The 230,686-nt window shown below is 53.2% G+C and carries 228 protein-coding genes, 1 other RNA gene, 1 pseudogene, 4 riboswitches and 1 other annotated feature (2 of these 235 running past the window's edge); of the genes and pseudogenes, 170 read left to right on the top strand and 60 right to left on the bottom strand.

Annotated elements, in window-relative coordinates; all coding sequences use genetic code 11:
• Positions 1–215 carry the end of a trans-sulfuration enzyme family protein gene (locus HP435_RS18365; RefSeq protein WP_122964966.1) on the top strand. 976 nt of this gene lie to the left of the window's left edge, so 215 of the gene's 1,191 nt are visible here — the last part of the coding sequence; its start codon lies off the left edge, out of view; it ends in the stop codon at positions 213–215.
• A 27-nt stretch (positions 216–242) separates the two neighbouring features.
• Here HP435_RS18365 and HP435_RS18360 read toward each other — a convergent pair whose 3' ends face one another.
• A complete protein-coding gene (locus tag HP435_RS18360) occupies positions 243–854 on the bottom strand; it encodes a YhcN/YlaJ family sporulation lipoprotein (protein WP_122964967.1) in 612 nt (203 codons plus the stop codon).
• A gap of 197 nt (positions 855–1,051) precedes the next feature.
• On the opposite strand from HP435_RS18360, the gene HP435_RS18355 reads away from it, so the two are divergent.
• Positions 1,052–2,386, top strand: a complete 1,335-nt coding sequence (locus HP435_RS18355) for a PhoH family protein (RefSeq protein ID WP_122964968.1) — start codon at positions 1,052–1,054, stop codon at positions 2,384–2,386.
• A gap of 355 nt (positions 2,387–2,741) precedes the next feature.
• Here HP435_RS18355 and HP435_RS18350 read toward each other — a convergent pair whose 3' ends face one another.
• On the bottom strand, positions 2,742–3,221 hold the full coding sequence (locus HP435_RS18350) for a DinB family protein (protein ID WP_122964969.1): 480 nt from the start codon (positions 3,219–3,221) through the stop codon (positions 2,742–2,744).
• Between the two features lie 134 nt (positions 3,222–3,355).
• On the opposite strand from HP435_RS18350, the gene HP435_RS18345 reads away from it, so the two are divergent.
• Positions 3,356–3,802: a hypothetical protein gene (locus HP435_RS18345; RefSeq protein ID WP_122964971.1), complete on the top strand. Its 447-nt coding sequence runs from the start codon at positions 3,356–3,358 to the stop codon at positions 3,800–3,802.
• A 75-nt stretch (positions 3,803–3,877) separates the two neighbouring features.
• On the top strand, positions 3,878–4,414 hold the full coding sequence (locus tag HP435_RS18340; RefSeq protein ID WP_229049704.1) for a hypothetical protein: 537 nt from the start codon (positions 3,878–3,880) through the stop codon (positions 4,412–4,414).
• 75 nt (positions 4,415–4,489) lie between these two features.
• On the opposite strand, the gene HP435_RS18335 is transcribed toward HP435_RS18340, so the two are convergent.
• Positions 4,490–4,990 carry a hypothetical protein gene (locus tag HP435_RS18335; RefSeq protein ID WP_122964974.1) on the bottom strand — a complete coding sequence of 167 codons (501 nt, stop codon included), beginning with the start codon at positions 4,988–4,990 and terminating at the stop codon, positions 4,490–4,492.
• 65 nt (positions 4,991–5,055) lie between these two features.
• On the opposite strand from HP435_RS18335, the gene HP435_RS18330 reads away from it, so the two are divergent.
• On the top strand, positions 5,056–5,703 hold the full coding sequence (locus HP435_RS18330; RefSeq protein ID WP_173597025.1) for an MBL fold metallo-hydrolase: 648 nt from the start codon (positions 5,056–5,058) through the stop codon (positions 5,701–5,703).
• Between the two features lie 96 nt (positions 5,704–5,799).
• Positions 5,800–7,086, top strand: coding sequence for a CapA family protein (locus HP435_RS18325; RefSeq protein WP_122964976.1), 1,287 nt, complete (start codon positions 5,800–5,802; stop codon positions 7,084–7,086).
• A 13-nt stretch (positions 7,087–7,099) separates the two neighbouring features.
• Here the strand turns inward: HP435_RS18325 and HP435_RS18320 are convergent, their stop codons facing one another.
• Entirely contained in the window at positions 7,100–8,173 is a 1,074-nt protein-coding gene (locus tag HP435_RS18320; RefSeq protein ID WP_173597026.1) for a coiled-coil domain-containing protein, read from the bottom strand.
• Positions 8,174–8,284: 111 nt separating this feature from the next.
• Here HP435_RS18320 and HP435_RS18315 point away from each other — a divergent pair, with 111 nt between their 5' ends.
• Positions 8,285–9,424 (top strand): class I SAM-dependent methyltransferase, encoded by a 1,140-nt coding sequence (locus HP435_RS18315; RefSeq protein WP_173599297.1) that lies wholly within the window; start codon positions 8,285–8,287, stop codon positions 9,422–9,424.
• 33 nt (positions 9,425–9,457) lie between these two features.
• On the opposite strand, the gene HP435_RS18310 is transcribed toward HP435_RS18315, so the two are convergent.
• Positions 9,458–9,724, bottom strand: a complete 267-nt coding sequence (locus tag HP435_RS18310) for a DUF2626 domain-containing protein (RefSeq protein ID WP_063229689.1) — start codon at positions 9,722–9,724, stop codon at positions 9,458–9,460.
• A gap of 150 nt (positions 9,725–9,874) precedes the next feature.
• Entirely contained in the window at positions 9,875–10,573 is a 699-nt protein-coding gene (locus HP435_RS18305; RefSeq protein WP_122964979.1) for a helix-turn-helix transcriptional regulator, read from the bottom strand.
• A gap of 338 nt (positions 10,574–10,911) precedes the next feature.
• Here HP435_RS18305 and HP435_RS18300 point away from each other — a divergent pair, with 338 nt between their 5' ends.
• The 3 genes from HP435_RS18300 to HP435_RS18290 all read left to right on the top strand — a co-directional run bounded on the left by HP435_RS18300 (position 10,912) and on the right by HP435_RS18290 (position 12,950).
• Positions 10,912–11,289 carry a Spx/MgsR family RNA polymerase-binding regulatory protein gene (locus HP435_RS18300; protein WP_063229687.1) on the top strand — a complete coding sequence of 126 codons (378 nt, stop codon included), beginning with the start codon at positions 10,912–10,914 and terminating at the stop codon, positions 11,287–11,289.
• A 117-nt stretch (positions 11,290–11,406) separates the two neighbouring features.
• Positions 11,407–12,165, top strand: a complete 759-nt coding sequence (locus tag HP435_RS18295; protein ID WP_173599296.1) for an enoyl-CoA hydratase/isomerase family protein — start codon at positions 11,407–11,409, stop codon at positions 12,163–12,165.
• Between the two features lie 140 nt (positions 12,166–12,305).
• Positions 12,306–12,950, top strand: a complete 645-nt coding sequence (locus HP435_RS18290; RefSeq protein ID WP_063229685.1) for an RsfA family transcriptional regulator — start codon at positions 12,306–12,308, stop codon at positions 12,948–12,950.
• A gap of 71 nt (positions 12,951–13,021) precedes the next feature.
• On the opposite strand, the gene HP435_RS18285 is transcribed toward HP435_RS18290, so the two are convergent.
• Positions 13,022–13,489 (bottom strand): N-acetyltransferase, encoded by a 468-nt coding sequence (locus HP435_RS18285; protein ID WP_063230368.1) that lies wholly within the window; start codon positions 13,487–13,489, stop codon positions 13,022–13,024.
• A 275-nt stretch (positions 13,490–13,764) separates the two neighbouring features.
• On the opposite strand from HP435_RS18285, the gene HP435_RS18280 reads away from it, so the two are divergent.
• From HP435_RS18280 to HP435_RS18235, 10 genes are all read left to right on the top strand, one after another.
• Positions 13,765–15,114, top strand: a complete 1,350-nt coding sequence (locus HP435_RS18280) for an acetyl-CoA carboxylase biotin carboxylase subunit (RefSeq protein ID WP_122964983.1) — start codon at positions 13,765–13,767, stop codon at positions 15,112–15,114.
• Between the two features lie 14 nt (positions 15,115–15,128).
• Positions 15,129–15,341 carry a biotin/lipoyl-containing protein gene (locus HP435_RS18275; RefSeq protein WP_122964984.1) on the top strand — a complete coding sequence of 71 codons (213 nt, stop codon included), beginning with the start codon at positions 15,129–15,131 and terminating at the stop codon, positions 15,339–15,341.
• Between the two features lie 49 nt (positions 15,342–15,390).
• Complete coding sequence (locus HP435_RS18270; RefSeq protein WP_122964985.1) at positions 15,391–16,305, top strand: hydroxymethylglutaryl-CoA lyase; 915 nt, start codon at positions 15,391–15,393, stop codon at positions 16,303–16,305.
• A 14-nt stretch (positions 16,306–16,319) separates the two neighbouring features.
• On the top strand, positions 16,320–17,093 hold the full coding sequence (locus tag HP435_RS18265; protein ID WP_173599295.1) for an enoyl-CoA hydratase-related protein: 774 nt from the start codon (positions 16,320–16,322) through the stop codon (positions 17,091–17,093).
• 16 nt (positions 17,094–17,109) lie between these two features.
• Positions 17,110–18,648 carry an acyl-CoA carboxylase subunit beta gene (locus tag HP435_RS18260; RefSeq protein WP_122964987.1) on the top strand — a complete coding sequence of 513 codons (1,539 nt, stop codon included), beginning with the start codon at positions 17,110–17,112 and terminating at the stop codon, positions 18,646–18,648.
• Between the two features lie 203 nt (positions 18,649–18,851).
• A complete protein-coding gene (locus HP435_RS18255; protein WP_173599294.1) occupies positions 18,852–19,814 on the top strand; it encodes a ketopantoate reductase family protein in 963 nt (320 codons plus the stop codon).
• Positions 19,815–20,213, top strand: coding sequence for a DUF3397 domain-containing protein (locus HP435_RS18250; protein ID WP_173599293.1), 399 nt, complete (start codon positions 19,815–19,817; stop codon positions 20,211–20,213). It begins immediately after the preceding gene.
• A 53-nt stretch (positions 20,214–20,266) separates the two neighbouring features.
• On the top strand, positions 20,267–20,824 hold the full coding sequence (locus HP435_RS18245; protein ID WP_122964990.1) for a helix-turn-helix domain-containing protein: 558 nt from the start codon (positions 20,267–20,269) through the stop codon (positions 20,822–20,824).
• A gap of 114 nt (positions 20,825–20,938) precedes the next feature.
• Complete coding sequence (bshC, locus tag HP435_RS18240; protein WP_173597031.1) at positions 20,939–22,558, top strand: bacillithiol biosynthesis cysteine-adding enzyme BshC; 1,620 nt, start codon at positions 20,939–20,941, stop codon at positions 22,556–22,558.
• 241 nt (positions 22,559–22,799) lie between these two features.
• Positions 22,800–23,855, top strand: coding sequence for an S-layer homology domain-containing protein (locus tag HP435_RS18235; RefSeq protein ID WP_173599292.1), 1,056 nt, complete (start codon positions 22,800–22,802; stop codon positions 23,853–23,855).
• An 81-nt stretch (positions 23,856–23,936) separates the two neighbouring features.
• On the opposite strand, the gene HP435_RS18230 is transcribed toward HP435_RS18235, so the two are convergent.
• The 4 genes from HP435_RS18230 to HP435_RS18215 all read right to left on the bottom strand — a co-directional run bounded on the left by HP435_RS18230 (position 23,937) and on the right by HP435_RS18215 (position 28,008).
• Positions 23,937–24,518, bottom strand: coding sequence for a hypothetical protein (locus HP435_RS18230; RefSeq protein ID WP_122964993.1), 582 nt, complete (start codon positions 24,516–24,518; stop codon positions 23,937–23,939).
• A 135-nt stretch (positions 24,519–24,653) separates the two neighbouring features.
• A complete protein-coding gene (locus HP435_RS18225; RefSeq protein WP_122964994.1) occupies positions 24,654–25,865 on the bottom strand; it encodes a CynX/NimT family MFS transporter in 1,212 nt (403 codons plus the stop codon).
• The gene (locus tag HP435_RS18220) at positions 25,862–26,563 is read right to left on the bottom strand and encodes a FadR/GntR family transcriptional regulator (RefSeq protein ID WP_173599291.1); all 702 of its coding nucleotides are present in this window, start codon (positions 26,561–26,563) and stop codon (positions 25,862–25,864) included. The genes HP435_RS18225 and HP435_RS18220 overlap by 4 nt, the downstream gene beginning before the upstream one ends.
• A gap of 176 nt (positions 26,564–26,739) precedes the next feature.
• A complete protein-coding gene (locus tag HP435_RS18215; protein ID WP_122964996.1) occupies positions 26,740–28,008 on the bottom strand; it encodes an APC family permease in 1,269 nt (422 codons plus the stop codon).
• Positions 28,009–28,134: 126 nt separating this feature from the next.
• Here HP435_RS18215 and HP435_RS18210 point away from each other — a divergent pair, with 126 nt between their 5' ends.
• The 34 genes from HP435_RS18210 (at position 28,135) to HP435_RS18045 (ending at position 64,772) form a co-directional block, all read left to right on the top strand.
• A complete protein-coding gene (locus tag HP435_RS18210) occupies positions 28,135–29,061 on the top strand; it encodes a LysR family transcriptional regulator (protein WP_122964997.1) in 927 nt (308 codons plus the stop codon).
• 134 nt (positions 29,062–29,195) lie between these two features.
• Positions 29,196–30,455, top strand: coding sequence for an adenosylhomocysteinase (locus tag HP435_RS18205; protein WP_122964998.1), 1,260 nt, complete (start codon positions 29,196–29,198; stop codon positions 30,453–30,455).
• A gap of 151 nt (positions 30,456–30,606) precedes the next feature.
• On the top strand, positions 30,607–31,038 hold the full coding sequence (gene mraZ / locus HP435_RS18200) for a division/cell wall cluster transcriptional repressor MraZ (RefSeq protein ID WP_063230384.1): 432 nt from the start codon (positions 30,607–30,609) through the stop codon (positions 31,036–31,038).
• A gap of 17 nt (positions 31,039–31,055) precedes the next feature.
• Positions 31,056–32,000, top strand: a complete 945-nt coding sequence (rsmH, locus tag HP435_RS18195) for a 16S rRNA (cytosine(1402)-N(4))-methyltransferase RsmH (protein ID WP_122964999.1) — start codon at positions 31,056–31,058, stop codon at positions 31,998–32,000.
• Positions 32,001–32,039: 39 nt separating this feature from the next.
• The gene (ftsL, locus tag HP435_RS18190) at positions 32,040–32,450 is read left to right on the top strand and encodes a cell division protein FtsL (RefSeq protein WP_122965000.1); all 411 of its coding nucleotides are present in this window, start codon (positions 32,040–32,042) and stop codon (positions 32,448–32,450) included.
• Positions 32,451–32,526: 76 nt separating this feature from the next.
• Entirely contained in the window at positions 32,527–34,983 is a 2,457-nt protein-coding gene (locus HP435_RS18185) for a penicillin-binding protein (protein ID WP_173599290.1), read from the top strand.
• A 64-nt stretch (positions 34,984–35,047) separates the two neighbouring features.
• Complete coding sequence (locus HP435_RS18180) at positions 35,048–36,976, top strand: stage V sporulation protein D (RefSeq protein ID WP_122965002.1); 1,929 nt, start codon at positions 35,048–35,050, stop codon at positions 36,974–36,976.
• Between the two features lie 147 nt (positions 36,977–37,123).
• Positions 37,124–38,602, top strand: coding sequence for a UDP-N-acetylmuramoyl-L-alanyl-D-glutamate--2,6-diaminopimelate ligase (locus HP435_RS18175; RefSeq protein ID WP_173597037.1), 1,479 nt, complete (start codon positions 37,124–37,126; stop codon positions 38,600–38,602).
• Positions 38,603–38,646: 44 nt separating this feature from the next.
• On the top strand, positions 38,647–39,618 hold the full coding sequence (gene mraY / locus HP435_RS18170) for a phospho-N-acetylmuramoyl-pentapeptide-transferase (RefSeq protein ID WP_122965004.1): 972 nt from the start codon (positions 38,647–38,649) through the stop codon (positions 39,616–39,618).
• The gene (gene murD / locus HP435_RS18165; RefSeq protein ID WP_173599289.1) at positions 39,615–40,979 is read left to right on the top strand and encodes a UDP-N-acetylmuramoyl-L-alanine--D-glutamate ligase; all 1,365 of its coding nucleotides are present in this window, start codon (positions 39,615–39,617) and stop codon (positions 40,977–40,979) included. The genes mraY and murD overlap by 4 nt, the downstream gene beginning before the upstream one ends.
• A gap of 66 nt (positions 40,980–41,045) precedes the next feature.
• Complete coding sequence (gene spoVE, locus HP435_RS18160; RefSeq protein WP_122965006.1) at positions 41,046–42,143, top strand: stage V sporulation protein E; 1,098 nt, start codon at positions 41,046–41,048, stop codon at positions 42,141–42,143.
• Between the two features lie 75 nt (positions 42,144–42,218).
• A complete protein-coding gene (gene murG / locus HP435_RS18155; protein WP_122965007.1) occupies positions 42,219–43,322 on the top strand; it encodes an undecaprenyldiphospho-muramoylpentapeptide beta-N-acetylglucosaminyltransferase in 1,104 nt (367 codons plus the stop codon).
• Between the two features lie 105 nt (positions 43,323–43,427).
• A complete protein-coding gene (murB, locus tag HP435_RS18150) occupies positions 43,428–44,333 on the top strand; it encodes a UDP-N-acetylmuramate dehydrogenase (RefSeq protein WP_122965008.1) in 906 nt (301 codons plus the stop codon).
• A 15-nt stretch (positions 44,334–44,348) separates the two neighbouring features.
• Complete coding sequence (gene murA / locus HP435_RS18145) at positions 44,349–45,605, top strand: UDP-N-acetylglucosamine 1-carboxyvinyltransferase (protein WP_122965009.1); 1,257 nt, start codon at positions 44,349–44,351, stop codon at positions 45,603–45,605.
• Positions 45,606–45,748: 143 nt separating this feature from the next.
• The gene (locus HP435_RS18140) at positions 45,749–46,543 is read left to right on the top strand and encodes a cell division protein FtsQ/DivIB (RefSeq protein ID WP_173599288.1); all 795 of its coding nucleotides are present in this window, start codon (positions 45,749–45,751) and stop codon (positions 46,541–46,543) included.
• Positions 46,544–46,564: 21 nt separating this feature from the next.
• Positions 46,565–47,275: a DUF881 domain-containing protein gene (locus tag HP435_RS18135; RefSeq protein ID WP_063230397.1), complete on the top strand. Its 711-nt coding sequence runs from the start codon at positions 46,565–46,567 to the stop codon at positions 47,273–47,275.
• Between the two features lie 24 nt (positions 47,276–47,299).
• Positions 47,300–48,046, top strand: coding sequence for a DUF881 domain-containing protein (locus HP435_RS18130; RefSeq protein ID WP_122965011.1), 747 nt, complete (start codon positions 47,300–47,302; stop codon positions 48,044–48,046).
• Between the two features lie 2 nt (positions 48,047–48,048).
• The gene (locus tag HP435_RS18125) at positions 48,049–48,396 is read left to right on the top strand and encodes a small basic family protein (protein WP_005832967.1); all 348 of its coding nucleotides are present in this window, start codon (positions 48,049–48,051) and stop codon (positions 48,394–48,396) included.
• A gap of 140 nt (positions 48,397–48,536) precedes the next feature.
• Complete coding sequence (gene ftsA / locus HP435_RS18120; protein WP_122965012.1) at positions 48,537–49,790, top strand: cell division protein FtsA; 1,254 nt, start codon at positions 48,537–48,539, stop codon at positions 49,788–49,790.
• Positions 49,791–49,937: 147 nt separating this feature from the next.
• Entirely contained in the window at positions 49,938–51,086 is a 1,149-nt protein-coding gene (ftsZ, locus tag HP435_RS18115) for a cell division protein FtsZ (protein WP_122965013.1), read from the top strand.
• A gap of 283 nt (positions 51,087–51,369) precedes the next feature.
• A complete protein-coding gene (gene spoIIGA / locus HP435_RS18110) occupies positions 51,370–52,332 on the top strand; it encodes a sigma-E processing peptidase SpoIIGA (RefSeq protein WP_122965014.1) in 963 nt (320 codons plus the stop codon).
• Between the two features lie 2 nt (positions 52,333–52,334).
• Positions 52,335–53,057, top strand: coding sequence for an RNA polymerase sporulation sigma factor SigE (gene sigE / locus HP435_RS18105; protein WP_063230402.1), 723 nt, complete (start codon positions 52,335–52,337; stop codon positions 53,055–53,057).
• Between the two features lie 147 nt (positions 53,058–53,204).
• Positions 53,205–53,984, top strand: a complete 780-nt coding sequence (gene sigG, locus HP435_RS18100) for an RNA polymerase sporulation sigma factor SigG (RefSeq protein WP_005832957.1) — start codon at positions 53,205–53,207, stop codon at positions 53,982–53,984.
• Positions 53,985–54,136: 152 nt separating this feature from the next.
• Entirely contained in the window at positions 54,137–54,421 is a 285-nt protein-coding gene (locus tag HP435_RS18095) for a YlmC/YmxH family sporulation protein (RefSeq protein ID WP_063230403.1), read from the top strand.
• Positions 54,422–54,496: 75 nt separating this feature from the next.
• Complete coding sequence (gene pgeF, locus HP435_RS18090) at positions 54,497–55,336, top strand: peptidoglycan editing factor PgeF (protein WP_173599287.1); 840 nt, start codon at positions 54,497–54,499, stop codon at positions 55,334–55,336.
• Positions 55,337–55,378: 42 nt separating this feature from the next.
• Positions 55,379–56,044, top strand: coding sequence for a YggS family pyridoxal phosphate-dependent enzyme (locus HP435_RS18085; RefSeq protein WP_173597069.1), 666 nt, complete (start codon positions 55,379–55,381; stop codon positions 56,042–56,044).
• A gap of 47 nt (positions 56,045–56,091) precedes the next feature.
• Positions 56,092–56,517, top strand: coding sequence for a cell division protein SepF (locus tag HP435_RS18080; RefSeq protein WP_063230405.1), 426 nt, complete (start codon positions 56,092–56,094; stop codon positions 56,515–56,517).
• Positions 56,518–56,546: 29 nt separating this feature from the next.
• Positions 56,547–56,810 (top strand): YggT family protein, encoded by a 264-nt coding sequence (locus tag HP435_RS18075; RefSeq protein WP_122965017.1) that lies wholly within the window; start codon positions 56,547–56,549, stop codon positions 56,808–56,810.
• Positions 56,811–56,826: 16 nt separating this feature from the next.
• Positions 56,827–57,600 (top strand): YlmH family RNA-binding protein, encoded by a 774-nt coding sequence (locus HP435_RS18070; protein ID WP_173599286.1) that lies wholly within the window; start codon positions 56,827–56,829, stop codon positions 57,598–57,600.
• Between the two features lie 98 nt (positions 57,601–57,698).
• Positions 57,699–58,184, top strand: coding sequence for a DivIVA domain-containing protein (locus tag HP435_RS18065; RefSeq protein ID WP_122965019.1), 486 nt, complete (start codon positions 57,699–57,701; stop codon positions 58,182–58,184).
• Between the two features lie 71 nt (positions 58,185–58,255).
• Positions 58,256–58,524: a binding site (T-box leader), on the top strand.
• Between the two features lie 48 nt (positions 58,525–58,572).
• Positions 58,573–61,359, top strand: coding sequence for an isoleucine--tRNA ligase (gene ileS / locus HP435_RS18060; protein WP_173599285.1), 2,787 nt, complete (start codon positions 58,573–58,575; stop codon positions 61,357–61,359).
• Between the two features lie 121 nt (positions 61,360–61,480).
• Positions 61,481–62,242: a TraR/DksA C4-type zinc finger protein gene (locus HP435_RS18055; protein WP_173597041.1), complete on the top strand. Its 762-nt coding sequence runs from the start codon at positions 61,481–61,483 to the stop codon at positions 62,240–62,242.
• Positions 62,229–63,368 (top strand): mandelate racemase/muconate lactonizing enzyme family protein, encoded by a 1,140-nt coding sequence (locus HP435_RS18050; protein WP_173599284.1) that lies wholly within the window; start codon positions 62,229–62,231, stop codon positions 63,366–63,368. The genes HP435_RS18055 and HP435_RS18050 overlap by 14 nt, the downstream gene beginning before the upstream one ends.
• A gap of 15 nt (positions 63,369–63,383) precedes the next feature.
• Entirely contained in the window at positions 63,384–64,772 is a 1,389-nt protein-coding gene (locus HP435_RS18045) for an MFS transporter (protein ID WP_173599283.1), read from the top strand.
• Positions 64,773–64,871: 99 nt separating this feature from the next.
• On the opposite strand, the gene HP435_RS18040 is transcribed toward HP435_RS18045, so the two are convergent.
• Both HP435_RS18040 and HP435_RS18035 read right to left on the bottom strand, forming a co-directional pair.
• The gene (locus HP435_RS18040; protein WP_173599282.1) at positions 64,872–65,354 is read right to left on the bottom strand and encodes an NUDIX domain-containing protein; all 483 of its coding nucleotides are present in this window, start codon (positions 65,352–65,354) and stop codon (positions 64,872–64,874) included.
• Positions 65,355–65,375: 21 nt separating this feature from the next.
• A complete protein-coding gene (locus HP435_RS18035) occupies positions 65,376–66,299 on the bottom strand; it encodes an NAD(P)/FAD-dependent oxidoreductase (RefSeq protein WP_173597045.1) in 924 nt (307 codons plus the stop codon).
• Positions 66,300–66,529: 230 nt separating this feature from the next.
• Here HP435_RS18035 and HP435_RS18030 point away from each other — a divergent pair, with 230 nt between their 5' ends.
• Positions 66,530–67,873: an LCP family protein gene (locus HP435_RS18030; protein WP_122965026.1), complete on the top strand. Its 1,344-nt coding sequence runs from the start codon at positions 66,530–66,532 to the stop codon at positions 67,871–67,873.
• A gap of 85 nt (positions 67,874–67,958) precedes the next feature.
• Positions 67,959–68,564 (top strand): Hsp20/alpha crystallin family protein, encoded by a 606-nt coding sequence (locus HP435_RS18025; protein ID WP_122965027.1) that lies wholly within the window; start codon positions 67,959–67,961, stop codon positions 68,562–68,564.
• A 108-nt stretch (positions 68,565–68,672) separates the two neighbouring features.
• Here the strand turns inward: HP435_RS18025 and HP435_RS18020 are convergent, their stop codons facing one another.
• The 6 genes from HP435_RS18020 to HP435_RS17995 are packed head-to-tail and all read right to left on the bottom strand — an operon-like array spanning position 68,673 to position 70,607.
• Positions 68,673–68,888: a spore germination protein gene (locus HP435_RS18020; protein WP_063230417.1), complete on the bottom strand. Its 216-nt coding sequence runs from the start codon at positions 68,886–68,888 to the stop codon at positions 68,673–68,675.
• 3 nt (positions 68,889–68,891) lie between these two features.
• The gene (locus HP435_RS18015; RefSeq protein ID WP_122965028.1) at positions 68,892–69,284 is read right to left on the bottom strand and encodes a spore germination protein GerPE; all 393 of its coding nucleotides are present in this window, start codon (positions 69,282–69,284) and stop codon (positions 68,892–68,894) included.
• Positions 69,285–69,298: 14 nt separating this feature from the next.
• Positions 69,299–69,484: a spore gernimation protein gene (locus tag HP435_RS18010; protein WP_122965029.1), complete on the bottom strand. Its 186-nt coding sequence runs from the start codon at positions 69,482–69,484 to the stop codon at positions 69,299–69,301.
• Position 69,485: 1 nt separating this feature from the next.
• Positions 69,486–70,100: a spore germination protein GerPC gene (locus HP435_RS18005; RefSeq protein WP_122965030.1), complete on the bottom strand. Its 615-nt coding sequence runs from the start codon at positions 70,098–70,100 to the stop codon at positions 69,486–69,488.
• Between the two features lie 34 nt (positions 70,101–70,134).
• Positions 70,135–70,359 (bottom strand): spore germination protein GerPB, encoded by a 225-nt coding sequence (locus HP435_RS18000; RefSeq protein WP_063230421.1) that lies wholly within the window; start codon positions 70,357–70,359, stop codon positions 70,135–70,137.
• Positions 70,356–70,607 carry a spore germination protein gene (locus tag HP435_RS17995; RefSeq protein WP_063230422.1) on the bottom strand — a complete coding sequence of 84 codons (252 nt, stop codon included), beginning with the start codon at positions 70,605–70,607 and terminating at the stop codon, positions 70,356–70,358. Before HP435_RS17995 ends, HP435_RS18000 begins: the two co-directional genes overlap by 4 nt.
• Positions 70,608–70,775: 168 nt before the next feature.
• On the opposite strand from HP435_RS17995, the gene HP435_RS17990 reads away from it, so the two are divergent.
• Positions 70,776–70,982 (top strand): hypothetical protein, encoded by a 207-nt coding sequence (locus tag HP435_RS17990; RefSeq protein ID WP_173599281.1) that lies wholly within the window; start codon positions 70,776–70,778, stop codon positions 70,980–70,982.
• A 9-nt stretch (positions 70,983–70,991) separates the two neighbouring features.
• Here the strand turns inward: HP435_RS17990 and shc are convergent, their stop codons facing one another.
• On the bottom strand, positions 70,992–72,893 hold the full coding sequence (gene shc / locus HP435_RS17985) for a squalene--hopene cyclase (RefSeq protein WP_173599280.1): 1,902 nt from the start codon (positions 72,891–72,893) through the stop codon (positions 70,992–70,994).
• A gap of 47 nt (positions 72,894–72,940) precedes the next feature.
• On the opposite strand from shc, the gene HP435_RS17980 reads away from it, so the two are divergent.
• The 24 genes from HP435_RS17980 (at position 72,941) to pyrE (ending at position 103,355) form a co-directional block, all read left to right on the top strand.
• A complete protein-coding gene (locus tag HP435_RS17980) occupies positions 72,941–74,095 on the top strand; it encodes a DUF2515 domain-containing protein (RefSeq protein WP_229049703.1) in 1,155 nt (384 codons plus the stop codon).
• Positions 74,096–74,134: 39 nt separating this feature from the next.
• A complete protein-coding gene (locus tag HP435_RS17975) occupies positions 74,135–76,315 on the top strand; it encodes a DNA topoisomerase III (RefSeq protein WP_173597049.1) in 2,181 nt (726 codons plus the stop codon).
• A 112-nt stretch (positions 76,316–76,427) separates the two neighbouring features.
• Entirely contained in the window at positions 76,428–77,093 is a 666-nt protein-coding gene (locus tag HP435_RS17970; protein WP_122965034.1) for a PspA/IM30 family protein, read from the top strand.
• 119 nt (positions 77,094–77,212) lie between these two features.
• Positions 77,213–77,617 (top strand): DUF350 domain-containing protein, encoded by a 405-nt coding sequence (locus HP435_RS17965; protein ID WP_063230428.1) that lies wholly within the window; start codon positions 77,213–77,215, stop codon positions 77,615–77,617.
• A gap of 26 nt (positions 77,618–77,643) precedes the next feature.
• The gene (locus HP435_RS17960) at positions 77,644–78,150 is read left to right on the top strand and encodes a DUF4178 domain-containing protein (protein ID WP_173599278.1); all 507 of its coding nucleotides are present in this window, start codon (positions 77,644–77,646) and stop codon (positions 78,148–78,150) included.
• A gap of 12 nt (positions 78,151–78,162) precedes the next feature.
• Positions 78,163–78,939, top strand: a complete 777-nt coding sequence (locus HP435_RS17955) for a DUF4247 domain-containing protein (RefSeq protein ID WP_122965035.1) — start codon at positions 78,163–78,165, stop codon at positions 78,937–78,939.
• Positions 78,940–79,365: 426 nt separating this feature from the next.
• Positions 79,366–80,010, top strand: a complete 645-nt coding sequence (locus HP435_RS17950; RefSeq protein WP_122965037.1) for a DUF4912 domain-containing protein — start codon at positions 79,366–79,368, stop codon at positions 80,008–80,010.
• A gap of 14 nt (positions 80,011–80,024) precedes the next feature.
• Positions 80,025–82,877 (top strand): 1,4-alpha-glucan branching protein domain-containing protein, encoded by a 2,853-nt coding sequence (locus HP435_RS17945; protein ID WP_173599277.1) that lies wholly within the window; start codon positions 80,025–80,027, stop codon positions 82,875–82,877.
• Between the two features lie 49 nt (positions 82,878–82,926).
• A complete protein-coding gene (locus HP435_RS17940; protein ID WP_173599276.1) occupies positions 82,927–85,302 on the top strand; it encodes a sugar phosphate nucleotidyltransferase in 2,376 nt (791 codons plus the stop codon).
• A 45-nt stretch (positions 85,303–85,347) separates the two neighbouring features.
• A complete protein-coding gene (locus HP435_RS17935; protein WP_173597052.1) occupies positions 85,348–87,309 on the top strand; it encodes a glycoside hydrolase family 15 protein in 1,962 nt (653 codons plus the stop codon).
• Positions 87,310–87,320: 11 nt separating this feature from the next.
• Positions 87,321–88,754, top strand: a complete 1,434-nt coding sequence (locus tag HP435_RS17930; RefSeq protein WP_122965040.1) for a phosphoglucomutase/phosphomannomutase family protein — start codon at positions 87,321–87,323, stop codon at positions 88,752–88,754.
• A gap of 163 nt (positions 88,755–88,917) precedes the next feature.
• Positions 88,918–89,559, top strand: coding sequence for a serine/threonine-protein kinase (locus tag HP435_RS17925; protein WP_173599275.1), 642 nt, complete (start codon positions 88,918–88,920; stop codon positions 89,557–89,559).
• A gap of 74 nt (positions 89,560–89,633) precedes the next feature.
• The gene (gene lspA / locus HP435_RS17920) at positions 89,634–90,086 is read left to right on the top strand and encodes a signal peptidase II (protein WP_063229926.1); all 453 of its coding nucleotides are present in this window, start codon (positions 89,634–89,636) and stop codon (positions 90,084–90,086) included.
• 36 nt (positions 90,087–90,122) lie between these two features.
• Entirely contained in the window at positions 90,123–91,052 is a 930-nt protein-coding gene (locus HP435_RS17915) for an RluA family pseudouridine synthase (RefSeq protein ID WP_173599274.1), read from the top strand.
• Between the two features lie 17 nt (positions 91,053–91,069).
• The gene (locus HP435_RS17910) at positions 91,070–91,471 is read left to right on the top strand and encodes a VOC family protein (protein WP_173599273.1); all 402 of its coding nucleotides are present in this window, start codon (positions 91,070–91,072) and stop codon (positions 91,469–91,471) included.
• A 103-nt stretch (positions 91,472–91,574) separates the two neighbouring features.
• Entirely contained in the window at positions 91,575–92,918 is a 1,344-nt protein-coding gene (locus HP435_RS17905; protein ID WP_173599272.1) for a TolB-like translocation protein, read from the top strand.
• A gap of 214 nt (positions 92,919–93,132) precedes the next feature.
• Positions 93,133–93,672, top strand: a complete 540-nt coding sequence (pyrR, locus tag HP435_RS17900) for a bifunctional pyr operon transcriptional regulator/uracil phosphoribosyltransferase PyrR (RefSeq protein WP_063229922.1) — start codon at positions 93,133–93,135, stop codon at positions 93,670–93,672.
• A gap of 153 nt (positions 93,673–93,825) precedes the next feature.
• Positions 93,826–95,160 (top strand): solute carrier family 23 protein, encoded by a 1,335-nt coding sequence (locus HP435_RS17895; protein WP_173599271.1) that lies wholly within the window; start codon positions 93,826–93,828, stop codon positions 95,158–95,160.
• A gap of 173 nt (positions 95,161–95,333) precedes the next feature.
• A complete protein-coding gene (locus tag HP435_RS17890) occupies positions 95,334–96,275 on the top strand; it encodes an aspartate carbamoyltransferase catalytic subunit (RefSeq protein ID WP_122965046.1) in 942 nt (313 codons plus the stop codon).
• A complete protein-coding gene (locus HP435_RS17885; RefSeq protein WP_122965047.1) occupies positions 96,242–97,522 on the top strand; it encodes a dihydroorotase in 1,281 nt (426 codons plus the stop codon). The genes HP435_RS17890 and HP435_RS17885 overlap by 34 nt, the downstream gene beginning before the upstream one ends.
• 85 nt (positions 97,523–97,607) lie before the next feature.
• Positions 97,608–98,705: a carbamoyl phosphate synthase small subunit gene (locus HP435_RS17880; protein ID WP_122965048.1), complete on the top strand. Its 1,098-nt coding sequence runs from the start codon at positions 97,608–97,610 to the stop codon at positions 98,703–98,705.
• Complete coding sequence (carB, locus tag HP435_RS17875; protein ID WP_122965049.1) at positions 98,689–101,904, top strand: carbamoyl-phosphate synthase large subunit; 3,216 nt, start codon at positions 98,689–98,691, stop codon at positions 101,902–101,904. The genes HP435_RS17880 and carB overlap by 17 nt, the downstream gene beginning before the upstream one ends.
• A gap of 46 nt (positions 101,905–101,950) precedes the next feature.
• On the top strand, positions 101,951–102,688 hold the full coding sequence (pyrF, locus tag HP435_RS17870) for an orotidine-5'-phosphate decarboxylase (RefSeq protein ID WP_122965050.1): 738 nt from the start codon (positions 101,951–101,953) through the stop codon (positions 102,686–102,688).
• A 28-nt stretch (positions 102,689–102,716) separates the two neighbouring features.
• Positions 102,717–103,355 carry an orotate phosphoribosyltransferase gene (pyrE, locus tag HP435_RS17865; RefSeq protein ID WP_063229915.1) on the top strand — a complete coding sequence of 213 codons (639 nt, stop codon included), beginning with the start codon at positions 102,717–102,719 and terminating at the stop codon, positions 103,353–103,355.
• 269 nt (positions 103,356–103,624) lie between these two features.
• Here pyrE and HP435_RS17860 read toward each other — a convergent pair whose 3' ends face one another.
• Together HP435_RS17860 and HP435_RS17855 are read right to left on the bottom strand one after the other, a co-directional pair.
• Positions 103,625–104,704 carry a saccharopine dehydrogenase family protein gene (locus HP435_RS17860; protein ID WP_173599270.1) on the bottom strand — a complete coding sequence of 360 codons (1,080 nt, stop codon included), beginning with the start codon at positions 104,702–104,704 and terminating at the stop codon, positions 103,625–103,627.
• A 92-nt stretch (positions 104,705–104,796) separates the two neighbouring features.
• Positions 104,797–105,114, bottom strand: coding sequence for an ArsR/SmtB family transcription factor (locus HP435_RS17855; RefSeq protein WP_063229913.1), 318 nt, complete (start codon positions 105,112–105,114; stop codon positions 104,797–104,799).
• Positions 105,115–105,305: 191 nt separating this feature from the next.
• Here HP435_RS17855 and HP435_RS29115 point away from each other — a divergent pair, with 191 nt between their 5' ends.
• From HP435_RS29115 to kynB, 3 genes are all read left to right on the top strand, one after another.
• Positions 105,306–106,490: a peptidoglycan-binding domain-containing protein gene (locus HP435_RS29115; protein WP_255679090.1), complete on the top strand. Its 1,185-nt coding sequence runs from the start codon at positions 105,306–105,308 to the stop codon at positions 106,488–106,490.
• A gap of 283 nt (positions 106,491–106,773) precedes the next feature.
• Positions 106,774–107,955: an AAA family ATPase gene (locus HP435_RS17845; protein WP_173600209.1), complete on the top strand. Its 1,182-nt coding sequence runs from the start codon at positions 106,774–106,776 to the stop codon at positions 107,953–107,955.
• A 140-nt stretch (positions 107,956–108,095) separates the two neighbouring features.
• The gene (gene kynB, locus HP435_RS17840) at positions 108,096–108,713 is read left to right on the top strand and encodes an arylformamidase (protein WP_173600208.1); all 618 of its coding nucleotides are present in this window, start codon (positions 108,096–108,098) and stop codon (positions 108,711–108,713) included.
• A 77-nt stretch (positions 108,714–108,790) separates the two neighbouring features.
• On the opposite strand, the gene HP435_RS17835 is transcribed toward kynB, so the two are convergent.
• Complete coding sequence (locus HP435_RS17835; RefSeq protein WP_122965055.1) at positions 108,791–109,993, bottom strand: saccharopine dehydrogenase family protein; 1,203 nt, start codon at positions 109,991–109,993, stop codon at positions 108,791–108,793.
• A gap of 493 nt (positions 109,994–110,486) precedes the next feature.
• Between HP435_RS17835 and zwf the strand changes: the two genes are divergently transcribed.
• The 6 genes and pseudogenes from zwf to HP435_RS17805 all read left to right on the top strand — a co-directional run bounded on the left by zwf (position 110,487) and on the right by HP435_RS17805 (position 118,727).
• Entirely contained in the window at positions 110,487–111,986 is a 1,500-nt protein-coding gene (gene zwf / locus HP435_RS17830; protein WP_173600207.1) for a glucose-6-phosphate dehydrogenase, read from the top strand.
• Positions 111,987–112,090: 104 nt separating this feature from the next.
• Positions 112,091–113,077 (top strand): Gfo/Idh/MocA family protein, encoded by a 987-nt coding sequence (locus HP435_RS17825; protein WP_173600206.1) that lies wholly within the window; start codon positions 112,091–112,093, stop codon positions 113,075–113,077.
• 56 nt (positions 113,078–113,133) lie between these two features.
• On the top strand, positions 113,134–113,757 hold the full coding sequence (locus HP435_RS17820) for a cyclase family protein (protein ID WP_173600205.1): 624 nt from the start codon (positions 113,134–113,136) through the stop codon (positions 113,755–113,757).
• Between the two features lie 28 nt (positions 113,758–113,785).
• The gene (locus HP435_RS17815; protein WP_173600204.1) at positions 113,786–114,301 is read left to right on the top strand and encodes a DinB family protein; all 516 of its coding nucleotides are present in this window, start codon (positions 113,786–113,788) and stop codon (positions 114,299–114,301) included.
• A 70-nt stretch (positions 114,302–114,371) separates the two neighbouring features.
• A pseudogene (locus tag HP435_RS17810) lies at positions 114,372–115,629 on the top strand (IS256 family transposase).
• 509 nt (positions 115,630–116,138) lie between these two features.
• Positions 116,139–116,337: riboswitch (cobalamin riboswitch) on the top strand.
• A gap of 683 nt (positions 116,338–117,020) precedes the next feature.
• A riboswitch (SAM riboswitch) is annotated at positions 117,021–117,126 on the top strand.
• Positions 117,127–117,274: 148 nt separating this feature from the next.
• A riboswitch (SAM riboswitch) is annotated at positions 117,275–117,385 on the top strand.
• A 79-nt stretch (positions 117,386–117,464) separates the two neighbouring features.
• Positions 117,465–118,727 carry a homoserine dehydrogenase gene (locus tag HP435_RS17805; protein ID WP_173599651.1) on the top strand — a complete coding sequence of 421 codons (1,263 nt, stop codon included), beginning with the start codon at positions 117,465–117,467 and terminating at the stop codon, positions 118,725–118,727.
• A 33-nt stretch (positions 118,728–118,760) separates the two neighbouring features.
• Here the strand turns inward: HP435_RS17805 and HP435_RS17800 are convergent, their stop codons facing one another.
• The gene (locus HP435_RS17800) at positions 118,761–118,913 is read right to left on the bottom strand and encodes a hypothetical protein (RefSeq protein ID WP_173599652.1); all 153 of its coding nucleotides are present in this window, start codon (positions 118,911–118,913) and stop codon (positions 118,761–118,763) included.
• Positions 118,914–119,014: 101 nt separating this feature from the next.
• Positions 119,015–120,160 (bottom strand): CapA family protein, encoded by a 1,146-nt coding sequence (locus HP435_RS17795; protein WP_173599653.1) that lies wholly within the window; start codon positions 120,158–120,160, stop codon positions 119,015–119,017.
• Between the two features lie 75 nt (positions 120,161–120,235).
• On the opposite strand from HP435_RS17795, the gene HP435_RS17790 reads away from it, so the two are divergent.
• On the top strand, positions 120,236–121,042 hold the full coding sequence (locus HP435_RS17790) for a VOC family protein (RefSeq protein WP_122965063.1): 807 nt from the start codon (positions 120,236–120,238) through the stop codon (positions 121,040–121,042).
• Positions 121,043–121,099: 57 nt separating this feature from the next.
• Positions 121,100–121,507: an NUDIX hydrolase gene (locus HP435_RS17785; protein ID WP_122965064.1), complete on the top strand. Its 408-nt coding sequence runs from the start codon at positions 121,100–121,102 to the stop codon at positions 121,505–121,507.
• Positions 121,508–121,794: 287 nt separating this feature from the next.
• On the opposite strand, the gene HP435_RS17780 is transcribed toward HP435_RS17785, so the two are convergent.
• Together HP435_RS17780 and HP435_RS17775 are read right to left on the bottom strand one after the other, a co-directional pair.
• A complete protein-coding gene (locus HP435_RS17780) occupies positions 121,795–122,277 on the bottom strand; it encodes a CcdC family protein (protein WP_063229897.1) in 483 nt (160 codons plus the stop codon).
• Positions 122,278–122,385: 108 nt separating this feature from the next.
• Positions 122,386–123,585, bottom strand: coding sequence for an MFS transporter (locus HP435_RS17775; protein ID WP_122965065.1), 1,200 nt, complete (start codon positions 123,583–123,585; stop codon positions 122,386–122,388).
• Positions 123,586–123,777: 192 nt separating this feature from the next.
• Here HP435_RS17775 and HP435_RS17770 point away from each other — a divergent pair, with 192 nt between their 5' ends.
• Entirely contained in the window at positions 123,778–124,458 is a 681-nt protein-coding gene (locus tag HP435_RS17770; protein ID WP_173599654.1) for a CPBP family intramembrane glutamic endopeptidase, read from the top strand.
• 29 nt (positions 124,459–124,487) lie between these two features.
• Positions 124,488–125,045 (top strand): RNA 2'-phosphotransferase, encoded by a 558-nt coding sequence (locus HP435_RS17765; protein WP_173599655.1) that lies wholly within the window; start codon positions 124,488–124,490, stop codon positions 125,043–125,045.
• Here the strand turns inward: HP435_RS17765 and HP435_RS17760 are convergent.
• Positions 125,042–125,578, bottom strand: a complete 537-nt coding sequence (locus HP435_RS17760) for a DUF309 domain-containing protein (RefSeq protein ID WP_173598031.1) — start codon at positions 125,576–125,578, stop codon at positions 125,042–125,044. The genes HP435_RS17765 and HP435_RS17760 overlap by 4 nt on opposite strands.
• A 167-nt stretch (positions 125,579–125,745) precedes the next feature.
• Here HP435_RS17760 and HP435_RS17755 point away from each other — a divergent pair, with 167 nt between their 5' ends.
• Complete coding sequence (locus tag HP435_RS17755) at positions 125,746–125,997, top strand: hypothetical protein (RefSeq protein WP_063229936.1); 252 nt, start codon at positions 125,746–125,748, stop codon at positions 125,995–125,997.
• Between the two features lie 63 nt (positions 125,998–126,060).
• On the opposite strand, the gene HP435_RS17750 is transcribed toward HP435_RS17755, so the two are convergent.
• On the bottom strand, positions 126,061–126,231 hold the full coding sequence (locus tag HP435_RS17750; protein ID WP_083955748.1) for a YjzC family protein: 171 nt from the start codon (positions 126,229–126,231) through the stop codon (positions 126,061–126,063).
• A 137-nt stretch (positions 126,232–126,368) separates the two neighbouring features.
• Here HP435_RS17750 and HP435_RS17745 point away from each other — a divergent pair, with 137 nt between their 5' ends.
• From HP435_RS17745 to HP435_RS17735, 3 genes are all read left to right on the top strand, one after another.
• Complete coding sequence (locus tag HP435_RS17745; protein ID WP_122965069.1) at positions 126,369–127,313, top strand: GntR family transcriptional regulator; 945 nt, start codon at positions 126,369–126,371, stop codon at positions 127,311–127,313.
• 536 nt (positions 127,314–127,849) lie between these two features.
• Positions 127,850–128,200, top strand: coding sequence for a DUF4870 domain-containing protein (locus tag HP435_RS17740; RefSeq protein ID WP_173598032.1), 351 nt, complete (start codon positions 127,850–127,852; stop codon positions 128,198–128,200).
• A gap of 244 nt (positions 128,201–128,444) precedes the next feature.
• Positions 128,445–129,218, top strand: coding sequence for an enoyl-CoA hydratase/isomerase family protein (locus tag HP435_RS17735; protein WP_173599656.1), 774 nt, complete (start codon positions 128,445–128,447; stop codon positions 129,216–129,218).
• Positions 129,219–129,221: 3 nt separating this feature from the next.
• Here HP435_RS17735 and HP435_RS17730 read toward each other — a convergent pair whose 3' ends face one another.
• Complete coding sequence (locus tag HP435_RS17730; RefSeq protein WP_122965071.1) at positions 129,222–129,644, bottom strand: Gmad2 immunoglobulin-like domain-containing protein; 423 nt, start codon at positions 129,642–129,644, stop codon at positions 129,222–129,224.
• A 130-nt stretch (positions 129,645–129,774) separates the two neighbouring features.
• Complete coding sequence (locus HP435_RS17725) at positions 129,775–130,143, bottom strand: hypothetical protein (protein WP_122965072.1); 369 nt, start codon at positions 130,141–130,143, stop codon at positions 129,775–129,777.
• A gap of 126 nt (positions 130,144–130,269) precedes the next feature.
• Here HP435_RS17725 and ssrS point away from each other — a divergent pair.
• Positions 130,270–130,463: non-coding RNA, 6S RNA (ssrS, locus tag HP435_RS17720), on the top strand.
• 112 nt (positions 130,464–130,575) lie between these two features.
• On the opposite strand, the gene HP435_RS17715 is transcribed toward ssrS, so the two are convergent.
• Together HP435_RS17715 and HP435_RS17710 are read right to left on the bottom strand one after the other, a co-directional pair.
• Positions 130,576–131,076, bottom strand: coding sequence for a hypothetical protein (locus HP435_RS17715; protein WP_122965073.1), 501 nt, complete (start codon positions 131,074–131,076; stop codon positions 130,576–130,578).
• Positions 131,077–131,136: 60 nt separating this feature from the next.
• Positions 131,137–132,876 (bottom strand): Rqc2 family fibronectin-binding protein, encoded by a 1,740-nt coding sequence (locus HP435_RS17710; RefSeq protein ID WP_173598036.1) that lies wholly within the window; start codon positions 132,874–132,876, stop codon positions 131,137–131,139.
• A gap of 187 nt (positions 132,877–133,063) precedes the next feature.
• On the opposite strand from HP435_RS17710, the gene HP435_RS17705 reads away from it, so the two are divergent.
• The 14 genes from HP435_RS17705 (at position 133,064) to rpe (ending at position 147,204) form a co-directional block, all read left to right on the top strand.
• Positions 133,064–133,948: a YicC/YloC family endoribonuclease gene (locus HP435_RS17705; protein ID WP_173599680.1), complete on the top strand. Its 885-nt coding sequence runs from the start codon at positions 133,064–133,066 to the stop codon at positions 133,946–133,948.
• Between the two features lie 24 nt (positions 133,949–133,972).
• Positions 133,973–134,233: an extracellular matrix/biofilm regulator RemA gene (gene remA, locus HP435_RS17700; protein ID WP_015891999.1), complete on the top strand. Its 261-nt coding sequence runs from the start codon at positions 133,973–133,975 to the stop codon at positions 134,231–134,233.
• A gap of 16 nt (positions 134,234–134,249) precedes the next feature.
• Positions 134,250–134,870 carry a guanylate kinase gene (gene gmk / locus HP435_RS17695; RefSeq protein WP_122965076.1) on the top strand — a complete coding sequence of 207 codons (621 nt, stop codon included), beginning with the start codon at positions 134,250–134,252 and terminating at the stop codon, positions 134,868–134,870.
• 3 nt (positions 134,871–134,873) lie between these two features.
• Positions 134,874–135,080, top strand: coding sequence for a DNA-directed RNA polymerase subunit omega (gene rpoZ / locus HP435_RS17690; RefSeq protein WP_063229880.1), 207 nt, complete (start codon positions 134,874–134,876; stop codon positions 135,078–135,080).
• Between the two features lie 74 nt (positions 135,081–135,154).
• Positions 135,155–136,405: a bifunctional phosphopantothenoylcysteine decarboxylase/phosphopantothenate--cysteine ligase CoaBC gene (coaBC, locus tag HP435_RS17685; protein ID WP_122965475.1), complete on the top strand. Its 1,251-nt coding sequence runs from the start codon at positions 135,155–135,157 to the stop codon at positions 136,403–136,405.
• A complete protein-coding gene (priA, locus tag HP435_RS17680) occupies positions 136,402–138,837 on the top strand; it encodes a primosomal protein N' (protein WP_122965077.1) in 2,436 nt (811 codons plus the stop codon). Before coaBC ends, priA begins: the two co-directional genes overlap by 4 nt.
• Before the next feature lie 16 nt (positions 138,838–138,853).
• Positions 138,854–139,330: a peptide deformylase gene (def, locus tag HP435_RS17675; protein WP_063229878.1), complete on the top strand. Its 477-nt coding sequence runs from the start codon at positions 138,854–138,856 to the stop codon at positions 139,328–139,330.
• 5 nt (positions 139,331–139,335) lie between these two features.
• Positions 139,336–140,286 (top strand): methionyl-tRNA formyltransferase, encoded by a 951-nt coding sequence (gene fmt / locus HP435_RS17670; RefSeq protein WP_122965078.1) that lies wholly within the window; start codon positions 139,336–139,338, stop codon positions 140,284–140,286.
• 3 nt (positions 140,287–140,289) lie between these two features.
• Positions 140,290–141,636 carry a 16S rRNA (cytosine(967)-C(5))-methyltransferase RsmB gene (gene rsmB / locus HP435_RS17665; protein ID WP_122965079.1) on the top strand — a complete coding sequence of 449 codons (1,347 nt, stop codon included), beginning with the start codon at positions 140,290–140,292 and terminating at the stop codon, positions 141,634–141,636.
• 198 nt (positions 141,637–141,834) lie between these two features.
• Complete coding sequence (rlmN, locus tag HP435_RS17660; RefSeq protein WP_122965080.1) at positions 141,835–142,905, top strand: dual-specificity RNA methyltransferase RlmN; 1,071 nt, start codon at positions 141,835–141,837, stop codon at positions 142,903–142,905.
• Positions 142,906–142,909: 4 nt separating this feature from the next.
• Complete coding sequence (locus tag HP435_RS17655) at positions 142,910–143,665, top strand: Stp1/IreP family PP2C-type Ser/Thr phosphatase (protein ID WP_122965081.1); 756 nt, start codon at positions 142,910–142,912, stop codon at positions 143,663–143,665.
• Positions 143,666–143,670: 5 nt separating this feature from the next.
• Entirely contained in the window at positions 143,671–145,653 is a 1,983-nt protein-coding gene (pknB, locus tag HP435_RS17650) for a Stk1 family PASTA domain-containing Ser/Thr kinase (protein ID WP_122965082.1), read from the top strand.
• 19 nt (positions 145,654–145,672) lie between these two features.
• Positions 145,673–146,563, top strand: a complete 891-nt coding sequence (gene rsgA / locus HP435_RS17645; RefSeq protein WP_122965083.1) for a ribosome small subunit-dependent GTPase A — start codon at positions 145,673–145,675, stop codon at positions 146,561–146,563.
• On the top strand, positions 146,557–147,204 hold the full coding sequence (rpe, locus tag HP435_RS17640) for a ribulose-phosphate 3-epimerase (RefSeq protein WP_063229871.1): 648 nt from the start codon (positions 146,557–146,559) through the stop codon (positions 147,202–147,204). Before rsgA ends, rpe begins: the two co-directional genes overlap by 7 nt.
• 64 nt (positions 147,205–147,268) lie before the next feature.
• Here the strand turns inward: rpe and HP435_RS17635 are convergent, their stop codons facing one another.
• Positions 147,269–147,694 (bottom strand): RDD family protein, encoded by a 426-nt coding sequence (locus HP435_RS17635; RefSeq protein ID WP_122965084.1) that lies wholly within the window; start codon positions 147,692–147,694, stop codon positions 147,269–147,271.
• Positions 147,695–147,807: 113 nt separating this feature from the next.
• Entirely contained in the window at positions 147,808–148,938 is a 1,131-nt protein-coding gene (locus HP435_RS17630) for a M20 family metallopeptidase (RefSeq protein WP_173599657.1), read from the bottom strand.
• Positions 148,939–149,267: 329 nt separating this feature from the next.
• Here HP435_RS17630 and HP435_RS17625 point away from each other — a divergent pair, with 329 nt between their 5' ends.
• From HP435_RS17625 to spoVM, 6 genes are all read left to right on the top strand, one after another.
• Positions 149,268–150,089, top strand: coding sequence for a transporter substrate-binding domain-containing protein (locus HP435_RS17625; protein WP_122965086.1), 822 nt, complete (start codon positions 149,268–149,270; stop codon positions 150,087–150,089).
• A gap of 55 nt (positions 150,090–150,144) precedes the next feature.
• Positions 150,145–150,804: an amino acid ABC transporter permease gene (locus HP435_RS17620; RefSeq protein ID WP_122965087.1), complete on the top strand. Its 660-nt coding sequence runs from the start codon at positions 150,145–150,147 to the stop codon at positions 150,802–150,804.
• Positions 150,797–151,519, top strand: a complete 723-nt coding sequence (locus tag HP435_RS17615; RefSeq protein WP_122965088.1) for an amino acid ABC transporter ATP-binding protein — start codon at positions 150,797–150,799, stop codon at positions 151,517–151,519. Before HP435_RS17620 ends, HP435_RS17615 begins: the two co-directional genes overlap by 8 nt.
• A gap of 118 nt (positions 151,520–151,637) precedes the next feature.
• Positions 151,638–152,198, top strand: coding sequence for an energy-coupled thiamine transporter ThiT (thiT, locus tag HP435_RS17610; protein WP_122965089.1), 561 nt, complete (start codon positions 151,638–151,640; stop codon positions 152,196–152,198).
• A gap of 246 nt (positions 152,199–152,444) precedes the next feature.
• Entirely contained in the window at positions 152,445–152,582 is a 138-nt protein-coding gene (locus HP435_RS17605) for a hypothetical protein (RefSeq protein WP_173598027.1), read from the top strand.
• A 20-nt stretch (positions 152,583–152,602) separates the two neighbouring features.
• A complete protein-coding gene (spoVM, locus tag HP435_RS17600) occupies positions 152,603–152,686 on the top strand; it encodes a stage V sporulation protein SpoVM (protein ID WP_005831022.1) in 84 nt (27 codons plus the stop codon).
• Positions 152,687–152,781: 95 nt separating this feature from the next.
• Here the strand turns inward: spoVM and rpmB are convergent, their stop codons facing one another.
• The gene (gene rpmB, locus HP435_RS17595) at positions 152,782–152,970 is read right to left on the bottom strand and encodes a 50S ribosomal protein L28 (RefSeq protein WP_005831020.1); all 189 of its coding nucleotides are present in this window, start codon (positions 152,968–152,970) and stop codon (positions 152,782–152,784) included.
• Positions 152,971–153,215: 245 nt separating this feature from the next.
• Here rpmB and HP435_RS17590 point away from each other — a divergent pair, with 245 nt between their 5' ends.
• The 7 genes from HP435_RS17590 to HP435_RS17560 all read left to right on the top strand — a co-directional run bounded on the left by HP435_RS17590 (position 153,216) and on the right by HP435_RS17560 (position 161,736).
• Complete coding sequence (locus HP435_RS17590; RefSeq protein WP_005831018.1) at positions 153,216–153,581, top strand: Asp23/Gls24 family envelope stress response protein; 366 nt, start codon at positions 153,216–153,218, stop codon at positions 153,579–153,581.
• 13 nt (positions 153,582–153,594) lie between these two features.
• The gene (locus HP435_RS17585; RefSeq protein ID WP_173599658.1) at positions 153,595–155,304 is read left to right on the top strand and encodes a DAK2 domain-containing protein; all 1,710 of its coding nucleotides are present in this window, start codon (positions 153,595–153,597) and stop codon (positions 155,302–155,304) included.
• 21 nt (positions 155,305–155,325) lie between these two features.
• Positions 155,326–156,180 (top strand): DegV family protein, encoded by an 855-nt coding sequence (locus HP435_RS17580; protein WP_173598042.1) that lies wholly within the window; start codon positions 155,326–155,328, stop codon positions 156,178–156,180.
• Between the two features lie 180 nt (positions 156,181–156,360).
• Positions 156,361–157,023: an L-serine ammonia-lyase, iron-sulfur-dependent subunit beta gene (gene sdaAB, locus HP435_RS17575; RefSeq protein ID WP_122965092.1), complete on the top strand. Its 663-nt coding sequence runs from the start codon at positions 156,361–156,363 to the stop codon at positions 157,021–157,023.
• Positions 157,024–157,077: 54 nt separating this feature from the next.
• Complete coding sequence (gene sdaAA, locus HP435_RS17570; RefSeq protein ID WP_122965093.1) at positions 157,078–157,962, top strand: L-serine ammonia-lyase, iron-sulfur-dependent, subunit alpha; 885 nt, start codon at positions 157,078–157,080, stop codon at positions 157,960–157,962.
• A gap of 1 nt (position 157,963) precedes the next feature.
• Positions 157,964–160,018, top strand: a complete 2,055-nt coding sequence (recG, locus tag HP435_RS17565; protein WP_063229860.1) for an ATP-dependent DNA helicase RecG — start codon at positions 157,964–157,966, stop codon at positions 160,016–160,018.
• Between the two features lie 158 nt (positions 160,019–160,176).
• Positions 160,177–161,736: a hypothetical protein gene (locus tag HP435_RS17560; RefSeq protein WP_229049702.1), complete on the top strand. Its 1,560-nt coding sequence runs from the start codon at positions 160,177–160,179 to the stop codon at positions 161,734–161,736.
• A gap of 10 nt (positions 161,737–161,746) precedes the next feature.
• Here HP435_RS17560 and HP435_RS17555 read toward each other — a convergent pair whose 3' ends face one another.
• Together HP435_RS17555 and HP435_RS17550 are read right to left on the bottom strand one after the other, a co-directional pair.
• Positions 161,747–162,232 carry a GNAT family N-acetyltransferase gene (locus tag HP435_RS17555; protein WP_122965095.1) on the bottom strand — a complete coding sequence of 162 codons (486 nt, stop codon included), beginning with the start codon at positions 162,230–162,232 and terminating at the stop codon, positions 161,747–161,749.
• Positions 162,233–162,253: 21 nt separating this feature from the next.
• Positions 162,254–162,625 (bottom strand): VOC family protein, encoded by a 372-nt coding sequence (locus tag HP435_RS17550; RefSeq protein WP_370641080.1) that lies wholly within the window; start codon positions 162,623–162,625, stop codon positions 162,254–162,256.
• A gap of 135 nt (positions 162,626–162,760) precedes the next feature.
• Between HP435_RS17550 and HP435_RS17545 the strand changes: the two genes are divergently transcribed.
• The 11 genes from HP435_RS17545 (at position 162,761) to HP435_RS17495 (ending at position 174,550) form a co-directional block, all read left to right on the top strand.
• Positions 162,761–163,639, top strand: a complete 879-nt coding sequence (locus HP435_RS17545) for an AraC family transcriptional regulator (RefSeq protein ID WP_173599659.1) — start codon at positions 162,761–162,763, stop codon at positions 163,637–163,639.
• A 162-nt stretch (positions 163,640–163,801) separates the two neighbouring features.
• A complete protein-coding gene (locus HP435_RS17540; RefSeq protein ID WP_173599660.1) occupies positions 163,802–165,043 on the top strand; it encodes a DNA polymerase IV in 1,242 nt (413 codons plus the stop codon).
• The gene (locus HP435_RS17535) at positions 165,040–165,426 is read left to right on the top strand and encodes a YhjD family protein (protein WP_173599661.1); all 387 of its coding nucleotides are present in this window, start codon (positions 165,040–165,042) and stop codon (positions 165,424–165,426) included. The genes HP435_RS17540 and HP435_RS17535 overlap by 4 nt, the downstream gene beginning before the upstream one ends.
• Positions 165,423–165,773: a YolD-like family protein gene (locus HP435_RS17530; RefSeq protein WP_122965098.1), complete on the top strand. Its 351-nt coding sequence runs from the start codon at positions 165,423–165,425 to the stop codon at positions 165,771–165,773. Before HP435_RS17535 ends, HP435_RS17530 begins: the two co-directional genes overlap by 4 nt.
• 272 nt (positions 165,774–166,045) lie before the next feature.
• Positions 166,046–166,327 (top strand): hypothetical protein, encoded by a 282-nt coding sequence (locus tag HP435_RS17525; RefSeq protein ID WP_063229853.1) that lies wholly within the window; start codon positions 166,046–166,048, stop codon positions 166,325–166,327.
• Positions 166,328–166,491: 164 nt separating this feature from the next.
• Positions 166,492–167,472 carry a helix-turn-helix transcriptional regulator gene (locus HP435_RS17520; protein ID WP_173599662.1) on the top strand — a complete coding sequence of 327 codons (981 nt, stop codon included), beginning with the start codon at positions 166,492–166,494 and terminating at the stop codon, positions 167,470–167,472.
• Positions 167,473–167,716: 244 nt separating this feature from the next.
• Positions 167,717–168,316 (top strand): ECF transporter S component, encoded by a 600-nt coding sequence (locus HP435_RS17515; protein ID WP_173599663.1) that lies wholly within the window; start codon positions 167,717–167,719, stop codon positions 168,314–168,316.
• A 3-nt stretch (positions 168,317–168,319) separates the two neighbouring features.
• The gene (locus tag HP435_RS17510) at positions 168,320–170,122 is read left to right on the top strand and encodes an ABC transporter ATP-binding protein (protein WP_173599664.1); all 1,803 of its coding nucleotides are present in this window, start codon (positions 168,320–168,322) and stop codon (positions 170,120–170,122) included.
• A gap of 3 nt (positions 170,123–170,125) precedes the next feature.
• Complete coding sequence (locus HP435_RS17505; protein WP_122965103.1) at positions 170,126–170,935, top strand: energy-coupling factor transporter transmembrane component T family protein; 810 nt, start codon at positions 170,126–170,128, stop codon at positions 170,933–170,935.
• A gap of 41 nt (positions 170,936–170,976) precedes the next feature.
• The gene (locus HP435_RS17500) at positions 170,977–172,845 is read left to right on the top strand and encodes an ABC transporter ATP-binding protein (RefSeq protein WP_173599665.1); all 1,869 of its coding nucleotides are present in this window, start codon (positions 170,977–170,979) and stop codon (positions 172,843–172,845) included.
• The gene (locus tag HP435_RS17495; RefSeq protein ID WP_173599666.1) at positions 172,814–174,550 is read left to right on the top strand and encodes an ABC transporter ATP-binding protein; all 1,737 of its coding nucleotides are present in this window, start codon (positions 172,814–172,816) and stop codon (positions 174,548–174,550) included. The genes HP435_RS17500 and HP435_RS17495 overlap by 32 nt, the downstream gene beginning before the upstream one ends.
• Positions 174,551–174,601: 51 nt before the next feature.
• Here the strand turns inward: HP435_RS17495 and HP435_RS17490 are convergent, their stop codons facing one another.
• Positions 174,602–175,048, bottom strand: a complete 447-nt coding sequence (locus tag HP435_RS17490) for a NucA/NucB deoxyribonuclease domain-containing protein (RefSeq protein WP_173599667.1) — start codon at positions 175,046–175,048, stop codon at positions 174,602–174,604.
• A 200-nt stretch (positions 175,049–175,248) separates the two neighbouring features.
• Positions 175,249–176,565 (bottom strand): MFS transporter, encoded by a 1,317-nt coding sequence (locus HP435_RS17485; RefSeq protein WP_173599668.1) that lies wholly within the window; start codon positions 176,563–176,565, stop codon positions 175,249–175,251.
• A 215-nt stretch (positions 176,566–176,780) separates the two neighbouring features.
• Between HP435_RS17485 and HP435_RS17480 the strand changes: the two genes are divergently transcribed.
• Complete coding sequence (locus tag HP435_RS17480) at positions 176,781–178,379, top strand: amidohydrolase (protein WP_173599669.1); 1,599 nt, start codon at positions 176,781–176,783, stop codon at positions 178,377–178,379.
• Positions 178,380–178,530: 151 nt separating this feature from the next.
• Here the strand turns inward: HP435_RS17480 and HP435_RS17475 are convergent, their stop codons facing one another.
• Entirely contained in the window at positions 178,531–179,418 is an 888-nt protein-coding gene (locus tag HP435_RS17475; protein WP_173599670.1) for a DMT family transporter, read from the bottom strand.
• A gap of 147 nt (positions 179,419–179,565) precedes the next feature.
• Here HP435_RS17475 and HP435_RS17470 point away from each other — a divergent pair, with 147 nt between their 5' ends.
• Positions 179,566–180,441, top strand: a complete 876-nt coding sequence (locus HP435_RS17470; protein WP_122965110.1) for a LysR family transcriptional regulator — start codon at positions 179,566–179,568, stop codon at positions 180,439–180,441.
• A gap of 7 nt (positions 180,442–180,448) precedes the next feature.
• Here HP435_RS17470 and HP435_RS17465 read toward each other — a convergent pair whose 3' ends face one another.
• Positions 180,449–181,195, bottom strand: a complete 747-nt coding sequence (locus HP435_RS17465) for a YwaF family protein (RefSeq protein WP_173598054.1) — start codon at positions 181,193–181,195, stop codon at positions 180,449–180,451.
• A 198-nt stretch (positions 181,196–181,393) separates the two neighbouring features.
• On the opposite strand from HP435_RS17465, the gene HP435_RS29105 reads away from it, so the two are divergent.
• The gene (locus HP435_RS29105) at positions 181,394–181,519 is read left to right on the top strand and encodes a hypothetical protein (RefSeq protein WP_255679085.1); all 126 of its coding nucleotides are present in this window, start codon (positions 181,394–181,396) and stop codon (positions 181,517–181,519) included.
• Between the two features lie 199 nt (positions 181,520–181,718).
• On the opposite strand, the gene HP435_RS17460 is transcribed toward HP435_RS29105, so the two are convergent.
• Positions 181,719–182,252, bottom strand: coding sequence for a cysteine hydrolase family protein (locus HP435_RS17460; protein ID WP_173598055.1), 534 nt, complete (start codon positions 182,250–182,252; stop codon positions 181,719–181,721).
• 89 nt (positions 182,253–182,341) lie between these two features.
• Positions 182,342–182,839, bottom strand: a complete 498-nt coding sequence (locus HP435_RS17455; protein WP_173599671.1) for a Gmad2 immunoglobulin-like domain-containing protein — start codon at positions 182,837–182,839, stop codon at positions 182,342–182,344.
• A gap of 161 nt (positions 182,840–183,000) precedes the next feature.
• Between HP435_RS17455 and aspA the strand changes: the two genes are divergently transcribed.
• Positions 183,001–184,425, top strand: coding sequence for an aspartate ammonia-lyase (aspA, locus tag HP435_RS17450; RefSeq protein WP_217365361.1), 1,425 nt, complete (start codon positions 183,001–183,003; stop codon positions 184,423–184,425).
• A 129-nt stretch (positions 184,426–184,554) separates the two neighbouring features.
• On the opposite strand, the gene pdaA is transcribed toward aspA, so the two are convergent.
• Positions 184,555–185,361 carry a delta-lactam-biosynthetic de-N-acetylase gene (gene pdaA, locus HP435_RS17445; protein WP_122965115.1) on the bottom strand — a complete coding sequence of 269 codons (807 nt, stop codon included), beginning with the start codon at positions 185,359–185,361 and terminating at the stop codon, positions 184,555–184,557.
• A 274-nt stretch (positions 185,362–185,635) separates the two neighbouring features.
• On the opposite strand from pdaA, the gene HP435_RS17440 reads away from it, so the two are divergent.
• The 4 genes from HP435_RS17440 to HP435_RS17425 all read left to right on the top strand — a co-directional run bounded on the left by HP435_RS17440 (position 185,636) and on the right by HP435_RS17425 (position 192,458).
• Positions 185,636–185,806, top strand: coding sequence for a hypothetical protein (locus HP435_RS17440; protein WP_167470324.1), 171 nt, complete (start codon positions 185,636–185,638; stop codon positions 185,804–185,806).
• A gap of 99 nt (positions 185,807–185,905) precedes the next feature.
• Positions 185,906–189,184 carry a DEAD/DEAH box helicase gene (locus HP435_RS17435; RefSeq protein ID WP_173599672.1) on the top strand — a complete coding sequence of 1,093 codons (3,279 nt, stop codon included), beginning with the start codon at positions 185,906–185,908 and terminating at the stop codon, positions 189,182–189,184.
• A gap of 159 nt (positions 189,185–189,343) precedes the next feature.
• Complete coding sequence (locus tag HP435_RS17430; protein ID WP_173599673.1) at positions 189,344–191,278, top strand: CotS family spore coat protein; 1,935 nt, start codon at positions 189,344–189,346, stop codon at positions 191,276–191,278.
• 25 nt (positions 191,279–191,303) lie between these two features.
• Positions 191,304–192,458, top strand: a complete 1,155-nt coding sequence (locus HP435_RS17425) for a glycosyltransferase family 4 protein (protein WP_173598059.1) — start codon at positions 191,304–191,306, stop codon at positions 192,456–192,458.
• Between the two features lie 229 nt (positions 192,459–192,687).
• Here HP435_RS17425 and HP435_RS17420 read toward each other — a convergent pair whose 3' ends face one another.
• Positions 192,688–193,296, bottom strand: coding sequence for a hypothetical protein (locus tag HP435_RS17420; protein ID WP_122965119.1), 609 nt, complete (start codon positions 193,294–193,296; stop codon positions 192,688–192,690).
• A 188-nt stretch (positions 193,297–193,484) separates the two neighbouring features.
• Between HP435_RS17420 and HP435_RS17415 the strand changes: the two genes are divergently transcribed.
• From HP435_RS17415 to HP435_RS17395, 5 genes are read left to right on the top strand one after another with little or no spacing between them, the layout of a single operon-like run.
• Positions 193,485–194,507, top strand: a complete 1,023-nt coding sequence (locus HP435_RS17415) for an ABC transporter ATP-binding protein (RefSeq protein ID WP_173599674.1) — start codon at positions 193,485–193,487, stop codon at positions 194,505–194,507.
• The gene (locus HP435_RS17410; protein ID WP_122965121.1) at positions 194,500–195,126 is read left to right on the top strand and encodes a DUF4129 domain-containing protein; all 627 of its coding nucleotides are present in this window, start codon (positions 194,500–194,502) and stop codon (positions 195,124–195,126) included. The genes HP435_RS17415 and HP435_RS17410 overlap by 8 nt, the downstream gene beginning before the upstream one ends.
• Entirely contained in the window at positions 195,119–196,243 is a 1,125-nt protein-coding gene (locus HP435_RS17405) for a DUF4350 domain-containing protein (RefSeq protein WP_173596460.1), read from the top strand. The genes HP435_RS17410 and HP435_RS17405 overlap by 8 nt, the downstream gene beginning before the upstream one ends.
• A 10-nt stretch (positions 196,244–196,253) precedes the next feature.
• Positions 196,254–197,174, top strand: a complete 921-nt coding sequence (locus HP435_RS17400) for an AAA family ATPase (RefSeq protein ID WP_122965123.1) — start codon at positions 196,254–196,256, stop codon at positions 197,172–197,174.
• Positions 197,125–198,495, top strand: a complete 1,371-nt coding sequence (locus tag HP435_RS17395; RefSeq protein WP_122965124.1) for a DUF58 domain-containing protein — start codon at positions 197,125–197,127, stop codon at positions 198,493–198,495. Before HP435_RS17400 ends, HP435_RS17395 begins: the two co-directional genes overlap by 50 nt.
• On the opposite strand, the gene HP435_RS17390 is transcribed toward HP435_RS17395, so the two are convergent.
• Positions 198,462–199,442, bottom strand: coding sequence for a stage II sporulation protein M (locus HP435_RS17390; protein WP_122965125.1), 981 nt, complete (start codon positions 199,440–199,442; stop codon positions 198,462–198,464). The two genes, HP435_RS17395 and HP435_RS17390, sit on opposite strands and share 34 nt — an antisense overlap.
• Before the next feature lie 48 nt (positions 199,443–199,490).
• Between HP435_RS17390 and HP435_RS17385 the strand changes: the two genes are divergently transcribed.
• From HP435_RS17385 to HP435_RS17360, 6 genes are all read left to right on the top strand, one after another.
• Positions 199,491–200,315, top strand: coding sequence for an RDD family protein (locus HP435_RS17385; protein WP_122965126.1), 825 nt, complete (start codon positions 199,491–199,493; stop codon positions 200,313–200,315).
• 201 nt (positions 200,316–200,516) lie between these two features.
• Positions 200,517–201,023, top strand: coding sequence for a coiled-coil domain-containing protein (locus HP435_RS17380; protein ID WP_122965127.1), 507 nt, complete (start codon positions 200,517–200,519; stop codon positions 201,021–201,023).
• Positions 201,013–202,083: a phosphodiester glycosidase family protein gene (locus tag HP435_RS17375; protein WP_122965128.1), complete on the top strand. Its 1,071-nt coding sequence runs from the start codon at positions 201,013–201,015 to the stop codon at positions 202,081–202,083. Before HP435_RS17380 ends, HP435_RS17375 begins: the two co-directional genes overlap by 11 nt.
• 159 nt (positions 202,084–202,242) lie before the next feature.
• Positions 202,243–204,270, top strand: coding sequence for a gamma-glutamyltransferase (ggt, locus tag HP435_RS17370; protein WP_173599675.1), 2,028 nt, complete (start codon positions 202,243–202,245; stop codon positions 204,268–204,270).
• 29 nt (positions 204,271–204,299) lie between these two features.
• Positions 204,300–205,190 (top strand): NAD-dependent epimerase/dehydratase family protein, encoded by an 891-nt coding sequence (locus HP435_RS17365; RefSeq protein WP_122965130.1) that lies wholly within the window; start codon positions 204,300–204,302, stop codon positions 205,188–205,190.
• Between the two features lie 82 nt (positions 205,191–205,272).
• The gene (locus HP435_RS17360; protein ID WP_122965131.1) at positions 205,273–206,112 is read left to right on the top strand and encodes a M15 family metallopeptidase; all 840 of its coding nucleotides are present in this window, start codon (positions 205,273–205,275) and stop codon (positions 206,110–206,112) included.
• Positions 206,113–206,217: 105 nt separating this feature from the next.
• On the opposite strand, the gene lepB is transcribed toward HP435_RS17360, so the two are convergent.
• Entirely contained in the window at positions 206,218–206,778 is a 561-nt protein-coding gene (gene lepB, locus HP435_RS17355) for a signal peptidase I (protein ID WP_122965132.1), read from the bottom strand.
• A 392-nt stretch (positions 206,779–207,170) separates the two neighbouring features.
• Between lepB and HP435_RS17350 the strand changes: the two genes are divergently transcribed.
• The 4 genes from HP435_RS17350 (at position 207,171) to HP435_RS17335 (ending at position 209,873) form a co-directional block, all read left to right on the top strand.
• The gene (locus tag HP435_RS17350; RefSeq protein ID WP_122965133.1) at positions 207,171–207,599 is read left to right on the top strand and encodes a MarR family winged helix-turn-helix transcriptional regulator; all 429 of its coding nucleotides are present in this window, start codon (positions 207,171–207,173) and stop codon (positions 207,597–207,599) included.
• Positions 207,600–207,673: 74 nt separating this feature from the next.
• Positions 207,674–208,300: a hypothetical protein gene (locus HP435_RS17345; RefSeq protein ID WP_173599676.1), complete on the top strand. Its 627-nt coding sequence runs from the start codon at positions 207,674–207,676 to the stop codon at positions 208,298–208,300.
• 130 nt (positions 208,301–208,430) lie between these two features.
• Positions 208,431–208,604 (top strand): hypothetical protein, encoded by a 174-nt coding sequence (locus tag HP435_RS17340; RefSeq protein ID WP_173599677.1) that lies wholly within the window; start codon positions 208,431–208,433, stop codon positions 208,602–208,604.
• 156 nt (positions 208,605–208,760) lie between these two features.
• Positions 208,761–209,873: an aminopeptidase gene (locus HP435_RS17335; RefSeq protein WP_063229818.1), complete on the top strand. Its 1,113-nt coding sequence runs from the start codon at positions 208,761–208,763 to the stop codon at positions 209,871–209,873.
• A 16-nt stretch (positions 209,874–209,889) separates the two neighbouring features.
• Here HP435_RS17335 and HP435_RS17330 read toward each other — a convergent pair whose 3' ends face one another.
• On the bottom strand, positions 209,890–210,210 hold the full coding sequence (locus tag HP435_RS17330) for a hypothetical protein (protein ID WP_173599678.1): 321 nt from the start codon (positions 210,208–210,210) through the stop codon (positions 209,890–209,892).
• A gap of 215 nt (positions 210,211–210,425) precedes the next feature.
• Between HP435_RS17330 and HP435_RS17325 the strand changes: the two genes are divergently transcribed.
• Entirely contained in the window at positions 210,426–211,121 is a 696-nt protein-coding gene (locus HP435_RS17325; protein WP_173599679.1) for a hypothetical protein, read from the top strand.
• 69 nt (positions 211,122–211,190) lie between these two features.
• On the opposite strand, the gene HP435_RS17320 is transcribed toward HP435_RS17325, so the two are convergent.
• From HP435_RS17320 to HP435_RS17300, 5 genes are all read right to left on the bottom strand, one after another.
• A protein-coding gene (locus tag HP435_RS17320) for an IS3 family transposase (protein ID WP_122966905.1) occupies positions 211,191–212,335 on the bottom strand; the annotation gives its coding sequence in 2 pieces (ribosomal slippage) (positions 211,191–212,062 and positions 212,062–212,335; 1,146 coding nt in all).
• Positions 212,336–212,454: 119 nt separating this feature from the next.
• Positions 212,455–212,949 (bottom strand): hypothetical protein, encoded by a 495-nt coding sequence (locus HP435_RS17315; protein WP_173598903.1) that lies wholly within the window; start codon positions 212,947–212,949, stop codon positions 212,455–212,457.
• A gap of 198 nt (positions 212,950–213,147) precedes the next feature.
• Entirely contained in the window at positions 213,148–213,666 is a 519-nt protein-coding gene (locus HP435_RS17310; RefSeq protein WP_173598902.1) for an isoprenylcysteine carboxyl methyltransferase family protein, read from the bottom strand.
• A 5-nt stretch (positions 213,667–213,671) separates the two neighbouring features.
• Entirely contained in the window at positions 213,672–214,742 is a 1,071-nt protein-coding gene (locus tag HP435_RS17305) for a type III polyketide synthase (RefSeq protein WP_122965137.1), read from the bottom strand.
• Positions 214,743–214,990: 248 nt separating this feature from the next.
• A complete protein-coding gene (locus HP435_RS17300) occupies positions 214,991–216,226 on the bottom strand; it encodes an MDR family MFS transporter (RefSeq protein WP_173596467.1) in 1,236 nt (411 codons plus the stop codon).
• Positions 216,227–216,509: 283 nt separating this feature from the next.
• Between HP435_RS17300 and HP435_RS17295 the strand changes: the two genes are divergently transcribed.
• The 3 genes from HP435_RS17295 to HP435_RS17285 all read left to right on the top strand — a co-directional run bounded on the left by HP435_RS17295 (position 216,510) and on the right by HP435_RS17285 (position 218,997).
• The gene (locus tag HP435_RS17295; protein WP_122965139.1) at positions 216,510–217,154 is read left to right on the top strand and encodes a GGDEF domain-containing protein; all 645 of its coding nucleotides are present in this window, start codon (positions 216,510–216,512) and stop codon (positions 217,152–217,154) included.
• 213 nt (positions 217,155–217,367) lie between these two features.
• Complete coding sequence (locus tag HP435_RS17290) at positions 217,368–217,985, top strand: DUF47 domain-containing protein (RefSeq protein WP_005836349.1); 618 nt, start codon at positions 217,368–217,370, stop codon at positions 217,983–217,985.
• The gene (locus HP435_RS17285) at positions 217,978–218,997 is read left to right on the top strand and encodes an inorganic phosphate transporter (RefSeq protein WP_122965140.1); all 1,020 of its coding nucleotides are present in this window, start codon (positions 217,978–217,980) and stop codon (positions 218,995–218,997) included. Before HP435_RS17290 ends, HP435_RS17285 begins: the two co-directional genes overlap by 8 nt.
• Positions 218,998–219,065: 68 nt before the next feature.
• On the opposite strand, the gene HP435_RS17280 is transcribed toward HP435_RS17285, so the two are convergent.
• From HP435_RS17280 to ligD, 3 genes are all read right to left on the bottom strand, one after another.
• A complete protein-coding gene (locus HP435_RS17280; protein WP_122965141.1) occupies positions 219,066–219,305 on the bottom strand; it encodes a hypothetical protein in 240 nt (79 codons plus the stop codon).
• 117 nt (positions 219,306–219,422) lie between these two features.
• A complete protein-coding gene (lgt, locus tag HP435_RS17275; protein WP_122965142.1) occupies positions 219,423–220,220 on the bottom strand; it encodes a prolipoprotein diacylglyceryl transferase in 798 nt (265 codons plus the stop codon).
• A gap of 73 nt (positions 220,221–220,293) precedes the next feature.
• Positions 220,294–221,196: a non-homologous end-joining DNA ligase gene (ligD, locus tag HP435_RS17270; protein ID WP_173596469.1), complete on the bottom strand. Its 903-nt coding sequence runs from the start codon at positions 221,194–221,196 to the stop codon at positions 220,294–220,296.
• Between the two features lie 139 nt (positions 221,197–221,335).
• Between ligD and HP435_RS17265 the strand changes: the two genes are divergently transcribed.
• The 4 genes from HP435_RS17265 to HP435_RS17250 are packed head-to-tail and all read left to right on the top strand — an operon-like array spanning position 221,336 to position 225,703.
• Complete coding sequence (locus HP435_RS17265; protein WP_122965144.1) at positions 221,336–222,940, top strand: spore germination protein; 1,605 nt, start codon at positions 221,336–221,338, stop codon at positions 222,938–222,940.
• Complete coding sequence (locus HP435_RS17260; RefSeq protein WP_122965145.1) at positions 222,937–224,103, top strand: Ger(x)C family spore germination protein; 1,167 nt, start codon at positions 222,937–222,939, stop codon at positions 224,101–224,103. Before HP435_RS17265 ends, HP435_RS17260 begins: the two co-directional genes overlap by 4 nt.
• Positions 224,096–224,332 (top strand): hypothetical protein, encoded by a 237-nt coding sequence (locus HP435_RS17255; protein ID WP_122965146.1) that lies wholly within the window; start codon positions 224,096–224,098, stop codon positions 224,330–224,332. Before HP435_RS17260 ends, HP435_RS17255 begins: the two co-directional genes overlap by 8 nt.
• A 12-nt stretch (positions 224,333–224,344) precedes the next feature.
• On the top strand, positions 224,345–225,703 hold the full coding sequence (locus HP435_RS17250) for a GerAB/ArcD/ProY family transporter (protein WP_122965147.1): 1,359 nt from the start codon (positions 224,345–224,347) through the stop codon (positions 225,701–225,703).
• An 18-nt stretch (positions 225,704–225,721) separates the two neighbouring features.
• Here HP435_RS17250 and HP435_RS17245 read toward each other — a convergent pair whose 3' ends face one another.
• Positions 225,722–226,669: an ATP-dependent DNA ligase gene (locus tag HP435_RS17245; RefSeq protein WP_173598901.1), complete on the bottom strand. Its 948-nt coding sequence runs from the start codon at positions 226,667–226,669 to the stop codon at positions 225,722–225,724.
• Between the two features lie 433 nt (positions 226,670–227,102).
• Here HP435_RS17245 and HP435_RS17240 point away from each other — a divergent pair, with 433 nt between their 5' ends.
• Positions 227,103–227,432: a DUF1904 family protein gene (locus HP435_RS17240; RefSeq protein ID WP_122965149.1), complete on the top strand. Its 330-nt coding sequence runs from the start codon at positions 227,103–227,105 to the stop codon at positions 227,430–227,432.
• A 68-nt stretch (positions 227,433–227,500) separates the two neighbouring features.
• Here the strand turns inward: HP435_RS17240 and HP435_RS17235 are convergent, their stop codons facing one another.
• Together HP435_RS17235 and thiC are read right to left on the bottom strand one after the other, a co-directional pair.
• Positions 227,501–227,671, bottom strand: a complete 171-nt coding sequence (locus tag HP435_RS17235; protein ID WP_167470327.1) for a hypothetical protein — start codon at positions 227,669–227,671, stop codon at positions 227,501–227,503.
• A 21-nt stretch (positions 227,672–227,692) separates the two neighbouring features.
• Complete coding sequence (gene thiC / locus HP435_RS17230) at positions 227,693–229,444, bottom strand: phosphomethylpyrimidine synthase ThiC (RefSeq protein ID WP_173598900.1); 1,752 nt, start codon at positions 229,442–229,444, stop codon at positions 227,693–227,695.
• Between the two features lie 151 nt (positions 229,445–229,595).
• Positions 229,596–229,707: riboswitch (TPP riboswitch) on the bottom strand.
• Positions 229,708–229,957: 250 nt separating this feature from the next.
• Between thiC and HP435_RS17225 the strand changes: the two genes are divergently transcribed.
• A protein-coding gene (locus HP435_RS17225) for a cation diffusion facilitator family transporter (RefSeq protein WP_173598899.1) crosses the window boundary here: on the top strand, positions 229,958–230,686 show its 5' portion. Its footprint extends 153 nt past the window's final position; only the first 729 of its 882 coding nucleotides appear in the window; the start codon lies at positions 229,958–229,960; the stop codon falls past the right edge of the window.

Raw genomic sequence — 230,686 nt, 5'->3', positions numbered from 1 at the left:
TGGAGACGATTCTCTCGTATCCGGTCATGATGTCGCATGCGGCTATGCCAGCAGAGGAGCGGCAAGCTCGCGGCATTACAGACGGTTTGATCCGGTTGTCCGCAGGTCTGGAAGACGCGGACGATTTGCTGGCAGACTTGAAACAGGCTTTGGAAGCACTGCCGCCTTTGCCATCCGCGATTCCAAGCAAAAAAGAGGCATACTCCCGGGTGTAACGACCCGGGGGCTATGCCTCTTTTTTCTTATGGAGTGCCAGTGCGATTTACGTTGATTTTTCCTTGCGGGGTACGCCCATCGTTGTTGATCTGTTGTTGCTGATTTTCCTGCGCCGGTGTTTCTTCGCGCCTTCTGACATCTCGCGGCAGTTGCGGAATGATCCGTCCGACGATGTCGGCCAATTCCTCTGCGAAGCCGGAGATCGGGTGGCCTCTGCGAATGTCTGCCGCCATTTCTTTCAGCCGCTGAACGATGTCCGGGTCGGCTGTTACGACGGCATTGGCCCCCTGCGGGTCTTCTTTCAGCGCTTCTGCCACGGTGTACTTGATGACGCCGACTTCCGGCCGATCCAATTGGGCGTCTACATCGATCCCGACGACGGCGTATTTGCCAATAACCACGGCTGTGGCGCCATTGACTTTTTTCACGCGAGTAGCCAACTGGACGAGACGGTCGGCGGTCGCCTGCGAAGATTGGTTGTAAGCTGGTTCCGGTGCCGTTTGCTGAACGCGCTGGGTATGGGGCGCTTGCTGTTGGTTGGGTTGTGGCGCAGCCTGGTTCGCTTTGTTGCCCGCCATGCACCCTGACAAAACAAGGCTCGCACCCAGACAACCAATGATGATCCGTTTCACACGCATACTCCCTTTCCCCGTAGTGCCTCCGATCAGGAGGGCAGGTTACCTGTATTTTGTTCCCCTCCGCCCCATTTCATTCTGCCAAGGGTCGTCTATCTCTGTTCGACCGAACATAGACTGTAGTACATCACGTCGCCACAATTGAGCATCCCTCCAAAAATTGCATACCGTATATAAGAAGGGTAATAGGAGGCGAGATTTTGAAGAAAATCTACGTACTGGACACCAACGTACTCCTGCAAGATCCACGGGCGATGTTCTCTTTCGCTGACAACGAAATTGTCATACCCGCAGTGGTGTTGGAAGAAATCGATTCCAAAAAGCGGTACATGGATGAAATTGGCCGCAACGCACGGTACGTATCGCGGCTCTTTGACAGTTTTCGTGAGCTGGGTCATTTGCACAAAGGCATTACCCTGGAGACAGGCGGGCTCTTTCGGGTGGAGCTGAACCATTCTTCGCTCCATCAGCTGCAAAAACAATTTACGGAAATGACGAACGACAACCGCATTTTGGCGGTCGCACTCAATTTGCAGGAGGAGGAGAACCAATCCCCACAGCCCAGACCCGTCATTTTGGTGAGCAAGGATGCGCTCATGCGTGTGAAGGCAGATGCCTTGAACATTTCAGCGGAAGATTTTCTTTCGGATCGCGTCGTAGGTGAATTTTCCAGCATCTACACCGGCTATCAAAAGATGATGGTAGCCTCGGAGATCATCAAGTCTTACTACGCGACGCGCAAGCTTCATCTGGCTACCTGTTTCCCTCGCTATCGCTTTTATCCGCACCAGTTTCTCGTATTGAAGGACGAGTGCAACCCGTCCATTTCCGCGATTGGAAAAGTAGACCCTGACGGCAAAACTTTGGAAATGCTTGTATCAGATGACGATCCGATTTGGGGCATCCGGGCCCGAAATGTGCAGCAAAGAATGGCGACAGAGCTGTTGCTGCGAGATGATATTCCGCTCGTGACCATGACGGGGAAGGCGGGAACAGGCAAGACGTTGCTGGCTTTGGCTGCGGGGCTGCTGCAGATTGAAGATCAGCAAAAGTACAAAAAGCTGTTGGTAGCAAGACCTATCGTTCCTTTAGGAAAAGACATCGGTTATTTGCCCGGCGAGAAAGAAGAGAAATTGCGGCCGTGGATGCAACCGATTTATGATAATTTGGAATATTTATTCAACACAAAGCGCCCAGGCGATCTCGACAAAATTTTGGCGGGAATGGGCAGCTTGCAAGTAGAAGCGTTGACCTACATTCGCGGCCGCTCCATTCCGGGACAGTTTATCATTATTGACGAAGCGCAAAACCTGACCAAGCACGAGGTAAAAACGATTTTGACCAGGGTAGGCGACGGCTCGAAAATCGTTTTGATGGGCGACCCGGAGCAGATCGACCATCCGTATTTGGACGAAAGCAACAACGGTCTGACTTATGTAGTGGAAGTATTCAAAGACCAGAAGCTGGCCGGGCATATCCGCCTGGAAAAAGGCGAGCGGAGCGTGCTTGCACAACTCGCGGCCGATTTGTTGTAAAAAGCGTGTATGAAAATCGTTTTGCGGACCATACTATAGTTGTCGAGCCCGTCAGATTCATGTAGCAAACGGCGAAATGCCTTGCAGGAGGCGAAGATCCGTGGATAATCATGAATTAGCAATCGACGAAAGTCGAATGGAAATAAGCCGAGTTCTTGGGTAACCTAATCTCTTCAGGGAGGTTGAAGTGCCAAAGAGAATAACCGGTAAAACCCCATAAGCAATCGGGCTCGACAAAGAACCGCTCCCAATCTGGGGGCGGTTTCATTTTTGCTTGGTAAGAGGGCCATAAAAAAACGCGAAAAACCGTGGGAATGGTTCCGCGTTTTGCTTTGTTGGCGAATGAGTCAAAAAGTTAAGCGTTGGAATGGGCGATTGCTTTGCGCAAAGCGGAAATGGTGCCGATGTGCATGCCCTCATGGAACAGGGTGAAGACCATCATCTCGCCATACGTGTTCATGACACCTTTGTCACCCAACTGGAACGGTTTGGGCAGCGGGTCATTCAGTTTCGTTTGCAACTGTTCTTTTACCCGGGCGTGCTGCTCCTTCAATTGTGCCGCCAGCTCCTCGATGGATGGCACATCGCCTTGCCAGTCTGCGGGCTTTGTGCCGGGGCTGAACAAAGCGGCATACGACGGAGGACATTTCATTTCGGCTGGTCCGAACAGCAAGTAATCCTGCGTGAGCAAGATGTGGCCGATATTCCAGTGAATGTTGTTTTTGAATCCTGCCGGAACAATCTCTGCCTCTTGCTCGGATGTTTTGGACAAGCCTTCAAGAAACATGCCGCGAATCATATCATACTGATTCCATACAAATGAGTAATCCTGCATGACAAAACCACCTTTCATCCATTTCCATTCTTCTCCATGTTACCGTAAAAAGACGATTCAGAAAACAAGCTCCCGCTATTTTTTGCAAGGTTGTCCCGCTGCCTTCATACACATGTAAAAAGGAGGGAGCGCATATGGTCACGTTGGACTCATCCATCGCCTTTTTTGTGTATGTGACGGCTGTTTCCAGTGCGGCGGCAGGTGTGACGGAAGCGTTCAAATCGATTATTCCGTTCTTGTCGACGGACTATGAGCCGAAGGAAGATTGCTGGGAGGATCAAAACCATGCGGCGCGGCTGATGAATTACAAGCGATTTTTCAACCTGCTCATCTCTGTTTTGGCGGCAGGCGTCATTTTTGGCATGCTCGGTCTGGACCCTGCCCTGATCTTGACGGGCGCACAGACGGCGTATGTCGAAGACCCGTGGCAGGTGGGAACGTGGCTGTGGGGCATCGTCGCGGTGTTCGGCTCGCCGTTTTTCGCTTCCGTCCTGAAAATTTTGGAAGGCTTCAAGCAATCGGTCAATCACAATCAGCCACCCAATCGCCCGCGGCAAAAGGTAAGCGGTCCGCGGGAGTGAGCACAACCTGGTTGAATCATGCTTGCAGCGTGCGGTAAGATAGCAAAAGTACATACCGCAAAGTAGGTGGGCACGATGAAATGGCAAAATTCATTCCGAATGCTTGGACTGTTTGTACTGCTTGCTTGTATGCTGGCAGCCTGTTCGTCGCAAGCAGGGCCAGCCGGGGCGTTTGATCCGGAAAATCAGCAGGAATATGGCGTCAGCGGGGTTTACCTCGGCCAAAACATCAAGGAAGCGATGGACTTGCTAAAGCCGACCAAAGCCGATTTTATGGACATGATCTCCCGCGAAAGCTATACGGTGGAGAGAATGGCAAAAGGCGAGGGCGAGGCGGTCATGGGCATGCTTTTGATCGATCGCACACAGCTGCTCGTCAAGGTGAGAAAAGGCGAACTGATCTCGATCATGCTGGGCGGCGTGGCAAAAGAAGATGCGGCACGCTTTCAGACGCTCCGCGGGCTGTCCATGTACGACAGCAAGGAACAACTGAAAAAATTGTACGGCGAAGGGTCCGGAGAAACCGAGGTTGTGTACGAAGGCAGCAAATATACGGCCAATTTCGGTGTCTCGGGCGGTCAGGTAGTCTGGTTCCGCTTTGACAGCAAGTAGTCGTCTCGGCAAAAAAGCAGGCGGGTTCTCCAAAAGGGAGCCCGCCTGCTTTTTTATGCGCGGCGCGAAGGCACGTTACGACAAAGCCAGAAAGTCCAGCTTGACCTTGTATGCCTTGGCGATCCCTGCGGCAAGCTCCGCCAGATTGCTGTCGATGAGGTAGATGGTATCCGCTTGATCCGCCTGGGGGATCGTGCCCTTGACATGCTCTTTCCATTGCTCGGCCGCTGCCCAGCGATCGTCGGGCGAGCCGGAGTTTTTATCTGCCGTAAACAGCGCGACTTGATCTGCATAAACAAACGTATGGCCATTTTCCGTGACGAAGCCGATGTCAGCCCCCTCGTCTATTACGGCTTGAGGAGGAAGCAGCAGCAAGGAGAACTCCTCCCCAAGCATGTTGGATTTTTGCAAGATCGCCGCAAGCTTGTCCCGCTCTTCTTCGCTCTCGACAATAAAAAGCAGTTTGTCCCGAGCAAAGACATTGACATGGTCTCCGATTTTATGTATGACTTGAGCATAGAACCCGGGCAGCTTCCCGGCGGGGATCGCAAGCTCGATTCCGTACATATGTCGCATATCCTTCATCCTTTTCGCAAGCTTTCTTTTTATCGTATCAAAAAATCAGGGAGGTTCCTATTCTTATGAGCGACCAACATCTCGCCGTCCAATCTTTTGCCTTGGGAGGCTTTCAAACAAATGCTTACGTCTTGACCAACAAAGAAACAAACGAAACGATTGTCATTGATCCAGGTATGCAGCCAGAGCGGCTGCTCCAGGAAATTGCCGGTAAAAACGTCGTAGCGATCTTGTTGACCCATGCGCATCTCGACCATATCGGAGGGCTGAATCAAGTAAGAGCGCTGACCAAAGCTCCGGTGTACATTCACCCGCTGGAACAAGAGTGGCTGACCAATCCTGATCTGAACGGGTCGAGCCGTTGGGGACTGCCTGAGCCGATTGTTTGCGAGCGGGCAGAGCATGAGCTTGCCGATGGTCAAACGCTTGCTCTGGCTGGTTTCTACATCCAGGTGCTGCATACGCCCGGGCACTCTCCGGGAAGCTGTTCCTTTGTGATCGGAAAGCATTGCTTTGGCGGGGACGTCCTGTTCCAGCAAAGCATCGGCCGTACCGATCTGTTCGGAGGCGACTACGAGACGCTGATGATCAGCATTCAAGACAAGCTGTTTGAGCTGGAAGATGACACCATCGTCTACCCTGGACACGGTCCCAAGACGACGATTGACTACGAAAAAACGTACAATCCGTTCGTGACAGGCATGCTGCGCTAAAAGACTTCACGATTGTTTATGAGGCAAAAGAAGAGGAAATGGCTTGCAGACGGCGAAAAGGAAGTGGGTTACATTATCGCCAAAGGAGCTATTGTCATGAAGCAAACATGGAACAAGTGGGTCATCATCACAGCATTAGGCTGTATGAGTCTGGCCGGATGTGTCCCGCCAGCAGCCCCTGATAGCCACGCTTCCAAGGCTCCTGTCCTGCAAGTGAGTCCGTCCGACAATGCCACGCCGCAGACAGCAGAGGAACCGACTACTGACTCGCCATCCGATACAGTCCCCCCAACTGGGGAAGCGCCGCCATCCCGTTTTCCGGAACAGCGGATTTCGCTTCTCGCGGTCGGGGATATCATGGTTCACCAGGAGCAAATGGATGCCGTCTGGAACCCGGCGACCAAAACGTATGACTTCCACAAGTTTTTTCCTTACGTCACGCCGCTGTTTCAGCAGGCTGACTGGGTAATCGGCAATCTGGAAACGACGATGAGCGGCAGCCAGGCCCGCTACTCGGGATATCCGATGTTCAATTCCCCGGAATCTTTGGGGCAGACATTGAAGGAAGTCGGTTTCACTGCGGTAACGACTGCGAACAACCACTCGATGGATCGCAAAGAGCAAGGCGTGCTGCAAACGCTCAAGTACCTCGATCAGGCGGGAATTTTGCACACAGGGACGTTTGCCAGTGCCAAAGAGCGCGACGAGCCGCTGCTTTTGACCAAGGACGGATTTACGCTCGCTCTGCTTTCCTATACGTACGGGACGAACGGAATCGCCATCCCCAAGGACAAGCCATACCTCGTCAACCTGATTTCGCCTGAGTTGATGAAACAGGACATTGCCCGTGCGAAAGAAAAGGGAGCCGATCTCGTTGCCGTCGCCCTGCACTTTGGGGTCGAGTATCAGCGGTTGCCGAATGCGGAGCAGATCAAGACAGCCGAGCTGTGCTTGACGTACGGAGCCGACTTGATTTTGGGGGCGCATCCGCACGTGGTTCAGCCGTACGAATGGAAAACCGTTACGCGGGAGGACGGCACACAACACAAAGGCTTGATTACGTATTCGCTGGGGAACTTCGTCTCTGCCCAGAGATGGGATTACAAAGATGTCGGCGCGATTCTCAAGCTTACGCTGCACAAGGACGAGTCTGGAAAGGCGAGTATCGAACAGGCGGAAATGCTGCCGACCTACGTTCATTTTTTCCGCAAAAACAACAAGCGCAATTATGTCGTTTATCCCGTGGCGGAGACATTGGAGGGATTGCAGCGCGGGGAGAAGTATCCGGGCCTCACGAAAGAAGCGATCCAGTACATGACCCGCTTGCAAAAGGAGATGCCTGTTCACATGAATATGGCTGTTTCCAAGAAAAAAGCCAGCTAACCGTTAGCTGGCCTTATTTCTTTCCGAAGCCGAAGGGGAGATTCAATTTCAGTTGAAGCTTCAGCTCTTCGTTTTGCAGGCTGATTCCTTGCACCTGAATATTCGGGGAGATCAGCTCGGGGTAGAAGCCGAGGTCGTACGTCTTTTCCATTTCGTCGACAGTTGCTTGCGGCAGGGCGAACCCGTCGAAATAAAGCTCCGTGATGTGGAACTTCAACTGGGTAGGAGAGACAAGCTCGTAGTTGCCGACCAGCCGAAGCTCCATGTGGTCATACGTGCCTTCGACAGTCAGCTTGTCGTTTTCAAAAGAAAAACGGGATTGCTTGAACAATTCGTCTTTTTGCATCAAAAACTGGTTGAAATCGCTCTGCTTGATCGTCAGCGTGTGCGAGAAGAAGCCGTCGGACTGAATGCGGTCAGGCGTAGCCAACTCCGGTACTTGCACCATCACTTTGGCCAGCATGCCAAAAAACGTCTGGAAAGCGGGCAAGCCGCGTTTTTCCCAATCATTGATCAGATGATCCATCAGCGCTTCCACTGTGGTAGGATCGTCAAGCTTTTGCACGTTTTTTTCTTTTTCCGCCTGAATGGCGATCATCTCCGCCAGTTGCAGCTCGTATTTTTTGCGGAGGTCCTGGAGCAGAGTGAGTCGTGCTTGCTTGTCTGTCTGCATCGTGGCAAGCTTCACTCGCTCGGCGTGGTACGTCTGGAGCCGATTCATATCATACTCGTACACGAGCTGGTAGAAATCGAACATCAATAAAAACTCATTGAAATTTTCCGCATTGAGTAAAAGCGTGAGAAGATTGGCGCGTTCACCCATGTAATAAGCCCGTGCCACCTCGCCGGCATGGCGCTGCATCGCTTCAATCACCAGCTTTTGGCGTTGCAGGTCCAGATCGATTTGAGCGATATCCCGATAGGTTCGCGTCTCTTCATCCTTGAGCAAGGTGAGAGTTCGCTCCAGTTCTTTTTGGGTAAAATGCTGCTGCAAGATCAACTGCTCCAGCGGAATTGCAGTCTCTTCCTGGGCGAACACAGTCAGCGGACATACAAGCAGGAACAAGACGAGCAAAAATTTACGCATGTTTTCACCTTTTGCTTTCATGATGGAAGTCGCTTGCCTTTCCACATTGTATGACTTCTTTTTCGTATTATAGCCTTATCAGGTTGAATTTGGATAGCAGGAGAAGAGCCCATGGATATAAACGCTATGATTCGCCGTGAAATGGAAAGCCAGGAGGGAGGCGCGATCCCATTCGCACGCTTTATGGAGCTGGCCCTCTACCACGACTCCTACGGCTATTATATGTCGGACTTGCCCAAGGTAGGCAAAGATGGCGATTTTTTTACCAGCGCGACCGTACACGCTGTCTTCGGGGAAACATTGGCGGATGCCGTGATAAAGCTGTGGAGCACCGCGGCGATTGAGCAGCCTGCGCTCGTTGAAATCGGAGGCGGGACTGGCTCCTTGTGCAAAAGCATGCTTGCCCGCATACAGGAAGCAGCGCCAGATGTGTACGCCAAGCTTACGGTTGTGTTGATAGAAGCAAGCCCGTATCATCGCCAAAAACAGCAAGAGGCCCTTTGCGAGCACGAGGTGCGCAAAATATGGTACTCGTCACTGGAAGAAGCAGCGAAAGCAGGCGGGCTAGAAGGGGTGATCGTGTCCAATGAATGGCTGGATGCCTTTCCCGTCCATTTGGCGCAAAAGACGAAAACGGGTTGGAAGGAAGTAGCGGTGACATGCGAGGAGGGGCAGTTCACGGAGGTGCTGCAAGAGCCGGGAGCCACGCTTTTGAACAGCCTGACAGAAATCGAGGCTGCTACCGCGATGCCAAACGGGATGCGCATCGAGGTGAATCTCGGGTTGGAACAGGCGGCGCAGCAGGTCGGACGCCTGCTTGCCAAAGGATATGTCATAACGATCGATTACGGCGACAGACAAGAGGAGTTGTATCATGCCAGCCGGAAAAACGGGACACTGATGTGCTACTACCGCCATCAAGCCCACGATAATCCGTACATTCACGTCGGCGAACAAGATATAACGGCGCACGTCAATTTTTCCGCATGGAGCCGTTTTGGCGAAGCGGCGGGGTTGCGAGAGGTTTTGTATATGCGCCAGGATAAATTTTTGCTCCAGAGCGGCCTTTTGACCAAAGCGGTCGTCCATCACGATACAGACCCGTTTACAAGTGTCGCGATGAAACGCAACCGGGCGTTGCTCCAGTTGATTGATCCTGCCGGGCTGGGCGGACGGTTTCGAGTCATGATCCAGCAAAAAGGCGTGGAGAACAGCCTGGATACGGCAAGCTTTTTCAGGTCGTTTGCATAAAAAAAGATGCTCGCAGATGAGCATCTTTTTTTCTTACATCATCAGTTGCATGAAAGCGTGTTCTTGCGGGCCTACAGGCATTACGAAGAACGTGTAGTACGTGAACCCTACAAAAGACAGGAACATGAAGCCGAAAAAAATGTTCAGATACACTCGCTCAGTCAGGCTCATGTAGCTCAACGCTACGAAGAATGCTGTAAGACCGAAGAAGATGAGCGACATTGGGTACAGACCGCCCCAGAACGCCATCAGCGCGATAACGATGGTCCAGAAACCAAGCACGCGATACATACGATCCATTTGTTGTCCCCCCTTTTTGCCTAGATCGGTAAGATTTACAAGATTCCTACCCCATTATAAAGGACAGGCGAAGACGTGTAAACGATAAAGGTATGACGGATTTGGGGCGAAGGAAAACGCTTCAAATCACCGTCCGGGTGAGGATCATTCTCAATAATGGATAACCGTATAGTTGCACGATTTGCAGCCCCTGATCATCGAGCCATCCTCACGTAATTCAATCTTCCCTAAGTACGTTTCGAATATTCCCATGAGCAGAGCGTTATGCATCTCGCAAACCGCGCGCGGATATTTTTTGGCCGTGTCGGAAAACGTGCAGTTGTTTACACGAAAACGAAGGGTGCCTTCGTCCAGCTTTTCAATATCGGGTTTCAATCCCTGAGCAACGACGAGTCGATGGATCAGGTTCAATTTCTCTTCCAAAGTAGCCGTTTGCAGATTCAATCCGCTTTGGACAACCGCCCGTTTCGCCATCTCTGTACCAATGCGATGCCCCATATTGATCAGAGCGGCTTCGCCCGCCTCGCCGAGCGACAGCAGGCTTTCGATTGCGATATCGGCCAGAAGCTGATAGTCGCGAGGTGGGAACTGGAGGCTCACTACCTGTTCAGACAGGGAATACAATCGACTGGGACGTCCACCTTTGCCACTTTTGTCCGAGACGGCTGTGAGCAAATTCACGTCCTCCAGCTTTGTCAGATGCAGGCGGGCCACATTCGGATGGATGGAAAAGTGGTCTGCGACATCCTGGACAGTGATTGGATCTTTGCTGTACGCGACAAATTGGTAAATGGAGAAGCGGGTGGGGTCTGCCAAAGCACTGGTTAACTTATGCGCGTCGTGGTCCATGCCGGATACCCCTTTCTCAAGTGACAAACCGTGTTCCATATTTGTTTGAAAAAATTTCACATCCACATAAGTGTATCCGATTTTGTTTGGCTTGTTAAGGTGGCAGTGTGCTATAACAACACATCCCCCAAATTTTCTGCCTAGTTTTTAGATTAACTACTATTGACATAGTGTTTATTGTAGATTTATAATCCAAAGTAAGGAAAGAATTTTTATTAGCTTACTTTTTGTGAGTTAATAGCTCAAAGCAATTGCATCCGGCAATTGGCAAAAGAGCATACGGAAACACCAAGAATACACGAAACCAAATGGGTATAGATGAGATGGAGGGGTAACCGATGGCAGTTGCTGAACGTACTCAAACACAAAAATTAACGTTTTTCACGTATCCGAGCTGCACATCCTGTCGCAAAGCCAAAGCTTGGCTGGCAGAGAATGGCGTCAATTACGAAGAGCGTCACCTGTTTAAAAACCCGCCGACAGCCGAAGAGCTGCTCGACATCATCAAAATGACGACAAACGGACTGGACGAGATTTTGTCCACGAGAAGCCAACGCTTCAAAAACTTGGACGTCGATATTAATGACATGTCTGTCAAAGAGTTGCTGGAGATGCTGAGCGAAGAGCCGCAGCTTCTGAAGCGCCCGATTTTGACAGATGGCGAGAATTTGATTGTCGGCTTCAATTCTTCCGCGATGAAAAACTTGTTGTCCTAAAAAGGAGGAGGCATACTGCCTTCTCTTTTCTTTTTTTGCCCGCATCCGATATGATTTTGTCGCGCAAACCAGTAAAATAAAGCAAACAAAATCGAAGCAAAGGATGAGATTGCGCTCATGGATACCGTACTGCTGCAAAAAGAAGCGGGCATTGCCACGATTACGCTGAATCGGCCGCACGTACATAACGCGGTCAGCATGGAGCTGGTCGACGAGCTGCACCATGTTTTGGCGGACTGCCAGGCAGATTCGCAGGTGAAGGTGCTCATCATTACAGGTACAGGCAAAAGTTTTGTCTCCGGGGGAGACTTGAACCAGTTTATCGCGGCGCGCGGACATGAACAGGCGTATCCGCTGCTGAGCAAGGTGGCGGGACTGTTGTCTGCCATCGACACGTTCACCAAGCCTGTCATTGCCATGATCAACGGCGCTGCTGTCGGAGGCGGATGCGAATTTGCAGGCGCTTGCCATTTTCGCTTCGCCAGCGAGCAGGCGCGGTTCGGCTTTGTGCAGATCGGCATGCATATTACGACAGGCTGGGGCGGGGGAAGCAGGCTTCTCGACATGCTCCCGGAGTCGAAAGCGTTGGCTCTTTTGCTGGCGGGAGAAAGGCTGACGGCGCAAGAGGCCAAGTCGTACGGCTTCGTGGACGAAATCTACCCGCACGATCAGCTGCAAGCGGCTGTGCACGCGTTCGCGAAAAAAATCGCCGCGCAGCCGTTGGAAGGGATCGAAGCGTACATGCAGCTCGTTCGCTGGAAGCGGGAAGGAATCGTGCGGGCCGAGCGCATCGAGCGCGAAGTGGATCAATGCGCAAAACTATGGGGAAGTCCGGCGCATGTCGCCGTCGTGGAAAAATTTCTGAACAAGCAGTAACCGCCCGCCAGATGGTTCTTCTCGTTTAAACATTTATTTGCTTGGACATACTTTTTCTAGTAGAAAGCGATTCTACAAGAGTAGGGAAAAGCATAGGATGAACTACATCATCCTTTTTAAAGGTAACGGGAGGGACTCATATGGTAGCTTCCAGACAAGACGCATGGACCGAAGATGACGATCTCGTGTTGGCGGAAGTCACCTTGCGCCACATACGCGAAGGCGGTACACAACTTGCCGCATTTGAAGAAGTGGGTCAAAGGTTGGGCAGGACAGCAGCTGCGTGCGGATTTCGCTGGAATAGTTGCGTGCGCAAACGTTACGATGCGGCAATCTCGATAGCCAAAAGTCAGAGACAGCAATTGAAGAAGATGGGCAGGATTCAAACGCCAGCTACCACTGTGGAGACAGAGGCTGTTTTGTTGCCGCAAAGGCAATTGCCGCCTGCTGTTGCCGAGATGCAGGCTTCTGAACTGGAATCGGTGGAAGAAGAGCAAATCGAATCGGTTATTCGCATGCTCGTCAACCAGAAGGAAATGGCGAGGCGCTTGCGACAACTGGAACAAGAGTTGGAAGGCAAAGATTTGGAGTTAAAAGAATGGAAGGATGCGCATGAGCGAGCCAAAAAAGAACTGGAGCAGGTGCAGGGAGTAAATGACGATTACCGCGCGCTTGTTCAGATCATGGATCGCGCGCGCAAGCTGGCCTTTTTGCAGGAAGAGGAGTCCTCCAAAGCTATTTTCAAAATGGATGAGAACGGCAACCTGGAGCGAGTGGAAAAATAAATGCTGCGCAGCAAACAAAAAAAGAAGCGGTTACATTCCGCTTCTTTTTTCTGTCCTGTCCAAAGGAAGAGCTAGTCTTGCAGCTCCACATTCTCTGGCAACCAGACGTACGGGTTTTCGCCGCGATCGCGCATCGGATTGTATTTGACAGGGGTAAAGCCCATTTTCAGCCAAAATTCGTCCGCACGACAGCGGGAGTTTGTTTTAATAGGAGCGCCAAAGCTTTTTGCGTGGTTAACCAAAGCCGTGCCGTAGTCTTTGCTGCGGTAATCAGGCAGGACTTCAAGCTTCCACAGCTCGTAGTAATCTTGGGCTGGTTGGAAATAACGGTCGTATTTCCCGTCGATTTTATAGAGGCTCATGCGTGCTACCAGAAGATCGTTGTCATAAATACCGTAAAAAGGAGATTCCGAATCGTTCTCCACGATGTTCGCCTCCAGGTCTTCCTTCATCGAAAGCTCCTCCAGGCCAAATTCGCGAAACTTTTGAAATTCCTCCAGTGTCTTGTAGTTGATCTGTAAACGTCTTACTTCAAACATGGTCAGCCACTCCTCTCACAGCTCTTTGCCTTGGCCGGCTTAGGCCACTCCCCTTTATTATACACCATGATCGGATTTTCCGAAGCGTTTTCTTTGCCGCGTTGCGGAATTGTCAGAAAGCGAAAAAAGGTTCATGGAAAAAATTTAAAAATTCTTTCTAGAACTATGTTCATTCTCATGGCAAAATAGAAGTAAGCATCACATGAAACAAACCGAGCAAACAATTTGGAAACGCTTTCGATTGGAGTCGGTTTGTCAAAGAGGGGAGCGTTGCCATGCGTAAGGTATTGATCGCAAACCGTGGTGAGATTGCCAGAAGAATTATGCGCACCTGCCGCGAAAAAGGAGTCGCAACCGTAGCCGTCTACTCGGATGCCGACCGCGACCTGCCGTTTGTCCGTGAAGCGGATGAAGCCGTCCATATCGGCCCGCCGCCAGTGCCGCACAGCTACTTGAACGTAGAGGCTATCATCGCGGCGGCGAAAAGCACGAATGCCGATGCCATTCATCCCGGCTACGGACTGCTTTCGGAAAACGAAGCGTTCGCGAGGCGCGTTCTAGAAGAAGGGCTTGTATTCATTGGACCTTCGCCAAAGGTCATCGGGCAAATGGGCGACAAGCTGACGGCCCGCAGAATCATGCAGGAGGCAGGCGTGCCTGTCGTGCCAGGCTGCGAAGATTCGCTTGCGACAGTGGAAGAAGCGACAGCGCAGGCCGCTCAAATCGGCTATCCGGTCATGTTGAAGGCCAGTGCTGGCGGGGGCGGGATCGGCATGCAAATATGCCGTGAAGAGTCGCAGCTGTTGCAAGCCTATCAGTCGGCAAAGGGTCGCGCCAAAGCGTATTTCGGCAACGATGCGATGTACGTGGAAAAATATGTGGAGCGCCCGCGGCATATCGAGGTGCAGATTGCAGCTGACAACGCTGGCAATGTCATTCATCTGCTGGAGCGGGAGTGTTCCATTCAGCGCCGTCATCAAAAAGTGCTGGAAGAAAGCCCGTCGCCTTTTCTTGATCCTGCCACGAGAGAACAATTGTGCGAGGCAGCCGTCAAGGCAGCGAAGGCTGTCGGCTACACAGGGCTGGGAACGGTCGAGTTTATCGTAGATGAAAACAAAAATTTTTACTTTTTGGAAATGAACACGCGCTTGCAAGTGGAGCACGCCGTGACCGAAGAGATGACCGGATACGATTTGGTCGCTATGCAGCTGGCGATTGCCGATGGACAGCCGCTGCCAGTCGAACAGCGCGATGTTCAGGCGAAGCGGCACGCGATTGAACTGCGTGTGTACGCGGAAGACCCGGTGACGTTTTTGCCGTCGCCAGGCACGATCAGCCTGTATCAGCCGCCTGCCATGGAGCATGTGCGGATCGATGACGGGGTAGAGTCGGGAACACAGGTTACGCCTTTTTACGACCCGATGATTGCCAAAGTGATCATTTCCGGCGAGACAAGGGAAGAAGCTGTGGAGCGGGCGCAGGAAGCTATGCATCATTTTCTGATTACTGGTATTAAAACGAATATTCCATTTTTGCAGGAAGTATTGGCGGATGAACAGTTCCGGGGCGGAGACTACACCACCTGGTTTATTACGGAGCGGACAACGAAAACCAACCACAAGTAAGGAGAGGGTCTTGGATGAAACAAGTAGCAGCGAATATGGCAGGAACCGTCATTTCTGTTTTGGTGCAGCCAGGTGACACGATCAGCGAGGGGCAAGATGTCATCGTATTGGAATCGATGAAAATGGAAGTGCCTGTCCAGTCGATGGAAGCGGGAAAAGTCGTGGAAGTGAAAGCGAATATCGGTGATTTTGTCAACGATGGCGACATTATCGTCGTTCTCGAATAATTTTTTTCTTTCCAAACTGAGCGGTCGCTAGGAAAGGGGCGGGAAGATTGTGAACGTGCAAATCGTAGAGGTTGGCCCACGCGATGGGCTGCAAAATGAGAGCGTCATCGTACCCGCAGAAGCAAAAATCGAGTTGATTAAGAAGCTGATCGACGCCGGGCTTGTGCGGATCGAGGCCAGCTCGTTTGTCAATCCGCGCTGGATTCCGCAATTGGCGGACGCCGAGGAAGTTTTGCAAGGAATACTTCCAGCCAGCAAAAAGGACGTGCGCATCAGTGCGCTGGTGCCAAACGTTCGCGGGCTGGAGCGGGCGCGCCTGTGCGGCGTGAGCGAAGTTGCCCTGTTCATGTCTGCCTCGGAGAGCCATAACCGCAAAAATATTAACAAAAGCATCACGGAAACATTTCCTGTGCTGGCGGAAGCGGCGAAGGAAGCGCTCGCTCTCGGCATGCGCGTGCGCGGGTACGTCTCCACCGTGTTTGGTTGTCCGTATGAGGGAGCCGTCCCTGTTGACAACACGAGAAGAGTGACCCATGCGCTCGTCGAGATGGGCGTGTCCGAAGTTTCGCTCGGGGATACGATCGGCGTGGCAACCCCAAAGCAAGTGCACGAGGTTTTTCAGGAGCTTGTGAAAGATGTTACGACCGAGCGCTTAGCCGGGCACTTTCACGACACGCGAGGAACCGGGCTGGCGAATGTCGCGGCAGCGTTGGCGGAAGGCATCCGGATTTTTGACAGCTCCATCGGCGGCTTGGGCGGATGCCCGTACGCACCGGGGGCGGCAGGCAACATTTCGACGGAAGACTTGGTCTACATGCTGCACGGAATGGGCTATGAAACCGGAGTTGACCTGAATCGGCTGACAGAGGCAGGTGCCTACATCCAGGAACAGCTGGGCAGGGAGCTGACTTCCAAAGTTTTGAAAGCAAACCTGGCAAAGCAAAAGCAGGAGGAGCATACGTAGAGAGGAAGGGCCACATGACGATTTCCTATCGAAAAGACGGGCTGGTCGGTGTCGTGACGCTTGATCGGCCGGATGTGTTCAACTGTTTGAACCTGGAGACTTTGACGGCACTGCGCAAGCTTATCGCCGAACTTGCCCGCGATCGCAGCACGCGTGTCGTCATCGTCACCGGGGCGGGAGACAAGGCATTTTGCTCCGGCGCGGATTTGAAGGAACGGCGAGGCATGTCGCCCGAACAGGTGGAAGTGTACATTCGGACGATTCGCGACACGTTCAGTGAACTTGAAAAACTGCAAAAGCCGGTCATTGCTGCCCTCAACGGTTTGGCGCTTGGCGGCGGTACGGAGCTGGCGCTCGCCTGCGATTTGCGAATCATGAGCGAGCAGGCGCAAATGGGCTTGACGGAAACCTCTCTCGGCATTATCCCGGGAGCGGGCGGCACGCAGCGGCTGCCGCGGCTAGTCGGCAAGGGCATCGCCAAAGAACTGATTTTTACAGCGCGGCGCGTTTTCCCGGCGGAAGCTTTGGCGATCGGGCTTGTCAACCGCGTCGTGCCGCACGAGCAACTGATGAATGTGTCCATGGAGCTGGCAGCGCAGATTGCGAGCAATGCTCCGCTGGCGCTGGCCCAGGCCAAGTTTGCCATCGACTGCGGCAGCGAAGTAGAGCTGGCAACCGGATTGATGATGGAGAGCAATGCGTACCAGCTGCTCGTTCCGACCAAGGACCGTTTGGAAGGACTGGCAGCTTTTGCGGAAAAACGAAAACCGATCTATCGCGGAGAGTGACGAGGGGGAGTAGCCGATGACCAAGCATTTGGAAGAGACGTTGCAGGAGAAGATCGCGCATATCAAGCAAGGTGGCGATGCCAAATACCACGAAAAGCTCAAGGAGCAGAACAAGCTGTTCGTCCGCGATCGGCTGAAGCTGTTGTTCGACGATGAGTTCATGGTCGAGGACGGGCTGTTCGCCAATGTCATGGCGGGAGATTTGCCTGCGGATGGCGTCGTGACTGCGATTGGAAAAGTAAACGGCCAGACGGTATGCGTCATGGCCAATGACTCTACGGTCAAAGCAGGCTCCTGGGGCTCGCGAACGGTAGAAAAAATCATTCGCATCCAGGAAACGGCGGAAAAAATGCGCGTACCGCTGATTTACCTCGTGGACTCGGCAGGCGCTCGCATTACCGACCAGTTGGAAATGTTCCCCGGCAGACGGGGAGCGGGACGCATTTTTTACAATCAAGTGAAGCTGTCCGGCAAAATTCCGCAAGTCTGCATTTTGTTCGGCCCATCTGCTGCGGGCGGCGCGTACATCCCGGCTTTTTGCGACATTGTGATCATGGTCGACAAAAACGCGAGCATGTACCTCGGCTCGCCGCGCATGGCGGAGATGGTGATCGGGGAAAAGGTGAGTCTGGAAGAGCTGGGCGGCGCCCGGATGCATTGCTCGGTGAGCGGCTGCGGCGATGTGCTGGCAGCAAACGAAGAGGAAGCGATTCAGTCTGCGCGCACCTACTTGAGCTTTTTCCCGGCGAACTACAGCGAGCAGCCTCCGCTCCAAGCGGCAAAAGCGCCGATCGAGACGGCCAAAGACATCACTACTATCGTACCGGAAAACCAAAATGCCGCGTTCAACATGCACGATCTCATTCAATCGCTCGTTGATGCGGATTCATTTTTCGAGATCAAGAAGCTGTTCGCGCAAGAGCTGATTACGGGTCTTGCCCGTCTGGATGGCAAGCCGGTCGGGATCATCGCCAACCAGCCACGGGTCAAAGGCGGCGTCCTGTTCGTCGATTCCGCCGACAAAGCGGCGCGCTTCATTACTTTGTGCGATGCGTTCGGAATCCCGCTGCTGTTTTTGGCCGACGTCCCAGGCTTCATGATCGGCACCGCAGTAGAGCGAGCGGGCATCATCCGTCACGGGGCGAAAATGATTTCCGCTATGGCTGAGGCGACCGTACCGAAAATTTCCGTGATTGTGCGCAAGGCGTATGGAGCCGGACTGTACGCCATGGCCAGCTCGGCGTTTGAACCGGACGCGTGCATTGCCCTGCCTGGAGCGCAAATCGCGGTCATGGGCCCGGAAGCTGCCGTAAACGCTGTGTACAGCAACAAAATTCAGGCGATCGAGGACCCGGCAGAACGTCAGGCGTTCATTCAGGAGAAGCGCAAGGAATACCAGGAGGACATCGACTTGTATTTGCTGGCTTCCAACCTGATCGTCGACGCGATTGTGCCGCCGAGCGGTTTGCGCCATGATCTGATTTCGCGCTACGAGATTTACAAGGGGAAACGGCAAGTTTTCTCTGACCGCAAGCATCCCGTTTATCCTGTATAAATATTCGTTGAGACTGTCGCTATCCCGCGGCAGTCTTTTTTGAGCAGATTGAAAACGGCGAGCAGTTGACCGCTTGAAAAACAAAGGAACGTGGCTGATAGAAATTTTTCGATAATTTTGATCTTTTTTGTTCCAATCAATTGAACAATCTCCTAAACTCTGCTATTCTTATAAAATAAGTATTGATTAATGTAGGTGAACAAATGCAACCCGATACAAGCGCTTTGCAAGTGGTTGTCGTTGGCGGAGGTTCCGTTGGTTTGCTGTATGCAGCAAGGCTTGCGCTCGCTGGTCAGTCCGTGACCGTCGTAACGCGCAGTTCACTACAGGCGAATCAACTCATGGAGCAAGGACTGTGGCTCCACAGTCTGGACGGCCAAAAAAACAGAGTAAACGTACAAGCCCAACCGATTGCAGATGGATTGCCGGAAGGGAACTTGTATTTGCTCACTGTTAAACAGCCCGATTTGCCCTTGCTACTCCCGGCTCTTGCCGAAATCCCTCCGTACGCGCGTGTCATTGCCTTGCAAAACGGCATGGGACACCAGGAATTGCTCGCATCTGTACTGGAGGATGCGCAATGCTACTTCGCCATTCATACAGAAGGAGCCAGAAGACATTCTGCTACGGAAGTGGAGCATACCGGAACAGGGACGCTTCGCGTTGGTCCCTGGCAGGAAAAGGCAGACCGCGATGCTTTGATTGACGCATTCGTCACATGGGCAGTCGAGGCAGGCATCACAGCGCTTTATGAAAAAGCAATCGAACCGCATGCGTGGAGAAAGCTGTTGGCCAATGCCTTGATCAACCCGCTCACGGCATTATTTGAGATTCCGAATGGCGCCCTCCTCGACAGTTCATATACGCAAGGACTGATGCGTGATTTATTTAATGAAGCTGTGGAGGTAGCTGCTTTTTCCGGACAGAAAATCGGCGATCCCGAATGGCAGGAAATTGTCGCCATTTGCCGAAATACTTCCCGTAATCTTTCCTCCATGCTTCAGGATGTGAAGCGGCAAAAACCGACGGAAGTGCAAGCAATCAACGGCTACCTCGTGAAGCGGGGAAAAGAAGCCGGGATTCCTACTCCGTTGCACGAAACCTTGCTTCGCGTCATTCTTCTCAAGACAAGCATGGGAATAGGGAAGGAGGGGAGGCGACAGTAGATGGCCGTGTGGACAACTTTCTGGTCCTATTTTTGGGGTACGCTGACCGTAGTGCCTTTCTTGGGGTTTCCGCTAGTTTACTTGATCGTGTACATGTGGAAGCGGAACAAGAGATTGGCCGGTCGCTGGGCGGTGAATATCACGAATTTTTTGGTGATTCGCTCCGCTGTTTCCGCATACGAACTCATCTGGCCTGAGGCGATGTCGGCCTGGTGGTGGGTGAGCTGCTTTTTCCTCGGCGCCGTTGTGCTTTTGGGATGGCTCCAGGTCAAGCTGAAAGGAAAGCTATCTCTGAAAAAGGTCGGGTTTTCCGCCTGGCGGTTGTCGTTTCTCTGGTTTGGACTTGTCTATATAGTGCTGTTTACGACCGGCATAATCAAGACGATGGGTGTCGTGTAACGCACTGACTGATACATATCGTATTTATTCCGATAAGAAAGAAGGTTGGAACTATGCGACTTCCCATCGAGAGCATCGGACATAAGATTCGGATGATTCGAAAAGAACGTGGATTTACTTTGGAGATCATGGCAGGCAAAACAGGGCTCAGCAAAGGGCTGCTCAGCCAGGTGGAACGGGGGATATCCCAACCGTCACTGGATTCTCTCTGGAAAATTACAAAGGCCCTGGAGTCTCCGATCATTCATTTCTTCGAAGACATCGACCAAAAGCAAGTACACGTGACACGTCTGCAAAAGCGCAGACAGCTGGTTTTTCCCGAATCGACCGGCACGTATTCGTTGCTCTCGATGGGAGGAAGCGCCAAGCTGGGCATGCTGGAAGTGCGTCTGATGCCGAAGGAAATGGTCACAGACAAATTCGTCCAGTCCGAAGGCGAGGAGTGCTTTACCGTCATATCGGGTAGCGTGACAGCGAGGTTCAATGATGAAGAGCACGTGTTGGAGGCGGGAGACAGCATCTCGTTTGACAGCAGCAAGTCGCACACGATTGAAAACAGCGGCGAGGTGGAAGCTGTCCTGATCTGGTCTGTTACTCCGCCGCAATTTTAAAAAGATGCCAGCTCTACACTTTGACAACCCATTTAAGCGGGTTGTCTTGTTTTTTGTGAATGCCTGGCGTGGTATAATTTGCAGTGACCATCGCCCTAAGAAAGGTGAGCTAGCATGAATGTTGAACGCGTTGCGCTTCCATTGGCAAATCGGCTGGCGCGAGAGTACCAGCAGCAAAACGAGTCTGCCCTGTCATTTTTTGCCCATAATCCCTACCGAGATCAGGCATACCGGGAGCGGCTGGAGTGGCTGTCCACCCAAACCTTCAATCGGCTCCAACTGGCGGAAGGCTTACATAACTTTAATCAGGCGATCGGAAACCACCCCGAAGCGCTGGACAAAATCGAGTTGTTGAAGCAGCAGGATACATATGTCGTCATCGGCGGTCAGCAGGCAGGCGTCCTGACAGGCCCGCTGTATACGATCAACAAGGCCGTCCATTTGATTCAGGCGGCCAAAAAGCTCTCTGCCGAGCTGCAAGTAAACGTCGTCCCGGTCTTTTGGATCGCGGGCGAAGATCACGACATCGATGAGATCGACCACGTGTACTGGACGACGGATGGCGATACGCGTCTGCACAAAGAGCGGCTGTCGCTGAAAAAGAAAGGTCGTGCGTCTGCAAGCAAGCTTCCTTTGGAAGAGGAAGTGTGTATGCAGTTCCTGGAAACGTTTTTCCAGGAACAAACCGAGACGGCGGAAACGAAAAACGTACGGGAATTGCTGACGCAAACGGCGAAAAGCTCATCCACGGTAGTGGAGTGGTTTGCGCGTCTATTGGCGCAGTTGTTTGGCAAGCATGGCCTGATCCTTGTCGAGTCATCGCTGCCTTTTGTCCGGGAGTTGGAACGTCCCGTATTTCAGCAGGTGATCGAGAAAAACGAGCAAATGGCCCAGTTGCTGGTGCAGGCTTCCGAGCGGCTTGCCACAGCGGGCTACCCGTTGCAGCTTGAAGTCGACGAACATCAGGCCAACTTGTTTATTTATGAAGGCGAGGATCGCCTTTTGCTTTCCCGTCATCTGGATCGCTTTGTCAACAGACGGCAGTCGTACAGCCGCGACGAGCTGCTTGCGCTTGTCCGGGAACAGCCGGAGCGGTTCAGTGCCAATGTGGTCACGCGCGGTCTGATGCAGGAGCAACTGTTTCCGACGCTTGCGTTCATTGGCGGACCCGGTGAAATCGCCTACTGGGCGTATTACCGCGAAGTTTTTGCGTTGTTCGGGATGCAGATGCCGATCGTTTTGCCGCGGATGTCGATCACTTTGGTGGAAGGGGCGCATTTGCGCTTGCTGGAGGGTCTGGAGCTGTCTGTCGAGCAGGTTTTGACCGGCTTCACCGAATGGAAAGCTGACTGGGAGAAGAAACAAGGCCCGCATCCGCTGCACGAACAATTCGCCCAAGTGCGCCAATCGATTGAGCAGCTCTACCGTCCGCTCGTGGACGAAGTGATCCGGCTGGACCCGGGAATGCGCGGGCTGTCGGAGAAAAACAGCACGCTCTTGCTCGAACAAGTCTCCTTTTTGGAGGAGCGGCTGATTCGTTCCTTGCAGCAAAAAGAAGACGTGGCCTACAACCGGATCAAGCGAATCGAGACGACGCTGTTGCCGGAGGGCGGTCTGCAAGAACGCAAGCTGTGCTTTTTCCCTTTTGCAAACAAGTACGGATTGGAATTAATCGATCGCATGGTCGAAGCGCCATTCACCCATGACGGGACTCATCAACTGTTTTTTGTCTAGAAATCGCCAAAGCCGACTGCTCGTCCTGGACGAAACGTCGGCTTTTTTCTATGAAAAACGTCTCGATGTTTTTCAGGAAATGGGATGTGCCCGCTTGGCTTGCGGTCAACAAAACGGACATGACCATTTTGGTTGTTGCACCGCTTGTGGGAAAAATTTCTAACGAATAGACCGAAACTTTTCCGACAAATTTTGCGTCCTACGAATAAGGCAATTCCTGTGAGGAAAGGTGGTACTCGAGATGCAGAACAAGTTGCGACAAGTCGGGAAAAAAGCCACTGTTTTGGCGCTTGCCTGGTCAATCGCATGGGCGGGCGCGGCTTTTGGTGAGTGGAATCGGGCACAGGCCAGGGAGGAAAAGCCCGTAGCTTCCGCAGGCTCTTTCCTCGACACAAAAGGACACTGGGCAGGAAAAGAGATTGAATTGGCAGCGAAAAGCGGGTTGATCCAAGGCTTTCCGGACGGCACTTTTCAGCCGGAAAAAACCGTTACGCAAGAGCAATTTCTTGCCTTGGTGGAGCGTGTGCTGCCATCCTATAGCGGATTTGAGCCTGACGCTTTTGTCAAAGAGACGTATTTGGCTCCTTCCGTAGGTCGCTGGTCAGAGCAGACGTACCGTCATTTGGCGGCAGCAGGCATTATGTCGACAGGCAAACCGACAGACGGGATGACCAGACTGGAGGCGGCCCGCATTCTTTTGGCGGCGCTCGGACATCAATCCGAAGGGGAAAAGTATCGGGGAACGACCACGCGCTTTTTCTCTGATTTGTCTACCGCCAATGAACAGGAAGTCATGACCGTCTACCCTGCGTACAAGATGGGCTTGCTCGCCGGATACCCGGACGGCTCCTTCCGTCCCAATAGTGCGATCAGTCGGGCACAGGCGGTCGTGATGCTGACGCGTCTGGACAGCAAAATCGAAGAGCTGTTCCCGGGCGAAGTGACGGCGAGCGAGAAAAAAGGGATGACCGATGCGGTATCGGCGTTTGTCCGCGAAGTAATGGAGCAAAAAAAGATCAGACGCTATGCTGATCTGCAAGCTTACGTCAAAGAGAACAAGCTGAATGTCAGCGAACCGTTTTTGCGCGAGCACTTCTCGTTTATGAAGTACGAAGTCTACGATTACGTGCGGTTCCCGCGATTTAATGAATTGATGTACTATGCCAAAATCGGCACGAACAAATACAGGCTGACCGTGCAATACTATGCGGGAGAGCTTGGCGGAAGCGTCGACAAGACCTTTTACCTGTCCTCCCAGGATGGGAAGACGTTCCGATTGATTGGGAAAGATGAATAGCGGGTGTGGAAAAGCGAAAAAGCAGGGGGCCTTCCCTGCTTTTTTTGCTGCCAGCGCTGTTGCTGTTGCCTGCAAAAGGGGCTACTGTTTTCCTTGAAGCTGACGAATGAGTTTCCGGTTGAAGGCAACGGCGTCATCAGTCGTAGTCGTGTCATTGAGCAGGAAGGTAGTCATATAAGAGGCGTTTTGATGGTGAAAGGAATAAAAGGCATACGTTCCGGAGGCGGCTTCTTTTTGCCCGTATTCGACTGTGATTCCTTCTATTTCGGCTGTCTTGGCGTCATGCAAGGAGTTTTTCATCGTGCTGATTTCCATGATGATGATTGGCCTGCCCGCGTACTCGCCATAAAAGATTTCACGCTGCTGCCTGTTGCGCATTTCCGCTTTTTGCTCGTCCGTGATTGGCAAAAGTTCTCCCTTTTCATCGGTATACACGATGGTTGCGATAGAGGGGCCAGCGATTTGTTGCCCGTTTACGATGGGCGGATAGCGAATTTCTGCATACTTGACGACCAGCTTGTCGTTTGAAGGAACAGCGATATCCATACCGATTTGCTCCTCCATCTGCTTTTCGATAGCCGAGGGAAGCGTGTTTGATTGCGGTTCGGCACAGCCGACCAGAAGCGACAGAGTCATCGCGGTACATAGCAGCAGACGTTTCATTTTCCAGGCTCCTTCCTCGCAAGGATCGTTTTCTATATTTTACCATGCGGGCAGGGCGGGTCGATACTCTGCTCCCCGAACAAAAAAGCGTGCAAGCCTTCGAAGGGCTCTTGCATGCTTTTTTGAAGCTTGTTTTTACACCGTCTGATTACGCCCGGCACCGATTCCGCTCAGGATTACGAACAGGCTGACGAAGCAGAGGATGCTGAGGGGCAGTGTCCACGATTGCTGCCAGTCGTAGACGAGTCCGACGACAATCGGTCCTACCGCGGCCAACAAGTAGCCGATGGACTGGGCCATGCCGGACAAGCGGGCTGCCTGGCGTACGTCTTGTGCACGAATGACGATAAACGTGAGGGCGAGACTGATTGCTGCGCCTTGCGAGACGCCGAGCAAGAGCAGGCAGGCATACAGCAAGACCGTGCTGTTTCCGATCAAAAGCCCGGCGAATCCGAAGAGAGAGCAAAGCCCGATGACGGCAGCCAGCAGACGCTGATTGGACAAACGGGAAGCGATCACCGGGGTGAAAAAGCTCGCGGGCAAGCTGATGGCCTGAACAAGCGAGAGCATCCACCCGGAGCTGGCTTGGCTAATGCCGTGCTGCTGCAAAATAGCGGGCAGCCAGGCGATCGTGCAATAAAACAAAAAGGATTGCAGCCCCATGAACAGCGTGATTTGCCAAGCGAGCAGGGAACGCCACAGCCCTGGCTGCTTTTTTTGCCCGGCGTGTTTGACAGAAGCACTTCCGGCAGAGCGCAGCTGCGGAAGCCAGACAGCGATGGCGAACAGGACGGGAAGCGCCCAGGAAAAGAGCGAGCCTTGCCAGCCCCAATTCCCTGTACTGGCGAGCGGAATACTGATGCCCGAAGCAAGCGCGGCGCACATGGACATCGTCGTCGTGTACACGCTGGTCATCAAGCCGGCTTTTTGCGGGAAACGCTGTTTGACCAGCCCCGGCAGCAGCACGTTGCAAATCGCGATGCCAGCTCCCACCAGCGCGGTTCCGGCAAACAAGGTGAAGACGAAGCCGGACGAGCGCAAAATCAGGCCGATGAGAACGACAAGCAGTCCGGCAAAAAGTGTTCGCTCTGCGCCGAGCCGATGCCCGATCCCAGGAGCCAGAGGGGAGAGCAGCGCAAAGGCGAGCAAAGGAACCGTCGTCAACAACCCGGACATGCTGTTGGACAGTCCGAGATCGCCTTGAATGGAGCCGACCAACGGCCCGACGGCAGTCAACGGTGAGCGCATGGCGAACGTAATCAGAATGATTCCGGCGATGATCAGAAACGGTTTGGGGGTGGCTGGCTGCGCGTTGCTTTTCGCAGTTGCCAATGCTGTCGGACTCATAGGTCAAGACTTCCTTTCTGTATCTGTTCCAAAAGAGCGGTTTTGCTTGCTTGAATCAGGCTCCTTGCCGCTTCCTCGGCTGCGTCTGCATTTTGCTCCGCAATCGCTTGAACCAGCGCTCCATGTGTCTGCGCCTGTTCGTCCATCAACTCTTTTACATCGACCGTACCGCCTACGGACATGTGGAGCGACTCGGTCATTTGCTCGTACAGATCGATCATCACGCTGTTGTGGGTCGCGCGGGCAACCGCGATGTGGAACGCGACATCCGCCGAGATATAGCCCTGGGGGTCGTGTCTGAGCGAGAGGGACGTGTCCAGCTTTTGCCGGATCGTCTGCAAATCGGCTTCTGTCCTGCGGCTTGCCGCCAGTCTGGCGATCTCGCGCTCCAGTCCGTAGCGCACCTCCAAAATTTCCAGTAAAGTCGAGCGCTTGAGCCGACGCTGCATCGCCGCGCCAAACTCGCTCGCTGCGCGGACGTACGTGCCGTCCCCTTGCCGCGCTTCGAGCATGCCAGTGTGAATCAGCGCCTGTACCGCTTCGCGAAGCGTATTGCGGCTGATGCCTAGCTGTTCGACCAATTCAGGCTCAGGCGGGATGCGTTCCCCGACCTTCCATCTGCCAGACTCGATTCGTTCGACGAGCTGCTCCGCGATTTGCTTGACGAGCGAGGAACGAACGGGTTTTTGCAATGTCATGAACGAAACCTCCAAACATCCGATGATTGGGAATGTCGTCATTGTAGCACGGAGAAAGCAGGTGCACAAGATTCATAAGCTAGGAAACTGTTTAAAGCGAAAAAAAGACAGGCGCTTCTCCCGGAGCGGAAGAGGCAGCCTGTCGATGCTGTTGCGAAAGTCATGTTTTTTGATCATCAAGCTTTTTGCTTTTGTTTTTGCCAGACGAGCAAGACGGCAGCGATCACGAGCGGGTACAGCGCAGACCAGCCGAGAAACGGGTACAGGCCGACGGTGAATACAAGCGACGTCCAGGCAGCCAGCCGCCCGAAGCGATGATCGCGCAAAAGCCGCACACCAGCGAGACAGCCGCCGATGTAAGTGGCGAAAAAAGTCGCGTTGGGCAGTTCGATCAGTCGTGCCAAATCAATCAGTCCGAGGTACAAAACCGTCAGCACGACAACAAAGCAGAGGGAGAGAAACAAAAGCCCGCCGAGCGGTGTCCGGTATTTGGCGTGCAGCAGCCCGAACCAGCGCGGAGCGATCTTTTCCTGCGCCAGAGAATAGGCGATGCGCGACGCTGCGCCGATGTAGGCGTTGGTCGTGGCAATACAGATGAACAAAGCCGTCACCGCAACAATCCAACCGCCTAAAGGGCCGAGTGTGAGCTGAACCATGACAGAGAGCGCAGCAGCCGAGATGCCTGCCCCGTAACTGTGGGTGGCTACGGTCATGAACGCTACGGAAAAGTACAGCAAGGCGACGATTCCGGCGCTCCACAGCACACCGCGAATGGCATTTTTCGCCGGATCGACAAATTCTTCCGACAAATGCGTAACCGCCTCCCAGCCGATAAAGCACCAGAATAACAGACCTGCCGCCTGGATGACGCTCAGCCAGCCGTTGGGAACGAAAGGGGTGAAGTTGCTGACGGAAGCGTGGGGCAGGGCAGCGACTACGGCCAAAATCAGGATGGCGATAATCAGGGAGACGACGATGGTCTGGACGCGTGCCGCTACGTGCATTCCGAGAATATTCATGATCACGACTGCGGTCAAAATCAGTGCCGCAGCGGTGTAAATTTGCGTGTCGCCCCAGCCGAGCAACAGGGCAAGGTAGTTCGCTCCGGTCACGCCGAGGATCGGGGCGCCGATGGGCACAGATAATAGAAAGAACCAGCCGACGATATTGCCGAAACGATCGCCGTAAGCCGTGCGGACAAAAGTGGAGACGCCGCCGGAGCTTGGATAGCGGGCGGATAGCAGTCCCATCGTAATCGCCATCGGCAAAACGAGAATCGACATGACCAGCCAGGCGAGAATCGAGGCTGGGCCTGCTTTTTCCGCTGCCAATCCGGGAATCAGCAAGACCCCGGACCCGATGACAGCGCCGATGTACAGGGCGACGATTTGCGGCAGCCGCAACGTTTTGGCCAAGCCCGCAGTTTGCACAGTTGCTTTTTCCATGAATGTTCCCTCTCTTTATGTTCGGTTGTTTGTAGAGGTAGTGTAGCATAGACATTATCATCGGAGTTATCTATAATATTAGATAATTGAAATCGGATTTTTCGATGAAAAAGGAGGGAGCCGTTCATGGATACGCGCTACTTGCTGACGTTCCGCGAGGTGGCAAAATGCCAAAGTTTTACCCGGGCCGCAGAGGTGCTGGGCTACGCGCAATCAAGCGTCACGACGCAGATTCAGAACCTGGAGGCGGATTTTGGAGTGACGCTGTTTGAGCGGTGGGGGCGGAAAATCAGGCTGACCCACGCTGGAGAAGCGCTGCTTGCGTACAGTGAACAGCTGTTGGCCGTTCTCGATGAAGCGAGGGCCAACTTGTCCGAGCAGGCTCAGTTGGCTGGCACGCTGCGCATCGGAACGGTTGAATCGCTTGCGGCGTTTTTTCTGCCTCCTTTCCTGCAAAAATTTCGCCAAGAACACCCGCGCATGCGGATTTTGCTGAAGCCGGGAATTTGTCACGACTTGCGGCAAGGCGTCAAGGAAGGGCATCACGACTTTGCCTTTGTGCTGGATTGGCTGCAAGACCATCCCGAGCTGGTCAACGTGAATCTGGGGGAAGAAAAGCTGGTCGTCATCGCTGCGCCCAACCATCCGCTGGCACAGGTAGAAAAGATCGAAGCGCGCGATTTTATCGGAGCCAACTGGATTTTTACCGAAGCAGGTTGCAGCTATCGCTCGATCATGGAATCGGTTTTGCGCGATGCCGGGGCTGCGATCGAGTCTTCCTCCGAGTTCGGGAGTCTGGAAGCGATCAAGCAATGCGTCGCATATGATTTAGGGATTGCGCTCATCCCTGCTATCGCGGTTGGCGAAGAGGTGAAAAACGGAACGCTTGTCATCCTGCCTTTTTCCCACCCGGATGTCCGCGTTTACCGACAGTTGGTCTACCATAAGAAAAAATGGATGCCGCAAGCTTTGCTGCGCTTCCTCGAACTGTTGACGGCGAGTGCTCCGCCGCAGCCGCTGCCAGGAAAAAGCGACTTGCCCGCTGCGCGCTAGGGAAGCGGCGAGACGATACGCTTACAAGCGATGTGCGACAAAATTGGCGGGAATAGGAAAAACAGATGATGGTTGTACTTGCGTATGATATGATAGACAAGGTTGTGTTATGAGATAAAGGAGGTTACCCATACATGAACACGGTTTCGGAAAGCATTGTAAAAGACATGTCGCTTGCCCATAGCGGCCATTTGAAAATTGACTGGGTAAAAGAGCATATGCCAGTTCTTAACCGCATTCGCGAGCGCTTCGAAAAAGAGCAGCCGTTTGCGGGACTGAAAGTGGCAATCTCCTTGCACCTGGAAGCAAAAACAGCTTACCTGGCAAAAGTGGTGCAAGCTGGTGGCGCAGAAGTGACCATCACTGGCTCCAACCCATTGTCTACCCAAGACGACATTTGCGCGGCTCTGGTTGAAGACGGCATTCGCGTTTTTGCGAAGTACAATCCAGACCCTGCTGAATACAAAGAGCATCTGATCAAAACGCTGGAAACTCGCCCTGACCTGATCATTGACGACGGTGGCGACCTGGTGACCATCCTGCACAGCGAGCGCCGCGATCTGCTGGCTCAAGTGCGCGGTGGGGCAGAAGAAACGACAACAGGTATCCTGCGCCTGAAAGCACTGGAAAAAGAAGGAAAGCTGGAGTTCCCGATGGTAGCGGTGAACGACGCTTTCTGCAAATATTTGTTTGACAACCGCTACGGTACAGGCCAATCCGTATGGGATGGCATCAACCGCACGACAAACCTCGTAGTAGCAGGCAAAACGGTCGTTGTTGCTGGCTACGGCTGGTGCGGCAAAGGGGTAGCTATGCGCGCGAAAGGTCTTGGCGCGAAAGTAATCGTAACCGAGATCGACGCGATCAAAGCGGTAGAAGCGTACATGGATGGCTTCGAAGTGATGCCGATGAGCGAAGCTGCAAAACACGGTGACTACTTCGTGACCGTAACCGGAAACCGCGATGTGATCCGCAAAGAGCATTTTGAAGTGATGAAAGATGGCGCAATCTTGTCCAACGCTGGCCACTTCGATGTCGAAGTGAACAAAGTCGAGCTTGGCGCTTTGTCGACATCGAAACGAATCGTGCGCAAAGACATCGAAGAATTTGTCATGGCAGACGGTCGAAAACTGTACCTTCTGGCAGAAGGCCGCCTCGTAAACCTGGCAGCAGGCGACGGTCACCCAGCTGAAATCATGGACATGACATTCGCGCTGCAAGCTGTTTCCTTGGCGCACGTCAATGAGCAGTACGAGCAAATCGGCAAGAAGGTACTGAACGTGCCTTACGAGCTGGATGCCATGGTTGCTCAGTACAAATTGGAAGCATTGAACATCGGTATCGACAAATTGACCGATGAGCAAAAATCGTATCTCGATAGCTGGGTCGAATAAGACGCGAAACCCGTCCTTTCCCGGCAAAAAAATCAGCGAAAAAATCCTGCTTACAAACGCAGGATTTTTTTTTATAATAGCAAGTAGGCGACAAGGTGGGGAAAAGTGGGGGAAAGTGGAGCCACAGGACAAGAAAGTGGGGGACCAGGGCGTGTTCATGGGGGAATACCAGCATAGCATCGACGAAAAAGGCCGCCTGACCATCCCTGCGAAATTCCGTGAAGGACTCGGAGCTTCCTTTGTCATTACCCGCGGACTTGACCAATGCTTGTTCGCTTATCCGCTGGAAGAGTGGAAGCAGCTGGAGGAAAAGCTCAAGACGCTTCCTTTCACCAAAGCAGATGCACGCGCTTTTACACGGTTTTTCTTTTCCGGTGCAACCGAATGCGAGTGGGACAAGCAGGGAAGGGTAAACATACCGCCCAATCTCCGCGAGCATGCGGGCATGCAAAAAGAATGTGTGATCATCGGTGTGTCCAACCGCGTAGAGGTGTGGAGCAAAGAACGTTGGGAAGATTATTTCGCCCAGTCGGAAGGCTCTTTTGGAGAAATTGCTGAGAAACTGGTTGATTTTAATTTGTAGCAGCGAGAAGAACAGGAGTGACGACATTGTCGTTTCATCATGTAACAGTATTGAGGGATGAGGCTGTAGACGGCCTGAACATTCGGCCTGGAGGCATCTATGTGGATTGCACACTTGGCGGAGCTGGTCACAGCAGCCTGATTGCTTCCCGTTTGACCGATGGCGGTCGTTTGATTGCCATTGATCAGGACGACTGGGCGCATGAAAATGCCCGGGAACGCCTGGCTCCCTATATGGATAAGGTAACATTGGTCAAAAGCAATTTTCGCCATCTGAAGGAGATTGTCAAAGATTTGGGGCTTACAGGTGTAGACGGCATCCTGTTCGATTTGGGAGTGTCTTCGCCACAGCTTGACGAGGGGGAGCGCGGTTTCAGCTACAACGCCGATGCGCCGCTCGACATGCGAATGGATCAGCAAGCGCCCTTGTCCGCTTATGACATCATCAACGAATGGGACGAAGAAGAGATTGCCAAGATCATCTGGCTGTACGGAGAAGAGAAATTTTCCCGGCGCATTGCCCGGCAAATCGTGCAGCAGCGCAAAAAGCAGCCGATTCAAACAACAGGCGAACTGGTCGAGCTGATCAAGGAAGGGATTCCGGCAGCGGCGCGACGCACAGGCGGACATCCTGCGAAGCGAACGTTTCAGGCGATCCGCATTGCCGTCAACGACGAGCTGGACTCGTTCAAAGAAGCCGTCATCGATGCGATCGAGCTTTTGAATCCGGCTGGCCGCGTGAGTGTCATCACGTTCCACTCGCTGGAAGATCGCATTTGCAAGCAAGTGTACCAGGATTATGCCAAAGGCTGCACATGCCCGCCAGCGTTCCCGATTTGCACATGCGGAAACGAAGCGATCGTCAAAATCATCACGCGCAAGCCGATTTTGCCGTCAGAAGAAGAACTGCAAGTCAATCCGCGCGCACGCTCCGCGAAGCTGCGGGTAGCGGAAAAGGTCTAGAGTGAGCAAAAGCGACGAGGAAGAAGGGGTGAGAAAACGTTGAGCTATTACTACCAAGGCAATCTGGCAATGGAACTGGAAAAGGAATCCCGCTCCGTCACCAAAACAACAAAACGAACAGTCCGAATCAAGCCTACCATTCCGACAGGCGAAAAGTTGCTCTATCTCTTGTTTATCTCGCTGACAGTGACCGGTCTGGGAATGGTCGGGGTAAGATACTCGCAAATTTCCCAAATGAACTATGAAATCCAAAGCACCAAAAAAGAGAATCGCCTGATAGCCGAAAACAACGCCACTCTGAAACTGCAAATCGAGCAGCTCAGCAACCGCGATCGCATCCAGAGAGAAGCCGAGCGACAAGGCATGGTGTACAATGCGAATGCCGTACATACGATTGGTCAGGAGAACGGAAAGGCGAGTTCGCTTCAACAAAAGCCAAACCAGCCTTAAATCAATGTTACTGCGTCTATTGTGCGGTAACATTTTTTTCTTACCCCCGATCAATGACGTGATGGAGTGAGTGGAAATGGATACGAAACGACTGGTGAACTGGCGCATCCTTATTTGTGCGTTGTGCCTGATCTTGATTTTTTCCACCTTGAGTCTGAGGATTTACTGGATTCAGACGGTGGAAGCAAGCAAAATTATGGATAAGGCTACGGAACAATGGGATCGGGCCCGGACGCTGCAACCGATGCGCGGAGCGATCAAGGATCGAAACGGCGAAATTCTCGCTTTCGATGGCAAGGCGTACACGGTGAACGCCAGGTTGAAGGGGCGCGATGACAAGGACAAGGATTTCGTCAAGGACCCTTACTATACAGCGAATGCTCTTGCCCCGATCCTCAACGCTCCGGTTCCTGAACTTGTGAAAATGCTGACCAAGCCGAACACGGTAGTCGAGCTGGGCCGCTATGGCAGAAAAATTAGCGAGGAACAAAAAAACCGGATTTTGGCGCTGCAATTTCCCAAGCTTCCCAGTGGGCAGCAAGTGGAAGAAAACCAGCTTCCGGGGATCTTTTTAAATGAAACGACCAGACGTGTGTACCCGAACAACAGCTTTGCCTCACACGTAATCGGGTACTTGGACCTGTACGACCAGCCGAAAATGGGAATCGAGCTTCAGCTCAACAAGGAACTGGCCGGAGAACAAGGGCAGATGGAGTATAAAAGAGACGGGGCAGGCTATCAGCTTCCGGACAGCCAGGGCCAATACGTCCCGGCAAAAGACGGCTACGACGTCTACCTCACCCTTGACAGGCAAATCCAGGATTACGTCGAGCAAGCGCTGGATGTCGTCGATCGCCAGTACAAGCCAAAAGGCATGACGGTCATCGTCTCCGATCCGCAGACGGGCGAGATTCTCGCGATGGGCAATCGTTCGCAATTTAATCCCAATACATACTATAACGGGATTACCAACTATACAAACCATGCGATCACTTCCATGTTCGAGCCTGGTTCTACGTTCAAGATCATTACGCTTGCAGCCGCGATTGAAGAAGGGCTGTTCAATCCAAATGAGACGTACGACTCTGGTAAATACACGATCAAGGGACAAGTTCCGATCCGCGACCACAACAACGGGGTGGGCTGGGGAAGAATTACGTTTCTGGAAGGGGTTCAGCGTTCCAGTAACGTAATGTTCGCGAAGCTCGGCTACGAACGCCTCAAGCTGGAAAAGCTCAGGGCGTACTTTAAAAAGTTCGGGATAGGTTCTTTGACCGAAATCGAACTGCCTTACGAGAAAGAAGGAAACCTGATCAACCTGGAGAAGCCGCGCTCTCCGCGTGACTGGGCAGCGTCGACTTTCGGACAAGGGGTGACAGTTACAGCTATTCAGCAGATCGCCGCAGTCGGGGCGATTGCCAATGGCGGCGAGCTGTTGAAGCCGCATATCGTCAAAGAATTGCGCGACCCGCACACCGGAGCGGTTGTGAAGCGCAGTGAACGCGAAGTGCAGAGACGGGTCGTTTCAGAAGCGACCGCGAAGAAAACCCGCGATATTTTGGAAACGGTCGTGACAGGCGAGCACGGAACAGGGAAGCTGTACGCGATCGACGGCTACCACGTCGCAGGGAAGACGGGAACGGCGCAAAAGTACGACCCGAACACAGGCAAAATCATGGACGGCCACTACATCGCTTCCTTTATCGGTTTTGCGCCAAAAGACAACCCGCGTCTGCTCGTGTACGTTGTCATTGATGACCCGGAAACGAGTGATTCGTATATATACTGGGGAAAAACGATGATTGCGCCCACGTTCAAGACGATCATGGAGCGCAGTTTGCAATATTTGCAACAGCAGCCGGATTTCTCGCGGGTGGAAGCGGATAAAGGAAACGGGAAAAACGACAAGAAATCACAAGCACAAGTATTGGCGGCTCAGCCTGTAGCGAGTCAGACTTTGCCCAAGTTTGAAGGGATGTCGACGACGGCGGCGCAACTGCGCGCGAAGCAGGACAATCTGACGGTGACGGTGCTCGGAACAGGCACGAAAATCGTGGAGCAATATCCTGCCGCTTACGAGCAAACGGTGCCTGGCAAGCAAATCATTTTGGTGACGGATCGTCTGGATGGGGCGAAGATGCCTGATTTCAAAGGGAAGTCGCTGCGCGAAGTCATGGAATTTACTTCGCTTCTGAATATCGACGTGCAAGCCGCAGGAACAGGCTTTGTCGTACAGCAGAGCATCGCTCCGGGCACGGCGCTCACAGGCAAAGAGAAGCTGCTGATTACGCTGCAATCAGAGTCGCAGCCGCCGCCCGCGCCACAACCGCAGGAAGGCACAGCGCCAGCAGGCACAGCGTCACCTGATGGCGCTACGCCGCCGCCAGCGTCTGGAACTGGAACGACTGCGCCGACGAATCCGACAGGAGAGCAGCCTGCGGGTCAGCAGGGCGGACAGCAGGGAAGCACCGGGTCCAACCAGCAAGCTCCTCCAGCTGGCACACAAGCAGGTCAGACAAGTCCAACTCCATAGTTCTATCCCGTCCCCCCGACGAATAAGGTAAGGAAGAGACAACCTATTCGAGGGGGGACTCGCTTTGCGGGTATCCAATGCTACTGTACGCCGTCGCATTTTTATATCGCTTGTCATCGGCATTGTCCTGTATACGGCGCTCATCACCCGACTCGGGTATGTGCAACTGGTAGAAGGGCCGAAGCTGGCGCAAATGGCTGACCAGCTGTTGAATCGGGAAATCGACTTCAAGCCGAATCGCGGCCGGATTCTCGATCGGAACGGCAATGAGCTGGTCTCCAACATGACAGTGCCAACCGTTGTCGCCGTTCCCGCACAAATCAAGGATGCGAAGGAGACAGCCCGGCAGCTCGCGATCATTTTGGAGCAAAAAGAAGAAGATGTGTACCAGGCGATCACGAAGAAACAAATGAGCAATGACAAGATTCCGGGCGGGAAAAAGCTGCCGATCGAAAAAGCGCGAAAAATCCAGGAGCTGAATCTGCCGGGGATTTACTTGGCCGGGGATTCCAAGCGCTTTTATCCGAATGGCTCCATGGCCGCGCATATTTTGGGCTTTACCGGGATCGACAATCAAGGGTTGACCGGACTGGAAAAGATTTACGATCCATTTTTAAAAGGAACGGACGGACACATTTCGTTTCCCTCTGACGCCAAAGGACGCGTGATGCCCGGCGGCTCCGAAGATTACGTAGCTCCGGTAAGCGGAATGGACATGTATCTGACCATCGACAGTGCGATCCAGTCGTTCATCGAACGGGAGCTGGATCAGGCTGTGGTCGCCTATCAGCCGGATGATGTTCTGGCGATCGCGATGAATCCAAAGACGGGGGAAATTTTGGGGATGGGCAGCCGCCCGACGTTCCAGCCGGACGAATATCAGAACTACCCGACGGAAGTGTACAACCGGAATTTGCCCATCTGGAAAACGTATGAGCCAGGTTCGACATTCAAGATTGTCACGCTCGCTGCGGCATTGAACGAGGGCGTCGTATCGCTCGATGAAGGCTTCTACGACCCCGGCTTCATTACGGTCGCGGGAAAGCGGCTGCGCTGCTGGAAACGGCAAGGACACGGCCAGGAGACGATGCTGGAAGTCGTGGAGAACTCGTGCAACCCGGGTTTCGTGACGATGGGCCAGCGGCTGCAAAAAGAACGCCTGTTTGAATACATCAAAAAATTTGGCTTCGGACAAAAAACAGGAATCGATTTGATCGGAGAAGAGAACGGACTGTTGTTCAATCTGAACCGCGTCGGTCCGGTTGAGCTGGGCACGACCTCGTTCGGGCAAGGCGTTTCCGTTACGCCCATCCAGCAAATGGCGGCTGTTTCGGCAGCGATCAACGGCGGGAAGCTGATGAAGCCGTTCGTCGCCAAGGAATGGCGCGATAGTGTCACACACGATATCGTAGCGCGGACGCTGCCGACGGAAGTGCGGCAGGTCATCTCGGCAGAGACTTCCGCAAAAGTCCGGTACGCCCTGGAGAGTGTCGTCGCCCAAGGGACAGGGAACAAGGCGTACATCGAAGGCTACCGTGTCGGCGGGAAGACAGGAACCGCGCAAAAGGTCAAGAACGGACGATACATGGACGGGGAGTACATCGTATCCTTCATCGGCTTTGCTCCGGCAGACGATCCGCAAATTGTCGTTTATTTTGCAGTCGACAATCCGAAAGCACTGGCTTTTGGCGGACTGATTGCCGCGCCCAGCGTCAAGAGCATCATTGAATCTTCCTTGCAGCACCTGAATGTGCCCAAGCGCAAAGACGGGATTGCCAAGGAAATCAACAAAGCTTTGGGCGAGCGGGAACCGATCGAAGTACCGAATATGGTCGGGCAGACGATGAAAGATGTCGTCCAGACGTACGAGACGCTTCCGCTGGTCGTTTCGGGCAAAGGCACCTATGTGATTGCGCAGTCGCCAGCACCGGGAGTAAAAATTGAAGAGGGCGGAAAAATTCGCATACATCTTGGTGACAAATTGAGCAATTAGCTATAAAATGAGATTTCGAAGGCGGAGGGAAGTAGGCTTGTCTACAATCGCTCTGCCTTTGTTCGTCACCAAAACGGATTCGTGTCATTTCGGTAAAAAAGGGCAAATTTCTGTCTATACTAAGTTGGAGAATGGGGTGCCTGTTTCATGTTTCTACGGGATCTGCTCATGCCTTTGTTGCCAGTGAAGGTTTCGGGGGATGACAGTATGGAGATTACGGGTTTGACAGCAGACTCGCGCCAGGTTAAACCGGGCTACTTGTTTGTATGTCTGACAGGGTATACCGTGGATGGTCATACGTTCGCGGCCCAGGCGGTGAAAAATGGCGCCGTTGCCGTGTTATCCGAACAAGATCTGGACGTGCCAGCGACTATTGTCAGGGTGCCGGATACCCGGCGGGCAATGGCTATGCTGGCTGATCGTATTTTCGGATCTCCCACAAGAGAGTTAAAGGTGATTGGGGTTACGGGGACAAACGGGAAGACGACCACCACTCATCTGATCGACAAGATCCTGCGCGATCGGCGCAAGCAAACAGGCTTGATTGGCACGATCCACATGCGAATCGGGGATGTTATCGAAGAAGTGAAAAATACGACTCCCGATGCCGTGGATCTGCAAAGAAGCTTCCGTCGCATGTGCGATGTGAACACAGACTATGCGATCATCGAGGTGTCCTCTCATGCGCTTGAGTTGGGACGGGTGCGCGGCTGCGACATCCATACCGCGGTCTTTACCAATTTGACGCAAGATCATCTCGACTATCATAAAACGATGGAAAACTATCGCTACGCCAAGTCTTTGCTGTTTTCCCAGCTCGGCAACCACTACGATCCGAATTGCCTGAAGACAGCCGTGCTGAACGCAGATGACGAGGCATCGAAGCTGTATGCAACCGTGACACCTGCGCGCGTCGTGACGTACGGCATCGACCAGCCCGCAGACGTCCAGGCCAAAAACATCGAGATTACGAGCAAAGGAACCTCGTTTACGGCGGAAACCTTTGCGGGTACGATTGACCTCAACCTGAAGCTGATGGGGAAATTCAATGTGTATAACGCATTGGCAGCCATGGCGGTTACACTTGCAGAAGGCGTGAGCCTCGAAGACATCAAGGCGAGCCTGGAAGCAGTAGCTGGTGTCAACGGACGTTTTGAAGCCGTAGATGCGGGTCAGCCGTTCGCTGTTCTCGTCGATTACTCGCATACGCCGGACAGTCTGGAAAACGCCTTGATGACCGTCAAGGAATTTGCCAAAGGCAACGTGTTCTGCATTGTGGGCTGCGGGGGAGACCGCGACCGCACGAAGCGCCCGATTATGGCGCAAATCGCAACGAAATACGCGGATATGACCGTCTTAACATCAGATAATCCTCGCTCCGAGGAGCCGCAGGCGATCCTTGCCGACATGCTCGCAGGCGTGCGCGATGTGTCTGCTGCGCGTTACACGGCAGTGACGGACCGCCGTGAAGCGATTCATTATGCCGTTTCCTTGGCGAAGCCGGACGATGTCATTTTGATCGCCGGAAAAGGCCATGAGACGTATCAAATCATCAAAGATCAAGTACTGCCCTTCGACGACCGTGAAGTTGCGCGGGAAGCGATTGCCCGGTACAACCAAGAATAGAGACAGATGCGACACATTGGCATCGAAAGAAAGGAGGCTCGGGCATGTTCGCTGACAACGTCCTAATCGTCACGATCGTCGCCGCGTTTCTCATTGCCGTACTGATTGGCCCACTGTTTATTCCCTTCCTTCGCCGCCTGAAATTTGGGCAGGCAATTCGGGAGGAAGGACCGCAATCCCACTTCAAGAAGGCTGGTACCCCTACGATGGGGGGCACCATCATTCTGCTGGCACTTATATTTACCGTGTTGAAGTTTGCCAATGCTACAATGGAAATTTACTTCCTGCTACTGGTGACACTCGGCTACGGTTTGATCGGATTTTTGGATGACTTTATCAAGATCAGGAAGAAGCGCAACCTCGGCTTGACCGCCAGACAAAAGTTTGCCGGTCAGATTGTGCTGGCTATCGGCGCGTATATTTTGCTGCTGATGATGGGGCATGACACGTCGCTGCATTTGCCAGGCACGCCATGGAAGCTGGAGCTGGGCTATTTCTACTTCCCGTTCCTCTTGTTCTTGCTCGTCGGCACGACCAACGCTGTAAACATTACGGACGGTCTGGACGGCCTTTTGGCTGGTACGGGAGCGATCGCTTTCGGGGCGTACGCCATCATTGCCTGGTTCGGGCAAGATTACGACACGGCGATTTTCAGTGCAGCCGTCGTCGGTGCGGTTCTCGGCTTCCTCGTGTTCAATGCCCATCCGGCCCGCGTGTTCATGGGGGACACAGGCTCGCTCGGTTTGGGGGGAGCACTCGCCGGAATTGCGATCATGACGAAGACAGAGTTGCTTTTGGCGATTGTCGGTGGGGTGTTTGTCGTGGAGACACTGTCTGTCATCTTGCAGGTCGTTTCTTTCAAGACACGGGGCAAACGAATTTTTCGCATGAGCCCGCTTCACCATCATTTTGAATTGACAGGCTGGTCCGAGTGGCGTGTCGTCGTCACCTTCTGGCTGGTCGGCATGTTCTTTGCCGGATTGGGTGTATACCTTGAGGTGGTGACAATCAGATGATGCGTTATCATAATCAGCACGTAGTCGTTTTAGGAATGGCGAAAAGCGGTGTAGCAGTGGCAAAACTGCTGCACCGCTTTGGCGCTCATGTCGTGGTTAACGATAAAAAGCCGCGGGAAGAAGCGAGCGGGATCGAGGAGCTGGAAGCGCTCGGAATTACCGTCATTTGCGGGCACCATCCGGAAGATTTGATTCATCCGGGGGTGTCTCTCGTTGTGAAAAATCCGGGAATCCCTTATGAAGCGCCGCCAGTGAAGCAGGCGCTTGCTCTCGGTATTCCTGTCGTGACGGAGGTAGAGCTTGCCTCCCAGATTGCCAAGGCACCGATCATCGGCATCACGGGCTCCAACGGAAAGACAACCACGACGACGCTCGTTGGACAAATTCTCAAGGAAGCGGGTCTTGATGTGCTCGTTGGCGGCAACATCGGAACCGTCCTTTGCGGTCTTGCGGAAGAAGCTGGGCCAGACCAGTGGCTGGTCGCAGAGCTGAGCAGCTTTCAGCTCATGGGAACGCGAGAATTTCGCCCGCACATCGGTGTTTTGCTCAATCTGTCCCCTGCTCATCTCGACTACCACCATACGCTGGAAGAGTATCTCGACGCCAAGCTGAAAATGTTCGCCAATCAGACCGCAGACGATATGGCGATTTTGCCGTTTGACCAGCCGGACATTCTCGCGAAATGCGGCGAGCTTCCCGCACAGACGTACTATTTCAGCAAAACGCAGCAAGTCTCGCGCGGGGCATTCGTCCAGGATGGCGTCATTTTGTTCGCCGATGGACAGGGCGGGACAGAGGCGATTATCGCTGTCGAGGAGATCACGGTTCCGCATTTGGACAATGCGCTCGCCGCGATTCTGGTAGCGAAGCTGACTGGCGCTGATACGCGTGCGATCGTGCAGGTGCTTTCGACTTTTGCCGGGGTAGAACATCGCATGGAATACGTGGATTCCATCGCCGGAGTGAAGTATTTCAACGATTCCAAAGCGACCAATCCGGAGGCGGCTTCCCGTGCCTTGCAGGCGTGCCAGGAGCCTGTCGTCTGGATTTGCGGCGGGTTGGATCGCGGTGTTGATTTCAAGGAACTGTTGCCTGTCATCAAGGGCAGGGTAAAAGCGGTCATCGCATTGGGACAGACCGCACCGATTTTGCTTGCGCGGGCGGAAGAAGCAGGGATTAACGAGCGAATCCATGTCGATACTGTGGAGAAAGCCGTTCTTGCTGCTTCCCGGTTGGCGCAATCAGGTGACGTGGTGCTGCTCAGCCCGGCGTGTGCGAGTTGGGATATGTTCCCCTCGTTTGAAGCACGGGGGAGCATGTTTAAGGACGGCGTGCATAGACTGAAAACAAGCCTAGCATAACGTCCCACAAAAGCTTCATGAATACAGCGTGAAACGGGACGGCATGAGAAAGGATGACCTGGCACTATGAGCAAGGTACGCTCTGCCCCCGACTTCGTAATTATTTTTGCAACACTTTTTTTATTGGGAATTGGCATCGTGATGGTGTACAGCGCCAGTGCGATCGTCGCCCAGAAGCCACCCTTTTCCGATCCGTACTTTTTTGCCAAGCGGCAGCTGATTTTTGCCTTGCTCGGCATCACATCGATGTACATCACGATGAACATTGACTATTGGGTATGGAAACAATGGGCCAAGCCGGGCTTTTACGCCAGTATCGGGCTGTTGATTCTGGTGCTTATCGTCGGGATTGAAGTGAACGGCTCGAAAAGCTGGCTTGGCTTCGGGGCTTTCGGAATCCAGCCTGGCGAGTTTGCCAAGCTCGGCGTCGTCGCGTTTTTGGCGCGGTGGCTGTCCGACAACCAGAAGCAAATTGTGCAGTTCCGCAAAGGATTGATGCCCGCTCTGGCGATTCCGATGGTTTGTTTCGGCCTGATCATGCTTCAGCCCGACCTGGGTACAGGCACAGTATTGACAGGCACGGCGATTGTGATGATTTTCGCGGCAGGAGCGCGAATCAGCCACTTTGTCGGCTTGGGCATGATCGGGGTGGTTGGCTTCATCGGACTGGTACTGTCAGCTCCTTACCGCATCAAGCGGATTACTTCTTTTCTCGATCCTTGGTCTGACCCGCTCAATACAGGCTACCAAATCATTCAATCGCTGTATGCGATCGGCCCAGGCGGTTTGCTCGGCCTCGGTTTGGGACAAAGCAGGCAAAAGCATCTGTACTTGCCGGAACCGTACAATGACTTCATTTTCTCCATTGTGGCGGAAGAACTCGGCTTCATCGGCGGTACGCTCATCTTGCTGTTGTTCCTGCTGCTTTTGTGGAGAGGGATGCGCACAGCGATCACGGCCCCCGATCTGTTCGGCAGCCTTTTGGCGCTCGGGATCATCGGAATGATTGCGATCCAGGTCGTCATTAACATCGGGGTCGTGACAGGCATGTTTCCGGTGACGGGGATCACGCTGCCGTTTTTAAGCTATGGAGGATCATCCCTGACACTGATGCTCACAGGTGTCGGCGTTCTCCTGAACATATCTCGGTTTTCTCGATCATGAATGAACAGCAGGAAAAAGGTGCGATGCTTCGCACGTGGGCAATCTGTTTTCTCTGCATAAAAAGGGTGTGAGAGTATGCGCGTCGTCCTTACAGGCGGTGGCACAGGTGGACATATTTATCCGGCGCTTGCGGTGGCGAGGGAAATTTCTCGCCAAACTCCGCAGGCTGCCTTTTTGTATATCGGCAGTAAAAAAGGGTTGGAAGCCCAGCTCGTACCGCGAACAGAGATTCCTTTTCAGTCCGTCGAGATCAGCGGGTTGAAGCGGAAGCTGTCGCTGGACAACCTGAAGACCTTGTGGAAATTCGTCCGGGCCGTGTCGGATGCGAAAAAAATGCTGCGCGATTTTCAACCGGATGTCGTCGTGGGCACGGGGGGATACGTCTGCGGGCCAGTCGTCTACGCAGCCTCGCGCTTGGGCATCCCGACCTTGATCCACGAACAAAACGTCGTTCCTGGTCTGACCAACAAATTTTTGTCGCGCTCGGCTACCCGGGTGGCCGTATCTTTTGCAGAGTCTCTCGCGTACTTTCCAGAGGGGAAAACCGTGTTTACTGGCAATCCGCGGGCGACAGAAGTGATGCATGGCAACGCGGAGGCGGGCCGTGGCTTTCTGGGGGTAGACGCAGGCAAAAAAATCGTCCTGATCTTTGGCGGCAGCCGGGGAGCGAGGGCGATCAATGAAGCGGTGCTTTCTGTTGTTACCGAGTTGGGCAAATATGCCGATACTCATTTTGTATACGTAACCGGAGATGTTCACTTTGATAAAATCTCCAGCGAGCTTGCCGCAAAAGGGAAGCTTCCCGAGAACATTTCCGTGCTTCCATTCGTCCATAACATGCCGGACGTTTTGGCGGCGACACATATACTGGTCGGACGTGCAGGTGCATCTACCTTGGCAGAAGTGACGGCTCTCGGCGTTCCGTCGATTTTGATTCCGTCTCCGTATGTGACGAACAACCATCAGGAGAAAAATGCGCGCGGCCTTGAACGTGCAGGTGCAGCGCGAGTCATTGTGGAGAAGGAGCTGAGAGGAGAGCGCCTGCTTCAGGAAGTGGAAAGCTTGCTGCACAGCGATGAGCTGTGGAAGCAAATGAAAGAGAGCGCCCTGTCGCTGGGAATGCCGAAAGCAGCCACGGAAATCGTGCGCACCTTGCAGGAAGTCTCCGCAAAAAAATGATCAGATGGGCGATTGTCACGCCGATCTGGGCGATCGCATAGTATGGAGCAAACACGTGAGAAGACTTACAGGTCCGACCTAGCAAACGTATCAGGAGGTTCACAAATGATAAATATTGCAGATGAGCTGAAGCAAGCAGGGATCGGAAAAGTGTGGACCAATGAGCCTCTCGCCAATCATACGACATGGCGGGTTGGCGGTCCTGCTGATTTGTTAATCCAGCCCAAGGACAAAGAATCCTTGCTAAAAGCCTTGCAGATCATCCATCGTCATGAAATTCCTTGGAGTGTTATCGGGCGCGGCTCCAACCTTCTGGTGAGGGACGGAGGGATTCGCGGAGCCGTGTTCAAAGTGGCTGAGGGCTTGAGCCACTGCGAGTTCAGGGGTGAAGAGGTGTGTGTGGGTGCCGGATATTCCATGATCCGCCTGGCGGTGGAGACAGGCAAGATGGGATTAACAGGGATGGAATTCGCAGGAGGGATTCCTGGTACGGTAGGCGGAGCCGTCTATATGAATGCAGGGGCACACGGATCTGATCTTTCACGTATTCTTATTGAAGCCGAGATTCTTTTCGCAAACGGCGAATGTAAGGTGTTGAGTAACGACGAACTGAGCTTTAGCTATCGGACTTCTCTTTTGCAAAAAGAAAAAGGGATTGTGCTGGAAGCCCGTTTTCAACTGCGTCCAGGCGATCGCAAGCAGATTGCCGCGACACTTGCGACCAACAAGGATCGGCGACGCCAGACACAGCCGTTGCAAATGCCGTGTGCGGGCAGTGTGTTCCGCAACCCGCCGAACGATCACGCAGGGCGTCTGATAGAAGCAGCGGGGCTGAAAGGCTATCAAATCGGTGGAGCTCAGGTTTCAGAAAAACACTCGAATTTCATCGTGAATTGCGGGGGAGCCACGGCTACCGACGTCCTCACCTTGATTGAGCATGTTCGGAGCACAATTCTTGCGAAATACGGAATTGATCTGCATCCGGAAGTTCTGGTGGTGGGCGAGGGGTAACACGGAGGTGAAAGTTTGGAGACTTTTGCGATCGAAGGCGGAAGACCTCTGTCCGGTTCGCTTCGGATCCAAGGAGCTAAGAACGCTGCTCTTCCCATCCTTGCCGCTGCTGTTCTTGCGGAAGGGCAATTCTATATCTACGATGTCCCCCATTTGAAAGATATCAAAGTCATGCTGGAGATAATGACGGCACTGGGGGCCAACACGAAGCACGTGGACGGTTGCGTCGATCTGGATACAACGTCTGTCTCCGTCCCGCATGTGCCAGATGATTTAATGAGCCAGATGCGATCTTCTATTTTTCTCGCCGGGCCGCTTCTGGCCAGGTTGGGTGAAGTCACCATATCGCGTCCCGGTGGCTGCGACATTGGTGAACGCCGAATTGACCTGCATTTGTCTGGTCTTACGGCACTCGGGGCTAAAATAGAAGAATCCGAAGGCTACATTACTTTTCGGGCAAAGCAATTGCGCGGGACCAACATCTTTCTTTCCTTCCCCAGCGTGGGCGCGACGGAAAATATCATGATGGCGGCAGTCTTGGCAAAAGGGACGACACGCATCTGTAATGCGGCTCGGGAGCCGGAGATTATCGACCTGCAAAACTTCCTGAACGCCATGGGTGCGCGAATAAGAGGGGCAGGAACCGATACGATTGAAATCAGCGGCGTACCGCGGCTTCGCTCCGTCAGCTACCGGATCATTCCCGACAGAATTGTGACGGGGACGTATGTGCTGGCGGTCGGCATTGCCCAAGGGCATGTGGAGCTGACCAATACATTGCCTGAGCAACTCACGGCATTGATTGAGGTTGCCCGTAGCTGTGGTGTTGAAATCAAGACCCGCCATGATATAATGGAAATCAAAAGCAACTCCCGTCCTCGTGCTTACGACCGGATCATCACCTCGCCGTATCCAGGGTTTCCGACTGACCTGCAGGCGCAGCTGATGGTGTTTCTGTCACAGGCGAGGGGAACCAGCGTCATCAAGGAAACGATTTTTGAAGGAAGATTCAAACATGTGAATGAATTGGCGCGAATGGGCGCCTCTATATACGTAGATCTCGGCTCTGCTATCATTCGCGGCGTCGGGAAGCTGACCGCCACGAATGTGGAAGCGACAGATCTGCGAGCAGGCGCTGCTCTCGTATTGGCAGGGCTTGCGGCAGAAGGCATTACGACGGTGAATCAGATTCATCATATCGATCGTGGATACGATCGCCTGGAAGAGCAATTGCGCAGGCTGGGAGCCGACATCACGAGGGTTTCGATATGATCGAGGGAAGTCAAGCGGCATAGTGCTATGCCGCTTTCCCTGTTTTGTATAGTTACATTTATTTGGAAGAAATCCATTTATTCCCTTTTGAATGAATTATCTTGCGGGCGATGAGCCTAGAATGCATGAGGAAGGATTCGGCCATGGCGGTAATTGAGGAACGCATTCCGCAAGTCAAGCAGCAACGTCCCAGACGAAAAGGAAACCGTAAACTGGTATTTTGGCTCGTGCTGTTTTTTCTTACTGTACTTATCATTGTTTTTATTCGCTCACCGTACAGCAAGGTGCAGGAAATCCAGGTTATCGGAAACGACATTTACACCACAGAGCAAATCGTCCAGCAATCGGGTCTGCAACGCGACATGCAATTTCTCAATGTGTGGGAGAGCAGCGTGCAAAGCAATTTGGCGCCGCTTGAGGGCGTCAAGAACGTGACGGTCAGCCGTTCTTTTCCGGGAGTGATCCGGCTGCACGTAACGGAGCAAAAGCGCGTCGCCTTCTGGAATGGACAAGACGGCAGCCGCTATCCGCTGCTCGAAAACGGCAAGGTGCTGAAGCAGGTGAATTTTGCCGATCGCGTGGTGGACAGGCCCTTGATCAGCTCCTGGGCAGCGCCTGAGCTGCTCCCCAATCTCGCCAAAGCGTTGTCCCGCCTCACACCGAATGTGCTCGCCGAAATTTCGGACATAACTCTGACGCCAACGGTGTACGATAAGCAGCGGGTAACCTTGTACATGCGCGACGGAAACGAAGTGCGCAGCGTGGTCTACAAGCTGGATAAAATGTTGAACTGGTATCCGGCGATCGTGGCAGAGCTGCCGGCAGGAACAAAAGGGGTGCTCTCCATGTTCGAGCAGCCGTGGTTTGTTCCGTACGGTGCGGGAAGTGATGCCATTCCGATAGCAGGCAACCAGGAGCAGACAGAAAAGCCGCAGTAAAGAAAAAAGGGGTAGCAGACAATGAGTCGTCGCCGCAAATTTCATCTTTATTTAACCGTCGTGACGCTTTGTACAGGCTTTCTGGTAGCAACCTCGTTTGAGACTACCAAGCTCACGCGCAAAGAGCGGTTGAATGATCAGCTGTTCCAGCAGGAAACACAATTGAATGACCGGATTTTATCCGAAAAAGAACAAAACAGGCATTTGGAAAACCAGCTGATTGATTTGCAGCGCCAGGTAGGCAAAGTCGAGGAAGCGATGGCTCAGCAAAAATCTGAGGCAGCCGACACACTCGCCCAGCTGGAGGCTGCGCGTATGCTCTCCGGCGTGGTCGCTGTAGAAGGCCCTGGTCTTGTCATCACGATGCAGGACAGCCAATCGGCAGCAAGCAGCTCGGACATCGCCAATTACATCGTGCATGAGCAAGATGTGCGTCTGGTCGTCAATGAACTGCGCGCAGCGGGAGCCGAGGCGATCAGCATCAACGGCCAGAGACTGGTAAGCAACTCTTCCATCCGCTGTGTCGGTCCGACGATCATCGTCAACGGAATCAAGTCTGCCGCTCCTTTTGTCATCTCGGCAATCGGCAATCCTGAGACGATGGAGAGTGCCCTCCATTTGCCAGGAGGAGTATTGCAATCTCTGCAAGACTTTGTTCAAATCGACTTGGCGAAAAAAGAGAAGGTGCAGCTCCCGGCCTTCGTTGGTGACGCCAAAACGAAACACTCCTAAAAGGTAAAAGGATGCGTTTGCCCTATGTTACAAAAAAGCCGTAAAATCACGTTTATTCTTGCCATTATTAGTGCTATCATAGGTGTGATGTTGGCTGTGCAATTGCGCAGCAGCCTCCATCCGGTACATAAGGAGTCTCGCAGCATTGCGGAACTCCGGACCACGCTGCAAAAAGAGCTGGAGAAACACAAAAACCTGCTTGCAGATATTTCCAAGTACAATCAGCTGTACTACCAATACGAAACCGCATTAAGTGAAGACGAGAGCATTTCGGTCATGAAGGAAGAGCTGGAGCGAAACCGTCGAATGGCTGGAATGGTAGAGGTCGAGGGGGAAGGCATCGTGCTGGAAGTTGTCGATGCCCACACGCCTACAGAGCCGATTCTGGACGAACACATGCAGGTGCCTGTTGTAGGTGAATACACGATTGACGATGAAGATTTGCGTTGGCTGGTCAATATCCTGTTTGCGAACGGAGCGCAAGCGGTGTCCATTAACGATCATCGGTTGATTGCCACTTCCGCGATCCGCAATGTAGGGGCTGTCATCCAGATTGATACGAGGACGATACAGCCTCCATATGAAATAAAAGCATTGGGAGAGCCTGACGTGCTTTTGTCCGCGATGAAGCTGGAGGGTGTCGAAGAGAACTTTCAGCTGGCGAACAAAAAAGTGTTGGCCGAAAAACGGGACAAGCTGTTGATTTCCGCAAACAAAGAAACACGTGTCATCCAATTTATGAAACCTGTTAAAGAAAAAGGAGATTCGTAACCATGTGGCTCCCGCTTATCGGACTGATTGTCGGTCTCGCTGTCGGCTTCCTTCTGGATTGGCGCGTGCCCCAGGAGTATAGCAGCTATCTTTCCATAGCTCTGTTGGCTGGATTGGATACGATCTTTGGGGGGATTCGCTCCTTCTTGGAACGCACCTTCAACGTTCGGATCTTCATGTCCGGATTCTTTTTCAATACGCTCTTTGCAGCTGGGCTGGCCTTCATCGGAGGTTTCCTCGGGATTGATCTGTACCTGGCAGCCATCGTGGCTTTCGGGGTGCGTCTCTTCAATAACCTGGCTGTGATTAGGAGAATAGTTCTATCCCGTTGGATCAATCAGCAAGAATAGCCCGAACAAATGGGAAGATGGTCATTTTTTTACAAAAATTCTAGATGAAAAAAAGGGAATGGTTGTCCTGTGTGGAATAATTTATGCAGGTGTTCTCATTTTAGCAAGACAAAAGACGTAGCAGGGGAGGTGTCACAGGTTTGGTAAGTAATGAACTCATCGTCAGCCTAGACATTGGAACATCCAAAGTACGCGTCATGATCGGCGAGATCAACAACGGTTCCATCAACATCATCGGCGTCGGACAATCACACTCAGAAGGCATCAAGAAGGGCGTGATTGTTGACATCGACCAAACCGTGCATGCCATCCGGGAAGCAGTCGATCATGCTGAACGCATGGTTGGCGTTTCTATCGAAGAAGTGTATGTGGGGATCACTGGAAACCATATCGAGTTGCATGAAACCCAAGGGGTTGTCGCTGTATCCAGCGAAGACCGTGAGATACGAGAAGAAGATATCCAACGCGTCATTCAGGCAGCGAAGGTTGTAGCGATTCCGCCGGACCGTGAAATCATCGAGGTAGTTCCAAAGGAGTATATCGTAGATGGGCAGGGTAGTATCAAAGACCCTCGCGGGATGATTGGTGTCCGACTGGAAATGGAAGGGACCATTGTAACCGGATTGAAAACGGTTGTACATAACATCGTTCGCTGTGCTCAACGAACCAATCTGCGTGTAGCTGGAATTTTCTTGCAACCGCTTGCGGCTAGCACGGTTGCCCTATCCAAAGATGACAAAAATATGGGTGTCGTTCTTGTCGACATCGGTGCGGGTTCTACCACGATCGGTGTATTCGAGCAAGGTAAGCTGGCCGCTACCACCGTGATCGGCATCGGTGGCGACCATATCACAAGCGACATTTCACTAGGATTGCGTACCCATACGGATGTGGCAGACCGCGTGAAAATAAAAAACGGTTGTGCGTTGATCGATGAAGCTTCTGAAGATGTGAAATTCAAGGTGAACCGGATTGGCAGTGAAGTAGAAAAGCAGTTTACCCAAGTAGACTTGGCCAATATCATTGAGCCGCGCGCTGCAGAAATATTCCAATTAGTCGAGGATGCTGTCTACAAGATGGGCTTCCGCGACGAGATTGCAGGCGGCTACGTCCTGACTGGCGGTACAGTAGCAATGCCTGGCATGCTGGAATTGGCAAAAGAAGAATTGGACGCACCTGTTCGCATCGCAATTCCTGATTACATCGGAGTGCGGGATCCTGCCTACACCACAGGGGTAGGTTTGATTCAATATGCCTTGCAGTTGATGGAGCGCCGCAGCGTACGCGTCACCCCCTCATTCAAGGGCACTCAGAAGCAAACCGTTGCCAAGCAGCCAAAAGAAGGCGGCGGTTTGATGGAAAAAGTGAAAAACTGGTTTAGCGAATTTATTTAGTCGCTTTGCCGTAGTTAGCACAATGGCGAAAATTGGAACGTTTCGTTCTTTTGAAATCATGGAAGAGAATAACGGGATGTCCCATTCGTTTGTCAATCGGCTTCTTGGGCCACAAGTTTTTATGTTGAATTGGGGAGGACTAGCAATATGCTGGAATTTGATATGGACATGGAATCCTTTGCACGAATTAAAGTAATTGGGTGCGGCGGCGGCGGCAGCAATGCTGTAAACCGCATGATTGCAGGCGGCGTGAAAGGGGTAGAATTTATCACCCTGAACACCGATGCACAGGCGCTCCAATTGTCCAGTGCCGAGATTAAACTGCAAATCGGGGAAAAGCTGACACGCGGTCTCGGAGCAGGTGCGAATCCGGAAATCGGCAAAAAGGCGGCGGAAGAGAGCCGCGATTTGATTGAAAATGCTCTGCGCGGTGCAGATATGGTATTCGTTACGGCGGGAATGGGCGGAGGAACCGGTACTGGTGCAGCCCCTGTTGTCGCTGAGATCGCCAAGGAGATGGGCGCTCTTACGGTGGGTGTCGTGACTCGTCCTTTCTCTTTCGAGGGGCGCAAGCGTTCCCAGCACGGTGAGGCTGGTATTGCGGCACTCAAGGAAAAAGTGGATACGCTGATCGTCATTCCTAACGATCGTTTGCTGGAAATCGTAGATAAAAACACACCTATGCTCGAAGCGTTCCGTGAAGCGGACAACATTTTGCGCCAAGGGGTTCAAGGGATTTCCGACCTGATCGCTGTACCGGGTCTGATCAACTTGGACTTTGCAGACGTGAAGACGATCATGACCGAGCGCGGCTCCGCTTTGATGGGGATCGGCGTAGGCAGCGGGGAAAACCGTGCGGCTGAAGCAGCGCGCCGTGCCATTTCCAGCCCGCTCTTGGAAACATCGATTGACGGTGCTCGCGGCGTTCTGATGAACATCACAGGCGGCACCAACTTGAGCTTGTACGAAGTAAACGAAGCAGCAGATATCGTTTCTTCGGCAGCAGACCCAGATGTAAACATGATCTTCGGTGCGGTCATCAACGAAGATTTGAAAAATGAACTGGTAGTTACGGTCATTGCAACGGGATTCGAGCATTCCCAGCGCGTACCGGAAGCACCGCGCCGCCAGCAACAACCGATCAATACTGCTGGCAACCGTCCGACACCGATTTCCAACACGAATACGGGCCGTGCCAAAGAAGAAGAGGATGACAAGTCCTTCTTCTCCATGAGCAATCTCGACAACCTCGATATTCCAGCATTCCTGCGAAATCGTCGTCGCAACAAAAAATAGGCCACAAAAGTGGAAAAGCCTTGTTCTCTTTTCGGAGACAAGGCTTTTTTCTGTGAAAAACGTCTCGACGCTGTGCATTTGCTTGAAATAGAACCAAAAACGTTAGACAAAAAATCCAAAAAAACACCGTCAAGAATTGACAGACTTTACATACACATTGATATATACTGCTTTTACTGATAGAGCCAGCGCTATAAAAGCGGCGTCCTGGCGCTACACATACGGCAACTCTTGCAGCTCTCGGATTTTCGCCCAGGCGAAAACAGATCGGAGGTGAGGGCAAGTGGTTGTGTATCTTGATATCATTCTACTCCTCAACCTGGCTATTGATACCTTGTTGCTCTGGTTTACCGCGTATTTTCGCAAAGAGCGCGTGGTGTGGTGGAGAATGATCGCGGCCTCATTGTTCGGTTGTTCGTATTTGGTCTTTTTCTTTTTCCCTGCGTTTTCGCCTATGTATCAATGGTCAGTCAAGCTGTTGTTTTCCATTCTCATGCTGTGGATTGCATTCGGGAACAGGAGGTTGTTGTCCTTTGCGCAAAACTTGATCATTTTTTATTTTGTCGCTTTTGTTTTTGGCGGAGGAGTATTCGGGCTTCAATACTTTTTGGCGCCGCGAAACGAAATTGTCAACGGATTGATTGTGACGCACAACGACGGTTTTGGAGTGGGCTTCAAGCCTACCCTCGCGATTGTGGTCATCGGGTTTCTGCTCGTCTTTTTCCTCGGGAAAAAGAGCTACAAAGCGATTCAGGAGCCGCGAAGAATGGAGACGTTCCTCGTCGATGTCGTGGTGACTGTCGCAAAAGAAAAAGTCATTTGCCGCGGTCTCGTGGATACAGGCAATCAGCTGCACGAGCCGATCACGCGTCTGCCGGTGATGATTATCGAAAGCCGCATGCTGGCTCATCTGCTTCCGCCGTCGCTTCTCCGACAAACCGATGAAAACGGTGGAGTGTGGGAGAAGCTGGACGGATCCTGGGATGACCTGCCGCTGGAATGGCAAGCTCGGGTACGGCTCATCCCGTACCGGAGCGTGTCGCGGGGAATGGATTTTTTGCTTGCGATCAAGCCGGATCATGTGATGGTTGTACAGGAAGGACTTCGCTATGAAACGGAAAAAGTGCTGATCGGGCTTAACCCGATTCCGCTTTCGGCAGACGGCAAGTACCAGGCGATCGTACATCCTGCCATGATGGAAGCATATACGCAAGAACCTACCTTTATTCTCAAACAGGAGGGCTAATCATGTATGTAAAACTTCGCCTACAACTCCAGTTGACCTGGTACCGTTTCCTGCTGTGGATTGGTGCACGCGCTGAAGAAGTCTATTACATTGGCGGGAGTGAAGCATTGCCTCCACCGTTGACGAGAGAAGAAGAGGAACTGCTTCTGGGCCGCCTGCCTTCGGGCGATCCCGCCGTGCGCGGCATGCTGATCGAGCGCAACTTGCGGCTGGTTGTCTACATCGCCCGCAAATTCGAAAATACCGGGATCAACATCGAGGATTTGGTCAGCATCGGGACGATCGGCTTGATTAAAGCGGTCAACACGTTTGACCCGGAGAAAAACATCAAGCTGGCGACATACGCCTCCCGCTGTATCGAAAACGAGATTTTGATGTACTTGCGCCGCAACAACAAGATTCGCTCCGAGGTGTCTTTTGACGAACCGCTCAATATCGACTGGGATGGCAACGAACTGCTTTTGTCCGATGTGCTCGGTACAGAAAATGACACGATCTATAAAAATATCGAAGACCAGGTAGACCGCAAGCTGCTGAAAAAAGCGCTGGATAAGCTGTCCGAGCGGGAGCGAATCATCATGGAGCTGCGCTTCGGCCTCGCTGGGGAAGAGGAGAAGACGCAAAAAGACGTCGCGGACTTGCTCGGGATCTCCCAGTCGTATATTTCCCGTTTGGAAAAGCGAATTATAAAACGGTTGCGAAAAGAGTTCAACAAAATGGTCTAACGCATATTTTCCCAGCCTCAGGGGATACTGTTCCTAAACCGTAACAGATGGTGGTTTTTGCCACCTTCTTGGCGGCTACGCGTCAGTACGCGGCCTTTCAAGACAACCGGGTTAGGGACTTTTTTCTTGCTTCGAGGAGGGAAAGACGTGACGCGCAATAAGGTAGAGATATGCGGGGTAGATACCTCCAAACTGCCGGTGCTGACAAACAAGGAAATGCGGGATTTGTTTGAGCGCCTGCAAAGCGGAGAGCTGGCTGCCCGCGAGAAACTGGTCAACGGCAACCTGCGTCTGGTGCTGAGTGTCATCCAAAGATTTAACAACCGCGGAGAGTTCGTCGACGACCTGTTTCAGGTAGGCTGCATCGGATTGATGAAAGCGATCGACAACTTTGATCTCGGGCAAAACGTTAAATTTTCCACGTACGCGGTACCGATGATCATCGGGGAGATCAGGCGCTATTTGCGCGACAACAACCCGATTCGCGTTTCCCGCTCGTTGCGGGACATCGCCTACAAAGCCCTTCAGGTGCGAGACAATCTGACCAACAAGCATTCGCGAGAGCCCACCATTACCGAGATTTCTCAAGAATTGAACGTTGCCAAGGAAGACGTCGTGTTCGCGCTGGATGCCATTCAGGACCCGGTATCGCTTTTCGAGCCGATCTATCAGGATGGCGGAGATCCGATCTACGTCATGGATCAAATCAGCGACGAGAAGAACAAGGATGTCACATGGGTAGAAGAAATCGCGCTCCGCGAAGGAATGCAACGTCTGGGTGATCGGGAAAAAATGATTTTATCCATGCGCTTTTACGAGGGAAAAACCCAGATGGAAGTAGCAGAAGAAATCGGAATTTCGCAGGCACAGGTCTCCCGGTTGGAAAAAGCGGCGATCGCTCATATGCAAAAGCACGTGCAATCGTAATGAGAAGCTACATAGGTCCCGACGGTCTTCGTGCCGTTGGGTTTTTTTATGGCTGGCGATTCGTGGCTGCCTTTTGTTTTTTCCGGCGAAGAAGGACATATTCTCCGGCGGGTTCATATACTGAGAGTAACGGAGAAAAGTGGGTGAGGAGAATGGTGAAAATCTCTGACTTCCAGACAAAAGAAGTGGTCAATATCCTGGATGGGAAGCGGCTGGGAACGATATCCGATTTGGAGATCGATCTGCGTCACGGACGTGTGGAAGCCATTGTCGTGCCGGGGCCGGGCAAATTCCTCGGATTTTTTTCCTCCGGGAATGATTATGTTATCCCGTGGCGCAATATTGTGAAGATCGGAAAAGATGTGGTGCTGGTCCGGATGGAGGAAGCACTGAAGGTAGAAGCCAGAACTTCTGGCGCAGATGAATACAGGGAGTAGAGGGGGAAAGGCGTCAGTTAGCCTTTCTTTTCTTTTCGGCTATGGTATGATAAGCCATATGAGGAAGGTGACAGGATGAGAGAACCGTTTGGCTTGGAAGAGGATAAATCTGTGTTGACGCTGACGGATTGGGAAAAGCATTTTCCGGGCCTGGTGGCGGGGTTTACCGTTCGCCTTGGCGGGGAAAGTGAACAACCGTACGGCTCGTTTAATATGGGCTTGCATGTGGGAGACGAGGCAAGCCGCGTTGTCGCAAATCGGAAAAAGCTGGCCGAGCAGGTCGGGATGCCTTTTGAAGCATGGACGTGCGCGGATCAGGTTCACGGCAACCGCGTTTGCCAGGTGAGTGCTGGCGGAGCGGGCAAGGAGAGTCTGGACGATGTCATTGCCGCCACAGACGGCTTGTTTACCCGGGAAAAGGGCGTTTTGCTCACCTCGTTTTACGCTGATTGCGTACCGCTCTTTTTTCTGGACCCGGCAACAGGGGCGATTGGTCTGGCTCACGCAGGCTGGAAGGGCACAGTGGGACGTATTGCCGAGGAAATGGTCAAGTCGCTGCAAACGCATTGCGGGGCGCAGCCAGCGGACATTCGCGTAGCCATCGGGCCGTCCATCGGGGGCTGCTGCTACGAAGTGGATGAACGGATCATGACGCAAGTGCGGACGAGCGCGCAAAACTGGGAGACCGCGGTAACGGCTTCTGCCGCAGCAGAGAAGTACATGCTGGATCTTCGCCAGCTGAACACGGAGATTTTGCTGGAAGCGGGGATTGCCAAGCAGCATTTGCTCGTAACAGACTGGTGTACAAGCTGCCGTACAGACTTGTTCTTCTCGCATCGAAAAGAAGCCGGAACGGCCGGGACGACAGGGCGAATGGCTTCTTACATCGGATGGAAAGAGACAGAAGGGAGATAAAAAGTCGTGGGAATCAAGGAACAGGAATTGTTGAAAGCAAGAATGGAAGCGATCGAAGCGCGGATTCAGGCGGCGTGCGACAGAGCAAACCGCAAGCGCGAGGACGTCAAAATCATTGCCGTAACGAAATACGTCGATGAGCAGGCAATCGGTGATTTGCTGGATGTCGGAATCGAGCATATCGGGGAAAATCGCGTGCAGGACGCCCTGCCCAAATACGAGTTGCATAAGGAGCGCGGCACGTGGCATTTTATCGGACATTTGCAAACGAATAAGGCCAAAGAGGTCGTCGGGCGTTTCCCGTACATCCACTCGCTGGATCGCCTTTCGCTCGCACAAGAGCTGAATCGACGCGCCGAGGCGATTGATCAGGTCGTAAATTGCTTTTTGCAAGTCAATATATCCGGTGAAGAGACAAAATTTGGGCTTAGTCCCAACGATGTATTGGCTTTTTTGCGTGAAACCAGTAATATGAAACATATAAAGATCGTCGGATTGATGACGATGGCGCCTGTTGTCGATGACCAGGAGGAAGCGAGACAAGTATTTCGCGGCCTCTACGAGTGGAAGGCACGAATTAATGAGTGCGCATTCCCCCATGCTCATATCGAAGAATTGTCGATGGGCATGTCCAGTGATTTTGAAGTGGCGATTGAAGAGGGAGCTACATATATTCGTCTGGGCTCTGTTTTGGTCAAGCCGGAATAGGGAAAAGAACCGTCAGACACGACAACGAGCAGGAGAGGAGGCAGTATATGGGTGTAATGAACAAGCTGATGGGGTTTCTGGGTTTGGAAAACGAGGAATACATCGAAGAAACCACAGTCGAAGAGGAACGGGATGAATACGATTCCAGCAATAAAAAGCATCAGCCTGTCAGCAGGGCGAATAACGTGGTGCCGTTCCAGGCGCGGGAAAAGGAGGGAATCCGTTTGATTCTCTGCGAACCCCGTCATTATAGCGATGCGCAAGACATTGCCGATAATCTCCGTCATCGCAGACCCGTTGTAGTCAATCTGCATCGTGTGGAAAAAGATCAGGCGAAGCGAATTATCGACTTTTTGAGCGGAACCGTCTACGCGCTGAATGGCGACATTCAAAAGGTTGGCGATACGATTTTTGTATGCACGCCTGACCATGTAGACATTCAAGGGACGATCTCCAGCGTACTGGAAGAGTAACGGACTAACACGATAAAAAGGGTGAGCGAATGGACTACGTATTTACCATTTTAGATTATGCTTTCGGTGTGTATCAATTTATGATTATCGCCTACATCTTGATGTCGTGGGTTCCACAAATGAGAGAGACAGGTATCGGGCAATTACTGGAAAGGCTTGTAGAGCCTTATTTGGCTCCGTTTCGCCGGTTTATCCCGACACTTGGTTTTATTGATATTTCTCCGATCGTCGCTTTGCTCGCCTTGCGTTTTGCTTATTTCGGTTTGATCAGCATTTTGGATAAGCTGGCGTAAGGTGTGTGGATAACGGATGAGCGTATTTGATCATTTTGCAAAAGAAGAACGTCCCTTTGCGGAACGGGCGCTGGAAATGCTGACGCTGGTAGAGCGGAAGCAGGCCATGCGCCTTACTGATTTTGTGGACCCCAGACAATTGCTGATTTTAAAAAGCTTGTGCTCGCAAGTTCGCGATGTGAAAATATCCGCCAGCGGAGGCTATGAAGGCGCGGAACGCGTGCGTGTGATCATCCACCCGGAGTACATGGAGGTCGAGCAGGACGACTACCGCCTCGCCCTTTTGGCGATTCAGGCAGATCAACGCTTTCATACGCTGGAGCATCGCGATGTGATGGGAGCTGTCCTGAGTGCCGGGATGAAGCGGGAAAAATTCGGCGACATGCTGACGGACGCCGGGACTTGCTATGTCATTGCGGCGGAGGAAGTGGTTGACTTCGTTTGCCTGCAAGTCACGCAGATTCACCGTACTTCCGTGCAGGTTGAACGCGTGGCGTGGGAGTCGTTCACGCCGCCTGCTGCCCGCCTGGTCGAAAAGACAATTACCGTTCCTTCGCCGCGAATGGATGCGGTGATCGGAGAAGTGCACAACATGTCCCGGGCAAAAGCACTGGTCCCGATTCGCGCAGGCAAAGTCAAGGTCAACTGGAAAGTGACCGAAGATCCGTCGACTCAGCTTGCAGAAGGCGACATGGTGTCACTTGCCGGCTTCGGACGGTTCAAAATCATCGAGGTAACGGGAACAACCCGCAGTGGAAGACTTCGCATGATTGTCGGACTGGTTACATAAAATGAAGCAGGCCGCAAAAAAATGTAAAATAAGGCAGGAAACAAAGCCGATTCTGTCGAAACCATAAGTACGAATTATCGGAAAAGTGGGGGGTTCATGTGCCATTAACGCCATTGGATATACACAATAAAGAATTTAGCACAGGCTTTCGCGGGTACAACGTCGACGAAGTAAACGAATTTCTCGATCAGGTGATCAAGGACTTCGAACTTCTCATTAAAGAGAAAAAGGAACTGGAAGAACGAATCGCTATTCTCAATGAGCGTGTGGACCATTATAAGAGCTTGGAAGAAAACTTGAGCAAATCGATTCTGGTCGCCCAGGAGACAGCGGAGGACGTCAAGTCCAATGCCCGCAAGGAAGCACAGCTGATTTTGAAGGAAGCAGAGAAAAACGCGGATCGGATTGTCAACGAAGCGTTGGCCAAATCCCGGAAGATTGCCATCGAAATCGAAGAATTGAAAAAACGCGCGTCCGTGTACCGCATGCGCTTCCGCACTCTTTTGGAAGCACAGCTGGAAATGCTGGAGCAGGGCGCCTGGGATGATATCGAGCAGGCTGATTCTGCGGTCGCTGTTGAATAAAACATTGACGATGTGCCGATATTGGTACTATAATGTAAAACAACTTTGTCGAAAAAATCAGCCCATATAAACATGAGACGATGAACGGGAAGAGTACGCGGAACAGCACTGCCAAAGAGAGTCGGGACCAGGTGAAAACCCGACCAGTTGCCCCGCCGAAAATCACCCGGGAGTTCAATATCCGAAAGCTTATGCCGCGAGTTTGCGACGGCATCGGCGAGTAAGTGAGCGAGTCATTCCCGTTACGAATGAACGAGTGGAACCAATCACGCCTGCTTTGTATGAGCAGCGATTTGGTTCAATCAGGGTGGTAACACGGGAGCTTTCTCTCGTCCCTTTTTGGGGATGGGAGAAGGCTTTTATTTATTTTCTAGGAGTGAATCAGGCTATGGACTACAGCAAAACCTTATCGCTACCAAAAACCGATTTCCCGATGCGCGGAAACTTGCCAAGCCGCGAGCCGCAAATGCAGGAGAAATGGGAAGAGCAAAACATTTACCAACAAGTGCTTGCGCGTACCGAAGGCCGTCCTTCGTTCGTTCTGCATGACGGACCTCCGTATGCCAACGGAGATATTCATATCGGGCACGCACTGAACAAAATTCTCAAAGACTTCATCGTTCGCTACAAGTCCATGGCCGGCTTCTACGCGCCGTATATTCCGGGCTGGGATACGCATGGATTGCCGATCGAGCAGGCGATTGTCAACGCACAAGGTCTGGATCGCCGCAGCATCGAGGTAAACGACTTCCGCAAGCGTTGCGAAGAGTATGCCTGGTCTTACATTGACAAGCAGCGCGACCAGTTCAAGCGTCTGGGTGTTCGCGGCGATTGGGAAAATCCGTATGTGACGCTTCTCCCTGAGTATGAAGCCAACCAAATTCGCGTTTTTGGCGAGATGGCGAAAAAAGGCTACATCTACAAAGGGCTGCGTTGTGTATACTGGTCCCCGTCTTCTGAGACCGCACTGGCGGATGCTGAAATCGAGTACAAGGACAAGCGTTCTCCGTCCATTTACGTCAGCTTCCAGGTAGCAGATGGCAAAGGCAAGCTGGATACAGAGACAGGCGTTGTCATCTGGACGACGACACCTTGGACGATCCCGGCCAACCTGGCGATCTCGCTCCATCCTGAACTGGAGTACAACGTCGTAAAAGCAGACGGCCGCAAATTCCTCGTTGCCAACGGACTGATCGAGGCGGCAAGCAAGGAAATCGGCTGGGAAGGCGTGGAAATTGTCGCCAGCTTCAAAGGTCAGGAGCTGGAAGGCGTATTGACCAAGCACCCGATCTACGACCGCACATCCCCATTGATCCTCGGAGAACACGTGACGCTCGATGCAGGTACGGGTTGCGTGCATACCGCTCCTGGACACGGGGAAGACGACTTTGCCGTCGGACAAAAATATAATCTGGGTGTACTCTGCCCGGTCGACCACGAAGGAAAAATGACCAGTGAAGCACCGGGTTTCGAAGGTCTTTTCTACGAGGATGCGAACAAGGTCATCACCGAAAAGCTGAAAGAAAATGGAGCGCTCTTAAAGCTGAGCTTCTTCACGCACTCCTACCCGCATGACTGGCGCACGAAAAAGCCGGTTATCTACCGTGCGACAGAACAATGGTTTGCTTCCATCGACGGCTTCCGCGCACAAATGCTGGAAGCGATCAAAAACGTGAAGTGGATTCCGCATTGGGGAGAAACCCGCCTGGCGAACATGATTGCAGATCGTGGCGACTGGTGCATTTCCCGTCAACGCGTATGGGGTGTTCCGATCCCGATTTTCTACTGCAAATCTTGCAATGAGCCAATCATCAACGACGCGACGATCAACCATATCGCCGAGTTGTTCCGCAAAGAAGGTTCTTCTGTCTGGTTTGCCCGCGAAGCAAACGAGCTGGTTCCGGAAGGTCTTGCTTGCAGCAAATGCGACTGCAAAGATTTCCGCAAAGAGACAGACATCATGGACGTATGGTTCGACTCCGGTTCTTCCCACCAGGCTGTTCTGCGCGAGCGCGGCATCGCTTGGCCGGCTGACATGTACCTGGAAGGTTCCGACCAGTACCGCGGCTGGTTCAACTCCTCTCTGTCTACCGGAGTGGCCGTCTATGGCACGGCTCCGTACAAGGCTGTCCTGAGCCACGGTTTTGCTCTCGACGGGGAAGGCCGCAAAATGTCCAAGTCGCTTGGCAACACAGTAGTGCCGCAACAAGTAATCGACAAGCTGGGCGCCGATATTTTGCGCCTGTGGGTAGCCTCTGTTGATTATCAGGCAGACGTGCGCATTTCTGACGCGATCCTGAATCAGATCGCCGAAGTGTACCGCAAAATCCGCAACACGTTCCGCTTCCTGCTCGGCAACCTGGACGGATTCGACCCGGCAAAAGACCGCGTAGCCTATGAGCAGTTGGGCGAGCTGGACCGTTATGTGCTGGCAAAAGCGGCGAAAGTCGTGAAGCGTTCCCGCAAGGCATACGACGAATACCAGTTCCACACCGTTTTCCATGCGGTGCACAACTTCTGCGTCATCGACTTGTCTGCTTTCTACCTGGACATCTGCAAAGACCGTCTGTATGTAGAAGCACCTGACAGTGTAAAACGCCGCGCAGCACAAACCGTCATGTACGATTGCCTGCTCAGCCTGGTGAAGCTGGTAGCGCCGCTCTTGCCGCATACCGCTGACGAAGTGTGGGCGTTCATTCCGGGAGTGTCCGAACAAAGCGTGCAGCTGACAGACATGCCAGAAGGCGACGAGCAGCACCTGAGCTTCTCCGCAGAGGCAGAAAGCAAGTGGGACGCTTTCCTCGCTGTACGCGATGAAGTGCTCAAAGCCATGGAAGAAGCGCGCCGCAACAAAGTATTCGGAAATTCCGTGGATGCCAAGCTGGCGCTGTATCCGCAAACGGAAGAAGCAGCGAAAGCATTGGCTGCCATGGACGATCTGGCTGACCTGTTCATCGTCGCTCACGTCGATCTGCACGCCCAGGGCGAAGCAGCTCCGGCAGAGGCAGCACAACTCGAAGGCATCGCAGTTGTCGTCTCGGCGGCTGACGGTGAAAAATGCGAGCGTTGCCGCGTCGTGAAGCAAGACGTGGGTACACGCGAAGCGCATCCATCGCTCTGCGTGCGCTGCGCAGACATCGTGGAACAACACTACGCACATGTAAGCGAATCGTAATGATTTCAAACCTGCCATTCCAATCGGGGTGGCAGGTTTTTTGTGCTTGCATGCGATGGTTATTTCCCCACTGCTGAGCCATACTACCTGTTGAGGAAACCAAACAAAGGTGGTGCCCGATTTGGATCACAGAATGCTGGCCAGCTTCAGGGAAAAACTGCTGGAGCAGAAAAAAGAACTCGAAGATCGCGTGCAAGATCACTACGGCATGCGAGAACCGATGACTACCTCCTTGCAGGAATTTTCCATGTACGATAACCATCCGGCAGATATAGGCAGTGAAATGTTTGAACGCGAAAAAGATTTGGCTCTCGACAGCCTTGACCGGGAGACGCTGAAAGAAATCGACCAGGCTCTGACCCGGATGGAAGAAGGGACATACGGCCTCTGCACGGTCTGTGGCGAGCCCATTCCGCACGAGAGGCTGGAAGCATTGCCCCAGGCGCAAACGTGCAAGGAACACGCTCCTGCCCCGCATGTGAACGAGTCGCGACCGATCGAGGAAGAGTTTTTGCAGCCGCCTTTTGGTCGCACATCGCTCGATGAAAAAGAGGGGCAGAACGGCTTTGATGGAGAAGACGCCTGGCAAATCGTCGAGTCGTGGGGCACGTCCAGCACCCCGTTCTCCTTCCAGGAAGGCGACAAAGCCGATTATGGCGAGATGTACATCGAAAGCGACGAGCCGGACGGGTATGTCGAAGCGGTGGAAGAAATCGGCTACACCGACATGGACGGCTACCACGGGCCGGACAGTGTTCACTTCATGCGCAGCGAAACATACGAGGATTACATGCGAAAAGGCGAAGGAAAAGGGAATTTCCTTTCCTACGGCGAGTACGAAGAGCAAATCGAGCAGCGCGAGGGACGCGATGACCTCGTTTGATCGGCGTTTCCTGATCGAGCGCGTCGAAACTTATCCACTCCTGTATCGCTTGCCGCAAGCATACGGTGACGCCAATGGGTACAAGCGCTATCGCAGCACGTTTCTCGTCCGCATCATCACACGAGCTGGCATCGATGGGTGGGGGGAAATCGTCGATTGGTTGCCGACATTGGACAGAGGGTTTCGGGAACGGATCATCCCGTTTTTGCTAGGCAAGGACGCTTCTGGCCGACTGATGATCGCGGATGTGATCAGCAAATGGCATCAGCGATCGGCTTCAGGCGTCAGCATGGCTTTGAGCGAGATTGTCGCCAAAGCGGCGAACATGTCTGTCTGTCAGCTATGGGGCGGGGCGATTCATCGCACCATCCCTGTTTACGCCTCTTTTCAGTCTTACTCCGAGCGTGAAGACTGGATCGAGCATTCGCTCAGCCAAGTGGCAGCGGCGACAGAAGCGGGCTTTTCCAAAGTCAAAGTAAAAATCGGCGGTCGCTCGGTTCAGGAAGATCAGCAGCACATTGCCCGGATGATGGATATGCTGCCAGAGGAGATTCAGGTAGCGCTTGACGCCAATCAAAGCTACGACCTGGCAACGACGAGACAGTGGACGCGGCTTTTGGATCGCTATGCCAACTGGATGTGGCTGGAAGAGCCGATGCCGATGGAGCATGTCGACGAATACGCCAAGCTGCGGGCCGCTCTGCCGATTCCGCTTGCGGGGGGCGAAAATTTGATTCGCTGCACGCACTATTTGGCTTTGTTCAGGCAGGGAGCGATTGACATCGCGCAACCGGACGTATTGCATACGGAAGGAATCGAGAGCTACCGGATCATGCTGCAAGCAGCGCGGCAGTTTGGCTACCGGGTATCGCCCCATACTTTTGACGGCGGCTTGGCGCGATTGTATACGCTGTTTGCGCAAGCTTGTCTTCCCGCCTGGAGCAAAATGGACAGCGAGCCGATTGAGCCGATCGAGTGGGATGTGATGGAAAATCCGTTCACAGCTCTCTTTCCCCTTTATCCAGTCAACGGCGAAGTGACTATCCCTGATGGACCGGGAATCGGACTTGCGCCGAACTGGGAAATTATCAACGCGATGCGCTGGGATGGCAGCGTCTATGCGTGAGATGAGGAGTTTCGTATGGCACAAAATGCGAAAAACCTGATAGGGCTGACGGGAATCCCGCTGGTGATGGTGTTGGGCAACTCGATGCTCATTCCCGTCTTGCCCACGATGAAAAACAAAATGCACCTGACCTCCCTGCAAACCAGTCTGCTCATTACAGCCTTTTCGATTGCCGCGGGGATTGTGATTCCGCTGGCAGGATACTTGTCTGACCGTTTTGGCCGGAAGATCGTCATTTTGTTTTCGCTGGCTCTGTACGGGGTAGGGGGGCTGTTGGCAGGACTCGCGGCGATGTGGCTGGATCAGCCGTACATGCTGATCATGGGAGGACGGGTTTTGCAGGGGATTGGGGCAGCAGGGACGGCGCCGATTGCCATGGCACTGGTGGGCGATCTGTTTGAAGGAGCTTCGGAGAGCAAAGCGCTCGGCTTGATGGAGACTTCGAACGGATTGGGCAAAGTGTTGAGTCCGATTTTTGGCTCCTTGCTCGCCTTGATTTCCTGGTACATGGTCTTCCTCGCGTTTCCGATTATTTGCGGGGCGGTTCTTGTACTGTTTCTGTTTTTGACAAAAGAAAAGAAGCAAGAACGCAAGCCGCTTGTCATCAAGCAATATTTGCACAGGATCGGAGAAGTGTTCAAGCAGCACGGAAAATGGCTGATCCCCGCGTTTTTTATCGGCAGCATTTGTTTGTTCACGCTGTTCGGCGTGTTGTTCTACCTGTCCGATCTGCTGGAAGAAAAGTACAAGATCGACGGTGTCATCAAAGGCGGATTTTTGGCGATCCCGCTTTTGGTCATGAGTATTGCTGCCTATTTGACGGGAGTCATTATTCGCAAAAAGCTCGGCCTCATGCGCCTGTTTGTGATCATCGGGATGTTTTTGCTGTCGGCATCGTATATACTGGCCAGCTTCGTCAAAGGCGCCTATGTGCTGATCGGGATTCTCATCATTGGGAGCATCGGGACGGGAATGATCTTGCCGTGCCTCAATTCGATGATTGTCGGAGCGGTGCAGAAAGCCGAGCGGGGGATGATTACATCCCTGTACAGCGGAGTGCGTTTTATGGGGGTAGCGGTCGGGCCGCCCGTGTTTACGTGGCTGCTCGGGATTTCGCGAAACGTCATGTTCTTTTCCATCGCCGGTCTGTCGCTCGTGTTCGGGGTAGTGGCGATTTTCCTGTTGAAGCCCAAGCAAGCTGAGCAGACCGGGCAGAGCACGGAGCAGGATGCTGCCAAAGAGCAAGAGACGAAAGCATGGCGGCAAATCTCCGAGGTGCTCGGAATCGAACCGGAGACCGAGCAGGAAAAGCGGCGTGCGAATGCGCTCAAAAAGTACGGCCTTGATGTGAACGATCTGTTTGCACGCCTGTTGTCCGGGAAAAAGGAAAAAGAAAAAAATTAAAAACAGGCAGTCCTGCCGCAGTCTCTCACCAGAAAGGGAGGGCTTGCAGTTCGGACATGCCTGTTTTTTGCTCGCCTGACGCTTGAAGGAAAAGCTTGCTCACTGGCCGGAGTGGGCCGCAAACGGATGCCGCAGGGCGCGCTCCAATGTCAACGGATACACGTCGTCGCGCAAAATCCGGCTAAACTGCTCGTCGTTCTTGATGTCCCGGGGAATATCCGCGAACATGACCGTCTCCTGGACGTCAGCACCGGGAGGGTTCTTTTCGTATGTAAGCACTTTTGCGATGTAAATATCTTTTCGCTGCCCGCCGCTCAGCGTGTACTGCCCGATACGCTCAATGCCTTCGAGGACAGCACCTGTCTCTTCATACACTTCCCGTACGGCGGCAGCCAGACTGCTTTCGCCAGGCTCGACTTTTCCGCCGGGCAGCTCCACACCGCGGCTGCGATGACGGGTAAACAGCAGCTTGCCTTGATAAAAGGGAACGATGAGCACGTGCCCAGCCGAGTGAGAGCGATACTCGTCCGGATCGAAGGTAAGCTGCACAGGCAAACCGAAATCATCTGAAAAAACGTACAAGAACAGCGCTCCTTTCTAAGCTCAAAACGGAGTAGACGAGCGGCCGTGCATGGAAATATGCTTGACGGCTTTCATAGCCTGCCCGACAGCCAGTGACAGGCTGGCATAGGCAGCGCCGTTGGTGACGTCACCCAAGCCGTATATCCACGCATCGTCGGATCGTTGAAAATCGTCTGTCTTCAAATAGCCGTCTCCAAACATGGTCAATCCATCCAACCCGGCGCAATTGCCATGGACTCCGATGCGCGGCAAAATCAAGTCGACCAGCAATTGTTGCGGATTTTCCGGCCGACGCGAAGCCAATGTCAACCATAGCCGGTCTTCGCGGTGCAAAAAGCCGCTCACTTCCGTCTCCCACAGAACGGTCAGATTGGGGAGCGCGGCCATTTTGCGCAGCCAATCGGGTCGGGCACGCAGATGGTTGCTGCGAATCAGCAAGGTGACGTGGCGAGCATGCTTGGTGAGGTTCACGGCACTCTCGACAGCGCGATCTCCGCCGCCAATCACAGCCAAGTCCAGTCCAGCTACCGACGTAGCCTCCGCCGTCGTGGAGAAGGAGGGTGGCAAGACGCGGGGGCAGCCGTCCAGAGCCGGAATTTGGTTAGGGGCAACACCAGTGGCAACGAGCAAATAGTCTACGCGATAGAGCGCTTTGGAAGTCGTCACGGTTTTGGCGACCCGATCGATGGCTACCAGCTCTTCTTCAAAGCGGACAGCCAGTTTTTGCACGGAAGGATGCCGGGACAAATCTTCCAGCAAAGAAGCCCCTTGCGCATACACACGCGGAGGAAAATCCCAAATTTCATTGTGGATTTGATGCAACTGGCCGCCGAGCCGATCTGTTTTTTCTACCAGCAAACAAGACAACCCCAATCGTTGGCACCAAATAGCGGCAGACAACCCCGCGATGCCGCCGCCTGCGATCAGCACCTGTACGTGTTCCACTCTCCAGTCCCCCGATCTTTTCTTTTTCCGGTTTTCCCAATAGTTTTAGACTACCTGTTTCGTTTAAGGAGTGCAAGGACTCGCCGCTAAAACGACAAAACAGGTGCGATCCCTCGGGCATCAGCTACAATCTGACAGCAGAATGTGGTAAAATAGGACATGCTTTTCCAGAATAATAAAAAAAATGAATAGAATTGTGACACCATGCATGTGAAAAGGAGTGAACCTGCGTGCAGGCCAAGAACGAAAAACAAAGGGCCCCTGTGAAACAGCCGCGTACACGCAAAAAACGCGGACAGCGAAGCAAGCGGATGTATCTGCTCTTGGCTGCGTGCCTGTTTCTCTGCTTGCTGGCGGTCGGGGCGGGATACGCGCTCAACAAGGTCGACCAGACACTGGAAGTCGTGACGGAAGATCCGTACAAGCTTCCCGATCAGCCCGTCGTCGAGCAGCCGTATGAGGATAAGAAATCGATTGCGTTCGTCATTGTCGGGGTGGACACGCGGAAAAACATCGGGATGCTGAACACAGACGTACTGGTTGTCGCGGTCGCGAATCCTGTGACGAAAAAAGTGACGATGGTATCCTTGCCGCGCGACACGCGGGTCGAGATTCCCGGATACCCAGGTTATCACAAGATCAATGAAGTTTTTGCACTTGGCGAAGGTCAGAAAAAGCTGGCAGAAAGCAAAGGCAAACCTGTGACGGAAAACGGCATGACGATGCTCAAGAAAACGCTGGAGCATATGTTTGGAATCTCTGTCGGCCATTACGTCCAGCTCGACTTCGAGGGCTTTACGGCAGCGGTTGACAAGCTTGGCGGCGTCAAGGTAGATGTGGATCGCGATCTCGTCTATGAGCTTCCCAAGCAAGGCGTCTACCGAAATTTGAAAAAGGGAACCCAGGTGCTGAATGGCGAACAGGCTTTGGGCTTTGTCAGACACCGGATCGACAGGCGCGGCAGTGCTTACAATTCGAGCGACTTTGACCGCAACCGCCGTCAACAGCAAGTGATTCGCGCAGTAGCGGACAAAATGATCTCGATGGACGGAGTTACCCGTCTGACATCGGTGATGGAAACGGTTGGACAGCATATTAAAACAGATTTGTCGAAGGATCAAATCAAAGGAATGGCCATGGATTTCGGCACGATTTCTTCGGATAATATCGTCTCGCTGGAAAACGGGGCGATCTGGAGCTCGCCGTATTCCTTGTGGCCGCGGGAGAACATGCAGGCGGTCCGCAGTACGCTGCAAAAGGAACTGGGTGTAGCCGAATCAACGAACCAACTGAGCAACGCGTCGGTTGCGGAAGTCGCCAAGATCGAGATGAAAACGGAGACGAGGCCGACGACGCCAAAGCCGTCCACTTCATCCCCGACCAAAGAAGCGAAGCCAAAATCGGAGAAACCGACAACCCCGGCAGCTAAACCGGAAACGACGCCAGAGCCAACTCCCGTACCGGATGGAGGAAACGGGCAGTCCGGCGAGACGTACCCGAGCGACATGCCGCCTCCTGACATTATCGCGCCGCCAGCACCCGCGCCAGATGTCAGTGACAATGGGCAGACATAATGATTTTTGTGCACCCTTCCCAAAGCGAGCCACATATACTGCCAAAAACGGGCGTATGTCAGCTTGAGGGAAGGAGGCCACGTCCTTGAAAAATTGGCAAGAGACGTTGAAGCAGTTGCAAAAGGCTTCGCAAAGCCTGGGAAAATTAAATCTGGACAAAGAGCATCCGTGGGGTGCTTTGCGCCAGATGAATCAAATCATGGACGCGAGTTTTTGGGAAAATGTAGCGGCACTCAGCAAACAAACGCCGAATCAGACAACGACCTCTACCACGAAGACGACGAAGGTCGTGCAGACCAGCCAAAAGAGCGCGAAACAGCCCAAAGGCAAGCCAGTGCGGGTCGTGCAGGAGGAAGAAACGACTGATTATCCTGTCACGGATGTGTTCTTGTCGGAGCAAGCGGTAATCGTCTGCTGCGAATTGCCGGGCTTCGCGCGCGACAGCCTGGAGTTGGCACTGGTCGAGCAAAAGCTGCTCGAAATCAAAGGGGAAGTCAAAGAGCCGAATTACAACGGCGCGTGCGTGAAAACAGAGAGGAGCTACGGCTCTTTTCAACGGAATATCGAGCTACCAGCTCCGGTGGTCGCAAAAGGAATGAAAGCACAGTACCAGGATGGCTTGCTGGAAATCATTTTGCACCGTGATGCGGACTATCGGGAGCGAAAAACGACATTCAAGGCGAAGCTGTAGGGGAGGACTTCACGTACCTCCTCTTTTTTGCGGTTTCCCGAGGCGAAAAGGAGGCATGTCCGCCTGCGGGCAAAAACAGTGCTAATGAAAGCCATTAACACTGTTCGTTCATATATTCCCTACCAGCGGCTGATCGACAATGCTCGGATCAAGCGTATTGGTTGCATTGGCGCCGTTGATCGTATTGACGACATTGCCCGTATTGCCGCCCCCAGAGCCGGAAAAGGTTTTCGTTGCGCTTTTCGGGGAGATGTTCAAGGTATCCCCGAAGTTGACAGTTCCCGAGTTGCTGTTGATATTGACAGCTCCCACCACGGAAGGCACTGGTTAATCCCCTCTCTTCGGCTTTGGTTCGTCGCGAAGCAAATGCCGGATATTTTTCACGCGTGTTTCCAGGGTCAGGCATTCGGTGGAACCGATATGGATCACGGAAGATGCCGCAGCGAACGGCACGTCGACTTTTCGCACGCGCAGATGTGTGCAGTCGTGAAACGTATCGATGCATATCGGCTCCTCGGGGCAAGGAGCTGCTAACGGAACGCTGAACACATCGTAATCGGCAAAAGGCAGTTCATTTTTGAAAAAAATCGCTTTTTCCCGTTGAATCGCCAAAATATTGGCTTGGGTATGCACTTGCCTGGAATCGCCAAGTTGCAAAACAGAGGAAGAATCGATGGAGATGCTGCTCAACTTTTTGACGTGGCTTGTTCTTCGGTACAACAGCTGTCGCCTCCTTATGGCGGAGTGAGCGCGGTATCAACCGGGACCGCTCCAATGATCATCGATTCTGGCGGAGTTTCATAAATGGACAGCAGTTTGACCGTTGTTGTATCTCCAATGAACAAGGATGCAGAGGATGACAAGGCATCAATCGAAAGCTTGCCGACGCAGACGGCACCATTTATCACCTGGTAGATCATATCAGGGTTCGTTCACCTCGCGAGGCAGATTTTTGACGAAGCTCTCACACGTTTTTTCGATATCCCGCTTGACCTTCTGGACTATTTTTGGCACCAAGGCGTCGATTTGTTCCGGCTCCAGGTCATCGGCGGGAAGCTGATTGACGTAATAGCGGATGCGCTGATCAATTTGCTTTTTGATATCGTCCAATATAAAAGCCCGGTAGTCGTCATTGAGCGGGTATCCGCACTCTTCTTCGATTCGTTCCAGCACGTGATAGGCGTCCGACTCCAGGTAGCGGTATATTTCTTTTTGCACGCGGTCAAACAGCGGCGAGTTTTTTTGCTCGCCAGACGGCACATTCATCGTCTGATTGATGGAAAGCTCGCCGATTCCCGAATCGTTGCCTTTCGGGTTGAGACCGATATTGAGCGTTCCTTCTAGCCGTTCCACCTTCAACAGATCAAACTTGTACTCGTTTTTGATTACAGAAGGAACCTGTTTCTCTTTCAAGTCTTTGATATCTTGCTGCAATTCTTCTATCATTTGCTTCATTTTCTCGATTTTTTTGTTCTGTGTTTGTATATAGTCATGTAACTGTTGCAAATACTGCATCACTTCGGAACCGATGTACATGACGATCATCCTTCTTCATCAAACATAAAGCTGGTCAGCGTGAAGGCTCAACCAATGGGACAAGCGGAATAAATTCTGCCGAAGAAGTCTCGGGCATCGGTCCGGCTGCGGGGGCCGGCTCCGTGAATCCGCCTGTGTTGTAAAGCTGGGATAGCGGCTTGATGATGCCGGCACTGCCGATTTGACAAACCGATGAGTTGGTTATGCCATCAATCTTCAAATTGTGGATGACGATGTTTTGATGAATAAAAAAATTCATGGAAAATCCCGTCCCTCTGCCGCAGAATCGCTCGTATCCTCCACGAAGATGGGAAGTTCGTTGCTGGTCGTTTCGTTCACGTAGACTACGCTGCGCGGAATCTTGAACGAAAGATTGGTGCCAGAGTTGAACGAGCCTCCTCCTGCAAAGGTTTTGGAGTAGCTGACAGGGGAAATTCTCCGGACGTCTCCGACATTGAAGACGCCGCTTATGCTGTTTACATTGATGACCCCAACAATGGCTGGCATCTTCGACACATCCTTTTTACGAAAGAGCCTTTCTGTATTGTATGTGGGAGGGCACTGGGTGTTCATACCTGTTTTTGGGTTCGCGGTCCGCGCTGGGCAGTGCAGGCATACAATACAAAATCCCGCATAGAGCAAAAGTGCGATGAAGGAAAAAGGAGAACGAGCAGAATGAACATGAAAGTCCACAATAAAAAGATTGCGCTTGGAGACATCAAAGTAGGGGGCGTGCAGCAGTCATCGCTTGTTTTGATCGGAGATGCGGACGTGATCAGTTGCACATCGGTTTTTGACACGCCAAAAGACTCGCTCATCTACAGCAAAGAGGTACCGATTCGACCGACGACACCACCAGCACCAACAAGACGAGGCCGATGACAGCCTCGCCTAACGGGATGAACCATATTTGTGCTTGAAGTGGCCAAGAGCGAGCAACGGCCAGATGAAGCGATAGCTGTGATAGGCAAAATACGTGCCGCCAGGCCGTCCGCCTCCTGTCGGATACGTGACAGACCAGCTCGTCGCCTGACTTTGCCGGGATAAAAAGTCGATCCCTCGCAAAATCGGGGGCGTAGGCTCAGGGGAGACGGCGATGAGAGCATCGAGCGCCCAGGCTGTTTGGGAAGGCGTGCTTGCGCCGAGAGCGACGTATGTTTTTTTCTCGTCGCTGTGGCATGATTCGCCCCAGCCCCCGTCGGCGTTTTGCGTGCCGAGCAGCCAGGCGACAGCCTTTTGGACCGCGGGGTGAGTGGAGGTTACACCGACTGCGGCAAGTCCGGTAATCGCCGCCCATGTTCCGTACACATAGGCAATCCCCCAGCGACCGTACCACGACCCGTCCGCTTCCTGGTGGGTGAGCAGCCAGCGAACGGCTTTTTGCACAGGGGCGTCGCTTTCCTTGTACCCGGCGTATCGACCGAGAAACTCCAATGTTCTTCCGGTCAAATCAGCAGAGGAAGGATCGGTGCTGACCGTATCTGAACCCTCAATCGGCAAGTTGCGGATCAGGGCGGAGTCTGTATTTTTCTCAAAGGCAGGCCAGCCGCCATCGTCGTTTTGCATGGACAAAATCCAGTCGAGTCCGCGCTTCCAGGCGGCGGCTGTCGTTTTGTCCAGCCGCGATTGGGCGCGTAATGCCCGCAAAGCGGCTGTCGTATCGTCGATGTCGGGGTTCAGCGTGTTGAAGTCGGAAAAACCCCAGCCTCCCGGGTGTCCTGCCGGATTGCGAATTTTCCAGTCGCCGTACGTATGCTGCTGTTTCGCAAGCAAGTAGCGGTTGGCTGACGCGATAGCAGGGTGATTGGCGGACAGGCCGCTTTGCTGGAGAGCGTGTGCCAGGAGGGAAGTATCCCAGACGGCGGAAGTCGCCAGTTGCAGGTGAGAGCCTTCCGGCGTTTCGCATACGCTGTCGCGCAGCCCGACGACTGCTTTCGCGATGTGCGGATCGCGGGGAGAATAGCCGCGGGCAAGCAGGGCAAAGACCATGAAAAAGGTGGAGGTGGAGTAGTTGTACAGCGTTCCGTCGGCTTCCACGCGAGCCAACATAAACTGCTCCAGTCTGCGCAGCGATAGCTCGTGCAGCAAGCCGGGCAGCAAAGGCAGGCGCATGACATGCTCGTGGATCGAAGCAAGGAAAGGCTGGCCGCCACGGGCAAAACGATCCAGCAAGCGGTGCGGATAAAGGCCGGGAGAGATCGGAGACGTCACGTACAAATCAGACAAATCGGGCGTGTCCGCCGTTCCTTTGGCAAACTTGCGGTCGGCGGCAATCATCATCGGGGCGAGATGCACGCGGGCATATCCGACAAAATCGTAAAAGCTGACAGGCGAGGAAGGGGGCAGCAAGGCAATTTCTACAGGCACGAGAAAATGAGCGGGCCACTTGTACTGTCCGGTCAGGGCAGCGGCAAATTTGGTCAGCAAATTGGCTTCGGTCAGTCCGCCTTTGGCGCGAATGAACTCGCGAGCGGGAATCAGGCGAGGATCATTTTTTTGGTAGCGGCGCGAGAACAGCAGGGCGTAGTAACAGTCCAGCGTCGTCGACAAATTCCCTTCCGCCTCGTCCGGGTACAGCTTCCAGGCGCCATTTTCCTGCTGGAGAGCGGCAATGCGGGTCGCAAGTCCATCGATCAATCGCTCATCATCAATTCCGAGCGTGCGCAATAGGATGATCATGTGAGCGTCAGTCGTCGGGGAGCTTTCCAGACAGAAGCGCCAGGAGCCATCCTGTTTTTGCTGGCTGAGGAGCAGAGACTGAATGCGGTTGATTTCTTGCCGTACTTGCAGCAATGACAAACACCTCCATCACACATGCTTTTGCCAGAGGGGAGGGACGAATGATGGGCCGGGCATGGCAAACGTACGCGACTCTGTGGCCGCTTGCACGCGAGCTTGGAAAAGGAAAGCGAGCGAGTCAGGCTGCCAATCCCCTCATAAAAAAAGACCAGGACACGGTCACGGACATTCGCAACAAAACAAAGGAAAGCAACGGCGACAATCTGGACAGGACGAGCGCCTATTTGGCTTTTTTTCGCCGGCATCCCGAAGTTCATTGGGCACTTTTGGCGCATCTCGTTTCGCGCAATGCCGGATGGAGCATGACAGATTTGCGCGGCGAACTGCTGCCCAGGCTGCTTTCCACAAAAGAACAGCACGACTATTTTTCTTTTTTGGAGCGGGGCAACTGGCTTATTTTTCAAGATGCCTACCCTCAATTACTACTGTATGAGGAGAGCGTCAAGCGCCAGACCAATCTTTTTCACCTCCTGCCCCAATTCGGCGTCTCCCGCTTCATGCAAGCGCTCTGGAACCACTTCTGGGAGAAAGGCGACAGCAAGCTGCTCACTATTGGGCTGATTGTGAACGAGCAAAACTATTTGGAGACGCAGATGATGGGAGATGCGACGTACCGCCATAGCGTGGTCAAAACGTGGCCTTTTGCCTTGCAGGAAGTGCTTCGGCTCAACTTGATCTTGTTTCCGTACGAAGCGGAGGGACGGTCAAACGCTCCGTTGCGGCTGCTCGGCGATCAAGTGCTTCAGTTTGCCTCGCTGGTTGAACGAATCGAGTTGGGCAAACGACTGTACAGCCTTTTGTATCGCGACACGAAAACCAGGGAGGGAGTAGAGAAGTGGGCAGAGCAGAAGCCACATTCCGGCTCCCGCAAAGATTTTTGGCCGCACTTGTTCCACGATTTGCGCGAGACAATGCCAGGGAAGCCGTATCAAAAAACGGTGCGCGGGTGCGCGCTTTTGCCTGGAGCCAAGCGACTCTACTCTCCTGCGCTGCGCCAGGCATGGCAACGGGTACAGCACGAAGCGCCAAAGGACATAGACTGGTACGAAGGCAGCAAAGGCGTCATGCGGCAACTGGCATTCGCCGCAGAGGATACACCGCCTGTTTTGGCCGATGCAGAAGGCGTCTATTGCCAGGCGATTGAAAAAATCGAGCTGGCTGTGCTGGCAAAAGGGAAAATCTTTGGCCCGATGTAGTAGAATAGAGACAGATTGAACACAGGGAGAAGAGCATGCATGAAAGTCGTCATAGCAGAAAAACCGGACCAGGCCATGAAGCTTGCCAGTCCTTTTGCCCATAGAAAACAACAAGGCTTCGTTGAAGTGCACCCGAATCGGATGTTTCCGAAAGGAGCCTTTTTTACTTGGGCGGTCGGGCATATTTGTGAACTGGTGCCGCCGGAAGCCTACAACCCGGCGTGGAAAAAGTGGTCGCTTGCCACACTGCCTTTAGTGCCGCAATCGTTTCAGCACCAGGTGATGAAGTCAAAAGCGAAGCAGTTTGGCATCATCAAACAGCTGTTGAAGCGTTCAGACGTGACCGAAATCATTCATGCGGGCGACGCCGGGCGCGAAGGGGAGCTGATTGTCCGCACGATTGTCGAGATGTGCAAAGTGCGCAAACCGATGAAGCGGCTGTGGATTTCCTCCCTGACGGAGAAAGCCGTAACCGCTGGCTTCGCGGCCTTGCTTGAGGAGACAGAGACGCGCAATCTGTACCATGAGGCGTACAGCCGCTCTTGTGCGGATTGGCTGGTAGGCATGAATGCATCGCGCGTCTATACGTTGTTGTTGCAGCAAAGAGGAATCAAGGACGTCTTTTCGGCGGGACGGGTTCAGACGCCAACGCTCGCACTGGTGGTCAAGCGGGAAAAAGAAATCGCGGCGTTCAAGCCGGAGCCTTTCTGGGAAGTCAAGGCGACGTTTGCCATCGGCAAGAAGCGCTACGAAGGCGTCTGGCACAAAGAAGACGGGGAGTCGCGCATCCTCGATCCGCAGTTGGCAGAGCGGATTGCCGCTTTTTGCCGGGACAAGCCAAGCGAGGTTAGCGAGGTGGAAACCGAGCGCAAAGAATTTTTGCCGCCTTATTTGTTCAATCTGTCCTCGTTACAGGCGACGGCGAATAAAATGTTCAAGTATTCGCCGCAAAAAACGTTGGAGATTGCGCAAAAGCTGTACGTGAAGGGGCTTTTATCCTATCCGCGCTCCGACTCGTCTTTTGTCACCCAGGAGGAGGCGAAGACGTTTCCCGACATTTTGAACAAACTGTCGAAGCAGCCGGAGTACCAGCCACACTTTCCTTTGGCGAAAGCATCCATCGCCTCGGACAAACGGTACGTCAACCAAAAAAAGGTGACCGATCACTATGCGATCATTCCAACCGAGCAAGTGCCGACCGTTTCCAAACTGAGCGACGAGGAGCGAAAAATTTACGACCTGGTGGCAAGACGCCTCATTGCCGCGCATCAGGAAAGCGCCTTGTTTGACTATACGACGGTGAACACGCTGGTCGACGGCCGCGCCGTTTTCATCAGCAAAGGCAAGGTGCAAATCAGGGCTGGCTGGCGCGAAGTGTTGTTTGATGAGGAAAAGGATGACAAGGAAGCTGTGCTGCCTCCGCTTGCCAAAGGCGAGACAGGAAAAGTGCACAAAGTAGAAGCCAAAGAAAGCAAGACCCAGCCGCCCAAACGCTACACGGAAGGCCAACTGATCACGCTGATGAAGACAGCCGGAAAGCACCTCGACAATCAGGAGCTGGAAAAGGTGCTGATGAAGACAGAAGGCTTGGGGACAGAGGCGACCAGAGCTGGGATCATCAACATGCTCAAGGAACGCAAGTATATTGAAGTCCGCAAAAACCAGGTGTTTGCAACGCAAAAAGGGACGCTGCTCATCGACGTCATCGGCGACAAAATTCTCGCTTCCCCGGAAATGACAGCCAGATGGGAGCAGCGCCTTCAGGAAATCGGGCAAGGCGATGCTTCCGCGCAAGTTTTCATGGAACAGGTGCGCAAGCTCTCGCACAAGATCGTCGAGGATGCCGTCGAGCAGTCCCGCGAATGGAAGCTGGAAGCGTACGACGTCGAAGCATTGCCCACATCCAAGCAGGCGTCCAAGTTTTCCATCGGCTCGAAAGTGGCTGCTTGCCGGGCGTGTGGCGGCGATCTCGTAGACAAGGGAGAGTTTTACGGGTGCGCCAACTATAAAAAGTCCCAGTGTACCGTCACCATTTCCAAGACGATCATGGGGAAAAAAATTACTCCGGCTGCGGCCAAAAAGCTGATGGAAACAGGCAAGACCAATCTGATCAAAGGCTTTGTCAAAGGGAAAGAGCGCTTCGACGCATACTTGCAGTGGGATGAAGCGGACAAAAAGGCGAAAGTCAGCATGCCAGCCTTGGCGGAAAAAAATGCATAGAAGAAAAAGACATCATTTTGAAACTTGCTTGCGTAAGTAACGTAGATACATGTATAGAGGGTTCGGCAAATGTGGGCCGAATTACCCAGCACGTATTGAGGGAGGAAATCACATGTCCATTTTTAAAAGACTTCGCGATCTGACTATGTCCAATCTTTATGCCTTGATTGAAAAAGCGGAAGATCCAATTAAAATGACCGATCAATATTTGCGCGATATGCAAGAGGATTTGAGTGAAGCGGAAAAAGCGGTTGCTGCCCAAATCGCTCTGGAGAAAAAGTTCAAGGTGCTGTACGAAGAGCAGGAAGCGCTGGTGAAAAAGCGCGAAGAGCAAGCGCACGTGGCCGCTCAGGCGAAAAACATCGATCTGGCCCGCCGCGCTCTCGAAGAAAAGAAAGCCGCCGAGCAAAAAATGGCCGAGTACAAAGAGGCTTACGAGAAAAACAAGCTGGCTGCGGACGGGCTGCGCGACAAGCTGGCTGAAATGAAGAAACAGATTACCGATCTGAAAAACAAGCGCGAAACACTCGTGGCTCGCGTCAATGCTGCCAAAGCGCAAAAAACGATCAACCAGACGATGGCTGGATTCGACAGCAACTCTGCGATGGCAGGGCTGAAACGGATGGAAGAAAAAGCGTTGCAGATGGAGGCGGAAGCGGAAGCAAGCGGCGAGCTGTACAAAAAACAAAGCTCGCTCGACGACGAAATCGCGAAACTCTCCAAAGACCAGCAGGTGGAAGACGAACTGGCAGCGCTCATGAAAAAATACGAGGGGTAAACCGCTTCGGCGGGGCCCCTTTTTCCTTGAAAGGTTGAATGAGAAAGCACAGGCTTCGCCACGAAAAAAGCTGGCGAAGCCGCACTTTCTACTATCTTAGTTGCTGCGGGGGGATAGACGTGTCGTGGACACAATTGCTCGGAATGCTCGTGTGGACCGGAGCAGGCGGTATTTTGCTGTTTGTATTGATGTGGATTGACACGCTTTTTACGAAGTACAAGGATATGGCTGAAATCAAAAACGGGAACGTGGCCGTGACGACCCGGTTTGTCATGAAGCTGTTTGCGCAAGGTTATATTTTATCGCAATCGATCATGAACTCGAATGAATTGTGGAACGCCCTGTTGGCATCTGTGGTCTCATTTATTATTTTGCTCTTGTTGCAAAAAATCGCGGAAATTTTGTTGAAAAGCTTTGCCGGACTTGATCTGGAGCGTGGAACCCAGCAAGGAAAAGTCGCACACGCCATGGTGGCGGGATCATTCCACCTGGTCGGCGCCTTGATTCTGGGCGCACTGGTCTAAACCGGGCAAGGAAGGAGTAGGACCAGATGAGTTTGTTCAAGCGCATTCAAAATATATTTGCCAAGCATGAACCGCCTACCCCGGAAAAGAGCATTTTGACGGTAGGGCCTGGCGACGTGGTGGAAGTCTCGCTCGTCACCTACCAGGTAACGGGAAAGTCGACCAATGCGAGCCGCAATGCGACGATGCTGACTTTGCAGGATGGAACGACCATCCGCTATTTATACATCGAAGAACGCGAAAAAACGGTTTACCAGCTGTACACGGTCATCGACGGCAGACTGGACTCCGTAGATGAGGTGCCTACGACAATCGAAATGGACGATGTGACCTATCATCTGGAAGAACAGTACAACGGCAGAGTGCTCGTCGTCGGAAAAGCTCCGTTCCATACTTCCGGTGATCAGTACATCTGGCAGTTCCAATCGGACGGCCGCGAGCTTTTGCGGATCGAATGGCAGGACGGCAGATTCATGCTGTACGAGGGAGAGTCGGTTTTACCTGCGGATGTCCAGGTACTTCGCGGAACGTAAGGAGGAGTGAGCATGCCGAACCGTTGGATGAAATCGATCAAGCTCCTGCTGATTCCGGCGGTGCTCCTGCTTTTGCTGGCTGGCTGCGGAAGCCCCGGAATTGGCGAGAGCTACCCGCTTGAATCCGTCTCCACGAAGGACAAAGGGCAGACATCGCGCATTTATCGCGCCGAAAACAAGACGGTGCCCGAAGTAGCGCAGGAGCTTGCTGACCAAAAGCAGCCGGACGAGATTTCCAAAGAAGACGACCAACACATGTTTCTCGTCTATCCGGATGAGCTGTATCATGTGCAGCAAGATCAGGCGAAGCCGTCCGATACGCTGATTGAGGTCGACACGAAGGAGTACGTTCGGGAAAACTACGATTCATCCTTTTTGCAAGGATACATTTTGGCGAGTGTTCTCGACGATTTGTTCGATGGACACAAGAAAAGCTACAAAGGCAGCTACCGGGGCTACTCAAGCAAAGAGATTTACAAGCCCTCCGGCAGCTATCACGTCCCGAGCGAGGCGGAGAAAAAGGTTGCCCCGCCGATTACCAAAGAAGGAACGGGCAGCATCTTCAAGCGCAGCGACAGCAAAAAGAAAAGTGACAGTTCAGTCGGTCAGGATGGCAACCTGTTTAAAAAGCAGGACTCATCCTCTAGCGGAAGCAAAGGCAAAATTACCCGCTCCTCCGACGGCTCGTCGGTTTCCTCGAAGAGCTCCTCGATTTTTTCCAAGCCGAAAAGCAAATCACCCCCGCGAACAAAAGCAGGAAGCTCAGGGCGCATTACCAAACGCAGATAATCGTCACCCAAAACCCGCTGAAATGGCGGGTTTTTTTATGTTTGGCTCAGCGGACAGCGAAGTTTGCGGGAGACGCGCTGTTTGCGATCGACAAAACGGTCACGCCCGGTTCCGTTTTGTAATGAATTTTTCATAAAGCAAAGTATGGAAGCCCTTTGTCATTTGTAAGATGTAAAGTACGCGAAAAACAGCGGGAGAAAAGCGGAGCAACATTCGACTGATGAAAGCGATTACCAAAGCGGCTTTCTCGACTTTTGTTTGGCAATGACGAAAATATGATTGTTTATCGACAAAAGAAGAAGGGATGTGCATGCATCATTCGACAGTCTTTGTTAGCGGCATTCGCTATGATGACATTGTACATATACAAAGACGACAGACAAGTGGATAGCGGAAGGGAAACTTGGCGGAAAGGAGCGCATCACGATGCTGGAAAAAATTCTTGAATTGCGTGCACAATCCAAATCCATCGCACAAATTGCCCAAGAATGCGGCTTAACCATAGGCCAGGTGAAATATCGTTTGCAAAAAGACAGAGCGAAGGTGGAGAGTGTATCGGCAGAGAATCGACAGATGTCATCGCTGGCATCCCGACGAGAAGAAAATTGGCAACTGCCAGCTTTTTACGGACGCGATATCGTCAAGGTGATGGCGCAAAGTCCGACCGTGCTGTTTGTGTACTGGGAAATTACATGGCCGAGGATGAGGATGGTGGCATCGTATCTACAGGCAGACTTCCGGCAGATTCAAAAAGGGCTGCGCTTGTACGACGTGACAGAGCGGCTGTTTGATGGTCAAAATGCCCATTCTGTCCGGGATATTTACGTCTGCGAGGACGCGCATTCCTGGTATGTGAACGATGTGCTACCAGGGCGCACGTACTTAATCGACTTCGGTCTATTTGAGCATGGCCGCTTTTGTCCGATACTGCGCTCGGATGTGGTCGTGACTCCTCGAAATACAAAAGCTGCCTGGGGCGAACCATTGGTGGAGCCAGCGTCTGATCGCTCTGCGCCTGCGTGGTTCGAAAACTTTTCCTCGTATTCACTCTACTCCAAAACATCCAAATAAGTGAGGTGTCAACTGTGCACAACGGTTATCTCTCCCTTGTGTTGCACGCTCATATGCCTTATGTACGACACGGGGACCGGGACGATCGCCTGGAAGAGCGCTGGATGTACGAAGCGATGCTGGAATGCTACATCCCGTTGCTCATGGTCTTCGACAAGCTCCTCTCGGACAAAATCGACTTTCGCATGACAATGGTGCTGTCCCCGACTTTGCTGTCCATGCTGGATGACGAGCTGATCGCGACACGGTTTCGCGCCTATCTCGCCAAAACAGTAGAGCTTGCAGGCAAAGAAGTAAAACATACGGCAAACAACCCGGCTGAACAGCGTATCGCCAAGATGTACCTGGAAAAGTTTCGTACTATCGCTTTATTTTGCAGCAAGCTCGATTATCGGCTGATCGAAGGCTTTAAACGTCTGGCAGACAGCGGCTGCCTGGAGCTGATCACATGCGCGGCGACACACGCTTTTCTGCCATATGTGGAGACAGAGGAAGCGATTTTGGCACAGCTGCGTACGGGCATGGATACGCACGAACGCATTTTGGGCAGGCGACCGCGAGGAATTTGGCTGCCGGAATGCGGCTATACGCCAGGGGTAGATCGGTTGCTCCGAGAGGTGGGGCTGCAATACTTTTTTGTCGATTCCCATACGATCGAACACGCGACACCACAGCCGCGCAGAGGCTTGCTTGCTCCGCTCGGCACGATGCACGGGGTGGTGGCTTTCGCCAGAGACGATGTCGCATCCCAGCAGGTGTGGAGCACTTTTGACGGCTATCCGGGCGATTATGATTACCGGGAATATTATCGGGATATCGGGTTTGACCGGGACATGGACTATATCGAGCCGTACATTCATCCCGCCGGAATCCGTATACATACCGGGTTGAAATACCACCGGATTACCGGACGAGACGTGGAAAAGCAGCTGTACGAACCTGACTGGGCACGGGAAAAGGCAGCCTCTCACGCGGGGCATTTCCTCTATCACCGCGAACGGCAAATCGAAGAGGCAGTTGCCTGGATGGACCGCAAGCCGCTCGTTGTCGCAACGTATGATGCTGAACTGTTTGGACACTGGTGGTACGAGGGTCCGCAATTTCTCGACTACTTGCTGCGCAAGACGGCATGCGATTCCCAGATTGTGAAGCTGATCACCCCGTCCGAATACTTGGACGAATATCAGGAACAAGACCTGGGGCATTTGCCGATGTCGACCTGGGGACGCAACGGCTACGGAGAAGTCTGGCTGAATGAAAAAAACGGCTGGCTGTATCGGCATCTGCATCAGGCGGAGCGCGATTTGATCGAGGTCGTGACGGCTTTTTACGAGCATAAGGGCCAGGAGCAAGAGCGTGACCAGCTTGCGAGCCGCGCCTTGAAACAGGCGGGCCGAGAGCTGATGCTTGCGCAAAGCAGCGACTGGGCGTTTATCATGGATGGTCAAACCGTTGTCGAATACGCTGTGCGTCGCACCCATGATCACCTCGTCAACATGCGGGAGCTGCTTGCGATGGTGCGCGAAGACCGAATGGATACAGAGAGATTGACACAGCTGGAGACTGCCTTCCCGATCTTTCCCCACATAGATGAGACGTACTATTTGCCAAAAGAGGCGCATAGAGTGAACGTATCGCATCAACTGGTAGCGGCCAGCAAAGGCGCGGAACCTGCGGGAGTTGTCCTGATGCTCGCCTGGGAATTTCCGCCGAACGTGGTAGGCGGACTGGGTCGTGCCGTCTACGATCTCGCCCGTCATCTGGTTCGCCAAGGTGTTGCCGTGCACGTCCTGACCCGGGCATCGGATTGGAGCGTGGCGGAGGAAGTCATGGATGGTGTCCATGTACACCGTTTGCCTACGTACATTCCGGCAGAGCAGGAAGATTTCCTGTCATGGGTGTTCCAGCTCAATCTGGCGATGTCAGACGCGACGGAACAGCTGTGGAAAAACGGCGTCAGACCGGACGTGATTCACGCTCATGACTGGCTGGTCGGCTGGGCCGCCATGGAAATCAAGGAACGCTATTCGCTGCCGCTGGTCAGTACGATCCATGCTTTGGAGCACGGGCGGCATCAAGGGATTCATACGCCTTTGCAAGAGCGGATTCACAATAGCGAGCGCACTCTTGCGCACGCTTCGGATCGAGTCATTGTTTGCAGCCACTACATGGCGAATGAAGTGCAGCGTTTGTTCGACATTCCGCGAGCCAAACTGCGGGTGATTCACAACGGCGTCGATTTGGCGCAGCCGCCAGCATTCGATCAAAATCGATTGCGCGAAGAGCTGTCGATTGGCGACGGGCCGATCCTGTTTTTTGTCGGGCGTCTGGTCCAGGAAAAAGGGGTTCACCTTTTGCTGGAAGCGATGGCCAGGTTGCGCTACGACTTTGGTCATGTGACGCTGCTCATCGCGGGCAAAGGGCCGATGCAGGGGCAGTGGCAACAGCGGGCGGAAGAGATGGGGATTGCTGAGCGCGTGAAGTTCCTGGGCTTTGTCGATGATGCACGTCGAGATCAGTTGTTTTTGCTTGCTGATATCGCGGTCTTTCCCAGTTTGTATGAGCCATTTGGCATTGTGGCCCTGGAAGCGATGGCTTTGGGCGTGCCGATTTTGGCAGCGGACACGGGCGGACTGCGTGAAATCGTCAGACATGGGGAGAACGGAGCGACGATGTACGCCGGAAATCCGGAATCGCTCACCGATCAGCTGCGCTGGCTGCTGCAAGATCCGAAAAAGCGGCGGCAGATGGCGCAGACGGCGCAACATGACGTTTTGCAACATTACAACTGGACGTCTTTGGCGATCCAGACGATGGAGGAATACCGATTGCTCGGCGTTGCTTGCCTGGCCTTATCGGAGAAATAGACACTGACAGCGCATGATCGCAACGATGATGAAGGAGGAAGGAAAAAAGATGAAGGCAGTAATTATGGCTGGTGGTAAAGGTACGCGTCTACGTCCGTTAACGTCCCAAACTCCAAAACCAATGGTGCCACTCTTGAACCGGCCTTGCATGGAGTACACGATCGATCTGTTGAAGAAGCACGGAATTACAGAGATTGCCGTCACGCTCCAATACTTGCCTGATGTCATCCGCGATACGTTTGGTGATGGTTCGCGCTACGGTGTTTCTCTCGTGTACTTTGAAGAAACGACGCCGCTCGGAACAGCGGGCAGTGTGAAAAACTGCGCCGATTTTCTCGACGAACGGTTCATCGTCATCAGCGGAGATACGTTGACCGATATGGATCTGTCAGCAGCGATCCGTTTTCATGAGCAAAAAGAAGCGTTGGCTACGCTCATCTTGACCCGGGTGGAGACGCCGCTGGAATTTGGCGTGGTCATGACGGATGAACAGGGCCGGATCAATCGTTTTCTGGAAAAACCAAGCTGGGCAGAAGTGTTCAGCGATACCGTCAACACAGGGATGTACGTCTGCGAACCGGAAGTGCTTTCTTATATAGAAGAAGACAAAGAAGTCGACTTCAGCAAAGAAATTTTCCCCTTTTTCCTCCAGGAACAAAAACAGCTGTACGGCTATGAGGCGAGCGGCTACTGGTCGGATATTGGCTCGCTTGAAGTATACCGCCAGGCACAGTTTGATCTGCTGGATGGCCGTGTGAATCTGGAAATCAAAGCCCAGGAAATCGCCCCGCGCATCTACCTGGAAAATCACGTTCGCGTCGACTCTTCGGTACGTCTGGAAGGGCCGGTTTATATAAGTGAAAATGTACACTTGCAAGCGGGAGTAGCTGTGGGGCCTTATACGGTCCTGGGCAGCAACACGGTCGTTTCTTCCGGTAGCAAGCTTTCCCGCGCGATCTTCTGGGAAAATAGCGTGATCGGGAAAAAGACGGAAATTACCGGAACGACCCTTTGCAAAAATGTCCGACTCGCCGATTGCGTGCAAGCAGGCGAGGGAGCCGTCATCGGAGACAATTGCCAGATCGGAGCGAAATCAGTCGTGAAGGCAGGCGTCAAAATTTGGCCGGACAGAGAGGTGGGGGAAAGCGCAACGGTCACGACCTCGCTCATTTACGGCATGAAACAGACGAAAAACTTGTTCGGAAACAACGGGATCAAAGGGCTCGCCAACGTGGACATCACGCCGGAGTTTGTCACCCGGCTGGCTGCGGCGTACGCCTATTTGCAAAAGTCCGGCAGCAAAATTGCCCTTTCCGCGTGCTCGCATCCTTTTGCGCAGCTGCTCAAGCACAGCATCATGACGAGCTTGTGCTCCTCCGGCATTGATACGGTGGATTTTGGCGTCGGCAACTCCCCGCTCATCCGCTATGGTGTGCGCTCCCTCGGTTGCGTCGGCGGCATCCACGTGTTCATGAACGAAGCCTTAGACGAAAAAGAGATCGTCATCCAGTTCATCGATCAGACAGGACTGCCCATCACGCGTGATATGGAGCGGAAAATTGAAAATGCCTACTGGCAGGAGACGTACGTGCGCAACTTGCATCATTTGGGCGAGCTGCATGTCGAGCATCAAGTCCAGGAGGCGTACTTGCTGACTATGGCCCAGCAGCTGGATATGACGGCGATCCAGCGCCAGCGTTTTCACTTGCTGATCGACAGCGAAACCCGCTTTTTCCCCACGTTCCTCGCCCCGCTGTTCCACGAGCTGGGAGTGACGGTGACGTATGGCGCGATTCAGGATGGCATCAGCAAAAAGAAAGCCGATCTGGGGATTCGGCTGGATAAGAACGGCGAAGCGCTGGCCCTGTTTACAGAGGAAGGCGCGAAGCTCTCCGCTGAACAGCTTCTGGCGTTGCAGCTTTTGGCATGCAGCGGCCGACATCAACGCATCGGTCTTCCTGTCAGTGCCCCGATGGAGCTGGAACATCTGGCGCAGCTTTTGCAGATCGAGGTCATCCGAACGAAGGTGACGCCGCGCTCCATGATGGAAGTGGCGGCGGAGGATCACTTCCATCCTTTGTTCGATGCCGTGTACAGTCTCATGAGCATCCTGTCCTATCTCGCCCAGGAGGAAAAGCCGCTTAGCCTGCTGCTTGAGCTGTTGCCTGCGTGCCACATGGAGCGGAAAACGGTGTTTTGCCCGTGGGGTGCGAAAGGCAAAGTGATGCGAAAAGTGCTGGAAGAGAACAAAGGCAAGCTGCTGGAGCTTGTGGACGGAATCAAAGTGTATGACACGAATGGCTGGGTACTGATTTTGCCCGACTCCGAGGATTCGCATGTCAAAGTCATTTCGCAGGGAGCGACAGCAGAGACAGCGGCAACACTCGCCTCGTCCTATGCGAGACGAATTGCGGAGTATCAGTGAGGATAAAGGGAATCGACAGCCTGAGTACGGGAAGGATGTGAAGGCATGCCGAGACCGCTCGTCGTCGGGAACGGAAGACTTTTGATCAATTTTGACGACAAGCTGCACATGCGCGATCTGTACTATCCGTATGTGGGCCAATTAAATCACGTCGGCGGACACTTCAGCAAGCTGGGAATATGGGTGCAGGGGCGCTTTTCCTGGCTCGATGAAGACGGCTGGACACGAAAGCTGGGCTACGACCGGGAATCGCTCGTCACAGATGTTCACGCTCATCATGAGCATCTGGCGGTTTCCTTGCAGATCGCAGACGGGGTGCACCAGCGCGATCCGATTTATTTGAAAAAAGTGTGCGTTCGCAATCATGCCAATGAAGTGCGCGAGTTCCGGCTGTTTTTCAATCACGATTTCAGCCTGAACGAGACGGAGGTAGGGGACACCGCGGTGTATGATCCCCGCCTCGGCACTGTGTATCACTACAAACGCAATGTGTACATGATGGCAAACGGAGTCACCCCGGAAGGCGGAATCAACCAGTACAGCGTCGGGATCAAGCGGTTCAACTACGCAGAAGGAACATGGCGAGACGCAGAAGACGGCCTGCTCGCGGGAAATCCGATTGCGCAAGGCTCTGTGGACAGCACGATCTCGTTTCGGATGGTGTTGCAGCCGCACGAGGAAAAAACGATGTACTACTGGCTGTGCGTCGGCGAATCGTACGACGCGGTGCGGACGCTGAATCAGTACGTGCTGGACAATGACCCGGACCGGCTGCTTGGTCGCGTCGCCGTCTACTGGAGACGTTGGGTCAACAAGGAGGAGCGCGACTTCGCCGACCTGCCCCAGGAGATCGTCCATCTGTACAAGACCAGCTTGCTTCTGGTGCGGACGCAGATCGACCAGAACGGAGCGATTTTGGCGGCAAATGATTCCGACATCCTCCAGTTCAATCGCGACCACTACAGCTACATGTGGCCGCGAGACGGTGCCCTGATTGCCAGCGCGATGGCGAAAGCGGGGTATACGGGAGCAGTCGCTCCGTTTTTCCGCTTTTGCGCCGAGGCACTCAATGAGGAAGGGTACTTGCAGCACAAGTACAACCCGGATGGCTCTGTCGGCTCCAGTTGGCATCCATACGTGGTCGACGGGGAAATCCAGTTGCCGATTCAGGAGGATGAAACAGCCCTCGTTCTGTACGCGCTCTGGGAGCAGTACAAGAGCGGCAAGCAGATTGAAGACTGCCAGGCGCTGTATCCGACGCTGGTTCGTCCCGCTGCCCGCTTTTTGCTGGAGTACGTCCATCCTGCGTTGCAGTTGCCCAAGCCAAGCTATGATTTGTGGGAGGAGCGCCGCGGCATCTTCACGTTCACCAGTGCCACGGTGTACGCCGGGCTGATGGCGGCGGCGCGGTTTGCCCAACTGTTCGGAGATGACCGCCGACACAAGCGTTACGAGGACGGGGCGAAAAGCATCCGCGCTGCGATGGAAAAGCATTTGTACGATCCGGGAATCGGACGGTTTTTGCGGGGAATTTACGTGCGGCCCGACGGTGGCGTGGAAAAAGATTTCACTGTGGAGAGCAGCTTGCACGCCCTGTTTGCCCTCGATGTATTCCCTGTAGACGATCCGCGCGTGCAGCGCACGATGGAGGCTGTGAAAAAGAGTCTGCGCGTCGATACAGAGGTAGGCGGCTTCGCCCGCTATCAGGGAGACTACTATTTCAAAAAGTCGCACGATGTTGCCAAAGTGCCGGGCAATCCGTGGATCATCTGCACGCTATGGGTAGCTGACTGGGAGATCGCCAAGGCAAAATCGCTCGACGAATTGCAGGAACCGAAAAACAGGCTCGCCTGGGTCGTGCGTCACGCGCTGCAAAGCGGCGTGCTGTCCGAGCAGCTTGACCCGTATTCGGGTGCCCCCGTATCGGTTGCGCCTTTGACCTGGTCGCACGCTACGTTCGTAGCTACTGTTCTGCGCTATTTGGAAAAAGTGAATGAGTTGCGCTAACGAGGGGAGAGATGGAGATGACGGCAATCCGTTTCGGTACAGACGGCTGGCGCGACATCGTGGCGGACGGCTTTACGATGGCCAATGTCCGCATCGTCGCACAAGCAATCGCCAGCTACACAAAAGAAGTCGGCCAGCAGGAGCAGCCGATTTTGATCGGATATGACACGCGCTTTCTCGGGAGACGGTTTGCGGAGGAGATCGCCAGTGTGCTCGCAGCGAACCGGATTCGTTCTTATTTGGTGAACGAGGCGGCTCCTACGCCAGCGGTCGCCTTCGGAGTCAAGCATTTTGCGGCCAGCGGGGCGATCATGGTCACCGCCAGCCACAACCCGCCTGAGTACAACGGGATCAAATACATTCCCGAATACGCCGGTCCAGCCACACCGGAGATCACGGCGAGGCTGGAAGCGTGGATCAGCGAGATCGCGTCTTCCGGTCAACCAGTGCAGACAGTCGCTTTGTCAGATGCCGCGCGCGACAGGCTGCTGCAAGTAATTGTGCTGCGTCCTCACTACGAGGCCCATCTGCGGCGCATGGTCAACATGGATGTGTTGCGCAACTCCGCCCTGCATGTCGTCGTGGACGCGATGCACGGCGCAGGAATGGGCTACGTCAGCTCGCTGCTTGCGGAAGCCGGAGTCAAAACGGTGGGAATCCGGGAAACGCCGGACGCCGCTTTTGGCGGAGATTTGCCGGAGCCAAACGACAAGCACCTTGGCCTGTTGAAAAAAGAAGTGCTGGAGCGCAAAGCGTCACTCGGGCTGGCGAATGACGGTGACGCTGACCGCTTCGGAGTCGTCGACCGTTTTGGCACCTACATACCGCCTAACGATGTGCTTGTTCTTTTGACCCATCATCTGGTGAAAAACAGGAAGCTGACCGGGCGGATCGTGCGAACAGTTGCGACCACGCACCTGTTGGATCACATGGCCGAGCACTACGGGCTGGAGCTGGTAGAGACTCCTGTCGGCTTTAAATACATCGGAGAGCAAATGCGCCAAGGCGACGTCCTGATCGGGGGAGAAGAAAGCGGGGGAGCCAGCATCCTCGGCCATATCCCGGAAAAAGATGGCGTCCTGATCAATCTGTTGCTCACCGAGATGGTCGCTTTTGAAAACAAGGAGATCGACCAGATTTTGCGCGATGTGTACGATGAGTTCGGGGAGCTGTTCCATACGCGCCTCGACATGCGCCTGGCGGAAAAAGAAAAGTGGATTCAGCAGATGGTTACCACGCCACCGCAGCGGATCGGGCCATACGCGGTGCAAGGCATCAACCGGATGGACGGAATCAAGCTGCTGCTTGAGGAAGGGCACTGGGTACTGATCCGTCCTTCGGGCACGGAGCCGCTGGTGCGGATATACTGCGAGGCGACGAATGCGACAGCGCTTGCCAAGCTTCAGGAAGCGATCCGCGACTGGTTTTCGGAAATTAATGTATAAAAAAGAGCAAGAAAAGAGCGGAAGAACGGACGCCCAACAGCGCCGTTCTTTCTTTTGTATTTTCACTCTGTTTCGAGTTTTTTTTCGTACGGGGTTTTTTAAAAAAATTCATTTTGCTAGAATCATCTTATAGAAGTCGGTATTAGATGAAAGATGGGGACCTATGCGCATTGACCAAGAAGTGTTGGAAGCTTTTTTGCATGAAGTAAAAGTAGAAAGCCAGTCGCCGGATGATCCTGTCGTCGTTGTCCACACGCCCTATCCGTGGGAGCTGGTTGGGACAGGAAATTATGCCGCGGTTTTTGCCCATCCCGATTACCCGCGTGTGGTGATCAAGCTGTATGCCCCTGGCAGGCCAGGCTGGGAGAATGAAATCGAAGTGTACAAGAAGCTGGGCGAGACTCGTTCGTTCCCGGTCTTGTACGATTATGGCAAAGGCTATCTGGTGATCAAACGAATCAACGGCATTTCCTTGTTCGACTGCGTCCGTTTTGGGATTCCCATTCTGCCACAGGTGATCGAGGATGTGGAGGATGCGCTGGACGAAGCGCGCGAAAAAGGGCTGTTCCCACACGATGTCCACGGCAAAAATGTGCTGATGGATCAAGGGCGGGGGTACCTCATTGACGTCTCGGACTACTACAAGAACGTTCCGGACAGCAAGTGGCGGGACTTGCGCAAGGCGTACTACAAGATTTACCTTCCTTTTATGAAAGACCGCGGCTGGAAAGTCCCCCTGTGGGTGCTGAACGGAATCCGCAAAGGGTATCGGCTGTACAAAAAGGCAAGGCGCTTGTTCAGGTGAGCGCACTCTGGTAAAATGATCATTTGACGTTGTGTTTGCATGGCTGCTCGAAGCAGGTGAAGGAGGACATTCCATTGTTGTATTTTCTGATTGCAGCAGGTATTATCGCGCTTGATCAATGGACCAAGCACCTTGTAGTAAATAATATGGAGAGGGGAGATTCCATCCCGTTGATCGCGGATGTGTTTCATCTCACCTCGCATCGCAACATGGGGGCGGCTTTTGGCATCCTGCAAAATCAGCGCTGGCTCTTTATTGTCATTACGATTGCTGTAGTAGTTGGCATTGTGTATTCCCTGATTCGCCTCGGGAAAAAACAGCCGCGAGCTTCTTTGGCGCTGTCGATGGTATTGGGCGGAGCGATCGGGAATTTCATCGATCGGGCCACAACCGGACAAGTCGTCGATTTTCTCGATTTCACCCTGATCAACTTCCCGATTTTCAATGTCGCTGATATGGCGATTACGATCGGTGTCGGTATTTTGCTGCTGGATGTCTTTCTCGAAGGCAGAAAAAGCGGACGGTAACCACCTGGATCGAAGTAACTTTGTGAGGAGACAAACATGAACGACACGCAATTGTTTGAACGGTATGATTGGAACGTTGAACCCGAGGATGCGACCGAGCGGATTGATAAATACATCACGCTGCAAAATGAAGATTGGTCCCGCTCGCAGGTGCAGGCATGGATCAAGGAAGGTTGCGTCACCGTGAACGGCGAGCCGATCAAGAGCAACTACAAGCTTCAGGTGGAGGACGAGGTCACACTGCGCGTGCCGCCGCCAAAAGAAATGGCGATCCAGCCGGAGCCGATGCCGCTGGAAATCGTGTATGAAGACAGCGATGTCGTGGTAGTCAACAAGCCGCGCGGACTGGTGGTTCACCCTGCTCCCGGCCATTACAGCGGGACGCTCGTGAATGGACTTTTGGCCCACTGCAAGGACTTGTCAGGCATTAACGGCGTGCTTCGCCCCGGTATTGTGCACCGGATCGACAAGGACACGTCAGGACTGTTGATGGTCGCCAAAAACGACAAGGCGCATATGGGATTGGCGGAGCAATTGAAGGAGCACACGGTGAATCGCACGTACGTCGCGATTGTCCACGGTGTCATTCCGCACGAGATGGGCACGATTGACGCACCGATCGGGCGCGATCCGAAAAACCGCCAACAGATGGCGGTCGTCTTTGAGAACAGCAAGCCGGCCATTACGCATTTTATCGTGCTGGAGCGCTTCAAGGAGTACACATTGGTGGAGTTGAAGCTGGAAACAGGCCGAACGCATCAAATTCGCGTTCATATGAAATACATCGGATACCCGCTGGCGGGCGATCCGAAATACGGTCCGAAAAACACGCTGGAGATCGATGGACAGGCACTGCATGCCAAGACGCTCGGCTTCACACACCCGCGTACGCAGGAACGGCTGGAGTTTGAGGCGGACATGCCTGCGGACTTGACCGATATCGTGAATTTTCTCAGACAAGCGTAAAAGGCAGGGGAAGGCAAGTGCTGAAAAGATTGGCGCATGTGACACTGTACGTTCGCGATTGCGAGGAAGCTCTCGTCTTTTATACGGAAAAGCTCGGTTTTGAAAAACGGATGGATTCGCGCATGGACGATGGCTCGCGCTGGCTTACGGTCGGATTGCCGGGCCAGGAAGTGGAAATCGTCCTGCATGATCCGACGCACTGGCACCGCGAGGAAATTGCCCGCGAGATGCTCGCTGCGGTCGGCAAAAATCCGATGTGGGTCTGGGAGACAGACGATTTTTCCACTACCTACGAAACATTGCGCGGGCGCGGCGTGAAGTTCGTCAGCGAGCCTGTCGAAGTGATTTATGGCATGGAGGCGATTTTCGAGGATTTGTACGGCAATCGCTTCTTGCTGCTTTCACCCGTCAGCTTGTGATTGTACATAAACGCTGTATGATTCGAAAACGCTAGTAGAGAGCAACGCAACGGCTTTCTTCTGGCGTTTTTTTTGACGCAAACGATGTCGAGGAGGGGATAAGATGAGAGGGAAGTGGCGTAAGGCGGCTGCTGTTTTGACGATGCTTGGCATGCTGTCGGCAGCAGGCGGGCAGGCGATGGCGCAAGAACAGGTGAAGCTTCCGGAACGAGTGAACAAGGAAGTGAGCGTCCCGGCGCACGTAGCTTTTACGAGCAATCAGCATCTGTTTTTGCTGGACGGGCAGGATAAAAGCAAAGCGCCGAAGCAAATCACCAAAGACGGACTTGCCGAAATCGCAGGCTGGTCCGCTGACGGCAAATGGCTGTTGTTTGTGAAATACAAAGGAAACGACAACTATACGGAACCGGGCTATTTGTGGGCGGTTCGCGCGGATGGCAGCAAAGTGGTGCAAATCGATGACAGAGCGATTACCGGAAAGCCGAAATGGTCGCCGCAGAAAAATCAGGTGGCCTACACAGTCAATGTCGGTACAGCCGAACAGCCGCGCACTTTGTTCAGCATCAAGGAAGTGCGGGAAACCGGAGAGGTGCTCGCAACGAGCGAGACATCTGCTGCGTTTTTCGACTTCACCTGGATGCCGGACGGCGAAACGATCCTGACCTCGTGGGAAGCAGGAAAAGATCGCCCGATGAAGCTGGTGCTGCAAAATCTGGCGGGCAAACCTGTCGCTGCGTATCCGATCGCAGAGGCGCCGAATGTCGAAGATGGGATTTACGCCCTGGCGGCGACGAACATGAAAGTATCGCCTGACGGTCAGCTCGTCGCCTATTACGTGCGCTACAACGCCGCTTCCTTGTCTGCGGATGGCGTGCCGATCCAATTGTTCAATCTGAAGCAGCCTGCGAAAAAGCCGCTCGAACTAGGCTCAGGCTTGGCCTACTCCCAGTGGCTCGAGTGGACGGCGAACAGCCAGCAACTCGCTTTTATTGACGGAAACGACCGGATGGCGACGGAAAACAAACACTTGAAGCTGTCCAGCCGCGATGGAAAAGTCGTTTCGGCGAGTCCGGCAGACAGTGTCGACACGTATCCCGTCTGGATGCAAAAGCCGCCGTATACGTTGTTTTTCTCCAGAGGAAAAGCGACGCCGTACGCTTTTGACCCGAAAAAGGTGATGGTGCCCGGCCAGCGCATCTGGACGCGAGAAGCGAACGGGGCAGAGCAGCCGTTGACGAAAGGCTCGCTGCAGACGGCTGATTACTATCCATCCCCATCTCCTGACGGCAAGCAGCTCCTGTTCTTGCGCCTCGCTTCCGCCGAGGACGGCTCCTTGTTCCTGCAAGCAGACGGAAAAGAAACCGAGCTAGTCAGAGGAATCACGGGCGACATCGGCTATTACGCCAATTACTTGCCGGAATGGATCGCCGTCTATTGGAATAGTTAGATTTCTTGCCATTCCATTGACACCGGGCTTGTTTCGTGACATAATCCTATTTGACGAATGGAACCTTTAAATCCAGTCCCGTGAGGCTGGCAAGGGCACGGAATGACAAGCGAGGTCTAGCGCAAGCTGGCTTCCTTGTCCGAGGGCTTCTTGTCTCCTGACAAGGAGCCTTTTTTCGTAAAGCCACTGTTCCCGTCGAGGAGGGGATATCGAGATGATCAACAAAAGTGTCATCATGGATGAAGCGGCAATCCGCCGCGCGCTTACTCGCATTGCCCACGAAATTATCGAGCGAAACAAGGGTGTCGAGGACTGCATCATCGTAGGCATCAAGACCAGAGGAATTTACCTCGCAAAGCGTCTGGTCGAAAGAATCGAGATGATCGAGAACGTAAAAGTGCCAGTCGGCGAGCTGGACATTACCTTTTATCGCGACGATCTGCAACACAAATCGGAGGATGCGGTGTTGCAAGGCTCGCAGCTCCCCGATCAAATTACAGGAAAAACAGTCATTCTGGTGGATGACGTGCTTTATACCGGAAGAACGGTACGCGCCGCGCTGGATGCTCTGATTGACAGCGGCCGCCCGCGGATGATCCAACTGGCTGTGCTCGTTGACCGCGGTCATCGCGAACTGCCGATTCGCCCTGACTTTGTCGGGAAAAACTTGCCAACGGCGCGGACGGAAATCGTCGACGTGCAACTGGCTGAAGTAGACGTGATGGACATCGTGTCCATCCGACAGCTGATCTAACTGAATGAATCCTCTTTAACAGCGATCCCGTGAGGTCGACAAGAGGCAAGAAACTTCCCATGTGTATGGTGAAGTTAGCCTCTTTGTGTCCGCACAAAGAGGCTTTTTGTATGAACGAGGGAAGAAAATGAAACACAGGGGGAAAATAAGGCCATGAGCCAAAAACACTATGTTGATGTAGACGAAACACCACAGATTTCCAAGCTGCTCCCGCTATCCATTCAACACTTGTTCGCGATGTTCGGCTCTACGGTACTGGTGCCGATCCTGACCGGGCTCGATGTAGCGACGGCGCTGTTCACCAGCGGAATCGGCACGCTTTTGTTCCTCTGGATCACAAAAGGAAAAATTCCGAACTATCTCGGATCATCATTCGCCTTCATCGGCCCGATCATCGCCGTAACGGCTTCGCACGGAGTAGGCACTGCACTGCTCGGCTGCTTCTTGTCCGGGATCGTGTACATCATCGTCGCGGGCATTGTGAAAAAGGCAGGCGTCAAGTGGCTTGACAAAGTGCTGCCTCCGGTTGTGATCGCCTCGGTCATCGTCGTCATCGGACTGAGCTTGGCTGGTGTAGCGGTAGACATGGCAACGAAAGTAACGGTAGATGGACAGTCGCAAATGTCTCTGACCTCCATCGAAATTTCTCTGGTGACGATGCTGATCACCATTTTGGCAGCGGTTATGCTGCGCGGCTTCCTCGGACTCATCCCGATCCTGATCGGAATTATCACAGGGTATGTCTACACGCTGATTCGTCACCCGGAACTGATTGACTTTCAAAAGGTTGTTACAGCCGACTGGTTCGTTGCGCCACCGTTCAAGTTCGGTGAAGTGATGGGTGTGATCAGCAACGGATCTGCCTGGATCGCCGCACTGGTTATCGCGCCAGTCGCATTCGTCACACTGGCAGAGCATCTGGGCCACTTGTTGGTAACAAGCAAAGTCATGGATCGTGACCTGATGAAAAATCCAGGTCTGCACCGCAGCTTGCTCGGTGACGGGATTGCCACTTCGCTGGCCGCGTTCATCGGTGGGCCGCCAGCGACAACGTACGGCGAAAACATCGGGGTATTGGCCATCACTCGTGTGTACAGCAAAGTAGTCATCGGTCTGGCAGCCGTCTTCGCCATCCTGTTCGCCTTCATCGGCAAAATCAGCGCGCTGTTGATGACGATTCCGACTCCGGTGCTTGGCGGTGTGTCGATTATCCTGTTCGGGATTATCGCGGCACAAGGCTTGCGGATGTACGTCGAACACAAAGTAGACTTTGCCAATAAACGCAACATGATTGTCGCCGCTGCGATTCTCGTCACCGGGATCGGCGGATACAAGATCAGCTTTGCAGGTGGAGGTCTTTTCAGCGACCTGACCATTGACAATATCGCATTCTCTACCTTCCTGGGAATCTTCCTGCACCTCATCCTGCCTGGCAAAGAGTCGGCGATGGGGGAAGCATCCCGCGAAGACGAAAAACAAATCGCGTAAACGTTCCCCATTCCTTTAAATCCAGTCCCGAGAGGCTGGCAAGGCATAGAACGCTGTTTTGGCTGCCCAAAATCGGCATCCGTCCGGCTTCTTGTCTCTGCTACCTCTCCATAGGTAACGTGAGTCAAGAAGCTTTTTCTTTCGATAAATCAGATTAACCGGAGGGATTTTCGATGAACAACCTAGCGCACCTGATTGGCTTGAAAGACTTGTCCAAACAACAGTTGGTCCAGCTTTTGGACCGCGCGCAATACTGGGCAGCTAGACCCAGTGAGCAAGCAGACATCTTGCGCGGCCGCTTCGTGGCGAATCTGTTCTTTGAAGCCAGCACCAGAACCCGCTTCTCTTTCGAAGTAGCTCAAAAGAGACTCGGCGCACATGTGTTGAACTTCATCCCGGAAACCTCCTCTACAGTAAAAGGCGAGACGGTGTATGACACGATCCGCACGCTGGAAGCGATGGGCGTGGAGGCTGCGGTGATCCGCACGAAAAAGGAAGGGCTGTTGCAGGAGCTGGCGCAGACGGTAGACATGAAGCTGGTCAACGCCGGAGACGGGACAAACGAGCATCCGACCCAATGCCTGCTCGACCTGCTGACGATGAAACAGCAGTTCGGCATGCTGGAGGGCTTGACGGTGGCGATCATCGGCGACTTGCGCCATAGCCGCGTGCTCGGTTCGCACCTGCACGCCATGCCTAAGCTGGGAATCAATCTGCTGCTGGCTGGTCCGCCTGCGATGATGCCAGCGGACATCCCGCAAGGCGTCAAAGTAGTGAGCATGGAAGAAGCGATCCAAACTTCAGATGTAGTCATGATGCTCCGCGTCCAGCTGGAGCGCCACACTGAATCGCTCTACACTTCCAAGGAAGAGTACCACAAAGCATTCGGGCTGACGCTGGAGCGGGCGACCATGATGAAGCAAGGCGCGGTCATCATGCATCCGGCCCCTGTCAATCGCGGAGTCGAGATTCACACCGACCTGGTAGAATGCGAAACATCTTTAATCCAAAAACAAGTAACCAATGGAGTCGCAGCGAGAATGGCTGTACTGGAAACTCTGCTGAAAGGGAGCGATACAAAATGGGAACCATCCTTGGCAACGGCAACGTACTAAATCAGGCGGGAGAACTGATCCCGGTAGAAATATTGGTGGAAGAGGGACGAATCGCCGCGATGGGAGAAAGCCTGCCGCGCGAAGGCCATGACTGGGTAGATTGCAAAGGCGGAATGATCAGTGCGGGATTGATTGATGTCCACGTCCACCTGCGCGAGCCGGGTTTTGAACATAAAGAAACAATCGAGACAGGAGCGACAGCAGCCGTGCGTGGCGGCTTCACCACGATCTGCTGCATGCCGAATACCCGTCCTTCCATTGACAGTGTGGAAACCGTGACCTCGATCCTGGACAAAGCGCGTGCAGCCGGAAAGGCCCGCGTGATTCCTTACGGCGCGATCACTGTACGCCAATTGGGAAAAGAACTGACAGATTTCGCAGGCTTGAAGGAAGCGGGAATTTTTGCCCTGACAGATGACGGTGTCGGCGTGCAGTCCACGGCGATGATGAAAAAAGCGATGACAGCAGCAGCCGAGCTGGGAATTTCGATTGTCGCCCACTGCGAGGACGAAGACCTGCTGATTCCGGGAGCAGCCTTGCACGACGGCGTGGTCGCAGCGCGCCACGGACTGCCTGGCATTCCGTCCGAATCCGAGTCCATCCACGTCGGACGCGACATTTTGCTTGCGGAACAGACAGGTGTGCACTACCACGTATGCCACATCAGCGCAAAAGAATCTGTAAGACTCGTGCGCGACGGGAAGCGTGCAGGTGTGAACGTCACTTGCGAAGTAACGCCACACCACTTGCTGCTGTGTGACGAGGACATCCCGGACAATCTGGATACGAACTGGAAAATGAATCCGCCGCTGCGTTCCCGCGAGGATCGCGCAGCGCTGATCGCCGGGCTGAAAGACGGCACGATCGACATGATCGCGACAGACCACGCTCCACATACGCAGGAAGAAAAAGCAAACGGCATGGCTCGCGCGCCATTCGGCATCGTCGGTCTGGAAACAGCTTTCCCGCTGCTTTACACCAACCTGGTGCAAACAGGCGAGCTGACGCTGCAAAGACTGGTTGAGCTGTTGACTGTACAGCCAGCGAAAGCTTTCGGACTGTCGGCCGGACGTTTGGAAGTAGGCGCGGTGGCAGACTTGACTGTCATCGACCTGGAGACAGAAAAGAAAATTGATCCGACAACCTTTGCCAGCAAAGGAATCAATACACCGTTTACGGGATGGGCGTGCAAAGGCTGGCCGATCCTAACACTGGTAGACGGCAAGATCGTACATCAAGGCGTGTAAAACGACTCAGCCTGTCAACTAGCAAGCGAGCGGGCACCTATGGGAGAGACGGCAGCTTTTACACGAAAATGAAGGAGGAGCATAGATGCGTGCAAGATTGATTTTGGAAGACGGAACAGAATTTATCGGAACAGCGTTCGGAGCGACGAAGGAATCCTACGGGGAAGTGGTTTTCAATACAGGACTGACAGGATACCAGGAAGTTCTGTCTGACCCGTCCTACTGCGGGCAGATCGTAACCATGACATACCCGCTGATCGGGAACTACGGGATCAACCGCGACGACTTTGAAGCTGTTCGTCCGTACATTCACGGCTTCGTCGTCCGCGAGCATTGCGATATGCCGAGCAACTGGCGCAACACCAACACGCTGGATGAGCTGCTGAAAACATACGACATCCCGGGGATCGCCGGAGTAGACACGCGGATGCTGACGAGAAAAATCCGCTACCACGGCACGATGAAAGGCATGATTACGACCAGTGAAGCCCCGCTTGACGAGCTGGTGGCAGCGCTCAACAGCACGACCTTGATGACGGATCAAGTTTCCCGCGTCTCTACAAAAAGCGTGTTCAGCTGCCCGGGGACGGGACATCGCGTCGCACTCGTTGACTTTGGCTCCAAGCACGGCATCTTGCGCGAACTGACCAAGCGCAACTGCGATGTGGTCGTCGTGCCGTATGACGTGACGGCAGAAGAAATTCGCCGCATCCAGCCAGACGGCATCCTCTTGTCCAATGGCCCTGGCGACCCGAAAGATGTACCGCAAGCAAGCGAGATGATCCGCAGCATTTTGGGAGAATACCCGCTGTTCGGCATCTGTCTCGGACACCAGCTGTTCGCCCTCGCTTCTGGCGCAGACACGATGAAAATGAAATTCGGCCACCGCGGCGGCAACCATCCGGTGAAAGAGCTGCCGACGGGACGCACATACATCACTTCCCAAAACCACAGCTACGCTGTAAAAGAAGATTCGCTCGCGGGAACCGAGCTGGAAGTTACCCATATCGCTCTGAATGACGGGACGATTGAAGGACTGCGCAACCAAGCGAAGAACGCCTTCTCCGTTCAGTATCACCCGGAAGCGGCTCCAGGGCCGTACGACTCCGGCTACTTGTTCGACCAGTTTCTTGCGATGATGGAAACCGCTAAGGAGGAAAAAACTCATGCCAAAACACGCTAATTTGAAAAAAATCCTCGTGATCGGATCGGGTCCCATCGTCATCGGGCAAGCTGCGGAATTTGACTACGCTGGTACGCAAGCTTGCGAAGCATTGAAAGAAGAGGGCATGGAAGTTGTCCTGATCAACTCCAACCCGGCGACTATCATGACTGATACCAACATGGCTGACAAAGTGTACATCGAGCCAATCACGCCTGAATTTGTGGCGCGCGTGATCCGCCAGGAGAAGCCGGACGGACTTTTGCCTACCCTTGGCGGTCAAACCGGCCTGAACATGGCGGTTGCCCTTGCAGAAGCAGGCATTTTGGAGCAAGAAAACGTGAAGCTGCTCGGCACCAAGCTGGAATCGATCAAGCAGGCGGAAGACCGTGAGCTGTTCCGCGCACTCATGAACGAGCTGGGCGAGCCGGTTCCTGAATCGGTGATCGTCAGCACAGTCGAAGAAGCGGTCAATTTTGCCAACGAAATCGGTTATCCGATCATCGTGCGCCCAGCCTACACCCTGGGTGGAACAGGCGGCGGAATTTGCGACGACGAAGAAAGCCTCCGCGAGATCGTCGCAAGCGGTCTGAAATACTCGCCGATTACCCAGTGCCTGATCGAGAAAAGCATTGCCGGAATGAAGGAAATCGAGTACGAAGTCATGCGCGATGCCAACGACAACTGCATCGTGGTCTGCAACATGGAAAACATCGACCCGGTAGGGGTTCACACAGGTGACTCGATCGTCGTAGCGCCAAGCCAGACGCTCGCTGACCGCGAGTACCAGATGCTGCGCTCTTCCGCGCTGAACATCATTCGCGCACTCGGCATCGAAGGCGGCTGCAACGTGCAGTACGCGCTTGATCCGCACAGCTTCCAATATTACGTCATCGAGGTAAACCCGCGCGTAAGCCGTTCCTCTGCGCTGGCTTCCAAAGCGACTGGCTACCCGATTGCGAAAATGGCAGCGAAAATCGCCATCGGCTATACGCTGGATGAACTGAAAAACCCGGTGACAGGACAGACGTACGCTTGCTTTGAGCCGACACTGGATTACATCGTGAGCAAAATCCCGCGCTGGCCGTTTGACAAGTTCCAGTCTGCCAACCGCAAGCTCGGCACGCAAATGAAAGCGACAGGCGAAGTCATGGCGATCGGACGCACTTTTGAAGAATCGATCATGAAGGCGATCCGCTCCCTGGAAATCGGTTCCTACCACATCGAGATCAAAGGGGCGGGAGAGATTTCCGAAGAGGAACTGACAGCCCGTCTGATTCAGGCCGACGATGAGCGCCTGTTCCTGCTGGCGGAAGCACTGCGCCGCGGCTGGACCATCGACCAACTGCACAGCTTGACGAAGATCGACCTGTTCTTCCTGCACAAGTTCCACAAAATGATCGCTTTTGAACAAGAGCTGGCAAACGGACTGACTGCCGACAAACTGTTTGAAGCAAAACGGATGGGCTTCACCGACCGGAAAATCGCCGAGCTGTGCGGCGAAACCGAAGAAGCAGTACGTGCGCTTCGCATGGAAAAAGGCTTCGTTCCGGTATACAAAATGGTAGATACGTGCGCAGCCGAATTTGAAGCGCAAACGCCTTACTACTACTCCAGCTACGAGGTAGAAGATGAGCGCATCGAAACAGGCAAAAAGCGCGTGGTCGTACTTGGCTCCGGCCCGATCCGGATCGGTCAAGGGATCGAGTTTGACTACGCAACCGTGCATGCTGTCTGGGCTTTGCGCGAAGCGGGCTATGAAGCGGTCATCATCAACAACAACCCGGAGACGGTTTCGACAGACTTCAATACATCCGACCGCCTGTACTTCGAGCCGCTGTACATCGAAGACGTCATGAACATTCTCGATGTCGAGAAACCGGAAGGCGTGATCGTGCAGTTCGGCGGACAAACAGCGATCAACCTGGCTGACAAGCTGGCCGAGCGCGGCATCAAAATTTTGGGCACGAGCCTGGAAAACATCGATGCGGCAGAAAACCGCGAGAAGTTCGAAGCGCTCCTGCGCAGCCTGGATATCGCGCAGCCGCCTGGCAAGACGGTAACATCTGTCGAGCAAGCGGTAGTCGCAGCGGAATCCCTCGGCTTCCCGGTACTGGTTCGTCCATCCTACGTCTTGGGCGGACGGGCAATGGAGATCGTCTACAACGAAGCCGAGCTTCGCGAGTATATGGAAAAAGCAGTGAAGGTCAACCCGGATCACCCGGTATTGGTCGACCGTTACATGGTCGGGGTAGAGGCAGAAGTCGATGCGATCTGCGATGGCGAAAACGTGCTGATCCCAGGCATCATGGAGCACATCGAGCGCGCAGGGGTTCACTCCGGCGACTCTATCGCGGTTTACCCGCCGCAATCGCTGTCCCAGGCGATCAAGGATGAACTGATCGACATGACGACGAAGCTGGCGCGTGCGCTGCAAGTCAAAGGCTTGCTCAACATCCAGTTCGTCATCTACAAAGATCGCCCATACGTCATCGAGGTGAATCCGCGCTCTTCCCGTACGGTGCCATTCCTTTCCAAAGTGACAGGCATTCCGATGGCGAACATCGCAACGAAAGCGATTCTCGGCCACTCGATCGTCGAGCAAGGCTTCACACCGGGCTATCATCCGGAAGAATCGGTTGTATCGGTCAAAGTTCCGGTCTTCTCCTTCGCCAAGCTGCGTCGCGTAGACATTACGCTCGGCCCGGAAATGAAGTCGACCGGGGAAGTCATGGGCCGGGAGAGCACGCTGGCAAAAGCGCTGTACAAAGGCTTGGTCGCTGCTGGCATGAACATCCCGACACAAGGAACCTTGCTCGTAACAGTAGCAGACAAAGACAAGGAAGAAGCGCTCGACATCGTAAAACGTTTCCGCCACCTCGGCTTCAAGCTGATGGCGACGGCAGGAACGGCTGATTATCTGGAGCAAGCAGGCTTGTCCGTTACACGCGTGAACAAACTGTCCGAAGGCACACCAAATCTGCTCGACGTGATCCATACAGGCGAAGCGAACATCGTGCTCAACACGCTGACAAAAGGCAAAACGCCACAGCGCGACGGCTTCCGCATCCGCCGCGAAGCAGTAGAGAACGGCGCGGTATGCTTGACTTCGCTGGACACAGCTTCTGCCCTCCTGCATGTGCTGGAAACGATCACGTTCTCGACAGAAGCAATGCCTGCCCAACGCGCAGGTGCGAAAGTGGCAGCAACCGTATCCTAGACGAGGTTCGAGAGTAGCAGACCGGACGAGAAAAGGGGAGAGCAGTGTGCAACAGCAATTGACAGATGTTCGGGAGCGCATGATTGTTGCGCTCGACTTTTCCACCATGGATGAAGTGAAGAAGTGCCTGGAGCCGCTCTCCGGGCACATCCGCTACGTAAAAGTGGGGATGGAGCTGGCGTACGCCGAAGGCCCAGCCATCGTGTCCTATTTGAAAGAGCAGGGGCTCAAAGTGTTTGTGGACTTGAAAGTGCACGACATCCCGAATACAGCCAAAGGGGCGATGAAAAGCCTCGCGCGTCTTGGCGCTGACATGGTGAACGTGCATGCGGCCGGGGGCGTGGCAATGATGGCAGCGGCGAGGGAAGGATTGGAGCTGGGGACAGCGGCAGGTGCTGCTCGTCCTCTCCTGATCGGCGTAACGATGCTTACTTCGACAGGAATGCAGACGATGAACCAGGAGCTTGCGATCCCAGGCTCCGTCGAAGATGTCGTCGTGCATTACGCCATGATGACGAAGCAAGCCGGATTGGACGGAGTTGTCGCTTCTCCACTGGAAGTGCCGATGATCAAACAGGCAGCGGGCGAGTCTTTCGTAACCGTGACGCCAGGCATCCGTCCTTTGGGAACCGATCAGGGGGATCAGACGCGGATTACGACACCGGAACAGGCTTTCCGCCTGGGCAGCGACTATCTCGTGATCGGACGTGCCATCACAGGGGCAAAAGATCCCGCAGGCGTCTGGCAAAGCATCGTGGCAGCGGTAGAAGCAGATCGCGCGTAAGCATTCACGCCGGAAGGGATGAAGAGAAATGACGACAAACACAACAGCCAAACAAATTGCAGCGAACCTCCTGGAGATCGGAGCGGTTCACCTGCGCCCGGAACAGCCTTTTACCTGGACATCGGGAATCAAGTCGCCGATTTACTGCGACAACCGCATCACCATGTCTTACCCGCACGTACGCCGGGCGATTGCCCAGGCATTTGCCGAGCTGATCAAAGAAAAGTATCCAGACGCCGAAGTTGTGGCGGGAACGGCTACGGCTGGCATTCCGCACGCGGCATGGGTGGCAGAAGTTCTTGATTTGCCAATGATTTACGTGCGCGACAAGGCAAAAGGACACGGCCGCCAAAACCAGATCGAAGGCGCACTTTCCGCCGGACAAAAAGTAGTGGTCATCGAAGACCTGATTTCTACAGGCGGCAGCTCCCTGAAAGCAGCGCAAGCCGTTCAGGCAGAGGGCGGCGAGGTGCTGGGCGTCGTAGCGATCTTCAGCTACCAGTTCCCGGATGCGGAAAGCTTGTTTGCCGAAGCAGGCGTTCCTTGCACGACGATTTCCCACTACACGGCACTGCTTGAGGCGGCAAAAGAACAAGGCGTAATCACAGCGGAACAGGAGAGCGTGCTGGGCGAATGGCGCAAATCTCCACGGACGTTTTTTGCATAAAAACTGATTTGGCTTCGGAAAAGAGTGGACACCGTTGAAGTAACGGCTCCACTCTTTTTGTTTTTTGGAAACGACCAACAAGGATTGTCTCGGCACGCACAAAGTGGCGGACTGGGCGAGAGTTTACGCTTCGGGGAAAAAAGTCGCCAGATGGAAAAGCAAGACATCCGAATGGTTCGTTCTAAACGCAACTGGAGAGCGCAGAAGAGTGCCCGATCCAGGGGCCATCCTTTTTGCCTGCCTGTTCTGCGTAGCAGTGGAAACGCCCGTCAGACTTGATTTCGGACGCGAATTTGAACACCTTCTGCTTCGAAAAAGCGGGTGATCCACGTCTGATCTTCTCGCAGATCAGCCAGTTGTTCAGGGAAAAAGATGCCGCCAGCAGTAGCCAGATTGTTGCCTTCCATCAAGATTCTTTGCGCCTGGATGGCAGCTCCTGTAGCGGTCAGGTGAGTTTGTCCCTGCGGGTCTGTGATCTCCACCTGTCTGCGCGTGAGCACACCGTGCTGGTCGCGTCCTTCAATCTGGACGGTGACATGGTGCGCAGCGCCTGTGCCCGGGTTGTACAAAATGCTTTGCCGCGCTTTTTGCCCGAGCAGCTTCCACACTCCGCTCCGCACGAGGAAAACGAGTGCGGACGTGGACCATGTTTGATCGAAAGCGATGCGGAAATTTGCTGAATGGACAGACGAATTTTGTACCAATGTCACATGATCGGGCGTATCCAGCCGATAGCATTTGGCCCGAAAGCCGTTCGGAAAAGTAACCGGACGCGGCTCTGTCATAGGCAGAACGGTTCGCGTTTGGCTGCCTTCGAAAACGTGAAAAGGAATCGTCATCCTGTTCATGTACGCGGTAGAATCCGGCCCTGCTTTATCCTGCAAAGAGTAAAGGGCGTATATATTGACAGACGCTTCCTGCAAGCCGTCGGCGTACATTTTGCCGAAAAGGGCGGGCGTTCCTCCCATCCACCCAGAGGCGAGGACGATTGGCGCACGAAGATCAACGCTTCGCAGTCGGTCGATGGCTACCGAGAATCGCTCTGTCCAGCGGGTGACGTCCACGAGCGGAATTTGCCGCCGAGCGCTTGCGAGCAGCAGCCTGTCATCAGGATCGTTGACGGCATTAATAATGAGAGACAGGTCTTTTGGCGCATCAATAAGCGGGTCTGCTGCCGTATTGTCCACGAAAAGCGAATGAACTCGGGGAGAGGCGAAAGGAAGCGGCTTCCCCGGATTTCTGCCCCCGAGCAGCAATTGCAAATCGTGATTTTGCTCGTGTAAAATGCGGGCAATTTGGCTGCCGACAGTCCCATACCCGCCGACGATTAATCCTTTTTTCTCAGCCAAAGAAAACTCCTCCGTTTGTATGTTTATTTGTTTAAGTTTATCAACATAAAGTGAAGAAGAAAAGGGACGCGCTGTCCCTTGCCAGTTGCTCGTTATGAACATTCTTCTTCGACAAATGTGACGAGTTGTTTAAACAGAAGCATCGCCTCTGTAATTTCCAAGCGGTAGTAAATTTCTGTTCCTTTTTTCTCGGAGTGGAGCAATCCGGCTTGCCGCAATATTTTCAAATGATGGGAAACGGTCGGCCTGGACATCGGGATATGCTCGGCAATTTGCGTGACGTTCAAGCTTTCTTTGTCAATCAACAGGGCGACGATTTGCTGGCGCACGGGATCACCTAGCCCTTGGAAATAAGGACTCAGCTGCATAAAAAGGTGGATCGCTTTTTCGTTACAGGTTGGATGATTCATAGCTACACTCCGTTAATAAACTTAATCATTTGAACGTATTATAATCCTCCTTCCTTTTTTTTGCAACCTTCAAAACGGCTAATTTGCAAAGGTTTTTCCGCAACGGCTCTCGCTGTGATTCATGTAATGGAAAAGCAAATCAGGGAATAGTAAGAGGGGTTACAAATAAGTTGAAGGAAGGTGCTTATGTCATGAAGGAATGGACGGGGAGCGCAGTCTCCCGCGAAGCAGTAGGGAAAATCAGAAAGGTATTCGGCTCTTGCTTTCTGGCGCTGGCGTTGCTCTTTTTCATCCCGAGCACAGGTCTCGCGGTAGGCAAAGGCGCGCAGGGACCAGACGTATATGTGATTCAAGGGATGTTGAAATCATTAGGTAGCTATTCTGGACAAATCAACGGATACTACGACGATGTCACGGTGCGCGGCGTCAAGCATTTCCAGAAAAAACACGGCTTGCCTGCGACAGGCTCTGTGGACAAGCGCACGCTTAATCGCATGGTTTACTCTTATGATCGAGTCGTTTCCAATCCACACCGCGGCGGAGCAGGTCAAGGTAGCGGCAAAGGCATCGGAGGCGGAGCAGGCCAAGGTGGCGGCAAAGGCTTTGGCGGCGGAGCAGGTCAAGGCGGCGGCAAAGGCATCGGTGGCGGAGCAGGTCAAGGTGGCGGTAAAGGCTTTGGCGGCGGAGCAGGTCAAGGTGGCGGCAAAGGCTTTGGCGGCGGAGCAGGTCAAGGCGGCGGTAAAGGCATCGGTGGTGGAGCAGGCCAAGGTGGCGGCAAAGGCATCGGTGGTGGAGCAGGCCAAGGTGGCGGTGAAGGCATCGGTGGCGGAGCAGGCCAAGGCGGTGGAGCAGGCCAAGGTGGCGGAGCAGGCCAAGGCGGTGGAGCAGGCCAAGGTGGCGGAGCAGGCCAAGACGGTGGAGCAGGCCAAGGCGGTGGAGCAGGCCAAGGCGGTGGAGCAGGCCAAGGCGGCGGAACAGGCCAAGGTGGCGGCAAAGGCATCGGTGGTGGAACAGGCCAAGGTGGCGGGAAAGGTATCGGTGGTGGAACAGGCCAAGGCGGCGGAACTGGTGAAGACGGCGGCAAAGGAACTGGCAACGGCGGCGGAACCGGAGAAGGCGGCGGCAAAGGAACTGGCAACGGCGGCGGAACCGGAGAAGGCGGCAAAGGAAACGGCAACGGCGGCGGAACCGGAGAAGGCGGCGGCAAAGGAAACGGCAACGGCGGCGGAACTGGAGAAGGCGGCGGCAAAGGAAACGGCAACGGCGGTGGAACTGGCAACGGCGGCGGTACAGGCAACGGTTCCGGCAATGGCAATGGATCTGGCAAAGACAATGGTCAAAATGCCGAGGACAACGAAGGAAACGGCAAAGACTAAAAAACCGTTACCTGGCAAAAACGCTTCGTTTCTCCCAAAGAGACGAAGCGTTTTCGTTTAGACAGGCGAAGCAACGGTTTGCAACGTCATTTTGTCCTTCGTCCGCCAATGTTCGCAATCCCGACTTTCCATATTCTGCTTGCAGGACGTTTGCATTATAATAAAGACGTCCGCGCTCCTTTTTCGGATGGGGTGGAAGACTTTTTCCCTAGCATGGAAGTCATGCAAAACAAAAGCTGACATACATAACGACACAGGATATTGATGGCAGAGGATGAATCACATGGCGAAAATAGAGATCATAAAAAGCATGCTGAGCAATGATCGGGGAAATGCCCATGCATGGTTTCTTTTGGGAATGGAGCATGCGGAACTGGGGGATCGCACGGAAGCATTGCAAGCTTTTACGCAAGCTCTCTCACTCGGAGATGGGGAAATAAAAGATAAAGTTGCAGTGGAATTGAACAAGCTGCAAAGGGAAATGCCGTTTTCCAAAAGCAAAAAAGGAAGCGCTTCTTGGGAGGCTTCTCTTTTTGGCTGGAGGCCCTCGCGACGAATCCAGGTGATAGAGGGGGGCAAAGGAAAAGCAGTTGAGCATGGTTGCGCGTTGCCCGACTTTACGACTGGCTATCATTCGGTTGGCGGGTTGCAAGCTGAAAAAGAAGTGATCGTAAACACATTCGCTGCCCTGACACAGCAAGGCGTGGTACATGAAAGGGGAGAGCGAGGAGGGATTTTGCTTTACGGCCCATCCGGTTGTGGCAAATCATTGCTCGCTAAAGCGACGGCAGAGGAGTGCCGCGTTCCGTTTTTTCCGATAGCGCAATCGGCAGGAAGCGACGTTATGTCCTATCTCGCTGAGTCTTCCTTTTCTGCTGTTGCGGAGGCAGACAGCTATCAAAATAAGCCGCTGCTTGTCTTTTGGGACGAGCTGGACGGGCGACAAGGGCCACAGTTCGCCTATCAGAAGCAGGTGGATACGGAATTTGCATGGCTTGCGAAACTGGGCGAGTGGCAGCAGGCTGAGCGAGGGCTGTTCCTTATGGGAGCGACTACCGTTCCCTGGGAGCTGGACATCGCATGGTTGCGGGAAATCGGCTTTGCGCAAATGCTGTTTGTCAGTCCGCCGGATCGGGCAGCGCGGGCAGAAATTTTCCGGTTGAAGCTGAGAGGCAGGCCCGCCGAGCCGATTGATTACGCGCAACTGGCAGGCTGGACGGAATTTTATTCAGGAGCGGATATTGAGTACGTAGTTGAGCTTGCTACCGAGCAAGTCTTGCACGATTTTTTGACCAAAGGGGTGGAAAGGCCCATTCAGATGAGCGATTTGCGCGAATCGATCGCAGCCACTCGGCCGACGACGATCGAGTGGCTGCGGACGGTCAAAGAACATTTGCAAGAAATCAACCGAGACGGACATTATGCGGCTGTCGCACAATATTTGGACATGCATCGGCGCATTTGACTGGCAGGACCGGACTCACTTGAAAAACGTGAGGGGGTCCTGCCGTTTTTCTTGAAATAGAAAGAATATTGACGCAACGACTGTCTTTCTATAATCTGAGGGTAATCGAGCTGATTCAGCAAGGAATGGGAGGAATCGACATGAAGCTGTATGATATATCTCGACCACTCACAAAAGCTACGCCGACGTGGCCGGGGGACACAGCTTTTCAGTACACCGTGAACTGGCCCAAATCAGAAAGCGGCTCCGTCAATGTCGGGAAGCTCGTGATGAGCATTCACACGGGAACGCATGTGGACGCGCCGTTTCATTTTGATGATCACGGGAAAACGACGCTGGAATTGCCGCTTGATCTGTACGTAGGCGCAGCCAGAGTAGTCGATGTGTCGGGGCGTGCAAGCATCGGAGCGGATGATCTGGCGGGAATCGACTTGTCAGGGGTAACCCGATTGTTGCTCAAAACCATGTCGTGGTCCGAACCCGAGACGTTTCCTGCTGAGATTTGCTACCTTCGTCCTGATTTGCCGCCGTTTCTGGCAGAAAAAGGAATCAGGCTGCTTGGCCTGGACGTGCCTTCCGTCGATCCGCTAGAGAGCAAGGAGCTGCCTGCCCACCACGGGCTGCACCAGCATGGCATTTATATTTTGGAAGGGTTATGGCTAGATGCCATCGAGCCTGGCGACTATGAATTGATCGCACTGCCGCTCGCCTTGGCTGGTGCTGATGGAAGTCCTGTGCGGGCTGTTCTGCGCCGATAGGCTGTAGCGATGAAAAACCGCTCATACCTTAAAGCGGCATGAACGGTTTTTTTCCTAACTTTATTTCAACTTACGCTCTACGTGATTTGCAAGAGGGGGGAAGTTTTCTCAATGACGTCCCAATTCATGCCGCGCGCTTTCAGTCTGGCGAGAAACGGGATCGGATCGATCAGCTCTGGAGGTATGCAGCCTGTCATCGAAAGCAGTCCCTCTGCCATCATGTCAACGGCAACGACAGGCGGGATGCCGGTTTGCCAAATCGTTGCCTGAAATTCGGTTTTTTGGAAAACCTCGTCATGATTGGCGATCGTGTAGACGTAAACTTCTTTTCGCTTGTTATCTTTTCTGCCCTTGACGAGCGCGCCGACGCTGGAGTAGCCGTGGATTTTGCCTGCCAGGTCTACTGGTTTGGGCATCGTCGTTACGACCACGTCGCGCGGGGCAACGCGCACTCCTTTTACTTCAATCTCTTCATCGCTGTCCAGCCCAAGATAGCGCAACACTTTCAAGGTGTTGACGAAATCGGGGTGCAGGGCGTATTTGAAGTCGACGTATTTGCAGCCTTTTGCCCGTCCAATCGTCTCGCCGAGCGTAGTGGCTTCTTCATGCTCCACGTTGTAGCAGTCCAGCCAGCCGATCGGCTCCGGAAATTCAAATTCTTCTTTGTTGGCAAAAGGTGTCGGGAAATACTGTTCGCCTTTTGCCGCAGTCCAGAAGTTGGGCTTTGCCAGACATTCCTGTATGGCTGTCTGCGGGCTGAAATAGGAGCAGAAGCCGTCGTAATCCACTACCGAATTATCTCCATCCCGGATGAGAATGGCGTCTACTTCATCGAGCGAATCTACAGCGTATCGTGCGGCGATGTTCGAAAAACCGGGGTCGCACCCGAGCCCCATGATTCCCAAAATACCTGCTTTCCGAAAACGGTCGTTCCAGGACAGTTGCTGCTGCAGCCATTGCGGGCCGCAAGAAGCCGTATCAATATAATGAGTTCGTGTGTGAAGGCAAGCCTGCATCACCGCCAGGTTGTTTTCTGGCAAGCCGATGTGCAGCAAAAGGTCGATGTCGCCCAAAATGGATTGGACGCTGGACACGTCGCGGGCATCCACACATTTTACCTGGATTTCCACATTCGTCTCCCGGCGCAGCTCCTGGGCCAGTTCTTCTGCCGGGCCGATGGCTATATCGGCCAGGACAAGCTTGGTGACAAAACGGGATTTGATCAACTCGCACGCGCTTACTTGTCCGACTCCACCTACTCCTAAGATTGCGACTCGCATAGAGTCCTCCTCCCTGGTGACAAATCTGCTATCTTCGCATTCGAAACAGCCATTTTTGCAAAAATAACGAAATGGACGATGAACGGCGGACTCCCGCCAGGGCATCATCGATCGGCTCGCGGGGACGCAAGGAAAGCACCATGAGAAACCTCCTTTTTCGTTTTGATTGTTCACCAAACGATTGAAAAAGCAAGGTGAATAGTACATGTATATGAAGCATTCCTCACGTCCCATGCGCGACAGTGAATATCGAAGCGCAATTCTTTTTCGGGGATGGGACTTGTCTTTCCAGCAAACAGCTACGCCTCGGTTTTTCCTCTCTGCGGGTTGCGAAAAGTGTTGACCGCAAGCGGTTGTATCCACTTTCATGAAAAAGTCGAGGTGCACTCGTCAAGCAGAGTTGTCTTGATAATAAAGCGAATTTCTCTAATAATAACGGTGTAAACCAACGAAGCATTCCGCATCGTGAGTGTACGGAAGGATGGAAACACACATGGAACCGATGAGCTTTGTTCTTTTTGGCGCGACAGGAGACTTGGCAAAACGCAAAATTTATCCGGCCTTGTTTAATTTATACGTAGATGACAAACTTCCCGGCAGCTTTTCTATTGTCGGTGTGGGCAGGCGAGCTTGGTCTGGTCAGGAGTTTGTTCGCAGCGTGGAGCAGTCGATCCGGGAGTTTTCCCGGCGAGATGCGATTGATCAGGCACAGCTTGAACGATTTTTGGCAGCCTTTTCTTATGCGGCTGTCGATGTGACGAAAGCAGAAGCTTACACGCCACTGCTGGAACGGGTCAAGCAGCGCGAGGACGAATGCAAGCTTCCGCAAAATCGGATGTTTTATTTGTCGGTTGCCCCTGAGTATTTCGAGGTGATTGCTGCCAATATCCAGACGAGCGGACTCGGCTCTGTTGCCGGCTGGAAGCGCCTGATCATCGAAAAGCCGTTCGGACGCGATCTGCAATCGGCGGAAGACTTGAATGAGAAGCTGGCCAAAGCGTTTTCCGAAGAAGAAATTTACCGGATCGACCATTATTTGGGCAAAGCGATGGTGCAAAATTTGGAGGCGTTGGAGTTTGCCAATCCCGTTTTCGCCGCTCTCTGGAACAATCGTCACATTGCAAACGTACAGATCACAGCGAGCGAAACGGTCGGGGTAGAAGAGCGGGCTGGTTTTTACGAACAGGCTGGGGCGCTGCGTGACATGTTGCAAAATCATATGCTGCAAATGCTGATGATGGTTGCCATGCACATCCCCAAGCGGATTACGGCGCAAGACATTCGCGCGCAGAAACGTAAAGTAATGGAAGCAGTGCGGCCGCTGGCGCTTGAAGAAGTGGCGAAAAACATCGTGCGGGGGCAGTATCGCGCAGGAAGCATGGGGGAAGTTCCGGTGGCAGGCTACCGGGAAGAGCCGGGAGTATCGCCGACCTCGATGACGGAGACGTATATCGCAGCCAGAGTCTGGATTGACGACCCGTTTTGGAGCGGAGTGCCCTTTTACATTCGCACAGGGAAACGGATGAAGGAAAAGTCGACGCGAATCGTCATTGAGTTCAAAAACCCGCTGGAGCAGCTGTATCGGGAGCAACAGGAAAAGACAGCGCCGAATTTGTTGATCATTCATGTGAATCCACAGGAAGGAATCGCTTTGCAGCTGAATAGTAAGAATCCGGCCAATAGCGGAAAGATTGAGCCTGTGACCGTTGATTTCAGTTCCGGGCAGAAGGACGTCCCAGAGGCTTATGAACGCCTCTTGTTCGATGCGCTGCGTGGAGACTCGACCTATTTTGCCCATTGGAATGAAGTGCGCCTGTCGTGGAAATGGGTAGAGCCAATCTTGACGGCTTTTGAGCGCAATCTCGTACCGCTTGTCTCGTATGAAGCGGGAACATACGGGCCGGATGCAGCGAAACAATTGCTGCAAGCGGAAGGATTTTCCTGGTGGTTGGATGAAGTAGAAGAGAGGGAGCCGGAGCCGATGCATCGGTAATGGCTGACTGTACACCTCGGCTTATGCGAGTGTCTTGCTCATTTCGGGTTGAGACTGGCTCAAGCCAGGGGTGAGTCAAGTGAAAAAGAAGGGGGAAGCGATTCATGCGTTTTGGCGTAATCGGCACCAACTGGATTACAGATGAGTTCATCCAGGCAGGTTTGACCGTCGAAGGCTTTTCTCTTCAGGCGGTCTACTCGCGGACGAGCGAACGCGCCCAGGAATTTGCTGAAAAATACCAAGCCCCTTTTGTATACACGGATATAAAAGAGATGGCATCGAGCGGAACCATCGATGCTATCTACATCGCAAGCCCCAATTGCTTTCATGCGGAACAGGCGATCCTGTGCATGGACATGGGGCTGCATGTGTTGTGCGAAAAGCCGTTTGCCTCTAACGCGGCAGAAGTCGAAGCTATGCTTGCGGCAGCGAAAAGAAATGATGTGCTGCTCATGGAAGCCGTCAAATCGACCCTTGTGCCCAATTTTTCTGCCGTCCGGGATCATTTGCCCAAGCTCGGCACCATTCGCCGATATATCGCAAGCAACTGCCAGTATTCCTCCCGCTACGATGCCTACCGACAGGGCCAGGTTATGCGAGCTTTTGATCCCGCCTATTCCAACGGAGCGTTGCTGGACATCGGGATTTACTGTCTCTATCCTGCGATTGTGCTGTTTGGCAAGCCAGAACAGGTCAAGGCGGAAGGCGTTCTACTGCAATCAGGGGTAGATGGCGAGGGCAGCATGCTGTTGAAGTACGAAAATATGGATGCCGTCATCAGCTTTTCCAAGATCACGACTTCGTACCAGCCTGCGGAGATCCAGGGGGAGGACGCGACGATGGTGATCGATAAAATCAACCATCTCACGCGTATCGAGATTCGCTACCGCGACGGGAGGGTCGAGGATGTGACCAGGCCCCAGACGCCCAAAACGATGCATTATGAGATCAGAGAGTTCATTCGCTTGGCTGAGGCAGGCTTGAGAGAGTCAGAGACAAATTCACATACAGCTTCCCGCTGGGCCATGGAGGTCATGGACGAAGCGCGAAGACAAATCGGTGTTGTGTACCCTGCTGATTTGCCGCGTTGAAGGAAGGGAACAGCTAAATCATAAAAAAGCAGGAAGACAAGGGGGGCGAAAACGCGATGAGAATGTTCGATGTGACGGCACCAATCTTTGAAGGCATGACGGTGTACAAGAACAAGCCGGAAAAGCAACCGAAAATACAGACGGTTACGAATGGGTACGTAACCGAGTCCAGAATCGATATGGATGTGCACTCTGGCACCCACGTAGATGCGCCGCTGCACATGGTGAACGATGGAGAGACATTTGAGAGCATCTCGCTGGAAAAACTGGTCGGGAACTGCCGTGTGCTTGACTTGACGCACGTTGAAGACAAGATTGGCCGGGCTGAGCTGGAAAAGTTTGATATCGCCCCGGGAGAGTTTCTCCTGTTTCAAACGAAAAATTCGCAAGACGACGCCTTTTCGTTTGAATTTGTTTATTTGGCGCACGATGGCGCTGCTTATTTGGCTGAAAAAGGCGTACGGGGAATTGGCACGGATGCTTTGGGGATTGAACGGAGCCAAGAGGGGCATCCGACGCATAAAACGCTGTTTGCCGCAGGTATCGTCGTGATCGAAGGGCTGCGTCTGCGCGATGTGCCACCGGGCCTCTACTTTATGGTGGCTGCTCCGCTGAAGCTTGTAGGAACAGATGCGGCTCCTGCTCGGGTGCTGCTGTTTGAAGGCTGGCAAGAAGGATAAATAGAGAGAAGCCAAGGAGGACATGAGCATGCTGATTCGCCCAAACCGGGAGGAGTACCAAGATTATTTTGCTACCTACGTCAGTCAAGTGCCAGAAGGTGATCTGCTGACGATTCTCGAACAACAGGCAGCACAGACAGGGGAGATGTTCGCCGGATTGACAGGGGAACAAATCGATTATCGCTACGCTCCGGGCAAATGGACGGTAAAAGAAGTGCTGGGCCATATCATCGATACCGAGCGAATCATGAGCTATCGCTTGCTGAGAATCGCCAGAGGGGATCAGACTGAGCTGGCGGGGTTCGATGAAAATACGTATGTAGCAGAAGGCTTCTATCAGGAACGCAGTCTGACGGATTTGCTCGCAGAATACAACGCTGTGCGACAGTCGACGCTGGCCCAACTGCGGGGGATCGCTGCCGAGGCGTGGACGAGAACGGGCACAGCAAATGGCAATAAGCTGTCGGCACGCACATTGGCCTATATTATCGCCGGACACGAGGCGCACCACTGTAGAATTTTGCGGGAACGGTATTCGCTGTAAGCCGGGAGAAGCGAGAGCGTAAAAAGTTTTGTGTAAATGGTTAAACTTCCCATTAAGGAGATGATCATTTATGCAAGACAAGAGAGACATGACCATCAAGGAGTTAGCGAAGGATTGCCGAACCATCGAGGACGTGCACATCATGCTAAAAGATTTGTTCCGTGACACCATCCAGCAGTTGTTTGAAGCAGAAATGGATGACCATTTGGGCTATGCCAAACATAGTGCCGATGGTGATCATTCAGGAAATAGTCGGAATGGGTATAGCAAAAAGACGCTGAAAACAAAGTTCGGCAATACAGAAATTCGTGTCCCCCGTGATCGCAACGGCGAATTTGAACCTCACATTGTGAAGAAGCATGAAACAACCACAAATGGCTTGAGGAGCAAATCATCGCACTCTACGCCAAAGGTATGTCTACTCGCGATATTGAAGAACACATGAAGGATCTGTATGGGATCGACGTGTCTCCTACGATGGTCAGTAAAGTACCGACAAGATTATGCCGATGGTGGCAGAATGGCAATGTAGACCACTTGATCGAGTCTATCCGATCGTGTTTCTTGATGCCATTCACTTCAAAGTTCGGCAAGAGAATCGTATCGTTAACAAAGCAGCATACAGCGTTCTTGGCATTACTATGTCTGGTCATAAGGACATTTTGGGCATTTGGATCGGCGAGCACGAAAGTGCAAGCTTCTGGCTCAATGTGTGTACAGAGCTGAAAAGCCGTGGTGTAGAAGACATTCTCATCGCCTGCAAGGACGGTCTTTCAGGGTTTTCTGAGGCGATCCATGCTGCTTTTCCGAAAACCCAAATTCAACTGTGCGTCATCCACCAGATTCGTAACTCTATGAAATATGTTCCGTTCAAAGAAGAAAAGTTAGTCTTGGCAGATTTAAAGAAAGTCTATCAAGCCCTTACGTTAGAAGAAGCTGAGACTGCTTTTTTCTACGTTCAAAGACAAGTGGGGAAAGAAGTACCCCATCATTATTCGCTCCTGGGAAAACAACTGGCTCGAACTGACCGCCTATTTCAGCTATCCCCAGAGATACGCAAGATGATTTATACGACGAATATCATCGAGGGCTATCATCGGCAACTCCGTAAGGTCACAAAGACAAAACGGCTTATCCATCCGACGATGCTCTACGGAAAATCATCTATCTGGCTACCGTTGAGGCATCGAAGAAATGGACTATGCCGCTTCGGAGTTGGAAAGAATGTATATCGCAACTTGCCATCCATTTTGGAGATCGATTGCAAGGGGAACTGTCCGCATAATCAACTGTTGAGTCGGCTTGACATGGAGCCTCTGCGGGCATGATTTCTTGCGATTGGGCGATGCCAGTAAAATATGCATCGCATGGCAAGCGAGCCTATCATGCCCGCCACTCCATGTAAAGCCGTTGACGTAACTGTCCACCCGTTAAAAACCCATTTACACAAAAAAATTTACATTCCCGGAGAAGCCCGCTGTTTCGCTTTCTGTGTGTCGCTTTTCGTTACTCGCTTTTCGTTACTCGCTTTTCGTTACTCGTTTTGCGTTACTCGTTTTGCGTTACTCGTTTTGCGTTACTCGTTTTGCGTTACTTGTTTTGCGTTACTCGTTTTGCGTTACTCGTTTTCCGTTGCTTGTTTTCTGCTGCTTGCTTTCCGTCGCTCATTTTCTGTTACTCGTTTTTCGTTTCTCGTTTTTTGTTACTCGCTTTTCGTTTCTCGTTTTTCGCTTTCCAGCTGTCGCTGCGTGTTCCTCGCTATCTTTTCGCTGCCGCTCGCAACTCGCCCTCCCTATCTCGGCAATGGTAGGGTACAATAACAGTAGTGATTTTTCCAATTTCATATGTGGGAACAGGTTCCTTGAGGTATATCGCCGCAAGGATAATAGGGAAGCTCGGTGCAAATCCGACACGGTCCCGCCACTGTAAGAGGGGAGTTTTGCGCATACAGGCCACTTGTCCAGACTTGGATGGGGAAGGCAGCGCCAGACGATGATCCCAAAGTCAGGAGACCTGCCTGTTTCGACGACACTGATGGACCTACGGGAGATAGGGAGGTGTTAGAGGACTCGCCATGACAGCAGGGGGACGAATACGTTTCTCTTTGCTTGCGCATTTTCTAACGATCGTATCGGTCGTCGGAAAATGCTTTTTTTGTTTGGGGAATGGAAGAAGGCCATCGAGGAAGCCGGAGTTGACTGTGATTGATGTAGCCTGTCGAGGGAGCAAGAGGTGTCTCGTGATTGCTCTATCTAGGGTCTATTTGCGCGGTTAATGCGCCTGTCAAGGGAATTAAGGGTGTATGCCGTTGCGGTAGCCTGTTAATAGACTCAGTGCCCGCCTCGTGATTGAAGTTGCTTGACTGGATCTTTATCAGGACAAGCATATCGCATGCTTGCGCACAACTGCTTTTTAGGTGGCATGGCTGCCAGATTGTAACCGCTGAAAAGGAGGGAGTGGCGTGGTTCAGCTTTTCATATGTCCATGGTGCGGCTATGTTGAAGAAAAAGAAGTGCCAGAGGAAAGCGAAGCAGGAATCGTTACGTGCGCTTGCTGCAACATGGCAGAAGTGGAAAGTGTGTTTGCGCGTGGAAACGGCTGCTTTGCTGAGGGGGTTGCCGTTCTGTCTTCCTGCTTGCGAGTCTTGTCAGCAAACAAAAAGAATTGTGTTGACGAATGCATTGGAATTTCTTAGAATAGGCTCAATAGCAAATCATAGTTCTTATCCAGAGAGGTGGAGGGTCTGGCCCGATGAAGCCCGGCAACCGTTGCTTTTGCGACAAGGTGCCAATTCCTGCGGGACGTTTCGTCTCGATAGATAAGAAGCGGGTGCCTCGTAGCAGTCAAGACGAACCTTCTTCTTAGCGGAGAAGGTTTTTTGATGTATGAAAAAGTGGGAACGAGGCAAACATTTGCCCAATTTCAAAGACAAGAGAGAACTGACATCTAGCAAAGAACAAAAATTCATAGTTTTCTTTATCTAGAGAGGTGGAGGGACTGGCCCGATGAAGCCCGGCAACCGTTACGCAGTTTGTGACAAGGTGCCAATTCCTGCAGGACGAAAATCGTTCTGGGAGATAAGGAGAAGGACCTTGATGCCAAACCTTCTTCTTAGCAAGAAGGTTTTTCTTATTTTTCCAAAACATGACATGAGGTGGTAATAATGAGCGCAGGTGTAATCAAAGTAGGATTGCTGGGATTGGGAACAGTAGGGGGCGGCGTCATCAAAACGATTCGCTCGCAACAGGAGAAGCTGGCGCAGCGGTTGGGCAAACGGATCGAGATTGTCAAAGCATTGGTTCGCGATTCGGAAAAAGAACGGGCGGTTCAGGTTGATCCTGCGCTTTTGACTACCGATTTTGAGGATGTGCTAAAAAGCGATGTGGACATTGTCGTGGAGGTAATGGGCGGTGTCGAGCCTACGTATGATTACGTGCGTGCCCTGATTGAAAAAGGCTGCCATGTGGTAACGGCGAACAAAGAGCTGCTCGCCAAACGCGGCCCTGAGCTTGTCGATCTGGCTAACCAGCATCAGGTGCATCTGGCTTATGAAGCGAGCGTAGCTGGCGGGATTCCGATTTTGAGTGTGCTGCGGCAGTTTTTGCGCACAAATGACATCCAAGGAGTTCGCGGTATTCTCAACGGGACGACGAACTTCATCTTGACGAAAATGGAGGCGGAACAGCTCTCTTATCAGGAAGTGCTGAAGCAGGCGCAGGAGCTGGGCTATGCGGAAGCTGATCCGCGTTCGGATGTGGAAGGTTTCGATGCCATGTACAAATTGTACATTCTCGCGCAGCTTGTGTACGGGGAGTCGTTGCCGCTTGCGGATGTCGTGCGTAAAGGAATCGCCGATTTGTCTGCCGGACACATCCGGATCGCAAGCGAGCTGGGTTACCGGATCAAGCTGATTGCCCAGGCACAAAAAGCCGAGCAAGGCATCCGCCTATCGGTTCAGCCGACTGTGCTGCCCATTGCCCATCCGTTGGCGCAAATCCAGGATGCGTTCAATGCGGTGCAGCTCTCCGGGAACATCGTGGGCGACCTGTTGTTTACGGGCCGGGGTGCAGGCGAACTGCCGACCGCAAGCGCTGTCGTTGAAGATTTGGCTTACTTGTTGACCCAGCCATTTACGCCGCATCCTGTTTGGACAGAAAAAAATGCCGCGGCTCAGTTGGAGCAAGGGCAAGACGAACGGGTGCTGTGTTATTTGGAAGGCTCGTGTATCGCCGCCACACCTGATCGCGTGCTGCATTTCTTGCGGGAGGCTGGCGTGAACGTGACGAAATTGAAGGTGCAATTCGATCTGGGCGGTGTGCTGCGCGCGGGCTTGATCGCTACAGGTATTCGCGCAGAGCATGAGCAAGTGCTGAAAAGTGACTTCGGACTTTCCGTGCGCTGCTTCCCGCTGATCGAATCGGCATAGCTCGCAGTCTGTCTAGATCAGCGCTGATCCTTTCTACTTGCTTTTTTTATCCGAGAGCTGTTGATCGGTATCTGAAGGCCCGTTTTTCTGATTGCCGGGGAAGATGACTTTTTCCCATTTGGTCATGAAATAACTGCAGAGTATAATAAGGCCGATCGCCGATACGGTGATAATCAATCCGGTCATATGTGCCGCCTCCTTTTCGCTGGAAAAAGTGGTTCTACTATGGTCTACGAAAGCAATATGGAAAAGTTTCGCCAAAAAAGGCAACGGGCACGCCTCATTTATCATGAGCGTGCCTGTACGTGACCATCGGCTTCAATCTGAACGTTTTCCGACAGTGATTCGATTCGTTGCAGAAGCGCTGCCCCATCCGTGTCATTCATCGGTACCGCTCGTCCCAGCTCGGCATGGAACGGGAGCATCGTCAGTTCACAGGAAGCGTCTTTTGTGCAGCTTGCTTGCAGTACCATCGTCTGCCACGTTTTTGGCTCCGTCGAGCGGGTGAAAATGAAATTGCCCAAACTGTAGGCAATCCACTTGCCGTTGTAGCGTTCAAAGCCTTGCAGGACGTGAGGATGACCACCGACGATCAAGTCTGCTCCTGCGTCAATGTAAGCTTTGGCCAATTCTTTTTGGTGATCGACGGGAAAGTCTTCCCGTTCCTTGCCCCAATGGGCGATCACGACGACGAGATCAGCGTGTGCCTTTGCTTGTTGAATCGCTTGGACGGCTTTGGCGGAATCATAGGAGCCAGCCAGTCCAGGCTGTTTCTCCGTGGCGAACCAGCTGACTTCGGGAATGACCCGGCTGAATCCGAGCAAGGCGAGCTTGATGCCGTTTCGCTCCACCACGACGGGAGTGAAGGCTTCCACAGAGTCTTTGCCGCCGCCGAGGTAAGCGATCCCGTTTTTGGCAAGCGCGTCAAACGTGTCGAGCAATCCGGCCACGCCCTGATCCATCGAATGGTTGTTTGCCAGGTTGACCGCATCGATCCCTGCTGCTTTCATCGCAGGCGCAGCCAAAGGAGAGGACTTGTAAACGTATTGTTTGTTGTCGGCAGGCGTGCCTTTTGTGGTAAGTGGCGTCTCCAGATTGGCTATGGTAAAGTCATCCTGCAAAAACAGGGAACGGACGTGCGTGAACGGGTAGTCGTAGCCTTTTTCGAGCAACGTTTTTTCCACATTTCCGGACATCATCACATCTCCGACGAAGGTCAGCCGGACAGTCGGCTCGTGGGCAACAGCCGGAGGTGGTGCGGAATCGTGTTCAGGGGAGGCGGAATGGCTTCCCAGCTTGTCGAAAGCGAAGTAAATCCCTGAGCAAAGGATGACGAGCAGACTGAACAAGAGCGTTTGCTTCGCCATCCTTTGCCACTTCTTTTGTCGTTGTTTTCGCCGGATGTGCTTTAGGCTTTGCTGCGTCTGATTCATTATGCTCCTTTCAACGGTAACGAAAAATGGGTGAATTTGTTATTATAGAGCTAATACGAAAAGGGGCGAAAAAAGATGCAGCTTTCCTTCGATCATCTGGTTCATTTCGTGCACCGTCCCCCTGGAGAGGCTGCCCGGCTTTTTCAGGAAGCAGGCTTTCACGCTGTCGCGGGCGGACGTCATACCCATTGGGGAACATGGAACAGTCTCAGCTACTTGGGACTATCTTATGTGGAGTTTTTGGCGGTGGAGGAGGCAGCTGTCGCCAAGCAATCCGACAATCCGCTCATCCGGCAACTGGTCTGGGAGGCGAATCGCGGTGAGGGACTTGGGCAAATTGCCCTGCGCACTCGGCAAATGGACGCGTGGGTAGAGCGATTTCAGTCACTTGGTCTCAAAGTGACAGGGCCGGTAGCGGGCAGCCGCACGCGAGACGACGGGAAGATTTTGCAGTGGCGCATGCTGTTTGCCGAAGACCCGCACAGTGCGAGACAAATGCCGTTTCTGATTGAATGGAGCGAGACAGACGAGGAGCGCAAAGCCGATTTGACACAGCGCGGCATCATCGCTCCGCATCCAAATGGCGCGACGGAGCTGCAAGCGGTTGGTTATGCTGTTTCCGATCTGGAAGCGGCAGCAGCGGATTGGACGCGGTGGTTCGGCTTGCCGAGCCAAGCAGTGTTCGACGATGAGCAAATGGGCGCTCGTTGCCTGACGCTTGCTTTACCTGGCGGAAATATCGTGCTGTGTGAACCGCAGCAGGATGGATCGGCCAAGCGGATGCTGCAATCGCGCGGAGAGCGTCCTTTTTTTGCAAGAGTAGGCGCGGCAAAAGCGCTTCACGAATCGCACTCCATTTGTGGCGGGACGTACCTGATTTGAATTTGCTAGAAAGTAACGAGGGGCAAAGCAAGAAAATGGCGCAAAGGAGGCGAGCTTGTGACATCACCCAAGCATTCTTTGTCCGCTGCGGCGATTATCGTCAATGATCGCAACGAAGTGCTGCTGATCAAAGGGCCGAGACGGGGCTGGGAAATGCCCGGCGGAAAGGTGGAGCAAGGGGAGTCCATCCGCGAAGCAGCGATCAGGGAAACGAAGGAAGAATGCGGCTTGGACATTGAAGTGACGAAATTTTGCGGCGTGTTTCAAAATGTCAGCAAGTCGATCTGCAACGCCCTGTTTCTCGCCAGACCGATCGGCGGAAAACTAATCACAACGCCTGAGTGTCTGGAGTCGGGCTTCTTTCCGATCGAGGAAGCTTTGCAAAAGGTGACCTGGAGCAATTTCAGACAGCGCATCTCTTTATGTTTGCAGGAGGAAAAGCATCCGTTTTACGTGGAGTTTTAGGGCAAACGGGCAAGTGTAGGTCGTAGTGAAAAGAGCGGGCGAAATCAATCAGCAGGCAAAAAGCTGTCCGAACAGGGACGGCTTTTTTGTTTTGAGAAAAAAGTGAGTGTGTTTGCTCATTCACGGCGGGCCTTAGAGCTTTTTGCAACTGATTAGCCACATCGTTGAGTTTTTCCAAACGCACTTGACTGAATAACTGAATCATAGAAAAAAGAGCAACCCGTTCCCTTTGCGAAAAAAGGAATCAGGTTGCTCTTTCTTTTCTGCGACATCAACATCGCCGGCGATCAATGCGTTCCGAACGTCTTTTTCGTCAATTGGCGGTACATGTACAGCATGGCAATGCGCCACGGAACCAGCATGCCGAACGCCAGCAGGAAGAACAAGCCGCCTGTCTGGATCGGGGTGAAGCTGTCGTTGATCACCAGCTTGATAATCAGCCGGATGATCAGGAGTCCTGCCAAAATAAAGAAGAACGCACGGGAACGTTTGAGGTAAACGTCTTGACCGATGATCTCAAAGCGCGAAGTCATAATCAAGGGAATGGAGAAAATCAATCCGGTTACAAACGCCGCCAGATCGTACATCGGTGGCAGCGCCGCTTCCGGAAAGAAAAACATGGCAAAGCCAGTAGCCATGAAGAACGGCGGCAGGATAATGCTTTTTGCAGACACAGGCTTTTTTTGCCGGCGCATGCGCAAAAAGATGACCGCGGTTGCCATCACCAGCGGCACCAAAATGCCAAAGGATGAAGAAGTGAGTATCTGCATGGAAAAAACGCCTCCATAGACTTTCAACAATTTTTCAATGTTGTCTTGTCTAGTTTACACCAAATTGAGACGTATGGGGAAGCCGCAGACAGCGAAGCGGCATTTTTGCTAAGCCGCCGCTTCGTCGCTGGCCCGGACATCGAGCTTGTGTTTTTTGCTGTAGAGGAGCGTCAAGAGGCCGGACAAGAGCGTCAGCGAGCCGATAAACAGCAGGTAGCCGGTGATGCCGAGCAGGTCGAGACCGACCCCGGTAATCCCCAGCGCGAGCAGAAAACAGCCGCGGTCGAGCATGCTTTTGAAGGAAAAAAACCGTCCTTGCTGGTGGGCTGGCAAGCGCTTCTGAAAGATCGTCGCAATGACCGGAAAAAAGAAGGCGACGACCAAGCCAAACACGGAAAAGGAAGACAGCACCATCGCTTTGTTGTCTGCCATGGACATTCCGAATTGGGAAAGCGCGAAGAAAAACAGCATGAGCGTAGAGGCAGCGACCAGATTTTTGCCGCCGATCCACCGTTTGGCGAGCAGTCCGCCGATCAAAATGCTCGTGCCCTCGACCGCGTAAATCCAGCCCATGAGCTGCGGCTCGTTTTGCATCTCGCTTAGGTTGAGGATCATCAGATTGAGTCCGCCCAAAAACAACGTAATCAAACCGTTGTTGATCAATCCGACAAACAAGGCAGGGTCTTTGCGGGCAATCATCAGCACTTCGCGGAACTCCACTTTTTCCTTCATATTCCGCGAGGTAACGGGCGGAATCCGCAAAAACAAGGTGACGACCGCCAAAATCGCGTAGGCAATGATCGAGCAAATGTACAGCATGGGCAATTCCATGGAGACGACGAGCACACCCCCGAGAGCCGTTCCGCCAATGCGTGACAAGGTGGAAATATTCAAGTACGCACTGTTCGCTTTCAAAAGCTCATCTTTGCTCAAGATGGCAGGCAAGGAGGCTTGCACGGTCGGGAAGTAAAACGCCGCAGACACTTGCATGACGATCAGGGAGACGATCATCCAGAGAATGGAATCGTACGCGAGAGCGGGAAACATGAACACAGGGCTTAAAGTCCGGGCCATGCTGGCAAAGAGCATCACTTTTCCCTTGTCGTACATATCGATGACGACGCCCGCTTTCGGAGCCAACAGGATGCTTGCGATCAGACCGCTCATCAAAATCAGACCCTTCACGGTTTCGGAAGGGATCAGGCTCTGCATGAACGCCAGATTGGCAATGATGGAAATCCACATGCCTGCACCTGCGACAATCTCCCCTGTCATCAGCAAAAGAAAGGTTCGGTTGCGCCACAACATGAGAGCCACTCCATATCTTTTTGGTTTTTGACAAAAAAATGAACCGATCGAGTTTTTCAAAACGGTAAAACCCAGTATAGCATCTGCCCAAATATTTGTATATTTATTGACGCTGTATGTATGCTTCCTAGCAATAACGGGCAAATTACTGGAACAATGAGCGGCGATTACGCAAAAAAGGAGCTAATCGGCATGGCGCGAAAACGTACGCTGCTTCTGTTGATCGGGTATGGATTTGCTGCCACGCTTGCCATCTTTTACGGACTGGTAGAGCGGCACAGCTTGTTTGTTACGTTTGTTGCCTTCCATCTGGTCGTATGCGTGGGAATCCCGCTGCTGCACGGCTGGTGGGAGAAAAGTTTGCAGGAAAATTGGCAGTTGGCGTGGGGCCGGTTCGAAAAGCGGGGAGCGCTGTTTGGAATCGCGCTGGGCGTGCTGTTTTTTACTGGGATTCAGGCTGGATTGTGGTTGCTTTTGCAAGCGGAGGGCTTGCCTGCTGCTGTGCGGGCGGGTTTGGAATCGTGGGGGTTGAGCCGCAAATGGATCGGCTGGTTTGCCCTATACCTCGTGTTCGTGAACTCGTTGCTGGAAGAATTGTTTTGGCGAGGCTTTGTCCTGCAACGGATGCTGCGTTCGCTTTCCCGTGCCGTCTCCGTGCTTTTGACCAGCTTTTTTTATACGCTTTATCATCTGATTGTCACGACAGCCTTGTTTGGCTTGTGGCGGGGCTTGCTGCTGACCAGCGCAGTATACGTGGCCGGGGTTATTTGGGGCTGGCTGAAAGGGCTGTTCCCATCGATATATCCTACCTGGTTCAGTCATTTGCTCGCAGATTTGGGGCTGGCTTTGGCGGTTGTTTTGTGGATTTACTAGCGGGAAGATAAGGGAAAGGAGAGAAAGCCATGCTGGCGCCACACGAAGAAGTCCAACTGCGCAAGCATCTGCTGGGCATCCTGCGGCAAAAGAATGAGCACGTCCAGCTTTACTTCGATACATATGGATTCACGCCAACAGGACCATTGCTCGCTTATTTGCGCTCGATCAAAGGGTGGGAAAATATTCGCCGCTCCGATCTGTGGCAAGTCGTGGACAATGACCCGCAGCGGCAAATTGACTGGGATGGCGGCGTTTTGATTCGCGCCACCTACGGCTTTGCTTCAAGCCCAGTCCAGGCAGCAGGCCGACTCGCAGAGGTGGAGCCACCAGCGCTTCTGTACTACGGCACGCACGAAAAGCTTGTTCGGCAAGTGCTCACGGGCGGACTTTTGCCCATCGCGAGTGACTTTGTGCAGCTTGCGCTCTCGATCGAAGAGATCGGGATGCCGGAAGACACGCTCTCTGTGCTGACCGTGCAGGCGGCAGAGGCGAGGGCAACCGGCATCCGATTTTTCAAAGGGAGCGGAGCATTTTTGTACAGCGATGCGATTCCAGCCGCTTTTGTAACAGAAGAAGCGTATTAGTCCGCCGGATTGATCTGCTTTCCTTGGCGCAGTTGCAGTTGCCGCTCTCGTTCTGCGAGCACGTCGCTGCGGTCGCGCAACGTATGCTTGTTCAGCAAAAACGGATCGCTCATGTCGCTGTCGCGATGCTCAGGCTGATTTTGCCGGGCACAAGCCGCTTTGTACGCGGATATCAGCTCTGCGGCCTGCATCGGCAAGGTGAGGCTGCGGTATGGCATGCCTTTTTGAATCTCATCCAGGCGCTCTGCCAGCAATCGCTGCAGGGCCATGCTGTCCAAGCCAAGGCGCTCGATCTCTTCATGGTGTTCTTTGACCAACGCGTGGGCGCTTGTAAGCATCTTGCCAGCGCCATTCAGGTTGCCGCGTCTGTGATGATACAGGCCCACGGCAATTTGGATCAGGCCGACCCACACAGGCTGGCGCTTTTCTGCTGGAGCACTCTTCCAATATTCTTCGAGAATCTCGTGACACTCGAAGTAGTCGCGTTCAACATGAAACTGAACCAGGTAGTCCAGATACGGCTCAGGATACATGGTGGACTTCACCTCGCTCTTTTTGGGGGAAAACGTCTCGATGTTTTTCGCAAAAGCGGGTGCGCCGCTTGCGGTCAGTCAAACGATCAAGAGCGTTTTGTTTTCAACCGTTTCGTTATGTACTATTATAATGCATAGAGAAGAGAAATCGAGGTGTGAAACATTTTATGACAAGAGATGAACTCATGGCCGTCTTGGAAAAGAAGCGAATGACGGAAATTATCGAATTGATTGAGGATGCCGAGCAAGGCGATCTGGAAGAGCTGGAATTGGTGGAAAGCCTGGGACTGTTGATGGATCAGGAGCTGAACAAAGAAGTGATCAGTCTTCTGGAAAGCCTCGGGGTCACCATCATCTATTTGAGCGGCGATGAAGAAGATGAGGACGAAGACGAAGCGGACGAAGACGACGAGAACTAAAAAGGAACCAACCTGGCTGTGTCAGCAAGGTTGGTTTTTTGATCGTGAGCGTGGGACTTGCGCCTACTTTTGGGTCCATACCCGGTTTTTGTTGCGGGTAGCGGGAAACTTTTGCCCTCTGTCCAGCTCGATGATCATTGGGTCTTGCACGCTGGCGCCAGTCTCCCCGATTTCCATGTACACGCCATTTTTCGGCGATTTGTCGCCTTCACGAAAACGGCTTTGTTCTCCCATGAGGGCACCTTCTTTCTCGTGATGTGTGATCAGCCTTAGTATTGCCGCGAAGGAACGGATCATGCCGACGGCTTCTATTGACGTTCGATTCGCAATTCATATACGATGTTTTCAATGATGGATGAAGAGGTGAATTCATGCTACGCCTGACCCTGCAAAAGGATTCGAATGTTTCGTACCACGAACAGATCTACCAACAAATTGCCTCCTCGATTCGCAGCGGGGAACTTCCGCCGAATGAACAGTTGCCGACAGTAAGGGAGCTTGCTGCGCAGCTGAAGGTCAATTACAACACGGTCCGCAGCGTTTATCTCCGCTTGCAGCAGGAAGGTATGGTGGACTCGCGACAGGGGCGAGGGACCATCGTCAGCAACATCGTCAACGATCCACTATTGACCCGCAATCCGGCGCATCTCGCCTTGCTGGCCAAAGAGACATTGCACAAAGTAAAGGCGATGGGGTACTCGATGGATGAGTTTACCCGCGTCCTCTCTTGTGTGATGCAGGAAATCAACCAGTTTCCCGTTTTGTTTCTGCGCTTCACCGAGCTGGAGCTTGCCGAATATTTGCGTCTGGTGCAATACCATCTTCCGAGTGTCATGCTGGAAGGGCGAACCTTCGAGGATTTTTCCCAGCGAGTCGAGCAGGACCCGAGCTTTTTGCAACAATACAAAGCGATTGTGACGCATCCTTCCGTGAATTTGCGCGCGAAGCATCGGCTGCCGCGCGAAGCCCCGCCAGTCGTCAGTCTCGACTTTATACCCGACCCGACAACGGTAATTCCCGCCATGGAAGCGTACCCCCGGCATACAAAAGTGGGACTGGTCTGTGCTACCATTCGCGGGGCGGCAGGAATGATCAATGATTTGTACAATGCGGGCATTACCCATCTGGACATTCGCACGATCGAAGCGAATCATCCCGATGTGTTCGAGCTGATTACAAACTGCGATGTCGTGTATATTTCGAAGCCTGGCTATATGGTCAGGCCGCATTTGCTGACTTTGCCAAAAGTGAAGGAATACCAGGAAATTCCCGATCATCACGGAATCAACGAGCTGCGAAAAATTGTCACGCAATGATCGATTCATCCCCGCACTTATTCACTGGCCGCCTGCCAGAGCTTTTTTCTTCATACACATAGACAAAACCCCGCCGGCAGATGCTCTGTCGGCTTTGTTGTGCCAGGCAGGACACCCGCTGATTTTGGCTCAACAATAGACAAGTGTACCATGCCAATGCACCTTCACCTACATACCTTGTAGATGTAACGATCAGGAGGGGGTGAGGTTCATGGGTTGCGGATGCAGAAAGTCTCATTGCAAGTGCTACTACAAGAAGTGCTGCAAGAAGAAATACTACAAAAAACATTGCTACTACAAGCCTTACTACAAAATGGAATGTAAAACAGGTCGCGGTGGCTGCGGTCACCATCACCACCACGGTGAAAGCTGTGGACATGGCGGCGATTTTGGGTCCTCTTGGGGTGGACACAGTCACGGTGGCAAATATTAATAGCGAGGGAAGCGCCTTTTGGGCGCTTTTTTCGTTTTTTCGCAAGTTTCAAGCGAAGATATCGTACACTTACAGTAACGGGAATGGAATGGGGGAGAAAACGATGAATCATTTGAGCGGAAAAGACGAGCGAATGTGGGCCATGATTGTGCATCTGTCTGCTCTGGCAGGCTTTTTGATCCCTTTTGGCAATGTGCTGGGGCCGCTGGTTATTTGGCTGGTCAAGCGGGAAGAGGGCGAGTTTTTTCAAGAGCATGGGAAGGAAGCGCTCAATTTTGGCATCTCGATTACGATTTATGCCGCGATTTCCGGCTTGTTGCTGATTGTCTTTATCGGCGCGATCTTATTGACCGCCTTGTTCATTTTCTGGATCGTCTTCGTTGTCATCGCCGCTATCCGGGCAAACGAGGGCAAATCGTACCGCTATCCGCTGACGCTGCGCTTTGTGAAATGAAGAGCAAAACGAGGGAACCGTTCCGTTGAGGGGCGGTTTTTTCGTAATTTTCTCGCAAAAAAGGCAGGGTGAATGACCATTCATCGCGAAAATAGGGGAGAAAGCAAGTGGAGCGTTTTCCTTGCGTTCGCACCACAACCACAAGAGCATTTCGCTCAATTTGCGGACAGAGGAAGGATTGCGCAAGCTACAGCGTCAAGGCGTTATTCCGGAAGCGTCCCAATAGAAAGGAGAAGTGAGAAGAATGGAACACACAGGACAGGCAGAAAGCCTTTTGGTAAAAAAAGAAGCGGGAGTTTGCACGATTACGCTCAATCGCCCGCATGTGCTGAATGCGCTGACAGTGGAGATGTTTTCCTTGCTGCAACAGGCGATTGCAGAGGCGGCGGATGATTCGGAGGTGGAAGTGCTCATTCTGCGGGGAGCGGGCGGTCATTTTTGCTCGGGAGCCGATTTGACCGTATTGACATCGCTGAGCGAGAAAAGCGAGGCAGATGACGCGCTTTCGGTGATCAACGATTTCATTACCCGGTTGAATCAGATTCCCAAGCCAGTCATTGCGGTCGTGGAAGGGGTAGCAGTCGGGGCGGGGCTGAACTTGGCGCTGCACGCGGATTTTGTCATCGCGGCGACAGATGCGGTCTTGCAAGAACCGTTTGTACAGATCGGACTGACGACGGACTTCGGCGGCACCTATTTGTTGCCACGGCTCGTCGGAACAGCTTGGGCGAAACGTCTTGCGTTGCTTGGCGAAAAAATTTCCGGGCAAACAGCCGAACAAATCGGTCTGATTTATCGAGCTGTGGAGCCTGCGCGGATCGAGCAGGAAGTGGAAGCACTGGTGTCCATGGTGCGCCGCTTGCCAAGCCAGGCTTACGCAGTTACGAAGGAAGGGCTGGGACGGTGCCAGTTTAACGGCCTGGAGTACGCGCTTGCCTGGGAAAAACAGCAGCAGCCGTCCTTGATTGCCCATCCCGAGTTTCAGTCGCTCGTTCGTGCCAAAAGGAAGCGGATGTAAGCTTTATTTTGGCAACGGGATTTTCAATTCGTGAATGCGCTGCCCTGATTCGGCGCTTTCTTCAAACAGGACGAGGACAGGCTCCTTCAGCTTGGAGGCGTCGAGGTTCAGGTTGATGCTGAACGTACCCCATGCTGGCCCACCCTGACTGGCGGTAACAAAACTGTCGGCCAATGTGGCGTCTCCATCTGTCACGACAAAGCGGACGGTCGCTTCGAATACGCGCGCTTCGCCTTTTACTGTGTATTGGCCCGCTCCCGTTTTCGTCACCGATATGTTGCGAAAAGACTCGTTCTCGTATTTGCCGCCTGATTCGCCAGCAGGTTGCTCCAGGGCAGTCGCAGACGCAAACAGCGGGGAGGCGGTCATACCGACGGACGCGGCAGCCAGCAAGGACAAGACGAGAAGCTTTTGGGGAAAACGCATGATATCCCTTCCTTTTCCAGAAGTATGTGTCGTTTTTAAGATGGCGACCTGCCAGGTGTTTTATTCTGGAAAAGCAACGGTCCCAAAGGAAAAAGCTTTGGCTGTCAAAGGCCAAAGCTTTTTTCGCTTGCTAGGAGCCTGTCCGAAAAATCGGCAAAGTTTCGTATGTTTGTCCCAGGACGTTTTTATGAGCGCCGCCCAGATAGCCGTCGATCACGCTTGCATAAATGCTGCGAAAATGGCGATAAATCCGGGCGAAGTATTCGATTTCGTCGGCACTTGGCGCAGGCTTGTAAAAGGCGCGCAATACTTTTTCCGTCACAAAAACGGCCGTACGGGGATGAGCAAGCAGCAACTCGACAAGGGAGGCGAGCGATTCGAAGCTGCGGGGAGCCGGATCAGCAGTCACGAGCTGTTTGATCTCCGCTTGCAGGCCGGCTCCGCCCGTGTAGCTGCCAAATCCGGCTTTGTCGTACAGCCGCTTCACATTCTCATCCATACACAATCCTCACTCCTTTTCGCCTGATGGGTCCAAGCTTACAAAAAGGTGTGGGAAAAGAATGGGAAACGAAAGGAAAGAAAATCCGTTGAGCGTGGAATGATTCTGTGGTAAAGTAGTTGTATCAAGATCCTGCGATGTACGTAAGGCCGTAAATGTTTCTAACCTTATACGTGTTTTTCGGGAGACGAAAATTTGTGATGGATGTCAGGCCCACCTCCCTTTTGGGGATGCATGGGAAGGCTGAAGGGCAGACCAGTCACCCACCTGTGTGAGCGCAGGTTATAGAAACATGAGGTCAACGGCAAAGCGGGGACTTGAAAGCATGTAAAAGCAAAGATTTGCCGATAGCATGAAAAAACCACTTGGAGATTTCCAGGTGGTTTTTCTATGTCTTCTGTTGTCGACGAAACGATTTTCGCAGCATGGCGATCAATGAGTCGTTCTGTTTTGTTTGCCGGAACCGTGTCCCTGGCCTTGGTTTTGTCTGCGGCTCGACGAATCTTGTCCGTCTTGCTGATCGTTGTTGTTGACAATCGTCAAGCTTTGCTCCAGGGATTGAGAATCTTGAGCGTCCTGAAGGATTTGGTACATTTGCAGGAAGTTTGCTTTCTGGCCTTCGGGTATGCCTTTAATGCGCACGGTCAGTTCCTGTGGCCCGCCTTGCTGCCCTTGACCTTGCCCCTGCCCCTGGCTTTGCCCGCCCTGGCCGCTAGTGGAGCTTCCTTCCCCGGAGCTGGGCTGTTCGTCCAGAAAGCTGAGGAACATGGAGTCGCTATCTTGAAAATCCTGTCCACCGCCGCTTTGCGAATGCTGGTCGCCGCCACCGTTTTGTCCGCCACCACCGCCGCTGCCGCCTTGTCCACCGTTTTGCTGCTCAAACAATACGCTGAATTCGTTTAGATCAGTCTGGATGATGCCAATGACGTTCATCCTGATCCTCCTTCCAAAGTTGAAACCACGAAGATATGCTTCTTTGCTCTTAGTATGAGCTTAGCGGGTTTCGCTATGCGTGGAGGAAGCGTTCGCTTTCAACTGGCGGACGAGGGCTTCGTCCGGTGTGACGTACAAGGTGCGCTGTTGCTCGTAAATGACAAAGCCCGGCTTGGCGCCGCTCGGTTTTTTGACGTGCTTGATCAAGGTGTAGTCGACAGGAATTTGGCTGCCTTCTTTGGCGCGACTGAAATAGGCTGCCAGATTTGCCGCTTCCAGCAACGTTTGCTCGGAGTATTCCCGGGAGCGGATGACGACGTGAGAACCGGGAATGTCCTTCGTATGCAGCCATGTCTCATGCGAAGCGGCCAGCTTGTTCGTCAAAAATTCGTTTTGCTTGTTGTTTTTTCCGACCAAAATTTCCGTTCCGTCTGTGGACACGTACGTTTCCAGCTCAGGGCGCGTATCTTTTTTCTTGCGCGGCCCGCGCTTTTTCCGATCGCGCATGTAGCCTTGCTCGACAAGCTCGTCGCGAATTTCTTCGGCTTCCTTTAGGCTGGCGTGCCCAAGCTGAACCAAAAGGCCGTCCAGGTAAAGAATTTCCGCTTTGGCCTGCTCGATTTGCTCACTGACGATTTGCAGGCTGTTTTTTGCCTTGTTGTAGCGCTTGTAGTACGCTTGCAGATTTTCGGACGGCGTCTTCAGCGGATCGAGCGGAATCGTGATGGTTCCGCCCGCTTCGTCGTACCAGTTGACCGTGACCAGCTCGGTGTCGCCGCGCTTCATTTGGTGCATGTTGGCGGTAATCAGCTCGCCGAACAGGCGGAATTGGTCGGCGTCGTGCGCCTCTTGCAACGTTTGCTCCAGCTTTTCGATTTTCTTTTCATTTTTGTTGCGTTCACCAGTCACGAAGCGAATCAAGTCGTGGGCGCGCTGCTTGACCGTATCGCGCAGAGCTTTGCCTTCGTAGTACGCCTGCAAGCATGTCTGCACGGATGGGTACGGCGTTGTCGTGCCCGCGGCGAGGTGCGTCAGCTCGATGACGTGGAAGTAGGCTTTGCCAGCGTGTTCCACGATGGAAGGAGCGTATGCGTGCGCCTTGACTGCTTCCATGACCGCAGAAAAAGCTTCCCACAGCGTTTCCCGATTTGCCAGCTTCGCTCTGTGCACGATCTCTTTTGCCAAAAGCGGGCTGATTCCCGTATAGCCGTCGACGATCTGCTTGTCCAGGCGTCCGCTGTTCCAATCGATGGAGGAAATGAACTCTTGCTCGGTCGCAGCCAACGGGTCGCGCTTGTCTTGGCTCGGCGGGGAGACGTACGTCCTGCCGGGTGTGACCTGTCTGTACTGGCTGATCGCCAAGGTGACGTGCATCGCGCTGTCCAGAATCGTCCCGGTAGCCGGATCGATGAGAATGATGTTGCTGTGCTTGCCCATGATTTCCATGATAATGCGGCGGGTCGCCGTATCTCCCAGCTCGTCGCGGGTGCGGACGTCGATGTGGATGATCCGTTCCATGCCGATCTGCTCGATGGACTCGATTACGCCGCCTTCGCAATGCTTCCGCAGCAGCATGCAAAACATCGGGGCTTCCAGCGGATTTGTAAATTCTTCTGTCGTAATGTGAATCCGCGGGTACGTCGGGTTTGCCGAGAGCAGGAGCTTGACCGTTTCCCCCGGTGTCCGCACCTGCATGACAATATCGCTATGATGCGGTTGATGAATTTTGGAAATGCGTCCGCCGATACATTTATGTAATTCCCGTGTCAAGGCACGGGTCACTACGCCGTCAAATGCCACTATAGCTCACCTCTATCCTAAAAAATGCCGAGAAGGAAAAACGAATGGAGAAAATGTTTGCCAGTCACAGTGTAGCATAAAGCGGGAGAGGGAGGAATCTTGTTGTCGCCTTGCGCCTTCGGTTGACACTGCCAAGAGTTGTCTCCTATAATAAATTAACGATTTTGCGTCTGTGGAAGTGAAAATGATGGTTAGAAGCATGACAGGTTATGGACGGCAAGAGGATAGCAGGGGAACTGTGCGTTTGACTGTGGAGATTCGCGCCGTCAATCATCGGTATTCCGAGATACAGGTACGACTGCCAAAAGCTTGGAGCATGCTGGAGGATCAGGTGCGCAAGCTGGTGAGCCAGTACGTCCGAAGAGGCCGTGTCGATGTGACCATCGCGATCGACGGAAAAAGCCAGGCGGCTTCTGCTATCGATATTGACTGGCAGATGGCCGAACAGCTTGTTTCGTTGTCGCGCACGATGGCTGAGCGCTTTTCACTGGAAAGTCCGCTTGGCGTCAAGGAGCTTTTGCTCTTCCCTGGCGTGATACATACAAAAGAAACGGCAGACGACCATGACGAAGTAGCCGAATGGCTGCTGGATCAGGTACGAACTGCGGCGATCGACTTGCTTTCCATGAAAGAGGCGGAAGGCAAGCAACTGTACGCTGATTTATCCAGTCGGCTCGCACAGATTCAAGCGTGGGTGGCGGAGCTTCAACAGTTGGCTCCTATGGGGATCGAGGAACATCGAACCCGCCTGCAGCAGCGTCTGGGGGAGTGGGCCAGCCAGGTTCCGTTTGAACTGGACCTTGCGCGTGTGGCTCAAGAGGTGGCCTTTTTCGCTGACAAGAGCGATATCAGCGAGGAGATTACCCGCCTGGAAAGTCATTGTCTCCAGTTTGCAAAGCAATTGACGGCAAGCGAAGCGATCGGGCGAAAGCTGGATTTTTTGCTCCAGGAAATGAACCGGGAAGCGAATACGATTGCTTCCAAGGCGAATTACTTGCCAATCGCGCACCTCGCTGTCGAGATCAAGACCGAGCTGGAGAAAATGAGAGAGCAAGTACAGAATGTCGAGTAGCATGAAAGGATGGGCTGGGCCGTTATGGCAATCAAGCTAATCAATATCGGGTTTGGCAATATTGTGAATGCCAACCGTATCATTTCCATTGTAAGTCCGGAATCTGCCCCAATCAAACGGATCATCCAGGAAGCGCGTGATCGCAATATGCTGGTGGATGCAACGTATGGGCGCCGGACGCGCGCTGTGATTATTACGGATAGCGATCACGTCATTTTGTCGGCGGTGCAGCCGGAAACAGTGGCGCAGCGACTGACGACGAAGGATGACGAATCGGACGAATAAAGTAGGAGTGTACACAATGAGCATGGTTGATCGCGGTCTCCTTTTGATTCTCTCCGGACCTGCGGGAGTGGGCAAAGGCACGGTATGCAAGGCGCTTCGGGAAAGAATGCCCGAGCTGGTGTATTCCGTCTCGGCTACCACACGTTCTCCGCGCCCGGGCGAGGTGGAAGGAGTCAATTACTTTTTCAAGACACAGGAAGAGTTCAAGCAAATGATTGAGCAAGACGCTCTTCTGGAGTGGGCAGAATACGTAGGGAACTTCTACGGCACGCCCCGCCAATTCGTGGATGAGATGCTGGACGAAGGACGCGATGTCATTCTGGAGATCGAAGTCCAGGGCGCGCTGCAAGTGAAGGAAAGCTTTCCGCAAGGGACGTTCCTGTTCCTCGCTCCGCCTGATTTGCACGAGCTGGAAAACCGGATCGTAGGACGGGGCACGGAGACAGAGGATGTTATCCGCAAGCGGATGGAAGTAGCCCGCGCGGAAATCGAGCTGATGGATCATTACGATTACGTCGTGGTCAATGATGTTATCGAGTCTGCCTGCGATCGCATTCAGGCTATTATTACAGCCGAGCATCTGAAAAAAGATCGCCAGGTTCACAAATATCGCAAATGGTTAAAGGAGGTTGAATAGATCATGTTGTATCCATCTATTGACGAATTGACTGCGAAAGCAGAAAGCAAGTACATTTTGGTGACTGTCGCTTCCAAACGCGCGCGCCAATTGCGCGAAAACAGCGAAATGCAGGTAGTCAGACCAAAATCCAAAAAGTTTGTAGGCGTGGCTCTCGAAGAGTTTATCTCCGACGAACTGGTGCACGAGTTTTTGGACGGACGTAAATAAGAGCTTACCTTTAAAAACAACCTCCAAGCAGGTTGTTTTTTTCGGATAGGGAAGAAGAGGGGGAGTTGCAGATGATGAATACGCTCTCGGGAAAACGAATCGTGCTCGGAGTCTGTGGCGGCATTGCGGCTTACAAGGCGGCGGCGCTGACAAGCAAGCTGACACAGGCAGGGGCACAAGTGCATGTCATTTTGACGGAAAACGCCTTGAAATTCGTTCAGCCGCTGACATTTCAAGCTTTGTCGCATCTGCCGGTCTACACCGATACGTTTACGGAGCCAGACCCGCACGTCATCAGCCACATTGAGCTGGCGGACAAGGCTGACCTCGTGCTGATCGCTCCTGCCACGGCCAATGTGATCGGCAAAATCGCGAACGGAATCGCAGATGACATGCTGACGACGACCTTGCTTGCAACCAAGGCCCCGGTGATGGTCGCACCCGCGATGAATGTCAATATGTATCACCATCCGGCGGTCGCGGCGAATATGGAAAAGCTCGCGTCTTTCGGCTATCGGTTCGTGGAGCCGGGGGTAGGCTTGCTGGCGTGCGGCTGGATCGGCAAAGGGCGTCTCGCTGAACCGGAGGAAATCGTCGAAGCGGTTCAACGCTTTTTTGCCCAAGCGGACGATCAAGCAGGAGCGGCGATCAAGCAGGACTTGCTGGACAAGCACGTACTGGTGACAGCAGGGCCAACCCGGGAAAAAATCGATCCGGTTCGCTACATTACCAACCACGCCTCCGGGAAAATGGGCTATGCCATTGCCGAAGCTGCGCGCGACCGGGGAGCGAAAGTGACGCTGATCAGCGGGCCGACTTCGCTTGCCCGTCCCGCTGGTGTCGAGTTCGTAGCGGTAGAATCGGTACAGGAGATGTTCGACGCGGTCATGGAGCATCTGCCGCAAAGCGATATCGTCGTGAAGTCGGCGGCTGTATCCGATTACCGTCCGAAAACGGTGCAGGAGCATAAAATGAAAAAGGGCGACGGTCCGTTTGTCTTGGAGCTGGACAAAGCGCCGGATATTTTGAAGACGATCGGCGAGCGCAAAACGAAGCAGTTCGTGGTCGGGTTTGCTGCCGAGACGCAAGATGTTCTGCTGCATGCGCAGTCCAAACTCGAACGCAAAAATCTCGACATGATCGTGGCCAACAATGTCCTGCTGGAAGGGGCAGGAATGGGAAGCGACACGAATATCGTCACCCTTTTGACCCGGGAAGGCGAGCAAGTGGCGCTGGATAAACTGAGCAAGCGGGCGGTAGCTGACAAACTGTTTGATGCCGTGCTGTTGAAGCTGCAGCATAAGCCGCTGTCGGAGCTGTCATGATCGCTCAAGTGATTGTAGACGTGCCTGTCAATCGAACGAATCGGCCTTTTGACTACAAGGTACCGTCTTGGCTTAGTCCGCTCATCCGTGTGGGCAGCAGGGTAATCGTCCCGTTTGGCCCGCGCAAGCTGCAAGGGTATGTGACCGGAATTGTGGAACTAGCGGACGGAGAAATCGCGTCGTCCCGTTTGAAAGATGTGGAGCAAGTGCTCGACGATACGCCTCCGCTTAGCCCGGAACTGCTGGAGCTGGGCGAATGGATGTCCAAACAGTATTTGTGCCCGTGGGTGACTGCTGTTCAGGCGATGATTCCGGCTGTCCTGAAAGGAAAGTCGGAGAAATGGCTGGTCGCGACAGAGGCGTTGGACGCTGACGCATGCGGACAGTCGGGGCTTTTATGGGAACTGTCGCGAAAACGGCAACTTCCGCTGGCAGAGGTGGAAAAACAGTTTCCGGAGGAGTATTTGCTCGTTCCGGGCTGGATTTCCAGCGGACTTTTGGCGACCGAATACCAGGTGACGGATCGGATTACCCGCAAGCAGCAATCTTTTGTGCGCAGTTTGCTGGATGCATCCGGCCTGGAAGAAGCGATCCGCTCCTTGCCAGCGCGTGCCGAGCAGATGCGCCGAGCGCTCGAACTGTTTCGCATGCATGAGGGGCAAGCGTTTTCGACCCAGATGCTGCAAGCGGAGTACGGCATTAGCCGGGCGTCCTTGAAGAGTTTGGAGGCAAAAGGCATTCTCGTCATTGAGCAGGTGGAAGTGTACCGCGATCCATACGCCAATCGGCGCTTTTCCGAGAAGCCGAAGCCGGAATTTACCCCGCTCCAGCAGCAGGTTTTGGCACCGATTTTGCAATCTATAAAAATGGGGATTTACTCCTCGTACTTGCTGCACGGGGTTACGGGCAGCGGCAAGACAGAAGTGTACCTGGAGGCGATCGAACAGACGCTGGCAAAAGGGCGCGAGGCGATTTTTCTCGTTCCGGAAATCTCTTTGACGCCGCAGATGGTGGAGCGGTTCAAAGCGCGCTTCGGGGCCGATGTTGCCGTCCTGCACAGTGCCTTGTCCCAAGGGGAGCGGTACGACGAGTGGCGCAAAATCATTCGCAATCAAGTAAAAGTCGTGGTGGGCGCACGCTCGGCCATTTTTGCTCCTTTTCGCAATGTCGGCCTGATCGTGATCGACGAAGAACATGAAAGCTCCTACAAGCAAGAGGAGACACCTCGTTACCACGCGCGGGAGGTTGCGCTCTGGCGGGCGAAAAGAAACGATGCTGTCCTGATTATGGGAAGCGCGACTCCGGCTTTGGAGACGTATGCGCTGGCTACGCGTGGCCGCTACGGCCTGTTGCAAATGCCAGACCGCGTCGGAAATCGCCCGATGCCGCAGGTGCACGTCGTCGATATGCGCGAAGAGCTGCAAGTCGAGAATCGCTCGATGTTCAGCCGGAAGCTGCATGCGATGATTGCGGATCGTCTGCAAAAAGAGGAGCAGATGGTCATTTTCCTCAATCGCCGCGGCTTTTCCACGTTCGTCATGTGCCGTTCGTGCGGCTATACGATGCGCTGCATTCATTGCGACATCTCGCTTACCTACCATAAAACGAACCATACGGCGCGCTGCCACTACTGCGGCTACACGATCGCCCAGCCCACCCATTGCCCGGAATGCCAGAGCGAGCATATCCGCTTTTTCGGGACGGGAACGCAAAAAGTCGAAGCCGAGCTTGCCAAGCTGTTTCCAGGCATTCGCGTCATTCGCATGGATGTGGACACGACCTCGCGAAAAGGCGCACATGAGGAGCTGTTGAACAAATTCCGCAACGGACAGGGCGATGTGCTGCTGGGAACGCAAATGATCGCCAAAGGACTCGATTTTCCGCGGGTGACGCTGGCAGGCATTATCGCGGCGGACAGCTCGCTGCATTTGCCTGATTTTCGCGCGGCGGAAAAGACGTTCCAACTGCTGACCCAGGTAGGCGGACGCGCCGGTCGGCACGAACTGGAAGGCGATGTCGTCATCCAGACGTACACGCCGGAGCATTACAGCATCGTCCACGCCACCCGGCACGACTATCCGGCTTTTTATCACGATGAAATGTTGCAGCGCAGACGCACGGGATACCCTCCGTATTTCCGGCTGGTGCTGATCACGTTCAGCCATGAGGAAGTGCCTGTCGTAATACGCGGCGCCCACACCTTGGCAGACTTTTTGCGCCCGCGGCTTGCCCAAACGACGATCTTGCTTGGGCCTGTCGCTTCGCCCATCGCGCGCGTGAAGGATAGATTTCGCTTTCAGATCATGCTAAAATATCGGGATGAACCGCAACTGTCTGACTTGCTTGCTCAGGCGACAGCGGCATTTGAAGAATGGAACAAACAGCAGAAAGTATTGATGACGATTGACGTCGATCCATACGTATTGCTTTAGGGAGGATATGATTCACATGGCGATTCGCACAATTGTAAAACATCCAGATCCGATTTTGCGTGAAAAAGCGATCAAAGTGACCAAGTTCAATTCGAACCTGCACAAGCTTTTGGACGATATGGCTGACACGATGTACGATGCAGACGGCGTAGGTCTGGCTGCACCGCAAGTAGGGATTTCCAAGCGCGTGATTGTGATGGACTGCGGAGACGGACTGATCGAAATCGTCAACCCGGAAATCGTCGAGCACAAAGGCGAGCAGTTTGACTATCCGGAAGGCTGCCTGAGCATCCCGGGACTGCGCGGAGACGTTCGCCGCCACAAATGGATCAAGCTGCACGGGCAAGACCGCTTCGGAAACGAGATCGAGCTGGAGGCAGACGATCTTTTGTCCCGTTGCGCCCAGCATGAGATCGACCACTTGAACGGCGTCCTGTTCATCGATGTAGCCGACAAGGTGTATCAGGTGAACCCGGAAGAGGAAGGGGAATAATCGATTTGAAAGATGCTCGCATCCTGTTTATGGGTACGCCTGACTTCGCGGTGTCGAGCCTGAATGCGCTCATCGAAGCAGGCTATAACGTGATTGGAGTCGTTACGCAACCGGATCGTCCCGTAGGACGCAAGCAAGTGCTGACGCCGCCCCCCGTCAAGGAGGCGGCTTTGCGTCATGGACTTGCTGTGTTGCAGCCGGAAAAAATCAAGGCGGAAGAAGCTTTGGAAGAAGTGCTCGCGCTGTCTTTTGATCTGATTGTCACGGCGGCATACGGGCAAATTTTGCCGAAGCGCTTGCTGGATGCTCCGCGCTTTGGCTGCATCAACGTGCACGCTTCGCTTTTGCCGAAATATCGCGGTGGCGCGCCGATTCACAAATCAATCGTCGACGGCGAAGCCGAGTCCGGCGTGACGATCATGTACATGGTAGAAGCGCTCGATGCGGGAGATATGCTGTCCAAGGTCGTAGTGCCGATCGAGGAGCGCGATACGGTCGGGCTGTTGCATGACAAGCTGGCGGTAGCGGGTGCCCAGCTTTTGCTGGAGACGGTGCCTCGTTTGCTGGCCGGAGAGATTCAGCCGGAAGCGCAAGACCATTCGGCAGCGACATTTGCCCCGAACATCAAGCGGACGGATGAAAAAATCGACTGGACGAAAACCGCTACGCAAATCTACAACCAGGTGCGCGGCTTGAACCCGTGGCCTGTCGCCTTCACGACTTGCGAAGGCAAAGTGTGGAAGCTGTGGTGGGTGGAAAAAAGGCTGGAGGCTGGCGGCGGATACGAGCCGGGCACGATTATCGCCCGCGAAGAGGACGGATTGGTCATCGCCTGCGGAAGCGGCGCGGTAAAAGTAACCGAGTTGCAGCCAGAAGGCAAAAAACGGATGAGTGCTCTCGACTTTTTGCGCGGAGCGGGCAGCAGCATTGAAATCGGCACAAAGGTAGGAGAATAGTCCGTGGCAAAAAAGGGAGCAAGAGATATTGCGCTAGACGTTTTGAATCGGGTAGAGGAGCATAAGTCGTACAGCAATCTGGAGCTGAGAGGCGTTCTGGATCGCGCGCAGCTCAGTGCGGCGGATACGGGATTGGTGACCGAGCTGGTATACGGGACGATCCAGCGCAAGCTGACACTCGATCATGTTTTGTCCCATTTTGTCGGGAACAAAAAGCTGCAGATGTGGGTGCGCAACTTGCTTCGTCTGAGTTTGTACCAAATTCGTTTCCTCGACCGCATTCCAGAGCGCGCCGCTGTTCACGAGGCTGTAGAAATGGCCAAGCGTCGCGGACATCAAGGGATTGCCTCGATGGTGAACGGGGTTTTGCGCAATGTACTGCGCCAGCCGGATGTGTGGGAGCGTTTGCCAAAAGGCGACCGCGCCGCACAAATTTCCGTTGCGCATTCCCATCCGGAATGGCTCGTCCGCGAGTGGCTGAAAGTGTACGGCGAAGAAGCGACGATCGCGATTTGCGAAGCCAACAACCGCACGCCGCACAGCTCGATCCGCAGCAACTCGCTGAAAACAACGGTCAGTGAACTGCTGGACAAGCTTGCGCAAGAGGAAGCGGTAGCGCAGCCGTCTGCCCTGAGCCCGCAAGCGATCGTGGTGGCTGGCGGACACGTGGCCGGATCGCGTTTGTTCCGGGAAGGGTTTTTTACGATCCAAGATGAAAGCTCGATGCTGGTTGCCCCTGCACTCGCTGCCAAGCCAGGCATGCGCGTGCTCGATGCATGTGCGGCTCCGGGCGGCAAGACGACGCATATAGCGGAGCTGATGGAAAATCGCGGACAAATTATCGCCAGCGATTTGCATCCGCACAAGCGCGAGCTGATTGCCCAAACCGCCAAGCGGCTGGGGATCACGATTATCGAGCCGATTACAAGCGACGCGCTCGATTTGCCAGACAGAGGACTCGGGACATTTGACCGGATTTTGCTGGATGCACCGTGCTCCGGTTTTGGCGTCATCCGGCGCAAGCCCGACTTGAAGTGGAACAAAACACCCGAGGACGTGCGGGCGATTGCCCAGCTCCAGTACGAGCTGCTCAAGGCATTGGCTCCGATGCTTGCGCCAGAAGGTGTGCTCGTCTACAGTACGTGCACGATTGAGCCAAAGGAAAACCAGGAAATTGTCCAGCGCTTCGTCAAAGAGCACCCGGAGTTTGTTTTGGATGATACGCTTGGGCAAGACTTGCCTGACGCCGTTCGCAATCAAGTGGACGAGTCTGGTGCCTGCGTGCAGATTTTGCCTCAGCATTTTGACAGTGACGGCTTCTTTATCGCGCGATTGAAACGAAAAGGATAGCAAGGGAGGGGTGGCGTGCCAATTGCGGAAAATGCCACTCCTTTGCCTTTGTTTGCGCATGTGCGGATTGGTTTACACTAGGAAAAGGGACGCATTTCTGAAATGGATGCCAAAACCGTTTGAAGCGTGACGCGTGGCGAGGTACAATGATAGAATGATAATTTGTGCAAGCAATGATTTTGAGGATGTGGAAAAGAAATGCCATTCACGACATTTACAAGCGCTAAGCCGCTTATTTACAGCTTGACCCAAGACGAAATGAAAGAGTGGCTCATCAGCGTAGGTGACAAGGCTTTTCGCGCCCAGCAAATTTTTGACTGGCTGTACGTAAAGCGTGTGACTTCCTTTGATGAGATGAGCAACCTGTCCAAAGACTTGCGGCAGAAGCTTGCTGAGACATTCCGTCTGGACTCTTTGACAGAAATTACGCACCAGCAATCAACGGATGGCACAATCAAGTTTTTGTTCCAGCTCGTTGACGGGCACGCAATCGAAACGGTCATCATGCGCCACAGCTACGGAAACAGCATCTGTGTGACGACGCAGGTCGGATGCCGGATCGGCTGCACGTTCTGCGCCTCCACGCTCGGCGGATTGAAGCGCAACTTGGATGCAGGCGAGATCGTTTCCCAGGTGCTGATGGCCCAGCGCAGACTGGATGCCGATGGGGAACGCGTCAGCCACGTCGTAGTGATGGGGATTGGCGAACCGTTCGAGAACTTCGAGAGCTTGATGGCTTTTCTGTCCATCATCAACGACAACCGCGGGCTGAACATCGGCGCTCGTCACATTACCGTTTCTACCAGTGGGATCGTGCCGAAGATTTACGAGTTTGCCGAACGCGGCGGACAAGTCAATCTCGCTATTTCCCTGCACGCTCCGAATACAGAGCTGAGAAGCAAGCTGATGCCGATCAACCGCGGCTTCCCGCTTGACAAGCTGATGGAGGCGTGCCGTCATTACATCAACAAAACGGGCCGCCGGATCAGCTTCGAGTACGGTCTGTTCGGAGGCAAAAACGATCAGCCTGAACACGCCGAAGAGCTGGCGGAGCTGATTGGAGACATGCTGTGCCACGTCAACCTGATTCCGGTCAACTACGTGCCGGAGCGCGACTACGTGCGCACGCCGCGCAACGAAATTTTTCAGTTCAAACGCATCTTGGATGAAAAGGGAATCAATGTGACCATCAGACGCGAGCAAGGCAGCGATATCGCCGCTGCCTGCGGTCAGCTGAGGGCACAACACGCTAAAGAAACCGTGGGGTGAAGCCATGGAAATCGCGATGAAATCCCATGTCGGCCGCGTCCGCCAGGTAAATGAGGACTACTATGCCTGTGTTGCCGATCTGAACGGACGCGTGCTGGCCATTGTTGCAGACGGTATGGGCGGGCATCAGGCTGGAGACATTGCCAGCCGCCTTGCCGTTGAGCGAATAGTAAAAGAACTGCGGCACCTGGATGGACAGCTTGACGCGGAAGATGCGCGCGAGCAGTTGATGAATGCTGTCCTGGCCGCGAATAAAGAAGTGTACGATTACGCTTTGAATCATCCGGAGTGCAGCGGGATGGGAACGACAGTAGTGGCCGCGCTGCTTGGCGAAACATCTGTCATTACGGCCCATATTGGCGACAGCCGCCTGTACGTGTACAACGCAGACGGACTGGTCATGAAAACAGAGGACCACTCTCTTGTGAACGAGCTTTTGAAAAGCGGACAAATCACGGAAGAGGAAGCTTCTGTCCATCCACACCGAAACGTCATTATGCGTTCGCTCGGCACCGAGCCGGATGTGTTGATTGATCTGGGGCACTTTGAATGGGCGAAGGGCGATATCGTCCTCATTTGCTCAGACGGCCTCAGCAACAAGGTAGCCCATGCCTCTTTGGAAAATTGGTTGCAGAAACAGATATCGTTGCAAGCGAAAGTGGACGGTCTGGTGCAAGAAGCGCTGGAAGCCGGTGGGGAAGACAACATTACGCTGGTCGCTGTCCAAAAAAAGCTTGACGTCGGTCAGAAAGAGGGGTGAGAGAGATGGAAGGTCAACGACTGGGAGGACGGTACCAATTGGAATCCCGCGTCGGCGGAGGCGGTATGGCGATCGTATACAAAGCGAGAGATCTGATACTGAATCGTCCAGTGGCCGTCAAGGTGCTGCGTTCGCAGTTTGGTACAGATGAAGACTTTGTGAACCGGTTCCGGCGTGAAGCTCAGGCAGTAGCAAGCTTGTCTCACCCCAATGTGGTCGGGGTTTACGACGTAGGCCAGGAAGGCGACACGCATTACATGGTGATGGAGTACATAGAAGGCTACACGCTGAAAGAAGTGATTATCCAGCGTGGGGCATTGCCGGTGGAAGAGGCTGTGCGCATCGCCGAACAAATTTGCGATGCACTCGATCATGCGCACCAGAACCAGATTATTCATAGAGACATCAAGCCGCACAATATCATGATCGGCAAAAACGGTCGGGTGAAGGTAACGGACTTCGGAATTGCGCGAGCAGTTACTTCTGCTACCATAACCCACACCAACGCCATGCTTGGCTCTGTCCATTATTTTTCGCCAGAGCAGGCGCGTGGCGGGATTACAGGGGAAAAGTCGGATATTTACTCGTTGGGGATTGTCTTGTACGAAATGGTGACGGGAGAGCTGCCGTTTTCCGGGGATTCCCCGATTTCCGTGGCGCTCAAGCATTTGCAGGAACCGCTGCCTGAACCGCGCCAGGTGAATCCGAACATCCCGCAGAGCGTGGAAAACGTGATTTTGAAAGCATTGGTCAAGGACCCGTTTTTGCGGTACGCCTCGGCCCGCGAAATGCTTGAAGATTTGGAGACGTGCCTGTTTCCGGAACGGTTGAACGAAGAAAAGCTGACGTTTCCGATTGATGAAGAGATGACGCGTGTCGTCCCGATTATTACGCCGGAAATGATGGAAGGGCACACGCACGGACGGACCGGAGGCGGACAGCGCAGCCGCCAGGAGCCGAACGGAGACGACGAGGAGCAAAGACCCCAGAAAAAATGGTGGGTGAAGGCGCTGCTCTGGGTCGGCGGAATCGGACTGTTTTTCGTGCTGGCGTTCTTCGGATTCAACTTCCTGTTGAACGTCGTGCCATCTGTCCCGGAGGTGCCCGTCCCTTATGTGGAAGGAACCGAAGTGTCCTTGGCTGAGAAAAAGATTCAGGAAGCGAATCTCGTTCCGCAAATCGTCGAGGAAGCGAACGATACGATGGAAAAAGGAATGGTCATCAGGCAAGACCCGGCTCCGCCGATGAGGTTGAAGGAAAAGGCCGTCGTCACCTTGTACGTCAGCAAAGGCCAAGAGCTGATCGACATGCCGAACCTGATCACCTTGCCGCGGGCAACGGCGGAAGAGACGTTGAAAAAGAATGGCTTCAAGCTGGAATCGGTCAAGTTCGTCGAAGAAGAGGACGACAAGGCCGAGGTGGGAACCGTCATCAAGCAGTCGCCGGAAGCAAATGAGAAGGTGTATGCAGGAAAAACAAGCGTGACGGTGACGATCAGCAAAGGAAAAGCGTTCGTGACCATGCCGGATGTACGCGGCAAATCGGTCGAAGCGGCGCAAGTGGAGCTGTTCAAAAAAGAGCTCAACGTCGGGGAAATCAAGAAAGTGCCTACGTACTCGACCGACAAAGAGGGGGAAGTGCTGAGCACCCATCCTTATGACCCGGGCATGCAAGTGCAAAAAGGGGTGGCTGTCCCGCTGACCGTCAGCAACGGACAGTATCCGCAGGACGCCAAGTCCGCCGTCGCGCCTGTGTACGTCGAAGTCGTGCCTGGCGAGACGCTGGAAGTGAAGATTGAAGTGACAGACGCGCGCGGCGATGCAAAAGTGCTCTACCAGGAGGCGATTGCCGAGAACAAGGAATACGACGTTCCGGTAGTCGTATCGCCACAAAAAGACGCGCTGGTCAAAGCAACGGTCAAAAGGCAGAACGAAACCGAATTTAAGGAATACCAAACGATTCCGATCTCGTACAACAGCCTGCCGTAAAACAAGTGGAGGGACATGAATGCCAGAGGGACGGATTGTGAAAGCGCTGAGCGGCTTTTACTATGTAGCCGATGAAGGGCGCATCTACAGTTGCCGTGCAAGAGGGCTGTTCAAGAAAAAAGATGCCAAGGTCAACCCGCTTGTAGGCGACTGGGTCGTCTACGATGCGATCAACGAAGAAGAAGGCTATGTGATGGAGGTGGGCGAAAGGACCAATGAACTGGTCCGCCCGCCCATTTCCAATGTAGATCAGGCCGTCCTCGTCTTTTCCATGTACAAGCCGATGTTCAGTCCGCTTCTTTTGGACAAGTTTTTGGCTCATACGGAGCATGTCGGGATTGAGTCCGTCATCGTGCTGTCCAAGGCTGATCAGGTGCCGCAGGAAGAAGTGGACGCGATTGTGCAAAAATACGAGAAGATCGGCTATCGCGTGATCCCGACCTCGACCGTGGACGAACGCGGGCTGCACGAGGTTCGCGAGATTTTGCACGACCGGATTACCGTTTTCGCCGGGCAGTCAGGGGTAGGCAAATCATCGCTGATCAATACGCTGTTTCCCGGTGTCAGTCTCCAGACTGGAGACGTCAGCGAAAAGCTGGGCCGAGGAAAGCATACGACCCGCCACGTAGAGCTGATTCCGCTGGACGGGGGCGGATATGTAGCCGATACGCCAGGCTTCAGCTCGCTCGAGTTCATCGATTTTACCGAGCTGGATCTGGCAGAGTCGTTCCGCGATTTCGCCGAGCTTAGTGCGGATTGCAAGTTCCGCGGCTGTCTCCACGTGAGCGAGCCGTCTTGCGCCGTACAGGAGGCGCTGGCTGCGGGCGAGCTGTGCGAAGAGCGCTATGCCCACTACAAACAGTTCCGTGAAGAGCTGAAAGAATATCAACGGAGGAACAAACCATGGTAAAAATCGCACCTTCTATCCTGTCAGCGGATTTTGCCCGTCTGGGCGAGGAGATTCTCGATGTCGAGCGCGGGGGAGCAGACTGGATTCACGTCGATGTCATGGACGGACATTTTGTGCCAAACATTACGATCGGGCCATTGATCGTCGAGGCGATTCGCCCTGTGACCAAGCTGCCGCTGGATGTTCATTTGATGATTGAAGAACCGGACCGCTACATCCCGCAGTTTGCCAAAAGCGGTGCAGACTGGATCACGGTTCATCAGGAAGCGTGCCGCCACCTGCACAGATCGCTCTACCTGATCAAAGAGCAGGGCGTAAAAGCGGGTGTAGTCCTGAATCCGGCCACTCCGGTTTCGACGATCGAGCCTGTGCTTGCTGACTTGGACATGGTCTTGCTGATGACAGTCAATCCGGGTTTTGGCGGCCAGAAATTCATTCACAGCGTCGTTCCGAAAATCAAGGAGCTGCGCCAGTTGCTGAATGAACGCGGACTGGGCCATGTCGAGATCGAAATCGACGGCGGGGTCAACGTGGAAACGGCTCGCCTGTGCGAAGAAGCGGGGGCAACTGTGCTCGTCGCCGGAAGTGCCGTATTCAACCAGCAAGACCGGGCGAAAGCGATCTCTGCCATCCGCGGATAAAAAGCATAGCAAAAAGCCGACTGCCATTTTTCGAGCAGTCGGCTTTTTTCGTGGGAAGCGAGCGTCAGGGCTGATCAGAGGTTACGTACGTGCCAGCAACCAAGTCGTGAATGGCTCGCTTGTCTTTTCGCACACAGACCATGACCAGACTGACAAGCGCAGCGATGCCAAATGTGATGCCGTAAATGAGCATCATGCCGACCAGCACGCGCAAAAGCATCGTGCCGATTCCGACGCGTTCCCCGTCTACGCGGGCGATGCGCACGCCGACAATTCTTTTGCCGACCGTGTAGCCGTACCAGAACACCGGAACGAGCAGGCTGTATAAAGTCGAGATCAGATTGGTCACGATGTTGCCTTCTGTATCCCCAGTAATGAGGTAGCTGATGAGAGCAAGAGGCACGCCAATAATCAGGCCGTCCAGCAAGGATGCTCCGAGACGCCGCCAAAAACCGACGGGATTGCTTGGCACTGGTGCAACGTTTTCCATATGTACCCTTCCTTTCATTGTAGGCTAGGGAATATATATGTCTGATCTCTTGAAAGTATTTCACGAAACAAGCCTGCCGATTCTCCGGTGCCTGAGCAGGCAGGGGAGCGGCTTTACAGGGCCGTAAGCAGGCGAAGCAAGACCGCAACCCGTCCCGGAATCGCATCGAGGACGATGTGCTCGTGCGAAGCGTGTGCGCCATCCCCGACAGGACCAAGCCCATCGAGTGTCGGGCATCCGGCGTCTGCGGCAAAATTGCCGTCGCTGGTTCCGCCTACGCCCTGTTCTGTCAGCTCGAAGCCTTCCAGACGCGCTTGCTCCTGAGCCAGTAAAAACAGTTTCTCGGTGCCAGCGTTTCGCTCCATCGGAGGCTTGGCAATCCCGCCTTCGAGTTTCAGCCCCGCGCCGGGCAGAACAGGTGCAAGCTGATTCATCAATCGGGTAATTCGCTCTGCTTCCGCACGGCTCTCGATGCGAACATCGATTTCTGCCATCGCCCAGTCAGGTACGACGTTGGAGACGCTGCCTCCTTTGATCGTGCCGACAGACAACGTAGTGCCAGCCGCATAATCGGTAAACGACTGAATCGCCAGGACGTGATGCGCCAGTTCTTCGATAGCATTTACCCCGATAGCGTGGTCGTTGCCCGAATGAGCGGCTCGTCCTGTTGCCGTCAGGAAAAATTCCCCGCCGCCTTTGCGGCTTGTCTTCAAGGAACCGTCTCCTGCCGCTGGCTCCAGAACCAGCGTGTATTTGCTTCGCTTGGCTTCCGCTCTGATCAACTGTTCGGAGGAGACGCTGCCGATCTCTTCGTCCGTGTTCCAGAAAAAGACGAGCTTTTTGGACAGCGGCAGCCCATGCGAGATAATCGCGCGCAGAGCGAAGTAGGCGAAGACGATCCCCGACTTCATATCGTACGTGCCAGGCCCGTACAGACGCCCGTTTTCCTCGCGCAAAGGCTCTTTTTGCAACGTGCCGATCTCTTTCACAGTATCGAAATGACCGAGTATGAGCACTTGCTCCTCGCCTTCGCCGTATTCGATGCGGAGCTGATCGCCGTACGTTTGTTGCGGCAGGCGCTCGACGCGGCAGCCAAGCTCGCGGAAACGCTCTGCGATATACAGGCCCAGTCGATCAACAGCTTCCTTGTTGTGAGTCGGTGTCTCCATTTCCACGTAGGTGCGCAGCTCGTCGACCATGTCCGGGAGCTGCTCGCGAAAGTAGGACGTCCAATTCGTACTCATCTTATTTCCTCCTTTATGTACGAGCTTTTCATACTGCACTATAAATCTTCTCTCCTGTTTTCGCCAGAGAAAAATCCGCGAAGCCGTCACGATATTTGCCGAGGTTGGGCATACTAGGCGAAGCAGCAAGCACCGTGAGAAAAAGGGGGAGAGTGATTTGTGTGTAAAATTCTGTATTTTGCATAATTAGCAGATGGTGAAAAAATGATTGAAATTGTTTAGTAAATGATTAAAATAGTCATTATCCTGCATAAATATAAGTTGTTGTGCAAAATATTTAAGTCAAGCATGGCTGCTTTTGCAGTAAATCATTTTACCGGGGGTACACAATGAAAAAACGGACTTCAATTCTTTCTCTTGCAGTAACTTCTCTTTTGGCAGCGGCTATGATCGCAGGATGCGGTACGGGAAATCAGCCTCAGACGGGCGCAGGACAGGGGCAACCGGCTGGCCAAGGACAAGCAGGAGAGAAAAAGACGCTGATCATGGCGACGTCTGCTGACTACAAACCGTATGAATACCACGACCTGACAAGCGGAAAAGACGAAATTGTCGGCTTCGACATTGACATTGCCAAATACATCGCAAATGAGCTTGGCTACGAAGTGCAAGTGACAGACATGAACTTCGACGGACTGGTTCCGGCGCTGCAAACCAATCGCGCAGACTTCGTTATGGCAGGCATGACGCCGACACCGGAGCGCCAGAAAAACGCGGAGTTCTCCGATATTTACTACGATGCGAAAAACACGCTTGTCTCCAAAAAAGAAAGCAACATTACAAAGCCGGAGCAATTGGCTGGCAAAAAAATCGCGGTTCAGCTCGGTTCCATCCAGGAAGAAGCAGCCAAAGAGATGAGCAAAACGGTACAAGGCTTGCAAGTCACTTCCCTCAACAAGCTGGGTGAGATCGTGGAAGAAGTGAAAACAGGTCGTGTCGATGCGGCAATCATCGAGGACCATGTGGCAAAAAGCTTCGTCGAGAGCAATCCTGGCCTGCAATTCACGACGCTCGAAACAGACGAAACAAACGGCTCCGCCATCGCTTTTCCAAAAGGCTCTCCGCACGTAGCGAAGTTTAACGAAGTCATCAAGAAAATGAAGGAAAACGGAGAAATGGACAAGCTGATCCAAAAATGGTTCGCTCAATAATCTCTGGTCATAACGAAGTAACTACTACGCAACGTAGCAAGAGGTGAGAACGGGCATGAATTTGGATTTTGCGCAAATCGTGCCCTATATCCCTTTCATTTTGCAGGGGATAAAGGGCACGCTGCTTGTTACATTGATTTCCGTCGTACTGGGTTTCGTCTGGGGTTCGATCCTCGCACTCATCAAAATTTCTAAATTCGGACCGCTGAACTGGCTCGCTATCGCGTATACGTCCGTTTTTCGCGGCACGCCGCTGATTTTGCAGCTGACCTTTGTTTACTTTGCGACCCCGCAGCTTACCGGCTACAATATTTCGCAGCTGGAAGCGGCTGTCCTGACGTTTACGCTGAACTCGGGCGCGTACATATCAGAGACGATTCGCGGCGGAATCATGGCGGTCGACAAAGGCCAGTGGGAAGCGGCCAAAGCGCTCGGCATTCCGTACCGCCGGATGATGCTCGACATCATTTTGCCACAGGGCATCAAGAACATCCTGCCTGCGCTGGTGAATGAGACGATTGCGCTGCTGAAGGAATCGGCGCTGGTCTCCACGATTGGCTTGTCCGACATCATGCAAAATGCAAACGTGGTAAAAGGGGCCATCTTCCGCTACTTTGAGCCATACATTATCGCCGGCACCTTGTACTATGTCATGGTCATGATGTTGACATGGGTGGCGCGCGTTGTGGAACGGAGGATGAGACGCAGTGATTAAGATCGAGAACATTACCAAGTCTTTCGGGCAACTAAACGTACTCAAGGGCATCTCCACCGAGATCGGCAAAGGGGAAGTCGTGGCGATCATCGGGCCGTCCGGCTCGGGAAAATCCACGCTTTTGCGCTGCATGAATTTGCTGGAGGTGCCAACCAGCGGCAAAATCGCGATCAACGGTCAAGACATTACCGATCCAAACGCGAATGTGATGGCGATTCGCCAGCAGATCGGGATGGTGTTCCAGCATTTTCACCTGTTCCCGCACATGACGGTGCTCAGCAACCTGACGTATGCGCCGATGAAGGTGAAGGGCATGGCAAAAAGCGAAGCAGAGAAGAAGGCAAGAGAGCTTTTGGCGCGTGTCGGTCTGGCTGACAAAGCCGACGTGTTCCCGTCCCGCTTGTCCGGTGGACAAAAGCAGCGGGTGGCGATTGCCCGCTCGCTCGTTATGGAGCCGCAAATCATGCTGTTTGACGAGCCGACTTCCGCGCTCGACCCGGAAATGGTCAAAGAGGTGCTGGAAGTCATGAAAGGGCTGGCTCATACCGGGATGACGATGGCGATTGTGACGCACGAGATGCGTTTTGCCGAAGAAGTTTCTGATCGCATTCTGTTCATCGATGATGGCCGACTCTTGGAAGAGACGCCTCCGAAAGAGTTTTTTCAAAATCCGAAAAGCGAACGGGCCAAGCAGTTTCTGGAGAAAGTTCGCTAGTGGAAAAAAGTCGCGGTGCCGCTTTGGGGCTGCGGCTTTTCTCTTTGACAGGGGCATGCACTTGGGCTAGAATCAGGTTGATTTGGAATGTTCATTAGGTTATAAGGAGTGAAGATAGTTGGATCGACAACGCTTGATCATCTTGCTGGAAATGGCGATGATGGCTGCGCTCGCTTTCGTGTTTAGCCAGATTAAAGTTTTTGAAATGCCACAGGGCGGTTCTGTCTCGCTGGTCATGGTGCCGATTGCGCTGATCGCTGTCCGCCGCGGTTTGACCGCAGGCGTCGTGACGGGCACGCTCGTCGGGTTGCTGCAGCTCATGCTGGGAAGCACGCTGGTAAACCCTGTGCAGGTGCTGCTGGATTATCCGCTGGCATTCGCCTTCCTGGGGTTGACGGGACTGGTTCGCTTGTCCCGCTATGAAAAGAAACAGCAACGGGTTGCCGTGCTCTGGGGCGGCTTGCTCATCGGCGTGCTCGGCCGTCTGGCTTGCCATTTTACTTCCGGCGTCATCTGGTTTGGGCAGTATGCGCCTGAAGGCATGAATGTGGCGCTGTACTCGTTTGTTTACAACATCACTTACCTCATTCCCGAAATGATCATCGCGGGAGTGGTCTTGTCAGTCGTGCTGGGCAGCGCTTCCCAACTGTTGTTCCCTGCGCGAGACAGAGTAGCTTAGTTGGACCTGCATAAATGGCACAGCGGATTCATAATGTAATCAGGCAGCAATCATGTTGCCTGATTTTTTGTTTTGTCGTGGCGCGATTCCACGGGAGTTTTTGGTGGACATCGACATTTTCGCGTGGCAGGATACATGTTTATCCGACAGCAGAATATGATGTAATATGCACGTTTGGGAGAACACCTAAAGGAGGTGCACAATGAAATGGGATTGCGCTCCTATCGCCTGCGACAGGGGGGCGCCTTGCGACGTGTTCTCGGGGTTGCGTTGGCTGTCGGGGGAATCACCATTTTCCTGTACATGGCACCTCCGTGGGTTTGGTATAGCCTGTTGGCGGCGGCACTCATGGGGGCAGGCTGGTTTTTGTATCGTGGGAAGTAATTTCGGTGAGGAGGGGTAGCATGCGGTTTTACACCATCAAGTTGCCGAAGTTCCTGGGTGGCATGATTCGCGGCATCATCGAGGCATTCAACAAGAAAAAATGAAGACGCGGCCTCCTTCATGAAAAGATGGAAAAGGAACGTCGGAGAAATGCAAAAAAGCACCTCGAGGGTGCTTTTTTTCGCGTCGTTTAGAAAAACTATACGCGAGTTACGAGACCGGATTTCAGTGCTCGAGTGCTTACATAAACGCGCTTCGGTTTACCGTTAACGAGAATGCGCACTTTTTGTACGTTGACACCCCAAGTGCGGCGAGTTGCGCGCATGGAGTGGGAGCGAGCGTTTCCAGCTTTTGCAGATTTACCTGTTACAAAACAACGACGTGCCATTACAATCCACCTCCCTTGTTGCATCTAAACGGGATTTCCTTGATGGGAAATACAAATACTCGATTATATTAGCACATGATTGCTGTCAATTGCAATACTTGACAAGATGATTTGCCAGCTCTTTCTCATAGGGTTGGTAGGATCGACAAAACGCTTCATTTCTCACATCCGTTAGTGTAGAATTGAGGGAAGCATGGGTACGCTTACCTATGAGGCAAGCTGTTTAACAGAGGAGGAGTCCTTCAATGACAGTGGAAATGAGCACATCATTAGGAAAAATTGATGTTACAGAGGACGTAATTGCACGAATTGCCGGAGGCGCAGCCATGGAAGTTTTCGGGCTGGTGGGCATGGCTTCCCGCAAGGCGTTGAAAGATGGAATTGCCGAGCTTCTTGGCCGCGACAACCTGAGCAAAGGTGTCGTCGTGCACAATACGAACGGCGAAGTGGTTTTGGACATGCATATTATCGTCAGCTATGGCGTGAAAATTTCCGAGGTGGCAGGCAACGTGCAACGCCGCGTGAGATATACCTTGGAGCAAACGGTAGGCATCGACGTCACTGCCGTAAACATCTTCGTGCAGGGAGTTCGTACAGACAGAGATTCGTAAGGAGGAACATCAGTTGGTACATACGCATCTAGATGGCGTGCTGTTTAGCCGGATGGTTTACCTGGGGGCGAACCTATTATCCGACAACGTCAGAGTAGTAGATGGCTTGAACGTTTTTCCGGTGCCGGATGGCGATACGGGGACAAACATGAATTTGACTTTCACATCCGGTGTGGATGAGCTGAGACGCAAGGAATCTCCCCGCATCTCGGACAGTGCTGCTGCTCTGGCAAAAGGTCTTTTGATGGGAGCGCGGGGGAACTCCGGTGTCATTTTATCGCAGCTTTTCCGTGGCCTGAGCAAATCAGTCAATGGAAAAGACGAGGTGAACGCCCGTCAATTTGCCGATGCCTTGAAAGCAGGTGTGGACGCTGCGTACCAAGCAGTGATGAAGCCTGTGGAAGGCACGATTTTGACTGTTGCCCGCGAAGCGGCGGAGATGGCTGTGCGTGCAGCGCGCACGTCAGATGATATTGTCTCTGTAATGGAAAAAACGTACGAGCAGGCGCAAGCTACGCTCTTGCGCACGCCAGAAATGCTGCCTGTACTCAAAGAAGTGGGCGTCGTCGATTCAGGCGGACAGGGCCTTCTGTTTATTTATGAAGGGTTCTTGCGCGCCCTGCGCGGCGAGGAATTTGCCGAGCGCGGAGAACAAGCCAAGCCGTCCGTGCGCCCGGAAGAGCTGGACAAGCTGATTTCCGAACAGCACAATGCACAAGTCCATCTGAAAACGGAGGACATCAAGCACGGCTACTGCACGGAATTTATGGTTCATGTCACACATAGCACAGAGCCGAACAAAAAGCCGTTTTCCGAGCTGTTGTTCCGCGGTCATCTGGATACGATGGGCGACTCGCTCCTGGTGGTTTCCGACGACGAAATCGTCAAAGTACATATTCATGCAGAGCATCCGGGCCAAGTGTTGCAATACGCGCAACAGTTCGGAAGCCTGCACCGGATCAAAATCGAAAACATGCGCGAGCAGCATGCGAACATACTCAAAGCGGAAGAGGGCAAAAGCGAGGCGAAGGCGGCAGAGCCAGCTGTCCAGCCTGCGAGTGAACAGCTCCCTTACGGATTGATTGCAGTCGCTGCGGGCGAAGGCATCGCCAAAATTTTGCGCAGCATGGGTGTGCATGTCGTGGTCGAGGGCGGCCAGACGATGAACCCGAGCACAGAAGATTTCATGAAAGCTGTCGCAGGACTGTCTGCCCAGCACATCATCATATTGCCAAACAACAGCAACATTATTATGGCGGCACAACAGGCTGCCGCACTCGCAGAGGTTCCGGTTACTGTCGTGCCGACGAAGAGCGTTCCGCAAGGTTTGGCGGCGGTGCTCGCTTTCCACGCAGACGCCGAGCCGTCTGTGAACGCATCCGCGATGGAAAAAGCCATCTCCCAGGTAAAGACGGGAATGGTGACACATGCGGTTCGCGATACGCAAATGGGTGAAGTCACGATCAAGGAAGGCGACTTCATCGGCTTGCAAGAAAAAGAAATCGTCACGGCTGGACCAGAGCTTTTGGAGTGCGCCAAGACGCTGCTTCTGGGGATGGTGGACGAAGAGACGGAAATCGTCACCGTGTTCCTGGGAGAAGGAGCGACAGAAGAGCATGCCGAAGCGTTGCAGGAAGCTGTGGCAGACGCATACCCGGATGCGGAAGTGGAGATTCAGCCTGGCGGACAGCCGCTGTATCCCTTCATTTTTTCCGTGGAGTAACGAGGAGAGGAGCACGCCAGAATGCCAGTTGTGATTCTTACTGACAGCGCGTCCGACATCGACGCGTCTGTAAGGCAGTCGCTCGGTATCGTGACCGTTCCGTTGAAGGTCATGTTTGGCTCGGAGACGTATTTGGACGGAGTGACGATCTCTTCATCCGAGTTTTTTGAAAAGCTGAAGCAGTCTCATGCTTTGCCGACTACTTCGCAGCCATCGCCGCTTGAGTTTGCCGAGGCGTACAAAGCCATCCGGGAAGAGTACGGAAGCGATGTACAAATCATTGCCATTCTTCTGTCCGGTTCCTTGTCCGGCACGTATCAGTCCGCGATGATCGCGAAGTCCATGCTCGACGAAAACATCGATATTACCGTAATCGATTCGCGCAAAGCGTCGTTCGTGCACGGAATGATTTGCGTGGAAGCGGCCAAGGATGCGAAAGCGGGAAAAGGCAAGGAACAAATCCTCGATGCGATCGACCGCTATCTCGATTCCGTGCAAGTGTACTTTATCGTAGATACGCTGGAGTTTTTGCAAAAAGGCGGCCGGATTGGCCGAGCTTCGGCTGTCATCGGTTCTTTGCTCAATATCAAACCGATTTTGACGCTCGACCCGGCAGGCTACGTGGCTGCTTTTGACAAAGTGCGAGGCACGAAAAAAGCGCTCAACCGCGTGCTGGAAGCCTTGCAAGAGTATGCGCAGGGTCAGCCTGTAAGAGTCGCGGTTCTCCACAGCAGTGCCCACGAGCAAGCAAGCGAGCTGTTGGAGCGGGTGAAAAACGAGTTCCAGGTAAGCGAGTCACATCTGGAGCAAATCGGTCCGGTAATCGGCACACATACAGGCCCAGGGCTTCTGGGCGTCGTGATGGTCAAGCAATAAAAAGTCAAAGTGAATCAGATGAGAGAAAGCCTCCCGGTGGATGGGAGGCTTTTTACGCGAGTGAAGCGGCGAGGGCGATGACAGCACACGCTACACTTTCCCATGTGGCGCTTTGACAGCCTGTAGGATACAATGAGAGTGAATCTTGTTGAACCCCTTGTCATTCAGGAGGAGAACCGGTTGAAGTATAAAAGCGTATTTGATATCATCGGCCCCATCATGGTTGGACCATCGAGTTCCCATACAGCTGGCGCGGCCCGGATTGGCCGGGTGGCTCGCAAGCTGTTCGGACGTCAGCCACAGCGGGCAGACATTACTTTTTACGGCTCATTCGCGAAAACCTATCAGGGACACGGCTCCGATGTGGCGACCGTTGCAGGGATTCTCGACTTCGATACATCCGATCTGCGCTTGAAAAATTCGCTCCTGCTTGCAGAAAAAGCCGGGATGGAAGTCGCGCTGACTACCTCCGACGTTTTGACGGAGCACCCGAACACGGCGCGGATCAAGCTGTCTGACGATCAGCACCAGGTTGAACTGGTAGGCGTATCGATTGGCGGCGGAAAAATCGAGGTGCTGGAACTGAACGGCTTTTCGTTTCAGCTCGGTTTCGACACGCCGACGTTGCTCGTTTTGCACGAAGACCGCTTCGGCATGATTGCCGCTGTAGCGAAAGTGCTCACGCAGCACCGGATCAATGTCGGATTCATGGAAGTGTCCCGACACGAACGCGGCTCCCGCGCCTTGATGGCGATTGAGACAGACTCGACAGTTTCCGCAGAAGTGCTGGAGGAAATTCGTCAGATTCCCCATATTTTTGATGTTTCCCTGCTCTCGCTCTAGCCAACATCCGAGCCAAAGCACGAATAGCAGGATCAGAGGAGTGAAATCAACCAGATGTTTCGTAATGTAGCTGAACTGGTAGAATTGGCCGAATCGCAAGGGAAACCGATCTCCCAGGTGATGATCGAAGCGGAAATGGAAGTTTCCCAGCGTACAAAAGAGGCCATCATGCAAGACATGTACGCCAATCTCGATGTGATGGAAAAAGCAGTGCGCCGCGGCCTTACGGAAGATATCCGCTCCCATAGCGGACTCACGGGCGGCGATGCGAAAAAACTGCAAGAATATATGAAGAACAAGCCTTTCTTGTCCGGCCCGACTCTGCTCAACGCCGTGTCGATGTCGGTAGCGGTCAACGAGGTGAACGCAGCGATGGGAACGATCGTAGCGACACCGACAGCGGGTGCCTGTGGGATTGTGCCGGGAACACTGTTTGCCGTCTCAGACAAGCTGCAACCAACCCGCGAGCAGATGGTCAACTACTTGTTCACGGCTGGAGCGATCGGCTATTGCATCGCCAACAATGCGTTTATTTCCGGTGCGGCTGGCGGCTGTCAGGCAGAAGTAGGCTCGGCGACCGCGATGGCAGCGGCTGCGATTGTGGAGATGGCAGGCGGCACCCCGGAAGAATCGGCGCAGGCAGTGGCGATTGCCTTGAAAAATATGCTCGGTCTGGTTTGTGACCCCGTAGCCGGACTGGTAGAAGTGCCGTGTGTCAAACGAAATGCGATGGGAGCGGCGATTGCGACAGTCGCAGCAGACATGGCGATGGCGGGAATCAAGAGCGTGATTCCGACAGATGAAGTCATTGATGCGATGTACCGGATCGGCTGCTCCATGCCGACTGCCTTGAAGGAAACCGCGCAGGGCGGATTGGCAGCAACCCAGACAGGCCGTATGATCGAAGCGAAAGTGTTCGGCGTACGGATGGAGAAGTAAAATGGCTGGGGCTTATCAGTCACCCGTCTCCCTTTTGCACGGGGTAGGGGAGGAACGGGCGAAGGCATTTGCGGGACTCGGGATTCACAGCATCGGCGATTTGCTGGAGTATTTCCCTTCCCGCTACGAAGATTACCGCGTGCGCGATTTGACAGAAGTAAAAGACGGAGAGAGGGTCACGCTGGCAGGTACGGTGTACGGCGAACCCTCTGTTCGTTTTTATGGAAAAAGAAAATCGCGCCTCTCTGTCAAGCTGGTGATGGATCGGGTGGTCGTGACGGCTGTCTGGTTCAACCAGACTTTTGTCAAAACGAGACTGTCGCCCGGGAAGGAAATTCTCGTGACGGGCAAATGGGACAAGCACAAGCTCCAGATTACGGTCAGCGAGATGACAGAGGTAGACTCGGAGCGAGCGGCGAAACGAGGCGAGCTGTCTCCGGTCTATCCGCTCGGCGGAGATATGACTACGACGCTACTGCGCAAATCGATCCAGCAGGCGCTGCGGCAATACGGCAAGGAAATCCCGGAAATTTTGCCGCCAGACATCGTGGAGCGCTATCGGCTGATGCCGCGCGTCGAAGCGTTTCACTCGATCCACTTTCCGGAAAATGCGGAAGTGGGACGTCAGGCGCGCCGCCGGATCATGTTTGAAGAGCTGTTTTTGTTCCAGTTGAAAATACAGACGCTTCGCCGCATCAATCGGCAGCAGTCGGAAGGTGTGGCTCTTTCCATTCCGATGGACGAAGTGCGGCAGTTTGTCAAAGGACTGCCTTTTCCGCTGACAGACGCGCAAAAGCGGGTTGTCAAAGAAATATTGGACGACATGCTTGCGCCTCACGCGATGAACCGGCTGTTGCAAGGTGACGTAGGCTCGGGGAAAACGGTAGTGGCGGCCATCGCGCTGTTCGCTGCCGTGAAAGCCGGCTATCAGGGCGCCTTGATGGTGCCGACCGAGATTCTTGCCGAGCAGCATGTGCAGTCGCTGACGAAGCTGTTGTCAGACTTCGGCATCGAGGTGGCACTGCTGTCGGGATCGTTGACAGCCAAGCGCAGACGCGAAGTCATCGGCTCGCTGCAAATGGGGCTGATCGATGTCGTCGTCGGGACGCATGCGCTCATCCAGGAGGACGTGTTTTTCTCGCGCCTCGGCCTGGTCATTACGGACGAGCAGCACCGCTTCGGCGTAGAGCAGCGGCGCATTTTGCGCAACAAAGGACTGACTCCCGACGTCTTGTTCATGACGGCTACGCCGATTCCCCGGACGTTGGCGATTACGGCGTTTGGCGATATGGACGTTTCGACGATCGACCAGATGCCGGCAGGCCGCAAGCCGATTGAGACAACGTGGAAAAAGCACGACCAGTTTCCGGCCGTCCTGGAGCAGATGCGCGATGAGTTGCGAAAAGGACGCCAGGCGTACGTCATTTGTCCGCTCATTGAAGAGTCGGAAAAGCTCGATGTGCAAAATGCAATCGACGTCCACGCCCAGCTCACTCATGTCTTCCCGGAATTTGGCGTCGGGCTGATGCACGGTCGCTTGCCTGCCAAGGAAAAGGATGCGGTGATGCAAGCTTTTCTCGCAGCGGAGCACGCCGTTCTCGTTTCGACTACGGTCGTCGAGGTCGGGGTCAACGTGCCGAATGCGACGTACATGGTCATTTACGATGCCGAGCGGTTCGGGCTTGCCCAGCTGCACCAGCTGCGCGGTCGGGTCGGTCGCGGTTCGGAGCAATCGTACTGCGTCTTGATCGCCGATCCGAAATCCGAGATCGGCAAAGAGCGGATGCGCGTCATGTGCGAGACGACGGACGGCTTTGAGCTGTCGCAGCGCGATTTGGAATTGCGCGGACCGGGTGACTTTTTCGGCACGAAGCAGAGCGGATTGCCGGAATTTAAGGTCGCGGATTTGCTTGCCGACTACAAAGCTTTGGAAGTCGCCAGACAGGAAACCGCGAGACTCGTGGCCGAGGACGCTTTTTGGCGGGAGCCAGCTCATCAGTGGCTGCGCGATTACTTGCAGCGTGAAGGCGTGCTGGATGGCATCGTCTTTGATTAAAAATGGAAAGCAAGAGTCTTCTTTTGCACGTTTGTGTGCGGGGGAGGCTCTTTTTTAGTGATAAAACGATTTTTTTCAGGAAAAAAATGTGACGAAATGGCAAGGATAAACGTCTTATCTTCACGGATAAAAATTTACTGGGGAGAGAGGCGAATTTTGTGTTTTTGCGAAATCTTCGGGGAATGAGCATCGCGTTGGGCTTCTCTTTGATCATCATGACGGGTTGCAGCATGGCCGCAGCCTCTTCGGCACAAAAACAAACGGGCACAAATCCAGCAACAGGCGCTTCGTCCGGCAAAGCCGCACCATCGGGCACGACACCGAAGGCAGCGGATGACTGGAAGCAAAAGGAGCGCCCTTACGATTATGCAAGCATGAAAGCAGATGTGGTTATTCAATTAGATGAGGACACGCGGTTGCAGTCGCCGCTGCGCACGGTAGTCGGACCGACTCCGCAGTCGTACACGCTCTTTTTCCGGGAGGAGATGGACCGGGGAAGCGTGGAGACGACGATTCGCAAGCACGCGAAAGAAGAGGCGGCGAGAGAAGGTTTGGGGTTCATTGAACCGACGTTTGCTTTTCAATGGTTGAACAACCGTCAGTTGCAAGTGCTGGTAACTCTTCCTGCTACCGCCGGAAAAGAGCGGGATTGGACGGAATACGTTCTGAGTGCCGGGGGAGCCAAATCGACAAAAGGCACGGTGATTGGTGCAGCGAATGCCTTTCACGCTGTTGTGCTTGCGCCTTCGCAAATTTGGCGAATCTCTGTCGATGGCAAAGTGCGCGAGAAGCTGACTGACTTTTCCGTCATGACCAATATGAAGTTTTTGGACCGCGAGCAACGGTACGTGCTGCAGAGCCGTTTCACGAAATATTGCGAGTGCGACGCCCGGTATCCGATGCTCTATTCGATTTACGATACAAAAACAAAGGAACGCACCCTTTACCCAGTGGAGCTTGCGGACAACTATCGTGGAGCAGGCGATTTCATCGCAGATCGCCGGGGCTTCTTCTATGCACAGCCGGATAAAGGAATCACTGTTCCGCCAAGCGACAGCGCCGTTCGCGTTCAAGTACAAGGGTATGTGCATGGTGCGAGCTTCAGCTACGATCAGAAACAGTTGCTGATGGCAGTGGGGAAAGCCGAGCAGAAAAAAGACCTCGATCTCGTTGTGTTTGATCTGGAAAAGGGAACGGAAAAGCGCATTCCTGGAGCGATCAAGGGATGGGTGCCTACGAGCGAGTCCAACGGGGAGATTTTGCCTGTCGCCTTCCAGGACGATGGCCGCTACGCCACGTTCGCGATGAGAAGCGAAGAATCAGGCTTTGAGGAAATACGTCTGCGCTATGAGTGGAAGAGCGGCAAGGTCATCGCATGGACACCGCCTGTTCCGGCCGATTCCTGGTCCGGGTATGTGCAGTCGACGGATGGCGCGTATCAAATGTACTGGAACGCAGGTCTGTTCAAAGGCAACGTGCCGCTGATGGACATGCGCGGCGATGGTCTCTGGCTGCCGGGCACGCACCGTTTTTTGTTTACGGAATGGGAAAAAGCCGCGCAGGAAACCGACTTGAAGCAATCGCTGTACTTGTTTGACGCCGATACAAAAGCACAGTCCGTGCTCGTGTCGGGCCTTCCTGCGGGTCTTTCCATCCTGGGAGCAAGCGCGGATGGCAAATGGTTGTACGTGATGACGGACCGAACGCTTGCTCCTTAAATCGCGATCATCACGATTCGTATTCGTCGGCAAGCATGGACAGGATAAGCAAAGATTCGTACGTATCTCCGGTCTTCAGGCAGTCGCGCAACGTTCCTTCCACGCGAAAGCCTTCGGAAAGGTAGAGCGTGCGGGCGACGTCGTTTGTTTCCTTGACGTCCAGCCAAAGGCGGTGGGCTTTTCGTTCCTGAAAAGCCCATTGCTTGATTTGGCGCAAGATGCTGCGGCCGTAGCCTTGACCTTTGACTGCGATCGTAATGCGTTTCAGCTCAATTGAATCATGCGGATTGGCCAGCCCGGCGATGATGACGTAGCCTACGGGGTGGCCTGTTTCTGCTTTTTCAGCGATCATGTGCAAAACATCGGGATCGTCAAGAGCTTCCCGATGCCGTTCTTCGCTCCAGACGACGAGAAAAGGGGCGTTTTCGGGTGCTTGCTCCACATCGCAAACGAACGGGAGGTCTGTTGGCACGGTAAGGCGCAGGCGGATCGTCACAGTCGGTTTCCCCTTTCTTTGTCAGCATTTGGCTGCCATCAGCAGATTGCCATCCGGGTCTTTGAACGTGAACCAGTGTCCGTGCTGGATCGGGCCGACCAGCTCCACCCCCAACTCTTCCAGGTAACGATAGGAGGCTTCGATGTCCGTCGTGTTGAAGTGAAAGAGCGGAGCATCATCAGGGGTGCGTTTGGGAAAAATTTTGCTGTCCAGCACCAGGTTGGAGCCGTTGTTCATCGGGATGCAATAGAGGTGTCCAAACGAAATCTCGCCGTCTTTCGGCAGTCCCAACAGCTGGCAGTACCAGTCGCGCGCACGCTCAATATCGCTGACGGCGATGAAAATGGCTCCGATCTCGGAGTGCAACGGAGAAGGAGAAGTGGTCATGGGCATGATTCGCTTCCTTTCGGTACGGTATGGGAATCGGGATGCTACATGTAGCGAAGCCACCCTGCATCATCGGGCACGAAATGTCGGATCGCTTCGCGGTATGTCTGTTACTCTTTGGTGGAGAGGGAGGTCATGTTGATGGATATGCTGCAAAAATGGAACGAAGCTCTGGACTACATCGAGGAAAATCTGGCTGGCGAGATTGATGTCAAGCAGGCCGCACGCGTGGCTTGCTGCTCGGAATACCACTTCAAAAGGATGTTCTCCTCTCTGGCTGGCATTCCGCTTTCCGAGTACATCCGGCGCAGGCGCATCACACTGGCTGCTTTCGAGCTGAAAGACGAGCGGGTGAGAGTCATTGATGTCGCCATCAAGTACGGGTACAGCTCGCCAGATTCGTTTGCCCGCGCCTTCGTGCACATGCACGGGGTAACGCCCACCGAAGCGAGAGCCAGCGGCCAGTCGCTGAAAGCTTATCCGCGCATGACCTTCCATCTGTCTATCAAAGGAGGCAGTGTCATGAACTATCGTATAGAAGAGAAAGCGGGATTTCGCATCGTTGGCTTGCAGAAACGGGTTCCGTTGATGTACAACGGGGTGAATCCCGAGATTGCTGCGATGTGGGCCTCGCTGGATGCTGAAAAAATCGAGCTGCTCAAATCTTTGTCCAATACCGAGCCTGTAGGATTGTTGAGCGCATCCACGAATTTTTCCGAAAAGCGGTTGAATCAGGGCGAGCACGGAGAGCTGGATCATTACATCGGCGTGGCCACGACAAAGGAATGTCCAGAGCACTTCGCGAAGCTCGAAGTGGCGGCCTCTACCTGGGCGGTATTTGAAGCCGTAGGACCTTTTCCCGATACGCTGCAAGACGTCTGGGGCCGCATTTATGCCGAGTGGTTTCTCTCTTCCGGCTACGAGCTGGCGGAAGGTCCCGAACTGCTGTGGAATGCCGACAAGGATACGACTTCGCCGACATTTCGCAGCGAGATTTGGATTCCTGTTGTCAAAAAATAACATCCTCGTATCAGATTCGCACACGCTTGCCGAAACACCTGCTGGCGTGTGCGTTTCTTTTGCAGAAATAATTACCAATGTTTTTTTCGGCGGGTCAGGTATAAAAACGAACATACGTTTGTTATAATAAGAACATAAGTTCTTGTTTAGGGGATGATGGTGATGCCCAATGCGAACAAACCGTGCGTCTTCTTGATCGACATGGAGAGCTTTTACGCCAGTATTGAAAAAGGGGCCAATCCGGCCTTGCGCAATCAGCCGATTGTGGTCGCAGGAGATCCGCAGCGGCGAAGCGGAGTAGTGCTGGCAGCCTGTCCGATTGCGAAGTCGTACGGCGTGATTACGGCAGAAGCACTGTGGCAGGCGCAGCAAAAATGCCGCAAGCTCGTAGTCGTGCGTCCGCGCATGGAGATGTACCTCCAGATTTCCATGCACATTACCGCGATATTCGAATCGTTTACCGACAAGGTGGAGCCGTATTCGGTTGATGAGCAGTTTCTCGATGTGACCGGGAGCCTTCACTTGTTCGGCGACCCGTTGCAGCTGGCAGCGCAGATTCAAAAACGGGTCTGGGCGGATACGGGCATCCGCTGCCGGGTAGGAATCGGGGAGAACAAAGTACTCGCGAAAATGGCCTGTGACAACTTCGCCAAAAAGCGGAAGGACGGCATCTTTTGGCTGAAACGCGAGGAGCTGGAAGAGACGCTCTGGAAGCTTCCGGTAGAGAAAATGTTCGGCGTAGGCTCGCGGATGAAGCGGCATTTTCACCGGATGGGCATTTACCAGATCGGTCAGCTCGCGAAGCTCTCGCCAGATGTGCTTACCCGCCACTGGGGAGTGAACGGCGAAGTGCTGTGGCGTACGGCGCATGGCCTCGACGATTCGCCTGTCTCCCTCGATGTGTACGGCACGCAAAAAGGGATCGGCCATCATATGACGCTGCCGCGCGATTATCATACGGCCAAAGACATCAAGGTCGTGCTGCTGGAGCTGTGCGAAGAAGTATGCAGGCGGGCCCGCAAAAAGGAGTTGATGGGTTCCGTCGTGTCGGTTGGCTGTCGCGGGGCGAACTTGTCGGCAGGAGAAGGCTTTGTCCGACAGATGAAGCTGGCAGAAGCGACGAATGATGCCATGGAGCTGTACGAGGCAGCCTGCCGGTTGTTTGATCGCCATTGGCAGCAGACGCCTGTGCGCAGTATCGGGATCAACCTGGAGCAGCTGATTTCCGATCATGCCGTGCAGCTAAATTTGTTCACAGACAACCACAAACGCCGTTCGCTCGCCCGGACGATCGACGAGATTCGGACACGGTTTGGCCCAGATGCGATTTTGCGGGCAGCCTCTGTCACGGAGGCTGGTCAGGCGAAAGAACGCGCGCGCAAGATCGGGGGGCACTACAAGTGACGACTCCGCTGGCAACAGAAGAAGAGTACGAGCTTGTCCGGCAGTACATTTTGTTCGGCATTTTGTTTCAGGCTGTCATGGTCGATTGGAGCCGGTTGCAGCTTGTGCCGTTAAAGCTCTCTTACCAGGCCATGATCGATGGGACTTTTCAGGAGCTGTCGCGCTGGGCTGAGCGGCAGCAGCAGCAAATGCGCCGCCTTTTGCAGCAGCGCGACTGCACAGTAGTCCGCGCCAGGCGCGAGGGGCACGTGTACATGGTGCACTACCAGCAGCGCGGATATGTACGGGAAGCCCGGTACACCATTGAAATTTTGCAGGCAGAGTGTCAGGAGCTGATCGATTGGTGGATGCGAAATCAGCAGCGAGGAGAGAAGAGAGCATGAGAGAAAAGCGCGTATCCAAAAAAGAGAATGTGTTTGTAGCCAGCCGATTTGTCCTCCCGGAACATCGGGAAATGTATTTGCGCGCCAAGGAAGAGGAGCAGAAGTACGTGCCGCCCGAGCTTGACCAGGAGCAGCTGGGAGCGATGAGCGAGCTGATCTGGCAAGGATTTCAGGCGAACAACCTCTTGAAGCTGACATACTTTGACGGACGCGAGCCGCGGCACTTGTCTGCCCACGTCATACATATCGATCAGGCGGCCCGGCGATTGAAGCTCAAGACAGGCGACGGGTTTCACTGGCTTTCTTTTGCGTGTTTGCTGCAAGTAGAGCTGGCTTCGGGTTTTTGAGCGGGAAATGCAGGAAGAACAGGGGCACGAGGATTCAGAAAATGGACAAAAATAGGCCCCTTTTTGCAAAGCAAGTGGCAAAAAACAGCGTGCCGTGCTGAAACGATGTGTGTAAAGAAGCAGTGAGATTCCTGAAACGAAAAGCGGTCAAAAACAACCGTTTTTCGTCTTTTTTTGGCTTAAACGCTTTTTGCCAGAACAGGATGTTTCCCTGTATTGTTAGGATATCATTTGAAGCAGATAACTGCTGGATAGAACAAAGGAGATTTTACATGCTAGCACAAGAAATGGGTGTCATGTTCACCAAGCACGCCGATCAAATTACTTCCAAGCGTTGGGGGGAATTTATTCAGCAATTGGAGGAAAAAGGCTTGTACGTGCTCATCGAGACGGACACGATCGGACGAGTAATGAGCCCTTTGGGCGGATTGATGCCCATGCCCTGCAAGAGCGAGACGCTTCACATTGTGACAGCAGAAGAGCTGGAGCAACGCGGTCTGCCGCTCGGTCACCACATCGTGACGAAACCAAAAGAAAAAGCAACCACTGCCTAAGCGCAATCGAACGGACAAAACCTTTTCAGCCTTGGAAACAAGAGGCAGAAAAGGTTTTTTTGTGTGATTATCAATTGATAATGAAAATCAAAATCAATATAATGAAGAAAAATGTGGCAGGCAATGCGTACCAATCGTTTGACATAGAAGAGGGGCAAAAAGGGATGAGGAACATGCATATTCAAGCGGAGTTTTCCGAGTTTACCGAGTACAATCAAGTGATCACGGACCAGCTGGAATGGGCCCGCTCAGAGGAAATCGACGGGATGGAGCGGTTGCACGATCTGCCGCCGCACTATGGGGAAGGGTACCATCGGCATGTGGCGGTGCGCGAGGGACTGAGGCTCGATTACAGCAACATGTATTTGCACCAAACTTTTTCGATGGAGACGAAAATGAAGTACCCTCATCTGGAGCTGGCTTTCAATATCGAGAGCGGAGCGAACTGGACCGTGAATGGCGGGCAGCAGGAGTTTTGCTCACAGACAGGAAGCGCTCAGCTGATTTACATGAACGATCTGACGTGCCATGCCCAGATGCCGAAACATGAGCGAATTTCCCATCTGGAGCTGAGCTTTGACTACAGGCTGTGGAGCCAACTGCTGGAAGCGATGAACGCGTGCCCCGAGCAGTCGTTTGCGAGGCTGGAAACGACGATCACCCCTGGGATGACGCACATTATCGAGCAGGTGATCAGCAATCCGTATCGGGGAACGATCAAGAAGCTGTTTATAGAAGGCAAGGCCATGGAGCTGTTGGCGCTGTTTCTGCAGGAGGCGGAGCTGGAAAAGGAACAGCGGATTTCGCTGAAGGCAGATGACGTCAAAAGCATCCACGAAGCGAAAAACATCCTGCTAAAGACGCTGGATCATCCGCCAAGCCTGATACATCTGGCGAGAAAAGTCGGGATCAACGACTACAAGCTGAAAATCGGGTTCAAGGAAGTGTTCGGAACGACGGTGTTCGGCTTCGTGCGGCAGCAGCGGCTGGAAAAAGCCAAGCTTTTGCTGGAGAGAGAGCGGGTTAGCGTCAGCGAGGCGGCATTGCTCGTAGGCTACAGCAACTTCAGCCACTTTGCCTCGCTGTTCCGCAAAACGTACGGGGTGAATCCTAGCTTGTACGGCAAGCGGCTGGAAAAACCGTAAAAGCAACAAAACAGTCACAACCGTTTTGTTGACCGCAAGCGGCCACATCCCATTTCATGAAAAACGGCGAGACATTTTTCATCGCAAAAAAGACGTTCAATCGCGAGCGTCTTTTTTTGTTGCGGGCATTTTCTCCCTCTAGGGGCAGTCTCTCTCCGCGAAATGGCGGTAAAGAGGCTGCCCCTCACTCTATGATAAAGAAGGAACAGCAAAAGAGAGAAGCAAACACAGGAGAGGTGAAAAAATGAAAGCAGGCTTGGAGAACGCTGGCCGAGTACAACGGGCTTGGAGAACGAAAGACTTGCTGATGGCCGGGCTTTTGGGAGTGGTTTTTGCCATCGTCATTATCGGGGTCAATTACGTGTATATGCTGGCCACTTCGCTTACGGGTCCGATTTATTCCCGTGTCCTTATCGGTTTTTACATGATGCCGGGTTTTATGGCGCTCTATCTTATCCGCAAACCGGGAGCAGGCGTGCTGGCTGAACTGGTAACGGGTCTGGTAATGATTCCGTTCACCTCCTACGGCTGGATGATGCTGATCGGGCAAGCGATCAACGGATTGTATTGCGAGCTGCCTTATGCCGTTGCACGCTATCGGACGTACAGCGGACGGTTTATGTTGACAGCCGCCGCCGTAACAGGTGCGCTGGCAGTCCTGAGCGAGTACCGGCTGACAGGCTATGCGAACTTGTCATTCGGATCACAGGTCGGTTTGTTCGCGGTGACGGCTGTCAGTTGCGCCTTGGTTGCATGGCTCTCCCGCGCTTTGTGCCATTCGCTGATGCAGGCAGGCTTGCTGACGGACTATCGTGTGAGCCTCGCGAACAAAGCAGGGCGATAGCTGATGGATAACGGTGTTTTGGATGTGCGGAATGTCTGTTTCGGCTACGATGCCGCCGAACAGCCTGTCCTGACTAACGTGACATTCCGTGTACAAACAGGCGAGCTGCTGCTCATCATGGGGGCATCCGGGGCGGGCAAAAGCACGCTCGCCCTCACCTTGAACGGATTAATCCCGCACGCCGTCCAGGGGAGCTATGAGGGCGATGTGCGGATAGCAGGGCGAAGCACGAGCGAGGCAACCGTAGGGGAACTGGCGATGCATGTCGGGATGGTGTTTCAAGACCCGGAAGCGCAACTGGTTGCTTTTACGGTGGAGGATGAGGTCGCTTTCGGTCTGGAAAATCTTTGTCTGGACCGCGAAGAGATGGAGCGGCGCATCACGCAATCGCTGGCAGAAGTAGGACTTTCTGATCAGCGCAAAAAGGCAGTGGAGCACCTGTCCGGCGGTCAAAAGCAGCGGCTCGCGATTGCCTCTGTGCTGGCGATGCAGCCGCAAGTGATCGTGCTGGATGAACCGACAGCGCTGCTCGATCCGGCAGGCCGCGCAGAAGTGTTCGCCGTCATTGAGCGATTGAAGCAAGGCGGGCGGCAGGCGCTCGTTCTCGTGGAGCACCATCTGGACGAATGCATCGGATTGGCCGATCGTGTGCTTGTGCTCGGCAAGACAGGAGAGGTAATCGCCGAAGGGGAAGCGCGACGCGTCTTTTCCGAAAGCTATGAGCGGCTCTGCGAAGAGGGCGTCTTTTTGCCGGAGACGGTGCGGCTCAGCAAAGAGTTGGGGCTGTCGCCCGTCGCGCTCTGTGCGGATGAAGTGGCGGAACAGATCGGAAAAAGGCTGGGCAACGGCTTTGCTTTTGGCAGCCTGATCCAAGAGAAAAGCTGGTCGGAGGGCGCTCGTCCCGCTGCGTGCGCTGAGCAAAGGGCAGACGCTGGACGCTCCGCATCGTCCGAAGACGAAGCAGGCGTCCCGCTGCTTGCGATCAGGGAAGGAATGCTGTCCCGCGCCGCTTCGGGCGTGCTGCAAAAATCAGTGGGAGCGCTGACCATCTCCAGTGGCGAGCTGTTGGCCATCGCGGGAGCAAACGGCGCCGGGAAGACGACGTTGGCTTTGCACCTGATGGGGCTGTTGCCCGCCCACAAAGGAGCGCTCTTTTTGTCCGGCAAAGACATGACAGGGCTATCGATGGCCGAACTGGTGCGAAACATCGGGTTTGTTTTTCAAAACCCCGAGCATCAGTTTGTGGCGGAGACAGCAGAAAGGGAGCTTGTCGTCGGCATGCCGGAACGGGATGAAGAGCAAGCCCGTGTGCAGGCCCAGTCTCTGTTGCAGCGGTTTGGTCTTGCCTCTGCTGCCGGGCGCAGTCCGTACCAGTTGAGCCAGGGAGAGAAGCGGCGGCTCAGTGTTGCGACGATGCTGACAGAGGAGCGCAAAGTGCTGATCCTCGATGAGCCGACTTTTGGCCAGGATCAAAAAAATGCCAGAGAGATCATGCAGATGCTGCAAAGCCTGCAACGCGAAGGAGTGGCGATTGTCTTGATCACGCACGCGCTTTGGCTGCTTGCGGAGTATGCCGATCGGGTAGCTGTGCTGGCAAAAGGGAAGCTCGTCTTCCACGGCACGGCAGACCGTTTGTTTTCGCAGCCGGAGCTTTTGAAACAGGCGAGCTTGCGTCTGCCACCAGCAGCAGAAATGGCGCAAAAGCTGTCCGTGTACGATCCGAGCTTGGCCGGGATTGCGACTTACGAAAATGTGCGAGCAGGCTGCCTGCGATTGCTGGGCGAGCGGACGGGGGTGGAGGCGTAAAAGATGAGCGAGAATCAGTGTGTCCCGGGAGCTTCCGCTTCGTATTTGCATCGTCTCAATCCACTGTCCAAGCTGGTAGCGACGCTGCCTGTGACTGTTTTTTTAACGCTGGTGACAAATGTGTGGACGCCCGTCGCCTTTATCGTGGCAAGCGCCTTGCTGACGGTTTGGCTCGGGCGCGTCCAGCTGTTTTCCTACATGAAAAAAATCGTCGTGCTGCTCCCGTTTCTGATCGGTTTTCTCCTCACGTATCCATTCATGATCGACAGCGCAGCCGGGGGCAACCAGCCAGGCTCGCAGGCAGGCGTGTTGCTCGGATTGACTACGGGACTTCGGCTGCTTTCGCTGTATGCAGTCATGCTGTTGTTTGCACTGACGACCGAGACGCCTGATTTCGTGCGGGCGCTGGTGCAAAATTGGCGAGTGAATGACCGGATCGGATACGCCGTGCTGGCGATTTTGCGGTTTGTGCCGGATATGCAGCGGCAGCATCGGACGATTCGCTGGGCGCGTCAAGTGAGAGGCTTGAATGAAAAAGCGAGAAAAAGTCGGTTGTCTTACGGGGAGAGAGTGAGAGGGACGACGCTTCCGCTGTTGGTCACGGCGATCCGGCAGGCAGAGCGGATGGCTTTGTCTATGGATGCGCGCGGGTTTGCAGTCCATCCGCGGCGCACTTACTATCGGGCAAGCGTGTTCCAGCGGGAAGACTGGCAGTTTGTCCTGCTGTTCTGGCTTTTGTCGGGGCTGTTGGTTGCAGGCTTGGCTTTTGCTGGTTTGCTGGGGGAAATCTCGTTTCTCAAAATGTTTGCCTAACGCTTGGTGGTCTAGAAAGCATGGAAAGGGAGGGAAGAGGAATGAGCGAGAAAAAAGGCGTGCTTCGACTGCTGGAGATTGCGGATGAGAAGCGGAGCTTGCTGATCGTTTCGGCCATTTTGTCGTCGTTGAGCGCCATCTGCATGCTTGTGCCTTACGCATCTGTCTATTTTATTTTGCAGGAGCTGCTGCTGCATGCCTCGTCTGTGGCCGATGCAGACGGGGCGTACATGATTCGCTGGGGCGTGATTGCCCTGTTCGGACTGGTGGGAAGCCTCATTCTGATGTACGTGGGAGGGATGGTATCGCACATTGCCGCTTTTCGGATTTTGTACGGCTTGCGTGTGAAGCTGGCTTCCCATATCGGCCGTTTGCCGCTTGGCTGGCTGAGTGGCACGTCGACGGGGGCAGTCAAGAAAACGCTGGAGCAAAACGTGGAAAAAGTCGAGACGTTCATCGCCCACCAATTGCCCGATTTGGTTCAGGTGGTCGTGACGATTGTCGTCATGGTCGGCGTCATGTTTTACTTGAACGTGTGGCTGGCGCTCGCCTGCGTAGTGCCGATCGTGCTGGCTCTTTTGGTGCAGGTGCTGTCGTTTCAAGGGACGCGGACGAAAGAAAACATCAAAAAATATTACGACTCGCTGGAGCGGATGAACGGTTCCGCCGTGCAGTACGTACGCGGCATGCCCGCGATCAAAGTATTTGGGCAAACCGTCCACTCTTTTCGCCAGTTTTACGCGGACATGATTTCGTACCGCGATTATTGTGTCAAGCATACGCGTGATTTTCAAAACGGATATTTGACGTTCAAGGTCATTTTAGGCTCGTTCGTCGCTTTCATCCTCCCTGTGGGGGTTTTTCTGTTGAGCAGCGATCCGCACAATGTGGCGTTCGCGTCTGTCCTGCTGTTTTTCCTCGTGATGGCGCCGGGGGTGTCCGCCCCGATGTTCAAAATTATGTTTTTGACTTCGACGCTGCGCGACATTGGAGAAGGGGTAGAGCGGATGGATCGGATTTTTGCCGAACAGCCTGTTGCCGAGCCGCTCGCTTCCAAACAGCCGCAGCATTTTGACGTCGCGTTTGACGACGTTTCGTTCGCCTATGCGAGCGCAACTGCAACAGAAGGCACAGAGGGCGCACAGGCACAGCAAGGAAAAGAAGCCCTTTCGCATGTGTCTTTCCTGGCGCGGCACGGGCAGGTGACCGCACTCGTCGGCCCGTCGGGAGCAGGCAAGTCGACGGTAGCCAATCTCATTCCCCGCTTCTGGGATGTGCAGGAAGGCGCCATTCGCATTGGCGACGTGGACATTCGCGATCTGTCCAGCACCGATTTGATGAACACAGTGGCGTTTGTGTTCCAGGAGACGTTTTTGTTCTATGACACGGTGTACAACAACATCGCGGTAGGATTGCCCGATGCTGCGCCCGAAGCGGTCTATGCGGCAGCGAAGGCCGCGCAGTGCCACCAGTTTATTCTAAACCTTCCGCAAGGCTACGATACGCTGATCGGCGAAGGCGGGGTCTATTTGTCAGGGGGAGAGGAGCAGCGCGTGGCCGTGGCGCGGGCGATTTTGAAAAATGCTCCGATTCTCGTCCTCGATGAAGCGACAGCTTTTGCCGATCCCGAGAATGAATACGAAATGCAGCTGGCCTTGGCCGAACTGGTGAAAGGCAAGACCGTGATCGTCATTGCCCATCGCCTGTCCACGATCCGGGAAGCCGACCAGATTCTCGTCATGCAAGGCGGCAAATTGGTCGAGCAGGGAAAACACGAGGCGCTGCTACAGCAAAACGGCTTGTACGCCCGGATGTGGTCGGCGTACACCGATGCGCAAAACTGGCAGATCGGAAAAGAGAGAGGGAGGTTGGCTGCCGATGAGCACGTTAAGCAATATAACAGCCGGTAAACCCCGCGCATTGCTAAAGCCTGTCTTTTACACGACGATTGCGAACCTTGCCAGCATTGTGCCGTTTGTCTTGCTGGTAGAGGCGGCGCGCTTGATTTTTGAACCGTTTGTGCACCCGGACGCACCGCTGAACACAGGGCGTTTATGGTGGATATGCGCATGGCTGATCGCGTCTCTGGTGCTGCTGTTTCTGACGGAAATGCCCGCCTACCGGGCGCAGTTCGGCGGCGCATACAGCGTGGCAGCAGAAGGGCGGGCCAGACTTGCGGAGCATTTGCGCAAGCTGTCGCTCGGCTATTTGAACAAGCGGGACCCCGGCGACTTGGCGAATATGATGATGGGCGATTTTGCGATGGTCGAGCACGGGATATCCCACCTCGTCCCGCAAATGATCGGGGCGCTGATCATGCCGGTCATTGCCATCGTCGGGCTGTCTTTCATCGATTGGCGGATGGCGCTCGCCTTGTTTGCCGCATTTCCTGTCGCGATCATGCTCGTTTTGCTCACGTCTGGCATTCAGCGCAAGCTCGGCGCCCAGCATATGCGGGCCAAAATTGATGCCGCGAACCGCTTGCAGGAATATTTGAACGGCATTCGCGTCATCAAAGCGTACAATTTGACAGGCGAGCGTTTCGTGCGGCTGGAGAAGTCTTTTCGCGAGTTCATGAGACAGAGCATCCGCATCGAAGGCTTGCTCGGGCCGATCGTGCTGGCGGCCATCGCCTGCATTCGGGCGGGTCTGACGCTCATGGTAATCGCTGGCACGTATTTGCTGGCTGGGGGCAACCTCGATTTGATCACGTTTGTCATGTTTCTTTTGGTAGGAACAAGAATTTTCGATCCGCTGACCACGGCGCTCGTCAATTACGCAGAATTTCGTTATCACGAGCAGGCCGGCGAGCGGATCGTCGATTTGCTGGCTGAACCGACGATGCTGGGCGAACTGCATCCGCCGGACGAAAACGATGTGACGCTCGATCACGTATCATTCGGATACAACGAAAAGCTGGCGCTCGACAACGTCAGCATGCACATGCCGACAGGATCGTTCACCGCTTTGGTCGGGCCGTCCGGCAGCGGAAAAAGCACCGTGCTCCGCCTGATTGCCAGATTTTACGACCCGACCAGCGGGCAAGTGCTGCTCGGACAACAGCCGCTTGCAAAAATGGACCCGGAAGCGTTGTTGTCCCGCATCTCGATGGTCTTTCAAGATGTGTATCTGTTCCAGGACACGATCGCCAACAACATTCGCTTCGGCAAAAGGGACGCGACACAAAAAGAAATCGAAGCGGCAGCCAGGCAGGCGTGCTGCCACGAGTTTATCATGCAGCTGCCAAACGGCTACGAGACGATGGTGGGAGAGGGAGGAAGCACGTTGTCCGGCGGGGAGAAGCAGCGCATATCCATCGCCCGGGCCATGCTGAAAAATGCGCCGATCGTCCTTTTGGATGAGGCGACCGCTTCCCTCGATCCGGAAAACGAAGCGCACATTCAGCAAGCGATCGACAGGCTGATTCAAGGCCGGACGGTCATCGCAATTGCCCATCGCTTGAAAACGATCCGCCACGCTGACCAGATTTATGTGCTGGATCAAGGCCGTGTCGTGGAAGCAGGCAAGCACGACGAGCTGATTGCCCGCCACGGACTGTATGCGAAGCTGTGGGGATTGCAGCAGCAAACAAGCGGCTGGCACATTTCCTCGTAACGCGTTGTGACGAAAAACCCCGTCTGGCCGATGCGCCAAGCGGGGTTTTTTCTAGCGGGCAGGCTGATCGCCGATGACGATTTGCACGCGCGTGCCATCCGGGTACTTTTCGAGCTGGTTGGCGATCCACGAACCTGCCCCGCGGTTGTCGGAAGGGGAAATATAAGCGATATCTGCTCCCTTGCCGCCTTCCTTGCACATTGCCATCGGCCATTCGTCGCGATCGTAGCCGCGTTTGGTCGGGATGCCGCGCAAGGAATCTTCGCGGTGCTTGTCCGCCGATTTGCGGTCGATGGTGCAGACAGCAGACTGGCCTTTTTCGATGGCAGAGCGAATGTGCTCTGCCGTCTCGGGATAGCGCTCGCGGGGAAAGGTCAGAACGACATCGGCTTGCACAGACGTGTTTGTGGTCTGGCTGTTCTGTTGCTCGGTTAACAGACTGAACAATCCGATCCCGATCAAAACAGCGAGGGTGAATAAAATTCGTTTGATTCGCACGTTGCTCTCCTTGGTCCGTTTTTGCGACAATCGCTGGTTCGCCGCATGGGAAAAGGGCAGTTCATCCACGGGCGATAACCGCGGAGATCAACTGCCCTTTGGTTCATTATACCAATCTAGGACAAGCGTGCTAAGGAAAAACTTTTGCGAAAATGCCGCTGCGTACTTCTCTGTTGTCCGGCTGGCCCCGCCACGGCCTGCTAAGTTCGGCTTTGTTTGGCATCGCCTGTGCCCGGCCAGGGAAACAGGCTTTTCATGCACAGCCAGGCGAGCACAGGCCCGGTTCCAATCGCGAACACCAGCCAGTTTAACGTCGAGGCCGAGACGCTGATCGCGGTGACGAGCAGGAACAGCGAAATGCCGACCAGCCGACCGACATCCAGGGCAAATTCGCGCAAAACGACGTACTCCACCCGGTTTTTCGCGCTCTGTTCATTCGTGCCGATCAAATCAAAAACAGTCGAGATCATCGGCATCGAAAAAAGCGGATAGGCGAGCGAGACGACGATCCCGAAAGCGAGCAGTGTCGTATAGCTGACCTGCCAGAAAAACAGGAGCAAGATGCCGGACATCATGACCGCGCCAGTGAGCATGCCCCATTTGCGGTAGCGCGGGGCGTACCATTTGGCCGCCACATAGTAGCTGAGCAGCCCGACTGCCGAGGTAATCAGCCAGAAATTCCCCAGCGTCATTTCGCTTTTCGTGGCGATGTAGACAAACAGCCCGATGATGAAGCCGAATACGCCTTCGCGCATGCCTTGTGCGGCGAGAGCGGCGGCAGCGAGACGCCACTTGGGTTCCTCGCGCAGACAGCGGAAGGAAAAGCCCCAGGAGTACGTTCCTTCCGACTGGCGCTTTTTCAGAAAAAAGCTGATGATGCCGCCGACGACGAACAGAGCGAGCGAGAGGGCGAAGATCAGTCTGTAGCCATTGTTTCCGGGGAGACGGGAGATCAGCCAGCCTGACAGCCAGGGAGCGAGCATGCCGCCTACGGAAGCCAACAGTCCTGCCCAGCCATTGAAGCGGTCGCGGTTGTCTGGCCCGGTAATTTCAAAGTAAACGACGTTGAACGCAAGCCAAAAAAAGCCGACCGCCATCCCCTGAACCAGCCCGAGCCAGACGGCGTACGACACAGCCTGCGGGCCAGCGAGGAGCACAAGCAAGTAAAAAAGCGCCGACCCGGCCATCCCCGCGCGCAGGATGTTCATTTTGTTGAACTGCTTGACGTACGCGCCAGCGAGCCAAAAGGTCAGGGCGCCAGCCAAATGGGTAGCAAATGTAAACCAGGCGATGGGCGCAAACTGACTTTTCACCTTCCACAAATAAACGTTCACGAACGTACCGGAGAGAGCGCCGGCAGCGATGAACAATCCATTCACCAACAGCAAAAGCCGAGCCTGGTTGTCCAGTTCGCCGGGCTTGGGAGATTTAGGAGCAGCGGAGCCAGGCGCTTTTGAAGAGGTGCTGTTCATCGCCGGAAAAAAGGCAGGAAGGCGGTTCTTCGTTTTTTGCTGCATACGATCACCCCGCTTCAAAAATAAGAGTTGAACATAACGTACCCTTCCTGGCGGGCTTTCAACAGGAATCGGCGAAAGTACCGTTTTTTTCCTTGCGTTTCCGTCATCGGCGAAGTTTTTTTCAGAATAGGAAGGAAAAAGGTGAGCGGCAAACAAATAAGGAGAGGGGAAGGCGAGCAAGAATACGGATCGTACATCCACGAGGAGGAGCATACATGGCGACGACCATTTTCAAAAACGGACGCATCTATACAGGGGATTCGCGGCATTTGTTTGTGGAGGCTCTCGTTGTTCGTGACGGGATCGTCCACGATTTGGGCAGCGATGCGGATATGCTGCTGCAATACGGACGCAGCGATGCGCAAGTGATCGATTTGCAAGGCTGCACGGCAACACCGGGGCTGATCGACAGTCATCTGCACTTGGGCTGGCTGGGGCTGACCTTTTTGCAGCTCGACTTGCGCGAGGCGAAATCGAAGGATGAAATGCTGTACCTCATCCGGCAAAAGGCGAATGAGACAAAAGCGAATGAATGGATACAAGGCTTTGGCTGGGACGAGAATCTGTTTGTCGACGGCGGAGGAATCCCGAGCATCGAGGAGCTTGATGCCGCTGCGCCGCATTGCCCGATCTTTTTGCCGCGCATTTGCGGACATGCGAATCTGGTCAATACAAAAGCGCTGGAGCTTGCCGGATATCATCCTGACATCGAGGTGCCCGCTGGCGGAGTGATCGTGCGCGATTCGCTCACCGGAAAGCCGACAGGGATGCTCCTCGAAACGGCTTCCAATCTGATCACCAAACATATTCCGCGCCCTGATTACGATACATTGAAAAAAAGCTTGCGCAGCTCCATCCGCTACGCGATGCAGCACGGCTTGACCGGAGCGCATACAGAAGACTTGCGCGAACTGAACGGACTGGCGCAGACGTATCGTCTCTACGATGAGCTGATCAACGGGGAAGAGCTTGCGCTGCGCTCCCATCTGCTCGTTTACTACCCGCACATGCATGAACTGCGCGACCTGAACATGACCGCCGGCTATGGAAACAGCCACGTACAGATTGGCGCGGTGAAAATTTTCGCAGACGGGGCTTTGGGGCGCAGAACCGCTTACTTGTCCGCACCGTACGCAGACGATCCGTCGACGAGCGGGTACCCGGTACACGAACAGGAAGAGCTGACCGAGCTTGTCCGGCAGGCGCGTCAGCTCGGCATGCCGATTGCGGTGCATACGATTGGCGACAAGGCCCTGGAAATGGTGCTCGACAGTCTGGATCAGTTTCCGACCGTCGCGTATCGGGACAGATTGATCCATACGCAAATTTTGCGCCCGGATTTGCTGGAGAGACTGAATCAGCCAAGCCGGATTGCCGACATTCAGCCGCGCTTCCTCGCAGGCGACTTCCCGTGGGTGATCGACCGTGTGGGAGAAGAGCGCATCCAGGACTCGTACATTTGGAAGACGATGATGAACAAGGGAATTATTTGCGCGGCAGGATCAGATACGCCAGTGGAACCGATCGATCCGTTGCTGGGCATTCACGCGGCCGTGACGCGCAAGGCTCCGGGCGAAACACACGGCGGCTACCTCCCGGAGGAAAAATTGACGATGGAAGAAGCGCTCCATTTGTTTACACTGGGAGGCGCGCAGGTGACAAACGAGGAGCAAGTAAAAGGAACGCTGTCTCGCGGAAAATATGCGGATATGACGGTTTATTCCAAGGACTTGTTCACGATCGATCCGGATGAATTGCTCACGACGAAAGCCGTCATGACGGTCATTGGCGGAAAAGTTTGCTATAGCAGCTAACGAAAAGCTCAGATGCTCAGGAAGCATCAACGAAAAACCGGCTCTTCGAAAATGCGCTGCACCTCCCGGTTGTACGTAACAACACTTGGGGGCAGGGCACACAAGGAGCCGGTTTTTGTATGGGCAAATTCGCGAACAACGAACAACCTCGTCAGGCTGACAAACGGGTTTGCCGCTTGCTGCGCAGCCATTTGCCCAGATCGATTTCCGCAATCAGCACGCTGGCAAGTACAAGTGCTGCGCCAATATACCCGCGCGTGGTCAAAATCTCGCCAGCGAACAAAAAGGCAAACAGGGCAGCGAATACAGGCTCCAGCGAAAAAATCAGTCCGGTATGAGTCGCAGTCGTATATTTTTGAGCCACCGTCTGGACGACAAAGCCGATGGCACTGCACAAAATACTGAGAGCGAGCACAGCGACCCAGCCTTCTGTCGAATGCGGCAACACAGGCGATTCGAACAAACAGGAAAAAACGAAACCGAGCAAGGCGGTGAAGCCAAGCTGATAAATGCCGAGTTGAATCGTGTCCGAAAAGGAGGCAAATCTGCCTGTCACGGTAATGTGCATGGCGTAACAGAGCGCTCCGGCGATACACAGCAGATCGCCTTGGCTGATCCGCAGTTCGGTGTTGAGCGTCATTAGACCGATGCCGACCATGGCGAGTCCCGCCCCGACAAACACGCGCTTTTCCGGGCGGTGGCGAAACAAAATCGACAGCAGCGGGACGAAAATGACCGTCAGGCTGACCAAAAACCCGGCTTGGGAAGCCGTCGTCGATTTGACCCCGTTTGTAATCGTGGCAAACACGCCAAACAGGAGCGTGCCGAGAATCGAGGCGTGCAGCAATGTTTTACGGCTGGTGCTGCGCAACCGCTTGTGAAAAATCGCTGCCGCCAAAACAAAAGCAATGCCAAAGCGGATGGCGATCAGGTTAAACGTCTCCAAATCTTGCAAGCCCATTTGCATAAACAAATAAGACGATCCCCAAAACAGGGTAACCAGCAGCATTGCCAGATCGGCTTTTACTTGCGGTTTCATTTGTGCCTCCTTGCCCGGTTGACCAGGCGCGACCATGAAGTATTCGTATTGCGCAATACTCAGTATACGAGTAATGTTTGAATAAGAAAAATGAATGTTTATCATGCTTTTCATGAAAAGTTTTAATGCAAAAGGTGGGAGAGCAAGATGAGCCTGAGCAAGTACGAAGTGTTTGTCACCGTGATCGAATCGGGGAGTTTGACCAGGGCGGGCGAAATTCTCGGCTTGACGCAATCCGCGATCAGTCACGCCCTGGCAAGTCTGGAGCGGGAATTTGGGTTTTCCATTTTGACGCGAGGTCGTTCCGGCATCAGTCTGACGAGCAACGGCGAGCGGCTGCTCCCTTATATGCGCGAGATGCTGCGCGCCCAAGAGCGGATGAAGCAAGAAGTTCATGCGATCAACGGCATGGAAGTGGGGACAGTCAGAATCGGGACGTTCACCAGCGTGTCCACCCAATGGCTGCCGGGCATTTTGAAACGGTTTCAGGACCAGTATCCCGCCATCGAAGTCAAGCTGCTGGAAGGCTATTACGACGGGATCGAAAGCTGGATTCAGGCGGGGGAGGTCGACATGGGCTTCGTCTCGTTGCCGACGACTGAGGAATTGGAATCCATCCCGTTGAAAAAGGACCAGCTGTACTTGCTCGTAACGAAGGAGCACCCGCTCTACGAGGAAGAGCGGGTGCACGTCAGCCGTCTGGCGGAAGAAACGTTTATCATGCCAAAAGCAGGCTGCGACAACGATATTCAGAGGCTGCTCGCCATGTATAAGCTACAGCCGCGCGTGAAGTACGAAGTGGGCGACGACCACGCCATTATCGCCATGGTGCAAAACGGCCTGGGAATCAGCATTCTCCCGGAGATGATCCTGTTTCGCCTCCCGCCCAACATCCGCATGATTCCGCTGGAAGGGGAGCATTATCGTTCTCTCGGCGTGGCAGCGACATCGTTTGAGAAGCAGTCGCCCGCAGCGAAGCGCTTTTTGCAGGTCGTAACCGAGTGGGTGCGCGAACAAGGATAAGTTGGCATTACGACGGCAAATCGCGCGTGGCGGGCACCGCCGCTTGTTTTTTTCGCAGAAACGGCAAGTACATGAGCGAAAAAATCGCGAAGGCAACTCCTTCAAGCGAGAGAATGTACCACGGATACGGGCCAAGGAAGTCGATCAGGCTGGGATTTTCAGGTTTGTGCGAGACAAACAAGTAATTGCCCCCTGTCCAGCTGTTCACGGCGAGTGCCGCGACCAACAGCCCGTTCAGCAAGCCCATCGTCTTCCAGACGGAGCGGTAAGTCGGGCGATAGCCTTCGACCCACGTCATGTACAGGCAGGCGAGAACGATCCCTGCGTGAGCGAGAAAAAAATGCCAAAAGCGGAAGTGCGGGAACGGGTAAAACAGTTCTGGCGTAATCAATGCCTGCGCTGCACCGCCAATGCCCGCAAAAAATGTGACTTCAAACAAGCTGTAGCTTCTCGAAAGCAGCATGACGATCGCAAGCAACAAAGTGACGCTGCACAATTGCAACGGCAAAGTGTAGGCAGCCGACCAGCTTCCCGTATAGACATGCCAGAGCTGAAAGCCCACTTCCGTCAGCAGCAACAGCCCAGCCAGCGAAAAGCGGATCGTCCGCTTGGCAGCAGGTGCTTGCAGGCGGTGACGAAGCAAGTAAAGCAGGAGCGCTGTGCCAAAAGTGGCAAGCAAGGCGATGAGGTGCGACAGCGAAAAGAGTTGAAAAGGCGCACCGGAGATGAAGAGCGAAAAGTAAGGCGAGTTCATGAAAGCCTCCCAGGCGGTGTCTGTTTATCTGTTTATGTAAAAGGAAAAGCTGGGCAAGCCAGTTGCAAGGCGAGTGCAAGCTTTTCCTTTTGTAATTGAAAGAATTCACGAAATTTTAACACAAAGCTGCTTATTCCATATCAATCTTCGGTTATAATCTAAATAGACTAACGTACATCATTGAGAGGAGATATAGTCTTGAACTTGGTGCTCACAGAAAAACAATGCAAATCCTGCCAGGCTCGCTTGACAGAGTACGAAATCGAGAACAATGGTGCCCTCTGCATGGAGTGCTACAAAGAAGAACAAAGCGAGCAAAAGTAGCAGCACGACGCAAGTCAGCATGTTGCCACACGAATAAATAGATGTCTGACAGTCAAGGCCCTCTCCAAGCGAGAGGGTTTTTGAATTTTGAAGGAAACTTCCTAAAAAAGGATACCACACATTCGAGCGAATTGGAAAATATGGAAAAAACCATTGGCGCATGTCGTCCAATGGTTTTTGGCGTGGGCGTGCAAGCAAACTAGGCTTCCCAAAGCGAGGCTGATTGTTTGACTGTGATGGCATGTTTAGGGCTGCCAAAGCCACTCAATGTATTGTTGTGGTGGGCGATGATGTCTGGTGCCTTGAGGACGGAAGTGTCAGTGGTAGAGTGGCAATCTCCGACGAGAATCACGTCATAATCGTGAGAGATGGCACTTCTGCTCGTTGTATCGATACAATAGTTCGTCTGGAACCCGGCAATGATCAACTTTTCAATGGCGAGTGACTGCAACTTTTCATGCAAGCCTGTTTCATAAAACGAGTCGGGCGCCATTTTATGAAACACCGGATCGGTTTCTTCCGGCTTGATGGAAGCGGGAATTTCCCACCCTGGCGATCCGAGAGCCAGTTCATCCGTTTCTCCGGTATTATGTTGCACGTAGAGAACAGGAAGCTCGCGAGTTCGCGCCTCGGCGATCATATGTTTGATCCGTTCAACGATTTCCTCGCCTTGGTGACAGTATTCCACGAGCAGGTTTTGCACATCGACAACGAGCAAGGCAGTCTTTTTCATCCGACAGTCATCCTCCCCACATATCATGAATCTCTCCCATTATAATCCAGATGGCAGGACAAGGGGAGAACGAAATCACGCCGAGCGAACTACTTTTCCGGCAGAGGAATGATCAGTTCACTCCGGCGGCTGCCGTCCTTGGCGCTCGCTTCGAACAGGATGAGCATGAGCGTGCTGTTCGGCTCGGCTTTTTTCACCTTGACCGTCTGGGTGAAGTCGCCCCATTCAGGAGCGCCGGAGGAGGTTTGGAAAAAGCCTTGGGTCAATTCGTTGTGCCCATCCTCCACGACGTAATTGACGACTGCTTCAAACACTTGCGCCTGCCCTTTGACTTCAAACGTGTCTTCCCCCGTTTTTTTCACGGTGACATTGCGAAAAATATCATTGGCATATACCGTTTCTTTTGTTTCAGGCTGCTCGGCAGGCGGTTTTTCAGCCGGAGTTTGCGGGTTAGAGGGAGCAGGCGTCTCAGGCTGTGCCGGAGTCTCGGGCTGCGTGGTTGCAGGCGGAGTTTCCGGGGCAGGGGGAGAGCTGGTGCAGCCTTGCAACAGGCCGACGGTCAACAAGACAAAAAGAAGTTTTTTCATAAACGTACCCCTCGATTCTGTAGAGATATGGCGAGTCTTGCTCTTAGTATGACGTAAAAAAGCCAAATTGTGTTTCAAACTACTGGTCATACCACTCCGATTCTGTGCTAGAATGGGGAGGTAGCATTAACCACTATTCCTAGAAAGCTGGTCTGATAAGAATGGTACAACAAACATTTCGCACGGAAAAAGACTTTCTTGGTGAAAAAGAAATTCCTGTAGATGCCTATTATGGTGTCCAAACCATGCGGGCAACAGAGAACTTCCCGATTACCGGATACCGTCTTCATTCTTCCCTGATCATCGCAATGGCTATGGTAAAAAAAGCAGCAGCCCTTGCGAATATGGAGGTTTCCCGTCTGAATCCGCGACTGGGCAATGCGATTGTGACTGCCGCGCAGGAGATCATTGAAGGGAAATGGCACGATCAATTTATCGTGGATCCGATCCAGGGTGGTGCGGGAACATCTATTAACATGAACGCCAATGAAGTGATCGCCAACCGCGGTCTTGAGCTTATCGGAGAGAAAAAAGGAGATTACTTCCATCTCAGTCCAAATACACATGTCAACATGTCGCAGTCGACCAACGACGCATTCCCGACTGCGATTCATATCGCGACGCTCGACTTGCTGGAAAAACTGCTCGTAACGATGGAGTCCATGCACGATGCATTTGGCCAGAAAGCAAAAGAGTTTGACGACGTCATCAAAATGGGGCGCACGCACTTGCAAGACGCGGTTCCGATCCGTCTCGGCCAGGAATTTGAAGCGTATCGCCGCGTGCTGGAACGCGACATCAAGCGGATCAAGCAATCTCGCCAGCATTTGTACGAAGTGAACATGGGCGCGACCGCTGTAGGGACAGGCTTGAATGCCGACCCGCGCTACATTACAACCGTTGTCGAGCATTTGGCAACCATCAGCGGCTTCCCGCTCGTAGGGGCGGAGCACCTGGTAGATGCGACGCAAAACACAGACGCGTACACAGAAGTGTCTGCTGCATTGAAAGTTTGCATGATGAACATGTCAAAAATCGCCAACGACCTGCGTCTGATGGCATCCGGACCGCGTGCCGGACTGGGCGAAATCTCGCTGCCAGCACGTCAGCCAGGATCTTCTATCATGCCAGGTAAAGTCAATCCGGTTATGGCCGAGGTGCTCAATCAAGTAGCCTTCCAAGTAATCGGAAACGACCACACGATCTGCTTGGCTTCCGAAGCGGGCCAACTGGAACTGAACGTGATGGAGCCAGTGCTTGTCTTCAACCTGCTGCAATCGATCAGCATCATGGACAACGCGTTCCGCGCGTTCACCCGCTACTGCCTGGAAGGCATCGAAGCAAACCGCGAGCGCATGAAAGAATACGTGGAAAAAAGCGTAGGCGTCATCACGGCGGTCAACCCGCATCTGGGCTATGAAACGGCTGCCCGCATCGCGCGCGAGGCGATCCTCACCGGAAAATCGGTGCGCGAGCTGTGCTTGCAGTACAACGTCCTGACAGAAGAAGAACTCGATCTCATTTTGGACCCGTTCGAGATGACCCACCCGGGCATCGCCGGCGCTTCCCTGTTGGATCGCCAGTAGAAGCAGCAAACGCAAGAAAACTCCCGCCCTTGTGCAAAACGAGGCAGCGGGAGTTTTTTTGTTGCTGACAGAAGCAACAGGCTATCGCGCATGCGAGCGGTGCAGCCTGTTGATCTCGTCCAAAGCTTTTTATGGGGAGCTTTGCTGATGTTGCGGCAGTTGGTCGAGACTTTTGAACTCGTAGCCGCGCTTGCGAGCTTCGTCAATGATCGAGCCGAGCGCGTCGGCATTGTCCTTGGAGACGGAGTGCAAAAGAATCACCGCTCCCGGATGCAGCTGTCCCATTACGCTGTCGAAGGCGAAGCGGGAACCGCGCTGTACTTTTGTATCCCAGTCCTTGTAGGCAACTGACCAAAAGACGTTGGTGTAGCCGAGTTCTTTGCTGACCGCGAGAGTCCGGTCGCTAAAAATTCCCCGCGGGGGGCGGAGATAGCGCATGGTCGCCTGTCCGGTCACTTGGCTGACGGCTTCTTTGACCCGATTCAGCTCTTCCTTGATCTTTTCGTTCGGTACGGTGGTCATGTCAGGGTGACTCCAGGAGTGATTGCCAATCAGGTGCCCTTCCTTTGTCATCCGTTTCAACAGCTCAGGCTGCTCCTTCACGTAATGTCCGGTCACGAAAAAGATCGCAGGGACCTTTTTCGCCTGAAGCGTGTCAAGAATGGCCGGGGTAAAGCCGTTTTCATATCCGTTGTCAAACGTCAAGTACAGCTCTTTTTTGCTGGTGTCGCCCAAAAAAACCGCGCCGTGCCGATCCACGATTCCTTTAAAGCCTTCCTCGTTAATAGAAGGAAGCTGTCCATTTTTGCTCTTTTTGAAGCCGAAATGGTACGGGTGATCCTGATAGGCGACAGCCGCGGAAAGCGGCAAGGTGAACGCCAACGCAAGCATGAGAATGACACCCGTTCTGAGGAGCCTTGTGCAGTGTGCTTTCATGATGCGATACCCCCTTCTTTGTCCATATCGTCATGACGGTCTCGCAGACGTTTCCATCCAAAGTTTGTCCAGTCCATCTGCAAATATGTAACAGCTGCGAAGCGCATGGCGACATCGATCAGCCAGAGCGAGGTGGCAAGATGTGTAAAAATCTACGCGCACAAAAGGGACAATCAACCATACATGCAAGCGGCAGCCGTCATATAGTATCAATGTCGACGGGAAAGCCGCTGACGAGGCTGTATGAAATCATCCGGTACCAGGAGGTGTAGTCATGGATTGGTTGCGGTATTTGCGTGACGCCGTTGGTGAGGACGAGGACATTGAAGAAATCGAAGTAAAAGTGGAATACGAAGATGGCACGAAGAAAAAATGGATCTTCTCGCGGAATCAAGATCCGGTCTTGGAAGACAACGACGACGAAGATGACGAGGACGAAGATTAATCATTCGATATAGCGAAAAAAGATACGCTCGCCAAGGCGTATCTTTTTTCTTTCGAAATCTGCTATCATGAAACATATTTTAGGAAGCAGGTACAGGCCATGAGCTTTTCAATCAGCCATCAAAAAATCAAAGAATGGTGCGGTCGCCTCTCCTACGAGCGGGGCAAAGCCTTTTATCGCTCGCAAAAGGTGAGCGTCGATACGTTTCAGCCTGAGCCGATGATCGTTCGGGCAACCGTTCAGGCAGGCAAACACGACTACCAGGTACATATGGAAGGGGATGAGGCAGGGATCGTGGCGACGTGCAGCTGTCCTGCGCTGCGTTCCTATGAACAGTATTGCCAGCATATTGCGGCTGTGCTGTTGACTGTGCGTGATCTGCCGCAGGATGAGTTTTCGCCAAAAGGGAGCCGCGTGAACACGCCAGCTTCCAGGGAAAGCGCGACGGCAGACCGGGACGATCAATTGACACAGGGCATCCTCGACTTGTTTGGCGGAGCAAGACGGCAGGGGACAAGCATGAGGAAGGTACTGCTTGACGAGCGGGCGGTACTGGAAGCGGAAATCATTTGCAAAATCGTGCCGTACGGCTATCGCAAAGCGGTGATCGGAATCGAGCTGAAGCTAGGACCAAAACGGCTGTACGTCGTCAAAAACATTCGGGACTTCCTGGCGAAAATGGAAAAAGGGGAGCCGTACGCCTTTTCCGCCCATTTTACTTACGATCCGAAGTGTCATCGCTTTTTGCAGGCGCATGAACCGATCATGGAAGAGCTTGTTCACGTCTATCATCATGAAAAGCTGTACCGCGAGACAGCAGGATACAGCTATCAGGAGGCAAAAGCGGCAGGCTCGGAGCGAACGCTGATTGTCCCGCCTTTTGCCTGGGACAGCTTGTTTGCTCACCTGCTCAAAGCTCCTGGCGTGCGCGTCGTACAGGGCGAGCAGACGTATGAAACGTTTCAGGCGCAAAGCGGGAAGGTGCCGTTGCAGTTTGCATTCGATGCGGGTGACAGCGAAGCCGAATACCGTTTGACCGTCGAGGGCTTGTCCGGTTTGACCGTGCTTCGTGAATACGGATGTATTTTGCATGACGGCGTGTGGATGAAGCAGTCAACAGATGCCTGCAACAACCTGCAGCAGTTGAAACAGATGCTGGAAGCGCATCAAAGACAGGACATCGTCGTCCCCAAGGAGCAAATGGAGCCATTCATGACCAAGGTCGTTCCGGGCTTGATGAAGCTTGGCAGCGTCCGCATTGCCCAGCCTGTTGCCGACCGGATCGTGCAGACCCAGTTGAAGGCGAGGCTCTATCTCGACCGGATACGCGATCGGCTGCTGGCCGGACTGGAATTTCAGTACGGCGATATCGTCATCAATCCGCTTGTCACAGACACGAATGGACAGAACAGAGACAACGATCTGATCTTGATGCGCGACGGAGAGAAGGAGCAGCGGATTTTGGAACTGATGGAACAAAGCGCCTTCGTCCAGACGGAAGCGGGCTATTTTCTCGATGACGAGGAAGCCGAATACGAATTTTTGCACACGGTCGTGCCCGAGCTGGAAAAATGGTGCAAAGTGTACGCGACCACGGCGGTCAAGCTGAGGCTGGCTTCCATGCACGTTCCGCCAAAGGTCAAGGTAGAGATCAATGAGCGGACGAATTGGCTGGAAGTCCGCTTTGACGTGGAAGGCTTCCCGCCTACTGAAATCAAGCAATTGCTGCTCGCGTTGGAAGAAAAGCGCAAATATTACCGCCTGCCTACAGGGGCGCTCTTGCCTTTGGAGACGAAAGAATTTGAGCGGATCAACCAGCTTGTCGACGAAATCGGAGTGCGCCACGCCAACTGGATCGCCAGCGGCTTTTCGCTGCCGATGCTGCACGGCTTGCGCTTGCTGGACACGCCGCAGGACAAGACGGTGCAGTTCGGGAAAACGTTGCGCAGCTTTCTGGAAAATATGCGCAACCCGGACAACCTCGACTTCCGCGTACCGGACAGGATGGAACCAGTTTTGCGCGACTACCAGAAGTTCGGCTTCCAATGGCTCATGACGCTCGCCCATTACGGTTTTGGCGGCATTTTGGCGGACGATATGGGGCTTGGCAAAACGGTGCAAAGCATCGCGTACATGGTAGCCAAGCTCCCCGACATTCGCAGCCGCAAACAACCGATCCTGATCGTTTCGCCTGCCTCGCTTCTGTACAACTGGCGCAACGAGTTGAACAAGTTCGCTCCGGAGCTTGTAGTCCGCATCGTGGACGGGAGTCGGCAGGAACGGAATACGGCGCGCGAGGAAGCGGAAGCGGTGGATGTGCTGATCACGTCTTACCCGCTTTTGCGCAGGGATTACGCCGAATATGCCGAGCGCACGTTTCACACGCTGTTTTTGGATGAGGCGCAGGCGTTTAAAAACCATACTACCCAGACGGCGCAGGCTGTGAAGAGCATTCAGGCCGGGCAGCGCTTTGCCTTGACCGGAACGCCGATCGAAAACAGGCTGGAGGAACTGTGGTCGATCTACGACGTTGTGTTTCCCGAGCTGTTTCCCCAGCGCAAAGCTTTTCAGGACTTGCCAAGAGAAGTCATCGCCAAGCGGGCCAGACCGTTTTTGCTGCGCAGGCTGAAATCAGAGGTCTTGCAGGAGCTGCCGGAAAAAATCGAAACCTTGCAAGCGACGGCGCTTCTGCCGGAGCAGCAAAAGCTGTACATCGCCTATTTGGCCAAGCTGCAACAAGACGCTGTGAAGCATTTGAACGAACAAACTTTTGACAAAAACCGGATCAAGATTTTGGCGGGCTTGACCAGACTTCGCCAGCTGTGCTGTCATCCAGCCCTGTTTGTTGAAGGCTACGAAGGCAGCTCCGCCAAATTCGAGCAATTGCTTGAGGTGTTGGAAGAATGTCTCGGCGCAGGCAAGCGCGTCCTGCTCTTTTCGCAGTTCACGGAGATGCTCGCCATCATTGGTCGGGAGCTTGGCGATCACGGCATTCCGTTTTTTTACCTGGATGGCAACACGCCAGCCGCCGAACGGATTGAACTGTGCAACCGATTCAACGACGGAGAATGCGACTTGTTCCTCATGTCGTTGAAGGCAGGGGGGACGGGTCTGAATTTGACGGGAGCGGACACGGTCATTTTGTACGATCTGTGGTGGAATCCGGCTGTTGAGGAGCAGGCAGCAGACCGGGCGCACCGGATCGGCCAGAAAAGGGTCGTCCAGGTCATTCGACTGGTGGCTCAAGGGACGGTCGAAGAAAAAATGTACGAGCTGCAGCAAAAGAAAAAGCATTTGATCGAGGAAGTCATCGCCCCCGGAGAAGCAGCGATTTCGACGATGAGCGAAGAAGACCTGCGGGAAATTTTGATGATATGACCAAAAAGCGGCCAGTCTGCCAAGTTGCGCAGAACGGGTCGCTTTTTCGTTGGAGGAATTGGCAAACTGCCAAGGATATTTGTCCGTTTCGTCAACCTGTATACACGAATATTTTATGAAGAAGGTGAGCGCTTGAATTAGGAACACGGGGGGAATGGAATGGAACAGTATGTGATCAAACCATGGGACACTAGAGATGGAAGCGAGCCCACTCCTGTCGATTGGGATATGCAAGTACCTCCGGAAGTAGATGCAGTCGCTGAGCTTGTCATAAAGGAATACGACATGACCGTTCACAACAGGACATTGATTACCTCGAAGCCTGACAAAGGCGGTGCCATCTGGCGAATCGAGACGAACAAAGGTCCGCGCAGTCTGAAAGTGCTCCACCGGACGCCAGAGAGAAGCCTCTACAGCGTAGGTTTGCAGGAATACGTAGTCAGGCAGGGAGCAAGGGTGCCAGCGCTGATTCCGGCCAGGGACGGGAAGCTGTTTGTGGAGAAGGGCGGAAAGCTGTGGATTGTCACCGACTGGATTTCCCTTGAACCAGCGGCCAAAGTCGACCTGACAGGGGCGCAGGAGCTGTGCTACGGCTTGGGCGAATTTCATCGGCACACCAAAGGGTACGTGCCGCCAGCAGGGGCCAAAAACTCTTCCCGTCTGTATCGCTGGCCCAACTACTATCAAAAGATCGCCCAAAAAATCGGCTGGATGCGTGAAATGGCCAAAGCGTATCGGGAAACGGCGGCAAGCGGTCCGATCTTGGCGGTCGTCGACAAATACGAACAGCAAGCAATCGCAGCACTGGAGCGGCTGAAAGCATCTTCCTATCCGAAAATGGTGCAAATGGGCGAGCCGCACTGGGGATTGGTTCACCAGGACTACGGCTGGTCCAATGGACAGAACGGACCTGGCGGACTGTGGGTTATCGACCTGGACGGCGTGGCGTACGACTTGCCGTTTCGCGACCTGCGGAAGCTGATTACCAGCACGATGGACGACATGGGTGTCTGGGACGTGACATGGATGAGAGGGATGATCGAAGCGTATCACCGGGCGAACCCGCTCGATCGTGAGTCCTTCGAAATCCTGCTGCTCGATATGTCCGTGCCAAACGAATTTTACAAGCATTTAAAAGAAATGTTTTACGATCCGGTCACCTTCCTGAACACCGAGGCAGAGGGTATTTTGCAGCGGGTCGTGGCAACCGATCAGACAAAAGACCAGGCGCTTGCGGAGTTGGCCAAAGACAGCAGTCAATACCAGCCAGGCGATTACACGCAAGTGGTTGTACCGCGTTCACCGGAACGGCAGTCGCTTGCGAGTACAGAGCATCAGGCAAACTGGCAGCTTGCTGACCAAATGCAGCTTCCTGCTCAAAGTCAAGTTCCAGAGCAAAGTCAAGTGCTTGTGCCTGTCGCGGAAGAAAAAGCGGTACTGGCAGCAGACGCCCGCCGACCAAAAGCGAAGGTCGAGAACAAGCCAGACGAAGTCAAGGCGAAAAAGGCGCTGCGCATTCCTGAGCCTGAGCCGATCCGCGCCGCTACAGTGAAGAAGCCGCAGGAGCCGAAGGAGCGAGAAAAGGCGCGGCCGGAAACGCGCAAAGGGCCGGTCAAGCAAGAAAAAGAACGCACTCCGGTTGCTGTCCAAACAACCACTCCTCCGTCAGGCTGGTTCATCAAGGCCCCAATTGTTACACCCGTTGAAAAAGCGGAGCCTGCCAAGAAACAAGGCCCGCGCCTGAAAGCAAAAGTAGCACCCGCAAAACGTGCAAGGACGGGAGATAAGCCAGTCAAGAAGAAAGCGTCCAGTCAGGGAAGCAAACAAAGCGCAACGAACAAAAAAGCGGTTGCCAAAAAAGCAATTACAAAGCTGCAAGCAAAAAAACCGCTCAACAAGTCTCCCAAAACGAGCGAAAAAGCAAAAGCAGGGAACCAAGTGGTAGCAAAGTCCGGTTCTCCCCGGAAAACTCAGCATGCAGCCGTCACGCATCCATACAAAAAAACGGCAGCTCCAAGCCGGAAATCAGCCAGCAGCCAAGCAAAAAAGCCGCGTTCGGCAAAAGCGCAAAAAACAGGCAGAAACATGCTGTGAGTCGCAATAGGAAAGGAGAATTCGGATGAAGGTAGTCATGATCTGTACGGAAAAACTGCCCGTTCCTCCGGTGCGGGGCGGTGCGATCCAGACGTATATAGCGGGAATCGCGGACACGCTGGGACAGCACCATGATTTGACCATTCTCGGGACGTCTGACCCGACTCTCGCCATGGACGAAAGGGTGCGGAACGTCCGTTATGCGCGTGTGCACGGACTCGGCGTGTTCGAAATCTACGCGCAGGAAGTGCTCGCGTTTTTGCGGGCGAATGCGTACGATGTCATCCACGTGTTCAATCGGCCGCGGCTCGTGCCGATGATTCGGGAAGTGTGCCCGAATGCGCGAATCGTGTTGAGCATGCACAACGACATGTTTGATGCCGCCAAAATCTCTCCGGAGGACGCGGCGCAAGCCATTGCCAGCACATCAAAAATCATCACGATCAGCGATTATGTCGGCCGCGTCATCGCGTCGCTCTACCCGCAAGCCCAAGGCAAGCTGCGCACGATCTATTCAGGCGTCGATTTGCAGACGTTCGTACCGTGGGAAAGCTCGCAGACCGCGCGAAAAATTCGTCAGGAGCTGCGGACTGCGCACAATTTGGGAAACAAGCAGGTCATTTTGTTCGTCGGCAGGCTCACCCCGAAAAAAGGGGCGGACATTCTGGTGCGGGCGATGAATGAGCTTGGTGCCCATCATGACAATCTGGCGCTGGTGCTCGTAGGCGGTTCGTGGTACAGCGTCGACAAGATCAGCGATTACGTAGCGTATGTACGCGCGCTCGCCGACCGTTTGCCGATTCCGGTCATTACGACTGGATATGTGGCAGCAGAAAACATTCACCACTGGTTTTGGGCGGGAGATATTTTCGTCTGTCCTTCGCAGTGGGAGGAGCCGCTTGCTCGCGTCCATTACGAAGCGATGGCCGCAGGGTTGCCGTTTGTGACGACGAAGCGCGGTGGAAACGCAGAAGTCATCATCGGAGGAAACGGGCTTTTGGTAGAAGAACCGGAAAATCCGCAGTCGTTTGCCACCCAGTTGAAACAGCTGCTCGCCAGTCGTGAGTTGCAGCGCAAAATGGGCAACAGCGGCAGGAAACTGGCAGAGCAACGCTTTACGTGGAATCGGGTGGCCGAGGAAGTGCTGGATGTATGGAGGAGCTTGTCGTTTGAAAACTGACGGGAGACAAATGCCCACTTTCACGAGACGGGATCGGAGAAGTGGGCTATGGCTCGTTTTTTTCCCGCAGAAAAGACAAGCCTACGGTTGCTTATTCAAGCCTTCGAGAGCTTGTCCAAAACAACAAAAGCTGTCGCTGCAAAAAGCAGCTCCCACTCCTGGGGTGTTTTTGCATAAAGAGGACGTCGCATGAGGCAAAGGAGTGGGAGAACGGGGGAAGGCGCGTACCTTACAAAGCTTTTGCCGATCCTTCGATCACTTTCAATACGACGGGTTCAGCCTCGTCTTCTTCGTGCGTGGCAAATGCCTCGGCCGGAGGTGGAGCATCCGGGATGATCGCGGCAATGCGGTTCAGCGGGATGAGAATACAAGTTCCGTGGTTGGCGTCCAGCGCAAGCTCGATGATTCCATCGTCTACTCTCTTTAGTTGTCCGACCCGATAAGGGCGGCTGTCCGGCCCCCAGTCGGAAGTAAGGATCACTTCGATGGTCCGGTTTTGCCGCATGCATTTTTGCAGTTCCTTGCGCAGTCCAGCCACGCTTTCCTGCTCGGGAGTATCCTCTGCTTCTACGTCCACTTTGACAATCGGAGCGGGAATGACCAACGGCTTGGGCGCTTCGAACTGGACGATTGGCGCTTCTACCTGAACGGTCGGGGTGGCGCTGGTGACGGATACATGAGGAGCAGGCGTCGTCACTTTCACCTGGGGTGCGCGCACGTGGAGGCGGACGATTCGGTGCAGCCTGTCTAGCAAGCGGTTGGCAGTCCGGCTACCGGGCTGACGGCGCCTGCTGCTCGCGGCTGACTTCGCTCTGGCCTTCTTTTTGGCTGATTTCAAGAGAATACACCTCCTACTGTCTTGCTTTATCCTATTCAGCACAAAAACGGACCGAAATGGACAAATACCCGCAGAGAACGAAAATCAGGCAGGAAAACATCGGTAAATTTAGCGGAAATTTTTAAAATCAAATGGAAAATCGTGTATACTATTCAGGTAATCTCAAAAAGAGAGATGGAGGATTTACCATGAATCAAATGCCAATGACCCCAATGGGAGTGGGGAAATTATTGGACAAAAGCTTTAACGTTTACCGTCAGCACTTCGGAGCGTTCTTTCTCCTGGCTCTTATTTGGTTTGGCCCTTTTCTGCTGGTGCAGCAGTTGCTCCTGATCGATGTCAGCAGCATTCCGCTGCTCATGCAGGATACGGAAGGGCTGGAATTTTGGGAAGCAATGGGTGAAAAGTTTGGTGGTCAAGAAGATTTGCTCACCCAAAACGTAGCCATGATGCTTCTGTATGCGTTCGTCGTTGCGCCGTTGACGATGGTTGTTGCCTATCCGCAATTGATCGCGGGTGCCACGTTCATGACGAAGTCTGCGTTGGAGGAACAGCCTGTTGATTTGAAGGCGGGATTGAAGCAAGCATTGGGCAGATTTTGGCCGCTTGTGGGGAGCACGATTGTTTACGGCTTGCTGGCGGTCGCCTTGACGATCGGTTTTCTGCTCGTCTTTATGCTCATCGGCTTCTTGCTGGTGCTGGCTACCGGAAATTCGATCGAAACGTTCTTCGATTCCGACAGCACGTTGAGTCCGTTTATTTTTATCGTTGTCTTTTTGTTCGGCTACATCTTGTTTTTGGCCGGAATCGTTCTCGTCCCGGGTTATTTCCTGCTCAGATGGAGCTTTTACCTGCCGCTCGTCCTGTTTGAAAGAAACGGCATCGGGATCGACAAAAGCTGGAATTTGACAAAAGGAAATTTTTGGCGATTGTTTGCGATCTACCTCGTGCTCAGCATTCTGTATTCGATCTTTTCCGGCGGCATCCAGGTGGCTGTCATGGGCATTATGGGAACGTCTGTCATCTCCCAAATCATCATGGTCGTGCTCAGTTGCCTGCTGATGCCGTGGATGGCGATTGTTTATGCGCTCGCCTACTTCGATTTGCGAGTCCGCAAAGACGGCACGGACCTGGAAGCCCTCATGAGCAAACAACTGGATCAAGATATCGACCGCCTTTTGGCAAAAGAATCAGGAGCTACCCATGAGTAACGCAAACCCTTGGACAGCGGACAAGGAGCATTTGCAGGAAATTTTGCAAAGGGACGAATTTCACGCTCTTCAGGACAACGGGCCAAGCCTCTGGGAGAGAGTGATCGATTTTTTGATCGACTTGATTTCCAAACTTTTTTCGTGGTCAGAAGTTCCGGCGGGGGCTGCCACGACGGCATCCACCGTTGTCCTGATCGTCGGAGCATGCTTGCTGATCGCGGTCATTTTTTGGCTGTTCCGCAGAATGGTATGGGAACAAAAGCGGCAGTCGCCCCTGTTCGTTCACGGTGAAAAAATTCGCACGCACGCCGATTACTTGCGGGAAGCAAAAGAATGCGCTGCCCGCGGTGATTGGCGTGCAGGGGAGCGCTCGCTGTTTTTGGCGCTGCTTGTCTACATGCAAAAGCAGTCGTGGATTCGGATCGAGCAATGGAAGACGAACTGGGAATACGCAGCGGAAATCGAACTCAACCAGCCGCAGGCAGAAGGGCAGTTTCGCCGTTTTGCGCGCGCCTTCGAGCAGGCTTGGTACGGGCAAGTAGAAGTAGATCAATCCGGCTATGCAGAGCGGATTCGCGAGCTGGAGCAGATTTTTGGCAAGGAGGGACAGCATGAATAGCCTGAGAACGTATCGGATCGGCATCATCGTGGCGATCGTGCTGCTCATCGTCGTCGGCTGGTTTGTGGTCAAGCCGGCAGCGACCCACTTGCCGCCTTACCTGGCGTCTTCCGCTCAGCCGGACGGAATCAAGGCTGTACTGCTTTTGCTGGAAGAGAAAGGCGGACGGGTCAAGGAATGGCGGCAGCCCACTCACATGCTGCCGACAGCGTCTGGACAGGCGCTCCTGGTCGTGGAGCCGCAAAGCTTGACGGACAAGGAACAGGAGTCCTTGCTTGAGTGGGTCGAGAGCGGAAACGACCTGCTTCTGTTTTCCGAGCATCCAATCGATTGGGAAGATGTGCCCTTTGAGCCGAAATTCAGCGAAGGTGCAAGCAAAGAACGCAATATTCAAGGCCAGGGACTGCCAGAAGGACAGAGCGGAAAAGCCAGGACGCTTGTCAGATGGCAGGAAGCAGATGGGCTGGAGCCGCTGTTTTATGACGAGCAAGGGATTCTTGCAGGCAGAGTCGAGCTGGGGGCTGGAAGCGTCTCGTATTTTCTCGTCCCGGATTGGTTGACGAATCGCAAAATAAACGAATTGTCCCATTTTGAGGCGGTATGGCCGCATTTGCAAGAAAACTGGTCGGTGATCTGGGTGGACGAATATCACCACGGGTTGCAGGAGACGCCGGGTTTGCTGGCGATTTATCCCGGCTGGCTGGTCGCGACCATCATTCAGCTGTCGCTTGTGTTGCTGTTGTTCGTCTGGTGGAAAGGGAAACGGTTTGGCCCTGTCTACACTTTGCGCGAATGGACGGTGCGACGCGGGGACGAAACGCTTCTCGCCGTGGCGAGCTGGTATGAGCGGCGAAGCCTTGCGCGTGATGCGCTCGCGCACAGGGAGGCGTACTTGCGCCAGCTGCTGCACGACCGCTGGGGGATTCACCAAAAAGCGGACCGCGCACAAATTTTGCACAGTGCCAAGCAGCGGTGGAGCGAACCGCGCGTCCAGAAGCTCGCTGATGTGCTGGAGCGTCTGGAACGAGTGCGCAGCCAGGAGAAATACTCGGCGAAGCAGCTTTTGGCAGACAGTCTTTTGCTGGATGAAATGATTACGGAATTAATGAAGGAGTGACGTATACATCGTGGAGCCATTGTTGCAACAGATGGAAAAAGAATTGGTTGGACAACGCCAAAACATCCGGCTGCTCGTGACCGCCTTGCTCGCTGGCGGCCATGTTTTGCTGGAAGGAGTGCCGGGAATCGGAAAGACGAAAATGGTTCGTGCTTTGTCGGGACTGATCGGCGGGGAGAGCAGACGAATCCAGTTTACGCCGGACATGATGCCTTCTGACATCATCGGCCATGTCGTATTCAACATGCAGGACAATCGCTTCGAGACGATCAAAGGTCCTGTCTTTGCCAATTTGCTCCTGGCAGACGAGATTAACCGCACGCCACCGAAAACCCAGGCAGCTTTGCTGGAAGCGATGGAAGAAGGACAAGTGACGATTCACGGCGTCACGTACCCTTTGCCCGATCCGTTTTTCGTCGTCGCGACACAAAACCCGGTGGAGTACGAAGGAACTTACGTGCTGCCAGAGGCGCAGCTCGACCGCTTTTTGTTCAAGCTGACGATGCAGTATCCGTCGCACGAAAGCGAGAAGCAAATCCTGATTCAACACGCGCCGTTTACGCGAAAGCAAGAAGAAAAACAAGCGCCAGTCTACAGTCTGGACGATATTTTGGCACAGCGCCGCAAGCTGCAAGACGTTGTGGTCGACGATTCGATTTTCGAGTACATTACCACCTTGATTCGCAAGACGCGAGAAACGAAGCGGCTGCTGCTCGGAGCCAGCTCGCGCGCGGGGATTGCCGTTTTGATGGCCAGCAAGGCTTGGGCGCTTCTGGACGGCAGAGAGTATGTGACGCCGGATGATGTGAAGATGGTTGCCCGGCCTGCCTTGAGGCACCGTCTCATCCTGTCACCCCAGGTAGAATTGGAGGGGGGTACCAGTGACCACATCATCGAAGAAACGTTGGCCGCTATCCCGGTTCCTCGCTGATTTGTTGGCAGACCGCTTCGTTTTGCCGACGAAGCGGCTGCTCGTGCTGTTGCTGCTCGGCGCGCCGATTGCTATCGTCGGCTTTGTGCTTCAGGCGGGCTTTACGGCATTTTGGCTGTACAACGCCTTGATCTTGCTGGCGAGCCTGTTTGATTGGCTGACGCTGCCCAAGCGCAAGGACCTGGAGCTTCGCCGCGTGCTTCCTGAGCAGAGTGATATGGGACAGTCGTTCATGGTCGAGGTGGAGCTGGCAAACAAAAGCGGTCAGTCCGTGTCCTTTGTTCTCCAGGATGACCTGCCGCTGTCTTTTGCGGAAACAGGGCCGATCCATGGCATCATGGAAAGCGGCGAATCGCGTATCAGCTACCAGACGCGTGGCACGGAGCGGGGGCGTTATGATTTTCGCTGGCTGTACTTGCGCTGGAGCGGAAAGATCGGGTTGTGGCATCGGCAAAGCCGTTTTGCTGCTCCCCAGGCGATCAAAATTTACCCGGACTTGTCACAAGTTCGCGGCTATTTGAACTCGTTGCAGGAAAGCTTGATTGTCGACGGCAAAAAAATTGTGCGGCGGGCGAGGGCGGGCTCTGAATTTCATGCGATCCGCGAATACGTGCCGGACGATGATCCGCGCACGATCAACTGGTCGGCGTCTGCGCGCTCCAGGCGTCTGATGACGAACCAGTATCGGCCGGAGCACGGGAAAGTCATTACGATTCTCGTCGACTGTGGCAGGCTGATGGGAGTGGAGCTGAACAACCAGAGCAGGCTTGACCAGTCGCTGGAAGCGGCAATCACGCTCGCCGCTGTCGCACTGCGTCAGGGAGATCAGGTAGCGTTTCTGGCTTACTCGCATGAGATCAAGAAGTACATACCGCCAGGGCGAGGCATGGGGCATTTGCACACGATTTTGGAAGCGAGCTACGACTTGTCCCACGATTTTGTCGAGGCAGACCCGGCCAAGGCGCTGGAGTTTATGCATCGCCAGCAAAAGCGGCGCAGCTTGATGGTGCTTTTTTCCGACATGGAAAATTACCTGGTGGAAGATTTGCTCGTCGGCTATTTGTGGAAAATGCGCCGATCGCACTTGTTTTTGCTGCTCTCGCAAGCCGATCCGGTGCTGCACGAGTGGAGTCGCGTCCCGGTGGAAAACAGCCGATTGGCGTACGTCAAGGCAGTCGCACAGCGTTTTCAGCTCGACCGCAAAGCTTTTCAACAAAAAATGACCGGCGCGGGCATCCAGGTACTCGATGTTCCGGCCGATCAGTTGACGCTCGCGGTGATCAATGCTTATTTGGATATAAAAGCGCGCGAGGCATTGTGAGCCTGGCGTCTTCGCCCGAAAAAATACCAGAGGGCGAGCAGCAGCATGGTGGCAGCCGCGACGAGGTATTTGACCTCCAGGGACAGCGAGGAAGGTGTGATATAGCCTTCAATGATCCCCGCCACAAACAGCAGCGGCAAAGTGGCGAGCAACAGCTGGGCTGATTCCTTGGCTGCCTCCAAAAACTGATGTTTGCGGTCGTAGCGGCCTGGCACAAGCAGACGATAACCCATGTGCAAGCCTGCTCCTCCGGCGATGAAGATCGCAGTCAGCTCGATGACGCCGTGCGGCAAGATGTACGCCCAGAAAGCGTAGCTGCTGTCGGCTTGAAAATAGACGGCAGCCAATGCTCCGACCAACAGTCCGTTGAACAGCAGCAAATAGATCGGAACGAGTCCGAACGTAATCCCGCTCACAAAAGCGAGAATGGCGACTTTCATGTTATTGGTCATGATCATCGTAGAAATAACGGGACTGTTGATGGCGTCGTGCCCCTCGCCGAGTCTGGACGGATCGATCTGCTCGGCCATTCCCTGCGGCAGCACGTAGTACAGGTTGAGCGGATCAGCCAGCACCGCGACGAATCCCGATACGCCGCCGATCACAAAAAGCAGGGCGGCCATCCCGATGAAGCTGATCCGAGTGTGCATCAGCGCAATCAGATGGACGCCGAAAAAATGTCTGAGCTGCTGCCAGCTCCCGGACTGCTGCTTGTACGTCAAGTTGTGGGCGCGGGAGACGAGCTGATTGAGGTAAAGCGTGATTTCGTCTGCTGGATGATACGAGCGAACCAGCGCCAGATGAGCGGAAGCTTTTTTGTACAAATGGGTCAGACGATCTATGTCTGCGGCTGTGATGTGCCGTTGCTTGCGGGTGAATCGTTCGACCAGTTGTTCCAGTTCGGCCCAAGCTGCTTTATGCTTGTGCCAAAACGAGGTAATATCCATGGATATGGCCTCCTTATCTAGTAAAATGAGAGGGAGAAGCGAACCGGCATGAATGAAAATCCATCCATGAACCAGGCGAGCCGAGAAGCGTCTGTTGTCACACCTGAGCATGTCATGCTGCGATTCCAGACAGCGGGATTGGGCAGTCGTGCCGCCGCTCAGCTCATCGACACCGTCATTTTGTTCCTGGTTAATCTTACTGTATTTATTGTGATCGGTATAGTCATTTTTGGGAGGAAAGATAATTTTTTCCTGGATGCGGACAACTATGCATTCGCGATCGGGCTCTTCCTGATTTTTGTCCTAAACTTCGGCTATTTCTTGTTTCTGGAGGCGCTCTGGTCGGGACAAACCGTGGGGAAAAGATGGATGGGGATTCGCGTCATCCGCGACAACGGCCAGCCAGCGACGTTTTTGTCTTCGACGATTCGCAATCTGTTCCGCATCATTGACGGCCTCCCATCCGGCTATTTTCTCGGGGCGCTGGTCTCGTTTTTTCATCCGCGAGACAAGCGCATCGGCGATCTGGTCGCAGGTACGATCGTCGTGGTAGAGGGTGGCGGACGCACTGGCCTTTTCCAAAAAAACAAGCGCAAAAAAGCGGAGAGCCTGGCGTCGTTCCAAGAGCCGCTACTTCTGACTGAAAGCCAAAAACAGTCGTTCACACGGGAGGACTGGGTGCTCCTTTCTACCTTTATGACGAGACAAGCGACACTGTCAGAAGACAAGAAGCTGGAGCTGGGAAGACAGCTCGCAAGCATGCTGCAAAAGAAGCTGGACTACAAGGAAGAGCATGCCGTTTCCGGGGAGCCGCTCCTGTTTTTGCAGCAGCTGTACCGTACGCTGGAAAGAGAGTGGACTCTGGGAAAATAGCCATAACCAGGCGGGCCCACCCACTTTGATGAATACGTGGAGAGACTTGCAACCGAAAAGAGCAGATATCGTCGCAACGAATCGCGATGGTATCTGCTTTTTTTGACCAAAAATTCCACTTTTTTCGCAAACGGTTTGTCGAAAAATAATCTATGTTATAATAAAACCTCATTCTATGTCACAGAAAGGAGGAGGGGGCCGATGAACGACAAATACATGGGAACTTCATCGACTTCGTCAACTACGTTGCCACTCCCGGCGAACGGGAAGCAGGCGGGAAGACGCAAACGAGGCAGCCTGCTGCAGGCATTGTTTCCCTCCAGAACAGAAGGCAAGCGACCACTGCTGCCAATCGCACTCGCTGTACTGGTTTGGGTAGGACTTGCTTATGCAGGTTACGCCTTTGCTGCCCATACGCTGGACAAGCAGCAGCAATTTGTGAACCTGCGGATCAATCAGATACAAGAAGAGAACCAGAAGCAGATGCAAGCTTTGGGAGAGCAGCTGGTGACGGTGCAGGACGAGATGAAAGCGGTGCAGGCTGGTCTTGGCAATCTGGAGGAAGACCTGCAATTGACAGGCGAAACAATCGGCGGAACGAACAAAACAAAAGAAGCCTTGCAGGATCGGATTGACCAGCTGAACAAGCAACTGGTTGATTTGAAGGCGTCGCTGAAAAAACTGGAGGATGCCGCTCGTGCTTGGTAAAGTCAACCGCTTTTTCCTGTTCCTGCTGGCACCAGCTCTCGGCTTCCTCGTTGCCTTTTCCACGATCCAGCCTGCGGAAACGTTGCAGGCAGAAGGTTTGGCGCTCTCGGCACACGAATCGAAAAAGCTGGCGGATGACTTGGGGCAGCAATTGGATGACACGAAGACAAAGCTGCGCAACGTCGAGATTGTCGTGGAAGATATTCGCGATCGCGCCAAGGCGGAGCAAAAAGATTACGAAGAGCAAAACAAGCACATCAACAACTTGCTTGTGACGAGCAGATCGCAGACACAAAAGTCGGCGGATGTGCTGGACACGATTTTGTCGAACATGCTCGGCAATCCAATCGGGCAGTCTTTCGGGAAAAAGTCGACCGTCAAAGTATATTCGCTGCAAGAAGCGGGCTATCGCGGATATATGGCGAAAGTTCGCCTCCAGGACCCGAGCGCCTTGAAGATGGTCCTGGCGAACAACTCGGTCAAAAGCAAAGGCGAGACGACAAGCCACGCCGGCAAGCGCACGGGAGCTGTTCTGGCGATCAACGCCGGAGGCTTCATGAGCGACAGCAAAGGCTATCTCCAGCCGCTCGGCATTACCGTTGTTGACGGCAAGATTCGCACGTTTTCCAACAATTCGAATCTGAGCTTCGTCGGCTTCAACAACAAAGGCCACCTGGTGGGAGCGAACATCAAGACCCAGGCGCAAATTACCCAGCAGGGCATTTTGCAAGGGGCGAGCTTCTTGCCAAGGCTGCTCCAGGACGGGAAACGCTTGCCGATTCCCCGCGCCTGGGCGAATGCTCGCCAGCCGCGCACGCTCATCGGTCACTTCGATAACGGCGACTTGCTCGTCATCGTGATCGACGGCAGAAGAGAAGGCTGGAGCAATGGGGTTACGCTCGAAGAAGCACAGCGCAAATTGCAAGAATTTCACGTTGTCGATGCATACAATCTCGATGGCGGCGGCTCCAGCGCGTTTTATTACAACGGCAAACTGTTGAACAAGCCTTCTGGCGGGAAGGAACGGCCTGTTGTCAGCAATCTGGTGATCATGCCGTAAATCAAAAAACGATTGGAATGATGCACACTCTTCCGACGAGGCACAGCGCTCGCGTTCGGGAGAGTGTTTTTTTCTTGGCAAGAGAGCGGACGGGTTGACCGGAAAAAATGCTGAAAATTATAATAATAGCAAAAGGAAGCAATAACCAGGGGGGATCGTATGAAAAAAAGGACAGTGCTAGCCCTCTCGTTCGTTGTCGTTTGTTCGCTTGCGCAGTTTGCCATTGCCAAAGTTCCCGGCGTTCCGGAAGGCGTAGATGGCGCCACAAAAGGAATCGTAGCGGTCTCCCACCCTGCGGCCGCACAGGTTGGCCGCGACATTTTGGCCAAGGGCGGAAATGCCATTGATGCCGCTGCCGGAATCCAGCTGGCGCTCAACGTGGCAGAGCCGTACATGTCAGGAATCGGCGGCGGTGGTTTTATGCTGATTTACTTGAAGGATCAGAATAAAATTACGATCATCGACAGCCGCGAAGTCGCTCCGGCCAAGGTGACCGCTGACATGTTTCTGCAAGCGGACGGAAAGCCGATCCCGTTTGAACAGCGGCATACTAGCGGCAAGGCAGTCGGTGTGCCCGGGACTTTGCTTGGCGTGGCAGAAGCGCTGGACGATTACGGTACGTGGGATTTGCCGCAAGTGCTTGCACCTGCCATCGAGCTGGCGGAAAAAGGCGTGCGCGTCAACTGGGTGACGGCAGACTACATCGCCAAGTCGCGCGACAAGCTCGAAAAGTATGCGACTGCGGCGAAGGTGTTCCTTCCACAAGGACAACCGCTTGCGGAAGGGCAAATTCTCGTGCAGCCCGATCTGGCAAAAACGTTGAAACTGATTCGCGACAAAGGACCGGACGCCCTGTACGCAGGGGAAATTGGGCAAGCGCTTGTCCAGGAAGTGCAGCGCACAGGCGGCACGATGACGATGGATGATCTCAAGGCTTACCAGGTCAAGGAACGGGAGCCGATCCGCGGCATGTTTCGCGGCTATGAGGTGATCTCCATGGCTCCGCCCAGCTCGGGTGGCTTGACCATGATCCAGATTTTGAAGCTGATGGAAGGGTACAACAACCAGCAGGACGGCTTCGGGTCCGTGACTTATTTGCATCATCTGATAGAAGCGAACCACCTCGCATACGCTGACCGGGCGGCGTACATGGCAGACGAGGATGTGTATCCCGTGCCCAAGCAGGGACTGCTCCACGACGATTACATAAAAGAACGGCGCAAGCTGATTGGAGAAGAAAAAGCCAATTCGCAAGTAACGGCTGGCGATCCGTGGCGATTCGATTCTGGTCGCAAGCCTGAGGTTGCCTTCAAGCTGATCGACAATTCGCCAGTCAAGCAGACGACTCATTTTTCCGTTATGGACAAATGGGGCAATCTCGTCTCGTACACGACAACGATTGAGGACGTCTTTGGCAGCGGTGTGATGGTGCCAGGCTACGGCTTTATGCTCAACAATGAGCTGACCGACTTTGACGCGGTACCTGGAGGTGTCAATCAGGTGGAGCCTGGCAAGCGCCCGCGCTCCAGCATGACACCGACGATCGTGCTGAAAGACGGGAAGCCGTTCCTCGCTATCGGTTCGCCAGGCGGATCGACGATTATCGCTTCCGTGTCGCAGACGATTCTGAATGTGATTGACCACGGCATGAGTATTGAGGAGGCGATCCGTGCGCCACGCCTTTTTTCCAGCGAATATCCGCATGTCTCCTGGGAAGCGGGGATTGATCAGGACGCCATTTTGCAGTTGATGGCAAAAGGTCATGTCTTTGCCGAGGAGCCGACGGATATCGGCAATGTGCAGGCGATCGTCTACGATTTTGAGACAGGCAAAATGTACGGGGGAGCGGACAATACGCGAGAAGGGACTGTGCTGGGCGTCGACGCCATCGCCTATACAGCCGCTGAACCGCCGGAAGTTTCGTATGAAGCGGGAGAGCCGTTTGCCATCTCGGTAAATGGGCAGACGTACCCTTTTTTGGCCGAGCAAAAGCTGGTCGCAAAAGGCATCGCGTATGTGCAAGCGGACAAATTGCTGCTCGGTTTGGGCGCGGGCTCAGAAGACTTCCGTTCAGACGCCCTCACCGTAAACGGCACGGAGTATCTCCCGGTCAAAAAAGTCGCGGAAAAGCTCGGATATGCCGTTAGCTGGGATGAGCGCGCGCGAGTGATCGCCTTGAACAAATAAATTCGCATGAGCGAAAGGTGGAAGCGACATTGAAAAAAGTATTGGTACTCGGGGGAACCCGCTTTTTTGGCAAGCGTCTTGTGCATCTGCTGATTGAATCGGGAGCAGATGTGACTGTGGCGACGAGAGGCTTGACCGAGGTAGACTTGCCGCCGCAGGTGAAGCGGCTTGTAGTTGACCGCGACGATAAAGCTTCGCTGGCAATCGCGGGGGAAGAGCAGTGGGATATCGTGTACGACAACATTTGTTATTCCTATCAAAATGCGCTGGACGCATGTGAAGTTTTTCGCGGCAAGGTCGGCAAATACGTGTTGACCTCTACCTTGTCCGTCTATGATTATGCGGAGCAGGCGCTGAAAGAGGAGGAGTTTGATCCGTATACGTATCCGCTGCGCCCGGGAACTCGCGAGGGCGTCAGCTATCAGGAAGGCAAGCGCCAGGCCGAAGCGGTATTTTTCCAGACGGATGCCTTTCCTGTTGTCGCCGTGCGTTTTCCGATCGTGCTTGCGGAAGAGGACTACACGCGCCGACTGCATTTTCACGTTGAACATGTCCACGAGGAACAGCCGATCGGGCTGGAAAATCCGCAAGCGACCATGTGCTTTATTCACGCTGGCGAAGCCGCGAGATTTTTGCAATGGGCGGGAACGGGCTCTGTGACAGGGCCAGTCAATGCCAACTCGCACGGCACGGTGACGTTGCAAGCTTTGCTCGACAACATTGCGCAAGCCGTGGGGAAACCGGCGCGCATTCAGCCAGAAACCGCTCCTTCCGACCAGTCGCCTTTTGGATTTCCCCATTCCTTTTTCATGGACAACAGCAAGGCAGCTGCCGCAGGATTTGCCTTTTTGACCCTCGAATCTTGGCTGCCAGCGCTTATTCAGACGATTGCAAAAGAAACAATGCATGCAAAAGCGTGACAATCCGTCCTTTTTTTTCGTCTAACTCCATGGTAAGGTAAAGCAGAACATATGTGTCTGTATGGAACCAGGAGGACAGGTCATGAACAAGAATCGCACCAATGGTCTTGCCATCGTCGCCGCATTATCCGTAGCGCTGCTCAGTGGATGTGAGGCACCATCGCTGGATGGATTGCTCTCGACAAACAATCCGTCCCAGCCAGCAGGGAATACAGCGACAACGGCAGATGGTACACAAACAAACACAGCGGAGCCAACCGCGGGAGATTCCTCTCGCAGCAAATGGGCATCACTGGCGGAGACAATCCAGGACGTCAATGGAGTCCCGACGGTTACGAACCCGACTGATCTCGCCGTTGTCGTAAACAAGAAGCGGGCCTTGCCTGCTGACTATATTCCACCTGATCTGGTGGAGCCGAACGTCCCGTTTCCTTTTGATGAAAAAGTGGAAAAACGCATGATGCGCCAAGAAGCCGCCCAGGCGCTGGAGGAACTGTTTGCAGCTGCCAAGCAGGATGGCATCGAGCTGTACGCGGTTTCCGGCTATCGTTCGTACAAGACGCAAAAATCGTTGTACGAGACGTATGTACAGACACAAGGAGCGGAGCACGCCGCGGCGTACAGCGCTGTGCCAGGAAAAAGCGAGCATCAGACAGGGCTTGCGATGGACGTCTCTGGCGCCGATGTGAAAACGAGGCTGGAGGAATCGTTTGGAGAAATGCCGGAAGGGAAATGGCTGGCCGAGCATTGTGGTGAGTACGGCTTCGTCATCCGCTATTTGAAAGGCAAGGAAGACACGACAGGATACGCCTATGAGCCATGGCATTTGCGCTATGTAGGAAAAGACATGGCGAAAGACATCATGGCAGCGGGCCTGACGCTGGAAGATTACTTGTCTGCAAAGGCAACGGCTCAAAAGTAACCACCTCCCTTTCAGCGAAAATGTCTCGCCGCTTTCACAGAAAAAAGCCGCTCTACAAGGAGCGGCTTTTCCTATTCCTGCATATGCTTGTGAGACAGCAGGTCGTTATTTCGGCAGTCGGATATCCGTCAGCGGCCAATAGACGGCCTCTGCACGACCTACTACGTGGTCGAGCTTGACGGGGCCGATGACGCGGCTGTCCATGCTGTTGTTGCGATTGTCTCCCATCACGAACACACTGCCTTCCGGGATCGTAATCGGAGCGAAGTCTTCCGTCAACACCACTCCGGCAGCTGATGCTTGCAGCTTGTTGTTGGTCAAATACTCTTCGCTGAGCGGTTGCCCGTTGATGTACACCTGATCGTTTTTGGCCTCGACGGTATCTCCGGCTACGGCAATGACACGTTTGATCCAGTTATCGCCGCTCGCATCCGGATGGATGATGACGATATCGCCTGGCTTAGGCTCCTTGAGATAATAGATCGCCTTGTTGACGATGACACGTTCACGGTCGTGCAGCGTGCTCTCCATCGAGCGTCCTTGAACGACGTAGGGAGCCATGACAAACACGTAGATGAAGGCAGTCAAACCACCAATCAAGGCAAACGATTTTAACCAGTCGAGCAATTCTGTTTTCCATTTCGCTGAGCTTTTGGCTTGTTCCATCGACTTGATCTCCTATGTACATGGTTTCTTGGCAACGGATTGCCGTGGACAAAAGGGCGTCCAGTAGACGAGACTGCTCCTTTATTATACATGCAATACGAATGGATACGAAATAAGATTCAAGGAAATAAATGCCTGCTTGCCAGGAGAAAAGTTGCTGTCACGATTTTGCCATCTTCGCCTATTGTCAGTTTTTCCTGTTTGAGGTAAGATGATGTTGCAGATAAGTTTTACAGTAAAAATATTAAATAGTAAACACTTTGTCTCGGCTCATACATATCTTTCGCGGAAAGAAATAATTTTGGAAGGTCTATTGATCTTCATGTACTTTGCCTATATAGTTTTATAGTAAAAGTACTTATATTATTTACTTTCTGAAAATAGGTGATGTTGTGAGCGACATGTCCCGCGCCAGTAAAATCGAGGAACTGGATCGAGCATTTGTCGAGATGGCCCGCTTCTTTATCAGCCATTGGCTGGAAGAGGAAGGGTTGATTAGTCCCAAGCAGTTTATCTTGCTACGCGTGCTTCATCAAAAAGGGCGAAGTACGGTTTCTGAACTGGCGACCATACTCAAGCAGTCCAACAGTGCAACCACGATTGCTCTCAATCGGCTGGTGAAAGTCGGTTACATCGATCGGGTTCGTGACGAGCTGGATCGAAGAGTCGTCTGGGTGACGCTGTCGCAAAAAGCGATTCCGATGCTGGAAGGACTTTTGTGCCAGAGAAGGGCACTGGTTGCGAAACTGCTAGAAAACCTGAGCGATGAAGAAGTCGAGCAATTCACGTACTTCTTGCGCAAAATGAAGCAATGCATGTAGCACTGTCAAGCGGGTAGCAGGTCAGGGGCATTTCGGGAGACAATGTGTGTACTAGGAGAATGGAGTGTACACATATGAGAAAAAGCAGCACACTGATGATGGGTACTTTGGTTTTGGGAGCAGCATTGTTTGCACAAGGAGCTTGTGCCGAGGAAGCTTCCGTGAATACAACAGAAGCTTCTACTACGACTGCGGCACCAGCAACTGAAACAACAGCGGCACCAACTACGACAGCACCAGTGGTTAACCAGACGCAAGCAGGAGCACCTGTTCAAGGCGCATGGGTTAAGCTTCCAGGTGAAGACGAGTATGTATTTGTGAGCGGAACATTCGTTCCTTCGGCAAACTCCGCATCCGGCTGGGTACTCATGCCGAACGAAGATCAATTTGTTGCGACAAACAATTACCAAATCGTGCAAGCGCCTAACAGCGGCTGGGCTTTCATGCCAGTAGAAGACCAGTTCGTTACAAAAAACAGCTTCCAAGTCGTGCAAGCACCAAACTCCGGCTGGGCTGCGCTGCCGAATGAAGATCAATTCGTCATTCTCGGTGACAAAACACCAGTATTCTCTCCTTCAGCTGGCTGGGCTGCTGCTCCAAAAGAAGATGAGAGTGTTACAATCGGACGCAACGCAACACAAGATATCACAAACAGAACTGGCTGGAGCCCAATGGTTCCTGCATCTGACAGCGACAAGTAAATCACTCGATAAAAAGACGCTTCGCCTACTTGGGCAAGGCGTCTTTTCTCATCTTTTTCCCGCGATGGCTAAATCAGGCGGGGCTCGCGCACACTATACCGATGAAAAAAGCGGAAGGAGCAGATGAAAGATGAGAGAAGAACGCAATCAAGCACCGAGCGGGCAAATCACGCAGGCAGGGAACATGGACGCAACGTTGTATCAGGTGGACGAAGAGGACGCAGGGGGATTAGCGACTACGCAAGAATTGCTGAGCGACATTTACAAAATGGGGACGATCGAGGACAGAGGCACAGCGCAATAATAAGGAAGAGTGATGACAGCAACAAGCCAGCATGCTCGGTAGACGAAGGCTGGCTTGTTGTTGTGTGCATTTGATAAAATAAATTTTATTGACTTGTCGAGATTTATCAGCAAAAATACAATTGGAATCAGAAAATTTAAAAAGGGTGTGTCACGCATGAGAGACTCTCGCTTGGAGCAATTGGCTTACAACTTGGTTAACTATTCCGTTCGTGTACAACCAGGAGAAAATGTCCTGATCAATGCCAAAGGAAAAACGCCTGAACTGGTAGCGGCTCTGGTTCGTGAGATTTACAAGGCAGGAGGCAGCCCGCACGTTCAGCTGATCGATCCGGCTGTCAGCCGTGAGATCGCCATGAATTGCAACGAAGAGCAATTAAAAGCAATGGCGGCACACGAAGTAGCTCTGATGGAAAAAATGCAAGGCTACATCGGCATCCGCGCAGCCGACAACATCAACGAAATGGCAGATGTGCCGGGCGACAAGCTGGGCATGTACTCCCGCCTGTACGAGCTGCCGGTGATGAACGTTCGCGTACCAAAGACAAAATGGGTCGTGCTTCGCTATCCGAACCCGTCTATGGCCCAATTGGCGAACATGTCTACGGCTGCATTTGAAGACTTTTACTTCCAGGTGTGCAATCTGGACTACGCAAAAATGGACAAGGCGATGGACAGCCTCGTTGACTTGATGAACCGGACAGATGAAGTTCGTCTGGTAGGACCGGAAACAGACCTGACTTTCTCCATCAAAGACATCCCTGCGGTCAAATGTGCAGGACTGCGCAACATTCCTGACGGCGAAGTGTATACAGCTCCGGTGAAAAACTCGGTGAACGGAACCATTACCCACAATGCGCCTACACCGTACCACGGCTTCACTTTTGAAAATGTTCGCCTGACCTTCCGGGATGGCAAAATCGTGGAAGCAACCGCAAACGACAGCCAAAGACTGAACGAAATTCTCGATACAGACGAAGGCGCTCGTTATATCGGCGAGTTTGCCATCGGGGTCAATCCTTTCATTCGCAATCCGATGAAAGACATCCTGTTTGACGAAAAAATCGACGGAAGCTTCCACTTCACGCCAGGGCAATGTTACGACGAGGCGTACAACGGAAACAAGTCTTCCGTACACTGGGACATGGTTTCCATCCAACGCCCGGAATGGGGCGGGGGAGAAATCTGGTTTGATGGCGTCCTGATCCGCAAAGATGGCCGATTCGTCATCCCTGAACTGGAGTGCCTCAATCCGGAGAACTTGAAGTAAGCCTGGACGCTATCTTTTACTTGTCATATTGGCGCAATCTCTCTTGCGCCAACTGCATGTCCATCTCAAGCTGGAAGAGCATGTGCAGATTGCTGGTAGGCATGATCGTGCGCCGGGCCGAATGATAGAGAGTAGGCTTTAGCGATTTGATAATCGTCATGATCTCCACCATGGGCGGGATGACTTGCTTGATTCGGAGCAGGCTCTGCAAGTAACGGAGAAACTTTTGGATGCTGGCAGCGTCATCCTGATTGGGCAAAGTCTCAATCAAGGCACAGAAGTCGCGAACAATCATTCGTTTTGTGTCCAGAGGCTCCACTATATTAGTACGATTCACGATGGCTCCACCTCTCGGGTATGGGTAACGTTTTTCTTTTCTATTCCTCGATTTGCCCATAAGTAAACATGAAAATAGGAAAAAAGTCTGTAGAATTGAAAAATAGAAAGTTCATTATAACCAATAAAAATAAGTAATCACACACAAAATGTTTGACTGATTGATGGGGCCAAGTAAACTAACGGGCAGGTTTGAGAAAGAGTCTTGTTAAGCGAGTGGACGAAATAGCGGAACTGCGGCTCAACTCATTCCTTGCACAATATAACAGAAAGAGCAGGAGGGAAACCTCTCTGCTCTTTATTCATTTTACTTACCCACTGGACAACATTTTGTATGAATGTAACCATTTGTTTTTGGCGAGTATCACCTACAAAAGGCGAAAAAGTGATTTCAATGAAGGCAAGGAACAAAATCTAGTATTCGACATAAATAGACTTTATTTTCAGTATACATATGAAACTGTATATGGTAAATTATGGATTGAATCGAAAGGTGGAGGGATTGTGGTGGTCAAAAAGCTAAATAATCACAAAGTTCGCATCGTTTTCATGTTTACTCTTTCATTAATGCTGACGATTGGTTCTGTAATAGCTTCGGCGAAAGATTATAAGCTTACTATGCCTCCAACTGAACATTCTGTCATTGGAGATTTTGTGTTTATTTTTAAAGGTGATAGCGTTTACTATGAATGGAAAAATAGTGGGAGTACGCATGGTGTAGGTTTTGGAGTTTATTACTTTGATGGTCAATCTAGCACACTGATAGCAAATAAAACTGCTGGATCTGGTAACGGTGGTGCTTGGGATTCTTTCACAGCACCTTATACGGGTAATTACTTTTTAAAAGCAAACTGCGGTGGCGAAGGACAAACTGGATGTAAAGGGTCAGGATTTATTCGATATGAACTTTAAAAAAAGGCACTCGGGTTAAACAGGGACTGACCCCCGTGCGTAGGACAGGGATCAAAACACCTTAGCTATTTAAGCAGCCAGTTGCCGAAATTGAATCGGTGACTGGTTGTTTAGTTTCGTTTGAATGCGAATTGAGTTATAGTAATGAATGTAGCTTTGGATAATCTGCACAACGATGGCCGTCGTCGTACAGATAAAATTATCGAGATAGAACGTTTCAGACTTTAGTGTGGAATGAAACGACTCGATGGGGGCATTATCAGCGGGCGTACCCTTACGGGACATGCTCATGGTAATGCCTTTTCCCTTAACTGCTGCTTGATACGCCTGAGACGTATACACGCTGCCCTGATCGCTATGTAGCATCATTCCAGGTTGGTCTGGCAGTTGATATAGCGTATCGAGGACAAGCGATGTGTCTTGTTTGTCAGAAATACTGTATGCCACAATCTCACCGTTGTACAAGTCCATGATGCTCGATAAATATAAAAGTTTACTTCCGTAAGGTAAATAAGTAATGTCGGTCACTAATTTCTGCATGGGGGTACTTGCTTGAAATTGTCGCAGCAGGAGATGATCTGCTACATAAGAAGGTTGTCCTGTTGTCTTTCGTTTCTTCATCCTCACTCGGCATTGTAGTTGTTCACGCTGCATGATACGTTGTATTCGTTTATGATTAATTGACATCTCAGCTCGCATCAGTGCTGTAATCTTTCTGTACCCATAACGGAACTTATGTTGAATACAGAGTTGCCGAATCTTTTCCACAACTAAATCCTCGTTTCTTTTCGCGTATGCAGCTTTCCAACGGTAGTAGGTAGAACGAGGGATACCAAGCCACGCGCAAGCTTGGCTCACGCTTACTTGCCCACGAATGGACTCCATCCAAGGAACGATTACTTCTGGTGACACCTCCTTTCCCACTCCTCTAACTTTTTTAGAACGTCCAGTTGTTGTTTAAGAAAACGATTCTCTGCTTTGACTTGTTCCAGTTCAGAATCGTACATCGGCCCTTTTCCATAACTATATTGCTTTCCTACAGGCTGTTGAAGACGATGAATGTCTCCGCTCTGATACCAGCGCATCCACTGTTGAATTTGGGTCTTATTTTTAATATTTAGTTCCTGCATGATCTGCTTTTTGGTGACACCTGCAAGACGCATTTCAATTGCTTTCATTTTAATTTCTACGGGATAACTAACTCTAGTTGCCAACGCAAAAACACCTCCAAGGTTGTCCCCATATCTTACGACATGGTCAGGTTCTCTTGAAGGTGTTTTGATTTGTCTCACATTACGGGGTCAGTCCCAACATGACTCGAGCGCCTTTTTTGCTACTCAAGAGAATTGGCTACTTTTAATAAATCATCCATTTTTTCGCTCTTACCATTTTTTGCAATTCCTATTTCGTAAAATAAATTATTTTTCTTGAAACGAATAAAATCAGCCATGTAATTATCTGCATGAAGATACTCAGCTTTGGTACCATCCACCAAGGTGATCATTTCCGGTTGGATTTTTAGAGGATTATTGCTTTGTACATAAATGGATATAGAGAGTAGCTCATTTGTTTGAGTGTTGTAGTAATCAACCGTTAATCGCTGAAGAAGTTCATTAAAACGACCACCTGTATGCGTGGGGGTAAAAGGAATGGACTGAGGGAGTAAAATGTCTTTGTGATAAGTTTTTTCAAATTGCGATACAGATACTTTAAGCGGAGCAACATTTCCTAATGGTTTATTGGGATCAACGTCTAATGGGTCTTTCGGAGCAATGGGCTGAAGAATGCTTAGACTTAAAATAAGGGTCAACACTTTACCGATGAACATAAGTTCAATGATCCTCCTTTAATCTTTGAAATATACATTCTTGCGTCATGGTGTCTATTTAGCCCCAGTGCCAGCGTAGCTGACATAATCGGCATACGAACAGAGTGTTGTGCGGCTTGATTTTGTTCGCATACTCACCATTTGCGGAATTTTACACATGGTAATTCCGCTTATCCCTCTTTTCGAATATTTGCATGGTTATTTTTCACTTTCATAAACCACCTTTTCTTCCAGCGGTATTCTTACGCGCAACAGCAGCCAGGCGTTTAATATCGTGAAGACAATGGCTGTGGTCACGGCAGAAAACGTCAGCGGCAGGGTGATCAGCTCAACTGCGACTACGAGGTAGTTCGGATGGCGCATGACACGGTAAGGGCCTCGCCGGATCGGCTGTTCACCCGGTATGACGAGGATTCGCGTGTTCCAGCGTTTGCCCAGACTGCGTATGCACCAGTAGCGCAGCACCTGAGCGGCCAAGAACAAGCCGAAACTATACGCCCACCAAGCGGGAAGGGCAGCGGCCGGATTCGTGGAGGCGACTTCGGCTATGAGACTTGCGAAAAACAGCACATGGAAAAGCACGATGTACTTGTAATGTCCGGCTCCAATCTCCACGCCGCCGATGGAGCGAACGTAGCGGGCGTTGCGCGCGGCGAGCAGCAGTTCGCCCATGCGTTGCAGACCGACAGCAGCGATCACCAACCAAAAGAACAGCATCTCATCTACCTCGCTTCCAGCAGGAGCAGTTCGGAGCTGAACCCAGGCCCAAGCGCAGCTACCAAGCCGCGATCGCCGCGGTTCCACGGCTGCTCCATGCTTTTTTCCAGAACAAACAGCACAGTCGGGGATGACATGTTGCCAAAATGGCTCAGCACCTCCTCGGAGTGGCGGGTTGCAGCAGCGTCGATGCCAAGGGAGGATTGATAGGCGTCGATCACTTTTGCACCGCCTGGGTGAAAAATAAAATGGCGCAAGTGCTCCACTGTCGTTTGATGCGGCGTCAGGAAACGGTCGACATTTTCGCGCATGTACGTCTGAATCAGCGTGGGAATGTCGCGGGAAAAGATCACCTTCAGCCCCGGCTCGGTCAGCTCCCAGCCCATGACGTCAAGGGTGTCCGGCCACGTTGTCGTGCGAGCGTCGCAAAACTGTATGCTCGGTGCAGAAGCGCCTTTTGAGACAGGGACGCTGTCGCCGCTAACCACGACAGCGGCTGCTCCATCACCGAACAGGCAAGTGGCAACGAGGTTGCTTTTGGACAAATCTTGCCGGATAAAGGTCAGCCCGCACAGCTCCACGCTGATGAGCAGCACTCTGCGCCGAGGATAGGCGCCTGTGTATTCGCAGGAACGGGACAAGCCCATCGCTCCTCCGGCACAGCCCAATCCCCACAGGGGAATCCTGGTAATGTCGGAGCGCAGCCCCAGGCTGTTGACCAAGCGCGAATCGATGCTGGGCGTAGAAATCCCTGTGCTCGATACGAATACGAGGCAATCGATATCGGTCGGTTCCAGCCCGGCTTTTTGCAAGCATTTTCGTGCTGCTTCAAGCGACAAAGCTTCTGCATGCTGGATGTACAGCTGATTTTTTTCCGCGAAAGGCCGATCGTCGGAAAACCAATCCATTGGCATGCAAAAATGCCGTTTCTGGATGTTGCTATGGGCAAATACGTGCAGCAGCCGATCGATATCAGGAAAAGCATCCTGGAAAAAATGCCGGGCCAGCTGCATGGAATCTTCCTGGGTAATCTCATGAGGGGGAACGGCTGTCGAAACCGCATCGATACGGGGCATACGTTTTTCTCACTCCCGTTTGTCAGTTTGTGGCAATACAAATAGGCTTCCCCTTCCAATTGATCCCAATTCATCGTTTTCGAAACGATGCAGCCGATAGCATTTGCCAGAAACGAAACGAGGAACGCTGGTCTGTTTTCGCAATCATAATTCACCTGAACACACAACTGGGCAAAGGAAAAAGCCAGCATGCTGACGAGTGGCACCCCGCCTTCCGCACCTGGCTTTTTGCGTAATCAGATTCGATGCTATTGGGATAGCGACTGCCCGCTTTCCGCATGCTCGGCAAGCGTCGCTTTTTTGACAAAACGGTATTGAAAAAGTCCGCCGATGAACAGGAGCAGTCCGAGAATCGAGAACCAGAACGCACCGCCGATTCCTCTGAAAGCGACGGCTCCGACAGAAGGGCCGATCGTTCCGGTAATCCCCCAGTTTGCCCCGAAGATGGCGAAGTAACGGCCGCGGTACTCCTCGGGGGCCATCACAGAAATCGCTTTCTGAATTTGCGGCCCGTACAGCATCTCGCCGATGGTGAACAAAATTTCCGCGAGCACGAGGATGAGGAAGCCAGGTGCCCAGCCATAGCCAAACCCGACACAGGCCAAAAACAGGTAAGCCACGAGAATGACCCGATGCGCAGGGAAGCGCTCCGCGAACTTGGCAATCGCGATTTGGCAACAGACGACCAGCACGCCATTGATCGTCATCAGGGTGGCAAAGACATTGAGAAAGTCCGTGTACTGTGTCCGCAAATGCTGAGGCAAAATGATTTCTACCTGAGAGTACAGAAGCGAGACAGGGATGGCGGCAAGCGTCATCCAGAAGAGCGTCGGATGCTCGGAAAGCTTGAGGCGAGGGCCTTGAGCGGTTTTGGCGGACTGTTTCGCCTGCGCTCTGATGTGATCTGGCAGTGTCTCAGGAATCTTCAAGAAGATGAGCAGACTGTAGACGAACAGCGTACAGGAACAGAGGCCAAAGGCGATGGCCGGATTGATTTTGTAAATGGCGACGCCGATGAGCGGGCCAGCCGCAGCGCCGAGATTGAGGGCTGTGTGCAAAAGGGCGAAAACTTCGCTGCGCTTTTCCTCAGGGACGACATCCGTAATTTGCGCGCTGGCAGCAGGCCAAAACAGCGAAGCGCCGACTCCGTTCAGGACGGTCAGGGCGGCAAACGTAAAAATCGACTCGGCCCAGATGTATCCAGCCATCGAGATCGCTTCGATCAGCAAAGCGGCGATCATCAGCGGCTTTCGGCCGTAGCGGTCAGAGAGACTTCCGGCGAAATAACCGGAGACGATGCTCGTCAACGGCTGCAGACTGGTGACCATAGCAGCCACGAGCAGATTCCCGTCCATCTTGTCATACAGATAGAAGGCGAGGAATGGGCGAAGCATAAAGCCTGCAAAAGTCGTAAGAATGGTCCCGATGACACGAATCCAGATGGTGGTGTCGTAGCGGGCAAGAATGTGATGAAACCAGGCCATGCAATTCATTCCCCCTGATCGATCAAGTTTATTTTGTAAGTATAGCGTACCCGTTAAGCGAAAAAAAAGAGGGTTGAGATAAACGGGAAAATTCCGACAAAACAAGCATAATTCACTTAATTCAGATAGATGAACATGAGATTTAGCAGATTGGTTCTTGAACAGTGACATAAACATAGGTAAAATATTCCTAACAATAAGGACAAAGGACCCATTTCTGATTGTTTAGGTGGGTCTTATGTAATGTATTGCTACATTGGATGGACCGGAGGTGGAGTGTGCCTTGGACTCACGCTGGATTGGCATGGGTGTGTCCTGTCTGATTATCATGATTTGGCTCTTTGTATGTGGGTTGCCTACCGAACTGTCGACGGTGTCATTCGTCGCCTTGGCCGCTATGATCCAGATCGCAGCTGGGTACAGGTTGGGAACATACGTAAATCGTCTGCGCCAAATGGCCTATCACGACTCGCTTACAGGCGTGTTGGTCAATCGCAGGTTTTTGGACAAGTTGATCCGCGAGATCAAGCTGGCGAAAATCCAGCAATATCCCGTTACGCTCTTATTCATCGATTTGGATAACTTTAAAAAATTCAATGATTGCCATGGTCATATGGAAGGGGATCGGTTGCTCTGCCAGTTCGCTGCGATTTTGCAAGCGAGTGTCCGCAGCCAGGACACGGTCGGGCGCTGGGGCGGCGAAGAGTTTGTCGTATTGCTGAAGCATGCGGATACACAGCAAGCGCTGGCAATCGGCGAGCGGATTCAAAACCAGGTCAGACAATCGCTGTCCGGCGTAACGGCAAGCATCGGCGTCGCTTCCTACCCGCATCATGCTGCAACAGCTGAGGAGTTGACACACAAGGCAGACACGTTGATGTACGAGGCCAAAAAACAGAAAGATTGCATGATCGTGGCCACTCATTAAAGATAAAAAAACAATAGATGGCAAGACTAACACCTGTATCCTTTTTGGGGGGACAGGTGTTTTTATGAGCAATTGTAAAGGAGGTTTACAAAAACTTAATATTATTTTAAAGAAAAATCTACACACTTGCCCTTGAATTTAAATTTACGTCAACAATAACTTTCGATATAATCGTTTAGGTGTGATTTATCCAAAGGAGTGAAGAAGGACCGTATGTTGAAATCTAACAAGTATATCTTCTTTGATCTGTTTGAACAGCAGATTGCCACGGTGCACAAAGGGACTCATCTTTTTTATGAAATGATAGGCAACTATCAGGATGTAGAAGCCAAGGTTAAGGCAATCAAAGCTGTTGAAAAAGAAGGGGATGAAATCGTTCGCCGAATCATGAACGAGTTGAATTCTACCTTTATCACTCCACTTGAGCGGGAAGACATTCACCAGCTCGCTCATACAATGGACTCGATGATCGATTACATTGACGGGGTTGCCGATCGCATGTACCTCTATCAGGTTCGCCAGCCAGAGCCTCGCGTTTTGGCGCAAGCAAACATCTTGGTGAAATGCTCCGCGAAGCTGATCGAACTCATCCGCACCTTGCGCAAGCTCGATCATCAAGTCGTCTCGAAAATTGCTAGAGAAATCAAAGACCTGGAGCACGAATCCGACTCGAATTACCGCAAAATGGTGTCCGATCTGCTGAACTCGCCAGATGCGAATCCGATCGAAGCAATCAAGCTCAAGGAAATTTACGACAAGCTGGAAGACTGTGCCGATTTTGCCGAGGACGTTTCGAACCTGGTGGAAGGGATCGTGTTAAAGAATGCTTGATCTTTCGCCAGAGGTGATCATTCTCGTTCTTGTCGTCATCATGGCGCTTAGCTTTGACTTCATCAACGGTTTTCACGACACGGCCAACGCTATTGCAACCTCTGTATCGACCCGAGCTTTGAGCCCGCGTACAGCGATTGTGATCGCCTCGCTATTCAACCTGCTCGGCGCCTTGACGTATACGGGTGTAGCGAAGACGATCGGGGGAAAAATTACGGACCCGTTCAAGCTGGAAAATGGACTGGTTGTCGTTTTGGCCGCTTTGACAGCAGCGATCTTGTGGAATTTGATCACTTGGTGGTTCGGTATCCCAAGCTCGTCCTCGCATGCCATCATCGGTGGCGTTGCTGGTGCTGCGGTTGGCGCATCCGGCTTTGGCTCCATCAACATGGAAGGCTTCATTGAGATCGTCAAAGCATTGATCATTTCGCCAATCGTCGCTTTTGTTATCGGTTTTATTGTGATCAAAATCGTATCTGCTCTCGTGGCAAATACGGCCTATCATAAAACAAATCGCAGCTTCCGAATGCTGCAAGTCTTGTCCGCTTCCTGGCAGTCATTCAGCCACGGAGCCAACGATGCCCAGAAAACAATGGGTGTCATTACACTGGCATTGCTTTCTGGCGGCTTCCTCGTGCAGGAGCCGGGCGAGTTTACCATTCCGTTGTGGGTGAAGCTGTCTGCTGCGCTTGCCATGGCTTTGGGAACATCTTTTGGCGGCTGGCGGATCATCAAGACGATGGGTGGTAAGATTATGAAAATCAAGCCAATCAGTGGCTTTTCCGCCGACCTGTCTTCTGCCTTGATTATCACAATCTTTACTACTTTGAAACTGCCTGTCAGTACGACGCACGTAATCACTTCCTCCATTTTGGGGGTAGGGGCGTCACAAAAGCTGAACGCAGTGAAATGGGGCTTGGCTGGCCGAATCATCGTTACCTGGATCATTACGCTTCCGGTGACGGGTCTTCTCGCAGCTGCCTGTTACGTTGTCTTGGACGTTTTCCTGTAAAGGGAACGATACATGTCAAAAAAGACACCTTTCCTACGATGCCATTTCGTAGCGAGGTGTCTTTTTGCTTATCCAGCCCCGGTCAACCGCTCCCACAAGCTGGCTTTCGGCTTGATTTGCACGAGCCGCACAGCCGAAAAAGGGATGTAGTCGAGCGAGCCGTCCCGTTCCTCGATCAAGATGCCGTTCACGCTGTAATCGTACAGCTTTCCGTCCACATACGAGGCAAGCCCGGGTCCAACCTTGTCCGGTGAAAAATGGATGCGGACGGGCCGATCCAAATACTCTTCCAATAGATTGTCATCCATCTGAAAACCCCTCCTGTTCTCTTAGTTATTTCCTGCATTGCGACAATTCAGACGAGGGAGACGAAAAAAACCACTCTGCCAGCGAGGCGAGAGTGGTTTTTGCAATTGGTTTGATTGCTATTCCATTGAATTTTGAGAAGGTCTGGACTGCTTGCTTTTGCGAGCGAAGACCAGCATCAGGATGGCGCCGAGAGCGATCAGGCTCAGACTGACCAGCTGGGCGACCCGGAGCGTGTCGGCAATCAGCAGGCTGTCTGTGCGCATTCCTTCAATGAAGAAGCGTCCGATTGAATAAAGGATCATGTAGCTGAACAGCACTTGACCATCGAATTTTTTCAAACGGTAGAGCAGCAGCATCAAAATGCCGAAGACGACCAGATTCCACAGCGATTCATACAAAAAGGTCGGGTGATAATACTGTCCGCCGATAAACATCTGATCGCGGATAAATGCCGGAAATTTCGCCATGAACTCAGCAGAGACCGTCTCTCCGTGTGCTTCCTGGTTGATAAAATTTCCCCAGCGGCCGATAGCTTGCCCCAGAATGACACTGGGCATGAAAATATCAGCCAGGCGAAGGAAGGGCAGATTGTGCTTGCGAATGTAGTACGTCCCCGCCAGAACTCCCCCGATCAGCCCGCCATGGATGGCGAGTCCGCCTTTCCAGACGGCGAAAATATCCATCAGGTTGTCTTTGTACTGCGCCCACTCAAATACAACATAATACAGACGGGCGCACACAATCGCTGCCGGGATGATCAGAACGACCATGTTCAGGACGTGGTCAGGATCGATGCCGGAACGTTTGGAATTGTGCCTCGCGAGGTATGTCCCGAGAAAGAAAGCCAATCCCATAATAATGCCATACCAGTGAATTTTAAGGGGTCCGAGCGATATTGCGATCGGATCAATCATGAAAATGCCTCCTTGCCTGAAAACGTCTGTGCACAGTATAGCACATCTGGGCGGCATGATTCCAACTAGAAGACTAGCGAGCGTGCAAAAAGTCAAGGATGGGATCGAGGGATGCTGGCTTGTCCGGTTGGGAGACGGCGGAAAAGAGATCCCCCAGCTCGCGTAGCCGCTCCGGGACGGTATGCACGGTGTAAGCGGAGGGATGAGCCTGCGGCAGCTCTTCCCAGCGCAGCGGAGCAGAGACGGTCGCAAGTTTTTTTGCCCGTGTGGAATAAGGCGCAGGAAGTGTCTTGCCCCGCCAATGCTGGAGGTAGTCGATGTACAGCTTGGTGCCGCGGTTTTTGACCATGCGCTCGATAGTCAAAAAAGCGGGATGCTTGCTGACGAGATAGGAAGCGATAAAGTGCCCGACCTGTCTCGTTTGTTCAAACGCATAGCGGCGTTCAATCGGAACGTACACTTGCAGGCCGCTTGCACCGGACGTCTTGACGTAAGCGGGCAGCTTCAGCTCATCGAGCAGTTCTTTTAATAGAAGAGCTGACTCAATCACCACCGAGAAGTCGTCTGTGGATGGATCGAGATCAAACACCAGCTCTGTCGGTGTTTCGTCGGCAGCCAGGTGAAAGGAAACATGCCACTCCAAAGCGGCCTGATTCGCCATCCAGAGCAGCGTGGCTTCATCGTTGCATAGCACATAGCGAACGTTTTCCCACGTATGAGTCTTGATCCAGTCAGGCGCATAGTCCGGGATGTTTTTTTGATAAAAATGCTTGTCGTGAATCCCGTGCGGGTAGCGGATCACGGTGAGCAGCCGATCATGGGCGTAGCGGAGCATGTAGGGAGCAACGGTCAGCAAGTAACGCAAGTAATCGAGCTTGGTCACGTTTGCTTCCGGCCAGAGCGGTTTTTCAGGGTTGCTGATGCTGATTGTACGTTCGGCGATGGTCAGCTCGTATTCTTTGGTTGCATAAGCCACGGCGGCACCTTCCTTTGGACGGCAGATGTGCTCCTACTTTCTCCTGATGGTCGATCGGCTATGCAAGCAGCAGGCGCACTGCATATCTTTCCAGCAAATCACCCATAATACGGTTAGCTTTCCAGTGGCTGGTGATGAGATGGAGTTCAAGAAAAAGAGCAAGACAAAAGAATTGTTGGAGACGATTGACACTTGCAGCTTGCTTGAGCTGGAAGGCATTCCGCTTTTTCCAAGCCTTGACGACAACATCGAAGTGCTGGAAAAGCTTTTTTCCGACTGCTCGGACTTTGTCATACGGGAGTTCCGGCAAAGGAACAGCGAGCGCGCGGCAGCGATCTTTGTTGACGGACTGATTGACACCAAAGAAGTGAACCAGGCGCTGCAATCTCTGATGGTGCTCGAAGACGGGGATGAGGATATTCGCGTTATCGAGGAACGGCTACTGCCTGTTTCACAAATTGACAGGGTCAGCGACTACAAAGAGCTTTTGCAGGCGGTACTGTCTGGAGATACAGGAATTTTGGTCGATGGAAATGTGGAAGCGCTCACGCTCGGCATCCGCGGGGCAGAAAAGCGATCGGTCAACGAGCCGGAGGGGGAAGCGGTCGTCCGTGGACCTCGCGAGGGCTTTATTGAAAACATCCGCACAAATACGTCGATGCTTCGCCGCAAGTTGCGCACGCCCAGATTGAAAATGAAATCGTTGGTAGTGGGCCGCGAGACAAACACGAACATCGTGGTGGCTTTTTTGGAAGGAATCGCAGACCCGCAAGTCGTGGATGAAGTTTCCCGGCGAATCAGCAATATCGACATAGATGCGGTTTTGGAGAGTGGCTATATCGAGGAGCTGATCCAGGACAACGTGTACTCGCCTTTTCCGCAGCTGATGTACTCGGAGCGGCCGGATACGGTAGCGGCTTCGCTGCTGGAGGGACGGGTCGCGATTTTTGTGGACGGCACGCCGATGGTCTTGCTCGCCCCGGCTACGTTCTGGATGATGCTGCAAGCGAGCGAGGATTACTTCGAGCGCTTCCAGATGACGACGCTGCTTCGCTGGCTGCGCTATTTGTTTATGGTGATTGCGCTCGTGACTCCTGCCTTGTACGTGGCGATTACGACCTACCACCAGCAAATGCTGCCGACCACGCTCTTGCTTAGCGTAGCCGCTGCGCGCGAAGCGATTCCTTTTCCGGCGATTGTCGAGGCGCTCATCATGGAGATCGCTTTCGAAGCATTGCGCGAAGCGGGGATTCGCCTCCCGAAAACGGTCGGGCAGGCCGTGAGTATTTTGGGCGCGCTGGTAGTTGGGCAAGCTGCCGTACAGGCGGGGATTGTTTCGGCGCCGATGGTGATTGTCGTTTCGCTTACGGGGATCGCGTCTTTTACGATTCCGCATTTCAATGTAGCGATTTCGCTGCGCATGCTTCGGTTTCCGCTGATGATCGCAGCCTCGATTCTCGGCATCTACGGGATTTTGGTGGGTGTCTTGCTGATTTTGGGTCATATGGCCAACCTGCGTTCGTTTGGAGTGCCTTATTTGTCTCCGCTTGCGCCTATGTCGATTGGAGACATGAAAGACGTCCTGGTACGAGTGCCCTGGTCATTCATGGAAAAACGCCCCAGCTTTCTAGGAATCCAAAATGCGCGAAAGATGAACGCGGGTTTTTCCAATAAAGTCCAGCAAAGAGGAGGGCAGGCAGGGACTACGAGCGGCGGGAAATCTGACGGGGAGGGAAAAGCGTGAGACGTCTTACTCCGATAGTCGTGTTGCTTTTATGCCTCTTGCCTGTGGCAGGCTGCTGGGATCGGCGTGAAGTCAACGACATGGCACTCGTGATTGCGATGGCTATGGACAAGGAGCCAAACGGGCAATACCGCTTGTCCGTCCAGGTGCCGCTTGTCAGCAGTCTCGGCTCGACGTCGGGGGGAGGCGGCGGGACGAGCGGTGACAAGTCTTACTATGTTGATTCCGCTGTGGGCAAGACGATCCGGGAAGCGAACAATATTATTCAGTCGCGGATGTCGCGTCAACTGTACTACTCCCACCATCGCATGATTGTCATCGGAGAACAGCTCGCCAAGGAGGGAATGAGCGACGTATTGGATATCGTAGCGCGATTTCCCGAGAATCGTTTAACGGCCTATTTGGTCATGACCAAAGGAAAAGGGATTGAGCTGTTGAACGCCCAGCCGCAGTTTGAGCGCTTTTCGGGAGAGGCGATGCGTGAACTGGTCAAGATGGAGGCGATTGCCGTATCGCTCAAGGATGTAGCCCAGATGCTGACGACACCGGGGGTCGATGCCTTTCTGCCCATCATTGATGCTGTTGATTCTCATCCGAAGGGCAAGTCAAAAGAAGTGGAGTTTATGGGGATTGGCTTGTTTCGCGGGGACAAGCTTGTTTATATGGCAAAATCTCAGGCGATCAAAGGTCTTCGCTGGTTCCAACGAACGTTCACCCCTTTTTCGGTGGTCGTTTCCCTGAATGACAAAGAGCGGCTGACGGTCTACTTTTCCAAAGGGAAAGCGGACTTGAAGCCTGTCATTAAAAAAGGGCGCATTCATTACGATATTACGGTTTTTGCGACGAGTGTCGTGGTTGAAAACATGACGAGTCTTGATCTGGATCAGAAAAAAAATATTGCCTTAATCGAGAACAAGCTCAAAAAAGAAGTCGAGGTCAGCGTCAAGGACACGCTGAATTTGATGCAAAAGTATCGGACGGACACGATCGGACTCGGGATCATTTTAGCCAGACAGTTCCCGAAAGAATGGCGGGATACGTATCGAAAAAACTGGAATGATCACCTGCCGGACATAACGTTCCAAATTCACAGCAAAGTCGTCGTGCAAGACGTTGGGCAAACGACCAAAAACATAACGAAGGAAGAAGGCGGACGTGAATAGACTATTCCTGCTTTTGTTTGGGCTGATGCTAGTTTTTTCCTTTTGGGATTTTATACTGAAGCGCAAGCATATGGAGAGAAAACAGCAAATCGTCATCTACTCCATCTACGCGCTTTCCGTCATCGGGATATACGCTGTGCAATATCAGCACGACAAAATGCTCTCGACCGGATTTTTTCTGAACATCTTCACGCCTCAGGTGAAAACATGGATCGAACATATGTTGTAGAGGAGGGAGAGTATGATACATAAGCAAGTCGTCAATCACCGGCAAATTGCCTGGTTGGTCGGCAGTTTGTTGATGACAGGGATGATGATCAGCTTTTTGCGGACAGTCGTGCAGGTCGCCAAAATGGATGCATGGTTCTCGCAAATTCTCCCAGCCTGCTACGCTTTGTTGGTAGCGTATGTCTTGTCGGAGCTGGTGCGCGCCTACCCCGGCAAAAATTTGTTTGAGATAGTGTTCATCATCTGCGGCAAATGGATCGGTGGTTTCATCAATCTGTTGATCCTCTTTTACATTTGGATCATTCTCGCTCTCGATATAAAAGGCGCCGCGGACTTTTTGCACGTCTCTCTGCTGCCGCAGACGCCTTTGGAAATCATTCTGCTCGTGTTCGTTTTGCTGTTGATGTATTACGGCAAGACGAGTCTGGAGGTGGCAGCGCGGGTAAACGAGATTTACTTTCCCGCCTACTTTATCATGTGCCTGATGCTGTACTTTCTTTTAATGAACGAGTACAGCATCGAGCGGCTGGAACCGATCCTCAGTACGACTTTCGAACGGATTGCAGTGAGCAATCTGCTCCCGCTCGGCGTCTATGGGGATATATTGCTATTCGGGGCGTTCTTGCACGCCAGCAGCGAGCCAAGGCTTCTGTTTGCGGCGATGAAGCACGGGATCATGATTGTGTGCTTCACGACGACGATCATGATCTTGATTTTGCTTGGAGTGATGGGATACGTCATCGCGAGCAGGCTTAATTTTCCGATCTATATTCTCGTCCAGCAAATTCATCTGACCGATTTTCTTGACCGGGTGGAAATGATTTTGTTCAGCCTGTGGTTCCCGGCGTTCAGCATTAAAGTAATCGTCGCGTATTTGGCTTTTCTCGTAGGGGTTGGATCGTTTGGCGGACAGCTGCATTACAATACGTACAATGCGCCGTGCGGCTGTTTTCTGGTTGTGTCAACCTTGCTTGCTTTTCCGAAGGTCGCTGATATCGACCAGTTTATCAGCTACAGCTTTCCTTTCATCGTCATCTTGTTTCAGGTGCCGCTGCTTCTGTTTTTGTTTATCGTCGCCCGGAGGAAAAAGCGGGAGGAAGGCCAGACCTTGATCCCCAGAGGAACGAAGCTGCATCGGTTTTACCGCATGATGGTGTGGGGAGGAGCGATCAGCTTCGCAGGCTGTATTTTGACGATCTTGCTTGGAGACATGCTCAGCGACAAATCTCCCGCAGCCGGAATTGCCACCGCGATCGCCTACATTATTTTCATGGTCATTGCGCTCCTTGCCAGTTACGGAGAAATGCAGGCCCTTAATCACGGGAAACAAAGGCTGGGCCGTCCCAAACAACAAGGAAACTTTCGGCAGTAGCAGGCGGGGAGTCGGCGATCAATTGATTTGTTTCCACGTACAGTCAGCCAAACTGCCATCGACAAACGCCTGAATACTCGGCTGGCGCATCGTCAATCCGGAGGTCCATTCCATGAACTGGACTTTGGCGATCAGCTCCGGTTTTAGCCAGAGAGTGTCTTTTTTTCGTTCCGGTTGATTGGCAAAAGGCATGCTGTCTAGGAGCAGCGGTTTGATCCGTTCGGTCAGGTCGCGCCAATCGCGCTGGGTCAGCTTCCCGGTGCCTGCATGACCGATGTACACAAGTCTTCCGGCGTCGTCAAACAAGCCAAGCAGGACGGCATTCACGACGCCATCGCGCAGCGTGACACCGCCGATTGCGGCATACAGATCGTGAAAAATCTTGAGTTTTTGCCAACGCGCATCTTTTCCGCTCGGGAGGTAGGTGCTCGTCAAGTCTTTGCAGACGATTCCTTCCATGTGATGTTGCTTCATCACATCGTACAAGCTGTGCGGGTCACTGACATTTTGTACGATCTGCACATTTGGCTCGGGAAGCATGATCTGCGCTAGAATCTCTTGTCTCTCGCCGAGCGGTTTGTCGGTTACCCAGCTGCCATTCCAATACAGGACGTCAAACACCATGTAGGTGACGGGAGTTTGCTCGATGGCGAGCTGGATGCTCAGTTCCTTGCGCAGGCTGTCTCTTTTCATGATTTCGTGGAAAGACGGTTTTTGGCTGTCAAAAGCGATCATCTCTCCGTCGAGAATGACAGATGAGGCGGAACAGTAGCGTTCGAGCCGGGCAAATTCGGGGTATTGCCTCGTGCGATCATTCTTTTTGCGATTGATGAGCTGTGTCTTGTTGCCGTCGTGGTAGGTGAGCATTCTGACCCCGTCCCACTTCACCTGGGCAATCCAGTTGCTTCCGGCTGGTATCGTTTCGGTTTGGATCGGTTCAAAAGGGGTGATCGGTTCAAGTGGCATAGGGCCTCCGTAATTGCTTTGCTTGAAGTTCCGTTGGAGCGGTCGCTCGTATTCGTACAGTCCCACGATTGTTTGCGGTCTATGCAAAGAGTCTTGAACAGCAGTTGTGATCGAATTTTATGAAACTTTTCAGTTGATTAAGTATTGAATATAAGGTATACTAGAGAAAATTTCATATGAATCGACATTCATATGAAGAGAGCATGAACAAGTATGGATGGGCTATATCCGCCGGATGGCTTGTAACCTCCTAATCGTGGTACGTCCACCACAGTGCGTAAGGGGAGAGTCGTTCTTTGGATATAGCCCTTTTTTTCATTGATCTAGAAATAGACTGTAGTTTATAATTACTATGGTAATGATTTTGAGGAACAGCCTGGACTTGCTTGCTGGAAGCTGGCGAGCCGCATGTTTACGGAAAGAAGGAATTGACTTGCCATTTCTTCGGTTTAAAGGTTTTGAAAAAGCAAAGCTGCAATCGGTTGCGCCCCTTATTATAGAAGAGTTTGCCCGCATCGCTGAAGTGAGCGAGGAAAAAGTCAAGCTGGAGCTTCTGCTGGTCGAGCAGTTGACGAACAGCCCGTTGTCTCTGGAAATCATGATGTTCCCGCGAGAGCAGAACAAGCACGATGAGATTGCCAGCACGATGAATCGCATCTTGCAGAAGCAAGGCTTCGAGAACGTCCATCTCTTTTTTATCCTGCTGTCGCCTGAGCTGTACTATAAGGAAGGGTTGCCGCTACAGGTCAAGGCTTCCCGCTGAATCCGGCAGGCAAAAAAGGTCGAAATCCCATGACGAGGGATTCCGACCTTTTTTATGTCATACGTGCTCTAATAATAGAGGCTTTCTGTTTGCAAGCATTTGGAGCAGGTGCGCGCCAGCGATGTTTCGACGAACTCGTGCGCGCATTCTTTTTGCAAATGGAACAGCTGGCGTCTCAGACTTTCCAAATCCACCTCCAGGCGAGCGATTTCAGCGCGCAAACGCAAGGCTTCATTCAATGTCTTGCCACCTCCAGGCGTTTATTGGTACAACTGGCTTCCTTGCTCGCGGAACTCGCGGGCTTTTTCCTGCATGCCTGCCGCGATGGCCGCAGGCTCGTTTTGTTCCTGCTCCTGCGCTTGCTGACGGATGTCGTGCGAGATTTTCATGCTGCAAAATTTCGGGCCGCACATCGAGCAAAAGTGCGCAGACTTGGCTGCTTCCGCAGGCAGTGTCTCATCGTGATATTCGCGGGCGCGCTCAGGATCGAGAGACAGGTTGAATTGATCGTTCCAGCGAAATTCAAAGCGGGCTTTGGACAGCGCGTCGTCACGCTGTTTGGCTCGCGGATGTCCCTTGGCCAGGTCGGCTGCATGAGCGGCGATTTTGTAGGCGATCAGGCCGTTGCGCACATCTTCCTTGTTCGGCAGTCCCAGGTGCTCTTTGGGTGTCACGTAGCAGAGCATCGCTGTCCCGAACCAGCCAATCATCGCTGCGCCAATCGCAGAGGTAATGTGGTCGTAACCGGGAGCGATATCAGTGGTCAATGGCCCGAGCGTGTAAAAAGGAGCTTCGTGGCACATCTCCAGTTGTTTGTCCATGTTCTCGCGAATCAGGTGCATCGGAACGTGACCAGGCCCTTCAATCATCACCTGCACGTCGTGCTTCCAGGCGATTTTCGTCAGCTCCCCGAGTGTTTCCAGCTCGGCAAACTGCGCTTCGTCATTGGCATCCGCAATCGAGCCGGGGCGCAGACCGTCTCCAAGCGAGACGCTGATGTCGTACGCTTTGAGAATGTGGCAAATTTCTTCAAAGTGGGTGTACAAAAAGTTTTCTTCATGGTGGGCGAGACACCAAGCCGCCAAAATGGAGCCGCCACGCGAGACGATCCCGGTAACGCGTTTTGCCGTCAAAGGAATGTAGCGCAGCAGAACGCCAGCGTGGATGGTGAAGTAATCGACTCCTTGTTCCGCCTGTTCGATCAATGTATCCCGATACACTTCCCAGGTCAGGTCTTCCGCTTTGCCATTGGCCTTTTCCAGCGCCTGGTAAATCGGCACGGTACCGATTGGCACGGGGCTGTTGCGGATGATCCATTCACGGGTCGTATGAATGTGCTTTCCGGTCGACAAATCCATGATCGTATCGGCGCCCCAGCGCACGGACCAAATCATTTTCTCCACTTCCTCTTCCATCGAGGAGCTTACGGCCGACGTGCCGATATTGGCGTTGACTTTGACGTGAAAATTCCGCCCGATAATCATCGGCTCCGCTTCCGGATGATTGATGTTGGCCGGAATAATCGCGCGCCCGGCAGCTACTTCGGCTCTGACAAATTCGGGGGTCACTCCTTCGCGAATCGCGATGTATTCCATCTCTGGCGTAATGATCTGCTGGCGGGCGTAGTGAAGCTGGGTGACATTTTTTCCTGGCAAAGCGCGTTTGGGCCGATAGCCTTCGCGCGGAAAAGCTGGCATCGTCACCGCTTTTTCGCTGCTTCTGATTCCGTCGTCAACAAGTTGTGGCTCCCGGCCGACATAGCTTTCCGTATCGCCGCGTTCCTCGATCCACGCTTTGCGCACTAGCGGCAAGCCTTTTTCGATGTCCGCGACATATCCGTCAGCGGTGTATTCGCCGCTCGTGTCGTAGACGCGCAAAGGCGGATTGGGGGTAGAGCCGAACAACCCTTCGCTTGCTTGAAGGGTGATTTCGCGCATCGGCACGCGGATGTCAGGGCGACTGCCGACCTCGTATACTTTGCGGCTACCGGGAAAAGATGAAATGGATGACATGAAAAAACCTCCTTGGCGTGGTTGCACGAAGCGCGAACCTTGTAGGGAGGCGAAAGAGGCCCGTCGCGAAAAAACGCCGCATGGGAGCATGCGACGCCAGACGCGAGAGTAGAGAAGCAACGGGTATTTTGCAAAAAGATACACGTCACTTGTCGTGTCATATGGACATTCCTCCGCTGGCATTACCCAGTTCAGGTTCAACGGTCGATGGCACAGTACCATCCTCTCAGCCTGGTGATTTCCAAGCTCCCGTGCTTGTTTGTAGTTGTGATTGCAAGATTAGGATACCGGAGAACGCCCATCGTTGGCAAGAAAAAGTTTCCAACAAAAATTGCCACAGGGCAACACATTTTCCCCCCCTCTATACTCATGAATCGGACTAAAACTGTTTCTGTAGACCCACACGAATCGCGTCTGTTACGATGTAATTCGATCAAAAAGAAACTGCTTTATGACGCTTCGTTCTTGTCTTTTGAGCGAACGGAGTGATTGAGATTTTTGAGGTGATGGAGTGTGGATGTATATTCGGATCTGAAGCAAGGGGAACGGGGCGCGTGGGTCAGTATTATTGCCTATATCTTTTGCTCGGCGTTAAAAATAGGAGTTGCTGTGCTGACGGGATCGGAAGCGTTGATGGCAGATGGCTTGAACAACTCGACAGACGTGGTGGCATCGATTGCGGTCCTGATCGGCCTGCGCATTGCCCGCAAGCCGCCTGACCACGATCACCCGTACGGTCATTTCCGCGCGGAGACGATTTCGGCCTTGGTCGCGTCATTCATCATGCTGTTTGTCGGCTTGCAAGTCGTGACGGAAGCGGTTCCTTCGCTGTTTGATCAAAAAACGACGGCACCGGATTTGCTCGCAGGCTGGACGGCATTGGCGACAGCGGCGATCATGCTGGGCGTGTACCGCTACAACCGTCAGCTCGCTTTGCGAACAAACAGTCAGGCGTTGCTGGCTGCGGCCGCTGACAATCGCTCGGACGCCTTCGTCAGCATCGGGACGTTTGTGGGCGTTGCGGGGGCGCAGTTCCAGCTGTACTGGCTTGACCCGCTGGCTGCTTTGGTAGTCGGAGTCATCATCCTGAAAACAGCGTGGGATATTTTCCGGGAAGCGACCCATCGCTTGACCGACGGCTTTGACGTAGAAGAGTTGGGGGAACTGAAAGAGACGATCTCGTCCATCGCCGGAGTAAAAGATATTAGCGATATTAAAGCGCGTTACCACGGCAGCAGCGTG

Source organism: Brevibacillus sp. HD3.3A (assembly GCF_013284375.2).
GTDB classification, from domain to species: Bacteria; Bacillota; Bacilli; order Brevibacillales; family Brevibacillaceae; genus Brevibacillus; species Brevibacillus parabrevis.
Note: the sequence above shows the minus strand (reverse complement) of the source record. Positions and strands in the feature narration are given on the sequence as shown.

Coding starts and splice junctions, on each gene's coding strand:
- HP435_RS17930 (WP_122965040.1), top strand. CDS start 87,321: ATGGAGATGACGGCAATCCGTTTCGGTACAGACGGCTGGCGCGACATC.
- HP435_RS17405 (WP_173596460.1), top strand. CDS start 195,119: ATGAATAGCCTGAGAACGTATCGGATCGGCATCATCGTGGCGATCGTG.
- HP435_RS18360 (WP_122964967.1), bottom strand. CDS start 854: ATGCGTGTGAAACGGATCATCATTGGTTGTCTGGGTGCGAGCCTTGTT.
- HP435_RS18010 (WP_122965029.1), bottom strand. CDS start 69,484: ATGATCTACCAGGTGATAAATGGTGCCGTCTGCGTCGGCAAGCTTTCG.
- HP435_RS18135 (WP_063230397.1), top strand. CDS start 46,565: ATGAGTCGTCGCCGCAAATTTCATCTTTATTTAACCGTCGTGACGCTT.
- HP435_RS17470 (WP_122965110.1), top strand. CDS start 179,566: ATGAGCCTGAGCAAGTACGAAGTGTTTGTCACCGTGATCGAATCGGGG.
- HP435_RS17990 (WP_173599281.1), top strand. CDS start 70,776: ATGAACATGAAAGTCCACAATAAAAAGATTGCGCTTGGAGACATCAAA.
- pgeF (WP_173599287.1), top strand. CDS start 54,497: ATGAGAGAACCGTTTGGCTTGGAAGAGGATAAATCTGTGTTGACGCTG.
- HP435_RS17460 (WP_173598055.1), bottom strand. CDS start 182,252: ATGAAAAAGACTGCCTTGCTCGTTGTCGATGTGCAAAACCTGCTCGTG.
- HP435_RS17300 (WP_173596467.1), bottom strand. CDS start 216,226: ATGGCCTGGTTTCATCACATTCTTGCCCGCTACGACACCACCATCTGG.
- kynB (WP_173600208.1), top strand. CDS start 108,096: ATGAAGCTGTATGATATATCTCGACCACTCACAAAAGCTACGCCGACG.
- gmk (WP_122965076.1), top strand. CDS start 134,250: ATGAGCATGGTTGATCGCGGTCTCCTTTTGATTCTCTCCGGACCTGCG.
- HP435_RS18125 (WP_005832967.1), top strand. CDS start 48,049: ATGTGGCTCCCGCTTATCGGACTGATTGTCGGTCTCGCTGTCGGCTTC.
- HP435_RS17480 (WP_173599669.1), top strand. CDS start 176,781: ATGGCGACGACCATTTTCAAAAACGGACGCATCTATACAGGGGATTCG.
- HP435_RS18285 (WP_063230368.1), bottom strand. CDS start 13,489: ATGTTTGAAGTAAGACGTTTACAGATCAACTACAAGACACTGGAGGAA.
- HP435_RS17290 (WP_005836349.1), top strand. CDS start 217,368: ATGTTGAAATCTAACAAGTATATCTTCTTTGATCTGTTTGAACAGCAG.
- thiC (WP_173598900.1), bottom strand. CDS start 229,444: ATGTCATCCATTTCATCTTTTCCCGGTAGCCGCAAAGTATACGAGGTC.
- HP435_RS18340 (WP_229049704.1), top strand. CDS start 3,878: ATGAAATGGCAAAATTCATTCCGAATGCTTGGACTGTTTGTACTGCTT.
- HP435_RS18220 (WP_173599291.1), bottom strand. CDS start 26,563: ATGACATTGCAAAAACCCGTTCGTTCCTCGCTCGTCAAGCAAATCGCG.
- carB (WP_122965049.1), top strand. CDS start 98,689: ATGCCAAAACACGCTAATTTGAAAAAAATCCTCGTGATCGGATCGGGT.
- HP435_RS17335 (WP_063229818.1), top strand. CDS start 208,761: ATGAGAGACTCTCGCTTGGAGCAATTGGCTTACAACTTGGTTAACTAT.
- HP435_RS17655 (WP_122965081.1), top strand. CDS start 142,910: ATGGAAATCGCGATGAAATCCCATGTCGGCCGCGTCCGCCAGGTAAAT.
- HP435_RS17435 (WP_173599672.1), top strand. CDS start 185,906: ATGAGCTTTTCAATCAGCCATCAAAAAATCAAAGAATGGTGCGGTCGC.
- HP435_RS18140 (WP_173599288.1), top strand. CDS start 45,749: ATGGCGGTAATTGAGGAACGCATTCCGCAAGTCAAGCAGCAACGTCCC.
- HP435_RS17485 (WP_173599668.1), bottom strand. CDS start 176,565: ATGCAGCAAAAAACGAAGAACCGCCTTCCTGCCTTTTTTCCGGCGATG.
- HP435_RS17895 (WP_173599271.1), top strand. CDS start 93,826: ATGAGCCAAAAACACTATGTTGATGTAGACGAAACACCACAGATTTCC.
- HP435_RS18185 (WP_173599290.1), top strand. CDS start 32,527: ATGGATACGAAACGACTGGTGAACTGGCGCATCCTTATTTGTGCGTTG.
- HP435_RS17410 (WP_122965121.1), top strand. CDS start 194,500: ATGAGTAACGCAAACCCTTGGACAGCGGACAAGGAGCATTTGCAGGAA.
- rpmB (WP_005831020.1), bottom strand. CDS start 152,970: ATGGCACGTCGTTGTTTTGTAACAGGTAAATCTGCAAAAGCTGGAAAC.
- HP435_RS17465 (WP_173598054.1), bottom strand. CDS start 181,195: ATGAACTCGCCTTACTTTTCGCTCTTCATCTCCGGTGCGCCTTTTCAA.
- HP435_RS18080 (WP_063230405.1), top strand. CDS start 56,092: ATGGGTGTAATGAACAAGCTGATGGGGTTTCTGGGTTTGGAAAACGAG.
- pyrR (WP_063229922.1), top strand. CDS start 93,133: ATGATCAACAAAAGTGTCATCATGGATGAAGCGGCAATCCGCCGCGCG.
- HP435_RS18230 (WP_122964993.1), bottom strand. CDS start 24,518: ATGAAACGTCTGCTGCTATGTACCGCGATGACTCTGTCGCTTCTGGTC.
- HP435_RS17620 (WP_122965087.1), top strand. CDS start 150,145: ATGAATTTGGATTTTGCGCAAATCGTGCCCTATATCCCTTTCATTTTG.
- HP435_RS17345 (WP_173599676.1), top strand. CDS start 207,674: ATGAGAAAAAGCAGCACACTGATGATGGGTACTTTGGTTTTGGGAGCA.
- HP435_RS18070 (WP_173599286.1), top strand. CDS start 56,827: ATGAGCGTATTTGATCATTTTGCAAAAGAAGAACGTCCCTTTGCGGAA.
- HP435_RS17855 (WP_063229913.1), bottom strand. CDS start 105,114: ATGAATCATCCAACCTGTAACGAAAAAGCGATCCACCTTTTTATGCAG.
- HP435_RS17635 (WP_122965084.1), bottom strand. CDS start 147,694: ATGGAAAACGTTGCACCAGTGCCAAGCAATCCCGTCGGTTTTTGGCGG.
- HP435_RS17775 (WP_122965065.1), bottom strand. CDS start 123,585: ATGTTGTGGCGCAACCGAACCTTTCTTTTGCTGATGACAGGGGAGATT.
- HP435_RS17715 (WP_122965073.1), bottom strand. CDS start 131,076: ATGAACGTCATTGGCATCATCCAGACTGATCTAAACGAATTCAGCGTA.
- HP435_RS18330 (WP_173597025.1), top strand. CDS start 5,056: ATGAGCGACCAACATCTCGCCGTCCAATCTTTTGCCTTGGGAGGCTTT.
- HP435_RS17725 (WP_122965072.1), bottom strand. CDS start 130,143: ATGGATGAGAATGTGAAGCGGCTGTACGACAAAGCCGGATTTGGCAGC.
- HP435_RS17845 (WP_173600209.1), top strand. CDS start 106,774: ATGGCGAAAATAGAGATCATAAAAAGCATGCTGAGCAATGATCGGGGA.
- pdaA (WP_122965115.1), bottom strand. CDS start 185,361: ATGAAAGCACACTGCACAAGGCTCCTCAGAACGGGTGTCATTCTCATG.
- spoVM (WP_005831022.1), top strand. CDS start 152,603: ATGCGGTTTTACACCATCAAGTTGCCGAAGTTCCTGGGTGGCATGATT.
- HP435_RS17385 (WP_122965126.1), top strand. CDS start 199,491: ATGAATGAAAATCCATCCATGAACCAGGCGAGCCGAGAAGCGTCTGTT.
- HP435_RS17940 (WP_173599276.1), top strand. CDS start 82,927: ATGAAGGCAGTAATTATGGCTGGTGGTAAAGGTACGCGTCTACGTCCG.
- HP435_RS29115 (WP_255679090.1), top strand. CDS start 105,306: ATGAAGGAATGGACGGGGAGCGCAGTCTCCCGCGAAGCAGTAGGGAAA.
- HP435_RS17970 (WP_122965034.1), top strand. CDS start 76,428: ATGTCCATTTTTAAAAGACTTCGCGATCTGACTATGTCCAATCTTTAT.
- HP435_RS17730 (WP_122965071.1), bottom strand. CDS start 129,644: ATGCGTTTTCCCCAAAAGCTTCTCGTCTTGTCCTTGCTGGCTGCCGCG.
- HP435_RS18225 (WP_122964994.1), bottom strand. CDS start 25,865: ATGAGTCCGACAGCATTGGCAACTGCGAAAAGCAACGCGCAGCCAGCC.
- HP435_RS17795 (WP_173599653.1), bottom strand. CDS start 120,160: ATGAATCAGACGCAGCAAAGCCTAAAGCACATCCGGCGAAAACAACGA.
- HP435_RS17340 (WP_173599677.1), top strand. CDS start 208,431: ATGAGAGAAGAACGCAATCAAGCACCGAGCGGGCAAATCACGCAGGCA.
- HP435_RS18295 (WP_173599296.1), top strand. CDS start 11,407: ATGGATACCGTACTGCTGCAAAAAGAAGCGGGCATTGCCACGATTACG.
- ggt (WP_173599675.1), top strand. CDS start 202,243: ATGAAAAAAAGGACAGTGCTAGCCCTCTCGTTCGTTGTCGTTTGTTCG.
- HP435_RS17250 (WP_122965147.1), top strand. CDS start 224,345: ATGATACATAAGCAAGTCGTCAATCACCGGCAAATTGCCTGGTTGGTC.
- HP435_RS18130 (WP_122965011.1), top strand. CDS start 47,300: ATGTTACAAAAAAGCCGTAAAATCACGTTTATTCTTGCCATTATTAGT.
- HP435_RS17825 (WP_173600206.1), top strand. CDS start 112,091: ATGCGTTTTGGCGTAATCGGCACCAACTGGATTACAGATGAGTTCATC.
- murB (WP_122965008.1), top strand. CDS start 43,428: ATGATAAATATTGCAGATGAGCTGAAGCAAGCAGGGATCGGAAAAGTG.
- HP435_RS18325 (WP_122964976.1), top strand. CDS start 5,800: ATGAAGCAAACATGGAACAAGTGGGTCATCATCACAGCATTAGGCTGT.
- HP435_RS17880 (WP_122965048.1), top strand. CDS start 97,608: ATGCGTGCAAGATTGATTTTGGAAGACGGAACAGAATTTATCGGAACA.
- HP435_RS18315 (WP_173599297.1), top strand. CDS start 8,285: ATGGATATAAACGCTATGATTCGCCGTGAAATGGAAAGCCAGGAGGGA.
- HP435_RS17955 (WP_122965035.1), top strand. CDS start 78,163: ATGCCGAACCGTTGGATGAAATCGATCAAGCTCCTGCTGATTCCGGCG.
- HP435_RS17975 (WP_173597049.1), top strand. CDS start 74,135: ATGAAAGTCGTCATAGCAGAAAAACCGGACCAGGCCATGAAGCTTGCC.
- HP435_RS17740 (WP_173598032.1), top strand. CDS start 127,850: ATGAATCATTTGAGCGGAAAAGACGAGCGAATGTGGGCCATGATTGTG.
- HP435_RS17980 (WP_229049703.1), top strand. CDS start 72,941: ATGATGGGCCGGGCATGGCAAACGTACGCGACTCTGTGGCCGCTTGCA.
- HP435_RS17430 (WP_173599673.1), top strand. CDS start 189,344: ATGGAACAGTATGTGATCAAACCATGGGACACTAGAGATGGAAGCGAG.
- sigE (WP_063230402.1), top strand. CDS start 52,335: ATGTATGTAAAACTTCGCCTACAACTCCAGTTGACCTGGTACCGTTTC.
- HP435_RS18005 (WP_122965030.1), bottom strand. CDS start 70,100: ATGTACATCGGTTCCGAAGTGATGCAGTATTTGCAACAGTTACATGAC.
- HP435_RS18275 (WP_122964984.1), top strand. CDS start 15,129: ATGAAACAAGTAGCAGCGAATATGGCAGGAACCGTCATTTCTGTTTTG.
- recG (WP_063229860.1), top strand. CDS start 157,964: ATGGCTGGGGCTTATCAGTCACCCGTCTCCCTTTTGCACGGGGTAGGG.
- remA (WP_015891999.1), top strand. CDS start 133,973: ATGGCAATCAAGCTAATCAATATCGGGTTTGGCAATATTGTGAATGCC.
- HP435_RS18310 (WP_063229689.1), bottom strand. CDS start 9,724: ATGGATCGTATGTATCGCGTGCTTGGTTTCTGGACCATCGTTATCGCG.
- HP435_RS18255 (WP_173599294.1), top strand. CDS start 18,852: ATGCAACCCGATACAAGCGCTTTGCAAGTGGTTGTCGTTGGCGGAGGT.
- HP435_RS17305 (WP_122965137.1), bottom strand. CDS start 214,742: ATGCCCCGTATCGATGCGGTTTCGACAGCCGTTCCCCCTCATGAGATT.
- HP435_RS17800 (WP_173599652.1), bottom strand. CDS start 118,913: ATGACCGGATTGATTATCACCGTATCGGCGATCGGCCTTATTATACTC.
- HP435_RS17265 (WP_122965144.1), top strand. CDS start 221,336: ATGGAGTTCAAGAAAAAGAGCAAGACAAAAGAATTGTTGGAGACGATT.
- HP435_RS18305 (WP_122964979.1), bottom strand. CDS start 10,573: ATGGACCACGACGCGCATAAGTTAACCAGTGCTTTGGCAGACCCCACC.
- HP435_RS17780 (WP_063229897.1), bottom strand. CDS start 122,277: ATGCAGATACTCACTTCTTCATCCTTTGGCATTTTGGTGCCGCTGGTG.
- coaBC (WP_122965475.1), top strand. CDS start 135,155: ATGAATACGCTCTCGGGAAAACGAATCGTGCTCGGAGTCTGTGGCGGC.
- HP435_RS18045 (WP_173599283.1), top strand. CDS start 63,384: ATGGCACAAAATGCGAAAAACCTGATAGGGCTGACGGGAATCCCGCTG.
- HP435_RS18250 (WP_173599293.1), top strand. CDS start 19,815: ATGGCCGTGTGGACAACTTTCTGGTCCTATTTTTGGGGTACGCTGACC.
- HP435_RS17590 (WP_005831018.1), top strand. CDS start 153,216: ATGACAGTGGAAATGAGCACATCATTAGGAAAAATTGATGTTACAGAG.
- spoVE (WP_122965006.1), top strand. CDS start 41,046: ATGAGCAAGGTACGCTCTGCCCCCGACTTCGTAATTATTTTTGCAACA.
- pyrE (WP_063229915.1), top strand. CDS start 102,717: ATGACGACAAACACAACAGCCAAACAAATTGCAGCGAACCTCCTGGAG.
- HP435_RS17995 (WP_063230422.1), bottom strand. CDS start 70,607: ATGCCAGCCATTGTTGGGGTCATCAATGTAAACAGCATAAGCGGCGTC.
- HP435_RS17835 (WP_122965055.1), bottom strand. CDS start 109,993: ATGCGAGTCGCAATCTTAGGAGTAGGTGGAGTCGGACAAGTAAGCGCG.
- aspA (WP_217365361.1), top strand. CDS start 183,001: ATGGTACAACAAACATTTCGCACGGAAAAAGACTTTCTTGGTGAAAAA.
- lepB (WP_122965132.1), bottom strand. CDS start 206,778: ATGGAACAAGCCAAAAGCTCAGCGAAATGGAAAACAGAATTGCTCGAC.
- HP435_RS17960 (WP_173599278.1), top strand. CDS start 77,644: ATGAGTTTGTTCAAGCGCATTCAAAATATATTTGCCAAGCATGAACCG.
- HP435_RS17440 (WP_167470324.1), top strand. CDS start 185,636: ATGGATTGGTTGCGGTATTTGCGTGACGCCGTTGGTGAGGACGAGGAC.
- HP435_RS17805 (WP_173599651.1), top strand. CDS start 117,465: ATGAGCGCAGGTGTAATCAAAGTAGGATTGCTGGGATTGGGAACAGTA.
- HP435_RS17550 (WP_370641080.1), bottom strand. CDS start 162,625: ATGCCCATGACCACTTCTCCTTCTCCGTTGCACTCCGAGATCGGAGCC.
- HP435_RS17495 (WP_173599666.1), top strand. CDS start 172,814: ATGAGCACGTTAAGCAATATAACAGCCGGTAAACCCCGCGCATTGCTA.
- HP435_RS17625 (WP_122965086.1), top strand. CDS start 149,268: ATGAAAAAACGGACTTCAATTCTTTCTCTTGCAGTAACTTCTCTTTTG.
- HP435_RS17315 (WP_173598903.1), bottom strand. CDS start 212,949: ATGTTCATCGGTAAAGTGTTGACCCTTATTTTAAGTCTAAGCATTCTT.
- HP435_RS17935 (WP_173597052.1), top strand. CDS start 85,348: ATGCCGAGACCGCTCGTCGTCGGGAACGGAAGACTTTTGATCAATTTT.
- HP435_RS17425 (WP_173598059.1), top strand. CDS start 191,304: ATGAAGGTAGTCATGATCTGTACGGAAAAACTGCCCGTTCCTCCGGTG.
- HP435_RS17890 (WP_122965046.1), top strand. CDS start 95,334: ATGAACAACCTAGCGCACCTGATTGGCTTGAAAGACTTGTCCAAACAA.
- HP435_RS17475 (WP_173599670.1), bottom strand. CDS start 179,418: ATGAAACCGCAAGTAAAAGCCGATCTGGCAATGCTGCTGGTTACCCTG.
- HP435_RS17525 (WP_063229853.1), top strand. CDS start 166,046: ATGCTAGCACAAGAAATGGGTGTCATGTTCACCAAGCACGCCGATCAA.
- ileS (WP_173599285.1), top strand. CDS start 58,573: ATGGACTACAGCAAAACCTTATCGCTACCAAAAACCGATTTCCCGATG.
- HP435_RS17905 (WP_173599272.1), top strand. CDS start 91,575: ATGAGAGGGAAGTGGCGTAAGGCGGCTGCTGTTTTGACGATGCTTGGC.
- HP435_RS17310 (WP_173598902.1), bottom strand. CDS start 213,666: ATGCTGTTCTTTTGGTTGGTGATCGCTGCTGTCGGTCTGCAACGCATG.
- HP435_RS17380 (WP_122965127.1), top strand. CDS start 200,517: ATGAACGACAAATACATGGGAACTTCATCGACTTCGTCAACTACGTTG.
- HP435_RS18300 (WP_063229687.1), top strand. CDS start 10,912: ATGGCAGTTGCTGAACGTACTCAAACACAAAAATTAACGTTTTTCACG.
- HP435_RS17515 (WP_173599663.1), top strand. CDS start 167,717: ATGAAAGCAGGCTTGGAGAACGCTGGCCGAGTACAACGGGCTTGGAGA.
- HP435_RS17540 (WP_173599660.1), top strand. CDS start 163,802: ATGCCCAATGCGAACAAACCGTGCGTCTTCTTGATCGACATGGAGAGC.
- HP435_RS17360 (WP_122965131.1), top strand. CDS start 205,273: ATGAACAAGAATCGCACCAATGGTCTTGCCATCGTCGCCGCATTATCC.
- HP435_RS18235 (WP_173599292.1), top strand. CDS start 22,800: ATGCAGAACAAGTTGCGACAAGTCGGGAAAAAAGCCACTGTTTTGGCG.
- ftsZ (WP_122965013.1), top strand. CDS start 49,938: ATGCTGGAATTTGATATGGACATGGAATCCTTTGCACGAATTAAAGTA.
- HP435_RS17510 (WP_173599664.1), top strand. CDS start 168,320: ATGGATAACGGTGTTTTGGATGTGCGGAATGTCTGTTTCGGCTACGAT.
- HP435_RS17390 (WP_122965125.1), bottom strand. CDS start 199,442: ATGGATATTACCTCGTTTTGGCACAAGCATAAAGCAGCTTGGGCCGAA.
- HP435_RS17745 (WP_122965069.1), top strand. CDS start 126,369: ATGCTACGCCTGACCCTGCAAAAGGATTCGAATGTTTCGTACCACGAA.
- HP435_RS18000 (WP_063230421.1), bottom strand. CDS start 70,359: ATGAATTTTTTTATTCATCAAAACATCGTCATCCACAATTTGAAGATT.
- HP435_RS17950 (WP_122965037.1), top strand. CDS start 79,366: ATGCTGGAAAAAATTCTTGAATTGCGTGCACAATCCAAATCCATCGCA.
- HP435_RS18215 (WP_122964996.1), bottom strand. CDS start 28,008: ATGGAAAAAGCAACTGTGCAAACTGCGGGCTTGGCCAAAACGTTGCGG.
- HP435_RS18050 (WP_173599284.1), top strand. CDS start 62,229: ATGACCTCGTTTGATCGGCGTTTCCTGATCGAGCGCGTCGAAACTTAT.
- HP435_RS17765 (WP_173599655.1), top strand. CDS start 124,488: ATGCTGGCGCCACACGAAGAAGTCCAACTGCGCAAGCATCTGCTGGGC.
- HP435_RS18350 (WP_122964969.1), bottom strand. CDS start 3,221: ATGCAGGATTACTCATTTGTATGGAATCAGTATGATATGATTCGCGGC.
- rpe (WP_063229871.1), top strand. CDS start 146,557: ATGGTAAAAATCGCACCTTCTATCCTGTCAGCGGATTTTGCCCGTCTG.
- HP435_RS18245 (WP_122964990.1), top strand. CDS start 20,267: ATGCGACTTCCCATCGAGAGCATCGGACATAAGATTCGGATGATTCGA.
- HP435_RS17520 (WP_173599662.1), top strand. CDS start 166,492: ATGAGGAACATGCATATTCAAGCGGAGTTTTCCGAGTTTACCGAGTAC.
- rpoZ (WP_063229880.1), top strand. CDS start 134,874: ATGTTGTATCCATCTATTGACGAATTGACTGCGAAAGCAGAAAGCAAG.
- bshC (WP_173597031.1), top strand. CDS start 20,939: ATGAATGTTGAACGCGTTGCGCTTCCATTGGCAAATCGGCTGGCGCGA.
- HP435_RS17500 (WP_173599665.1), top strand. CDS start 170,977: ATGAGCGAGAAAAAAGGCGTGCTTCGACTGCTGGAGATTGCGGATGAG.
- HP435_RS17545 (WP_173599659.1), top strand. CDS start 162,761: ATGGATATGCTGCAAAAATGGAACGAAGCTCTGGACTACATCGAGGAA.
- HP435_RS18095 (WP_063230403.1), top strand. CDS start 54,137: ATGGTGAAAATCTCTGACTTCCAGACAAAAGAAGTGGTCAATATCCTG.
- HP435_RS17755 (WP_063229936.1), top strand. CDS start 125,746: ATGACAAGAGATGAACTCATGGCCGTCTTGGAAAAGAAGCGAATGACG.
- HP435_RS17280 (WP_122965141.1), bottom strand. CDS start 219,305: ATGGATGACAATCTATTGGAAGAGTATTTGGATCGGCCCGTCCGCATC.
- HP435_RS18290 (WP_063229685.1), top strand. CDS start 12,306: ATGGTAGCTTCCAGACAAGACGCATGGACCGAAGATGACGATCTCGTG.
- HP435_RS18345 (WP_122964971.1), top strand. CDS start 3,356: ATGGTCACGTTGGACTCATCCATCGCCTTTTTTGTGTATGTGACGGCT.
- HP435_RS17925 (WP_173599275.1), top strand. CDS start 88,918: ATGCGCATTGACCAAGAAGTGTTGGAAGCTTTTTTGCATGAAGTAAAA.
- murD (WP_173599289.1), top strand. CDS start 39,615: ATGATGCGTTATCATAATCAGCACGTAGTCGTTTTAGGAATGGCGAAA.
- HP435_RS17735 (WP_173599656.1), top strand. CDS start 128,445: ATGGAACACACAGGACAGGCAGAAAGCCTTTTGGTAAAAAAAGAAGCG.
- HP435_RS18265 (WP_173599295.1), top strand. CDS start 16,320: ATGACGATTTCCTATCGAAAAGACGGGCTGGTCGGTGTCGTGACGCTT.
- HP435_RS17760 (WP_173598031.1), bottom strand. CDS start 125,578: ATGTATCCTGAGCCGTATCTGGACTACCTGGTTCAGTTTCATGTTGAA.
- lgt (WP_122965142.1), bottom strand. CDS start 220,220: ATGATTGATCCGATCGCAATATCGCTCGGACCCCTTAAAATTCACTGG.
- def (WP_063229878.1), top strand. CDS start 138,854: ATGGCGATTCGCACAATTGTAAAACATCCAGATCCGATTTTGCGTGAA.
- HP435_RS18075 (WP_122965017.1), top strand. CDS start 56,547: ATGGACTACGTATTTACCATTTTAGATTATGCTTTCGGTGTGTATCAA.
- HP435_RS18335 (WP_122964974.1), bottom strand. CDS start 4,990: ATGCGACATATGTACGGAATCGAGCTTGCGATCCCCGCCGGGAAGCTG.
- HP435_RS18205 (WP_122964998.1), top strand. CDS start 29,196: ATGAACACGGTTTCGGAAAGCATTGTAAAAGACATGTCGCTTGCCCAT.
- HP435_RS17815 (WP_173600204.1), top strand. CDS start 113,786: ATGCTGATTCGCCCAAACCGGGAGGAGTACCAAGATTATTTTGCTACC.
- HP435_RS18210 (WP_122964997.1), top strand. CDS start 28,135: ATGGATACGCGCTACTTGCTGACGTTCCGCGAGGTGGCAAAATGCCAA.
- HP435_RS17770 (WP_173599654.1), top strand. CDS start 123,778: ATGGCGCGAAAACGTACGCTGCTTCTGTTGATCGGGTATGGATTTGCT.
- HP435_RS17580 (WP_173598042.1), top strand. CDS start 155,326: ATGCCAGTTGTGATTCTTACTGACAGCGCGTCCGACATCGACGCGTCT.
- HP435_RS17245 (WP_173598901.1), bottom strand. CDS start 226,669: ATGCCACTTGAACCGATCACCCCTTTTGAACCGATCCAAACCGAAACG.
- HP435_RS17455 (WP_173599671.1), bottom strand. CDS start 182,839: ATGAAAAAACTTCTTTTTGTCTTGTTGACCGTCGGCCTGTTGCAAGGC.
- HP435_RS18320 (WP_173597026.1), bottom strand. CDS start 8,173: ATGCGTAAATTTTTGCTCGTCTTGTTCCTGCTTGTATGTCCGCTGACT.
- HP435_RS17530 (WP_122965098.1), top strand. CDS start 165,423: ATGAGAGAAAAGCGCGTATCCAAAAAAGAGAATGTGTTTGTAGCCAGC.
- HP435_RS18085 (WP_173597069.1), top strand. CDS start 55,379: ATGGAAGCGATCGAAGCGCGGATTCAGGCGGCGTGCGACAGAGCAAAC.
- mraY (WP_122965004.1), top strand. CDS start 38,647: ATGTTCGCTGACAACGTCCTAATCGTCACGATCGTCGCCGCGTTTCTC.
- HP435_RS17705 (WP_173599680.1), top strand. CDS start 133,064: ATGGTTAGAAGCATGACAGGTTATGGACGGCAAGAGGATAGCAGGGGA.
- HP435_RS18260 (WP_122964987.1), top strand. CDS start 17,110: ATGACCAAGCATTTGGAAGAGACGTTGCAGGAGAAGATCGCGCATATC.
- HP435_RS18280 (WP_122964983.1), top strand. CDS start 13,765: ATGCGTAAGGTATTGATCGCAAACCGTGGTGAGATTGCCAGAAGAATT.
- HP435_RS17415 (WP_173599674.1), top strand. CDS start 193,485: ATGAATCAAATGCCAATGACCCCAATGGGAGTGGGGAAATTATTGGAC.
- HP435_RS17820 (WP_173600205.1), top strand. CDS start 113,134: ATGAGAATGTTCGATGTGACGGCACCAATCTTTGAAGGCATGACGGTG.
- HP435_RS18175 (WP_173597037.1), top strand. CDS start 37,124: ATGTTTCTACGGGATCTGCTCATGCCTTTGTTGCCAGTGAAGGTTTCG.
- pknB (WP_122965082.1), top strand. CDS start 143,671: ATGGAAGGTCAACGACTGGGAGGACGGTACCAATTGGAATCCCGCGTC.
- HP435_RS17505 (WP_122965103.1), top strand. CDS start 170,126: ATGAGCGAGAATCAGTGTGTCCCGGGAGCTTCCGCTTCGTATTTGCAT.
- HP435_RS17885 (WP_122965047.1), top strand. CDS start 96,242: ATGGGAACCATCCTTGGCAACGGCAACGTACTAAATCAGGCGGGAGAA.
- murG (WP_122965007.1), top strand. CDS start 42,219: ATGCGCGTCGTCCTTACAGGCGGTGGCACAGGTGGACATATTTATCCG.
- HP435_RS17630 (WP_173599657.1), bottom strand. CDS start 148,938: ATGAGTACGAATTGGACGTCCTACTTTCGCGAGCAGCTCCCGGACATG.
- HP435_RS17790 (WP_122965063.1), top strand. CDS start 120,236: ATGCAGCTTTCCTTCGATCATCTGGTTCATTTCGTGCACCGTCCCCCT.
- rlmN (WP_122965080.1), top strand. CDS start 141,835: ATGCCATTCACGACATTTACAAGCGCTAAGCCGCTTATTTACAGCTTG.
- sdaAA (WP_122965093.1), top strand. CDS start 157,078: ATGTTTCGTAATGTAGCTGAACTGGTAGAATTGGCCGAATCGCAAGGG.
- zwf (WP_173600207.1), top strand. CDS start 110,487: ATGGAACCGATGAGCTTTGTTCTTTTTGGCGCGACAGGAGACTTGGCA.
- rsgA (WP_122965083.1), top strand. CDS start 145,673: ATGCCAGAGGGACGGATTGTGAAAGCGCTGAGCGGCTTTTACTATGTA.
- HP435_RS17285 (WP_122965140.1), top strand. CDS start 217,978: ATGCTTGATCTTTCGCCAGAGGTGATCATTCTCGTTCTTGTCGTCATC.
- priA (WP_122965077.1), top strand. CDS start 136,402: ATGATCGCTCAAGTGATTGTAGACGTGCCTGTCAATCGAACGAATCGG.
- HP435_RS17750 (WP_083955748.1), bottom strand. CDS start 126,231: ATGGGAGAACAAAGCCGTTTTCGTGAAGGCGACAAATCGCCGAAAAAT.
- HP435_RS17915 (WP_173599274.1), top strand. CDS start 90,123: ATGAACGACACGCAATTGTTTGAACGGTATGATTGGAACGTTGAACCC.